The organism is Streptomyces sp. NPDC050418 (assembly GCF_044458745.1).
GTDB lineage: Bacteria > Actinomycetota > Actinomycetes > Streptomycetales > Streptomycetaceae > Streptomyces.
On sequence record NZ_JBITIG010000016.1, the window covers coordinates 1 to 220,601 of the forward strand.

Sequence of the window (220,601 nt, forward strand, 5' to 3'; positions counted from 1 at the left end):
GTTCTCAAGGAACGGACGCTTCCTTTGTACTCACCCTCTCGGGCTTTCCTCCGGGCTTCCCTTCGTTCTTGCGTTTCCGACTCTATCAGACTCTTCGGGCCCGATTTCCTCGGTGCTTTCCGGTTCCCGCTTTCGCGTTTCCCTTCCGGCGGTGTCGACTCTATCAGATCCTTTCGGGCCTGATTCCCGGTCAACTCGGGTTGTCCTTGCGGCTGTTGGGCCGTTCCGACGTCCAGAACCTTAGCGGATTCTCCGGCCGGCTCATAATCGAGCCGTTCGGGTCCCGTGAATTGATTTTCGGGCGCACGAAGGCGCACGTAATTCAATCCCCAGGGGAATCGTGCGTTGGTTTGGTGTGCCGCTGTGAGCGGCGAGAGTGGCTGCCGCAGAACCGTTCCGGCTCCGTGACAACTCGAAGAACCTTACGGATCGGGCGGGGCCGTGTCAACCCCCGCCTTGATCAGCTTTCGACGCGCACCAGGAGGCGGGTCAGGAGCTCGCCCAGGACGCCTCGCTCCTTGGTGGAGAGGTCCTGGAGCAGGTCCTCCTCGAAGGTCGTGGCCAGCTCCATCGCGTCCAGCCACTTCTGCCGGCCCACGTCGGTCAGGCCGACGATCACTCGGACGCGGTTGGCCTCGTCGCGATCCCGGGTGACGAGGCCCTCCGCGACCATGCGGTCGATGCGGTGCGTCATCGCGGCCGGGGTGAGGCCGAGCTGCTTGGCGAGGTCGCCGGGGCCCATCCGGTACGGCTGACCGGCCAGGACCAGGGCCTTGAGCACCTCCCACTCGGCGTTGCTGATGCCGAGGGTGGCGGTCTGCCTGCCGTACGCCACGTTCATGCGGCGGTTCAGGCGGCCGAGCGCGGAGACGATCTGCTCGACCTGGGGGTCGAGGTCGGCGAACTCGCGCTGGTACGCGGCGATCTGCTCGTCGAGTGTCGGCTCGTTCTCTGGCATGCCTCGGAGTATGGCACGGCCCCACTTTGCACTTAAGACCTTCGATGTTTATTGTTTAGCTTCTAACTTTAGCTTTGAAGTCTTCGGTCCTAAGGTTCCGGCGGCTTCGTTCGTATGAAGGCAGGTGAGAAGTGACCCAGGCGATGGGTGCCGCGATGCGGCGGATCCACGTGGGCAACGCGCTCAGCGCGTTCGGCCTCGGCTTCACCGTCCCGTTCCTCTACGTCTACGTGGCGCAGGTGCGGGAGCTCGGTGCGACTACGGCGGGTCTCGTGCTCGCCGTCTTCGCCGTGGCCGCGTTGGTGGTGCTGCCCTTCACCGGGCGTGCGGTCGACCGGCGCGGTCCGCTGCCGGTCCTGCTCGCCGCCCTGGTGACGGCCGCGGCCGGGGCGATGAGCCTCGGGCTCGCGGGCAACGCGCAGATGGTGATCGTGTCCGCGATGCTGCTCGGTGCCGGTCAGGCCGTGATGCAGCCGGCGCTCGCGACGATGATCGTGGAGTGCTCGACCGCAGAGACCCGGACCCGGGCCTTCGCGACACAGTTCTTCCTGCAGAACCTGGGGCTCGGTGTCGGTGGTCTGATCGGCGGCCAGATCGTGAAGCACGAGCGGCCCGGCGATTTCACGCTGCTGTTCGGCATCGAGGCGTCGATGTTCCTGCTGCTCGTGGTGGTCATGGCGACCGTGCGGCTGCCGCAGCAGGCGCGTATCGCCGATGCGACGCCGCAGGGCGAGGGCGGTCTGAAGCAGCTGTTCCGGCACCGCGCGATGGTGCAGCTGTGCGCGCTCGGCTTCGTGATGTTCTTCGCCTGCTACGGACAGTTCGAGTCGGGGCTCTCGGCGTACGGCGTGGAGGCGGCCGGGATCTCACCGTCCACGCTCGGTCTCGCGCTGGCGGCCAACACCGGCGCGATCGTCGTGGCGCAGTTCGTGGTCCTGAAGTTCGTCGAGCGGCGCAAGCGCTCGAAGGTGATCGCGGCCGTGGGTCTGCTGTGGGCCGTCGCGTGGATCTTCGCGGGGTACGCCGGGCTCGGGCACGGCAGCCAGGCGATGGCGACCGCCGCGTTCATCTCCACGTACGCGCTCTTCGGTCTCGGTGAGGCGATGCTGTCGCCGACCGTGGCGCCGCTGGTCGCGGACCTCGCGCCGAGCGGCAGGGTCGGTCAGTACAACTCGGCCTTCGCGCTGGTCAAGCAGCTGGCTCTGGCGGTCGGACCGGCGATCGGCGGACCGATGGGGGCACAGCTGCACGCCCCGTACATCCTGACGTTCATCGTGTTCTCCCTCGGGATCACGGTGCTCGCGGTGAAGCTCGGCAAGCAGCTGACGCCCGTGCAGAACCATCCGTGGGCCGCGCGGCAGGCGGCACGTGAGCAGGCGCCGGCCGAGGCCGTGCGTCCTGCGGAGGCCGTGACCGCCGTCTGATCCGGATCGCTCCTCAGATGTTGTGGACGGACTGGCCCGCCTGTGCGGCGGCCAGTCCGTCCTCTGCTGTACGGGCCAGGAGTTCGGCGGTCGGTTCCTTGCTCGCCTTGGCCAGGGCGAGGAGCGCGCGGCATTCGGCCTCGGCCTCCGCGTGGCGGTCGAGACGGTTGAGAGTGTGGGCCCGGTCGGCGCGGAGCTTCAGGGTCAGCGGGTGTTCGGGCGCGTGGATGCGCTCGTAGAAGGGGAGCAGCTCGTCCTGGCTGCGCAGCGCCTCGGCGGGGTCCCCCTGTTCGCGTACGGCCAGGGCGCGGAGCGCGAGGGCCGCGAGCGCGATCTTGTCGTCGGGGCGCTGGGCGCGGTGGGTGGCCAGGGCGCGGGCCTCGGTCTCGGCGTCCTCGTGGGCGCCCCGTGTGTACAGCGCCGTGGCGAGGACGATCCGGGCGGTCGCGGCGTGGGTGTGGGCGGGGCCGAGTGCCTGGTCGGCGACGTCGATCACCTGGCGGATCAGCGTCTCCGCCTCCTCCGGATGCCCCTCGTGCAGCAGGGACTGGGCGCGGCGGATGCCGCGCTGGACGCCGACGGACTCGGGGGAGCTGATGCGGTCGAGGAAACCCATGACCGGAGGCTATGCCTGCGTGCGGCGGGTTGGGCACCCCTTTGGTGCTCTTGGGGCCCCTGAGGCGGAGGGATTCCCCGGCAGGAGGGCGGTCACCCGGAAGGAGGTCACCGCTGCTCCTGGAACGTGATCACGGCTGCTCCCGGAACGTGATCACGGCTGCTTCAGCGCGAACTCGCACCACACCGCCTTGCCCCCGCCAGGCGTCCGGCGCGACCCCCAGTTCGACGCGATCGTGGCGATGATCGCGATGCCGCGGCCCGCCTCGTCGGCCGGTTCCGCGCGGCGGCGCAGCGGGAGGTGGTCGTCCCCGTCGGTGACCTCGATGATCAGCCGGCGGTCCGTGCGGCGCAGGCGCAGGCGCATCGGCGGGGTGCCGTGCTGCAGGGAGTTGGCGACGAGTTCGCTCGCGGCCAGGACGCCCGCCTCGCACAGCTCAGGACCGAAGCGCCAGCTGGCGAGGACGCCGGTGGCGAAGGCGCGGGCGCGGGGTGCGGCCTCGACGCCGCCGAGCAGTTCGAGGGAGGCGCCGCGGAACAGCTCGGCGTCGGCGCCCGTGCGCTCGGGGTGCTGGAGCACGAGCAGTGCCACGTCGTCGTCGTGGTCGGCGCTGACGCCGAGGGCGCGCAGGAGGCGGTCGCAGATGACCTGCGGGGTGCCGCTCGCGCCGGCGAGGGCACGCTCCAGGAGGTCGACGCCGTGGTCGATGTCCTCGCCGCGGCGCTCGACGAGCCCGTCGGTGTAGAGGACGGCGGTGGAGCCGGGGCCGAAGGCGACCGAGCCGGAGGCGTGCAGCCAGCCGCCGGTGCCGAGCGGCGGCCCGGTGGGCTCGTCGGCGCGGTGCATGGCGCCCTCCTCGTCGCGGACGAGGATCGGCAGATGGCCCGCCGAGGCGTAGGTCAGACGGCCCTCGTTGGGGTCGTGGATCGCGTAGACCATCGTGGCGATCTGGCTGGCATCGATGTCCGAGGCGAGCCCGTCCAGGAGCTGGAGCACCTCGTGGGGCGGCAGGTCGAGGCGCGCGTACGCCCGGACCGCCGTGCGGAGCTGGCCCATGACGGCGGCGGCGCGCACCCCACGGCCCATCACATCGCCGATCACGAGGGCGGTGCGGCCGCCGCCGAGGGTGATCACGTCGTACCAGTCGCCGCCGACCGCCGCGTCCGCGCCGCCCGGCTGGTACGTGGCGGCGGTGCGCAGATCGTCGGGCTGCTCCAACTTCTGCGGGAGCAGGGAGCGCTGGAGCGTGACGGCGGCCTCGCGGTGGCGGCGCTCGCTGGCGCGCAGCCGCTCGGCGGCCTCCGCGTGGTCGGTGACGTCGGCCGCGAAGACCAGCACGCCCGACTCCCCCGCGCCCTGCGCACCGGAGGTGGCGAGCGGGGTGCACGTGAAGGTGTACGAGCGGCCGCCCGCGACCTTGCGGGACTTGACCGTGCGCGGCTTGCCGCTGCGCAGCACCTGGTCGAGCAGCGGGAGCAGGCCCAGCTCGCGCAGCTCGGGCAGCGCGTCCTCGGCGGCGGCGCCCGTGGCGCGGGGGCCGAAGGCCGCGACGTACGCCTCGTTGACGTACGCGATGCGGTGCTCGGGGCCGTGCACCAGGACCACGAGGCCGGTGATGCGGTCGAGGATCTCGCGGACCGGCAGGTTTTCCACGTCGGGGGTCGGCGCATCGGAGCCCTGCCCGGCGCGGGCGGCGGGTACGGAACCCCGGTCGGACCGTGCGGCGGCGCGGCGCTGTGTACCGGGGAGCCTGGCGCTCCAGCGCGTGAAGTTCACGGAGGGAAGCCTCATGGAGGTCGGTTGGGCTGCGGTGCCCTTGGTCGTGGCGGGCCACGCCCCGGGGTGCGGGGCCGGGCGCTCGGTCAGGTGGAGGTCGGTGGTGGTGCGCGTCGGTGTCGTACAGCGGTGTGCGGACCTTCAGTCTGTCCGACCGCACTGACATCCGTCAGACGCCTGCCTCCCGGGCGGAGTTCCTCGATCCGGTCAGGACGACTCCTTCGGGCGTTCGCCCCCGGCCGCGAGTTCGAATTCCGCGCGCGGGTGCTCCAGCGACCCGAGCGACACGATCTCGCGTTTGAACAGGCCCGACAGGGTCCACTCGGCGAGGACCCGGGCCTTGCGGTTGAAGGTCGGGACCCTGCTGAGGTGGTAGACGCGGTGCATGAACCACGCAGGGTAACCCTTCAGCTTGCGCCCGTAGACGTGCGCGACACCTTTGTGCAGCCCGAGCGAGGCCACCGAACCGGCGTATTTGTGCGCGTACTTCGTGAGCGGCTGCCCCTTGAGCGAGGCGATGATGTTGTCGCCGAGCACCTTGGCCTGGCGCACCGCGTGCTGCGCGTTGGGGGCGCATTCCTTGCCGTCCTCGGAGGTCACGTCGGGTACGGCCGCGGCGTCACCGGCCGCCCAGGCGTGGTCCACACCCTCTACTTTGAGCTCGGCCGTGCACTTGAGGCGCCCGCGTTCGTTCAGCGGAAGGTCGGACGCGGCGAGGATCGGGTGCGGTTTGACGCCCGCGGTCCATACGAGGGTGCGCGTCGGGAAGCGCGAGCCGTCGTCGAGCACCGCGACCCGGTCCTCGCACGAGTCGAGCCGGGTCTTGAGACGTACGTCGATCGTGCGGCGGCGCAGCTCGCTCACCGTGTACGTGCCCATCTCGGGGCCGACCTCCGGAAGGATCCGGTCGGAGGCCTCGACGAGGATCCACTTCATGTCGTCGGCGCTGACGTTGTGGTAGTACCGCGCCGCATAGCGCGCCATGTCCTCCAGCTCGCCGAGCGCCTCCACGCCCGCGTAGCCGCCGCCGACGAACACGAAGGTCAGCGCGGCGGCGCGGACGGCGGGATCGCGGGTCGAGGACGCGATGTCCATCTGCTCGATGACGTGGTTGCGCAGCCCGATGGCCTCTTCGACCGTCTTGAACCCGATGCCGTAGTCCGCGAGCCCGGGCACCGGCAGGGTCCGCGAGATCGAACCGGGCGCCAGGACCAGCTCGTCGTACGCGAGCTCGACCGCGCCCGTGCCCTCCTCCTCGGTGGCGAGCGTGGTGAGCGTGACCGTCTTCTTCGCGTGCCGGACCGCCTTGGCCTCGCCGATGACGATCCGGCAGTCCTTGAGGACGCGGCGCAGCGGCACCACGACATGGCGCGGCGAGATGGAGCCGGCGGCCGCCTCGGGCAGGAAGGGCTGATACGTCATGTACGGCTCGGGGGTGACGACCACGATCTCCGTCGTGCCGCGCTTCAGTTCGGCCGCGAGCTTCTTCTGCAGCCGCAGCGCGGTGTACAGACCGACATAGCCGCCACCGACGACGAGGATGCGCGTGCGGGGCGCGGAGGTGGTCGCGGTCCGGTGGGCGGGGGAGGTCCCGCTGGAGTCAGCCGTCACCTTCCCATGAGGCACCCGCGTTACGTGTTTGTCCACAGGCCCGGCAATTTGTGTGACCGTCCGCGCCGGGCCGGGCGCCGCCGTACGACGCGCGGAGCTTTGGAGAAATCCGCAGGTCACCAAGGGCCGGAAGCGGCCGGGACACCGGGCGAAACAGGGACGGACCGGTGTGTACTCCGATCGGGGGGCGCTCCGTGCGGAACTGGCCCCTTCTGAATTGACTCCGGCTCAACTATGTTCGTGTGACGTCGGGGTGTGGGGGGTGTACGGCTTCAGGCGCGATGCGCATGGTTCGCGGACGGTTCGCGAACGGCGCGTGCGCAGGGTTCGCGGACAGTCCGCGCACACCGAAACGACAAGGCGGGGAAGTCTCCGGGGGGAGACGTCATTACCGGGGGAACGCTTATGCACATTCGTGATTCTCGTTGGGGCGCTGCATCCGCATCCGCCCCTGCTTCGGCTTCTGCCGCGCCGGCCTCCGTGCTGGGGGACGGGGCGGTGCGCCGGGGCTCCGACAGCGGTCGTACGACGCCGCTCAGGGTGGACGCACAGCGCAATCTGGAACATGTACTGCGCGCGGCGCGCGAAGTGTTCGGCGAGCTGGGATACGGCGCGCCGATGGAGGACGTGGCGCGACGGGCGCGGGTCGGGGTCGGGACCGTCTACCGGCGGTTCCCGAGCAAGGACGTGCTCGTACGCAGGATCGCCGAGGAGGAGACGGCCCGGCTGACCGACCAGGCCCGCACCGCGCTCGGCCAGGAGGACGAGCCGTGGTCGGCGCTGTCGCGCTTCCTGCGGACGTCGGTCGCCTCGGGCGCGGGGCGGCTGCTTCCGCCGCAGGTCCTGCGGGTGGGTGTGGCCGACGAGGCCGGTGAGTTCGAGGACGCGCGGGTGCCGCAGCAGCGGCAGGCCGCGGGCCCCGATCTGCGGCTTGTCGAGCACGGGATATCCGCCGAGGAGGCGGACGACGCCGGGGCGGCCGCGCTGCTCGAGGTCGTCGGCCGGCTCGTGGAGCGGGCCCGTGCGGCCGGTGAGCTGCGGGCCGACGTCACCGTCTCGGACGTCCTGCTCGTGATCGCCACGGCGGCGCCTTCGCTGCCGGACGCGGCACAGCAGGCGGCGGCCTCCGCACGGCTGCTCGACATCCTGCTCGAAGGGCTGCGCTCGCGGCCCGCGCTGTAGGGCGTCACCTGCCGCATTCCGGGTGAATACGCGCGTCCCGTGGCGCCAACTCCCTCCGGGGACACGGGCAGCGCGTTAACTCGTACGAGTGAGACACGGACATACACGGCCGGAAGTCACCACGGATGAGTGGTTGCTGTGTATCCGGGCTCGGAGCGCTACCCCCGTATGACACTCTTTCCCGGTGTTCTGGACCGAGTGTGCATGCGGGGGCTTCGCGCGATGAGCGTTGACGGGCGGGACGAGCCGTTCGGCCAAGGCAATGGCACCGCCGACGGCGGGCTGCCGGCCAGGCAGGTGCCCAGCCAGGGCGGGCCGTCCGGGATGCCCGCGTCCGCCGGTGAGGCGGATGCGCACGGGGTGCCGGCCCAGCGCGACCCGGTGGGCTCGCTCGCCGACGACCTGCTCGCGGGCGGAGAAGCACCCGTCTCCGACGCGGACCTGATCCGCCGGATGCGCAACGGCGACGACTCGGCGTACGAGGAGCTCTACCGACGGCACGCGGAGGCCGTGCGCCGCTACTCGCGCACCTGCTGCCGCGACGCGCACACCGCGGACGACCTCACCTCCGAGGTCTTCGCGCGCATGCTGCAGGCCGTACGCGGCGGATCCGGGCCCGAGCACGCCGTACGCGCCTATCTGCTCACGACCGTACGACGCGTCGCCGCGGCCTGGATCAAATCGGCCAAGCGGGAGCAACTCGTCGAGGACTTCGCGGTGTTCGCCACCCAGGCGTCCCGCTCCTCCGAGGTCTCCGACGACGACACCCTCGACCTCGGCGCCGAAGTCCTCGCCATGCACGAGGCCGAGCGGTCCATGGTGATGCAGGCCTTCCGCAGCCTCTCCGAGGAGTGGCAGGCCGTCCTGTGGCACACCGAGGTCGAGGACGACCCGCTGAGCGCGGTCGCCCCGCTCTTCGGGCACACCTCCACCAACACCACCGCGCAGCTGGCCAGCCGGGCCCGCGAAGGGCTCAAGCAGGCCTATCTGCAGGCCCATGTGAGCGTGACGCTCGCCTCCGACGACGAGTGCGCGCGCTACGCCGACCGGCTCGGCGCGTACGCGCGCGGACGGCTGCGGACGCGGGCCGAGCGCGGCCTGCGCAAGCACATGGAGGAGTGCGCCAAGTGCCGGCTGGCCGCGGGCCAGATCAAGGAACTGGCGAGCGGCATCCCGGCGCTCGTGCCGGTCGCCGTCATCGGCTGGTTCGGCGCCGCGGGATACTCCGCGAAGGTCGCCGGCCTCATCGGCGGTGGCGCCGCGGGTGCCGCCGGAGCGGGTGCGGCCGCGGCCGCGTCGGGGTCCGGCGGGGCCGCCGCGGGCGGTGCGGCCGCCGGGGAAGGCCTCGGGGCACCGGCGAAGGCCGGGATCGCGGCGGCCGTGGTGGTCGCCGCCGGAGTCGCCGTCGCCCTGGCGCTCGCCGGTGACGAGGCCAAACCGAAGGCCGACCCCAAGCCGAAGCCGCCGCCGGTGTCGCAGCCGGTCGAACCGGTCGAGCCGCAGAAGCCCGAGCCGGAGCCGCCGCCTCCCCCGCCGCCGCCCGTCGCGGCCCCGGACCCGACGCCCACGCCCACGCCGACACCCACGCCGGAGCCGCCGCCCCCGCCGAAGCCGTCCCCGAAGCCCAAGCCGAAGCCGCCGCCCCCGCCGCCTCCGCCGGCCCCGGAGGCGTACGAGATCGCCGAGCTGCAGTACGGGGTCTTCGGCGACGGGACCGAGCCGGAGGTGCGGCTCGGGGAGTCCAGCTGGCTGTGGCAGCGGCAGGGGCTCGGGATCGCCGGGCAGCGGTACTCGCACGGGGTGACCGTGCACGCGTACTCGTCCGTCGTCATCGATCTCAACCGTGAATGCACGGCGTACGACGCCTATGCCGGCGTCGACGACCTGACGTTCGGGCACGGGGCCGTGCGGTTCTCGGTCTTCGCGGACGGGGAGCGGATGTGGCAGTCGGACGTGGTGCGCGGGGGTGATCCCGCGGTGCCTGTGCATGTGGATCTGACCGGGCGGAAGACGCTTCGGCTGGTGGTGGAGCCGCACTCCGTGGTGGATGCGGTGGGGTTGGCTTCCTGGGCGGAGTCCCGGATTCGGTGTCGGTGAGGTTGGTTCGGGGTGCGTTGTCGGGTGCGGGTGCGTTGGGGTGCTCGCCGTTGCGCCTGCGGCGGGCTTTTCTCCCCGCCCCGCCCCTTCCCGAAACCGGGGCTTCGCCCCCGGACCCCCTCATCCGAACTTCGTTCGGATCGCCTCAAACGCCGGCGGGGCTGAAAGATCTGCTCAAACGCCGGCCGGGCTGAATGTGCCGGACGGGCTGAGTGTGCCGGACAGGCTGAATTGCCTGACCAGCCAGACCACTTCCCCCTTCTCATCCTCCGTCACACGGTCCCGCTCGAAGCCGAGCTTCTCCAGGACTCTCAGTGAGGGGAGGTTCGTCGGGCGGGTGGTGGCCCAGAGGCGTTTGCGGCCAGTAGCGGCTATCGCCTTGACGATCGCCTGGGCCGCCTCTGTCGCGTAACCCTGGCCGTGTACGCGTTGGAGGAGTTCGTAGGCGATCTCCGGTTCCTCCAGCGTGGAGCGGCCGATGACCACGCCGCAGTAGCCGATGAAGTCGCCCTCCGCGCGCCGCTGGACGGGGAGCAGCGCGATGCCCGTGCGTTCGGTCGTCGCCAGGAACTCCGCGATGTCGGTACGGATCCCTTCGGCCTCGGGCCTGCCCGCCCCGCGCTCGGCGAGCAGCTCGCAGAACTCCTCGGCGTCGGACACCTCCCACGACCGCAGGATCAGCCGCTCGGTGGTGAGGAGTGGGGGCATGGGCTCGTACGGCATCGCATTCTCCTTCGCACTCATGCCCCCACCCTGCAGTACGCCGCCCTAGCCCACCCCCAGCACCCCCTGCACCAACTCCCTCGGCAGTCCGTGGGTGTCGTGCAGGTAGCCGTAGTCGATGTCCGTCAACTCCCGTCCGCCGTACCGCGAGAGCACCTTGCGGCCACGTTCGAGAAGCCGTCGGAAGCGGTCCTCTTCCTCCCTCAGCATGTCGATCACGGGCCCATGGCCATCCGTCGACAGCCGGAAGTGGCTCTCCGTGTGCTCCACCAACTCCCTCGGCAGATCGCCGAGGGTGCGATCGGGATCGTCGCGCCAGAGCGTGGTGAGCGTGCGCCGGATCAGCCGGCGCGGAACGTAACCGCGACCCGTATTGGACGGCCGTACGCCCTCCCCGTGCACCACGATCAGCGAACGCAGATGATCACAGACGAGCCGCAGACCGGACTCGTCCTCCACCCCCCACAGCTCGGGCACGAGCCGCGTCCAGGGCTCGAACAGATCCGTCTCGTATACGGAATCGACGCCCTGGAGAACACTGACGACCCGCTCGAGCCCCATCCCCGTATCGACATTCTGCTGACGCAAGGTACTGAGCCGACCGCCCTCCTCATGCCGCCGGTACCGCATCATCACGTGGTTCCACACCTCGACCCAGCGAGGGTCGGTGGTCGGGGTGCCCTGGGGCGGGGTGCCGTCCGGGCCGGTCCAGACGAAGATCTCCGAGTCCGGGCCGCAGGGCCCGGTCGGCCCGTTGGACCACCAGTTCTCGTCGCCGCCGGTCAGCTCGACGGGCAGCCCGATGTCCCGCCACGTGTCGAGGGACTCCTGGTCCAGCCCGACCTGCCCGTCCCCGCCGAACACGGTGACATGCAGCCGCTCCCGCGGAATGCCGAACCCTTCATGCAGCAGCTCGTACCCCCACCGCAGACTCCGCGGCCCGCCGTAGTCACCGAGCGACCACGAGCCGAGCATCTCGAAGACGGTGAGATGGGTGCTGTCCCCGACCTCGTCGAGATCCGTCGTCCGCAGACAGCGCTGCGTGTTCACGAGACGGCGGCCGAGCGGGTGGGGACGGCCTTCGAGGTACGGAGTGAGGGGATGCATCCCGGAGGTGGTGAACAGCACCGGATCACCGGGCGGCGGCAGCAGACTGCTGCCCCCGATGTCCTGATGCCCACGCTCCCGGAAGAAGTCCGTGAACGTATCGACGATGTGCTCGGTCGTGAGCGGTGTCATGGCACTGCCCTTTCGGGTCGGAGCAACCGGACCCGAACCCCAGCACCCCGCGCCCCCACGGGGCACGACACAACGACGCCGGCGATCCGTTTCCGGTCGCCGGCGAGATGAGAGTCAGGAGATCAAACGGCGGCAGCAACCGGCGAGCGGGGCGCTCGCGCGGTTGCGACGTCGGTACGTGTACGTGTCTCCATGGGTCCACGGTAGCGCGGGATGGGGTGGGTGGGCCTGGGGTTTTTCGGGGGGCCTTTTCGTGGTCGGGTGCGGGTCGGTGGTGGGGCGCCTGCGGCGAGCACATTTCCCCTACCCGCCCCTTCCCGGCTGTATCGATTTGCGGCTCCGCCGCGTGGGGGGCTCCGCCCCGGACCCCGGCATCCGAACTCCGTTCGGATCTGCTCAAACGCCGCAGGGGCTGAAATCACCTGCAGCCGCAAACGAAACGGGAGGGGCCGTAGCGGGGTGCGCGCGCAGTCGGGGCGCCTCCCCACGCTTACACCAACCGTTGAGAGCATGTCCCGCCCGCGCCCCAGCGAGCACGTACCCCGCTGCGGCCCCGCACCCGAAACGAAACCGGACGCGAAAAGCGGGGCCTGGGGGCGCAGCCCCCAGCGGGGGCCCGGGGGCGGAGCCCCCGTGACATCAACCCCCAGCCCCAGCCGATGCCCGCCCCAACACCCGCTGCCCCACCACGCCACCCGGCACAGCCCGAGCCCGCGCCGGCATCCCCGTCCAGCACGTCCCCCGCCGAGCCACCAGCCGCCGCAACCACAACTCGACCGCCACAAGATCCGCCAGCCCGTCCACCGCCACCGACTCCCCCGCAGCCGCCGCCCGCAGAGCCTTCTGCACCACACGCCCTTCCACCAGCCCCGCCTGCGCCAGCAACGGGGTGGCAAACAGATCGACCAGCTCCTCGACGGCAACCCGCACCCCGAGCCGCGAGGCCTCCGCGGACGCCCCCGCCCCGGCCCCGTACGACGACGGCGCCCCCCACCCGACGGGAAGCTCCGTCACCCCGGCCCCTTCGAGCACGGTCCGCAGCACCGCCGCCCGAGCCCCGGGCTGGATCCGCAACGAATCCGGCAGCGCACGGCACGCCCGCACCACCTGGTTGTCGAGGAACGGCAGGTGCAGCCGCTGGAACCGCACCTCGGCCGCCTGCTCGAGCACCCGCACGTCCGCCGCGTGCCGCGCGAGCGCCGCCCGCGCCCGCAGCTCCCCGGGATGCTGCCCGGGCCCGGCCCCGGGACGCGTGGCCGACTGCTCCAGGCGAACCGATACTTCAGCCAGCGCCTCCCCGGTCAGCCAGCGCGCGGCGGGCCCGGGCCGCACCCACGTCAACGCCGCGAGCGACGCGCTGACGGGCCCTTCGGACTCCACCAGCGCACCGGAGCGCAACAGCAGCGCCCCTTCCTCGATCCCCGCCCGGTACGGCGTCCGCGCGAGCCGCCGCGCCGCCCCGTACACCTTCGCGGGGACCATGACGGAGCTGAGCGAGCCTTCCGTACGGGCCAGTGCCGCCACCGGACGCACCAGATGGCGCCGCCGCCGGTCCATGAGCAGATCCGCGAGCCGCGCCGGATGCGCGTCGAGCACCTGCCGCGCCCCGTACCCGGACAGGTGATCGGCGCTCCCGGCCGCGAGCCGCAGCCGCTGCCGTGCGGCCGTGACCAGCGAGGGGCCGGGTTCGTCGGTGAGCGGTCCGTCCAAGTCGGCGTAGGGCAGGGCCTCTTCGCCCGCGGGGACCACCACATGGTGCAGCCGCGGGTTGGTGGCGAGCGCCCCGGCCCGCGCGAGCTCCTCCTCGCGCTGCCCGCCCGCAGCGTCACCCGTGAGGTCGTTGAACGTGACGGCGAGCAGCCGCTCCCCCGCCCCCGTCCCGTGGCCGAGCACGGTCCCTGGCATGCCGGGCAGGCCGGCCGCGAGCAGGGCGAGGGTGCCGGAGGCCGGTCCGCCGGACAGGTCCGCGCCGATCCCGGGCACGGGCATCCGCGCCGCGCGCCGTTCCGCGGGCCCCATCCCGGGGACGGGCCCGGGGTCGATGTCGGGCACATGGCGGGGCGCCGAGAGCCGCGCCCGTACCGCATCGACGAGCGCGTCCCGCACCCCGTCCACGGCACGCGTGGCGTCGAGTTCGGGTGCGGCGACGGCCAGCGAGGCCACCGGTTCGTATCCGGCGATCTCGCGCGCACCGTCGCGCAGCACCAGCGCGTGGCCGGGCGGGATGCGCCGTACACCGAGGTACGGGGTGGAGTCCTGCAGCGCCTCGGGGACGTCGGGGCAGGCGAGCAGCGCCGCGAGATGGCCGATGTCGAGCTGCGCCTCGATGAGGTCGGCGAGCGGCAGCGCGGCGGTGGCGTACGCGGTGCCGGAGGCCCAGGGCGTGTAGAACACGGGCCGTGCGCCCGCGAGGTCACCGGCGACCGTGATCCGCCGTCCGACCTGGACCACCGCCGTATAGCTGCCGGGCCACGCCGTCAGATGCCGCAGCGCGCCGCCGCGCGCCGCGAACAGCCCGACGCGCAGCTCCTCGTCGGTGGCGCCGCACGTGCCGAGGACGGCGATACGGGTCTGTGCGTCGGCCTTGACGACGCGTACCTCGTCGGGCCGCCAGTCACCGACCGCCCACAGGGGATCCGGGTCGCCCCACAGGAGCTGGGAGCCCACGGGGTGCACGGTCTCGCCGCTCTCGCTGCCCGCGCCGAGCGGGTCGGACGGTCTCGCAGTGGTGCAGCTCCACCCCACCAACCACCGCATCGCGCCTCCACAGCCTGTGGACAACAAGGGCCCGACTGGCCAAGTGCTGGGGTGCCCGGGCCAGTTGGGACCATGCTGCCACGAAGGAGGCGTATCGGAGGCGGAGGCGGGCGCGCCGGTTTGCGCCTCTGTGCTTCCGTACGGCGTCGCGTACGACGTCCGCGTACGGAACCTCGGCCAATGGCCGGATCCGGCCATTTCGCGCGCAATAGGGCAACGGCGAACCGCCGTGGGGACCCGCGCGCGATCCGGGAGGCTCGGTCGGCCTCCCGGACCGGTCCGCCGCCCGCGGGGATGTAGGCGGCGGCGTCCCCCAGCCCACCGGTTGCCAGCGCACGGTGGGCCGACCCACGCACCGCCATGGAAGCGCTCCCGCACCCGACGGTGAAGAGCGCACGGACGGGCGCACGGCCACACGCCGGGAGCACGCCGCAGAAGGACCGCACTCCTGTACAGACAAGTTTCCCGCCATCCGGAACACCGCCCCTTAACGCTTGGAATGCGGGGAACTACGCTGGGTTTACGAATGCCGCGCGGTTATGCCAGCCCGCCGGCAGCCGTCGGCGTCGAGGGGTGCGCATGACCAGGGAGCAACGCGGGCCGAACGAAAAGCTCGGCACCGTTCTCGCCCTCGCGGGAATCAGCAACGCGGGCCTGGCCCGCCGGGTCAACGACCTCGGTTCACAACGGGGTCTGACCCTCCGCTACGACAAGACCTCGGTGGCCCGCTGGGTCTCCAAGGGCATGGTCCCGCAGGGTGCGGCACCGCACCTGATCGCCGCGGCCATCGGCCAGAAGCTCGGCCGTCCCGTGCCGCTGCACGAGATCGGCCTCGCGGACGCGGACCCGGCCCCCGAGGTGGGCCTCTCCTTCCCGCGCGACATCGGCGCGGCGGTGAAATCGGCGACCGAGCTCTACCGGCTCGACCTCGCGGGCCGCAGGGGCACCAGTGGCGGGATCTGGCAGTCGCTCGCGGGCTCGTTCGCGGTCAGTGCATATGCCACGCCCGCTTCGCGGTGGCTGATAACACCCGCCGACAGCTCGGTGGAGCGCACGGCCGAGCACACCGGCTCCTCCGTGCCCGCGGGCGAGAAGCCGCTCCGGGTCGGCCACAGCGACGTACAGAAATTGCGGGAGGCGGCGCACGACGCGCGGCGCTGGGACTCCAAGTACGGCGGCGGGGACTGGCGTTCGTCGATGGTCCCGGAGTGCTTACGCGTGGAGGCCGCGCCCCTCCTTCTCGGTACGTACTCGGACGAGGTGGGCCGGGCCCTGTTCGGCGCCACCGCCGAACTGACCCGTCTCGCCGGCTGGATGGCCTTCGACACCGGCCAGCAGGAAGCCGCCCAGCGCTACTACATCCAGGCCCTGCGCCTGGCCCGCGCCGCCGCCGATGTCCCGCTCGGCGGGTACGTCCTCGCCTCCATGTCCCTGCAGGCCACCTACCGCGGCTTCGGCGACGAGGGCGTGGACCTCGCGCAGGCCGCCCTGGAACGCAACCGCGGACTGGCCACCGCCCGCACCATGAGCTTCTTCCACCTCGTCGAGGCGCGTGCCCAGGCCCGCGCCGGGGAGGCGCACGCCGCGGGCGTCGCGCTCAAGGCCGCCGAGGGCTGGCTGGAGCGCTCCCGCGAGGGCGACCACGATCCGTCCTGGCTGGGCTTCTACTCGTACGACCGCTTCGCCGCGGACGCCGCCGAGTGCTACCGCGATCTGAAGGCGCCCCGCCAGGTGCGGCGCTTCACCGAGCAGGCCCTGTCGAAACCCACCGAGGAATTCGTCCGCTCGCACGGGCTGCGGCTCGTGGTGAGCGCGGTCGCCGAACTGGAGTCGGGCAATCTCGACGCGTGCTGCGCGCAGGGTCTGCGGGCGGTCGAGGTCGCGGGCCGTATCTCGTCGGCGCGGACCACGGAGTACGTGCGCGATCTGCTGCACCGCCTGGAGGCGCACGGGGACGAGCCGCAGGTCATCGAGTTGCGCGAGCGGGCGCGGCCGTTGCTGATGGCTCCGGCGTGAGGCGTCCCGCCCCGGTGTGAGCAGTTCCGCCCCGGGGCGGGGGTTTGAGCCGACTGTCAGTGGCGCAGTGCACTATCGGACGCACGGGATCTCTCCGTTCCCCCGTTCCCCTCTTCCTGTCCCCTACTACTTCCAGGAGCCGCGGTGTCGTATGACTGCGATGTGCTGGTCATCGGCGGCGGCATCGTCGGGTTGTCGACGGCGTATGCGCTGACGCGCGCTCGGCCCGGGATACGCGTCCTGGTCCTGGAGAAGGAGGCGGGCCCGGCCCGGCACCAGACGGGGCGCAACAGCGGGGTGATCCACTCCGGGATCTACTACCGGCCCGGCTCGCTCAAGGCACGGTTCGCCGTCGAGGGCGCGGCGGAGATGGTCAAGTTCTGCGCGGAGCACGGGATCCCGCACGCGGTCGGCGGCAAGCTGATCGTCGCCACGGAGCGCGCGGAGCTCCCCCGGCTGCACGCGCTGGCGCAGCGCGGCCGGGAGAACGGGATTCCGGTGCGTGAGCTCGGCCCCAGCCAGATCACGGAGTTCGAGCCGGAGGTCCGGGGGCTCGCGGGCCTCCATGTGGCCACCACCGGCATCTGCGGCTTCGGCGCGGTCGCGGCACAGCTCGCCGCGCTGGTACGGGACGCGGGGGCGGAGATCCGGTACGGCGCGGAGGTCACGCGGGTGGACCGGCGCACGGGCCGCGGGGTCGCGGTGCGGACGGCGGCCGGTGCGGTGCTGCGCGGGCGGGCCCTGGTGAACTGCGCGGGGCTGCACTGCGACCGGATCGCGCTCCTTGCGGGCGATGAGCCGGGGATGCGGATCGTGCCGTTCCGCGGCGAGTACTACGACCTGGCCCGGCCCGAGCTCGTCCGCGGCCTCGTCTATCCGGTCCCGGACCCGGCGTTCCCCTTCCTCGGCGTGCACCTGACGCGCGGTATCGACGGCGGCGTCCACGTCGGCCCGAACGCGGTGCCCGCGCTCGCGCGCGAGGGGTACGACTGGTCGGTCGTACGGCCCCGTGAGCTCGCGGCGACGCTCGCGTGGCCCGGCGCGTGGCGGATCGCGCGCGAGCACTGGCGGTACGGGGCGGGTGAGCTGCACCGCTCGCTCTCGAAGCCCGCCTTCACGCGTGCGGTGCGGCGGCTGCTCCCGTCCGTCTCGGCCGATGACCTCCGCCCGGCGCCCGCGGGCGTCCGCGCCCAGGCGGTCCTGCGCGACGGCACTCTGGCCGACGACTTCCTCTTCCTGGAGGCCCCGCACACGGTCCACGTCCTCAACGCGCCCTCCCCGGCGGCGACGGCTTCGCTGCCGATCGGGCGTGAGGTGGCGCGGCGGGTGCTGGGGCAGCTGGGCTGACCCGCGGGCCCCCGGAACCTCCGCGGGCTCCACCCGCCCGGACCCGGCCGTAAAATCCCACTGTGTCCGAGCACCCCGAAACCCCCGCCGCCGAAACCCCCGCCGCCGATCCCTACGACGCCGCCACCCGTGCCGCCGCCTCGGCCGCGCGGGCCGAGAAGAACCGGCGGTTCGCCGAGGGTGAGGGGCCGAGCCCCGATCCGGCCGGCTCGCACTTCGACCGGCGGATCCGCAGCTTCCAGCCGCGCCGCAGCCGCGTCACGACGAACCAGGGCGACGCACTGCGCCGCCTCTGGCCGCAGTGGGGCATCGAGATCGACGGCAAGGAGCGCCTCGACCTCCACCAGCTCTTCGGCGGCCGCCCGGCCGTCCTGGAGATCGGCTTCGGCATGGGCGAGGCCACCGCGCAGATGGCCGCGGACGACCCGGACACCGGCATCCTCGCCGTCGACGTCCACACTCCCGGCCAGGGCAATCTCCTCGGCCTCGCCGAGCGCGCCGGCCTGGACAACGTCCGCGTGGCCAACGGCGACGCGATCATCCTCCTCTCGGAGATGCTCCGCCCGGACGCCCTCGACGGGCTGCGCGTCTATTTCCCGGACCCTTGGCCGAAGAAGCGCCACCACAAGCGCCGCATCATCCAGCCGGAGTTCCTGACCCTCGCGGCCTCCCGGCTGAAGCCCGGCGCGTACCTTCACTGCGCCACGGACTGGGAGGACTACGCCGAGCAGATGCTCGAGGTTCTCGAGGCCCACCCGGACTTCACCAACTCACAGCCGGACGGCGGCTACACCCCGCGCCCCGCCTCCCGTCCGCTGACCCGCTTCGAGGGCAAGGGCCTCGACAAGGACCACGTCGTCCACGACCTGATCTTCCTGCGTACGCCCTGAGCCGTTCCGCTTCTCACCCGGCGGCGGCCACCAACCTCACCAGCACCATCGCGCCCGCCCCCCGCCCCCCTTTAGGGTCGAGGGGTGAACGCACCGCCCCAGCCCCCGTCCCCGCCGGCCCACCAGGCCGCCGTGCTCGGCAGGCCCGCGCACTGGTGGCAGCGCCGCGGTGTGAAGGCGGCCGCGCTGATCACCCTGCTCGCTCTGTCCGGTCTGGTGATCCTCGCGCTGGTCCGCAAGGAGACCGGTCACGAGGGCTTTCTGGTCGGCCTGGGCCTGGCGATCCTGCCCGTACCGCTCCTGATAGCCGCGTTCCGCTGGCTCGACCGGGTCGAACCGGCACCCTGGCGGAACCTGCTCTTCTCGTTCGCGTGGGGCGCCTGCGCCGCGGCGCTGATAGCGATCATCGCGAACTCGTTCGCGACCCGCTGGATAGCCACCCGCACCGCCGACCCCACGAGCGCCGACACCCTCGGCGCCACCGTCGTCGCCCCGGTCGTCGAGGAGACGGTCAAGGCGGCGGCGATCCTGCTCGTCTTCCTGTTCCGCAGACGGGACTTCCGGGGGCTCGTCGACGGCGTGGTGATCGCGGGCGTCACGGCCACCGGCTTCGCGTTCACCGAGAACATCCTCTACCTGGGCAACGCCTACGGCACCGACGAGGCCACCGGTGTCGACGGCATCGGCTTCGACTCGGTCACCGCGGCGACCTTCTTCGTCCGCATCGTGATGTCGCCGTTCGCCCACCCGCTCTTCACGGTCCTGACCGGCCTCGGCTTCGGCTTCGCCGCCCTCGCCGCCGACGGCCGGCGCGCCCGCCGCATCCTGCTCCCGCTGACCGGTCTGCTCCTGGCGATGGGCATGCACGCCGCGTGGAACGGCTCGGCCTCCTTCGGCGGATTCGGCTTCTTCGCCGTCTACGCGGGCTTCATGGTCCCGGCCTTCGGCCTGCTGACCTGGCTCACGATCCACAGCCGCCAGCGCGAACTGCGCACGGTCCGCGAGGAACTTCCGGCGTACGTCACCGCCGGCTGGCTCACCGCCCCCGAGCCGTACGCGCTCGGCACCCTCCGTGCCCGCCGCATGGCCCGCCAGTACGCGAAGCAGACCTACGGGAAACAGGCGGCGCCCCAGCCCGGGTACGCCCCGGGCGCCCACCCCGACGCCGCCCGCACCGTCCGCGAGTACATCTCGCTCGCCACCGCGCTCGCGTTCCTGCGCGCCCGGGGCCGCAGCGGGCGCGCGGGCGCCGACTTCGTCGTCCGCGAGCAGGAGCTGCTGCACGCGCTCTGGTCCCGCCGCGGCCCGGCCCGCCCGGCGCTCGACCACGCGGCCCGGGTCACGGCCCCGCCGTTCCCGCAGCCGTACACCCCATGGGCCAACCCCTACGGCCCGGTGCTGCCCCCGCTCCCGTACGGATACATGGCGCCGATGCCGATGCCGCAGCCGATGCCGCACGCGCACCCGCACCCGATCCCGTACATCCCGCACCAGCCGCACCCGAGCGCCGTCCCGCACCCGTACGCGCCGCCCGCCGGCTGACCCACGGGCGGCGCGCTGCCGGAATTCGGCTAGGCAGACGCCTGGGTCAGCAGTCCCAGCTCCTGATCCGTGAGCGTCAGTTCGGCCACCGCGAGCAGCGCCGGAAGCTGCTCCACCGTGCGCGCCGAGGCGATCGGCGCGACCACCGTCGGCTGCGCCGCGAGCCAGGCGAGCGCGACCGTGGCGGGCTCGGCGCCGTGCGCCTGGGCCACGGTGTCGAGCGCGGCGAGCACCTTCCGGCCGCGCTCGCTCTCCAGGAGCTGGGCGGCGCCGCCCGCACGCGGGCTGTCGACCTCGACGCCCGGACGGTACTTGCCGGTCAGGAAGCCTGAGGCCAGCGCGTAGTACGGCACGGCGGCCAGACCCCAGCGCGAGGCGAGCTCCTGCTTCGCACCTTCGTACGTTTCACGTGAAACCAGGTTGTAGTGGGGCTGCAGCGCCACATACCGGGCAAGCCCCTCGCGCTCGGCGAACTCCAGTGATTCCTGCAGCCGTTCGACCGTCAGGTTCGAGGTGGCCACCGCCCGCACCTTGCCCTCGCGCACGAGCTCGTCGAGTGCGGTGACGATCTCCTCGACCTCCACGGAGGGGTCGTCGAAGTGCGTGTAGTACAGGTCGATGTAGTCGGTCCCGAGCCGCCGCAGCGACTCCTCGGCGGCCCCCTTGATGGTGGCGGCGGACAGCCCTTGGTACTCGGGGTGCGCGCCGACCTTGGTGGCGAGCACGACGTCGGAGCGGTTGCCGCGCGCGGCCAGCCACTTGCCGATCAGCGTCTCGGACTCGCCGCCCTTGTTGCCGGGCACCCAGGACGAGTAGGAGTCGGCGGTGTCGATGAAGTTGCCGCCGCCGGCGGTGTACGCGTCGAGTACGGCGAAGGTCTGGGACTCGTCGGCCGTCCAGCCGAAGACATTGCCACCGAGGCAGAGCGGGTGGACTTCGAGGTCGGAGGAGCCGAGAGGGCGCAAGGAGGTCATACAACGATCAACACCCGTACAGGAGACGCCTATTCCGCGCACTCCGCGCTCAAAAGCCCGCAAAACGCCTAAACCGGCAGCCCTGACGTCGGGGGGTTGCCGTCAGGACTGCCGGGGTTCAGGGAAGCGCACGCGCGCAGGGCCCGCGCGAGCGAATCTCGCGCGGGACTGCACGTTCTGTACGGGAGTTCAGGGCCGGGGGCCCTGCGACCGGAAGGTCAGGGAGTGAGGCCCTTGCTCTGCAGCCAGGCCATCGGGTCGATCAGGCTGCCGCCCGAGGTCTCGACCTCGAGGTGCAGGTGCGCACCGGTCGAGTTGCCGGTGGAGCCCACGCGGCCGATCGTGTCGCCGGTCGTGACCTTCTGGCCGACGTTGACGAGGATCGACGACTGGTGGTTGTACGCGATCTCGGTACCGTCCGAGAGCTCGACCACGGTGCGGTAGCCGTAGGAGCCGGACCAGCCGGCCTCCTTGACGGTGCCGGTGTGGACGGACTTGATCGGGGCGCCGCTCGACGCGGCGAAGTCCAGACCCGTGTGCGAGCCGGAGGCCCACATCGAGCCGGCCTGACCGAAGGTCGAGGTGATCGTGTACGAGGCGACCGGGAGCGAGTAGCTCTTGGCCAGCTTGGCGAGGCGCTCGGCCTCGGCCTTGCGCTTGGCCTCTTCCTCCGCCTTGCGCTTGGCCTCCGCCTCGGCCTTCTCGGCGGCTTCCTGCTTCTCGGCGGCGGCCTTCGCGGCCTGCTCGGCGGCGGCCTGCTCGGCGGCGGCCTGGGCGGCGGCGTCGGCCTCGTCCTCGGAGTTCTGCGCCTGCTCCAGGATCCGGGCCCGCAGCGCCTCGCCGGCGTCGGCGGTGGACTGCTCGCCGGTGGAGCTCGCGGCGGCCACGGGCAGCGTGGCCCCGGTGGCCTGGGCGACGCCGGGCTGTTCCTGCGGCTCGGCGTCGGAGTCGTCGGATATCAGGTCGCCGACGACGGGAATCTTCTTGGCCTGCTCACCGAGGTCCGGCATGGAGATCGGAACCGGCGGCTTGTCCTTGGCGGTCGCGATGCCACCTGCGCCCACGGCGGCGATGACGCCGACACCGAGCACCGTGGAGCTGCGCGCGAGTCCGCCGCGCTGCTTGGCCACGCGGTGCTTGCCACGGGGCGGACGAATGGATTCCTCGGTCGGGTTCCACTCCTCCCAGGGCTCGTCGTCGAACCTGAACTCCTGGGTGCCATCCGCGAAATACGGGGCGTTGGAGGTACTGCCACGGCCTGCGGGGGTCGCCACGGGGGCGGACTCCTTTCCTTCCTTCTCGCCTACCGGGTTAGCTGACGGGTTCGGAACAGGAAGGTTTCCTACGGGCGTTGACACCTCGCGGCGCCTCTGGAGAAGGCGCCTGCTTGCCCGATTCACCCCAAAAAGGTGGTTCCCCGGCTCCCTTGCGGGATTAAGCGTGTGCGCACGGAGCCATCTCTTGTGACGGCTGGGACGACCGCGCTGCGTTATCGAACGTTAATAGACAGAGGCCCGGGATTCCAAGCCGTTCCGACAGATCGTTAGCAGCTTTGGCCTGGACTTAGCGGACACGGAGGGGTGGAAACGGACGAGTCGCCAAGGAAGTTGGGAGGTTCCGTGGGCGTCAAAATTCTGACGGTGCATCAATTGTTATGCGGAGGGCTCCCCCTCGGTCACCTTCGGTGACCTCGACGCGGGCGGCCGTGCCACGGCGAGCAGCGCCATGTCGTCCGTCGACCCCCCGCCGGTGTGCTCGCGCACCTCCTCGGCGAGCGCCGCGAGCAACGCGTCGGGCCCGGGAAAGATCCGCCCGCCGATCCGCGCCGCCGGATCGTAGAAGGCCCCCTCGGCGCTGCGCGCCTCGCTCAGACCGTCCGTATAGAAGAGCAGGATCGCCCCGGCCGGCAGCTCCGCCTGCTCCGCACGGTCGGGCCAGGACGCCAGATCGGACATCCCGAGCGGCAGCGCGGCCTGCCGGGGCTCGATCACCCTCAGTTTCCCGTCGGGGTGCAGCAGGAGCGGCGGCGGATGCCCCCGGTTGATCAGCCGTACGACGTCATGTCCGTGCGGGATCTCGGCGAGCAGCGCGGTCGTGAACCCTTCCTCGGCGTCGAGCCCGTCACGCCGCGTCCCCTCCCGCGCGAGCGCCCGCTCGAGGCGCTGCGCGACAGCCTCCAGCGTGGCCTCCTGCTCCGCGGCCTCACGGAACGCCCCGATGACGACGGCCACCGCCTCGACGGCCCCGAGCCCCTTCCCCCGTACGTCCCCGACGATCAGCCGCACGCCGTGCGAACTGTCCTGCACCGCGTACAGGTCCCCGCCGATGAACGCGTCGGCCTGCGCGGCCTCGTACCGCGCCGCCACGTCGAGGCCGCCGATCCGCGCCGCGGGTTCCGGCAGCACGGCCCGCTGCGCGGCCTCCGCGATGTAGCGCACGGACGCGAGACGCTTCCCGCTCCGCGTGACGACCCGGTTGATCAGCACGGCCAGCACGCCGACCGTCACGATGGTGGCGATCTCGGTGAGGAACTCGACCTCGAGCAGATTGCCGTTGTAGAGGTGCACCCCGGTGGTGGCCGCGACGGCACACAGGGCCGCCACGATGGTGCCCGCCAGCGAGAAGAACGGCGCGGCGATCAGCGGTGCCGCCGAGTACAGCGGGGCGCCGGTGAACTTCGGCGGCGTCACGAAATCGAGCAGCAGCCCGCCCACGATCAGCAGCGGCGGCAGCGTCCGTACGAAGGCACGCGTCCGCGTGTCCCCGCCCCGGCCCTCCTCGCTGCCACGCACCCCACCAGGTTTCCGGTCCGGACCGGCAGCGGCGAACGGTGTGGCCCAAATGGGAACGCGGGACAGGCCCCGGACCCGCCCGGCTCCGGACACGACAAAGGCCCGGCACGCTTTCACGTGCCGGGCCTTCGCCCTTTGTAGCGGGGACAGGATTTGAACCTGCGACCTCTGGGTTATGAGCCCAGCGAGCTACCGAGCTGCTCCACCCCGCGTCGGTGAAATCAACTATACGCCATCGGGGGGATGCCTCTGACCAGAGTATTTCGGGGGGGGCGGCCGCTAAGGCGCGTGCGGCTCAGCCGCTGTGGGCCCGCGCCGTGAGATAGGGGTCCCGGCGCAGGACCTCACGGCTGCCGAGCAGCGTGCCGGCCGCCAGTCCGACGACGGGCAGGGTGAGTACGGCGAGCACCCAGGCGGCACCGGGCACGGAGTCGGCGAGCGTGATCCGCAGTCCGAGCACGTCACTGAGCGGACGGGCCAGCGCCAGGGACAGACCGGTTCCGACGACGGCGCCCACCGCTCCCGCCACACCGCCGGACAGCGCGGCCTCGCCCAGCAGGATCCGGCGCAGCTCGGAGCGGCCGGACCCGAGAATCCGCAGGATGGCGAACTGCCCGAGCCGCACCCGCGCGCTGTCCGCCGCACGCACGGCACCGAGGCCGGCCGCGACCAGCGCCAGGACGAACACCCCGGCACGCATGGCGAGGTCCGCCGCTCCGAACAGGCCGGGCAGATGACGGACCCGGTCGGCGACCGGCGCCGCCGAGAACCCCTCGGCCTGAAGCGCGGTGGTGACCCGGGCCACCTCCTTCTGGTGACCGACCACGACGACGGCGGACTGGGCGCCCTCCTTGTCACGGAAGTCCTCGGGTTCCTGACCGGCGCGCGCCGCGGCCAGCAGCGCCGCGGTGTCCTCGGCTAGATAGGCGGTGCCGGGCCCGTCGGCCTGCCAGCTGGGGTCGTACAGGGCGGTGATCTCGAGCGCGATGACGTCCGTGGTGCCGGACCCTGCACCCGTCGCCTTCGTATATCCGAAGTCCATGGTTCGGCCGAGGAACGGCGTGAAGTCCGTGCCCTGCGCGGTGGCCGGGAGCGCGACCTCGCCCGGCCCGAGCTCGGCGGGCAGCCGGCCCTTGACGACCGGAAGGTCGTCGCCCGGCGTCAGCGTACGGCTGGTCAGGTCGTACGTGCCGTCGTCCGCGGCGTAGAGCGTGGACGGGTAGTCGGCGGCCACGCGGCGCACGCCGGGCAGATGCGCGGCCTCCCGCAGCGCGGAGGTGGTCAGCGGACGGACCGACGCCTCGCCCTCGAACGAGGACAGCTCGATCTGGGTGAGCCCGCCCGAGCCCAGGACATCCCGCTCGACGGCACCGGCGGCACCTGCCGCCACCCCCGCGGAGGTCGTCAGCAGGGCCGCGAGAACGGTGAGCGTCGGCAGGGCCCGGCGCAGGGACCGCCCGTCGCGCTTCCAGGTGACAAGACTCCAGCGACTCATCCCGGGCTCACCTCACCGGCGTTCTGCGCGGCCCGGTCCGACGCGCTCAGGTCCGACAGAACTCCCCCGTCGAGCACGTAACGCCGACCGCAGCTCCCGGCGACCGCCGCGTCGTGAGTGACGAGCAGTACGGCCGCGCCGCGGGCGGCGCAGGTGCGCAGGGCGTTCATCACCGAGTCCGCGGTCCGTGGATCGAGGCCGGAGGTCGGCTCGTCGGCCAGCACGAGCGCCGGCTGCTTCACCGCCGCGCGCGCCACGGCGATCCGCCGGCGCTGGCCACCGGAGAGCTGCGTGACCGGAGCATCGGCCACATCGTCCAGGGCGAGTTCACCGAGCAGCTCGCGGGCCGCGGCGCGGTGCCGGGCCAGCCGGGGGCCGAAGGCCGCGGCCACGTTCTCCCAGGCGTTGAGGAACGGCAGCAGACCGAGATCCTGCAGAACGATGCCGATCGACCGCCGCCGCAACAGGTCCCGGTCACCCTGCGCAAGCAACCCGGTGTCCTCGCCTGCGATGCGCAGGATCCCCGCATCGGGCCGGAGAATCAGCCCGAGCAATGCCAGCAACGTACTCTTGCCCGCCCCCGAAGGTCCTTCCACGGCCGCCATCTCTCCCGTACCGACCACAAGATCCGCCCGCACCAGGCCGCCACCGGAGCCGTATTTGAAGGCCAATTGCTCGGCAAGGACCGCGGGTGGGGAGGTGGGGTGCATGTGCCAGGTTCCTTTTGTGGTGGTGGGAGGAGGGCAGCAGGGCAAGGCGGTTCAGGCCAGGAGGTAGTACGCGGCTCTGGTGGCCTCAGCGGAGGCGGCACCGCCTGGCGAGGTGGCATAGAGGTCCCGGTGCTCGTCATCCCGGTACCCCTGCAGTAGGCGGGGGATGTCCTCCCACAGCGACTGCGGGACGTTCTGATCGGAGGCGAGCGCCGCCTGAACCATGTCCGAGGCGATCAGCAGTTCCCCGTTCCGCAACGCCTCGCGAGCCTGCGCGGCGAGATCGAACCCTTTGGTGAGCTCCTCTGCCTGACCGGCACAGCCCGCGTCGGCGAGCGCCACCACAGTGCGGAGGGAACCCGCCGCCACCATGCCGCCCTTCTCTTCGGGCAGTTCGACTGAGGTGCGCGGGCAGCCGAGGCCGAATTCGGCGCGTGTTGCCATGGCGCCGTGCCAGCTGCGCTGATTCTCTGTCGTCAGGCGGGTAGGCACCTTCAATTCAGCTGCTTCCTCAGCGCCCTTCTTGGCCTGCGGTCCGCAGGTGAGTGACAGCCGGTGGCAGGTCATGGCGAGCAGGACCCGGTCGGATGAGTCGAGTTCGGGGTCCGAGCCCAACTGATTCAGTCGCCTCTTCAGCCAGTCCGGTACCTGGTTGTGCTGGGCGGCGGCAGTCAGGGCCTGAGCTGCGTTGTACGTGGCGGTGAGCGTGCCCAGCTGGGTCGGCTCCTTTGCGACGAGGCCGTCGGACCGGATGTTTCCCACCGGAGAGGGCAGCGACTTCGAGGGCGCAGTGCCGCCCAGGGTGAGTGCACGCCGTACCACCCAGCGCGTCTGCGTGTCGGAGTCCTGCAACGACGGCAGCAGGCAGGCACGCGTCTGCTGGGTCAGCTGCTTGCGCAGGAGGCTCAACGCCGCTCGCTGGATGACGTCGAGCTCACCGCAATCGGCCTTCAAGAGCTCATCGGCATCCCGTAGCGCCCGCCTGGCAGGGGAGTTCACTCCGACCGCACGCAATGCCTCAGCGGCGTAGAGCGCCGGAAGAGGTTCGGTGACGCGCGCGGTGTCCGCCGCAAGACGGTCCAGCGTGCCACGGCTCACTGCGTCATCGCGGCCCAGGCACGTCAAAGTCTGCAAGTGTGCGGCTCGCGTGGCGAGCGAGGTCAGGTCATCATCCTCGACATCCGGCGCGCGAAGATAGGACAGCGCCTCGTTCTCCGCCCTCCGCCGGATACCGGCCCGCTCAAGGACCGTCGCCGCATCAGCCGACACGGTCGCCTCGGCTCCCGCCAGCGACAGACACACATAGTGCGCCCGCCAGGCAGGAGGGTCGAGCACGTCGGAACGAGCGAGATCGGCCAGAGCGTCCGGGCGGACCTCGGGCAACGGCTTGCCGCCGATGACGGCCGCTGCCTCCCGCCTTCCGTACGCGGTCGGATACAGCGCAGGTTCCTTCCCGGCGTCCTCACGTGTGGCGCGTACAAGGTCATTCGCCCCGCGTAATGCATCCAGCTGCTCGGCAAGATCGCTGCCGGGCCGTTCGGGCCGGTCCACCGACCCGCCACCGACCATCGCAACAGCCAGGGCAGCTGCGGCAATCGCCAGCAGCGCGACCGTCACGATGCGGCCTCGACGCCCTGTGCCTTCCATGGGGAGGCTGTTCTTCATGCGGTTCCTCGGGCGTCGGGTGACGCCGCACCAAGCGCGGCCCCACAACAGCCGGATCTTCGGTCAGTCGTTGGCGCAGGCCGAAGCGAACGCCTTGACACCGGACTTGAAGGCGCCGCCGTCGGAACAGGTGGTGATGCTCGTGTTCAACGACCCACCCGGATCCGCGATACCGCTGATGTCGGCGATCCACGTGTTCTTGTTGGTCCAACTCACCTGGCGGGCGTTCTCACTTACGTACGTGCCGCTCGGGCTCAAGGAGAGAGTGGCCTGCCAGCCGTTCGCCTTCACGGTCGCCACGTTGGTGATCTTGCTGACCTTGTACTTCCTGCTGCCCTTCAAGGTCTTGGTGGACGTCTTGAAGGAGCACTTGTCGGCGTAGACATTGCAGTGCCAGGCGTTGACCTGGACTTTCGCCCCCGTGCTGGGCAGCGCCGTCGCACCGCTGTCGGAGACCGCCATCGTCGGTGCTGCCGCCCCCGCCGTCAGAATCATGACGAGCCCGCCGGTCAACAGTGGCTTCTTCATGTGCCTCTCCCCGTGCTCATGGCCCGCGCCGCTGCGCGTCTGCCCCGATCAAGGTGTCAGACCATATATCTCGTGGAATTTCCGATGAATGGCTGAAAACCACCATCTGTAGCCCCACAGAGCCGCGTTGAAGCCCGGAGACGGAACGTTCAGTCCCGCGCTTTCTTCACTCCTGAGCAGGACAGGAGGAGTTCCTGGTTGCCGAGCCAAGGCGCCAATACGTTGTCAGTGCTGCAACGCCTCATCTCCGTGGCCGCCACGGCCACCGCATTACGATCACCAGCATCGCCGGTGCGCCACCGACCAGCCGCACCGGCAAAAGACCGGGGGCAAGATTGATCGTCAACGCCATGTCCGTTCTGGGGATCTCCACGCTGGAAGAGGCGCTGTACCGGCACTTCCTGCGCAACCCCGGGACCGCTGCCGATGAGATGCACCTTCTCTTCCACGCCTCGGCCGAGTCGGCAGCCGAGGCCGTCGGGCGACTGTGCGAACTCCGGCTGCTGCGGGCCTCGCAGGGGGCGGACGGGCAGGTCCTGTCGCCGACGGACCCGGCCACCGCCGTGGACCAGCTGATCGATCTGCGGCTGCGGGAGCTGCACCAGCAGCTGCAAGCCGTCACCCAGGCACGCCACTTGACCACGTCGCTCTGCGCCGAACAGGGGCTCGACGCGCTTCCCCCGCAGGGCGTGGAGCGGATGGAGAACATCGCGCAGATCCGTAACCGCCTGGACGACCTCGCCTTCTTCGCCCGCGAGGAAGTCCTGTCCGTCGACCCGTACACCGCCCTGACCGCTGACAGCATCGCGCACACGCGTCCCTTGGATCTGCGCTGCCTGCGGCGCGGGCTGCGGATCCGTAACGTCGTCATCAAGGAAGCCCTCAACGACCCTCCGACGCTCGCGTACTTGAGGGAGATCGCCGCGCACGGCGCGGAGATCCGGGTGACCGACGACGTGGCCGAGCGCATCATCGTCTTCGACCGGAGCACGGCACTCGTCCCTCTCGACCCGTCCGACACGTCGCGCGGCGCGCTGATGGCCCGGGAAACCGGTCTTGTCGCGGGCATCCTGGCGCTGTTCGAGAAGATCTGGGCCCAGTCGGTCCCGCTCGCGGACCTCACCGAACCGACGGACGCCTCCAGGGACGACCTGTCCGAGACGGAGCGTCAGGTCCTGCAGACCATGTGCCGAGTGGAGAAGGACGAGGTCGGCGCGCGCGAACTGCAGATCTCGGTACGGACGTACCGCCGCCACATCGCCGATCTGCTCCGCATCCTCAGCGCCGCAAGCCGGGCGCAGGCCGCCCTGTTGGCACGGGAACGCGGCTGGATCTGATCCGGGCCTTCAAAGCTCCCTCCCGCCGGCTGCAGGATGCTGCAGCGGCCGTGCATCCTCCTGTAGCGGTCGCCGCCGTCCACGGGACATCCGCGCAGCTAGCGTTCCGTACATGGCGAATGAATCCATGCACCCCCCACACAGCACCGGCGACGGCCTCCCGACCGGTCCTTCGCGCAGGAGCCCGGGCTGGTACTACCCAGGCCTCGGCGCGTCGCTCGCCCTCGCCTTCGTCTGCGTCGACCTCGGGGGCAGTCTCGTGCCCGCCGGCCCGATCGTCGGCGCCGTGCTCGCCCCGTCCCTGCTGACCTGGGCGGCCTCCCGCGACAAGGGTCCCGCCGTCACGGAGGCGCTCTCCGCGACCGGTTCGCGCACCGTCTTCGGTCTCTATCTCGTCCTGCTCGGCCTGGTCACCGCCGTCGGCCTCGGCCTGGGCCTCGGTGCGGGCCTGACCGGCGCGGCGAGCGCCGCCGGCCTGGCCGCGCTGGTCCTCACCATGGTCCTCGGCCGGTGGGCCGACAACAAAAAGCCCAGCCAGGCACTCGCCTGAGCTGGGCTTTTCTCGTAGACCGTGTGGGACTCGAACCCACAACCAATGGATTAAAAGTCCACTGCTCTGCCAATTGAGCTAACGGTCCGCGTCGTTGCACCCCCGAGCATAGCCGGACCTCGGCGGTGAGCCGATCGGGTATCGGTGCGGCGTGGGGCGGCGTGCGGTGCCGCCTACGCGACGAGCGGGCCCACCTGCGTCAGGTGGACCCGCTCGTCGCGGTCAGCACTTACGTTCAGCCGTTGCGCTTCCAGCGCGGCTTGTCGTCACGGCGGCCGAAGGACGAACCGGAGCCGGAGCGGTGGTCGCCGCCGGAGCGGTGGTCGTCACGGCGGTTGAACGGACGGTCCGCACCACGGTGGCCGCCACGGTTGTCACGGCTGTCGCGGTTGAACGGACGGTCCGAGCCGCCACGGTGGTCACGGCGCTCGAAGGAACGGCCGCCACGGTCGTCGCGGTTGAACGGACGGTCGTTGTCCCGGCGGAAGCCGCCGCCGCGGTTGTCGCGGTCGTCACGGCGGAAGCCGCCGCGGTCGTTGTCACGGCGCTCGAAGGTACGGCCACCGCGGTCGTCACGGCGGTCGTCGCGGCGGAAGCCGCCACGGTCGTTGTCACGGCGCTCGAAGGAACGGCCACCGCGGTCGTCGCGGTCACGGTTGAAGCCGCCGCCACGGTTGTCACGGTCGCGGTTGAAGCCACCGCGGTCGTCACGACGCTCGAAGGAACGGCCGCCACGGTCGTCGCGGTTGAACGGACGGTCATTGTCCCGGCGGAAGCCGCCGCCACGGTTGTCACGGTCGTCACGGCGGAAGCCACCGCGGTCGTCACGACGCTCGTAGGAGCGCTCGGAGCGCTCGGAGCGGTCACGGCGCTCGTAGTTGCCGCGCTCGTCACGCCGCTGCTGCGGACGCTCGTAGGAGGAGGAGCGCTCCTCGCGCACCGGCTGCTCCGGCGCCTCGACGACGGCCTCGGCCTCGGCCACGGCGGCCTCCGCCTCGTTGACCGCGGCACGCTCGGCCACGGCCTCCGTCGGGTCGTCGCCGCGCTCGCGGGCGGCACGCGCGGTGAGGCGGTCGGCCTCCTCGCGCAGCTCGGTGGCGCGACGCTGCGCGCGCTCGAGCTCCTTGGTGAGACCGGTGACATCACGCTCGGCCTGCTGCGCGGCCTTGTCCGCGGAGTCGGCCTGGACCTCGGTCAGCGAACGGGCGCCGGTGATCTCGGCGACCTCCGGGTCGAAGGCACCGCCCTGGCCGATGAGGTGGCGCGAGGCGTCGACGCCCGCGTCCTCCATGAGACGGAAGATCTGACGGCGCTGGTGCGGCAGGGACAGGGACACGACCGTGCCGGAGCGGCCGGCGCGAGCCGTACGGCCCGAGCGGTGCAGGTAGTCCTTGTGGTCACCGGCCGGGTCCACGTTGAGGACCAGGTCGATGCCGTCGACGTGGATACCGCGGGCGGCGACGTCGGTGGCGACCAGGGCGTTGACGTAACCCTTCTTGAAGTCCTCGAGGACGCGGGTACGAGCGCCCTGCGTCATGCCGCCGTGCAGCGCGTCGGCCTTCACACCGGCGTCGCACAGCTGCTCGGCGATGCGGTCGGCGCCCAGCTGGGTGCGGACGAAGATGATGGTGCGGCCCTTGCGCGCGGCGATCGCGGCGGTGACCGGAGCCTTGTCGCGGGGCTTCACGATGAGGATGTGGTGCGTCATGGTCGTGACGGCGCCCTGGGCGGCGTCGACCTCGTGCGTCACCGGGTTGTTCAGGTAGCGCTTGACCAGCGTGGAGATCTCGTTCTCCATCGTGGCCGAGAACAGCATGCGCTGGCCGCCGGCCGGCACCTGGTCGAGCAGCTCGGTGACCTCGGGCAGGAAGCCAAGGTCGGCCATCTGGTCGGCCTCGTCGAGGACGGCGACCTCGATGTTCTCGAGCGAGCAGGCGCCACGGTTGATCAGGTCGCGCAGTCGGCCCGGGGTGGCGACGAGGACGTCGACGCCGCGCTCCAGCGCGTAGATCTGGTTGCCCATGGACGTACCGCCGCAGACGACCTTCATCCGCAGGCCCAGGACGTCGCCGTAGGGCTGGAGCGCGTCGGCGACCTGCATGGCGAGCTCACGGGTCGGCGTGAGGATGACACCGCGCGGCTTGTGCTTCTCGGTGGAGCCGCCCGCCAGACGGGACAGCAGCGGCAGACCGAAGGAGAGGGTCTTGCCGGAGCCCGTACGGCCGCGGCCGAGGATGTCCTTGCCGGCCAGGGCGTCCGGAATGGTCGCGGCCTGGATCGGGAAGGGGGTGGTCACACCGTTCTGCGCGAGCTTGCGCACGACGCCCTCGGGCAGGCCCAGGTCTGCGAAGGTGACCTCGGGCTCGGCGGGGGTCTCGTCTGCCTCGACCGCGAGGTCGGCGGTCTCGACGACCGCCTCGTCCTCGGCGGACGCGGGCATGACGGAGTGATCAGTACTGAAAGTGGACATGCGAAACTGCAACCTTCCGGAGTCTCGGCACGCGCCCATAACTCCGTGAGGTCACAACTTCGACCGCCTCAATGCGGTCCAGTCACGGCAAGGGAGAGTACGCGCCACGCGGCGCGCTCTCTGCTGGCGCCGGGCAAATGGGATCAAACGATCTACCACTGTACGCACCCCCCGTACCAAATGGCAAACCGATTCCCCTCAGGACCACCCGATCCGGGCCATTCCCGCAGGCCAGAGGCCCCTTCGGGGAGCTCGAACGGACCTACATGGGCCCACGCTGCGGCGAAGGCTCCCGCTCGTCGATCTCGGCGATCCGCTTCTCGTACGCCGTCTGCGTCTCCGGCGCACCCGCCGACCCGGTCGGCTGCGGCGTCGGCTCCTCGGTCGGCGTCGGAGTCGGCGAGGGCGCCGGCTCGGTGGGCTTCTCGGTGGGGGTCGGCCGCGGCGTCTTCGTACGGGTTTTCGTCGGCGTCGGCGAGGCGTCGTGACCGTCCTCGTCCGGCTCGTCGGACGGCCGCGCCTTCCCGGACTCCGAGGCACCGGGCTTGTCCGGCTTCCCCTTGTCCCCGCCCTCGCCGCCGCGCGCCGCGGGCTGCCCCCCGCGCGCACCGCCGGAGACCACCGCGCCCCCGTCGGGCGCCGTCCCGTCCCCGTGCCGCTCCGCGGAGCGCCCCGGCGCCGGCTTGCCCTCGTCGTCCCCGACGCTCACACACCCCGCGCTCGCCGCCACCACGAGCAGCACGGCGGCCCAGCGCAGCGGACGGCCGCTGCGGCCTGTCCGGCGGTCGGGAAGGGGGAGCTGGCGCACGACGGCACCTCCGGGGCGCGGCGATCGGGGTCGTGGTGCCCAACTCCCGTACGCCGCAAGAGGACACGCACTCCGGCGGGCCCGTGCACGGCCCGGGCGCCGGACCGACCCGAAAACCGGCCGTCTCACGGACAATGGCCCTGTGCTGGAGATGACACGTGAAGCGTTCGAAGAGCTGGTGAGCGAGGCGCTCGACCGGATTCCGCCGGAACTGACCCGGGTCATGGACAACGTCGCGGTGTTCGTGGAGGACGAACCCCCGGCCGACGACCCCGAACTGCTCGGCCTGTACGAGGGCACCCCGCTCACCGACCGCGGCGAGTGGTACGCGGGGGTGCTGCCGGACCGTATCTCCATCTATATGGGCCCGACCCTGCGCTACTGCGAGACCTCCGAGGACGTGGTCGACGAGGTCGCCATCACCGTCGTCCACGAGGTCGCCCACCACTTCGGCATCGACGACGAGCGCCTGCACGAGCTCGGCTGGGGCTGACAGGACCCGCCACAACAGGACAAAGGCCCGCATGGGCGGCGGCTCCCCTGGGCATACGTGCCCCTGATGGCACGCGACATAGCCGCCGCCATGATCCGCGTACGAAGAGTGCCGGGCGCTCTCGTACGGCACTACCGTGCGCGCCATCCCCACCCGGTCACCGAACTCGTCCACCCGCCGCATCCGTACGCCCGCGCCCTCGGCATGGTCGCCGTCGTCCTGCTCGGAGCGTGGCTCGGCCTGCTGATCGTGGGCAGTGTCCGGATCCCGGTCGGTCCGATGGACACCAAGATGACGCTGCGGCCGTCCGTCTCCGGCGGCACAAAGATCAACGTCTCGCCGCTCGGCGCCCTGGAACTGCAGTCGCACCGCGCCCCGCTCCGCCTCGACGTGGACGTCGACCGCCTCGACCCGGACCGCGCACAGGCTCTCGTCGACCACCCGGAGCGCTTCTCCGGACTCCAGGACGAGGTCACCTCGGACATCGTCTCCGGCACCCGCGACCTGGCCCTGCGCTCCTGCGTCGCCGTGGTCTCCGGCGCCACGATCCTCGGACTCGCCGTCTACCGCACCCCGCGCCGCGCCCTCGCCGCCGGCGGCACGGCCCTCGCCCTGCTCGCGGCCTCGGGCCTGTCCGCGTACGCCACGTGGAACCCGAAGTCGGTCCTGGAACCGAAGTTCTCCGGCCTGCTCGCCTCGGCCCCGTCCCTCGTCGGCAACGCGCGCAGCATCGTCACCGAATTCGACATCTACCAGAAGGAGTTGGCGCGCCTCGTCACCAACGTGACCCGGCTCTACGACGCCACGTCCACGCTCCCCGCGTACCAGCCGGACCCCGCCACGATCCGCCTCCTGCACGTCTCCGACATCCATCTCAACCCGGCCGCGTGGCAGATCATCGGCTCCCTCGTCGAGCAGTACGACATCGATCTGATCGTCGACTCCGGCGACACGATGGACCACGGCAGCGCCGCCGAGAACCCCTTCCTCGACCCGGTCGAGGACCTCGGCGCCCCGTACGTCTGGGTGCGCGGCAACCACGACTCGACGTCCACACAGAAGTACCTGGAACGCCTGAAGAACACCCATGTCCTCGACGAGGGAGACGCGGTGGACGTCGCCGGACTGCGGCTCGCCGGCATCGGCGACCCGCAGTACACCCCGGACCGCTCGGTCGCAGCCGAAGGCGATCCGGCCGAAGTCACCACAGGCCAGTGCCTCGCCGCGGCCCTGTGGCGCGAACGCTCCCGCGGCACCCCCGTCGACGTCGCCGTCGCGCACAACCCGGTCGCCGCCCGCGAGACCGACGGGGCGGTGCCGCTGGTCCTCGCCGGACACGTCCACCACCAGGAGATGGAGGTCATGGACCGCGGGACCCGGCTCCGTATCGAAGGATCGACGGGCGGCAGCGGACTGCGCGCGGTCGACAACGAGGGCGCCGACGCCGAACCCGACCCCATCTCCGCCTCGGTCCTCTACCTGGACCGTGAGACCCGTCGCCTCCAGGCCTGGGACGAGATCCGCCTCGGCGGCCTCGGCCTCACAAAAGCAGAGGTCAGCCGCCACCTCCCGGAGGAGAACACCCCAGGCGCGACCCCCACCCCGACCCTCCCGCCGACCCCCTCGGCCACGCGCTCCGCCGGGGGCCCGTAAACCGTTTTGGCGATAGCTCCCCCCATCCCATATGCTTCTCACGTCCCCGACGCGCTGAGAAGCGCCCAGGCGGGCCGATAGCCCTCATCGTCTAGCGGCCTAGGACGCCGCCCTTTCAAGGCGGTAGCACGGGTTCGAATCCCGTTGGGGGCACGCAACACACTGTGCGACACTTAGTCGCGCAACAGCTTGGTCCTGTGGAGCAGTTTGGAGTGCTCGCCACCCTGTCAAGGTGGAGGCCGCGGGTTCAAATCCCGTCAGGACCGCTGAGATTCCTCGTGAATCTCTCGGCTGGGTAGCTCAGTTGGTACGAGCGACCGCCTGAAAAGCGGTAGGTCGCCGGTTCGACCCCGGCCCCAGCCACAAGGAAGGCCCCGATCCTCGGATCGGGGCCTCTTTGTTTAGCCCTCGGCCGCCGCTCCCTCCCGTACGCGCCGACGCCACCCGCGTACCGCGAGGATCACCGCCGTGATCGCGGCCGCTGCCATCAGGAGCGCCCAGTCCGGGACCGTGCGGCCCAGGTCGCGTGCCCACTGCTCGACCTCGAACGAACTGTCCACGTCCAGGAGTCCGGGCAGGGCCGTGGTTCCGTCGAAGGCCAGGAACAGGGTGCCGAGGAGGATGAAGAAGAGGCCCGATGCCAGGGATGTGGTGTGGAGGGTGAGGCGGCCCAGGTGGAGTTCGCGGCCGCGGAGCCAGCGTCGGCGGCCCAGGGAGAAGCGGTCCCACAGGAGGGCCAGGAGGAAGAGGGGGGCCGCCATGCCCAGGGCGTAGACGGCCAGGAGTGCGCCGCCGTACGCCGGGCTGCCGCCCAGGGCCGCGACCGTCAGGACGCTGCCCAGGATCGGGCCCGCGCAGAAGCCCGCCAGGCCGTAGACCGCTCCGAGGGCGTAGACGGAGAGGGCGGAGGTGGGGCGGATGCGGCCCGAGAGTTCCGCCATGCGGCGGGAGGCGAAGCCGAGGCCGACGATCTGGAGCACGCCGAGCGCGATGATCAGCCAGCCGCCGGCCAGGACGAGCAGGTCGCGGTTGCCGTAGAAGAAGCGGCCCGCGTAGGAGCCGGCGGCGCCCAGGGGCACGAGCGTGGTGGCCAGCCCCAGGTAGAAGATGCCGGTACGGGCCAGCAGGCGGGTCGGGGAGTCGATCGTGTACGCGAAGAAGGCGGGCAGGAGCAGTGCGCTGCAGGGGCTGAGGAGCGCGAGCAGCCCGCCGAGGAAGGCCGCCAAGTAGCCGATGTCCGCCGTCACTTGGCGTCCTCGGCCGCGGCGAGCGCCTCGTCGATCGCCTGCGTGAAGGTTTCGGCCGGCTGGGCGCCCGCGATGGGGCGTCCGTTGATGAGGAAGGACGGGGTGGAGGTCGCGCCGAGGCCGTAGGCCTCTTCCTGGTCGCGGGTCACCGCCTTGCGGGCGGCATCGCTCGCGGCGTCCCGTACGAAGCGGTCCACGTCCTTGACGCCCGCCTCCTGTGCCAGGGCCTTCAGGCGTGCGTCACCGAAGCCCTTCTCCTTCGCGCCGTCCTCGTAGGCCGCCGCGTGGAACTCCCAGAAGCGTCCCTGCTGTCCGGCGGCCCAGGCACCGCGCGCCGCGGCCTCCGACTCGTCGCCGAAGATCGGGAAGTTGCGCCACTCGATCCGCAGCTTCCCCTCCTCGACGTACTTCTCGACGAGCGCGGGCTCGGTGTCGCGGGCGAACTTGCCGCAGAAGCCGCACTTGAAGTCCGCGTACTCGATGAGGACGACGGGCGCGTCGGCCGGGCCCTGCGCGAGCGGGTCCTTCGCGTCGCGGCGCGCGAGCTCGGCAAGCCCCGCGTAGGTGTCGTTCTGCTCCTGCTCCGCCTGTCCGGGCCGTGAGACGTCGGCGACCTTGTCGGAGCCGGACACGGCCGGGTCCTCGGGCTTGGTCGCGGAGTACGAGAACCAGCCGAGGAGCAGCGCCGCGGCGACGACCGAGGCGCCGATCGCGAGGTTGCGCCGCTTCGGGGCGGGGGTGGTGGGGGTGGTCTTGGACGACGACATGGGTTCTCCCGTACGGAACGAAGGAAGGAAAGAAGGAAGGCTGGAGGTCGGACGCGTCAGGCGGCTGCGGGCGCCGGGCAGGCGATCTCGCCCGCGAGCCGGCGCACCGTGGCGACGGTGAGCAGGGCGAGGGAGGCCACGGCGAGCGCCGGCTGCAGCGGTGCCCAGATCGTCAGCGCGCCCGAGGTGCCGAGCGCGAGCAGCACGAGCTTGTTGCAGACGGGGCAGCCGACCGCGAGGAAGGAGAGGACCGCGCCGGCCGAGCCGAGGCGCGTGGCCCGTTCCCGGGGGCGGCCCGTGCGGACGTACGTGGCGATCAGCAGCCCGGCGAGCAGCGCCGAGAGCGCGAACACCGGGTAGCTCCACCAGGTCGGCGGTATCTCGCGGCCGAACACGGGGTTGGGGATGAGGTCGGTCGGCAGCCCGAGCAGCAGCGCGCTCGGGACTGCGGCGGCCAGGGCGGTTGCCCAGCGGCGGGGCGTCCAGAGCCCGAGGGCGCCGTACGCCTGGCGTACGGGTGTGACGAAGGAACGCGCGGTGGTCCGCGCGGTGATGGTCATGCAGGTCTCTCCTGTGCGAACGCGGGGAGCAGGGCCCTGGAACAGCAGGGCGCTCTAGGTCCTGTCTGGAGTCCACCGTCGTCCGCGCGTAGCGCGGGCGCAGCGGCGTTCGGTGCGTGCGATCGGCGTGCGGTGCCGCAGGTCATGTGGCGGAGCCACCTGTCCTGCGGCACCGTGCGGCGAGCGTGCGTGCCGGGCGTCGGGGCGCAGGCGGTGGACTCCAGACAGGACCTAGACGCGCAGCACGGAGAGGGTGACGGGAGTGGGCGGATCGCCCGGCGGTGCACCGCGCTCCGGGGTGACGGTGAGGAAGGTGCCGTCGAGGACCGAGGCCCCGTCGGCCGCCGGGAGCGGCGCGGGCACCAGTTCCGCGGCGGATCCGGCGCGCGAGGGCGCCGACGGCTGCGAACCCTGTTCGCCCGTCTCGCCCTTGCCGCAGCCGACACCGCCGTCCTGGTCCACCGCCACGACCTGTGTGGCCGCCACCGAGGCGGCACCGCCCGAGGCCGCGCTCTGCCCGGCCGCGCACAGCACACCCACGACCGCGAGCAGCAGGCTCAGCAGCAGCGGCACCGCGTAGGTGCGGCGGGCGGGGGCGGCGGACATGACGCCCAGTGTGCCCTACGGGGCCGTCGGGTCCTGATACGGGGACACAGCTGCCACAAAGCCGCAGGCGCCGGAAAGCGGACAGAAATGCGTTCGCCAGTGCCGAGCGGCGGGTGAGATCCTGGAATCCGTATGTCTACTTCCTTCGACGATCTCGCCAAGCTCGTGAACGGCGAGACCTCGCTCCGCGATGCCCACCGCCTCGGCCGCCGGCTCGAGGGGGCCCGCCGTATCCGTAAGCCCGAGGCGCGGCAGGCCGTGTTCGACGAGATCGCCGGTGAGGCGGAGAAGTCCGCCGCGCGTATACGGGAGCGGCGGGATGCCCTTCCCGCGATCACGTATCCGGAGCAGCTGCCGGTCTCCCAGAAGAAGGACGAGATCCTCGAGGCGATCCGCGACCACCAGGTCGTGATCGTCGCGGGTGAGACGGGCTCCGGCAAGACGACGCAGATCCCGAAGATCTGCATGGAGCTGGGCCGTGGCGTGCGCGGCATGATCGGCCATACGCAGCCGCGGCGCATCGCGGCCCGTACGGTCGCGGAGCGCGTGGCCGACGAGATGAACACCCCGCTCGGCGAGGTCGTCGGCTGGAAGGTCCGCTTCACGGACCAGGTCGGCAACGCCACGTATCTGAAGCTGATGACGGACGGCATCCTGCTCGCCGAGATCCAGACGGACCGCGAGCTGCGCGCCTACGACACGATCATCATCGACGAGGCCCACGAGCGGTCCCTCAACATCGACTTCCTGCTCGGCTATCTCGCCCAGCTGCTGCCCAAGCGCCCCGACCTGAAGGTCGTCATCACCTCGGCGACCATCGACCCGGAGCGGTTCTCGCGGCACTTCGGTGACGCCCCGATCGTCGAGGTCAGCGGCCGTACGTATCCGGTCGAGGTCCGCTACCGCCCGCTCCTCGAAGAGGACAGCGAGGACTCCGACCGCGACCAGATCACCGCGATCTGCGACGCGGTCGAGGAGCTGCAGGGCGAGGGCAAGGGCGACATCCTCGTCTTCCTCTCCGGTGAGCGCGAGATCCGCGATACGGCGGACGCGCTGGAGAAGAAGAAGTACAGGTTCACCGAAGTACTCCCCCTCTATGCGCGCCTGTCGCACGCCGAGCAGCACCGCGTCTTCCAGCCGCATACGGGCCGCCGCATCGTCCTGGCCACGAACGTCGCCGAGACCTCGCTGACCGTCCCCGGCATCAAGTACGTGATCGACCCGGGCACGGCCCGTATCTCCCGCTACAGCCACCGCACCAAGGTGCAGCGCCTGCCGATCGAGGCGGTCTCGCAGGCGAGCGCCAACCAGCGCAAGGGCCGCTGCGGCCGTACGTCCGACGGCATCTGCATCCGGCTGTACTCGGAGGAGGACTTCGAGTCCCGCCCGGAGTTCACGGACGCCGAGATCCTCCGTACGAACCTGGCGAGCGTCATCCTGCAGATGACCGCGGCCGGCCTCGGCGACATCGAGAAGTTTCCCTTCATCGACCCGCCGGACCACCGCAACATCCGCGACGGCGTCCAACTCCTGCAGGAACTGCATGCGTTGGACCCCACGCAGAAGGACGTCCGCAAGCGCCTGACGCCGATGGGCCGCAAGCTGGCCCAGCTGCCGGTCGACCCGCGTCTGGCCCGCATGGTCGTCGAGGCCGACAAGAACGGCTGTGTGCGCGAGGTCATGGTGATCGCGGCCGCGCTCTCCATCCAGGACCCGCGCGAGCGCCCGTCCGAGAAGCAGACCCAGGCGGACCAGCAGCACGCCCGGTTCAAGGACGAGACCTCCGACTTCCTCGCGTATCTGAATCTCTGGCGCTACATCCGCGAACAGCAGCGCGAGCGCGGCTCAAGCTCCTTCCGGCGGATGTGCAAGCAGGAGTATCTGAACTTCCTGCGGATCCGTGAGTGGCAGGACATCTATACGCAGCTGCGGACCGTCGCCAAGCAGATGGGCATCCATCTGAACGAGGACGATGCACCTGACCAGCAGGTCCACCTCTCGCTCCTGGCCGGTCTCCTCTCCCACATCGGGATGAAGGACGTGAAGGACGGCGCGAAGAACGAGTACTTGGGTGCGCGGTCGGCGAAGTTCGCGGTCTTCCCGGGTTCGGCGCTCTTCAAGAAGACCCCGCGCTTCGTGATGTCCGCCGAGCTGGTGGAGACCTCCAGGCTCTGGGCGCGGGTCAACGCGAAGATCGAGCCCGAGTGGATCGAGCCCCTCGCGCAGCACCTGGTGAAGCGCACGTACTCCGAGCCGCACTGGGAGAAGGACCAGGCAGCGGTGATGGCGTACGAGAAGGTGACGCTGTACGGCGTCCCGATCGTCACCGAGCGGAAGATCAACTACGGGCGGATCGACCCCGAGGCGAGCCGCGAGCTGTTCATCCGCAACGCACTGGTCGAGGGCGACTGGCGGACGCACCACAAGTTCTTCGCGGACAACCGCAAGCTCCTGACCGAGGTCGAGGAGCTGGAGCACCGGGCCCGCCGGCGCGACATCGTGGTCGACGACGACGAGCTCTTCGACTTCTACGACCAGCGGGTTCCCGAGCACGTGGTCTCGGGCGCGCACTTCGACTCCTGGTGGAAGACGAAGAAGCGGGACGAGCCCGAGCTGCTCGACTTCGAGCGCTCGATGCTGATCCGCGAGTCCGCGGAGGCCGTCACCAAGGCCGACTATCCGGACTCCTGGCGCCAGGGCGCGCTGAAGTTCCGCGTGACGTACCAGTTCGAGCCGGGCGCGGACGCGGACGGTGTGACCGTCCACATCCCGCTGCAGGTCCTCAACCAGGTCACCGACGAGGGCTTCGACTGGCAGATCCCGGGCCTGCGCGAGGACGTGGTCACCGAGCTGATCCGCTCCCTGCCCAAGCCGATCCGCCGCCACTACGTACCGGCGCCGAACTATGCGAAGGCGTTCCTGGAGCGGGCGACGCCGCTGCAGGAGCCGCTGCCGGTGACGCTCGCGCGCGAGCTGAAGGGGATGGTGGGTGTCCCGGTCACGGCCGAGGACTTCGATCTCACCCGCGTACCGGACCACCTGAAGATCACGTTCCGGATCGTCGACGAGCGGCGCAGGAAGCTCGCCGAGGCCAAGGACCTGGAGGCCCTGCGCCTCCAGCTCAAGCCGAAGGCCCGCCAGGCCATCTCGAAGGCGGCGGCCGCGACGGCGGAGCGCTCGGGCGGCCCGTCGATCGAACGGACCGGTCTGACGGACTGGACGATCGCAACGCTGCAGAAGGTCTTCGAGACCCGCCGCGCGGGCCAGCCCGTGAAGGCCTACCCCGCGCTCGTGGACGACGGCACCTCCGTCTCCGTACGCCTCTTCGACACCGAGGCCGAGCAGCAGCAGGCGATGTGGCGCGGCACCCGCCGTCTGATCCTCCTGAACATCCCGGTCAACGTCTCCAAGTTCGCCTCCGGCAAGCTGACGAACCAGCAGAAGCTCACGCTCTCCGCGAGCCCGCACGGCTCGATCCCGGCGCTCGTGGACGACTGTGTGACGGCCGCCGCGGACAAGCTGATCGAGGGCTTCGGCGGTCCCGCGTGGGACGAGGAGTCGTACCGCAAGCTCTTCGAGAAGGTCCGCGCCGACCTCGTGGACGCGACCGTGCACACGGTCGGCCAGGTGCAGCAGGTGCTCGCCGCGTGGCAGGCCTGTGAGCGCCGTCTGAAGGCCACGCGCAGCGCGGTGCTGCTCGCGAACCTCCAGGACGTACGGAGCCAGCTGGACGCCCTCGTGAAGCCCGGCTTCGTCACGGCCGCCGGGCTGCGCCGTCTGCCGGACCTGATGCGCTACCTCGTGGCCGCCGACCGGCGTCTGCAGCAGATGCCGACCTCCGCGCAGCGCGACACCGCGCGCATGGAGAAGGTGCACGAGATGCAGGATGAGTACGCCTGGCTCCTGGAGCAGCTGCCGCAGGGCCGGCCGGTGCCGCGGGAGGTCCTGGAGATCCGCTGGATGATCGAGGAGCTGCGCGTCAGCTACTTCGCGCACGCGCTCGGCACGGCGTATCCGATCTCCGACAAGCGGATCGTGAAGGCGGTGGACGCTGCGGCCCCGTAGCGGGACCGTCGCGGTAAGTGAGTTCGACCGCCGGGCCTGCACTGCTGTACAGTCCTTCTCGCAGCGCAACGCAGGTCGGAGCGCCGCAAAAGCAAGGTCCTGTGGAGCAGTTTGGAGTGCTCGCCACCCTGTCAAGGTGGAGGCCGCGGGTTCAAATCCCGTCAGGACCGCACAGCAGATCAGAAGGCCCGCACCGGTTGGTGCGGGCCTTCTGCGTTGCCCGGGACGAAAGTCCCGAGACGGGATGACCAAAGCTTCCTGTGTGCGGTGCCGCCCGGTGGGACCCTGATGGAGGGTCACCTGTACGTGGCGCAGGCCGAGTTCCACTACCGCAGCCACGTCATATGCCACAAGCGGCACACCGTGTGACGGGTGTCACCGGATGAGTTTTCGGAAAGCCGGAACTTACACCTCTCCTACAACAGGTCAATTTAATATGTGCAATTGCACCTGCCTGACGGACGTGCGCGGGGCCTGAATCGGGGCCTCACCCCCCGGCCTCCCCAGAGTCCAACAAGCCCCCTCAGGGGCGCACCGAAGGCCCCTCGCGAGCACCCTGTGAGCGCACAAAAAAGATCGCGCTGGACCCGGCGGAGTCCAGCGCGATCGACGACGCACCCGAATGTCTTGGGCAGAGCACCTGTTGGGGCAGGGCCCGTGTCGTATGGAGCTATATGCGGGCAGAGACCGGGGTGGGGGCCCCGGAACGGCCCAGATGCGGAGCTAAGGGGTGTTTCAGGCCTCGCTGCGCTGCTGCGGAATACCCGCCAGCAGTGCGCGGACCTCAGCCTCGCGGTAACGACGGTGCCCACCCAGCGTGCGGATGGACGTGAGCTTGCCGGCCTTCGCCCAGCGCGTGACCGTCTTCGGGTCGACGCGGAACATCGTGGCGACCTCAGCCGGGGTCAGCAGCGGCTCGGCATCAGGGGTGCGAGCGGTCATGAGCGGCCTCCTCGGGAGAACCGAATGAATCTCGGTTCTTTCCTTTAAATTCTGCACCTTGACCCGCGTTGCCCGATATGGCGGACACGGGTCGAGTCGGTTATAGGACGAACGGCTTGTCCTCGGCACTACAACTACACCATCCGTCCAGCCGCGTCGGCCAAACCGATGGAATTGCCCTCTCAGGTGTCCATCACCGACGGAAGCCGATGGACCGTGCCATAGCGGACAGTCACGTCATTGTGACGATCAGTCACAGCGTGATCAGAAGTCATCAGGCCCCCCAATCAGAGTGCAATGCCGAGTGTTCCGCCCCCAGTTGGGCGGATGGAGCCCTCCCCGGACTCCTTGTCCTATTTTGGCATGGAGCAAGGGGAAGGATGCAAGGGTGATGTAAGTGCGGTCCGTCACGCTTGACCCATTGGCCCGGATCGGGACCTACGTCCTCGCAGTCCTCCGACCATAGCCCCAACCGAGATGCGCAAAAGACCCGAGTGACGGCGAGATGCCCCGATTTGGTCAGCTTGCGAACTGCCGGGCGCGGACGGCCCGCCACCGTTCCATAAGTCGTGCATACGCGAGACCCGCCCGCTCGCCGTCGCCCTGACGGAGCGCGTCGATCCCCTCGGCGACATCGGCGGCCGAGTGGTCCTCGTCCAGATGGTCGGAGGGCAGCGCGTGCACGAGGCCGCCGTAGTCCAGCTCCACGAGTGAACGCGGATGGAACTCTTCCAGCCACCGCCCGACATCCGTCAGACCGTCGATCAGCGGACCCTCCTCGAGGGTGTCCCGCAGCGTCCGCAGCCCGCGCGCGACCCGTCGGCGGGCCTGCACCATCGGCGTGCGGTAGCGCAGCAGGGGCGCTCCGGCGCCCGTGTCCGCCGCCTCGCGCTTCTCCTCGAACCACCGCTCCTCGTCGGAGAAGAGGACGAACCAGCTCAGCGGGACCTGCCAGACCGCGGAGCGGATCCAGGGGCGGGCGTCGGGATGGCGCTCCAGCCACGACGCGTAGTCCTGTGTGGCCTGCAGCCGGACCACCGGCGGCAGGACGGCGTCGAGCACCGGCTTCGGCAGCTGCTCGTCCAGCGCGCCCAGCGCCTGCCAGCCGCGCAGCCGGGTGCGCCAGGGGCACACGCACAGCACCCCGTCGATCTGCAGGACGAAGGCGTCACTGCTCTCGTGCACGGGGACGGGGACGGGCGGCGTGGAGACCAAGTCGCGCAGCGAGCGTCGCAGTTCGTCCTGGTACGAGGGGCGCTCCTCGCGCTCGGCGTACCGCGCCCAGTGACTGCGCTCGGGTTCGGGGAACGCGGCCAGCGGCTCGTACACCCGCAGATAGGACGTGTACGGGACACACACCGCCGACACCTTGGGCACGCCTGCTCCCTCCCCGCGCGAACCCGCCCGGAACCCTTCCGAATCGTCCCACGGCACCACCTCGCGAGAGAGTGATCCGCAGCACTGCGGTGCTGGAGAGGCCGTACAGGTTCTAATCTGCTGTCCAACGGCCTCCCCACCCACAGGAAGCCGCTCCAACCGCCGCAATATCCATGGGAGTCACCACCGTGACCGAAGTGACCGGCGCCCCTGCCGACGTGCTGCACACCCTGTTCCAGTCGGATCAGGGCGGCCATGAGCAGGTAGTGCTCTGCCAGGACCGTGCCACCGGCCTCAAGGCCGTCATCGCCCTCCATTCGACCGCCCTGGGCCCCGCCCTCGGCGGCACCCGTTTCTACCCGTACGCGAGTGAGGCCGAGGCGATCGCCGACGCGCTCAACCTCGCGCGCGGGATGTCGTACAAGAACGCCATGGCCGGACTCGACCACGGCGGCGGCAAGGCCGTGATCATCGGGGACTCCTCGAAGATCCAGGGCGCCGAGCGGGAGGCCCTGCTCCTCGCCTACGGCCGCTTCGTCGCCTCCCTCGGCGGGCGCTACGTGACGGCCTGCGACGTCGGTACGTACGTGGCCGACATGGACGTCGTCGCCCGCGAGTGCCGGTGGACGACCGGCCGCTCCCCCGAGAACGGCGGCGCCGGCGACTCCTCCGTCCTCACCGCCTTCGGCGTCTACCAGGGCATGCGCGCCAGCGCCCAGCACCTGTGGGGCGATCCTTCGCTGCGCGGCCGCAAGGTCGGCATCGCGGGCGTCGGCAAGGTCGGCCACCACCTCGTGGAGCATCTCGTCGCCGAGGGCGCCGAGATCGTCATCACGGACGTGCGCGAGGAATCCGTACGGAGGATTCTCGACAAGCACCCGGACTCCGTCTCGTCGGTCGCCGACACCGAGGCGCTGATCCGCGTCGAGGGCCTCGACATCTACGCCCCGTGCGCGCTCGGCGGCGCCCTGAACGACGACACGGTCCCGGCCCTCACGGCCTCCGTCGTCTGCGGTGCGGCCAACAACCAGCTGGCGCACCCGGGCGTCGAGAAGGACCTCGCGGACCGCGGGATCCTCTATGCGCCCGACTACGTGGTGAACGCCGGTGGTGTCATCCAGGTCGCCGATGAGCTGCACGGTTTCGACTTCGACCGCTGCAAGGCCAAGGCGTCGAAGATCTACGACACGACGCTGGCCATATTCGATCGCGCCAGGACGGACGGCATCCCGCCGGCCGCCGCGGCGGACCGGATCGCCGAGCAGCGGATGGCCGAGGCACGGGCCTCGTAGGACGGTGGGTTCCGGGCGCCCAGGCGTCCGGAATACCGTCACCGGAGAGACAAGCCTCACGCCCGTCGGCGGGTCGCGTGCGAAGAACAGGTTAAAATCGGGGCTGACCAGCGGGGACGGGGCTCCCCACTGGTGCGGCAAGCAGGCGCGTCCTGTGGGCGGCGTACCGTATGGGCGCCGAAGCAGGTACCGTTGAAGCCCTACGGCACGGTCTCTCCACGGAGAGTCCGTTCCTGATCATGAACGCGTGTCAAGACTCTGGGGCCAGAGAGCTCCATATCCAAGGGGGTCGAGCCATGGGGCGCGGCCGGGCAAAGGCCAAGCAGACGAAGGTCGCCCGCCAGCTGAAGTACAGCAGCGGCGGGACTGACCTGTCGCGTCTGGCCAACGAGCTGGGCGCTTCGACTTCGCAGCAGCCGCCGAATGGTGAGCCGTTCGAGGACGACGACGAGGAAGACGACCCGTACGCCCAGTACGCGGATCTGTACAACGACGACGATGAGGACGAGGACGAAGAGTCCGATCCGCCGTCGTCGCAGCGCCGCGGCGCTTGACTCTTAGTTGTACGCGTCACCACGAACCCCGGTCCGGGCAGTTCCGCCGGACCGGGGTTCGTGCTGCGTTCGCATAAGTTGGGCCGACGGCCGGACCTGCCCATAAAAGACGGCGCCCGCCCCCCACCGGGGAGCAGGCGCCGCAGTACGTGCAGGGTGATCAGGCCGAGGCGTAGTCGCCCACCATCTCCGCGCCCAGCGCGTGCGAGCCGCGCGCCGTGATCTCACCGGCGACCCAGGCCTCGACGCCCCGGTCGGCCAGCACCTGAACAGCCACGTCCGCCGACTCCTGCGGAACGATCGCGATCATGCCGACGCCCATGTTGAGCGTCTTCTCCAGCTCCAGGCGCTCCACGGAGCCCGCCTTGCCGACCAGATCGAAGATCGGGTCCGGCGTCCACGTCGAGCGGTCCACGACGGCGTGCAGCGAGGACGGGATGACCCGCGCCAGGTTGGCGGCGAGACCGCCTCCCGTGACGTGGCTGAACGCGTGCACCTCGGCCGTCCGCAACAGCGCCAGGCAGTCGAGGGAGTAGATCTTCGTCGGCTCCAGGAGCTCCTCGCCGAGGGTGCGGCCGAGCTCGGCCACCTCCTGGCCGAGGGACATCCCCGCACGGTCGAACAGGACGTGACGGACGAGCGAGTACCCGTTGGAGTGAAGTCCGGAGGACGCCATCGCGATGACCGCGTCGCCCTCGCGGATCCGCTCCGCGCCCAGGACCCGGTCCGCCTCCACGGCGCCCGTGCCCGCGCCCGCGACGTCGAAGTCGTCCGGGCCGAGCAGCCCCGGGTGCTCCGCCGTCTCGCCGCCGACGAGGGCGCAGCCGGCGAGGACACAGCCCTCGGCGATGCCCTTGACGATCGCGGCGACCCGCTCGGGGTGGACCTTGCCGACGCAGATGTAGTCGGTCATGAACAGCGGCTCGGCACCGCACACCACGATGTCGTCCATGACCATCGCTACGAGGTCGTGGCCGATGGTGTCGTAGACCCCGAGCTGCCGCGCGATGTCGACCTTCGTACCGACGCCGTCCGTCGCCGAGGCGAGCAGCGGGCGGTCGAAGCGCTTGAGGGCCGAGGCGTCGAAGAGGCCGGCGAACCCGCCGAGGCCGCCGAGACCGGTGGTCTCGGGGCGCTGCGTCTTCTTCACCCACTCCTTCATCAGCTCGACGGCGCGGTCGCCCGCTTCGATGTCGACGCCCGCGGAGGCGTAGGAAGCACCGGACGACGACGGGACAGAGGTCTCAGACATTGCCTGGGATCTTTCGGGTCGAGAGAGGTGAAGGGTGGCTACGGACGACGGATCGCGTCGGTCGCTGCCGTGGCGGCGGCGCCCGCCGCCAGTTCCGTCTCCAGAAGCTGCTTGCCGAGCAGTTCGGGGTCGGGAAGCTCCATCGGGTATTCGCCGTCGAAGCAGGCACGGCAGAGGTTCGGCTTGGCGATGGTGGTCGCCTCGATCATGCCGTCGATGGAGATGTACGAGAGGGAGTCGGCCCCGAGCGACGTGGCGATCTCGTCGACCGTCATGCCGTTCGCGATGAGCTCGGCGCGGGTCGCGAAGTCGATGCCGAAGAAGCAGGGCCACTTCACGGGCGGCGAGGAGATACGGATGTGCACCTCGGCCGCGCCCGCCTCGCGGAGCATACGGACCAGGGCGCGCTGGGTGTTGCCGCGGACGATCGAGTCGTCGACGACCACCAGGCGCTTGCCCTTGATGACTTCCTTGAGCGGGTTGAGCTTCAGACGGATGCCGAGCTGGCGGATCGTCTGCGAGGGCTGGATGAAGGTGCGGCCGACGTAGGCGTTCTTCACCAGACCGGAGCCGTACGGGATGCCGCTGGCCTCGGCGTAGCCGATCGCGGCAGGGGTGCCGGACTCGGGCGTCGCTATGACCAGGTCGGCGTCGACCGGCGCTTCCTTGGCGAGCTTGCGGCCCATCTCCACGCGGGAGAGGTACACATTGCGGCCGGCGATGTCGGTGTCGGGGCGCGCGAGGTAGACGTACTCGAAGACGCAGCCCTTGGGCTTGGCCTCGGCGAAGCGGGAGGTGCGCAGCCCGTTCTCGTCGATGGCGATCATCTCGCCGGGCTCGACCTCACGGACGTACGCGGCGCCGCAGATGTCGAGGGCGGCGGACTCGGAGGCCACGACCCAGCCGCGCTCCAGGCGGCCGAGGACCAGCGGGCGGATGCCCTGCGGGTCGCGGGCCGCGTACAGCGTGCCCTCGTCCATGAAGACGAGTGAGAACGCGCCACGGACCTCGGGCAGGACCTTGGCGGCCGCGTCCTCTATGGTCAGCGGCTTGCCGTCGTCGTCCTGCTGGCCCGCGAGGAGCGCGGTGACCAGGTCGGTGTCGTTGGTCGCGGCGACCTTGACGGAGCGGCTGCTGTGGTCCTGGGGCAGTTCGGCGACCAGCTCGGCGAGGTGGGCCGTGTTGACCAGGTTGCCGTTGTGGCCGAGCGCGATCGAGCCGTGCGCGGTGGCGCGGAACGTCGGCTGGGCGTTCTCCCACACCGAGGCGCCCGTCGTCGAATAGCGGGCGTGACCGACCGCGATATGACCCTGGAGCGAACCGAGGGAGGTCTCGTCGAAGACCTGGGACACGAGGCCCATGTCCTTGAAGACGAGGATCTGGGAGCCATTGCTGACCGCGATTCCCGCGGATTCCTGGCCCCGGTGTTGGAGGGCGTAAAGCCCGAAGTAGGTAAGTTTCGCGACCTCTTCGCCGGGAGCCCAGACACCGAAGACGCCGCAAGCGTCCTGGGGGCCTTTCTCGCCGGGGAGCAGGTCGTGGCTGAGTCGTCCGTCACCACGTGGCACGCCACCGAGTGTAGGCGAGATCGACCCATGCTCCGAATGCGGTACCCCTGGATCTTCGTACGAACGTACGGAAGGTCCCCCGTGAGTGAGGCCCGGATTCCGCCCGGGCACTGGGGCGGCCCGGCCTTGCGCGGCCGCCCCAAGTGCTCGAAATCACCATCAACCGGTGGCGCTCAGCCCGGTCGTCCCGTCCCCGCCCTTGCCGCTGCCGCTGTCGGTGCCGGTCAGGGTGAGCACGCGGTGCGTGACCTTGTACGTGACCTCGCCGTCGAAGAGCTTCAGGAGCGCGCGCTCGGTCCGCATCACGTCGTCCGGGCACATCTTGCGCGTGGTGCCGGCGGGACCCAGTGCGATCGTGCCGTCGTCGCGGACCTTCGCGGTCGCGTTGACGGTGTTGCAGCCGAGGCTCCCGGTGACCTTGCCGTCCTTGCCGAAGGTCAGATGGGCCTTGGCGTCCTTGGGCAGCGAGGCCGCCGTATCGCCCGAGAGCACCGCCGTGACCTGCCACTTGGTGCCGGTCAGCGGGACGGGCTCGACCTTGCCGAGCGTGATGAAGTCGCCCCCGGGAGCGGTCAGTTTCACCTTCTCGCCTGCCATCCGGGCCTTCAGCTCGCCCTCGAAGACGGAGAAGGCGCGCTCCTCGAAGTCGTCCCCGCAGTACATCTCGGTCCGCGCGAGCATCCCGACCTTCAGCGCGTCCCCGGCGAGATCGACCTTCCCGGAGAACGAGTTGCAGCCGAAGGTCCCCTGGACAGTGCCGTCCTTCTTGATCTCGAAGTACGCGCCGTCGCGCGGCGGTGCCGCCTTCTTGCCGTCGACCGTGAGGCTCTCGACGCCCCACTGGACGCCGGTCAGATCCGGCAGATCGTGCCCGGACGTGGCGGCGGCCCGGCCCGCCCCCGCGCCGCCCCCCGTGGCCGGCTTCTCACCGCAGGCGGTGAGCAGTCCGAGCGCGCCGACCGCGGCGACGGAACCGATCACTGCCTTGTGTGCTGCTCGCTGGTATCGCATGCCGGTGTGACGGAAGAGGTGGGGTGACCGGTTCCCTCCCCGGTCCCAGCTCTCAGGTCAGCACGGGCAGCAGCCCGGACAGATCGGCCCGCTCCCCGCTCGCGCTGACCTTCGCCGCGTCCAGGGCCTCGCTCCACGCCGTACGCCCGGTGGCAAGCCGCACCCAGGTCAGCGGGTCCGTCTCGACCACATTGGGCGGGGTGCCGCGCGTGTGCCTCGGGCCCTCGATGCACTGCACGACGGCGTACGGCGGGATCCGCACCTCCGTGGACGCCCCCGGCGCGTTGCTCGCCAGCGCGTCGGCGAGGAAGCGGGTGCAGGTCGCGAGGGCGTGGCGGTGCAGGGGGATGTCGATGCCTGCCGCGCGGTTCAAGTCGTCGGTGTGGACGATGAGTTCGACGGTCCGCGTGACCATGAAGTCGTCCAGGCTCATGGCGCCGACACGCATCCGGACGAGCCGTCCGGCGGGCGCGGCGTCAAGCAGCGTACGGATCCGCTCCTCGATCTCCCCGTACCAGGCGTCGAGATCGGGGTGCTCCTCGGCGAGGGCCTGCACGGTCTCGGCGATGGCCCCGGCGTACGGGGCCGAGCTCCCCGCGTAGCGGTCGAGGCCCAGCTCGGCCTTCCTCGGCTCCTCGGCCTCCAGCGCCCGTACGACCGCGTACATCGCCATCCCGATATGCGCGGCCAGCTCCCGTACGGACCACGGCGCGAGGTCCGTGGGCCGCGCCAACTGCTCGCCCGTCAGGCCGCGTACGGCTTCTCGTACATGAGCGAACTGGGCGAAGACGGCGGCACGGGTCTTGGCAGGGTCGTACGTACGGGGGCGGGGCTTGGGCGGCATGGGCGGAGCCTATCTTTCAGCCCCTGCGGCGTTTGAGCAGATCCGAACGAAGTTCGGATGAGGGGGTCCGGGGGCAGCGCCCCCGGTTTCGGGAAGGGGCGGGGTGGGGAAAAAACCGCCTTCGGCCCCGCCCCGAGCAACCGGGCGGGGCCGAAACGGACAGCGAACAAGCCTCAGGCGAACAGCCCCGGAATCGTCCCCTCATGCGCCGAGCGCAGCTCACTCAGCGGGATGCTGAACTCGCCCTGCAGCTCGACCGCGTCACCGTCGACGACACCGATCCGCGTCACGGGCAGCCCCCGCGCACCGCACATGTCGGTGAAGCGGAGCTCCTCGCTGCGCGGGACGGCGACGACCGCGCGGCCCGCCGACTCCGAGAAGCAGAGGGTGAACGCGTCCAGGCCGTCCGGGACGACAAGGCGCGCGCCCTTGCCGCCGAGCACCGCCGACTCGACCACGGCCTGGATCAGACCGCCGTCGGACAGGTCGTGCGCGGCGTCGATCATGCCGTCGCGCGAGCCGGAGATCAGGATCTCGCCGAGCAGGCGCTCGCGCTCCAGGTCGACCTTCGGGGGCATACCGCCGAGGTGGTCGTGGACGACCTGCGACCAGGCCGAACCACCGAACTCCTCGCGGGTGTCACCGAGCAGGTAGAGGAGCTGGCCCTCTTCCTTGAAGGCGACCGGCGTGCGCCGGGCCACGTCGTCGATGACACCGAGGACCGCCACGACCGGGGTCGGGTGGATCGCGGCCTCACCGGTCTGGTTGTACAGCGAGACGTTGCCGCCGGTCACCGGGGTGCCGAGCTGCAGACAGCCGTCGGCGAGACCGCGGACGGCCTCGGCGAACTGCCACATGACGGCCGGGTCCTCGGGCGAGCCGAAGTTCAGGCAGTCGGAGACGGCGAGCGGCTTCGCACCGGTCGTCGCCACATTGCGGTACGCCTCCGCGAGCGCGAGCTGCGCGCCGGTGTACGGGTCCAGCTTCGCGAAGCGCCCGTTGCCGTCCGTCGCGATGGCGACGCCCAGGCCGGACTCCTCGTCGATGCGGATCATGCCCGAGTCCTCGGGCTGCGCGAGGACGGTGTTGCCCTGCACGAAGTGGTCGTACTGCTGGGTGATCCACTTCTTCGACGCCTGGTTCGGCGACGCGACGAGCGCGAGGACCTGCTGCTTCAGCTCGTCACCCGACGCGGGCCGGGCCAGCTTGTCGGCGTCGTCCGCCTGCAGCGCGTCCTGCCACTCGGGACGGGCGTACGGACGCTCGTAGACGGGACCGTCGTGCGCGACCGTGCGCGGGTCGACGTCGACGATCTTCTCGCCGTGCCAGAAGATCTCCAGGCGGTCGCCGTCGGTCACCTCACCGATGACGGTGGCGATGACGTCCCACTTCTCGCAGATCTCCAGGAAACGGTCGACCTTCGAGGGCTCGACCACCGCGCACATGCGCTCCTGCGACTCGCTCATGAGGATCTCCTCAGGAGAGAGCGTGGAGTCGCGCAGCGGTACGTCGTCGAGCTCGACGCGCATACCGCCCGAACCGTTGGAGGCCAGCTCACTGGTGGCGCAGGAGATGCCCGCGGCGCCCAGGTCCTGGATGCCGACGACGAGCTTCTCGGCGAAGGCCTCCAGGGTGCACTCGATGAGCAGCTTCTCCTGGAAGGGGTCGCCGACCTGCACGGCCGGACGCTTGGACGGCTTGGCGTCGTCGAAGGTCTCGGAGGCCAGGATCGAGGCGCCGCCGATGCCGTCACCGCCCGTACGGGCGCCGTACATGATGACCTTGTTGCCCGCGCCGGACGCCTTCGCGAGGTGGATGTCCTCGTGCCGCATGACGCCGATGGCACCGGCGTTGACCAGCGGGTTGCCCTGGTAGCAGGCGTCGAAGACGACCTCGCCGCCGATGTTCGGCAGGCCCAGGCAGTTGCCGTAGCCGCCGATGCCGGCGACGACGCCCGGCAGCACACGCCGCGTGTCGGGGTGGTCGGCGGCGCCCATGCGCAGCGGGTCGACGACGGCGACCGGGCGGGCGCCCATCGCGATGATGTCGCGCACGATGCCGCCGACGCCGGTGGCCGCGCCCTGGTAGGGCTCGACGTACGACGGGTGGTTGTGCGACTCCACCTTGAAGGTGACCGCGTAGCCCTGGCCGACGTCGACGACACCGGCGTTCTCGCCGATGCCGACGAGCATGGCGTCGGACTGCGGGGCCTTCTCGCCGAACTGGCGCAGATGGACCTTGGAGCTCTTGTACGAGCAGTGCTCGGACCACATGACCGAGTACATGGCGAGCTCGGCGCCGGTCGGGCGGCGGCCGAGGATCTCCACGACCCGCTCGTACTCGTCCTTCTTCAGACCGAGTTCGGCCCAGGGCAGCTCGACGTCGGGGGTCTTGGCGGCGTTCTCTACGGTGTCGAGGCTCATGCGGCGCTGACCAGCTTCTTGAGGATCGAGGTGAAGAACGGGAGGCCGTCGGTGCGGCCGGACCCGATGAGGGGCTCGACGGCGTGCTCCGGGTGCGGCATCAGACCGACGACGTTGCCCGCCTCGTTGGTGACGCCCGCGATGTCACGGAGCGAACCGTTCGGGTTGAAGTCCTGGTACCGGAAGACGACGCGGCCTTCGGCCTCCAGCATGTCGAGCGTGCGCTCGTCGGCGACGTACCGCCCGTCCATGTTCTTCAGCGGGATGTGGATCTCCTGGCCCGCCTCGTAATCGGCGGTCCAGGCGGTGTCCGCGTTCTCCACCCGCAGCTTCTGGTCGCGGCAGATGAAGTGCAGATGGTCGTTGCCGAGCATCGCGCCGGGCAGCAGGTGCGCCTCGGTGAGGACCTGGAAGCCGTTGCAGATGCCGAGGACCGGCATCCCCGCCTTCGCCTGCTCGATCACGGTCTCCATGACCGGCGAGAAGCGCGAGATGGCGCCCGCCCGCAGATAGTCGCCATAGGAGAAACCGCCGGGCAGCACGACCGCGTCGACCTGGTGCAGGTCCTTGTCCTTGTGCCACAGGGCCACCGGCTCCGCGCCGGCGAGCCGGATCGCGCGCTGGGTGTCCCTGTCGTCCAGGGAACCGGGGAAGGTGACTACGCCGATACGAGCGGTCACTTCGACTCCTCCACCTTCACGGTGAAGTCCTCGATGACGGTGTTGGCGAGGAAGCTCTCCGCCATTTCATGGATACGGGCGAGCGCGGCCTCGTCGACGGGTCCGTCGACTTCGAGCTCGAAACGCTTGCCCTGACGTACGTCCGCGATCCCGTCGAATCCGAGGCGCGGCAGTGCACGCTGCACGGCCTGTCCCTGCGGGTCGAGGATCTCCGGCTTGAGCATGACGTCGACTACGACGCGTGCCACTGGCACTCCCGGGGTGTGGTGCTGAGCAGGTGGCTCCAGCACGATGCTGAGCTGGTGGGTTCAGCGTATCCGACGTAAATTTCTACCCGCGTAGACTCGTAGGTTCCTACGTGAGCGCGCTCACTTTTACGGTGATCACCAGGCAGTTCGCGAGCAATGGGCAGGGAAAATTCCGGGAAACCGCACAAGAAACCTGCAGCCACCCATTGCGCCCGGACACGCGGAGAGATTTAGTCGGTCTTCCCAATGCAATGCCAGGCACGATACAAAGGATTCGCCGGCGGATTCGCGGGCAAAAAGCAATAGCCGGACGATAGGCCGATAATGGCCACATCGCAGGGTGCCGGTGGTACGTGGCAGACACACACATCTGCCGGACCGGCGGCCGGGCGGTGATTCCGCAGGAAAGGACCGATATTCGTGGCGCAGCGTGTCGTGGTCACTCTCTTCGACGACATCGACGGCTCAGAAGCGGCGGAAACGGTCGCCTTCGGTCTTGACGGCAAGTCGTACGAGATCGATCTGAATCAAACCAATGCCAAGAAACTGCGCAAGACGCTCGCGCCGTACTTGGAGGCAGGCCGCAAGCAGGCGGGACGCTCGGCGGCCAAGGCGGGCCGGACTGTGAAGCACACCGCGGTGGCGGCGGACCCGGCGGCGGTCAGGGCCTGGGCGCGGTCCCACAAGATGGACGTGCCGGCGCGCGGCCGCATCCCGAAGAAGGTCTACGAGGCGTTCGAAGCCGCGAACTGACCGGGGCCGCCGGGGTGCGGAAGGGTCACCGGCGGGGGACTCCACGAAGCCCTCGCCGCAACCGACTTGCATTGCACCCCCGCAGGTCGGCTAGAGTCTGGAGCGCGCCGCGGGGCACGGGAAACCGGAAGCCGCGGAGGACGCGCGGGTGTAGTTCAGTAGTAGAACACCCCCCTTCCAGGGGGGAGGCGCAGTGTGCAATTCCTGTCACCCGCTCCGATACAGGGCTCCGACCACTCTTGTGGATCAGGTAGTCTTGTATCAGCGCCGCCCGGTGAGAGCTGGTCGGATGCTGTGCGAACGTAGCTCAGTTGGTAGAGCGCAACCTTGCCAAGGTTGAGGTCGCGAGTTCGAACCTCGTCGTTCGCTCCATAGCGAAAGCCCCCGGGAAACCGGGGGCTTTCGGCGTTTGCGGGACCTCTTCCTCATGACAGGTGTCATACGCACCCGTGAGAGCTGTCACCCCGGCTCATGACGGCCCGCACTGCCCCCGGCCCTTGATCGCGGGGAAGCTTGAGGCATGAACACCACCACCGAAGAACGCGTGATCGACGTCACTGATCTGCGGCGCACCTACACGGGCGGCTTCGAGGCGGTACGGGGGATCTCGTTCAGCGTCGGCAAGGGCGAGCTGTTCGCCCTGCTCGGCACCAACGGTGCGGGCAAGACCTCCACCGTCGAGCTCCTCGAAGGCCTCGCCCGCCCCACCGCGGGCCGGATCCGGATCCTCGGCCACGACCCGTACACCGAACGCACCGCCGTGCGCCCGCGGATCGGCGTGATGCTGCAGGAAGGCGGCTTTCCCGCCGAGCTGACCGTCGCGGAGACCGTACGGATGTGGGCGGGCAGCACGAGCGGCGCGCGGCCGCTCGGCGAGGCCCTGGAGATCGTCGGTCTGAGCAAGCGGGCGAACGTCCGGGTGAAGCAGTTGTCCGGGGGTGAGAAGCGGCGCCTCGACCTGGCGCTCGCGCTCCTTGGACGGCCCGAGGTGCTCTTCCTCGACGAGCCGACCACCGGTCTGGACGCCGAAGGGCGCGCCGAGACCTGGGAGTTGGTGCGCGGCCTGCGCGACTCCGGCACCACCGTGCTGCTGACCACGCACTACCTGGAGGAGGCCGAGTCGCTCGCCGAGCGGCTCGCGATCCTGCACGAGGGCCGGATCGCCGCGACCGGCACCCCGGCCGAGGTGACCGCGGCCCAGCCCTCGCGGATCGCCTTCGAGCTGCCCGACGGCTACTTCGTGGGCGATCTGCCGCCGCTCACCGGGCTCGGGATCACCGGGCACGCGCTGGAGGGGCGGACCGTGAAACTGCACACCCACGAGCTGCAGCGGGCCGCCACCGGACTTCTCGTCTGGGCCCAGCAGCAGGGCATCGAACTGCGCGGGCTCGATGTCCGCTCCGCCTCCCTGGAGGAGGCCTTCCTGCAGATCGCCCGCGAGGCGCGCGGCGCGGAGAGCGGCGCCGACGCCGTACGTACGAAGGAGACCGTGGCATGAGCACCACCACCGCACCCGCACGGACGACCACCCCCGCGGGCCGGCTCGGATCGCTCGCGCGGGCCGAACTGACACTTCTGACGCGGAACAAGGGCGTGCTCGTGACCGCCCTCGTCGTCCCGCTGATCCTGCCGTTCAGCGTGCAGGCCTCCGTCAAGGGCGACGTACTCGACAAGGCCGGACTGAGCATGGGGCAGATGCTGCTGCCCGCGGCGATCGGCTTCTCGCTGCTCTTCGCGGTCTACAGCGCCCTCGTCAACATCTACGTCGTCCGCCGCGAGGAGCTGGTCTTCAAGCGGCTGCGCACCGGGGAGCTGCGCGACCTGGAGATCCTCGCCGGGGCCGCGCTGCCGTCCGTGCTCATCGGCATCGCGCAGAGCGTGGTCGTGGGCGCCGTCGCGACGCCGCTGCTGGGGCTCGCGGCGCCGAAGGCCGTCCATCTGGCGGTGCTCGGGGTCCTGTTGGGGCTCGTCCTGTGCGTCGCCATCGCGGCCGTGACCGCCGCGCTCAGCAGGACGGCCGAAGGGGCGCAGGTCATGGCGCTGCCGTTCGTGTTCGTCTCGATGATCGGCTCGGGCATGGTCATGCCGTTCGAGATCTTCCCCGACAAGCTCGCGAACGTCCTCGAACTGCTGCCGCTCTCCCCCGTGATGACGCTCGTACGCGGCGGCTGGACCGGCACCCTCTCCGCCGGCGACACCCTGTCGGCGCTGGTCGTGGCGGTGGCCTGGATCGTGGTGGCGGTGTTTGCTGTACGGCGGTGGTTCCGCTGGGAGCCGCGGCGCTGAGCCCGCGGGGCACCGGGGCCGAGCGGGAAGGCAGGAGAGCGTGAACGTGCTGGAGCGGTACCGGCGGTGGCGCAGACGCGTCTGGGACGAGCGCAGTCATGTGGAGCGCATGGAGTTCCAGTCGCTGTCCATCGTCCGCGCGATGGCCTGGTTCTTCTATCTGTCCTGGCTGGTGCTGCCGCTCGTGGCGCTGTACGACGAGCCGCCGCTCGTCGTGACGCTCGCGGTGCTCCTGCTGTGCTCCGGTGCGGACCAGTGCGTGGTCGCGAGCAGGCTGCTGCCGCAGGCCTTCGACGCGTACCTGGGGCGCGGGGCCGTATCCAAGCGCCTGCGCCTGTACGCGGGGGCGCTGATGATCGCCACGCTCGCGCTCGGCATAGCGGTGCAGAAGACCGCCTCCGACACCCGTCCGAGTCTCACCGTCTTCTTCTCGCTGTTCGCGGTGATCCCGTACTGCCTGGAGCGCTGTCTGACCCTGCCGGTCCGCACGTACAACGTACGGGCGCTGCTCGGCGCCGCCGTCGTCATGGGCGCGGCCGCGGCGACCGGGCTGCGCGGCGGCACGCTGATCGCCGTCGCGCTCGGTGTGTACGGCGGCGCCCTGCTCTGTCTCGCCAGTGTCCGCTGCAGCGCCTGGAGCCTCGGCGTGATGTGGCAGGCCGAGCAGGGGCGCGAGGCGCAGGCACGGCTCGCGGTCGCCGAGGAGCGGCTGCGGTTCGGGCGGGATCTGCATGACGTGATGGGCCGCAATCTCGCGGTGATCGCGCTGAAGAGCGAGCTCGCGGTGCAGCTCGCGCACCGCGGCCGTCCCGAGGCCGTGGACCAGATGATCGAGGTGCAGCGCATCGCCCAGGAGTCGCAGCGTGAGATCCAGGAGGTCGTACGCGGCTATCGCGAGGCGAGCCTCGGCTCCGAACTCGCCGGTGCACAGGCCGTCTTGAGCGCGGCGGGCATCGACTGCACGGTGAGCGGCGCCGACGCGGCGGAGACCCTGCCGACGCCCGCGCACGCGGCGCTCGGCTGGGTGGTGCGCGAGGCCGCCACCAACGTGCTGCGGCACGGGGACGCGAGCCGCTGTGCGATCACGCTGGCGGTGGCGGACGGACGGGCCGTCCTGACCGTCGAGAACGACGGGGCGGGTGCGGAGTCCGCGGGCGGTACGGGCGACGCGTCCCCGGGCGGTCCCGGGCCGGGCGGCTCGGGGCTCGCCGGTCTGCGGGAGCGCCTCGCGGTGCTCGGCGGGCGGCTGACGGCGGGTCCGGCCGGGGACGGGATGTTCCGGCTGGTTGCTCAGGTGCCGTTGCGAGTGCCCACGAAAGAAGTCCGGCGCAACGATGAGGGTCCCCGTACGAGTGAGAACGAGGTCGCACGATGACGACGCCCACGCCGTCCCTGCGCGTGCTGCTCGCCGATGACGAGCATCTGATCCGCGGGGCGCTGGCCGCGCTGCTCGCCCTGGAGGACGATCTCACCGTCGTCGCGGAGGCGGCGTCCGGGCCCGAGGCGCTCGCGATGGTGCTCGCGCACCGGCCCGACGTCGCCGTACTGGATCTTCAGATGCCGGGCGCCGACGGTGTGAGCGTGGCCACATCGATCCGGCGTGAACTGCCGTCCTGCCAGACCATGATCGTGACGAGCCACGGCCGGCCCGGGCACCTCAAGCGGGCGCTGGAGGCGGGTGTGCGCGGGTTCGTGCCGAAGACGGTGAGCGCGCAGCGGCTCGCGGAGATCATCCGGACCGTCCACGCCGGAAACCGCTATGTGGACCCGGAGTTGGCGGCCGACGCGATCTCCGCGGGCGATTCGCCGCTCACCGCGCGGGAGGCCGAGGTGCTCGAACTCGCCGCGGACGGGGCGCCGGTCTCGGAGATCGCCGAGCGGGCCGCGCTCTCGCCCGGCACCGTACGCAACTATCTGTCGTCGGCCGTGTCCAAGCTCGGGGTCGAGAACCGTCACGCGGCGGTGCGTCTCGCGCGCGAGCGCGGTTGGGTATAGTGGGCTGCGCACTACGGCAGACGGCACAGCCCGGACGCCACGCGCAGTGCGAACGTAGCTCAGTTGGTAGAGCGCAACCTTGCCAAGGTTGAGGTCGCGAGTTCGAACCTCGTCGTTCGCTCCACATCGATAAGGCCCCCGGTCACCGCCGGGGGCCTTATTCGTGTCCGCGGCTCTACCAGGCGGTGCCGGTGAGCAGCTCGTACGCCTCGATGTAGCGCGAGCGGGTGCGCTCGACGATCGCGTCGGAGAGCGGCGGGGGCGGGTTCTCGCCGTCGGGGCCCTGGCGGACCCAGCCGGCCTCGTCGGACTTCAGCCAGTTCCGGATGATCTGCTTGTCGAAGGACGGCTGGGTCCGGCCGGGCTGCCACTGGCCGGCGGGCCAGAAGCGCGACGAGTCCGGGGTGAGGACCTCGTCGGCGAGGACGAGCGTGTCGCCCTCGAAGCCGAACTCGAACTTGGTGTCCGCGAGGATGATGCCCCGGTCGCGGGCGATGTCGCGGGCGCGGCCGTAGATCGCGAGGGTCGTCTGGCGCAGCTGGGCGGCGGTCTCGGCGCCGACCTCGCGGGCCACTTCCTCGTACGAGACGTTCTCGTCGTGCTCGCCGACCTCGGCCTTCATCGCGGGCGTGAAGATCGGCGCGGGCAGCTCGGAGCCGTCGACAAGGCCCTCGGGGAGCGCGAGGCCGCAGACCGTGCGGGACTCCTCGTACTCGACGAGGCCGGAGCCCGTGAGATAGCCGCGGGCGACGCATTCCACCGGGACCATCCGCAGCGACTTGCAGATGAGGACGCGGCCGGCCCAGTCGGCGGGAGCCCCGGCCGGGACCTCGGTCGACAGGACGTGGTTGGGGACGAGGTCCGCGAGCTGGTCGAACCACCACAGGGACAGCTGCGTGAGGATGCGGCCCTTGTCGGGGATCTCCGTGGGCAGCACCCAGTCCATGGCGGAGGTGCGGTTACTGGCGACCATGACGAGGTCGCCGGCTTTGTTCCGGTACAGGTCACGCACCTTGCCGGTGTGCAGGTGCACCAGGCCCGGCACCTCGATCGGCTCGGGCTTTTCTACGAATCCGGGCATGGTTCCTCCCCGTCGTTTCGGCCAGCGGTCCGATTCTCGCCCATGGCGGAGGGTGCATTGACCACGCGTTCACGGCGCGCGGTCAGTCACGCTTGCAGATGCGGTCCAGGAGATTGGCGGTCGCCCGCTGGATACGGGTGTCCACATGCCCCGGCCGGTCAAGCGCCGGGGACCATGCGAAGGTGCCCGAGGCGAAGACGAGGGCGCCCGAGGGTGCCCGGTACAGCGAGGTCTCCTGGTGGCGCCGCGCCCCGTCACCGTCCTCGTACGGCGAGTGCGCGAGCAGGATGCGGCTCTGGTGCTCGGGGAGCTGGGTGCGCGGGTAGTAGCGGTCGGCCTCGCCCGCGACAAGGCCCTCGATCTCGTCGCCCTCGTGCGCCCCGGTCGCGTCCCACAGCCAGTGCTCCGCATTGCGGACGACGAGCGGGGACGGCTCCGGTACACGGCCCGCGTACTGAATGCCCATCAACTGCTGTTCCGCGCGGTCCACTTCGCGCCACAGCGCCGCGCGGCCTGGGCCGCGGCGCTTGCGGCAGGTGAGGAGGCGGTCGGGTACTCCGGAGGGCGAGGGGCTCAACTCCACCTGCCAGTACATGGTGTTGGCGGAGAGGAAGACGAGCGAGGTGCCGCAGTCGCGGGCCTGCTCGGTGGTACGGCGCATGGGCACCGACCAGTACTCGTCGTGGCCCGGGAAGACCAGGCCGCGGTAGCGCGTCGGGTCCACGCGGCCGGCGTGCAGGTCGCGCGTATCGGCGTACGCGAGGTCGTACCCGTACCGCTCGGCCCAGCGGATGAAATCGTAGGCGTGGCCCACGTGGAGGGGCAGGCCCGCGCCCGCGTACGGGCGGTCGAAGGAGACCGTGATCGCGGCGTCGCCCTCGCCGAGCAGCGAGCCGTTCTCGTCCCACGCGTGGTAGAGGCTGGCGCCCGTACGCCCGTCCTCCGGGTAGAGGTTGTACGCCTGCCATGTCACGTCGGGCAGCAGGAGCAGCAGATCGGCCGGGCGGTCGTCGCGGACCGTGAACGGGATGTGCGAGCGGTAGCCGTCGGTGGTCGTCAGGACCGCCACGTACGCGCCCGTGTTCCAGTAGCTCGGGATCTGCAGCCGCCAGGAGAGCCACCAGTGGTGGCAGGAGACCGTGCGGTCGGCGGCGAGCGGGGGCGGCTGGACGATGCCGGAGAGCCGCGGGCTCGTGGTGATCTTCGCGGCGCCGTCACCGCCGTAGTGGCCGATGCGGTAGATGTCGACGGCGAACTGCTGCGGCGGGTCCACCGTGATGTGGAAATCGATGGATTCGCCGGGGGCGGCGGCACCCGTAGAGGTGAATCCCTTGATCTGCTGATGCACGTCGTCGGCCGTGCGCGGGCCCGTGGTGCTGCGGGGCGCGGGGATACGGGCGCCGGGGGCCGGGGCGTGGTCGAGGTACCAGGGGACGACCTGGCCGGTGTCGTCGAAGTAGTGCTCGCTGCCGCGCAGCCACGGGAGCGGACCCTGGCCGAAGGGGTCGCTCACCGCGTGGGCCAGGGCGCCGGACTCCCAGCGCCTGATCGGCGCTCCCGCCCCGGGTGTGGTGCTTTTCGGCGCTCTGCCGTTGCCCATGCTGCTCCCCTCCCTCGTCCCCCGGTGCTGCGTCTGGTGTGCGATGCCCTGTGTCCTGCTTGCGGGTTGTGGTGTCCCGTGCCGGTGGGCCGGTGTCGGTGGCCTGTGTCGGTGGCCTGATGTCATCCGGTGCTGTCCGGCCGGAACCAGCACATCACATTACGCATGCATCCCGTCACCGTTCGTCGTGAATTGACGTGAACGGAACGCGGCGCTCCGGTACTTGGACCGGCCCGACGGCCCTCACACCAGACGGACGGGCTTCTCCGCCCGGACGCCGAGGCCCGCGAGCCAGCCGTGCAAGGGCTCCGGATCGCCGTCCTCGACGAGGCTCAGGACACGGGCCGCGAGGCCGTCCGTGCGGACGCCGGAGACAAGCAGGGTCGGGCCGTCCAGCCAGTCGAGGCCGGGCGCGGCACCCGCGGTGTCGACGGCCGCGCAGCAGACCATCGCGGTGACGTGATCGGCCAGCAACTCCCGTCCGGAGCGCGGCGGCTGCATCGGGAACAGCGGCAGCAGCGCGTCGTCCCAGGCCGCGCCCTCCAGCGCCGGCGGCTGCGGTGCGGGGGCGGCGCTCTCCTCGCGGGACAGCGCGACGCTGAGCAGCGCGGCGAGCTGCTCGCTGCGGGGCGCGAGGGCGGAGGGCTCGGCGGGGTCGCCGCCCTCTTCGAGCCGACGGGGGACGACGGGGAGGTGGTCGGGGTCTTCGGGTGGGGTGGTGGGGGACTTCGGGTGCGAGCCGTCCGAGCCCAACTCCCGCTCGTCCACGTCGGCTTCGGCGCGCCCACCGTCGTCATCGCCCTCGCCGTACGTCACCGTCGACAGATGTTCCATCACCCGTGCGAGGGTCGGTGCCTGTGGGTCCATGTCCGGTGCGGTGGCCCGGCCGACGCCCAGGGTGTCGAGCGCGCGGTGCAGACGGGCCGCGTCCGTGCGCCACTTGCGGTCGACGATCTCCTCCGGATAGTCCTGCCAGTCGACCGGCGCCCAGTCCGCGCCCTGCTCCCCGTGGAACAGCCGGGCCGCGAGCAGTGAGGCCGCCTCGTCCATCGCGCCGGGCTCCTCCAGGAGATCGCAGGCGGGCCGTTCCCCGAGCCGGGAGGCGAAGCCCTCGGCGAGGCGGTCGCGGCGGGAGAGCTCGGTGAGCGCGGCCACCACCCCGGCGTCGAGCCGGGAGGGCCAGCGCCCCATGCGCCAGGCGGGCAGCGCGACCTTGGTGAGCAGCCGGTCCCAGCCCGCGTACGCCAGACCGACCTGCTCCTGGGCGACGATCCGCAGCCCGTAGTCCACCGTCTGCGCGCGGTCCGCGGCGGCGGCCGCGACGCCGCGCTCCATCTCCGCGGCGTGCCCGCGGCAGGCGCGCAGCATCAGCCGTGCGACCCGGCCGACCCCGGCGAGGACCGGGCGCGTCAGAGTGCCGCCGCCTGACCGCTCGGTGACGGCGACCGCGGCGTCGAGCCCGCGCACGAAGCGGCGGGCGGCGGCTATGTCGGGGTGGGCGGAGGGCCCCGTACCGGCGACGACCGGTGCGAGGAGCGCGCGCAGCTCGGCGACGCGCATCCACCACAGGAAGGGGGAGCCGATCACGAGGACGGGGGCGACCGGTGCGGCCGGTCCCGCCTCGGCGGCGTCCCGCCGCGCGGAGACGGTGTCCCCGCCGCGCATGCCGTGCGCATCGCCCCGTACGGACGTGGTGTCCCCTCGCACGGACGTGACATCGCCCCGTGCGGATGGGAGGTCCGCTCGGGCGGACATGAGGTCCCCTCGTGCGGCCGCGGCATCGTCCCGCCGTGCGGCCGTCGCGCCCCCGTCCCCCCGTATCGCGGTGGTCTCGTCTCCCCGTACGCCTGAGAGCTGTCGCTCGCGCTCGGCCGTACGACGCCCGCGTATGACCGCGAACGTACGGCGGAGCGGGCCCGGGCGGGGTGGGGCGTGGGCGCGGTGGGTGCGGTCCTCCAGCCAGCTGTCGCAGTCCGGGGTGAGCGCTATCGCCGAGGGTGCGGGGACGTCGAGCCGGTCGGCCAGGTCGCGCACCAGGCGGTAGAGGTCCGGGGCGGAGGCCTCGGTGAGCGGGACCGTGGGGCTGAGGGCCGGCTTCGAGCGGGCCACGAACAGGCCGACGACGCCCGCCGCGAGCAGCACGACGACGGCGACAGCGCCGGTGATCCAGCGCGCCAGATCCCAACTTCCGCCGCTCAGACGGCCCGTGACCCCGCCCGCGAGCAGCACGACGGCCACCGCGGCGGGCAGCAGCGCCACCGCCAGCGCCCTGCTGCGGATGCGCAGGACGGCGAGCGCCCGGGCGCGTGCTCCTCCTGCGCCCCGCTCACCACCCATACCGGTTCCGGACACGGCCGGACGTCACCCCCTTCGTCCTGCGACGGCTTTGCTCACTCCCCCACTGTGGCACCCGCCACCGACATCGCAATGCCGGTGGGCTGTTTGGCTTCGGGTACCGGGAACGCTTGCGCCGCACCCTAGTTGGGGCCTCGAGGCACGTCAGCCGGATGGGGGATCGCTCACTCGATGGAATGGCTTTGGGTAAAGCTGGCTGACGACACAGGGCCGGATCCATTGCTGGATCCGGCCCTGCGAAAGGTGCTCCACGGGCGTGCGCCCGGCGTACTCGGGGAGCGCCGGGGCGCTGCCGAGGTCAGACCCCGGCGGCCTTGGCGGCGATGTCCGTACGGTGCTGCGAACCGTCGAGCCGGATCCGCGCGACCGCGCGGTAGGCGCGCTCACGGGCCTGCACGAGGTCCGCGCCGGTCGCGGTCACGGAGAGCACCCGGCCGCCCGCGCTGACCACCGCGTCACCGTCGAACTTCGTCCCGGCATGCAGGACGTACGCATCCGGGGCATCCTGTGCGCCGACCTCGTCGAGGCCCTCGATCACATCGCCGGTCCGCGGGGTGTCCGGGTAGTTGTGCGAGGCGACGACGACGGTGACGGCCGCGTCCTCGCTCCAGCGCAGGGGGGCCTGCTCGTCGAGCGTGCCGTTCGCCGAGTTCAGCAGGACGCCCGCGAGCGGCGTCCTGAGGCGGGCCAGGACCACCTGGGTCTCGGGGTCGCCGAAGCGCGCGTTGAACTCGATGACCCGTACGCCCCTGCTGGTGATCGCAAGACCCGCGTACAGCAGTCCGGAGAACGGTGTACCGCGGCGGCGCAGCTCGTCGACCGTCGGCTGCAGGACGCTCGCCATGACCTCGTCGACAAGCTTCGGGTCGGCCCACGGCAGCGGCGAGTAGGCACCCATGCCGCCGGTGTTGGGGCCCTCGTCGTTGTCGAGCGCCCGCTTGAAGTCCTGGGCGGGGGTGAGCGGCAGCACGGTGATGCCGTCGGTGATCGCGAAGAGCGAGACCTCGGGACCGTCGAGGAACTCCTCGATCACCACTCGGTCGCAGGCGCGGGCGTGCGCGCGGGCCGCCTCGACGTCCTCGGTCACGACGACGCCCTTGCCGGCGGCGAGCCCGTCGTCCTTCACCACGTACGGGGCGCCGAAGGCGTCGAGCGCCTCGTCGATCTCCTCGTCGGTGGTGCACACGTAGCTGCGCGCGGTGGGCACACCGGCGGCGGCCATCACATCCTTGGCGAAGGCCTTGGAGCCCTCCAGCTGCGCCGCCTCACCGGACGGGCCGAAGCAGGGGATGCCCGCGGCGCGCACGGCGTCGGCGACGCCCGCCACGAGCGGCGCCTCCGGACCGACGACGACGAGCTCGGCGCCGAGCCGCTGCGCGAGCGCGGCCACGGCGCCGCCGTCGAGGGCGTCGACCGGGTGCAGCTCGGCGACATCGGCGATCCCCGCGTTCCCCGGGGCGCAGTGCAGCCCGGTGACGTCGGGGTCGAGGGACAAGGAGCGGCACAGGGCGTGTTCGCGGGCACCGCTGCCGATGACGAGGACCTTCACGGTGGGAAGCCTAGCCGGTGGGATCCGGTGCGTTCGTACGGGTAGGGGCGGTGAGGGGGTTGTGGGAAGGTCCGAAACCCTGCCGCCCCGCCGTGAGGCGCGCCCTCGGTCGGCGGGCCGCGTCTCCCGCCAGCGGTCCGCCCCCTGCCCGTTACTCGTTGGCGATCTCCTCGATGACCGTGGCGCCCAGCTCGCGGACGATCAGGTCGTGGCCGCTCAGGGCGCTGTCGTCGAGGTCCGGGTCGTCCTCCTCCGGAATGTCGTCCTCCGGGGAGACCGGCGGGGCCTCCTGGCTCTGCTGGTACGACGAGCTCTGCTGGTACGAGGAGGAGGGCGCCGCGGACGCCTGCGCTGCCGGCCCCTGTGGTGCGGCAGGAGCCGAGGAGGGCGCGGCGGCGGGCGGTGCGGACTGCTGCGGGGCGGGGCCCGGGGCCGGGGCGGCCGGGCGCTGCTGCGGTGCGGGTGCGCCGCCTCCGTAGGAACCGGACTGACCGCCGCCTCCGTAGGAACCGCTCTGGCCTCCGCCGCCCCCGTACGTACCCCCGGAGCCGCCGAAACCGGTCGCCGCCGGGGGCGGGGACGCGCCGCCCGAGGGGTCGATGATCGCCTCGACCTTCCAGTGCGCGTTGAACTGCTCGGCGAGGGCCTGCTTGAGGACGTCCTCGCTGCCGCTGCTCGTGAAGTTGTCGCGGGCTCCCGCGTTGAGGAAGCCGAGCTGGAGGGTCTGCCCGTCGAAGCCGGCGACCTGCGCGTTCTGGCTGAGCAGGATCCAGGTGAAGCGGCGGCGGTTCTTGACCGCCTCCAGGATGTTCGGCCAGAGCGCGCGCACATCCGGGCTGCCCGGGGGCGGTGCGCCCAGGGCCGGGCCGCCACCGGTCGCCGCCGCGGGGCGGGGGGCGGCGGGTGCGGGCTGCGGGGCGCCGGGTGCGGGGGCGGCCGGTGCGCCGCCGCCGGCCGAGGCGGCGGTGGGCCAGCCGCCGGGGCGGCGCGTGTCCGCCGCCGGGCCGCCGGACCCGGGTGCGCCGGACCCCGGTGCCGAGGCGCCCGGCCAGGCGCCGGGGCGCTGGGCGGGGGTGTCGGCGGGCGGGGTGTGTGCGGGCTCGGCGGGGGCCTGCGGCTGGGGAGCCGGCGGCTGTGGAGCCGGCGGTTGTGCGGCTGCGGGTGCTGGTGCGGGTGCTGCCGCGGCCGGAGGGGCCGCCGGGGCGGGCCCGGACTGCGCGGGACCGGAACCGGCACCCGTACCGCCGCCTGCCCCCGCTCCTCGTACCGCCGCACGCGCCGCGGCCGGACCGCCGCCGGGCGGCACCGCGGGACCGGGCTCGACGGGCGCGTGGGCCTCGGGCCCTGGCACGTACGCCATGGAGGGCGCGGCGGACGACGGCGCGGCGGCGGGCATCTGCACGCCCCCGGCCGCCGCCGACGCCGGCGGACCGCTCCGCTCCAGCCGGTCGATCCTCGCCAGCATGGAGCGCTGATCGTCATACGCGGCGGGCAGCAGCACGCGAGCGCAGATCAATTCGAGCTGGAGGCGCGGCGAGGTGGCGCCGCGCATCTCGGTCAGCCCCTCGTTGACAAGGTCGGCGGCGCGGCTCAACTCCGCGGCGCCGAAGCCACGGGCCTGGGCGAGCATCCGCTCGATGACATCGGCGGGGGCGTCGATCAGGCCCTTCTCCGCGGCGTCCGGGACGGCCGCGAGGATCACCAGATCGCGCAGCCGCTCCAGCAGATCGGCCACGAAACGGCGCGGATCGTTGCCGCCCTCGATGACACGGTCCACGACCTCGAAAGCGGCCGCCCCGTCCCCGCCCGCGAAGGCCTCGACGACGGAGTCGAGCAGCGAGCCGTCCGTATAACCGAGCAGGGCGGTCGCCATGGCATACGTCACACCGTCCGCCGCGGCGCCGGCGAGCAGCTGATCCATCACCGACATCGAGTCACGCACGGAGCCGGCGCCCGCGCGCACGACCAGCGGCAGCACCCCGTCCTCGACGGGGATCGCCTCCTTGCCGCAGACCTCGCCCAGGTACTCGCGCAGGGTCCCGGGCGGCACGAGCCGGAACGGATAGTGGTGCGTACGCGACCGGATCGTGCCGATGACCTTCTCGGGCTCGGTGGTCGCGAAGATGAACTTGAGATGCTCCGGCGGCTCTTCGACGACCTTGAGCAGCGCATTGAAGCCCGCCGACGTGACCATGTGGGCCTCGTCGATGATGTAGATCTTGTACCGGCTGGAGGCCGGCCCGAAGAACGCCTTCTCCCTCAGATCACGCGCATCGTCCACACCGCCATGCGAGGCGGCGTCGATCTCGATGACGTCGATCGACCCGGGCCCGTTCCTCGCCAGATCCCGACAGCTCTGGCACTCACCGCACGGGGTGGGAGTGGGACCTTGCTCACAGTTGAGACAGCGGGCGAGGATGCGCGCGCTCGTCGTCTTGCCGCAGCCGCGCGGGCCACTGAACAGGTACGCATGATTGACCCGGTTGTTCCGCAGCGCCTGCTGCAGCGGGTCGGTCACATGCTCCTGCCCGATGACCTCGGCGAACGACTCCGGGCGATAACGGCGGTACAGCGCAAGGGACGACACGCATACGAGGTTATCGGCCCGCACTGACAGCCGGTCCCGCGTACGGACCTGACCCCCGCACCCACGGCCTCCCGGAAACGCAAGCGCCCCCCACGCACCCGCCAGAGCCGACCTACCCTTGCTGCCTTCCGGCCCTGGGGGAGTTCAGTCAGATAGCGCCACGTGAGGGGCTGCGCCAAGGGTACCCGATCCGGAGCCGTGCGAACGAGCCCGCCCCGATCACCCTCCCGGTCGCACTCGGACCACGGGGAACGGGTTCGCGAGCACTCCTCAACGTCTTGTATTGTTTGCCGCGGAGGATTCGCCTAGTGGCCTAGGGCGCACGCTTGGAAAGCGTGTTGGGGGCAACCCCTCACGAGTTCGAATCTCGTATCCTCCGCAGCTGGCTTACCAGCCAGAACGAAGGCCCCGACCGGGAAACCGGCCGGGGCCTTCGTCGTTGTCTCAGCCTCCGTTGTCCCAGCCTCCGTTGTCGACGCCTCCCCGGACATTCAGTGAGGTCTCAGTCGATGGCGCAGGCGAGGTACAGGTCAACGCGGTCGCGGGCGGTGGACAGGTCGCGGCCGGTGAGTTGCTCGATGCGGCCGATGCGGTAGTGCAGTGTGCTCACGTGGATGTGGAGCGCGGCCGCCGTGGTCCGCCAGGCGCCGTTCTCGCTCAGGAACGCCGTCAGGGTCCGCACGAGGTCGGCGTTGTGCTCGGAGTCGTACGCCTCCAGGGGGCCGAGCAATCGATGCCGGTAGGAGGCGCGGATCTCGGCCGGGACGCCGGCGAGGAGCAGGAGGTGGGAGTCGAGTTCGGCTGCGGTGACGAGGGCGAGACGCTGGGGGCGCAGGGCGGCAAGGCGGGCTGCGTGGCGAGACTCTTCCAGGGCGCGGTCCAGGCCGGACGCGTCCGGGGCGGTGGCGCTGAGACCGAAGGCGATCCGGCCGCCGTCGGCGGCGGGTTCGAAGGTGGTGAGGCGGGCGCTCAGCAGTTCCGCCAGGCGTTCGCCATCGTCTTCACGGTCGAGCGAGACGAGGAGGGTGAGTCCGTGTTCGCCGCCGGCGACGACCGCCTTGGCGCCGGCGTTCTCGTCGATCACGCTCTCCGCCAGATCAGCGGCGAGGTCCCAGGGGCGCAGGGCGCCACGGGTGAGGGCGGTGAGCGCCAGCAGCGGGCGGTCGGGGGAGATACCGGCGGTGAGCAGGCGCGCGTGGACGGTGCCTGAGGGAGCGCCGCTGTCGATGAGTGCGATCAGGTCGGCGTGGAAGCGCTGTTCGGTGCGGCGGCGCTCGTCCCGCCGGGCGCCGCCGAGGGCGAGGAGCTCGGCTGTCTGTTCGGCGATGCCGAGGCCGTCCGCGCCGAGGCCGTCCGGTACGCCGCGGATGACGAGGTGGCCGCCGCTTGCGCCGTGCCGCCCTATCGGCAGCAGGGTGTACCCGTCGGTGGAGGCAGGCGGCTTCTGCGCCCGCAGTGCCTGGACTGCCAGTCGTGTGCGGAGCGTTGGGGGCAGGGCGTTGTCGGGGCCCGCGAGGAGGCGCCCGGCGACGGAGAGCGCCCAGCAGTCGGTGTCGAGTTCAGTGGCGAGCATCGCGACGAGACCGCCGAGGTCGGCGCCTTCGACGAGGGCGGCGACGAGTCGGCGGTGACGGCCGAGCACGTCTGCGAGTTCCCGGCCGCGCTCGCGGTTGATCCGCTCGATGACGGTGCGCGAGAGAGCCCCGTATGAGATCTCGGACGGGGCGGCCAGAACGGGAATGCCGCGGCGCTCGCACGCCTCGACCAGAAGAGGCGGCACCTCACCGAGAAGGAGGTCGCCGGCCACGAGGGCGGCGGCCCCGCCCTCGTCGAGGGAGGCCGCGAACGTCTCGCAGTCGACGGGCGTGCGGTACCAGCCCTCGCTGGTGAGGACGAGCTCGCCGCCGCCGAGGAAGGCGGCCGGCTCCAGCAGGTCGGTGGTGTAGACCCAGCGCAACTCGCGGTCGAGCCGTACGCCCGGAGTCAGCAGCTCCAGTCGCAGCCCCGGTTCCCCGAGCAGGTCTCGTACGTGCACAGCACTCTGCCTCTCGGTTCTCGGTTCTCGGCTCTCAGTTCTCGATTCCGACGATCATAGGAAACCGGAGTGGATTTTCGCCACCGGTTCGCAGCGATGGACACTGCCAATGGCCTGGTTGACGCATGTGTACTGACGTTGCTGCAGCACACCGGCATCCCTGACTTCCTACGATTGATGGAAGGGGGCACGACATGACCTCACCAGGCCCTCTCACACAGCGGCTCTCCGCCGCAGTGCGCTCCGCCACCACGGTGGAGACCTCCGGCGTCGAACCGATATCCGCCGAAGACCGCAAAGGCGGACCGGGTTCGTCGTTCACGCTCTGGTTCAGCTCCAACGTTCAGTTCTCCAGCCTCACCAGCGGCATGCTTGCCACTGCCGCCTTCGGGCTCGGCTGGGCGCAGGCCCTGCTCGCGATCGTGCTCGGCAGCGCCGTGGGTGCGGCGGCCATCGGGATCACCTCGACCTTCGGACCGCCCAGCGGCGTCGGACTGCTCGTGCAGTCCCGGCTGCCGCTGGGGCGGCGGGGTGCGGCAATCCCGGCCTTGCTGGTCTTCTTCAAGGCGTGCGCGTGGTTCGCGGTCAACTCGATCCTTGGCGCCTTCGCCGTCCAGACCCTGATCGGCACCGGCTTCGGCCCTGCCTTCGCCCTCGTCACCGTCGCCCAGGTGGCCATCGCGCTCGTCGGCTACGGCTTCATCCACCTGGTGCAGAAGACGATGGCGATCGTCCTGCCCCTGCTGTTCATCGGCGTCTCCGTGTACGGGTTCTCCGAGAGCGACCTCGGCTCCGGCTTCGACGCGGCCAAGGCGGGTCCGCTCGGGTTCGTCGGCGCGTTCGCGCTGGTGGTGGCCATCCAAGCGGCGCGGGCGCTGAGCTTCTCCTCGTACGCCGCCGACTACACCCGCTACATGCCCGTCGACACCCCGCCCCGCAAGCTGTTCCTGTACGCCTTCACGGGCACCTGGCTCGGCTCCGTGTGGATCGCGGGCCTCGGCGCGGCCATCGGCACGATCGCCTTCATCGGCACCCCCACCGACCTCGTCGGCCAAGTCCTGCCCGGTGTGCTCGCCACCGTCACCATGCTCGCCCTCGGCGTCTCCACGATCACCTCCAGTTGCCTCGACTGCTACTCCGGAGCCCTGGCCTGGCTGATCGCCGGCGTGCGGATGGCTCGTTGGCAGGCGGTCCTCGTGGTCGGCGGACTCGGCAGCGCGATCGGCTGGTTCGCCGGTCAGGGCGACTACTGGAAGTCCTTCGAGAACTTCCTGATCATTCTCGGCAACTGGATCGCCCCCTGGCTCGCCGTGATGCTCGTCCAGCGCTTCCTCGTCCCCTCTTCCGGCGACGAGGCACCCCGGAACTTCGGGCCCGGACTCATCTCCTGGCTGCTCGGACTGCTCTCAGCGGTCCCCTTCATGAGCCAGCCCGGCGTCTTCGTGGGCCCGATCGCCGAGAGCCACCCGGCACTCGGCGCCTGCGCCGCGGCCGTCGCCTTCCTGACGGCCGGGCTCATCCACTACGCGCTCACCCGGAACTCCCGGACCCGAGCCGCGACCCGCTCCACCCATACCGACACCGAGACCTCCAAGGAGATCCCCGCATGACCGCCGCCCCCGCCACGACGACCGCGACCGACACCGACCTCGCCCGCCTCGCCGCCGCCGTGGACGTCGCCCGCCGCTCCCGTGCCGCCGGCAACCACCCCTTCGGTGCCGTCCTGACCGGCCCCGACGGCGAGATCCTGCTGGAGGCCGAGAACACCGTCACCACGGAACGCAACGCCACCGGCCACGCCGAGACCAACCTCGTCCGCCTCTCCACCGAGAAGTACGACGCCGACTTCCTGCGCACCTGCACCCTCTACACCAGCACCGAGCCGTGCGCGATGTGCTCCGGCGCCATCTACTGGGGCAACATCGGCCGCGTCGTCTACGCCCTCGGCGAGGACGAACTCCTCGCCATGACCGGCGCCAACGACGAGAACCCCACCATGTCCCTCCCCTGCCGCGAGGTCTTCAAGGCCGGTCAGCGCAACCTCCCGGTCGTCGGCCCGGTCGACCTTCCCGAGGCCCGCGAGATCCACACCGGCTTCTGGAACTGACCTCCCCGGAAGTCCGACCAAGGGCACCTCTGGAAAGGTCCGCCAAAACCCCTCCCGGGAGCTGTCAGGGACTCCCGGGAGGGCCTCCGGCGAATGGCCGACAAGTTGACGTTCCTGATCTTCCCCGGCCGACGATCGACGCGGTTTTCGGACGTCCCGCGGAGGCACCATAGCTCTATGAACAGTGGTGCCAGGATTCCCTCGTCTCCTTCGTCTTCGGCCCGTCCGAAGCGGCGCAACGCGACGCTCGGGCTGTTCGATGAACCCGTGTACCGGGACTGGGCGTTCTGGATGACGGCCGGCTGGGGGCTGATCGCAGCCGCCTCGATTTCGACGAGCAACGAACCGAGCGCGCTGCCGAGATGGCTCGACACGCTGCTCGCCACCATCGTGTTCATCGCACTGTTCGGCTTGTTTCCCACCTGGTTACGTCTCGTCTTCCGTCGCTGGCATGAGAAGCGTCAGAACGGGCCGGCCGACGCGATGCGTCAAGGACAACGCGTACCGGCCCAGGCCGCCCCCGAGTCGGCGCCGTTCGCGCAACCGCCGCCATCCCGTGCGCCGGAGCCGCCCTCCCGGTACCCGTCCCCGCCATCGGACATCGCTGCGCCACCCACCGCTTCCGAACTCGCCTCCCTGTCCTGGGAATCCCTGCCTCATCCCCTCGCCCGTGCCGTACGGGCGCTGCAGCAGGCGCACACCCCGAAGGATCGATACGAGGCGATGCTTGAGGCTGCCGAGATTCTCGCCATCACGCTGACGGTCACCGGGGCCGCCGTGCTGCGCGGGCAGATCGACGGCCGGGTCGCCGGCAGCGATGAACAGCGCGATCGGGCACGGCAGGCGCTGACCGCGCTGCGCAACGGTTTTCCGAAGTCCGCCACTTTCGGGACCTGGACGAACTGGCTCGACCAGCACCTCGGGCCGATCGCCGACACCCAGCCCGACCTCATCCGTGGCCTGCGAAGTGCGGTCCGGGACGCAGGCGAAGTCCCGGGGATTCTCACGGATCTCCGAGCCCTGCAGAACGAACGCAACCGGACCTCGCACGGCGACAAGCCACGGAGCCCGCAGGAATCCGCGGTGCGCACGGCAGAGTTCCGGCCACTGCTCGAAAGGGCGTTGAGGAAGGCCGATTTCCTCTGCGGTGCCCGGTGGTTTCTCACCGTCTCCTGCGATTACCGGCCGAGGCCGCAGACCTTCGACGTCGTCATGCGACGCGTGACGGGCGATCACCCCGACTTCGAGAGTCAGTCCTTCACCTGGAACGAACCGGTCGCCAACGACACGTTCTACGTGCTCTGTCCAGAGGGTCCGCTCCCGCTCGGGCCCCTCGTGGCCAGCCTTCTCTGCGATCAGTGCAAGCAGATGGAGATCTGCTACGCCTCCTCGATCGACCGGCGCACCGGAACGGCGATGTTCAAGAGTTTCACCCGGGGCCATGTCATCTCCGCTCCGGAGCTGACCGACGAGTTGCGGACGCTCCCCGGCCATCGGCCCCCGGACAGACCCACGTAGACGCGCGGCGGAGGGAGCGCGTCCCGCCGTCCGCTCACCCCCGCGCCGTCTTCTCCAAGAACCCCACCACCGCACCCGCCGTCTCCTCCGGGCACTCCGACTGGGGATAGTGGCCGACGCCGTCGAGCATGTGGATTTCCGTCGGGCCGGTGAGGGTTGACGCGAAGGTTTCCGCCTCTGTGCGCGGGCTCTTGAAGTCGGGGTCCTTCGTGCCCATCAGGATCAGGGTGGGCTGGTGGGTGCGGGGGCGGTCGGGGGTGGAGTTCTTGGCGCCCGGGGCGTTGACCGCGATGAAAGCCTCCGTGCGGCCCGGTTCGCGCAGGCGGGACTTCATGGTTGTCACGTGGGTCTTGAAGTCCGCGGGCTTTCCGGCCTTGTGGAGTGAGGCGTAGAAGAGGCCCCACAGGGACGGGGAGCGCAGGACGCGGCCCGTCAGCCAGGCCATGAACGCGTTCGGCTTCGGCTCGGTGGCCCATGGGGCCATCGCCACGATTCCGGTGATCCCGGTGGGGAGTTCGGCCGCCGCGGTGACCGCCGCGTCCGGGGAGAAGGACTGGCCGATGACCGTGGCCGGGCCGCCGCCGAGGTGGCGGATCAGGGCCACGTAGTCGGAGCCCACGGCGGACGTGGTGTACGAGGACCAGTCCGTGCTGCTCTCGCCGTGGCCGCGCAGGTCCATCGTGGCGACGCGGTAGCCGGCGGCGACGAGCTTCGGGACGAGGTGGCGGTAGACGGTGCGGACGTCGCCCATGCCCGGTGCCATGACGACCAGCGGGCCCTCGCCCTGTACGTCGTAGGCGATCCGGCCGCCGTCCGCCACGTCCAGGAACTGGGTCGCGGCGGAGGCGGAGGCGGTACCGGACGGCGTCGGTTCCGGAGTTCCGGTCATGGGGTCCCTCGCAGAGGATTCGGGCGGCTACGGCTCATGGCGTCCGCGGCGATGGACGTAAGCTAACGCCGTTAGCCTCGTCGCGTCAAGGGGTACGAGTCCCCCGCGCACCCACCACCGCCGCCAGCACCGCGAACCCCCCGATCGTCGCAGCCATCGGCCACGCCGACCCCGTTCCGCCCAGTCCTGCCAGCGGTGCCGCCACTCCGCCCATCCCGTACTGCAGAAGGCCGAGCACCGCCGAGGCCGTGCCGCCCGCCTCCGGGTGGGTGGACATGGCGAGGGCCGTGGCGTTCGGGGAGGTCAGGCCGATGCTCGCGACCACCAGGAGGAGCGAGGGGAGGACGCCGGGCAGGCCCAGGCCCGTGGCGACCGAGGCCAGGAGCAGGGCCGCGCCGAGGAGTTGGAGGAGGAAGCCCGCGCGCATCAGGGTGGCCGGGGTGTGGCGGTTCAGGAGGCGGGCGCCGAGCTGGGCGACGGCGACCAGGGCGACCGCGTTCGCGGCGAAGGCCAGGCTGAAGGACTGCGGGCTCATGCCGTACGCGTTCTGGAGCACGAAGGTCGAGCCCGATATGTACGCGAAGAGCGCGGCCATCGCGAAGCCGCCGCCGAGGGCGTACGTCATGAACTCGCCGCTGCCGAGCAGCCGTCGGGTCACACGGAGCGTGCGGCCGACCCCGCCCGAGCTGCGGCGTTCGGGCGGCAGGGTCTCCGGGAGACCGCGGACGGCCGCCGCGAGCAGGCCCGCGCCGATCACCGCGAGGACGACGAAGATGCCCCGCCAGTCGGTGACGGCCAGGAGCCGGCCGCCGATCAGCGGCGCGAGGATCGGGGCGAGTCCGTTCACCAGCATGAGGAGCGCGAAGAAGCGGGCCGCCGCCTTGCCCGTGTGGAGGTCGCCGACCATCGCGCGGGCCACCACCAGGCCCGCCGCGCCCGCCAGACCCTGGACCAGCCGCAGGGCGGTGAGCGCCTCGGCGCTGGGGGCGAAGGCGCACAGGACGGAGGCGAGCGCGTAGCCCGCGAGCCCGATGAGCAGCGGCTTCTTGCGGCCGTACGTATCACTGAGCGGGCCCGCGATCAGCTGGCCGGCGGCGAGGCCGACGAGGCACGCGGTGAGGGTGAGCTGGACGGTGGCGTCCGGGACGTGGAACTCGCCGGCGAGTTCGGGCAGCGCCGGCAGGTACATGTCGAGCGAGAGCGGCCCGAAGGCCGAGAGGCCGCCGAGGATCAGGATCAGCCGCAGCCGGCGGGACGGGGGCGCGGAAGCGGGGGCGGGGGCGGTCCCGGGTGGCGCGGTGATGGGTGGGGTGCTCGTCATGGGTCACCGTTAGCTGCGTAGGCAATATCTTCCTCAGCAGATAAATATAGAGGGAGAGGAGAGCGGGAGGAAGGCCGCGCGGAGGCCGGGGAAGGGACGCCTCAGGGTGAGTGCAGGGTGTCCAGGCGCGCGAGGATCTTCGCGAGGGCCTTGCGCTCCGGTGCCGTGAGCGGGTCCAGGTAGTACGCGTTGAGGCGCGGGGCGTGGACCGCGAGGGCGCGGTCGAGCAGGTCGGCGCCCTTGGCCGTCATCGTCGTACGGACCGCGCGCCGGTCGGCGGGATCGGGGGCGCGGGCGACCAGGCCGTCGTTCTCCATCCGGTCGACGAGGCGGGTGAAGCCGCCCGAGCTGAACGACATCTCGTCCGCGAGCACCGTCATCCGCGCCGACGACCCGGGGTGCCGCGCGAGCCGCAGCAGGACCTCGAAGTGCTCGCCGGGCAGACCCGCGGCCTCGTCGAGGTCGGCGCGGACCTTGCCGCGGATGAGGTTCGTGACGCGCAGCATCCGGCCCCAGAGCACGACGGCCTCGTCGTCGACCAGGTCCAGGTGCTCGTGGCCCTGGCGCTCGTGGCCCTGAGGCTCATGGCCCTGGCGCTCCCGGTCCCCGTGCTCGCGCCCACTGCCCGTGTCTCCCATGGGGTCATCGTCGCAGGCGCGGAGGCGTACGGGGCACCGGCGGTACACGATCACGGTTTACGGGGCGTGCGCCGCCAACTAGCGTCACCGGCAAGCAGACCCGAGGAGGACCCGGTGGCCAATCCGCCTGCCAGAAGCGCCGAGGAGCGGAAGCGCGACACGCTGAAGCGGCTCGAGAACGACGTCGATCTGTGGGTGGCGAGCGCGGACGAGGAGACGGGCGCGCCCTTCCTCGTACCGCTGTCCTTCGCGTGGGACGGCACATCGCTGCTCTTCGCGACGACCGTCACCAGCCCGACCGGGCGCAACCTCGCCGCGTCGGGCCGCACCCGGATCGGTCTCGGACCGACCCGGGACGTCGTGATGGTCGACGGGTCCGTGCAGACGCACACTGCAGGGGAGTTGAGCGAGGAGACTCACGCCTGGTTCGCGGAGTCGAGCGGCTGGGATCCGCGGCGGCAGTCGAACGCGGACGCGTACCGCTGGTTCCGGCTCACCCCGCAGCGCGTCCAGGCCTGGCGCGAGTCGAACGAGCTGGCAGGGCGTGAGCTCATGCGGGACGGCAAGTGGCTGGTCTGAGCGGCCCGCGGACCCTGGCCTGAACAGCCACCGGGAGACGGTCAGTTGATCTTCCGGCCCTCCGCCATCGTCGCCACGAACCGCTCCAGGCGGGCCAGCCGTGTCTTCGGGGTGCGGGCGGTGACCAGGCGGAAGTACAGCGCGTACTGGTCGGACTTGCCGAGCGTCTCGTAGAACGCCCGCGCCGCCGGGTTCGCGTCGAGGGCCTCGACGAGATCCGGCGGCGCGGTGGCGTTCTTCTGCGAGGCGTACGCCGACTCCCAGCGGCCGTCCTTGCGCGCCGCCTCGACCTCGGCGAGACCGCGCGGGCGCATCAGGCCCGCCTCGATCAGCGCCTCGGCCTTGTCCACGTTCACCTGGGACCAGGGGGAGCGGGGGCGGCGCGGAGTGGTGCGCTGCAGGAAGTACGAGGCGTCGAAACCGCGCCGCAGGCCGTCGATCCAGCCGAAGCAGAGCACCGTGTCGACCATCTCTTCCCAGGTCAGCGACGGAATGCCGGTGTGCTTCTTGGCGACTTTCACCCACAGCGCGGTCCGGTCCGTGTGATGCTCGTCGAGCCAGGCGGCCAGCTCGGCCGCGCTCGCGGGGACCAGGATCTCGACGCCGTCCTCGTTTGTCTCCATGGTCTGCAGACTAGGAGAGATGTAGGACAGATTCAGTCCTACAGGACAGTCCTACAGGACAGTTCTACAGGACCGTCTTACGCGGCCAGCTTCTGCGTGATCTTCGCGAGCCGCTCGCCCTGGTAGCGCGCCGCCTCCAGCGTGGAGTCCGCGACCTCGCCGCTGCTGCCCACGTGCACCGTGCCGTAGGGGTTGCCGCCGGCCGCGTAGACCGCGCCGTCCGTGAATCCGGGCGAGACGATCAGCGAACCCCAGTGGTGGGCGGTGTTGTAGAGCGCGAGCAGCGTGGACTCGTTGCCGCCGTGCGCGTTGTGCGCCGAGGAGAAGCCGGTGAAGGGCTTGTCGTGGAAGGCGCCCTGCTGCCAGAGGCCACCGGTCGAGTCGATGAACTGCTTCAGCTGGCTCGCCACGTTGCCATAGCGCGTGGGCGAACCGAAGGCGTACGCGTCCGCCCAGCTCAGGTCGTCGAGCGTGGCGACCGGGACCTCGTCGGAGGTGGCGTCGACGTGGGAGCGCCAGGCCGGGTTCGAGTCGATCGCGGCATCGGGGGCGAGCTCGGGTACGCGGCGGAGGCGGACCTCGGCGCCGGCCTTCTCGGCCCCCTCCGCGAGGGACTTGGCGAGCTCGTGCACGTTGCCCGTGGCCGAGTAGTAGATGACGGCGATCTTCGGCGCGTTGCCCGCGTCGGCTGCGTTCACGTTCGTAGAAGACATGCGGATCGACCCCTTCCAGGGCACAGAGAGGCTGTGCCGGTTGAAACGGATCCGTATCCGTTTCGGCGGTGAGCTCAGTTAAACGGATGAGAATCCGGTTGGCAAGGGGTATCCGGATAGCTTTCCGTTTCTATTCGGGTCCCGTAATCTGCAAGACATGAACGAGCCGCTGAGCCACCCACTCCTGCCGGCGAGCCCCCCGCTCCTGCCGGTGGCAGGACAGGCGCCGCCCGAGCGCGCGGACGCCGCCCGCAACCGGCGGCGGATCCTGGACGCGGCCCGCACAATCGTCGGCGAGCAGGGCGCGAAGGCGCTCACGATGAACGGGGTCGCGCACGCCAGCGGGATCGGGGTCGGCACGGTCTACCGGCGCTTCGGGGATGTGTCGTCGCTGCTCATGGCCCTGCTCGACGAGGGGGAGCAGCACTTCCAGGCCGCGTTCATGAGCGGGCCTCCCCCGCTGGGCCCGGGCGCCGAGCCCGCTGAGCGGCTGCGGGCCTTCCTGCACGCGTACGCCGCGTACATGCTGGAGGCCGAGGAGCTGATGCTCGCCTCCGAGAAGGCCTCGGCGGCGGCCCGCTTCCGGCGCGGGCCGTACCGGATCGTCCACACGCATGTGCAGATGCTGATCCGCCAGGCCCGTCCCGAGCTCGACGCCCCCGTCCTCGCCCATCTGCTGCTCGGCGCCTACCAGCCGAGCCTGCTGTGCCATCTGCGCACCGACCTGGGCGTCACGACGGAGCGCCTGGAGGCCTCGCTCGACCAGCTGCTCGGCCCGCTCACGTAAGCAGTCCCCAAGACCCGCTCACGCGAGCACGCCCTCCGGCGCGGGACGCGTCGCCGCGGCCCAGCGCGAGGCCGGTCCCAGCGCGTACGAGGCCGCCAGGATCAGACCGCCGAGCAGCAGCCAGCCCACCGCGCCCAGCTCGATGAGCAGCAGGGTCAGGAGCAGCGGGCCCAGGGTGCGGGCGACCGTGACGCCCGTCCCGAAGAAGCCCTGGTACTCGCCGGTCCGGCCGGGCGGCGCCAGGTCGAAGCCGAGCTGCCACGAGCCGGCCGACTGCCGCATCTCCGCGATCACGAGCAGCACCGAACCACCGACGAGGACCGCCGTCGCGACCCCTGCCTCAGCGCCTGCGGAGAGCGCGAACACCCCGCAGGTCAGCAGCATCAGAAGGCCCGAGCCGCGGATCGCGCGGGCGGCCGTCGCAAGTCCCGTGACGGCGCGGGCCGTTCGGACCTGGAAGAGCATCACGGCCCCGGTGTTGAGCAGGAACAGCGCGGAGACCAGCCACTCGGGCGCCTCGGTGCGCTCGGTGATCCACAGCGGCAGCCCCAGGCTGAGCAGCGGCATCCGCAGCAGCAGCACCGTGTTGAGCAGGGTCACGAGGGCGTACGGACGGTCGCGCAGGACCTCCAGCTTCGCGCCCTCGGCCGGCGGGACGGGTGCGACGGCGGGCAGGCGGGTGAGGACGTACGCGCAGAGCAGGAAGCTGACCGCGTCGAGCGCGAACACGGTGAGGTACGCCGCGTTCGTTCCCAGCGAGAGGGCCACACCGCCGAGTCCGGCTCCGACGGCGAGCCCGGCGTTGAGCGTCGACTGGAGGTGCGCGAGCGTTCCCGTGCGCTCCTCCGGGGCCACGAGCCCGGCGAGCAGCGCCTGTCGTGCGGCGGCGAGCCCCGACTGGGCGCTCGCGTAGAGGCAGGCGGCGGCGAGGAACGGTACGAAGTCCCGTACAACCAGGAAGGACGCGACCGCGGCGGCCGTGGCGAGGGCGAGCAGCACCGCCGTGCCGCGCGGGCCGCGCCGGTCCGCGAGCCGGCCGAGCGGTACCCCGACCACCGAGCCGATGGCCCAGGCGACGGTGAGGCCGAGGCCGATCCGGGCCGGGGAGAGGCCGACCACGTGGGTGAAGTAGAGGGCGGAGGTCACGTAATACGCGCCGTCGCCGACGGAGTTGCTCAACTGGGCCAGGGCGAGGGTGCGTTGGGGGCCTCGGGGCGGGAGCAGGTTCGTCATGGGAACTACGGTAGGGAGCCAGTGGCTCCCTACCGTAGGACACTTCAGAGCTATTCCTGTGGGCCAATCACTCCTTGAGGCCGACCCGGTCGTGCAGCCTGCGCAGCCGGCGCGGAGCCCACCAGGCCCGGCTGCCGAGCAGCGTCATCGTGGCCGGGACGAGGAGCATCCGGACGACCGTCGCGTCGATGAGGACGGCGAGGGTCAGACCGAGGCCGATCTGCAGGATCGGCGAGAAGCTGCCGGTCATGAAGGCGCCGAAGACGATCGCGAGCAGCAGCGCGGCGCAGGTGACCACGCGTCCCGACTGACGCAGACCCGTGACCACGGCCGCCCGGTGGTCGCCGCTGCGCAGCCACTCCTCGCGCATCCGGGCGAGGATGAACAGCTCGTAGTCCATGGCGAGTCCGAAGGCGATGGCGATGATCAGCGGCGGCGCGGTCAGGCTCAGCGCGCCCAGACCCTCGGCGCCGAACAGTCCCGCGAGATGCCCGTCCTGGAAGACCCAGGTGACGACGCCGAGTGCGGCGCCCAGGCTGAGCAGGGTCGTCAGGATGGTGCGGACGGGGATGAGCAGCGAGCCCGTGAAGGCGAAGAGCAGGGCGAAGATGCCCACGAGCACGATGAGGACGGCCCAGGGGGCGCGTTCGGCGAGCATGGCGCGGAAGTCGACCATGTGGGCGGCGTTGCCCGCGACATGGACCGGTTCGTCGCCGCGCAGGTCGCGGATCTTCTCGACGAGTGCGGTGGCCTGTGCTCCGTCCACCGTGCCCTTCGGGGTGAGGTCGAGCAGGATCGTCCCGTTCTCCGTGCGCGTCGACTCGGCGCGGGCGATGCCCGGCAGGGCGCGGATCTTGCGTTCGCAGTCGGGTTCCGCACCCGGCATGATCACGACGCTGACGGGGTCGACTCCGGTGCCCTCGGGGTAGTGGGCGCGGACGGAGTCGTACAACTCGCGTGCCTCCGTGCCCTGTTTGAGCTGGCGCGCGTCCCCCAGGTTCATGGTCAGCTGTGCCGCGGGCAGCGCGAGGAGGACGAGTCCGGCGACGACCGAGACGGTCACCGCGACCGGGCGGCGGGCGGAGAAGCGGGCGAGACGGGCGAAGACGTGCCCGGGTTCGCGCTCCGAGCGCCGGCCGAGGAGCCGTTTGCGCGGCCCGGCGGGTGCGATCTTCCCGCCGAACTTCATCAGCAGCGCGGGCAGCAGCGTGACCGCCGCCAGCATGTCGACCACGACGACCGCGGCGGCCGCGAGCCCCATGCTGCGCAGGAACAGGTTGGGGAAGACCATCAGGCCGGTCAGGCATACGGCCACGGTGAGCCCGGAGAACATCACGGTCCGTCCGGCCTTCGCGACCGTGCGCTCCACGGCCTCCTGCACCGATCCCGCCGAGGCCCGCTCCTCGCGGAAGCGGACCACCATCAACAGGGCGTAGTCCACGGCGAGTCCGAGCCCGAGCATCGTCGTGACCTGGACCGCGTACACCGAGACGTCGGTGACCAGCGAGAAGCCGTACAGCGCGAGGAACGCCCCCGCGACACCACTGATCGTGACGACGAGCGGCAGCGCGGCCGCCCGCAGTCCGCCGAAGATCAGCAGCAGCACGAGCAGGACCACGGGCAGCGAGATGATCTCGGCGCTCGCCACGTCATCGGAGGCCTGCCCGCCGAGCTGGACGCCGAGCAGCGGACCGCCGCTGACGTGCACGGACGTACCGTCGGCCGCGTCCTCGATGGCGTGCAGCCGGTCGGCGACGTCCTCGGCGAGCTCCTCCTCGTCGTCGTCCTCCAGGCCGTGTTCGAACTCCACGGGAAGCAGCAGCGCCTTCCCGTCCTCGGCGGGAATGCCTTCCGGTACGGCGGCGACGCCCGCCAACTCGCGCAGATCCGCGGTGGCTTCGTCGACGGCGGTACGCAACGAGGCGAGGTCCGCGGACTCGATCACCGCCTCGACCGACGCGCCCTCCGTGGAGAGCAGGTCGAGCAGTTCCTCCGTACGCTGCGCCTCGCTGCCCTCGACGACCTCGACGGTGCCGTCGAGGTCCCCGAAGACCCGGGTGCCGACGCCGAAGCCGGCACCGAGCAGCAGCAGCCAGATCAGGATGACGGTCAGCGGGCGACGGGTGGCCACCCTGGCCAGTGCACTCAGCACGTTCCCTCCCAGTGCCGGTCCCCGCGCCCTCGGCGGGGTCACGTCATCCAGGCTGCTGGCCGCGGGAGTTGGTCACATCGCCGGTCGGAGCGGTGTTGAGGACTCCGTCGCCCGGGTGAGGGATCGGCCGTACGGGGGAGGCGCGCGTACTTCCGGACGGGGTTCAGCTGCCGGGGGAAGGGGTTCAGCTTCCGGGAGTGACCAAGCCCGTCTCGTACGCGCAGATGACCGCCTGCACCCGGTCGCGCAGCCCCAGCTTGCTCAGCACATTGCTGACATGGGTCTTCACCGTGTGCTCGCTCACCACGAAGGCCGCCGCGATCTCGGCGTTGGTCAGCCCGCGCGCAAGCAGCCGCAGCGTCTCCTCCTCGCGGGCGGTGAGGACGGACAGACGGGCGGGCGAGGGTTCGGCGGCGGATTCCGTACGGCGCCGGCGGACGAGGTCGGCGACGAGGCGGCGGGTGACGGACGGGGCGAGCAGGGAGTCGCCGGTGGCGACGACGCGCACCGCGTGCACCAGGTCGTCGCGCCGTACGTCCTTCAGCAGGAAGCCGCTCGCCCCCGCGTACAGCGCCTCGTAGACGTACTCGTCGATGTCGAACGTCGTCAGCATCACCACCTTGCAGGCCGACTCCGCGCACACCACGCGGGCCGCCTCCAGGCCGTCCATGCCGGGCATCCGGATGTCGAGCAACAGGACGTCCGGGGCGTGCCGGCGGACCGCGTCCACGGCCCCGGCGCCGTCGCCCGCCTCGGCGACCACCTCGATGTCGTCCTGCGCGTCGAGGATCATCGAGAAGCCGCTGCGCACCAGCTCCTGGTCGTCGGCGACGACCACGCGGACGCTCATCCGACGGTCTGCGCCTGCGTGGGCAGCGTGACGATCACCCAGTAGCCGCCGTCCGGACCCGGCCCCATGGCGGCCGTCCCCCCGCAGGCCGCGGCCCGCTCCCTGATCCCGATCAGCCCTTGCCCGGCGCCCTGCACGCGCGGCCCGCCGTTGTGCGCACGCGCCGCCTTGCCGCCGCCGCGCCCGCCGTCGTCCCTGATGGTCACCCGCAACTCGCTTTCCCCCCAGTCGAGTTGAACGGTCGCCTTCGCGGCGCCCGCATGCTTCACCGTATTCGTCAGAGCCTCCTGCACAACCCGGTATACGGCGACCTCGGCATCGGCGGGCAGTCCGGCGGGTTCCCCGGTCCGCAGCAGTTCGACCTGCAGCCCGACCGACTCCACCTGGGCGGTGAGCCGGGTGAGGGCGGCGAGTCCGGGCTGCGGGCTGCGTTCCGGTGCCGGCGGGTCCGTGGACTGGGAGTCCTTCAGTACGCCGAGCAGGCGCCGCAGTTGGGCCATCGCGTCGCGGCCCGCGCCCGCGATGGCCTCGAACGCGGCCTCCGCGCGGGCCGGATCGCTGCGCACGACGACGGGCCCCGCCTCCGCCTGCACCACCATCAGACTCACCGCGTGCGCGAGGATGTCGTGCATGTCGCGCGCGATCCGCGCCCGTTCGCGGGTGACGGCCCGGGCGGCCTCCAGATCCTTCTCGTACGCGAGTCTGCGGGCCCGTTCCTCCACGGCCTCGGTGTACGCGCGCTGGATCCGGGCGAGCCGCCCGAGCCCGTAGGCGCCGAGCAGGCTCATCAGATGGAAGGCGTACTCGAACGGCTCGGCGTTCTCCTTCAGGGACATCGACAGGACGGCGCCGGTCAGCCACAGCAGGAGCATCAGCCGGCGCGGGACGGGTTTCCCGATCGCGGCGACGGTGTAGAGCACGACGAAACCGCCGTACACGACGTCGGGCGGCGGGGCGTGGTGCACGGTCATCACGGTGGTCGCGCAGCCGACCGTGCAGCCCGTCAGATACGGGGCACGGCGGCGCCACACGAGCGGCACCGCGGTCGCGGCGCCGAACAGGAACCCCAGCCAGGACAGCGGATCGTCCCCGTCCCGCTCGGGCAGCACGAACTGCAGCGACACCCCCACGAGAACGAGCGCGGCCAGCGCCACATCCACGACAAGGGTCCGACGAAGCACACGCAGCCACTCCGCCCGCGAGAACTCGGTCATACGGCAACTCCTGGGTGGGGAGGGCCGGTTCGGGTCCGTTCAGTATCGGCACGGGGTGGGCGCGGGGGATCGCCGGTGCGGGGGATATTCGGGACGGGGTCGCGTCGGCGTCGGGGTCGGGTGGGTGAGCCCCCGGTTTCAGGGAGGGAGACCTCAGGGGAGGAGTGCGGTGTGATTGTTTCTGCCGGCGAAGCGCTGATCGATCTGGTTCCCCGGCGGGGGGACTCCGCCGGGCTCGCGGCCCTGGAGCCCAAATTGGGTGGCGGGCCGTTCAATACCGCCGTCGCGCTGGCGCGGCTGGGTGGGCCCGCAGGGTTCTGTTCGCGGGTCTCGCGTGATCACTTCGGTGAGGCGCTGGTCGGGGCGCTCGAGGCCGACGGGGTCGATACGCGGCTCGTGCGGCGGGGCCCCGAGCCGACCACCCTCGCCGTGGCGCACATCGACGCGGCGAGCGGGTCCGCCTCGTACTCCTTCTATACGGAGGGGACAGCGGACCGGCTCTTCGAAGTGCCGGAGCGGCTCCCGGAGATGGCGGGGATCTGGTTCGGAACCTGCTCCCTCGTCCTCGAACCCGGCGCGAGCGCCTACGACGAGCTGCTGCGGACCACCGCGGCCCGCGGGGTGTTCACCGCGCTCGACCCCAACATCCGCACCGGCCTGATCGCGGACCCCGCCGCGTACCGCACCCGCTTCCTCGGCCGCCTCCCCCACGTACGCCTCCTGAAGCTCAGCGAGGAGGACGCGGAATGGCTGGCGGACGGCACCCCTGTGGCGAGCGCGCTCAAGGCGTGGCTCGCGGCCGGCCCGGGGGCCGTCGTCCTGACGCGCGGCGGCGACGGTCTGACGGTGTTCACGGCCGACGGCAGCGAGCACTCCGTCCCCGCCGTGCCCGTTTCCGTCGTGGACACGATCGGCGCGGGCGACACCGTCAACGCGGCCCTGCTGCACCGACTCCGCCGGCTCGGCGCCCTGACCCGCACGCCCACACCCGCCGAATGGCACGACGTCCTGGCGTACGCGGCCGAAGCGGCGGCCGTCACCTGCTCGCGCGCGGGCGCCCAGCCTCCGTACGCGCATGAGCTGAGCGCCACGCCTTGACGTGGACGCACGAGGTGAGCGCCACGCCTTGACGTGGACGCACGAGGTGAGCGCTACGCCTTGACGTAGACCCCGGCCTTCGCCGCCGCCACCGCCGCCTCCGCGGCACGGTCGGCGGCCGCCTCGTCGAGCGGGTCGCCGCAGGCGAGGAAGCGGTAGTAGAGGGGCGCGGAGACGGCCCGTACGACCTCGTGGGCGTCCGTGCCCGCGGGCAACTCGCCCCGCTGCACGCCCAGTTCCACGCAGGTCGCCCACTCCTCGATCCGCACCGCGTAGAAGCGGTGCAGCGCCTCGGCCGCCGCCGCGTCACAGGTCGCCGCCGCGATCACCGCGGCGAACAGCCGCCCCTGCCGCGGATCGGTGAGCGTGCGCCGCACCAGGTGCGCGTTGGCCCGCAGATCGTCGAGGACCGCGCCGAGGTCGGAGCGCGGCGCGGACTGCTCGGCCATGTCGGCGAGCAGATCGGCGACGAGGGCGGTGGTACTGCCCCACCGCCGGTAGACGGTGGTCTTCCCGACGCCCGCGCGCTGCGCGACCTCGGCGAGGTCGAGCCCCGCGAAGCCGTCGTCGGCGAGGGCGTCACCGGCCGCGTCGAGCACGGCCGCACGGACGCGGGCGGTGCGGCCGCCGGGTCGTACGGTTCCTGGGGCGTTCTCCATGCCGCCAGCTTAACGGGAAACCCATCCCTTTACGAAGAGGCCCGTCGCACCGGACCTCGCAGCCGAAGCCGACCTCACAACTGCGGCAGCCGACCTCACAACTGCGGCAGCACCGCCCGGGCGATCAGGAAGTAGATGATCAACCCGGTCGCGTCCACGAACGTCGTCACCAGCGGAGCGGAGATCACCGCCGGGTCGATCCCCAGCTTCTTCGCGAGCAGCGGCATCCCGCCCCCGATCACCGCCGCCCACGCACACACCGCGATCAGCGTCAGGCCCACGACCAGCGCGATCTCCCCGTCATGCGCGATCACCCGGGCGAAAACGAGCCCGACCGCGCCGAGCATCACCCCGAGCAGCAGTCCCACGCGGCACTCGCGCCACGCCACCTTGAGCGCGTCCCCCGGCCGTACCTCGCCGACGGCGAGCGCCCGCACCGCACCGGTCGCGGCCTGCGCCCCGACGTTGCCGCCGGTGCCGACCAGCAGCGGGATGAAGAGCGCGAGCGCCGTGACCGTCTCGATCTCCCCCTCGAACGCTTCGAGGACCTTGGCGGTCAGCGTCGCCGCCACGATCAGGAGCAGCAGCCACACCACCCGCGACCGCGCGAGCCGCAGCACGCTCGCCGTCAGATAGTGCCCGTCCAGGGGACTCGCGGCGGCCTGCCGCGCGAAGTCCTCGGTGTCGGCGGCCTCGATGACCTCCAGGGCGTCGTCGATGGTGAGCAGCCCGACGAACCGGTCCTCGCTGTCGACGACCGGCAGGTCGAGCAGATTGCCCTCCTGCATCAGGCGGGCCGCGGACTCGGCGGTGTCGCCGGCGTGCGCCCGCAGATGCGCGGTGTCGACGAGCCCGTTCAGGAGGTCCGCAGGATCCGCGAGCACCAGGTCCTTCAGGCCGACGACCCCGACGAGCCGCCGCCCGGCATCGGTCACCGGCAGCGTGTAGACCGTCTCGGCGTCGGCGCCCTCCCGCCGTACGCGCTCCAGGGCCTCGCCGACGGTGATGTGCTGCTTGAGCCGTACGACCTCGGGGGTCATGTAGCGGCCCACGGACCCGGCCTCGTAGCCGAGCAGGGTCGCCGTGAGCTCGCGCTCGTGCGGGCTGAGCCCGGCCAGCACCCGCTGGGTGAAGTTGGCGGGGGCCTCGCCGAGGAGCCGGGCACGGTCGTCCGGGTCCATGCCCTCGACGATGTCGCGGAAGGACTGGTCGCGTACGGCGCTGAGGATCCGCTGCTGCTCGGTCCCGTCGAGCTCCTCGAACACCTCCGAGGCCCGGTCCTTGCTGAGCAGCCGGAAGAGCACCCCGGCCGTGACATCGTCGGCACGGGTGATCTCCTCGGCGATCTCGTGGTCCGGATGGCCGTCGAGCCACTGCTGCAGACGGACGACGTCGTGCGCGGCGACGAGGTCCTCGAGCCGGCCTTCGGCGGTGCGCTCGGTCATGCGCCCAGTCGACCACGCGGGCGCCGCGCCGCGCGGTGCGGCGACACCAGCCCGTCGCCTACTTGGCGGCCTTCGCCGCCTTCGCCGCAGCCTTCATCTCCTGCTTGAACGCCCGCACCTTCGCGAGCGATTCGGGGCCGGTGATGTCGGCGGCGGACCGGTAGGAGCCCTGGTCGCCGTAGGAACCGGCCGCCTCGCGCCAGCCCTTGGGCGTCACGCCGTAGCGCTTGCCGAGCACGGCCACGAAGATCTTCGCCTTCTGCTCGCCGTACCCGGGCAGCGCCTTGAGCCGCGCGAGCAGCTCCTTGCCGTCCTCGACGTCCGACCACAGCGCGGTCGCGTCACCGTCGTACTCGTCGACGAGGTACTGGCACAGCTGCTGCACGCGTTGCGCCATCGAGCCCGGGTAGCGGTGCACAGCGGGCTTCGTCCTGAACAGCTCCGTGAACGCCTCGGGGTCGTACGCCGCGATCTCGTGCGCGTCGAGATCGTCCTTCCCGAGCCGCTCGGCGATCGTGTGCGGCCCCGTGAACGCCCACTCCATCGGCACCTGCTGGTCGAGCAGCATCCCCACGAGCGCGGCGAGCGGACTGCGCCCGAGCAGCTCGTCGGCGTCGGGGTTCTGGGCGAGGTGGATCTCGGCGGGCCGGTGCGCGGACTTCTTCGCGGTCATACGGCCATCATGCGCCAGACCGCGCAGGTCCGGCGGGTCGGGCGGGTCGGGCGGGATCGCCCGGGGCCCGGCCGCCCGGCGTTCGGTCCACTCCCCGCACACCCATACGGGCGGATCTGACCGCCGCACCGTCGCGCCCCGCATCAGGGCGGGGACATGACGTGCCGTGAGCGTTCCCCGTCCCGCCCCGAGCGCCGTACGCCGCACCGGCCTGCGGCACCCCGGGCTGCTCCGGACGCTCCTGCTCGTCCTGCTCACCCTGTCCCTCGCCCTCGCGGCCCCGGCCGCGGGCGCCACCGTGCCCGTCGCCCCCGCGGCGACCGCCGAGGCGGAGTCCTCCGCGTGCACGGGCGACGGCGAGGTCCGGCTCACGTCGCGCCGCGAACTGCCGGCCCCCGTCCCCGCGTCGGGCCCCCGCCTGCCACACCCCCGGCTCCACCGCATCCTCGCGCCCCCCGCCCGCCCGCACGAACCGCCCGCGCCTGCCCGTACGACCGTCCTGCGCTGCTGACCGGGCCGAGCCCCGGATGCCGTACGGCCCGAAGAGCCCGTACGAGGACCTCTCACCTCAGCGCAAGGACACCCCATGCCCAAGGACCCCTACGCGGTGCTGCACGCCCTGCTCCGCGCCGAATCCCTCCGTGAACGCCGCGGCTCCCGCAGCGCCGAACGGCCCGCCGACCCGGCGCCGGCCGAGCGCGGGGCCGCCCGGCCCGAGGACGAACAGCGGCGCCGGCGCGGCTGACCTGGCAAGGGCCCCGTATATCCGTCCGTCATTCGTACGTACATGCGGGGCCAATCCGGCGAAACCGAACACGAGTTGCAGGCAACCCCTATCCGGGCGACCCAGCGGTCGCTACCGTCCCTCCCACCTCGTTCGCACTGCCTTGGGGAAGGACCTCTGTGAACGCATCACCCCGTTCGCGCAGCACGATCGCCGCACTCGCCGCCGTCGCGCTCGCCACACCCCTGCTGCTCGCCTCCGCGGGAACGGCCACCGCCGACCGCGGGCACGGGCACGGCAACCCCGCCAAGGACGCCCGCAAGCTCGCCCGCGAGCTGGTCGAGGAGTCGTCCGCGAAGGGTGCGTACCGCCATCTGCAGAAGTTCCAGGCCATAGCGGAGGCCAACGGCGGCCACCGCGCCGCCGGTTCGCCGGGCCATGACGCCTCGGCGAAGTACGTGTACGACTACCTGCGCAAGGCGGGTTACAAGGTCAGTTACGACACCTTCGAGTTCGTGTACACGGAGACGCTCGCCGAGCGCCTCGCCGTGCTGACGCCCACGCCGCGGGACGTCGAGATCCAGGCGATGACGTACACGAAGTCGACGCCGGAGGGCGGCATCAAGGCCCCCGTCGCCGCCGTCCCCGTGGACGACACCACCGGCTGCGAGCCGGAGGACTACGCGTCGGGCACCTTCACCGGCAAGATCGCCCTGATCAAGCGCGGCGGCTGCCCCTTCGCGCAGAAGCAGGCCGCGGCCGCCGACGCCGGTGCCTCCGGCGCGATCATCTACAACAACACCGAGGGCGCGCTCTCCGGCACCATCGGCGACCCGGCCGACGGACGGATCCCGACCGGCGGCGTGACCCAGGCCGCCGGCGAGGCGCTGGCCGCCGAGGTCGCCGGCGGCCCGGTCACGGTCGACTTCGAGATCCGCGAGTTCCAGGAGACCCGCGAGACGAACAACGTGATCGCGGAGACCCGCGGCGGTAATGCCGACAACACCGTAATGCTCGGCGCGCACCTCGACTCCGTCACCGCGGGCCCCGGCATCAACGACAACGGCTCCGGCTCGGCCGGCCTCCTCGAGGTCGCCAAGGAGCTCGCGGACGAGACCCGGCACGGCAAGGGCAAGCAGCCGCGCAACAAGGTCAAGTTCGCGTTCTGGTCGGCCGAGGAGAACGGTCTGATCGGCTCGGAGAAGTACGTCGAGAAGCTCACCGAGGAGCAGCGGAAGGACATCCGCCTCTACCTCAACTTCGACATGATCGCCTCGCCGAACTACGGCCAGTTCATCTACGACGGCGACGACTCCGACAAGGAGGGCGAGGGCCCGGGCCCCGAGGGCAGCGCCCAGCTGGAGCGTGACATCAACAAGTTCCTCGACCGCCAGGACAAGCCGTACGAGGGCACGGACTTCGACGGGCGTTCGGACTACGGCCCGTTCATCGCGGTCGGAATCCCCTCGGGCGGCACGTTCACCGGCGCCGAGGGCATCATGACCGAGGAGCAGGCCGCGAAGTTCGGCGGCGAGGCCGGGGTCGCCTACGACAAGTGCTACCACTCGGCGTGCGACGACCTGAGCAACATCAACATGGCGGCGCTCGGCACGAACATCGACGTCATCGCCAACGCGGTCGGCACGTACGCGCACGACCTGAGCTCGCTCACCCGCCCCGTCGAGCCGGAGTCCACCGAGGGCTCGGGCAGCGGCAGCGGCGGTCTGCACGCGGACCACGACCGCGTCAGCGAGTGAACAACCTGCTGAAGAACCGCTAGTTCGCGAGGAAGAGGTCCGGCCCGAACATCTCGTAGTGGATGTTCGCGGCCGGAACTCCCTTGTCCAGGAGCTGCGTCCGCACCGCCTTCAGGAAGGGCAGCGGCCCGCACAGGTACGCGGTGAGCCCCTCGGGCAGTTCGATCCCGGCCAGGTCCATCCGGCCCTCGCGGGCCTCACCCGCCGCCCCGTCCTCGTACCAGACGTACGAGACGGCGTCCGGCAGCTTCGCGCTCCACTGCCGCAGATCCGTGCGGAAGGCGTCGTCGGCCTCGCTGCGGTCGGCGTGCGCGACGACCACCTGCCGCTGCGTCCCGGACCCGGCGAGCGCGGCCAGCATCCCGCTCATCGGCGTGCAGCCGATGCCCGCGGAGGCGAGCAGCACGGGGTTCTCGGAGCTCTCGTCGAGCACCACGTCGCCGAAGGGCGCGCTGATCCGCAGCTCGTGGCCGACGCCCGCGCGCGTGTGCAGCTGGTGCGAGACCTCGCCGGGGAACGACGGATCGTCGGCCACCCGCTTCACCGCGAACCGCAGCCCGCCCTCGGCGGGCCCGGTCAGGCTGTACTGGCGTATCTGCCGTGCCCCGTCCGGGAGTTCGACCTGCACGGAGACGAACTGGCCGGGCCTGGCCGACGGCACCGGGCGCCCGTCCACGGGCTCCACGAAGAAGGTCGTGACCTCATCGGTCTCCTCGATGCGGCCCGTCACGCGGTAGGTGCGCCACACGTCGCCGTCCGGGGTGCCGGCCTCCGCGTACAGCCGCGCCTCGATCGCGATGAGCGCGTTGGCCATCAGCCAGTAGACCTCGTCCCAGGCCGCCGCGACCTCGGGTGTCACGGCCTCGCCGAGCACCTCGACGATCGCCTCGAAGAGGTACTTGTGGACGATCTCGTACTGGTCCGCGGTCACGCCCAGCGCCGCGTGCTTGTGCGCGATCCGGCCGAGCATGACGTCCGGGCGGGTGTCCGGCTGTTCCACGAGGTACGTGGCGAACTTGGCGATCGAGCCGGCGAGCGCCTGCCGCTGGCTGCCGTTGGCCTGGTTGCCGCGGTTGAACAGATCGCGCAGCAGCTCCGGGTGCGCGGCGAACAGCTTCTCGTAGAAGAGCGGGGTGATGTCCCCGATCGCTCCTGCGACCGCGGGAAGAGTGGCGCGTACGACGTCGCTCGACTTCTCGGACAGCATCTGAACCGGGCTCCTTCGCCTGGACGGTTTTCCGCGTCCAGTCTTGATCCGGCCCGGCTGTGGACGAGACGACGAAGGTCCCGAACCGGGCGGCCGAAGGTCCCGTGCGTGTACGGAGCGGTGGTCAGGACCCGCCCGCGGGCCGGTCAGCGCCTGCGCGTGCCGAAGATCGAGCGGGAGATCTCGCGCCCGATCTGCGTGCCGAGCGAGCGCGCCAGGGACTTGAAGATGCCGCTGCCCACCACCTGGTCGACCATCGAGGCGTCCTGCGGAGCGTTGCGCGCGGCCGCCTTCGCCTGCTTCTCGGCCTCCTTGGCGGCCTTCTCCGCCTCCTTCGCCTCCAGCTCGGCCTGCTTCTGCGCCTCGGTCTCGGCCTGCTGCGCGGTGATCTTCTCGTACGCGGACTCGGGGTCGACCTCCTCCGCGTAACGGGAGTAGAGCAGCGAGGACTTGACGGCCGCATCGAGAGCGGCGGCGTCCACCGGCCCCATCAGGGACTCGGGGGCGCGCAGCCGGGTCGCGGCCACCGGCGTCGGCGCGCCCTTCTCGCTCAGCACGGTGACCACCGCCTCACCGGTCCCGAGCTGGGTGAGCAACTCCTCCAGGTCGTACGGGGAGTTGGGGAAGGTCTTCACGGTCGCCTTGAGCGCCTTCTGGTCCTCGGGCGTGAACGCGCGCAACGCGTGCTGGACGCGGTTGCCGAGCTGGGCGAGGACATCGGCCGGGACGTCCTTGGGCGTCTGCGTCACGAAGAAGACACCGATGCCCTTGGAGCGGATCAGCCGCACGGTCTGCGTGATGGACTCCAGGAACGCCTTGCTCGCCCCGTTGAACAGCAGGTGCGCCTCGTCGAAGAAGAAGACCAGCTTCGGCTTCTCCACATCCCCCACCTCGGGCAGGTTGTTGTAGAGGTCGGCGAGCATCCACATCAGGAACGTCGAGAACAGATGCGGCTTGTCCTGGACGGCGGGCAGTTCGAGCACCGAGACCTGGCCGCGCCCGTCGGAGGCCGTCCGCAGGAATTCGCTCACGTCGAACTCGGGATTGCCGAAGAACGGCGCCATGCCTTGCGCCTCGAAGGCGGTGAGCGCGCGCAGGATGACGCCGGCGGTGACGGTCGACAGACCGCCGATGCCCTTGAGCTCGGGCTTGCCTTCGTCCGAGGTCAGGAAGGTGACGACGGCCCGCAGGTCCTTGAGGTCGTGCAGCTCGAGACCCTTGCTGTCCGCGTAGTGGAAGATCAGGCCGAGCGACTGCTCCTGCGTCTGGTTGAGCTGCAGCACCTTCGCGAGCAGTACGGGTCCGAAGCTGGTGACGGTCGCGCGTACGGGGATCCCGGACCCGATCCCGCCGAGCGCGTAGAACTCGGCCGGAAATCCCTTCGCCTCCCAGCTCTGCCCGACCTCACGGGCCCGCTCCTGCACCTTGTCGTTCGCCTCGCCGGGCGCGGAGATCCCGGAGACGTCGCCCTTGATGTCGGCGAGGAACACGGGCACGCCCTGCCCGGCCAGCTGCTCGGCGATCAGCTGCAGCGTCTTCGTCTTGCCGGTACCGGTGGCGCCCGCGACGAGCCCGTGCCGGTTGAGCATGGACAAGGGGATACGGATCTGCGCGCCGGGCAGGCACTGCCCGCCCCACAGCAGGGCCCCGAGATCGAGCGCCTCGCCGGTGAACGCGTACCCGGCGGCGATGGCGGCTGCCTCGTCGGGCAGCGCGACGGCGGGGGTGGGGGCGGGGCCGGGCGGCGCGGGCTCGGGCGCGGCGGCAGGCCCCGGGGGCGCCGGCGTCGACTCGGTGGCGAACGAGGGTGTGGGCGCGGGGCCGGGGGGTGCGGGGGCCGGGGCGGCGGGGGCCGCGGGAGGCGGCTCCGGGGCCGGCGTCGGCGACGGCGTGGCGTCGGGCAGCTCCGCGCCCTCGGGCGCCTTCGGGTCGCTCTCGCTCATTTCAGGCCCCTGTTCCCGGCTGGTCACTTCCCGGTTTGCCCCGCTTTGGGGCGGCATTTCCCAGCCTCGCACTCCGTCGCCATGGCTGCGCCCGGAGCCCCCCGCCCGGTAGGCTTTCCGTGTGATCTTCAAGCGCATCGGAAACGGCCGGCCGTACCCCGACCACGGCCGGGAAAGCACCCGGCAGTGGGCGGACGTCGCGCCGCGCCCGGTCCGCCTCGATCAGCTGGTGACCACCAAGCAGCAGCTCGACCTCGAGACGCTCCTGGCCGAGGACTCGACGTTCTACGGCGACCTCTTCGCCCACGTCGTGAAGTGGCAGGGCGACCTGTACCTGGAGGACGGCCTGCACCGCGCGGTCCGCGCCGCTCTGCAGCAGCGCCAGGTGCTGCACGCCCGCGTCCTCGAACTGGGCTGAGCCGCCCGGCCCCGCGGGCCGCGTCGGCATTGACCCTTTCGGGTTGGCTTCGTCCGCCACCCATTGATCATTTAGTAGGCAGACCCCAGCCACGGCATTACGCTGCGCTCATGAGCATGCTCACTCCCCCCGGCATGGGCGGCGAATACCGCATCACGGGGGACAAGTACCCGCGAATGCGCCGCAACCGTCGCCGCCGCCGGATCGTGCTCGCGGTCTTCGCCTGCGTCGCGGTTCTCGGGCTTCTCACCTACGGCACCATCGAACTGGTCGGCGTCTTCTCCGGCGACAAGAGCGACCGGAACGTAGCCGCCAAGCAGGCCGAGCAGCCCGGCAAGCCCGAGAAACCCGACTGCAAGCCGGCCGCGCCCACCACCCCGCCGAAGAAGCCGATGTCGCTGCCGAAACCGGCGGACGTCCAGGTCAACGTCTTCAACGCGACGCCGCGCGGCGGCCTCGCCAAGGAGACGGCGGACGAGCTCAAGAAGCGCGGCTTCACCGTCGGCAAGGTGGGCAACGCGACGAAGAAGTTCGACAAGAAGGTCAAGGGCAAGGCCATACTGCTCGGCCCGAAGGTCGCGCTGAAGACGGGCATCGTCGTCCTCGGCACCCAGGTCGCGGGGGCCGAGCCCCGGACGGACACCCGCAAGACCGCGGACATCGACCTGATCCTCGGCGAGGGCTTCACCTCCCTCGCCAAGAAGGAGGACGCGGCGAAGTCCCTCCTCGCCCTGACGGACCCGGCCGCGGCGGCCAAGAAGCCTGCGGGCTGCTGACGCGCGCATGGCATGCGCGCGCACGGCGGAGGGCCGTGCCGTCGGTCCCGAGACGTAGGACCGACGCCCGATGCATGTCCGCGATCTTGCTGTCTAGGGTCGCGTCCATGCACAACACCCCAGCCCCTCGCCCTGCGGCGCAGCGCACACGTGAGGTCCTCGACCGGCTCGCGACGGAGCGGGAGGTCTGGGTGGCGACCGCCCACCCCGACCACGGCCCGCATCAGGTGCCGCTGTGGTTCGCGTGGGACGGCCACGCGCTATGGATGTGCACCGGTGCGCACTCGGCGACCGTCCGCAACCTCCGCCGGGACGCCCGGGTGCACCTGTCCCTGCCGGACAGCCTCGACGTCGTCCTGGTCCAGGGCGAGGCGGAGTGCTTCACGGACTCGGCAGTGCCGGCGGCCGCGGCGGACGCGTTCGGCGCGAAGTTCGGCTGGGATCCGCGCACCGAGGACCGTCCCCACGTCTACGTACGCGTGACGCCGCGGACCGTGCGCGCATGGCGCGGCGTCCCGGAGCTCGAGGGACGGGTCATCATGCGCGAGGGAGCCTGGCTGAACCGCGCCACGGCATGACCGAGGGGCCGCCGGAGATCCGGCGGCCCCTCGGTCGTCTCCTACCCGGACGGACCGGCTACTCGGCCGATCCGTACATCCGGTCCCCGGCGTCCCCGAGCCCGGGCACGATGTACCCGACCTCGTTGAGACGCTCGTCGACCGCCGCGGTCAGCACCGTCACCGGGGTCCCGGCCAGCTCGCGCTCCATCACCTCGACGCCCTCGGGCGCCGCGAGCAGCACCACGGCCGTGACGTCGTCCGCGCCGCGCTTGATGAGTTCCTTGATCGCCGCGACGAGCGTCCCGCCCGTCGCCAGCATCGGGTCCACCACGTACACCTGACGCCCCGACAGATCCTCGGGCATCCGCGTCGCGTACGTGGACGCCTCGAGCGTCTCCTCGTTGCGCACCATCCCGAGGAAGCCCACCTCGGCCGTGGGCAGCAGCCGCACCATGCCGTCGAGCATGCCGAGACCGGCACGCAGGATCGGCACGACCAGCGGGCGCGGGTAGGAGAGCTTGACCCCGGTGGTCGGGCCCACGGGCGTCTCGATGTCGACCTGCTCGGTGCGCACATCGCGCGTCGCCTCGTACGCGAGGAGCGTCACGAGCTCGTCGGCGAGGCGCCGGAAGGTCGGCGAGTCGGTGCGCTTGTCGCGCAGCGTGGTGAGTTTGTGCGCGACCAGGGGGTGGTCGACGACGTGCAGGCGCACAAGAGCCTCCAAGCTCCGGTCACGGTCTCTGACAGGGGCGGCGGCCGGGGCAGCGACCCGCCACCAGATTACCGGGGCATACGGGGCCCGGCTCGCGCTCGCGTTCGGTACCGCACCCGTGCGCGCTCGCATCAAACCCGCCGTACGAGGGAAACTGCAGGGGCAAGGGACCGGAGGTGGTGTGGCCCATGCCGGAGGAACGGCCCATGCGGGAGGACGAGCCGCAGCAGGACGTCGAGCCGCAGGAGACCGACGCCGAGCGCCGCAGGCGCCGCGCCCAGTTCCTGCGCGAACGCCACGAGGCCAAGGAGCTGCGCGACCGCGTCCAGCCGCGGCGCGCCCGGGCGGCCCGGATGCGTCAGGCGATGCGCATGCGCACGTTCCGCTGGTGACGCGCGAGCCGCCACTGCGGCTCGCCGCGGACACAGCAGGCCGAAGACCTCTCGCGGAGCCCCGGTTTCTGCCACGATTCCGATTGGGCGGGGCGGAACCGCACCTCGTCCAGCAGACTCCGCCGGGGGGACCCCCGACCGGCACGCCTCAGACCAGTGGGAGAGTCACGGTGTACTTCGCCGCACTGCTCGCGCGCACCGAAGACGGGTGGGAAGCGAGCGACACGGAGCTCGACGATGTGGAGACCCTGTCGGATCTGACAGAACTGGCCCAGGAAGCCGCGGCCGGTGACGCCGACGACACGGTGCTCCTCTTCATCGAGCAGGAAGATGTGTGGTTCGGCGTCGTCCGCGTGGACGGCGAGGAGGACCCGAGGATCTACGTCTCGGACGCGGCCGCGGCCTCCCGCAGCAGCTACGGCGAGATCCTGCTGACCGACGAGCTGCTCGGCCGCGAGCCCGGTTCGGGCGACGAGGACGACCTGGAGGACCTGACCGACCTCGACGGCACCGAGGACGGCGAACCCGACCCGGACGAGGAGGACGACGACGGCGCCACCGCCGGCGAGGCCGTGCCGCCCGGCCCGCTCGGCGACACCCGGATCCTGGAGGACCTGGGCCTGGCCGAGAAGGAGCTGCTCGCGCTCAGCAGCGACGTCCTCGCCGAGATCGCCGAGGCCCTCGGCGCCTCCGAGGTTTTGGAGACAGTGCGCTGACCCGCGTACGCAGAACACCTTGAACAGCACCGATCCCCTGCCCGATCCCTTGTCCGAACCTCTGCCCGACCCCGTGCGGGACCGCTGGCGGGCGCCGATGGAGTACGCCCTGGAGGAAGCCGAACTGGCCCTCCGGGGCGGCGACGTGCCCGTCGGCGCGCTCGTCCTGTCCCCGGACGGCGAGCTGCTCGCCGCCGGGCACAACGAACGCGAGGCCACCGGCGACCCCACCGCCCACGCCGAGGTCCTGGCCCTGCGCCGGGCCGCGGCGCGGCGCGGGGAGTGGCGGCTGACCGGCTGCACCCTCGTCGTCACGCTCGAACCGTGCGTGATGTGCGCGGGTGCGCTGGTGCAGTCCCGGATCGCCCGGGTCGTCTACGGCGCGCGCGACGAGAAGGCCGGTGCGGCCGGCTCCCTGTGGGACCTGGTGCGCGACCGGCGCCTCAACCACCGCCCGGAGGTCGTCGCGGGCGTCCTGGAACAGGAGTGCTCGGCCCGCCTCACCCGCTTCTTCCGGGACCGCTGAGACCGCCGGACCGATACGGATTTCAAACCACGGGCACCTTTGGGCTAAGCTCTCTCTCGGTAGCGTGTCCGAGCGGCCGAAGGAGCTCGCCTCGAAAGCGAGTGTTGCGCAAGTAACCGAGGGTTCAAATCCCTCCGCTACCGCCAGCAACACCCCTCTTACCTGCGCAAGCGTGGGTCAGAGGGGTGTTTTGCGTGGTGCACCCGCGTCTCCCGGCCGGAGGCGGGGACGGTGGGCGGGTAAGTGACACAGTCCGTGCGGTGACTTGGATGCGGGGGTATGTGGCCTGTTGGGATGGGCGGACACGCTGTGAGCCACCTGCCCGAGTGAGGACACATGACCGTATCGAAGGCCACTGAGGAGTTCCGGGCCGCCAGAGACTTCCTGCTGCGGCACCGTGAGGACTACGAGACGGCGCGACAGGGGTTCGTATGGCCGCGGCCCGAGCACTTCAACTGGGCGCTCGACTGGTTCGATGTGATCGCGCGGGGCAACGAGCGCACCGCCCTGCACATCGCCGAGGAGGACGGCACCGAGATTCGTGTCTCCTTCGCCGAGATGGCCGAGCGCTCCGACAAGGTCGCCAACTGGCTTCGCTCGCAGGGCGTCGGTGCGGCCGACCGCATCCTGGTGATGCTCGGCAACCAGGTCGAGCTGTGGGAGACGGCGCTCGCCGCGATGAAACTGCGGGCCGTCGTCATCCCCGCGACCCCGTTGCTCGGACCGGCCGACCTGCGTGACCGCATCGGGCGCGGTGAGGTCACCCATGTGATCACAGGCGGCGCGGACACCGGCAAGTTCGCCGGCATCCCCGGTGACTACCGTCGTATCGCGGTCGGCGGCGCCCCGGAGGGCTGGACCGCATACGAGGCCTCCTGTCGCAGCGCGGCGGAGTTCGAGCCGGCCGGGGTGACACGTGCCGACGACACCCTGATGCTGTACTTCACCTCCGGGACCACGTCCCGGCCCAAGCTGGTCGAGCACACCCATGCCTCGTACCCCATCGGGCATCTGGCGACGCTGTACTGGATCGGGCTGCGCCCCGGCGATGTGCACCTGAACATCTCGTCGCCCGGCTGGGCCAAGCACGCCTGGTCCAACCTGTTCGCCCCGTGGAACGCCGAGGCGACCGTATTCATCCACAACTACACCCGCTTCGACGCCGGCCGCCTGATGGCCGAGATGGACCGCGCGGGCGTCACCTCCTTCTGCGCACCACCCACCGTGTGGCGCATGCTCATCCAGGCGGACCTCACGCGGCTGGCGAACCCGCCGCGCGAGGCGGTCGGCGCCGGTGAACCGCTCAATCCCGAGGTGATCGAGCGGGTCCGGGAGGCCTGGGGCGTGACCATCCGCGACGGCTTCGGGCAGACCGAGACCGCCGTGCAGATCGCCAACACTCCGGGCCAGCTGCTGAAGACGGGCTCGATGGGGCGGCCGAGCCCTGGTTTCGAGGTCGTGCTGCTCGACCCGGAGACCGGTCGGCCGGGTGCCGACGAGGGCGAGATCTGCCTGGATCTTTCCGCCCGTCCGGTGGGCCTGATGACCGGCTATCACGGCGACGCGGAGCGCACCCGCACCGCGATGGCCGACGGCTACTACCGCACCGGTGACATCGGAGCGCGTGACGCCGACGGCTACCTCACCTACGTCGGCCGGGCCGATGACGTGTTCAAGTCGTCCGACTACAAGATCTCCCCGTTCGAGCTGGAGAGCGCGCTCCTGGAGCACGAGGCGGTCGCGGAGGCGGGCGTGGTGCCCGCGCCCGACCCGGTGCGCCTGTCCGTGCCCAAGGCATACATCGTGCTCGCCGAGGGGTACGAGCCGGACGCGGCGACCGCCCGGCTGCTGTTCGCGCACTCGCGGAGCGTGCTCGCCCCGTACAAGCGGGTGCGCCGCATCGAGTTCGGGCCGCTGCCCAAGACCGTGTCCGGCAAGATCCGGCGCATCGCACTGCGCGAGGAGACGGCGGCGGGCTCAAGCCGGGAGTTCCGCGAGGAAGACCTGCGCTGAGCGCGCCCGGCCTTCGCCCGGGTACGGCGCAGGGGCCGCGGTGACCGTGCAGGTCTCCGCGGCCCCTGGTGCGACGCCGCGCGTGGCGGGTGCCTACCGAGCTGGTCAGATACCGACCGGCCAGCCGCCGCGCCGCGCACGCTGCCCGTCACGATGGCGCACCAGGGCGACGACAGGAATGGTGCGGCTCGTACGGCCCCGAAAATTGGCGAAGTTGGGGTCCTGGGCGGTCTGCCGGGCCCACAGCTCCTCATGCTCCGCCTCGTCGACGAGGACCGGGCGGACCGGACGGCGCTCGTCGCCCACCTCCACCAGCCCCTCACCGGCCGCCATCAGATTGTGGAACCAGCCGGGCGCGTTGGACGCCCCGCCGTTGGCCGCGAAGACGATCAGGCGGTCGCCGTCGGCGAGATGCACCAGCGGCGTGGTGCGCGGCAGGCCCGAACGCCGGCCCACGGTGGTGAGGAGCAGCAGCGGGATGTCCCCGAAATCAGCCACCTTTCCGGAATGGGCGCGGAATTCCTCGATGACGCGCAGATTGAAGGGATTGCTGTTGAGGGCGCTTTCGTCGGTCACAGTCATTTTCTCGTGCACTCTTCTCCGGTGAACATTTCCGCTACTTGCTCTGCGTGCCGTTGCCCGGCAGGTTTCTATGAGTTCTGCCAGGCAGCCTCGGGGCGGTGGACGCGCGTCTCGGTTTCCTTCTCGTACGGCATTCCGTCGGGCATGTTGATGAGCTCCATGCTCATTCCCCACGGCGTCTTGAAATAGACCCAGCGGTCCCCGGCGATGGGCCCGTCGGTGATGGTCTCCGGCTCGCCCAGAATGGTCACACCTGACTGATTGCGCAGGTATTCCGTGGCCTTGTCGACATCGTCGACGTAGATCGCGAAGTGGTGGCCGCCCCAGTCGCTGTTGCGTGGCAGCCGCCGGTTCTGGTCGGGCGTCGTGTACTCGAAGAGTTCCAGGTTGAGGGCAGCCCCCAGGCGCAGCATGGCGATCCTCGTGGAGGCGGCGGGGTGCACATCGAGCTTGCGGGTCATCCAGTCGCCCTCCGGGTCCTCCACCGGCCCGAGCCGATAGGCGACTTCGGCGCCGATGACGTCGACGAAGAAGTTCACGGCCTCGTCGAGATCCGGGACCGTATAAGCAATGTGATGGACCGCGCGGGCTCCGGGAATGGCATTCACGAAACGTTCCTTCGATTGATTCTTCTCGGATTTTACGGACGGTCGCGATCGTGGCCGCGCCGGAGTGCGCGCGTCAAGCAGAGCCGGGAAAAGGTAATCGAGGTCATGGCATAGCTGACGAAGTATGCGGGCTCGCGCTCCTGACCTGACACAGTGTGGCCCGCACGATCGTGGCGGCGGCCCGACCATTGCTGTCATGAGGTCACCGCACAGCATCGGAATCGAAATGGCCGGTGGCCGATGGGCCGGTGAGCGCGATGACAAGGAATTATTGATGAAGACGCTGAAACGCCGCGGATTCCTGACCGCTGGTTCAGGAGTCGCCGTGGGTGCCGCCGTGGGCTTCCAGACCACGGCACTCGGAGGGAACCGGGCCGGGGCCGCCGAGTCCGGTGCCCGGACGGGGTCCGTCACCGTCACGGCGACGGACCCCCGGTACGCAGATCTGCGGTCCGGCATGAACCAGCGCTGGGTGGCCGCCCCGGAGAAGATCGTGCTGCCGCGTACCACCGCTGATGTGGTGGCCGCGGTGCAGAGTGCCGTGGACGCCGGCAAGCGCATCACCGTCGCCGGCGGCGGCCACTGCTTCGAGGACTTCGTCTACAACGACGAGACGAAGACCGTCCTCAACATGACGCTGATGAACGCCGTTTCGTTCGACAGCGCGCGTGGAGCCTTCTCCGTCCAGGGCGGCGCGACCCTGCTGGACGTCTACGAGGAGCTGCACGGCGGCTGGGGGGTGACCATCCCCGGCGGCATCTGCCACTCGGTCGGTGTCGGGGGCCATATCGCGGGCGGCGGCTTCGGCATGCTGTCGCGCCAGTACGGCCTGACCGTCGACCATCTGCACGCCGTGGAAGTGGTCGTCGTCGACGCGAGCGGCACGGCCAAGGCGGTCGTGGCGACCCGGGCCGCGGACGATCCGCACAAGGATCTGTTCTGGGCGCACACCGGGGGCGGTGGCGGGAGTTTCGGCGTCGTCACCCGCTATTGGTTCCGCACGCCCGGCGCGACCGGCAGCGACCCCGCGGGGCTGCTGCCCAAGGCGCCTTCCGAGGTGTACATCAGCAACCTCTTCTGGCCCTGGGACAAGGTCACCGAGGACGGCTTCAACAGGCTGGTCGCCCACTACGGCGAGTGGCTGGAGAAGAACAACACCCCGGGAACGACGGCCGGTTCGCTGTTCTCCTGGATGCTGCTCAACCACAAGTCGTCCGGAACCCTCGGACTGATCATCCAGCTCGACGCCTCGCTGCCCGACGCCGCGCAGGTGCTCTCGGACCACCTCGCCGGGCTCAATGACGCGCTCGGTGTCAGCACCACCCCGGTCCGTCGCGAGGGCGTGGTCGACTCGCAGTACTCGACCACCCGGAAGCTGCCGTGGCTGCGCGGCACGAAGTACGTCGGCTCGGTCTCCGCCACCCAGCTCGACCCGACGATGCGCGGTGTCCACAAGTCCTCGCATCTGCTCAAGCCGACGCCGGCCGCGCAGATCGATGCCATGTACCGGCACCTGACCAACACCGACAAGGTCAGCCCGTTCGCCGGCATCGTCTACGCCTCGGCGGGCGGCCGGATCAGCTCGGTGTCGTCGACGGCGACCGCCGTCGCCCAGCGTGGGGCGATCATGAAGACCAACTTCGAGAGCGTCTGGTACGAGGCGGGCGACGACGACGCCAATCTGGGCTGGGTACGCAACGCCTTCGCCGACGTCTACGCCGACACCGGCGGTGTCCCCGTACCCAACGGCGTCACCGACGGCTGCTACATCAACTACCCGGACGGCGACCTCGGGGACCCCACGTACAACAAGTCCTCCGTGCCCTGGCACGACCTCTACTGGAAGGGCAACTACGCGCGGCTGCAGCAGACCAAGCGCGCGTACGACCCGAAGAACATCTTCCGGCACCGCCAGTCGATCAGGCCGTAGCCGGTCCGGCGCCGTCGGCGGACGGTGCCGTCGTCCTCTCCCCCAACACCACTCTGTGAGGAGTCAGTTCGCCATGCGCACCACCACTTTGGGCAAGAACGGTCCCGTAGTAAGCCGCCTCGGTCTGGGCACGATGGGCATGTCCTTCGGATACGACCCGCACGGCTGGGACGACGACGCGTCCCTGCAGGTCATCCACAAGGCGCTCGACCTGGGTGTCACGCTGATCGACACCGCCGACGCCTACGGCCCGTTCACCAACGAGCAGCTCGTCGGCCGCGCCCTCGCGGGCCGCCGCGACCAGGCAGTGCTCTCCACCAAGGGCGGCCTCGTCGTCGACGAGAACGGCCTCGGCCTCAACGGCAGCCCCGAGCACCTGAAGTCGGCGGTCGACGCCAGCCTCGAGCGCCTCGGTGTGGACCACATCGACCTGTACTTCCTGCACCGCGTGGACCCGAACGTCCCGCTTGAGGAGAGCTGGGGTGCGCTCGGCGAGCAGGTGGCCGCCGGCAAGATCCGTGCGCTCGGCCTGTCCGCGGTCACCGTCGACCAGGTCAAGGCCGCGCAGGCGGTACACCCGGTGGCCGCGGTGCAGTCCGAGGCCTCGCTGTTCACGCGGGACGCCTTCGCCGACGTGATCCCGTTCACCAAGGAGCAGGGCATCGCGTTCATGCCCTTCTCGCCGCTCGGCCGCGGTCTGCTCACCGGCTCCTTCGCCAAGCCGTCCGACCTTCCCAAGGACGACTGGCGCAGCACCCAGCCGCGGTTCACCGAGGAGGCGTTCCTCCACAACAAGGCGATCGTCGACGTCGTACGCGGGATCGCCGAGCGGCACGACGCCACCCCGGCGCAGGTAGCGCTCGCCTGGCTGATCGCCCAGGGCGAGTACGTCATCCCGATCCCCGGCACGAAGAACGAGAGCCGCCTGGTCCAGAACGCGGGCGCTGCCGCGGTCGAGCTGACCGCTGCCGATCTCACCGAACTGGACGCCCTGCCCGCCCCGATGGGCGAGCCGGAGGCGTAGCGGCCCATGGCGCACCGCGCGGTCCGAGCCTCCCTTGGCCGTACCGCGCGATGTGCCACGCACTTCGGCCGGGAGACCCCCGGCCGACCCGTCCTGCCCCGCCCGCCGGGAGATCTCCGGCGGGCGGGGCAGGGCCAACCGCCCTGGGCCCAGCCCGTGCACCGCACTACCGAAGAGACCCGCTCGCCACACCACCCGCACCGCAGAGAGGACCGACACGATGCCCGAGACCACCGCCCCGCGCAGCATGGCAGCCCTGGACATGCCCCGCCCGCCCGAGCTGAGCTGGTACGTCCAGGCCCGGCAGCCCGTGGGCTACGGGGTGTCCATCACCCGGGGCCTGCTCAACCCGGCCAACCCCGCGCTCGCCCGCTCGGTGGGGGCCGACGGCCAGAGCTCGGTACGGGCCCTCATCGTGGTGGACCGGGTGGTGGACGACCTCTACGGCGAGCAGCTGCGCGCCTACTTCGATGCCTGGAACGTCGACGCCCGCATGAAGATCATGTCGGGCGACGAGGAGACCAAGAACCTCGAGCAGGTCGTCGAGGTCACCGAGGCCATGACCGGCATGGGCATGCTGCGCCGAACCGAGAAGGTCGTGGTCGTCGGCGGCGGCGTACTCATGGACGTGGTCGGCATGGCCGCGAGCCTGTACCGGCGCGGCGCCCCCTACGTACGCGTACCCACCACCCTCGTAGGCCAGATAGACGCGGGCATCGGCGTCAAGACCGGCGTCAACCACGGCACCCACAAGAACCGGCTCGGCACCTACTTCGCCCCCGAAATCACCTTGATCGACCCGGAGTTCCTGCGCACCGTGCCGGCCCGGCACATCGCCAACGGCCTCGCCGAGATCATCAAGATGGCGCTCATCAAGGACGTGGCACTCTTCCGCCTCCTGGAGGAGACCGTCGCGGACATCTCCAGCGACAGCTTCGCCGACTGCGGCGCCGCCATCGGCGAGGTCGTCTCGCGCGCCATCGTCGGCATGCTGGACGAGCTGGAGCCCAACCTGTGGGAGTCGGTCCTCGAGCGTTCGGTCGACTACGGGCACACCTTCAGCCCTTCCCTCGAACTGCGCGCCGACCCGCCGCTGCTGCACGGCGAGGCCGTCGCCGTCGACATGGCGGTGTGCGTGGCCCTCGCGGTCGGCCGGGACCTGCTCACCGAGGACGAAGCCGAGCGCGCCCTGCGGCTGATCGCCGCCGCCGGACTGCCCGTCGCCCACCCGGTGTTCACGCCCGAGCTGCTGGAGGTCGGCCTTGCCGACGCGGTCAAGCACCGGGACGGCCGGCAGCGTCTGCCGCTCACCAACGGCCTCGGCGGCTGCGCCTTCGTGAACGACGTCAGCTCCGAGGAGCTGAGCACGGCTCTGAAGTTCGTGCACACCTTCGCCGGCGACCTGGACCTGGACGGCGCCGTCGCGAACGGCGGGCGGCCGTGACCGGGACGGCCTCCGGGGTCACCGTCTTCGACATCGGCGGCACCCATCTGCGCCACGCCTGGTGGTCCCCGGAGGGAGGCCTGGGCGACCCCACCGACGTACCGTCGCCCAGCCATCTGCGCCACCCCGACCTGACGGCCCGGCAGATCCAGGACCGGCTGATCGACGCGATCTGTGAGACGGTGCCGGCCGGGCCCGGCGCGGTGGCGGGGATATCGTTCGGCGCCGCGCTCAACCAGCGCAGCGGCGTCGTGTACGGCTCCGGCCCGCTGTTCGGCGATGAGACCACCGTGCTCGACCTGCCCGGGCTGCTGTACGAGCGGCGGCCCGACGTCGACTGGTATGTCGTCAACGATGTCACCGCGGCCCTCTTGCACTTCGCCTCGTCCCTGCACTCCCGCGGGCACCGCAAGGTGACGCTCCTGACGGTCAGCTCCGGCATCGCCTGCCGGACGATCGACCTGCGCCGCGATGTCATCCCCACCGACGCCTGCGGCCTGCAGGGCGAGGTCGGTCATCTGCCGGCGACGGCGTCGCTGGCCGGACAGCCCGTCGAACTGCGCTGTGAATGCGGCGAGTTGGGTCACGTGGCCGCGTACTCCTCGGGGCCCGGCATCCGCAACATGGCCGAGGTGCTGCGTGAGCGGGCCGGTGAGCGCTGGGACGACTCGCTGCTCGGCAAGGCAATGGGGGCGGGCGAGCCGTTCGAGGCCGCGTTCGGCGCGGCCCTGGACGCGGCCGACCCACTCGCCGAGGTCCTGCTCGACGCGGTGACCGCACCCGTCGCCGACGTGCTGCGCGGCGCGCTGTGCCTGGACCCGGAGATCGACGAACTGGCCCTGACGGGTGGTGTGTCCGTGTCACTCGGTGAGCACTACCGCACCGCCGTACTGCGGCATCTGCGTCACCGCCCGCTCTATCTCACCGGGGAGCGGGCTCCGGAGTGGGTGGAGGAACACATCACTGTGTGCGGTCCCGGCGAGGCCGACGGTCTGGTCGGGGCGGGGATCGCCGCTCTCGCGGCGGCCACCGGTACGCGCATGGAGGAGCTTCTGCGTCCGACGGGTGGCGCGACCGGCGCCACCCACCAGGGGATCGTGCGCGACGACCGGGGACTGCACCTGCTGCCCCGTACAACGGTGGCACCCGGTCCCGGAGAGGTGAGCATCGAGACGCTGGTGGCGGGCGTCTGCGGTACCGATCTGCAGATGCTGCGCGGACTGCGCCGCGACGGAGCCCCGGTGCTCGGCCACGAGGGCGTGGCCCGGGTGGTGGAGGTCGGCGAAGGTGTGGACGGGCGGCTCACCCCCGGCACGCCGGTGGTGGTCAATCCCACGCACCGCACCGACCCGTCGTTCCTGCTCGGCCACAACGTGGACGGGCTGCTCCAGGAGCGGACCCTGATCCCGGCCAATGCGGTCCGTGACGGCCTGGTGATACCGCTGCCGTACGTCCCGGACGCTGAACTGGCCGCCCTGCTCGAACCGTTGGCGGTGGTGCGGTACGCCTCGCTCGCGCTGCGCGCGCCGAACCCTACGACCCTTCTGGTGTTCGGCGACGGCACGGTGGGGCACCTCGCCGTGCGCACCGCCAAGTACTGGCTGGGCCCCCGGGTGCGCACCGTCCAGGTGCACCACACCCGCGAGGGTCTGGAGTGGAGCGAGGCGGCGCCGTACGGAGCCGATGTACGCCTGCAGCACGGCGAGTTCACCCCTGAGGAACTGGCCGGACAGCTGGCCGACGGCCCGGTGGCGGTGCTGCTCGCCACGCCGTGTGTGGCCATGCTGTCCTGCCTGGAGACAACGCTCGCGGCCACCGCGGGCCGGGAGGTGCTGGTCGATCTGCTCGGTGGCGTACCCAAGGGCGGCACCGTCCCCGCGCTGCCCGGCGTGGACCTCGGCGCCATCCGGGCGGCCAACTGCGCGGGCGTGCCGGAGCCGCCGCACATCGCGTCGCTCACCACCGAGAGCGGTCACCCCGTGCGGATCTTCGGCCACCGGGGCGTGGCCACCTGCCATCTCCTGGACGCGGCAGCCGAGTTGTGCCGCGATCCCGGGCTGTACCGGGACCTTGTCACGCACGTGGTCGAGCCGTCGGAGGCAGTACGCATCATGTCCAGGCTCGCGGTGAGCCGCCGGCGCACCATCGACGGCCGCCGCCTGATCAAGCTCGCGGTGCGCTGGGCGGGTGCGTCGTGACCTTGCAGGCAGGGCAGGGTGCGGCAGGCCCGGCCGAGGGGGCGGGCGCCCTGCTCCCGCCCGGAGCGGGGTGCGCCCCCGCCCCACTGGTCGGGCTCGTCGACTGGCGGCTGCCCTGTGCCGGTCCGGCCGCGTTGGAGGTGGCCCGGCGGGCCGGTGCCGACGGAGTGCAGTTCGACCTCGGCGGGCCCGGACGGGCGGCCCCGCTCGACGGGCCCGGGCGGTTGCCCGCACTGCGGGACGGAGTCGAGGCCACCGGGGTGCGGGTGCTCGCGGTCAGCGCCAACTGTCTCAACGACATCGGCTTGTTGGCGCCCGAGGGCAGCGCGGACGCGGTACGGGTGCGCGGCGTCCTCGAACGGCTCCTCGACGCCGCCGTGGAGCTGGGCGCGGGCCTGGTGCTCGTGCCGAGCTTCCGGCGCAGCGCCATCGCCGGCGGGTACGGCTTGCAGCGCACCGCCGAGGTGCTGCGCCGGGCCGCAGCCGAGGCGCAGGCGCGCGGACTGCTGCTCGCCAACGAGAACGTGCTCCCGCCCGACGCCGCCTCCGCCCTGGTGGAGAAGGTCGCCTCACCGGCGTTCCGGCTGCTCCTGGACACGTACAACCCGCACCTCGCCGGCGTCCGCGTGCCGTCCCTGATCGGCGCTGTGGCCCGGCACCTGGCCGACCAGATCCACCTCAAGGACGGCATCGCGGGCACCGGACGCACCCCATTGCTCGGGGACGGCGACGGTGAGGTCGACGAGACGCTCGCCGCCGTCGCCCGTCACGGGCTGTGTCCGCGCGCGCTGGTCCTGGAGAACGACTACCGGGACGGCGACACCACCCGCATGGCGGCCGACCTGGCCCGGGCCCGGCGGTACGCCAGAGCTCTCGCCACCGGACCCGCAGGGCCGGGAGCCGCCCACCGCGGCATCGACGACAACAGCCATGAGAAGGCATCGACATGACCACGAGAACCACCGGTACGACCACGAGAACCACCGGTACGACCACGAGAACCACCGGTACGACCACGAGAACCACCGGTACGACCACGAGAACCACCGGCGCGACCGTCGGCGCGACCACCGGTGAGATCACCGGTGAGATCACCGAACTGAGTGCCCAGGCCCTGCTGTTCGACATGGACGGCACCCTCGTCGACTCCACGGCCGCCGTCGAGCGGACCTGGCGGCGCTTCGCGGACCGGCACGGGCTCGACGCCGCCGCCGTCATGTCCGGCGCCCACGGCCGGCGCACCGCCGAGACCGTGGCCCGGCACGCTCCGGCCGGCACCGACGTCGCCGCCGAGACCGCCTGGCTGGTCGCTCAGGACGTGGCCGACACCGGCGGCACCGTGGCGCTGCCCGGCGCCGCCGGGCTGCTCGCCGCGCTGCCCGCGGACCGCTGGGCCCTGGTCACCTCCGCCGGCGCGGAACTGGCCCGGCAACGCATGGCCGCGGCCGGTCTGCCACTGCCCTCGGTCGTCATCAGCGCAGAGGACGTACAACGAGGAAAGCCCGACCCGGAGGGCTATCTGCGGGCAGCGGCACTGCTCGGCGTCGGCGCACGCGACGCGCTGGTCCTTGAGGACGCCGAACTGGGGTTGCGCGCGGCCCGTGCGGCCGGGGCCCGCGCGCTGGTCGTCGGCCCGCACGGCGGTGCGGAGGCCACCGGGCTGCCCCGGATCGCCGACTTCCGGGGGGTCACGGTGACGGCCACGTACAACGGCATACGCCTGGCGCTGCCCGGGCCGGTGCCGGCCCGCGCCGGGTGACCCCTCCCCCCTGCCGTCGGGTGGGCCGGCCCTCCGGCGGTGCCCTCGGCCGCCTCTGCCTCCCCACCTCACTTGATCTTCACGGGGATTCACCCCGCTCCCCCTCCGCAACCCACCGAAGGGATCCACCATGCCCACCGGCTCCTCCACCCACCCGAACATCCTCGTCACCGGTCATGTGGCACCGGGATTCGAGGACGTGCGCGAGGAATTCACGCGCAACTTCACCGAACGAGACGACCAGGGTGCGGCGCTGGCCGTGACCCTCGACGGAGAACTGGTCGTCGACCTGGTCGGCGGCACGGCCGACAAGCGCACCGGCCGCCGCTGGGACCACGACACCCTGCAGATGATCTTCTCCGGCAGCAAGGGCATCATGGTCACCGCGCTGCTGCTGCTCGTGGACCGGGGCGCGGTCGAACTCGACGCTCCGGTGGCGCGCTACTGGCCGGAGTTCGCGGCCCGCGGCAAGGGCGGCATCACCATGCGCCAGGTCGTGACCTTCACCGCGCGCATGCCCGCCGTCGCCGCACGCCTGGCACAGGAGGACCTGAGCGACCCGGAGTCGATGGCCAAGCTCCTCGCCGACCAGGGACCGGAGGCCGATCCGCGTGCCGAGGGCATCCTGTACGGCCCGTACGCGGCCGGCTGGATCGTCGCCGAAGTCGTCCGCCGTGTCGACGGCCGCACCCTGGACCGCTTCTTCGCCGAGGAGATCGCCGGGCCGCACGGCCTGGACATCCATTTCGGCATCACCCCGGAGCTCGCACACCGCATCGCGTACACCGAGTACGGCACCGGGTTCCGCGACCAGTTCACCGGCTACTTCACCAGCGAGGACCCGCTGACCCAGCGGATCTGGCAGAACCCGATCCCCTTCCCCGAGGACGAGGGCATCTGGAACGGGCCCGACCGGCGCTACTCGCTCATCCCCGCGGCCAACGTCAGCGGCTCCGCCCGCGCCTTCGCCGCCTTCTACGGCATGCTCGCCGCCGACGCCGTGCGCCCCGAGGGCGAGCGCCCGCTGATCCTGTCGCGGGCACTGCTCGACGAGGCCGCCGCCCCCTACGTGAAGAAGACCGACCAGCTGATCGACGTGCCGATGGTGTACGGCGGTGGCGGCTACCGGCTGCGCACCAAGGAGCGTCCCGGCCCCGACGGCAACTCCTTCGGGCACGACGGTGCCGGCGGCTCCGCCAACCAGGCCTGGCCGCGGGCCGGTGTGGGTGTCTCGTACGTCATGAACCGGCTGATCGCACTCGGTCCCGACGACAAGCGCGCCGCCTCGGTGCTCAAGTCGGTGGCCGCGGCCGTGTCCGCCCTCGGCAGGGGAGCGGGCGCATGAGCATCCCCTGCGTACAGCTGCTGACCCCCGAGGGCGTGCGAGTGGAGCACCCCGAGTACAAGTTCGAGGCCGATGCCGGAGAACTGCGTGACCTCTACCGGGACTTGGTCGTCGTCCGCCGTGTCGACGGCGAGGGCATCGCCTTGCAGCGACAGGGCGAACTCGGCCTGTGGCCCTCGCTGCTCGGCCAGGAGGCCGCCCAGGTCGGCTCGGCCCGCGCGGCACGCGCCACGGACTACGTCTTCCCCAGCTACCGGGAGCACGGGGTCGCCTGGTGCCGCGGCGTGGACCCGCTCGCACTCATGGAGGTGTTCCGCGGGGTCAGCCACGGCAGCTGGAACCCGGACGAGCGCAACTTCCACCTGTACACCCTGGTCATCGGCTCCCAGACCCTGCACGCCACCGGCTATGCGATGGGTGTGGCCAAGGACGGCGCCGACATGGCGGTCATGGCGTACTTCGGTGACGGCGCGACCAGTCAGGGCGATGTCTCCGAGGCCTTCAACTTCGCCGCCGTCAGCGACGCACCGGTCGTGTTCTTCTGCCAGAACAACCAGTGGGCGATCTCCGAGTCGAACGAGAAGCAGACCCGGGTGCCGCTCCACCAGCGCGCCCAGGGCTTCGGCTTCCCCGGCATCCGGGTCGACGGCAATGACGTGCTCGCCTGCCTGGCCGTGACCAGGGCCGCACTGGAGCGGGCCCGCCGGGGCGAAGGGCCCACGCTCATCGAGGCGTACACCTACCGGATGGGTGCGCACACCACGTCCGACGACCCGACTCGCTACCGGGACTCCGCCGAGGTGGCCCTGTGGGAGGCGCGGGACCCGATCCTGCGCCTGCGCACCCACCTCGAGGCCGAAGGGCTGGCCGACGAGGCGTTCTTCGCCGCCGTCGACGCGGAGGCCGAGGCGGCGGGCCGCCGGGTGCGCGAGAAGGTGCGCACCATGCCGGACCCCGACCGTTCTCTGATGTTCCGACACACCTACGCCGGTGCGCATGCGCTCGTCGACGAGGAGCGGGACGAATTCACCGCGTACCAGGCGTCGTTCGCCGTGGAGGGAAGCTGACATGGCCGTGGAGACCATGACACTCGGCAAGGCGGTCAACGCATCGCTGCGCACGGCGCTCGACGACGACCCGAAGGTCCTGATCATGGGTGAGGACGTCGGCAGGCTCGGCGGTGTCTTCCGTATCACGGACGGGCTGCAGAAGGACTTCGGCGAGGACCGGGTCATCGACACCCCGCTCGCCGAGTCCGGCATCGTCGGCACGGCCATCGGTCTCGCACTGCGAGGCTACCGGCCCGTCGTGGAGATCCAGTTCGACGGCTTCGTCTTCCCCGCGTACGACCAGATCGTCACGCAGCTCGCGAAGATGCACGCCCGCTCGCAGGGCAAGGTGCGGCTGCCCGTGGTGATCCGGATTCCGTACGGCGGCGGCATCGGCGCGGTCGAGCACCACTCCGAGTCGCCGGAGGCGCTGTTCGCGCACGTGGCGGGAGTGAAGGTGGTCTCGCCGTCGAATGCGTCGGACGCGTACTGGATGCTGCAGCAGGCCATCCGCGGCGATGACCCGGTGATCTACTTCGAGCCCAAGCGCAGGTACTACGAGAAGGGCGAGGTCGACCTCGAGGCGCCTGCCGGCTCCCCGCACACTGCGGGCGTGGCGCGTCCCGGCGCGGATCTGACGCTGGTGGCGTACGGGCCGATGGTGAAGACGTGCCTGGAGGCGGCGGCCGCGGCGGCCGAGGAGGGCAAGTCGGTCGAGGTGATCGATCTGCGGTCGATCTCGCCCATCGACTTCGACACGATCCAGGCGTCGGTGGAGAAGACCCGGCGTCTTGTGGTGGTGCATGAGGCCCCGGTCTTCTTCGGTTCGGGTGCGGAGATTGCCGCGCGGATCACCGAGCGGTGCTTCTACCACCTCGAGTCCCCTGTGCTGCGGGTCGGCGGTTTCCACGCGCCGTATCCGCCGGCGCGGCTCGAGGAGGAGTACCTGCCCGGGCTCGACCGGGTGCTCGACGCCGTCGACCGCTCGCTGGCGTACTGAGGAGAGGGTCGTGACCACCATGACTGAACAGCGCTTCCGCGAGTTCAAGATGCCGGACGTCGGCGAGGGACTCACCGAGGCCGAGATCCTCAAGTGGTACGTCAAGCCCGGTGACACCGTCACCGACGGCCAGGCCGTCTGCGAGGTCGAGACCGCCAAGGCAGCGGTCGAACTGCCCATCCCGTACGACGGTGTGGTGCACGAGCTGCGCTTCCCCGAGGGCACCACGGTCGATGTCGGCCAGGTGATCATCACCGTCGGCGCGGCGGGCGTGGATGCCTCCGCTGGGGATGCACCCGAGCGGCAGCCGGTGCTCGTCGGGTATGGCGTGTCCCAGGCTTCGACGAAGCGTAGGCCCCGCAAGGCAGTGGCGCCCAGCGGCACGAATGGGCATGCCCGTCCGTTGGCGAAGCCGCCTGTGCGGAAGCTTGCCAAGGATCTCGGGGTCGAGCTCGCCATGGTTGCCCCGTCCGGCCCCGGCGGGATCATCACCCGTGAGGACGTCCACGCGGCGGCGGCCCCGGCTCCGGTGGCGGAGGGTGCGCGCGAGACCCGTATCCCCGTCAAGGGCGTAAGGAAGGCCACCGCGGCCGCAATGGTCGGCTCGGCCTTCACTGCGCCGCACGTCACGGAGTTCGTGACGGTCGACGTGACGCGGACGATGAAGCTGGTCGAGGAGATCAAACGGGCCCCCGAGAAATACGAGATGCAGGGGCTGCGGGTCAATCCGCTCCTCCTCATCGCCAGGGCCCTGCTCGTCGCGATCAAGCGCAACCCGGACGTCAATGCCGCGTGGGACGAGGCCAACCAGGAGATCGTGCTCAAGCACTACGTCAACCTGGGTATCGCGGCCGCGACCCCGCGCGGCCTGATCGTGCCGAACATCAAGGACGCGCACGACAAGACGCTGCCCGAACTGGCGGCCTCGCTCGGTGAGCTGGTGTCCACCGCACGCGAGGGCAAGACGACGCCGGCGGCCATGCAGGGCGGCACCGTGACCATCACCAACGTCGGCGTCTTCGGCGTCGACACCGGTACGCCGATCCTCAACCCCGGCGAGGCCGCGATCCTCGCCGTCGGCGCGATCAAGCTCCAGCCGTGGGTGCACAAGGGCAAGGTCAAGCCGCGTCATGTGACAACGCTCGCGCTGTCCTTCGACCACCGACTGGTCGACGGCGAGCTCGGCTCCAAGGTCCTCGCGGATGTCGCGGCCGTCCTGGAACAGCCGAAGCTCCTCATCACCTGGGCCTGAACGACCGGGCGTCCCGGTACGCCCGCGTGCCTGCGTACCGACACAGCAAGATTCGGAGAGAACCATCCATGAGTAGTGCGATATCCCGGCTACAGGCCGAGGGCGTATCCGTGTGGCTCGAGGGCCCGTTGACGCCGCCCCGGTCCAGCGAGCGCATCCGTGGGCTCATCGACTCCGGGCAGGCCACCGGCCTGCGGGTCACATCCCCGGCGAGGCTCGACCCTCAACTCGCCCGTTGGGCCTGTGATGTGCTGCTTCCGGTGTACGACCGTACGGCGGGCAACGATGGCCTGGTGGCCGTGCCGGTCGCCGCCGGGCCGACGCCGGACGCCGCCGCGCACGTGGCGGCCGCCCGTGCCCTGGTACGGGCGGCCGCACGTCCCAACCTGCGGGTGCGGGTTCCGGCCACCGCGGCGGGTGTCGCCGCCCTGCCCGAACTCCTGGCCGAGGGCATCGGCGTACAGGTGGGCCCGGTCTTCTCCCCGGATCGATGCCACGAGGTGGCCGAGGCGCACCTTGCGGGCCTGCGGCGGGCCCGCCAGGCGGGAGTCGACCTGGCCACGGTCGACCTGGGGGTCGAATTCGCGGTGGGCCTTCTGGACACCACGATCGACACACTGCTCGACAAGGTCGGCAGCGACGAGTCCAAGGCGCTCAGGGGCCGTGCCTCGGTCGCCGGAGCCCGCCTTGCCTACCAGGTCGTCAAGGACAGGTACGACCCCGTGACCTCACCTCGCTGGGCCGAGCTCGCCGCGGCCGGAGCCCGCCCGCAGCGTCTGGTGTGGACCTCGGCGTACGACGGTGTGCCCGGCCGCCGCGCCACCCGCTACATCGAGGAGCTGGTCGCCGCGGGCACCGTCGTCGCCCTGCCCGTCGTGGCCTTGGACAAGGTCGCGCGCGAGGCGGAGATCGTCGGCGCGCGGGCGCACCGGGAGCACGAGTGCTCTCAGCGGGTTCTCGACTACCTGCGTTGGTTCGGGATCCGTTACACCGACGTCGTGAGCGAGTTGGAGCACACCACCACCGACCAAATTCCGTCACCGGAGAGCCGGCCGGCCGTGGTGCACAAGGAGCCCGCACATGCCTGACCGCAATCTCGCACTGGAACTGGTCCGGGTCACCGAGGCGGCCGCCATCGCGGCGGGCCGCTGGGTCGGGCGGGGTGACAAGAACGGCGCGGACGGGGCCGCGGTGGCGGCGATGCGCGAGCTGGTCTCGACGGTCTCGATGGACGGCATCGTGGTCATCGGCGAGGGCGAGAAGGACGACGCGCCCATGCTCTACAACAGTGAGCGCATCGGCACCGGACTCGGCGCCGCCGTGGACGTGGCCGTGGACCCGGTCGACGGCACCACGCTGACCGCCAAGGGCATGCCGAACGCCATCGCCGTGCTCGCTGCGGCCGAACGCGGCGCGATGTACGACCCGTCGGCCGTCTTCTACATGGAGAAGCTCGCCGCGGGTCCGGAGGCGGCCGAGTTCGTGGACATCACGGCCCCGGCCGAGGTCAATGTGCGCCGGGTGGCCAAGGCCAAGGGAGGCCGGCCGGAGGATGTCACGGTGGCGGTGCTCGACCGGCCGCGCCACGACGGTCTCGTACGGGAGCTGCGGGCCGCCGGTGCGCGGATCAAGTTCCTCACGGACGGCGACGTGGCGGGGGCCGTGATGGCGGTGCGCGAGGGAACCGGCGTCGACATGCTCCTCGGCATCGGCGGCACCCCCGAGGGCATCATCGCGGCGTGCGCCGTCAAGTGCCTGGGCGGCACGCTGCAGGGGCGGCTGTGGCCGCGTGACGCCGAGGAGCGGCAGTCCGCACTCGACGCCGGGCACGATGTGGGGCGGGTCCTGACGGCCGACGACATGGTGCGCGGCGACAACGTGTTCTTCGCCGCGACCGGCATCACGGACGGCGAGCTGCTGCGCGGTGTCCGGTTCGGCACCGGCAGGGCCAGGACGCAGTCGCTGGTCATGCGGTCACGCAGCGGCACGGTACGGCTGCTCGACTCCACGCACCGGCTGTCCGACACCGCCGGCCGACCGCAGGGCCGACTGCCGAGTTGATGCAGTCGGAACGCGCCGTTGGCGGCGGACTCCGGGGCTTCTTAGGGTGGCCGGCATGAATGACGCGCGAGCCGCGGACATCTTGGCCCAGTTGGCCACCGAGGGTGTGTCGCCCTGGCTGCTCTGCCCGCAACCCGAGCCGTCTCGGGCGTATTTCGCGGCGCTGGTCCGCCTCGGATTCCGCGGTGCGGCGCTGCCGGCCGGTGCGTCACCTGCCGCGGTGCGCGTCATCTGCGACGAGCTGCGCACGTACCACGGCGGGGAGCGTGCCGCCGATGGATGGGTGTCGGTGCCGGTCGGACCCGGTGCGGATCCCGAAGCGGAGCCGGAGGCCGAAACGGCGCCGGAAGCGCTGGTGGCCAAGACGCGCGCCTTGTGGGCGAGCGTGGACCGGCCCAATGTGCTGCTCGCTCTGCCGGCCACGGATGCGGGCCTGGCCGCGGCCGGGCAGTGCCTTGCGTCGGGGATCCGGGTGGAGCTGACCGGGGTGCGCTCGCCCGCGTGCTACGCCCGGGCCCTCGAGGCCCAACTGGCCGGACTGGAGAGTGCGTTGACGCACGGGGTGGCCCTGACGGAGGTGCTGGCCGCTGTATCGGCTCCGTTGGGAGTGCTCGACGCGCAGGTCAACGACGGGCTCAAGCGCGGCGACATGGACCTTCTCGACGCTGCGGGAGTGAGCCTGGCCAGATTGCTGCACGGACTGCGCGAGCGGCGCCTCGGCAGCGCCTGGTGGCGGGTGCTGCGGGCGGCCGGGGCCGCCACGCCGCTGTTGATCTGGCGGGACACGCTACGGCACCACGTGGCCGGAGTGGTCGGCTGGAACACCGCGCACGTGCTGTCGGAGCCCACTTTGGCCGCGGCGGCGTCCAGCGGCCCGGCACTGCGCGGCGACACCCTGCTCGGCCAGGGCGAACGCGCCCGCCAGGCGGCGCACCGCCTCGGCGAGTTGGGGCTGGTGTCCTGGGACGCGAACGAGGGGTGACGCCCCGCTGTGCGGCCGTACGGGAGCGCCATCGCCTCGCCCCGGTACGGCCGCAGGGCGGCCGCAATTGTCGTATGCGTCAGATCGCCTGGACCGCCCGCCCCGGGAACCGGGCCTGGGTCAGCGCCAGGAACGGGGCCGCCTTGACGGCGGTCTCCTCGTACTCCTCGGCAGGGTCGGACAGCGCCACGATCGCGCCGCCGATCCCGTAGCGCAGGCGGCCGGGGGTGGCCACGGCAGTGCGGATGACCATGCTCAGATCGGCCGCCCCGGACAGCGACAGATACCCGAGTGCCCCGGAGTAGACACCTCGTGGCCCGCCCTCGAGCCGGTCGATGATGCTCATGGTGCGGACCTTGGGAGCGCCCGTCATGGAGCCTCCGGGAAATGCGGCGCGCAGGCACCGCACCGCGGAACTGTCCGGCCGCAGCCGTGCGGTCACCCTGCTGACCAGCTGGTGGACGGTGGCGTACGTCTCCACTTCGAACATCCCGGGCACCTCGACCGATCCGATCTCGGCGCACCGGCCGAGGTCGTTGCGGACCAGGTCGACGATCATGAGGTTCTCGGCCCGGTCCTTCTCGTTGGTCAACAGGTCGGCGACCAGCTCGGCATCCTCCTGCGGGGTGGCGCCGCGCGGCCGGGTGCCCTTGATCGGCTTGGACTCGGCGATGCCATCGGCGCCGATGCGCAGGAACCGCTCGGGCGAGGTGCTGAGCACCTGGACCTCGCCGAACTGCAGCAGCGCTCCGAACGGCGCGGGGCTGCTGCGGCGCATCAGCCGGTAGGCCGCCCACGGGTCGAACTCGCCGTATGCCTCGGCCATGTTGGTCAGGCAGATCTCATAGCTCTCGCCTGCGGCGATCTCCTCCTTGCACGCGTCGATGAGGCCCAGATAGGCGCCGCGGTCGTGGCGCAGCCGGATCTCCTCGGTGCGCTGAGGAGCCGGCGTGGGCCCGGCCGCCACGCCGGACAGACAGGCGAGGCGGTGCAAGGTGACGGCCAGCCAGGCACGGGCCACGGTCTCGTCGTCGTCCTCGGTCAGGGCGAGCAGATAGGTGTGGCCGGTCTCGTGGTCGAACACGAGCGCACGGTCCGCGAAGACCATGACGGCGTCCGGCTCCTCGCTCCGGTGGGCGCGCTCGCCGCCGTACTCGGCCTTCAGCTCGTAACCGAGATAGCCGATCCAGCCGAGCGTGAAGTCGAAGGGCAGCTGAGGGACTTCGGTGTGCAGCCCGGCCAGGTCCGCGTCGAGCCATTCCAGGAACCCGCCGGCCAGGGTCTGTGTGCCATCGGCGGTGCGCACGGTGAGGGTGCCGGCCGACACATCGGCCTCGGCCACCCTGGCCAGCGGGCCGGTGGCGTCACCAAGCACCGAGAACCGCCCCTGGACATCGCGCCTGCTGCTGTCCAGCCAGAAGGCGTGGTCACGGTCGCGAAAGAGCCGGTCGTACGCCACTTCGTCGTCCCAGCGCGTCTCCACCCGCTCCACGAGGACCCGCAGCCGACGCCGCGGCCCGGCGGCCACCGGCTCCGGCGCGGGGCGGGGCCGCGGCGCGGGGCGGCGTGGCGCAGGGCGGGCCGCGGCGGCCAACTCGGTGAAGTTGGCCAGGAGTTCGCAGCCGTAGGAGGTGCCGATCGACTCGGGGTGGAACTGCACACCCCACCTCGGCAGGTCCCGGTGGCGCAGGCCCATCACCAGGCCGTCGGGAGTCCACGCGGTGACTTCGAGCTCCGGCGGAAGCCCGGTGACCATCAGGGAGTGGTAGCGCACCACGTCGAACGGCGAGGGCAGGCCGGCGAACAGTCCGGTGCCCTCGTGCAGTACCGGGGAGAGACGGCCGTGGTACGGCTCCGGCGCGCGCTGCACGGTGGCGCCGTGCGCGAGGCCGATGCCCTGGTGGCCCAGGCAGATGCCGAGCAGCGGGACCTCCGTCTGCCGCAGGATCTCGTGGCAGATGCCGAAGTCGCCGGGGCGGCCGGGTGTTCCGGGGCCGGGTGAGAGCACGACCTGGTCGAAGTCGGCGAGCAGGTGCGGGTGCCAGGCGGGGTCGTCGTTGCGGAGCACGACGGGTTCTTGACCGGTGACCCGCGCCAGGTCATGGAAGAGGTTGTAGGTGAACGAGTCGTAATTGTCGATGAGAAGAGTACGCACGGTATTTCTGCCCTGGTCTTTCCCTGTTTGTTCCCTGGCCTTCCTCCCTTCGCACCGTCACGCGGTGTCGGGCACGACTTCGAGCAGAAGATGCTCGACCATGTCGTCTCCGTACTCGCCTTCGCGCACCCGGAAGGACCCCACGGTGCGCAGCTCGCGCCCGCATTCATCGGCGATCTGGTAGAGACCGGAAACGTCGCCACGGCTGCTGAAGTGCAGCAGCGCACGGCCGCCGGCGGTGGTCCACAGCGGGGCCTGGTCGAGGAAGCGCCGGTGGGTGAGGTAGCCGGCGTCCACGTAGGCGCGCTCGTGCACCGAGGTGTACTCGTAGTTCTCCGGGGCCCGTACGTAGTTGGAGCTCCAGAAGATCACATCGAACCGCTCGTTCCCGGCCAGGCCGGAGAACAGGTCGCTGGGGATGGAGCGGAGCCGGTCGGCCACGCCGTGGCGCTCGGCGTTGACGGCCGTGTTCTCCACCGCGCGCATGCTGATGTCGAGGGCCACGACGCGGCTGTACCCGGCCAGGGCGGCCTGGACGGCGATGACGCCACAGCCGGAGCCGACTTCGAGGAAGGAACCGCGATCCCCGGCCGCATCCGTGTCCGCGTCGACGTCGGCGAGGCCGAGGAAATCCAGGCCGATCCCGGTCGAGGGCGAGTAGACGGGAGCGAACACCTCGTCGAGCAGGTCCCATTCGAGGCCGCACATGGTGAAGGTGTGTGGCCGGTCCGGCCTGGTCAGAGACAGCCTGCTGCGCTCCAGGGAACGCTCGTAACTCTGGACCGCTGACCCCGTGTACATCTGCGCCTCGCTTAGTGATCGCCTCCACCGGCCGCCCGCACTCCGCGGCGCCTGTGCACTCAGAGTCGCTTCGCCGTCACAGCCGCGGAAGGTGCCCCGGACACACCATCGCGCCTCCGGATGGTGCCCAGGCCACCATCCGTAGCCCCCAAAACGCCTCTGACCAGGCCATTCACTGGACACCCTTTGACCACAGGTGCGAGTGGAATTAGGTTTCCATTCACGAAATCCAAGATCGGCTCATGGACGACGTACCGGTGTTGCGCCGGAGGGGGGCGGAAGAGTGGGGGACACAGAGGTGGGGCGGGAACGACATACCTCGGCGGAACATGTATTCACCATGCTGCAACTGCTGGCGCGCGAGGCGTCGGCCGAGCGCCTGGAAGACGTGCTGCGTACGGCCCAGCGGGGGGGCATCGACGGCGAAGAGCTGAACCGGCTGATCCAGGCCAAGGAGTACGCACTGGGCATCCGGCACCTGTTCGCCCGCCGCCAGCAGCGTGAGGCCGCGCTGTCCGCGCTGGTCGACACCGCGCGCGACCTGACGTCCCCGTACGGTCTTGACGCACTGCTGAAGGTGATCACCCGCCGGGCCCGTCTGCTGCTCGGCCTCGACATGTCCTGGGTGAGCTTCCTCGTGCCCGAGGAGAACTGCTCGGTCGTACGTGCCGCCGACGGGCACGTGTCGGCGATCACCGTCGGCTTCAAGGTGCCGCTGGGGGGCGGCGTCGGACGGATGGCCCGGATGGCGACCGCGCCGTTCTGGTCCGCCAGCTATCTCGACGACGACAGCTTCGAGCACTCCGATGTGATCGACGACGTGGTGAGCCGCGAGGGCCTGCAGGGCATCATGGCCGTGCCGCTGCAGTACGACACCGAGGTCTTCGGCTCGCTGTACGTGGCCGACCGCAACGTCCGGCACTTCACGCCGGAGGACGTGGCCCTGATGACGTCGCTCGCCGACCTCGCGGCGGTCGCCATCGAGCGCACCCGGCTGCTCGAGCAGGCCAAGGGCGAGGTCACCGAGCTGGAGGGGCGCACGGCCCGCGCCCTCGACAGGTCCACCGTCACCCGCCGACTGCACACCGTGCACCGGGAGTTGATCGAGTCCGTGCTCGCGGGCTGCGATCTGAACAGCCTGCTCGCCCAGGCGGCGACGGAGCTGACGGGTGCGCTCCTGGTGCGCGACGTGGACGGCAGTGTGCTCGCCGCCCATGGCCAGGTCCCCGACCAGGACGCCGTAGCGGTGGCGGCCGCCATCTGCGAGGCCCATACGGGCGGTGCCCCGGTGCCGTGCGCGGGCGGCCTGTGGGTGTCCTCGGTGACGGCGGGCGCCGAGCCGCTGGGCGCCCTGGTACTGCACCTGGACCGCATGCCCACGGAGTGGCAGACGCAGCTGCTCCAACTGGCCGCGCAGGCCGTGGGTGCGCTGCTGCTCGTCCAGCGCAGCACTGCGATCGCCGAGGGGCAGATCCGCGACGAACTCTTCAACGACCTGCTCAACGCCACCGGGACACCGCCCAGGCAGCTCCTCGAACGGGCCCGCCGGCTCTCGGTCGACGTGACCGAGCCGCACGTCATCGTGGTGGCCCGCCCCGAGGGCGGGCAGCACGGCCGGGCGTTGGTGTGGTCCTCCTCGTACGCGCACCGCCACTCGGGCCTCAAGTGCGCCGAGGGCGGCCGGATCGTGCTGCTGCTGCCCGGCTCCGATCCGGAGGCCGCCGCACGGGCCGTGTCCCAGGAGCTGTCCGGGGTGCTCGGGCATGCCGTGACGGTGGGCACCGCGGGCCCGGTCACCTCGCCCCTGGACATCGGCCAGACCTACCAGCAGGCGCAGCGGTGTCTGGACACGCTCACCGCCCTGGACGGTTCGGGCGGTGTCGCATCCGCCCGTGAACTGGGCTTCCTCGGACTGCTCCTCTCCGACACCCAGGACATCGACGGCTTCATCGTCTCGACCATCGGCCCGGTACTCGACTACGACAGCCAGCAGTCGACGGAGCTGGTGCGCACCCTGGACGCGTACTTCAGTTCCGGCGGCAGCCCGACCCGGGCCGCGGAGGCCCTGTTCGTGCACCCCAACACGGTCTCGCGGCGCCTGGAGCGCATCACCGAACTGCTCGGCGAGAGCTGGCAGGAGCCCGCACAGGCCCTCGAGGTCCAGCTGGCGCTCCGGCTGCAGCGCACCCGGCAGCAGCTGCGCGGCGGCCGGGTGCCGGGGCCGCGGGCTCACGCGAGCGCCCCCATGGAGTAGCCGGCCGACGCGCGCCGCCGGACACCGGTGTCGTACCCGAGAGGCCCCGGGCCGGACTGCGGGCCGGACGGCGGGCCGGCGGTGAAGTCGCCGCTGTGGCCGGGGTGTTCCAGCATCCGGGCCGCATGGGCGACCGACGCCAAGGTGATGTGCCGGTGCCAGCCGCTGAAGGAACGGCCCTCGAAGTCCTGCAGGCCGACGTCCTCGCCGACCTCTGTGAAGTCCCGGGCCACCCGGCGGGTCAGCTTCGTCAGGCGCAGCAGCGCGGGCAGCGGAGTGCTCTCCATGCCGATCAGCCACAAGTCGCTGAGCGGGCCGTGCGGATCATGCCATTCACCGAGCAGCAGCAGGCCCGGCGCCTGGCCCGTGGGGGGCTTGCTGTCGCCCGGACCGGGCAGGGCCACCGGGGCACCGACCACGAGCGAGGTGCGCGGGGCGCCGCCCGCATCGTGGTCCACCCAGGCGGCGGGCCTGCGCAGCGCCTTGATCGACTCGATGATCTCCTTGGCGCACAGCCGCCCGGCACCGTAGCCCGGCAGTCGCGGGTCGGCGACCGCGAGGCCGGCGTTGCCGCCCACCCGCAGCAGGAAGGGCACGCCCCGGGAGGCGAACCGCTGTACCGCCCACCTGATGTCAGCCCCCGCGCACGGTCCGAGCACCACCGGACGGCGCGGGATGCGCCACCTGAGCATGGTCTCCAGGACCGAGGCGGCCGCGCACTGCTCCAGGCTCTCCACGCCGACGCTGTCGGGAATGTCCGCACGGCGCCGCTTTTCACGGTTGTGCACCCAGTTGTCCGGCAGATGCAGTCGCCAGTTGACCGGGGCGCTGAACCCCTCGGAGGCCAGCCACACGCCGAAGGCGTGCTGGCCGCTGGCCACCTGGCCGAGCTGGGGAACAAAACGGCGGGACACGCCCACCGAGTGGTCGCCCGCCTTGGCGATGGGCAGCGACTGCAGCACCCAGGCCTGCGGCGCGAGCGACATGTCGAGGCGGCGGGCCAAGGCCTCCCGCAGCGGCAGCCACGGCCAGGTGGAGTCGCTGATGAAGTGATGCAGCCGCTGTTCGGCCGTGGAGCCGGCAACTGAACGGGCGATGTTGCGTATCGACTTGCGGCCCTCGGCGGCGAGCAGCCCGCGCACGTACTGCTCGGCACGGGTGCGTTGGTCGCTTCGGCGCAGGACCTCCGGGAACAGCGCGGCTGCCAGCTCCGCCACGGTGTCCGGTGCCGTGTCCGGGCCCCCCTCGGCCACGATGTCCACCGGGTGTGGCCGTCGCGGCCTCTCCGGACGCTGCGACCAGGTGGCCGGGGCGGCGCGGTGTGAGTGGACGGTTGCGTTCATGGGACCCCTCCCTGCGGTCGTACTGACCTGCGTTGCCTCCACCCTCCGGCGAGCGGGGGTGTGTGGAGGAGGTGCGCCGGGACCCCGATTGCCCGCGGCCGGTGGTGGCCGGGTCACCATCAGGCCCTGAGAGCGGCGTGCTCAGTGACCGCGCAGGGTGCTTCGGGTGTGGTGAGGCCACCACACCCCCGGGCCGGGCCGTACGCGGTCGGTGCCCGGTCGGCCCTCCGGGCGAGGTGACGGAGTCCGGGCCGACCTGACGCAGTTGAGGGCACCTGACAAGGAGCGCGGCCGCTCCTTGTCGATGCCGCCGCCCCGTCCGCACAGTGAGCGCACACCGGACGTCCGCCATCCGCGGCGTTCCGTGATTCGCAGACGTATATGCCATCCACTGGAGTGCTCGCCATGCCCCAACCCAGCAGCGGCCCGCGCCTCGGCACGGCACCGCTGGCCGACGCGGTATTGGCGGTGGCCCGCCGGGACATCGCCTCGTTCCATGCTCTGCCGCTCTCGCACGGCGGCTCACTGCGCACCTCACCCTTCCGCGAGGTCTATGAGTCGCTGTTCGGGACCGCGCAGCTCGCCGCCGACGTCTCCTACAGCGGCACCATGCTCGACTCGTTCTTCCGGCCGCGGGGGCCGCTCCGCGAGGCCCAGCGTCTTGCCGCGCAGAGTTTCGGCGCGGACGCGACGCTGTTCCTGTCGGCCGGCACCACGACCGCCAACCGGGTCGCGCTCGGCGCGCTGGTCGCCCCCGGCAGCCGGGTCCTGACCGACCGCAGCTGCCACCAGTCGGTGCACTTCGCGCTCGGCGACATGGGCGCCCGGGTCGACTACGCCCCGATGCGCCGCTGCTGCTCCGACTGCCCCCGCGCGTTCGCGGATCTGCAGAAGCTGACGGACATGTTCCGCGAGGCCGTGGCCGAGGGCCGTCCCTACGACACCGTGGTGCTCTCCGCGGTGTCGTACGACGGAGTCCGCTACGACCTGCCGCGGCTGCTGCCCCGGCTGGCGGTGCTGCACCCGGAGGTCTCGGTCCTGGTGGACGAGGCATGGGGTGCGGGCCACCGCTTCCACCCGCGGCTGCGTGAACTGTCCACCCTGCACACGCTGGAGACACTGCGGACCGCGGGCAAGCCGGTGCCGGCGCGGGTCGCGGTGACGCACTCGGCCCACAAGTCGATGTCCGCGCTGCGCCAGGGCTCCTACCTCCACCTGGCCGGGGACAGCGAGCTGCCGGAGCGCGCCACCCAGGCGCTGTTCCGGCACCACACCACCTCACCGAGCTGGCCGGTCCTGGCCAGCTTGGACCTGGCCCGGCTGCAGGGCGAGACCGAGGGCGAGGCACTCCTCGAGAGGTCGCTGCGCCTGGCCCGCACCCTGCGCAGCGAGATCGAGACCGACACCCGCCTCTCGGCGTACCGCACGCTCGGCTCCGAGGGCCACCTGACCGACCCCGACCTCCTGGTGACCGACGACCCCACCCGGGTCCTCGTCGACATCGGCGAACTCGGCATCACCGCCGCCGACTTCCGGCGTGTCCTCTTCGACGAGTACGGCCTGTACGTGGCCCGCGAGAGCGGCGACGCCGTGGTCTTCCACATCCACATCGGCGTCGACGAAGGCACGCTGCTGCGACTGCTCGACGCGCTGCGCACCCTCCAGCGCACCTACCGCTCCACGTCGGCCGCGCTCGCCGAGGGCGCCTCCGACCACTTCATCATCGCCTACCCGCCGGGCATCCCGATCGCCGTGCCCGGAGAGCAGCTGTGCGACCGCACCCGCGGCCAACTGGACGCGCTGCGTACCAGCGGCTGCGAGATCTACACCCTGCACGAACCGCGGTCCACCGCACCGCGCGAACCGGACCGGTCCCGGTCCGAGGGCAGCCAACTGGCCACCGCCGCAAAGGGAACGGAGTAGCAATCCCGTGATCAAGCTGACCGACATCCGCAAGCACGCCGCCGAACGCCCCGACCACGTCGCCATCGTGGCCGGTACGACGCGGCTGACGTGGGCCGACCTCGAGGACAAGGTGGCGCGGGCCGCCCGCGGCCTGGCCGCCGAGCTCCCTGATACCAGGCCCGCACGGGCAGTGTTCCTCGCCGACAACTCCTGGGAGTTGATCGTCGCCATGGCCGCCTGCGCCACACTCGGCGTCCCGTGCATCGGCCTCGACTACACCGCCGGGCCCGGCGCCACCGCGGGGGCACTCGCCCAGCTGCAGCCGTCGGTGATCCTCAGCACCGGCCATCACCGCGGCCTGCTCGAAGAGGCCGACTGGCCGGGTGCCCGCACCGTGCTGCACATCGACCTGGACGATTCGGCGGCGCAACGGCCCGCCCGCCTCAAGCCCTTTGCCGAGCTGCTCGCCCACGAGCCCGGCCCTGTCGAGCCGGTGGTGCAGCCGTTCGAGGCGTTCTCCTTCACCTCGGGCACCAGCGGCATCCCCAAGATGGTCATCCGCAAGACGTCGTTCGAGGCCCGGCGCCTGGCCGACCTGGTGGATCAATTCTCTTTCGGCCCCGACGACACGCACCTCGTGACCGTGCCGCTGTACCACGCCTCGGGTCCGGGCTGGGCACGCGTCTTCCTGGCCCTGGGCGGCTCGATCGTCCTCGGCCGGTACGAGGACCCGGCGGAGCTCTCCCGCATCATCGAGGCCGAGGGCGTCACCACCACCCTCATGGTCCCGCCGGTGCTCACCCGGCTGGTCTCGCACCCGGGCTCCGAGAACCTCCACCGCACCGGCAAGCTGCGCTTCGTGCTCTCCGGCGGCCGCCACCTCAACCGCTGGGTCATCAACAACGCCTGGGACCGGCTCGGCCCCGTCCTGCACCTGTACTACGGCACCACCGAGTCCGGTCTGAACACCCTCATCACGCCCGAGGAGCTGCTCGTCGCACCGTGCCGTTCCGGGCACCCGATGGCGGGCAACACCATCGTGATCGTGGACGCCGAGGGCCGCCCGCTTCCGGTGGGTACCCGAGGCCGCGTCGCCATCGCCAGCTACCAGCTGATGGATGCGTACGCCAACGCCACGCCCACCTTTCTCCACCTGGACCTCGGCGACGGCCAGGGCGAGCAGAGGTTCCTGCTCACCGGCGACAGCGGCGTCATGGACGAGCAGGGCAGGCTGGAGCTGACCGGCCGCAGCGACGGCGTGGCCAAGATGGACGAGACCAGCCCTCTGGACGTCAACGTCTTCGGCCTCGAGTCCGACCTCATGGACCTGCCGTGCGTGCGTGAGACCTCGGTGCTCCGGGTGGAGGTGCCGGAGATCGGCGACGCCCTGATCGTGCCCTTCGCCGCGGTGTCCCCCGAGCGCCTGGAGAGCGGCCGGCGCGCGGTGCAGGCCGCCTGCGACCGCCGGGTGCCCTGCCTGCCGAACTACGTCGTCGCCGTGGACGCCATCCCGTTCAGCCCGACGGGCAAGGTGCGCACGGCACAGCTGCTCGACATGGTGCTTCCGCAGGTCCGCCTGGTGGCCCGGGAGCAGATGCGGGAGTTGCTCGCCGTCTGACCTCCGCCGCCCCCGCCGCCCGTCACCTGTTGTACGTCACAAGGAGAACCATCCCATGTCCGCCAAGAGCCGCCTGCTGACCGGTGCCGGCTTCGCCTTCCTCGCCCCGGTGATCTGGGGCGGCATGTTCCCCATCGCCAACGACCTGATGCCGACGGTCGACGTCTTCCACATGACGCTGATCCGCTACGTATCGGCCTCTGTGATCCTGCTCCTGCTGCTCCTCGCGATCGAGGGCCGCCCGGCGTTCCGCCTGGAGGGCAAGGGGACCCGGGCCTTCTGCCTCGGCGCCTCGGGCTTCGCCGGCTTCGGCCTGCTCGCCTTCACGGCGATGGACTTCACCACGCCCACCAACGTGTCGTTGATCATGGCGATGATGCCGTCGATCTCGATCATCATCGGCGCACTGCAGACCCGCAAGGCTCCGCCGTTCTACACCACGATCACCGTGCTCACCGCGCTCGTCGGCGTCTCCCTGGTGATCACCAAGGGCGACTACAGCGAGCTGCTGTCCGGCGGCCAGGCCCTCGGTGAGCTGATCGCCCTGGCCGGCGCCACCTGCTGGATCGTCTACACCCGTGGCGCGGCCACCTTCGCCGGCTGGTCCCCGCTGCGCTACACCGCCCTGACCACGACCCTCGGGTGCCTCTCGATCACTGCCGCGACCGTGGTGGCGGTCCTGACGGGGTACGTCGAGACGCCCGCGGCGGGTGCCGTGGCGGACGGCTGGCCGCACCTGCTGTATCTGATCGTGCCGGCCGGAGTGATCGCGGTGTTCAGCTGGAACAAGGGCATCGGACTGCTCGGCCCGCTCAACGGCGCCCTGTTCATGAACCTCGTCCCGATCACCACCTTCACCATCGCCATCACGGGCGGCTACGCGCCACGCCCCGTGGAGATCGTCGGCGCCCTGATCGTGGTGGCGTCCCTGGTCACCAACAACGTCCTGGCTCGCAAGGCCACGGCCCGGGCGGAGCAGCAGGCCGGCGTCGCACAGGCCCCCGCCGAGACCCGGGCCGCCGAACTCGCCGGGGCCCGCGGCTGACGCATCCCCCTTGACCTCCCCTTTAAGGACCTAAGGCCCGCCAACCCAGGCCCTTTGCCGTCCCCCGGGATCGTCGTGCGGGCGCAGGATTGGTGGTGAGCCCGGCGGATCTGGCAGGAATCCGCAGGGCGACGGGACCCGGCTCCACTGCGGGGTCCACGCCGCAAGCTTCCCCCCTGACTGCGGCGTGGGCTGATGAGCCCGGGTCCTCGCCGGGGGAAGCGGCTTGTCCCCCCGATGCCGCTTCCCCCGCCCAAACGTACGGACCCCCACGGCCGTGGTTAGACTCACCCGACTGCACGCGGGGACACAGGCAGGGGAGGCCGAACGTGGTGCAAGCGAAAAAGGTCGCTCTCTACATGGTGGTCGTCTTCGTGCTGTACACGATCATCACGTCGCCCGACCGCGCCGCCGACCTCGTCCAGGTGGGCTTCGAAGGCATTTCCGACGCTGCTCAGGGCGTCGGCGACTTCATGACGGAGCTCGTCAACTAGACGCCCGGGAAGTCAGCTCAAGCAGTCCGCCCTCCACTCGAACGTGGGGGGCTTTCTCAGGTTTACGCCCCAACTTGCCATCAACACGGCGTTATACGGTGCTTGCACACAGTGCACATGTCTTGTGATGCTATGACCGCTTTTGCGAAATGTTGATCGGCTGCATCGATAAGGGGTGGCGTTGACCGTGCCGGCCAGTACTGCTCCCCAGGTGCCCCCGCAGGACCCCACGGCCGGCGCCGCGGACGCCGAGGAACGGGTGGTGCTGTCCCCCGCGAAGCAGCGCACCGCGGACACCAGGGCCCTGACCCAGGTCCTCTTCGGCCAGCTCAAGCAGCTGTCGCCCGGGACCGCCGAGCACGGCCGCGTACGCGCCGCACTGATCGAGGCCAACCTGCCGCTCGTGCGGTACGCGGCCGCCCGCTTCCGCAGCCGCAACGAGCCGATGGAGGACGTCGTCCAGGTCGGCACGATCGGGCTCATCAACGCCATCGACCGGTTCGACCCGGACCGCGGCGTGCAGTTCCCGACGTTCGCGATGCCCACGGTGGTCGGCGAGATCAAGCGGTACTTCCGCGACAACGTCCGCACCGTCCACGTACCGCGCCGGCTGCACGAGCTCTGGGTGCAGGTCACGAGCGCGACCGAGGACCTCACCACGGCCTTCGGACGGTCGCCCACCACGGGCGAGATCGCCGAGCGGCTGCGGATCACCGAGGACGAGGTGCTCGCCTGCATCGAGGCCGGGCGCTCGTACCACGCCACGTCGCTGGAGGCGGCCCAGGAAGGCGACGGACTGCCGGGGCTGCTCGACCGGCTCGGCTACGAGGACCCCGCGCTCGACGGCGTGGAGCACCGCGACCTCGTACGGCATCTGCTGGTTCAACTCCCCGAACGCGAACAGCGGATCCTGCTGCTCCGCTACTACAGCAATCTGACGCAGTCGCAGATCAGCGCCGAACTGGGCGTCTCGCAGATGCATGTGTCAAGGCTCCTCGCCCGCAGCTTCGCCCGGCTTCGATCCGCAAACAGGATCGAGGCGTAACCGGATCGGGTAACCCTCTTTCGGACGCATCGGACGGACCAAAAGCCGCAGAACCCCCTTTACCTGCGCAGATTTGGCCACTTCTTGTCGACAAGTCACTACAGCGCGTTAATGACTTGTGACATTCTGCGGGAACCGCGTTTGCCGCAGCCCCACGACCGGTATTCAGGTGGAGGCTGCGTTCCTTGAAGACGGGAGCGCCGGCCGCGACCGTCCGCGACCCAAGAGGGGGTGGCATGTCCGCAGACCAGGGCAGCTCGAAGGTGCTCACGCGCAGCGAGAACGCAGCCGATGTGCTGGACCGCGCCGAAGTCCCAGCAGATTCACGCCCGGCAGTCATCGACACCCGCACCCTGTCCCGCTCGCTCTTCCTGCGGCTTGCGACGCTCGACGAGGACAGCCCGGAGCGTGCGTATGTACGCGACACCCTCATCGAGTTGAACCTGCCGCTGGTGCGCTATGCGGCCGCCCGCTTCCGCAGCCGCAACGAGCCGATGGAGGACATCGTCCAGGTCGGCACGATCGGCCTGATCAAGGCGATCGACCGCTTCGACTGCGAACGCGGCGTGGAGTTCCCGACGTTCGCGATGCCGACCGTCGTCGGCGAGATCAAGCGCTTCTTCCGCGACACGTCCTGGTCGGTGCGCGTGCCGCGCCGTCTCCAGGAGCTGCGGCTCGCGCTGACCAAGGCCAGCGACGAGCTCGCCCAGAAGCTCGACCGCTCCCCGACCGTGCCCGAACTCGCCGTGGTGCTCGGCGTGTCGGAGGAGGACGTCGTCGACGGCCTCGCGGTCGGCAACGCGTACACCGCATCCTCGCTCGACTCGCCCGCCATGGAGGACGACGGCGGCGAGGGCTCGCTCGCGGACCGGCTCGGCTACGAGGACACGGCGCTCGAAGGCGTCGAGTACCGCGAGTCGCTCAAGCCGCTGCTCGCCAAGCTGCCGCCGCGCGAGCGCCGGATCATCATGCTCCGCTTCTTCGCGAACATGACGCAGTCGCAGATCGGCGAAGAGGTCGGCATCTCGCAGATGCACGTCTCGCGCCTGCTCACGCGCACGCTGGCGCAGTTGCGCGAAGGGCTGATCGCCGACTGAGCCATCGACCCCGCTTCCAATTCCGGGAATCCCAGGGTTCCTAATTGACGCCCCGTCAGACACACTGGCGCGATGAGTGCCAGGAGCCCCTTCCGTCGTCAGCGTCGCCGCGGCCTGGCCGTCGCGGCCTCCGCCGCCGTGGTCTGCCTCGGCACCCTGCTCGCCGCCTGCGGCGGCGGCACGCCCGATGACGGGTTCGTCGCGGTGGGCGCGGCGGGCGGGGACACCGAGTCCGTGAAGCCCGTGGCCCCCACCGAGGACGTGGAGTTCGTCCCGCTGGACGACGACGGGGCCAAGGGCGACGGCAAGGACGGGAAGTCCAAGTCCGGTTCCGGCAAGGGTGGTTCCGGCGGGGACGGCGACGGCGCTTCAGGCGGTACGGGCTCCGGAGCGGGCGGCTCGGAGGGGGAGTCGCCCGACGGGAGCCCGGGCACCGGCTCGTCCGGCGGTTCCGGCGGTACAGGAGGTTCGTCCGGCGGTACGGGAGGTTCCTCGGCGTCCGGCGGCGGTTCGGCCGACTCCGGTGGTACGACGGGGAGTTCGGGCGGCTCGGACGGCTCGGGCTCGACCGGCTCCGGGGGCACCGCACCCACCGGGCCCGCCCTCCTGAAGGTCCTGGGCGAGCCCGTGCGCAAGGCCACGGACGAGCGCTGGTGCGAGAAGGTCACCGTGGAGTTCCACAACACCGGTGGCACCGCGGTGCGTTCGGCCGAGGTGACCTTCGGGACGCACATCATCGGCGGGCTCGGTGTGGACTGGGCGACGGTCAAGTCCACGGAGAAGGTGACGGCGCCCATCGCGCCCGGCGCCAAGAAGGAGCAGACCTGGACGGTCTGCGTCGAGTCCTGGCGCGTACCCCTCGGCATGCACATCGAGACGCGGGACGTCTCGGTGAAGTGGCAGTAGGGCCGTCCCCGGCCCCCCGGCGGGGCTGCGCTTAGCCCAGTGCCAGCCAGGCCACCGCGGCGACGACGACGACGGCCGCGACGATCCCGGCGATCAGGCCGATACGCGGTCCGGCAGGGGCGGCGGCGGGCTGCGCGCCGCGGCGCGAGCCGCCCTCGTCCACGAAGGCGCGGAACATCTGGGTGCTGCCGGCGGGGTCGTGGCTCTCGGGGCCCTGGGGCGCCTGCGGGTTGTGTGCCATGCGGGGACCCTAGCGAAGTCTGGGGGAGGGCCCAAGTCCCGGGTCGGATGAACGGCACCTGCCTCCTGCCGCCTCCCCTTTACCGATCCCCCTCGGTCCCTTTGCCAGGAATTTAAGGGCCTTCGACCCTTTTTCGTTTGCCTGTAGCAACCATCTGCTTCTATCGTTGCCCTAAGCAACAAAACAGTAGCGGGGGTGCCCAGTGGCCGAGCAGGAGCAGTACGCGGAGCTGGCGAGGCAGCTCAGTGCCGTCAGCGCGGTGAAGCGGGATCTCGCCCGCGTCCTGCCCGGCGACTGTCCTCCCGGATCCGCGGCCGTGCTCACCCTGCTCGACAAGCACGGCCCGATGCGGATGAGCAGGCTTTCCGAGCTGCTCGCCGTCGACATGTCGGTGACCAGCCGCCATGTCGCCCATGTCGCCGACCGCGGCTGGATCGACCGCGACCCCGACCCCGGCGACCGCCGCTCACGCATCCTGCGGCTCACAGCCGTCGGCAAGCAGCGCCTCGACGAGCTCGCCGAGCGCTATACGCAGGCCCTCGCGCACTGCCTCGGCGACTGGTCCGTCGAGGAGCTCGGGCAGCTCAACGCGCTGCTCGGCAAGTTGCACCACAGCTTCGGCGCCTGCCGGGGCGTACCCCTGACCTCCCACGTACCACAGCACTAAGAGAAGGACTTTCATGGCAACGACCACACCGTCCGGTGTGCGGGGCAGCCATGCCAAGCACGGAGGCCCGGCGTCCGGTGACGCCGCGCCGATGACGCACCGCCAGATCATGGAGGCGCTCTCCGGTCTGCTGCTCGGCATGTTCGTGGCGATCCTGTCGTCCACGATCGTCTCCAACGCCCTGCCGGAGATCATTTCGGATCTGGGGGGCGGCCAGTCCGCGTACACCTGGGTCGTCACCGCCTCGCTGCTCGCCATGACGGCCACGACGCCGCTGTGGGGCAAGCTCGCCGACCTGTTCAGCAAGAAGCTGCTCGTCCAGATATCGCTCGTCATCTATGTGGCCGGTTCGGTCGTCGCGGGGCTCTCGACCAGCGCCGGGATGCTGATCGCCTGCCGTGTCATCCAGGGCATCGGCGTCGGCGGTCTGTCCGCGCTGGCCCAGATCGTGATGGCCGCGATGATCTCGCCGCGCGAACGCGGCCGCTACAGCGGCTACCTGGGTGCCACCTTCGCCGTCGCCACGGTCGGCGGTCCGCTCCTCGGCGGTGTGATCACCGACCACTGGGGCTGGCGCTGGTGCTTCTACGTCGGCGTCCCCTTCGCGATGATCGCCCTCGTCGTCCTGCAGAAGACGCTGAAGCTGCCGGTCACCAAGCGCAAGGTGAAGGTCGACTGGACCGGCGCCTTCCTCATCTCGGCGGCCGTCTCGCTGCTGCTCGTCTGGGTCACCTTCGCCGGTGACAAGTACGACTGGATGTCCTGGCAGACCGGGGCGATGGTCGGCGGTTCGGCCGTCCTCGTCGCGCTGTTCCTCTTCACCGAGACCAGGGCCAGCGAGCCGATCATCCCGCTGCGCCTCTTCCGCAACCGCACCATCACGCTCGCCTCGCTCGCCTCGCTGTTCGTGGGTGTGGCGATGTTCAGCGGCACGGTGTTCTTCAGCCAGTACTTCCAGCTCGCGCGGGACAAGTCCCCGACGATGTCCGGGGTCATGACGATCCCGATGATCGGCGGCCTGTTCATCTCCTCGACCGTCTCGGGCCAGATCATCACCAAGACCGGCCGCTGGAAGGGCTGGCTGGTCAGCGGCGGTGTGCTGGTGACCGCGGGTCTCGGTCTGCTCGGCACGATGCGGTACGACACCCCGTACTGGCATCTCGCGATCTTCATGGCCCTGATGGGGCTCGGCATCGGCATGATGATGCAGAACCTCGTGCTCTGCACCCAGAACCAGGTCGACCCGAGCGACCTCGGCGCCGCCTCGTCCGTGGTCACCTTCTTCCGTTCGCTCGGTGGCGCCATCGGCGTCTCGGCGCTCGGCGCGGTGATGGCCACCCGTGTGACGGACTACGTCAAGGACGGCCTGACCGAGCTCGGCCCGAAGGCCGCCTCCCTCGGGCACGGCGGCACGGGCGGCGGCGGAATCCCCAACCTCGACGAACTGCCCCCGCCGATCCGGACCGTCATGGAGGTCGCGTACGGGCACGGTGTCGCCGATGTCTTCCTGTACGCCGCTCCGGCCGCGCTGCTCGCCTTCCTGATCACGCTGTTCATCAAGGAGGTGCCGCTGCGGACCGCCGCGACGGCGACTGCCGCGGTCGAGCAGACGGCAAAGACCGAGACGGCGACGGCGACGGCGCCCATCGTGTCCGACGAGCCGGTCGCCGAGCCCGCCGCTCCCGTCCTCACCGACGGCACCCCGGTCCGCGGCATCGTCCGCACCGCCGAGCAGGCCCCCGTGGCCCGCGCCGCCGTCACACTGATCTCGCTCGGCGGGCGTCAGCTCGGCCGGACGATCGCCCAGGCCGACGGCGCGTACAGCATCGACGCTCCGGGCCCCGGCTCGTACGTCCTGATCGCCTCCGCCGACGGCTTCCAGCCACAGGCCGCCACGGTCGTGGTGGGTGAGGGACCCCTCGCGTACGACCTGCTGCTCAGCGGGACGAGCGGCCTCAACGGGGTGGTCCTCGCGGCGGAAGGCGGGGAAGCCGTCGCGGGTGCGATGGTCGTCGTGACCGATGTGCGCGGGGATGTGCTGGCCACCGGACTCAGCGATGAGCAGGGCGAGTTCGCCTTCGGCGAGCTGGTGCCGGGCGCCGTGACCGTCGCGGTCAACGCGCCTGGTCACCGTCCGCTCGCGCTCCCTGTCGAGGTGGCCGGCCAGGGCGTCACGCAGATCGAGATCGCGCTGCACTCCGGTGCCCGGGTCGGCGGGCGCGTGCTCGCCGGCGGCGGTCCGCTCAAGGACGCGCGGGTGACGCTCGTGGACGGTACGGGTCAGGTGGTCGAGACCGTCACAACCGGCGAGGACGGCACGTACGCGTTCTCCGGCCTGGAAGGCGGCGAGTACACCCTGATGGCGACGGGCTACCCGGTGACGGCGATGGCCCTCACGGTCGCGGGCCGCGGAGTCGACGGCCAGGACATCGAGCTGTCGCACGCGGAGGGGTAGTTGGGCATCGGGGCCGGGTCCGTAGCGTACCGGCCCCGTTGAGGAGAGGGCTCGGCGAGCAGGGGACGCTCGCCGGGCCCTTCGTCATGCGGTCAGTCGGTGTCGGGCTCCGTATCGCGGCCTCCGTATCGCGGCCTCCGTATCGCGGAGAGCCGAGGCCGGCGCCTGGGCCGAGCCGGGACCGTATGGTGAGGCGCATGGCCAGAAGTATCGCGACCAACACCCGTGTCGGACTCGACCGGTTGCTGGACTTCGTACGACCGCGGCACCGGGCGATCCTGATCACGCGGCGGCAGGACGGCAGTCCGCAGTCCTCGCCGCTGACCTGCGGAGTCGATGATTCCGGGCGGATCGTGATGTCCACGTATCCCGAGCGCGCGAAGGTACGTAACGCCAAGCGGGACGAGCGCGTCAGCGTGCTCGTGCTCAGCGACGAGTGGGACGGGCCGTGGGTGCAGATCGACGGGACCGCCGAGGTGATCGACTCCCCCGCGTCGGTGGAGCCGCTCGTGGAGTACTTCCGGAACATCGCCGGGGAGCACCCCGACTGGGACGAGTACCGCGAGGCGATGGTGAAGCAGGGCAAGTCGATCATCCGGGTCACGCCCGAGCGGTGGGGGCCGGTGGCGACGGGCGGGTTTCCGGCGCGGCTCGCGGAAGGCTGAGGCTCAGGGCCTGTCCGCCGGACAAGCCCTGAGCGAGGGGCGGGCTCACGCCTCGGCGCGGGACGCCATTGTCTCGATGCCCGCGACCAGCACATCGAGGCCGAAACGGAAGTCCCGCTCCCACATCTCGTCGACGGTCGTGCCGCCGCGCGCCTCGATGATGGGCCTGGAGCGCTCCACGATCTCCTCGATGTCGGGTTCGTTGCTGAAAGCCGCCATCGCCTGCGTGTAGTACTCGTCCTGGGTGAGCCCGGAGTCGTCGCACTTGCGACGGAAGTTGCCCATGGTGGTGCCGAAGCCGTACACGAACTGGAAGACCGCGGTGATCGCGCTCGCCTGGCCCGCGGGCGGCAGGGTCGTCGCGGTCGCGATGTCCTGGATGGCCCGTGAGACCAGCAGCGCCTTCGGCCCGACGTTCAGATACTGGTGCAGGATCGCGCCCACCCATGAGTGCCGCACCAGCATCGCCCGGTACGACTCGGCGAGGGCCCGCAGATCCTCGCGCCAGACGATCGCCCGGTCGGGGTCGGGCAGGGCGATCTCGCCGAAGGCGGCGTCCAGGGCGAGTTCGAGGATGTCGTCCTTGGTGTCCACGTACCAGTAGACGGACATCGCGGTGACGTTCAGCTCCGCGGCCAGCTTGCGCATGGAGAACTTCGCGAGGCCGTCCGCGTCCAGCATCCGGATCGAGGTCCCCACGATCTTGTCGCGGTCGAGCCCGTCCGGCTGGCCGTCCCGGCGCTGCCGTGTGGCCCGCTCGCTGTCCAGCCAGATGCTGGACGTGGCGGGGTGCTTGGCCCGCTCGGCTGCCCTGACCATGGCGCACCTTCTTGTTCGTCGTGAGGTGTTGCGAGGGGTGGTGAGGTGTTACGAGGGTGAGTGCGGCGGACCCGACCGGAATCACCCGATCCGGTCCGCCGTACTCGATGCTACTTAGCCCGCCTTGGGCGACGCACCGTCCGCGCTGTCCACCGACTCCGGCTGAGCGGGCACGGTGGGCGCACCGCTCGCCTGCTCGGCCCGGCGCAGGAGCGCGGCCGCGAGCAGACCGCCGATGAACACGGCGATCGCACCGACGAGCTGGCTGGTCTGCAGCCCGGTCGCGAAGGCGTCGGCGATCTCGGCCCGCTCGGCCTCGCTCTTGGCGGCGGCGAGCGCGGCGGGCAGCGAGGCGGCGGTGACGCTGACCAGCGCGGCGAAGCGCGCGTTGAGCACCGCGCCGAGGACCGCGACACCGAGCCCGTTGCCGAACTCGGCGAGCGTGCCGTTGATGCCCGCGCCCACGCCGGCCTTCTCGGCCGGGATGGCGGACATGATCGCGTTGGCCATGGCGGGCTGGGCGACCGCGAGCCCGACGCCGAACAGGAACAGGCCGAGCAGCATGCCCCAGTAGCTGCCGTCGGTGCCGCCGCCGAGGAGCGCGATGGACGCGAGGCCGAGGGCGACGACCGTCATGCCGAGCAGGACCGTCCTCGGTACGCCGAGCTTCATCAGGAACTTCGGCCCGATGCCGGTGACGTTGAGCGCCACGACGGTCAGCGCGAGCGGCGCCATCCGCAGACCCGCCTCCAACGGCTCGTATCCGAGGACGAACTGGAGGTGCTGGGTCAGCAGGAAGAGCGAGCCGCCCATGCCGAAGACGACAAGCAGCGAACCGGAGACCGCGCCGATGAACTTCGGGTTCTGGAAGAAGTGCATGTCCAGCATCGGATACGGGATGCGCAGCTCGTAGAGCGCGAACGCACCGAGGAAGACGACACCGACGAGGGCCGAGACGCCGACCTGGGCGGAGGTCCAGCCGTGCTCGGGGCCGGAGATGATCGCGAAGACCACCGCGGACATACCGATGGTGGAGAGCAGCGCGCCCATGAGGTCGGGCTTGTCGCCCTGCGGGTTCTTGGACTCGGGTACGAGTTTGATCACGGCGGCGAGGCCGATGAGGGCGACGGGGATGTTGATCAGGAAGATCGCGCCCCACCAGTAGTGCTCCAGGATGAAGCCGCCGACGAGCGGTCCGCAGACGAAGCCGAGCGAGCCGACGGTGGCCCACAGGGCGATGGCCTTGACGCGCTCGCTCTCGTCGAAGATCTGCATCACGACGGCGAGTGTGGTGGTCATCAGGAGCGCGCCGCCGATGCCCATGCCCGCGCGGGCGGCGATCAACTGGCCGCTGGACTGGGCGAGTCCGGCGCACAGGGAGCCGATGCCGAACAGCGCGAGACCGAGGGCGAGCAGCTTCTTGCGGCCGTAGCGGTCGGCCATGTTGCCGGCGGTGAGCAGGAGTCCGGACTGGACGAGGCTGTACGCGTTGATCATCCACTGGATGTCGGCCGTGGAGGCGTCCAGCTCGGTGGTGAGGGAGGGGATGGCGACGCTCAGCACCGTGTTGTCGAGCAGCACCGTGAGCTGCGCCAGACAGATGACGCCGAGGATCAGCCAGCGTTGGGGGTGGCCGCCGGGAGCTTTCGCTCCCGTGGCCGGTCGGTCGGTGGGCGCCGTCATGCGCACAGCTCCTTGTACGGTGTACGGGAAGTGGTCTCGTACACCGTACAAGGAGTTCTTCTACGCTGTATAGCTATTTTGCGGACGTCAGGTCGTACAGGGTGGCGTCACCCACCGTGACCTGCTTGAAGTTCTCCTGGACCCACTCGCTGATCTGCGATCCGGTGCCATTGCCTCCGCTCATGCCGCCGCCCATGCCGCCGTCCATGCCGCCGCCCACGAAGTAGTGGATCTTCCCTTCCTTCACGTACTGCTTGAACTGGGCGAGGGTCGGGGACGGGTCGCTGCCGTTGAAGCCGCCGATCGACATCACCGGCCGCTCGGTCGCGAGCTGGTAGCTGGCCTGGTTCTGCGAGCCGATCGCCGCGGCGACCCACGTGTAGGAGTCGGCGTCCGCCAGGAGCTTCGCCTTGGTCTTCGCGTCGACGGTGGTGCCGTTGAGGAGGCCGCCCATGCCTGCGGCTCCGGGGGCGCCTTCGCCTCCGCCAGGGGCGCCGCCTCCTTGTGGCTGCCCTCCGCCCGGGAAGCCCGTGCCCTGGTTCTGGCCCTGGCCCTGGGCTTGGGCCTGCCCCGGCGGCTGCATTCCGCCGCCACCGCCGCCACCGCCGCCAGGGCCACCGCCGCCCGGGCCGCCCCCGCCGGGACCACCACCCCCAGGCGCACCCCCACCGGGCCCGCCCCCGCGCCCGCCGGCGACCGTGGGTCCCGCCGTGACGATCGATCCGGAGTGGCCCTCGCCGAGGGTCGTCAGGGTGTACGCGGCCGGGCCCGCCAGGCCCGCGAAGAGGCTCAACCCGACGGCGGCAAGGGCGACTTGGCGGCCGAGGCGGGCCGCCACCAGGACGCACACCGCGCCCAGCACGCCTGCCGCGAGGACCGCCCACCGCAGCCACGGCACGTATCCGTCCGTGCGGCCGAGCAGCACGTACGACCACCAGGCCGTGCCTGCGACTGTCGCGGCGAGCGTGCCCGAGGCCCAGAGCCGTCCGCGTTCCTCCCACAGCATGGAGGCGCCCTTGCCGACGAGGGCCGCGATGTACGGGGCCAGTGCCACCGTGTAGTACTCGTGGAAGATCCCCTGCATCCAGCTGAACACCGCGGCCGTCACCACCAGCGCGCCGCCCCAGGCGAGCAGCGCCGCGCGGGCCGGGTCCGTGCGGCAGGTGCGGCGGGTCAGCCAGAGGCCCGCGAGCAGCAGGACGAGGGCGGCGGGCAGGAGCCAGGCGATCTGGCCGCCGATGTTCGAGGCGAAGAGCCGGTCGAGTCCGGTGGCGCCCCAGCCGCCGCCCTGACCTCCGCCCCCTCCTCCGCCGCCCACGCTTCCGGTCTCCTCGCCGTTCAGGCGGCCGAGGCCGTTGTAGCCGAAGGTCAGCTCCAGGAAGGAGTTGTTCTGCGAGCCGCCGATGTACGGGCGCGAGGACGCGGGCCACAGCTCCACGATCGCGACCCACCAGCCGCCCGACAGCAGCAAGGCACCGGTGGACAGGGCGAGTTGGCCGAGCCTGCGGCGTACGGACACGGGGGCGCACACCGCGTAGAGGAGGGCGAGCGGCGGCAGGATCAGGAACGCCTGCAGCGTCTTCGCCAGAAACGCGAAGCCGACCGCGACGCCCGCCCACACCAGCCACTTGGTGCGGCCGTGCTCGATGGCCCGCAGAACGCAGTACACGGTGACCGTCATCAGGAGCGCGAGCAGCGCGTCCGGGTTGTTGAAGCGGAACATCAGCGCGGCGACGGGGGTCACCGCGAACACGGCGACCGCGATCAGGCCCGCGCCCGCGGAGAAGCGGCGTCGTACGGCCGCGTACAGCACCGCCGCCGTCCCCACGCCCATCAGGACCTGCGGAAGCAGGATCTGCCACGAGCCGAGGCCGAAGGCGCGTACGGACAGGGCCATCGGCCAGAGTGCGGCGGGCGGCTTGTCGACGGTGATCGCGTTGGCGGCGTCCGAGGAGCCGAAGAAGAAGGCCTTCCAGCTCTCGCTGCCCGCCTGGACGGACGCGGAGTAGAAGGAGTTGGCGTAGCCGGACGCGCTGAGGTTCCAGAGGTAGGCGGCGCCCACGAGGAGCAGCAGCCCGAGGAAGGCGGGCCGGGCCCAGCGCGGGCCGGCGGGCTGAACGGCGAGCGTCATCGCTGCTCCACCTCCCGCGCCGGGGCGGTCTGTTCCCCGAACACCCACACCCGGAACAGCAGAAACCTCAGCACCGTCGCCGCCAGATTCGCCGCGATCAGCACGATCAGCTCGGTGGTGTGCGACGGACGCCCCGCCGCCGCCCCCAGCGCGGCGAGCGATCCGCTGGTCAGGGCGAGCCCGATGGCGAAGACCACGAGCCCCTGGGCCTGGTGGCGCACGGCGCGCTCCCGCCCCCGTACGCCGAAGGTCAGCCGCCGGTTGGCCGCGGTGTTGGCGACGGCCGAGACGAGGAGCGCGGCGGCGTTGGCGGTCTGGGCGCCCAGTGCGGGCAGCGGGCCGGGGCCCGCGCGGAAGAGGGAGTAGAGGAGCAGATAGAAGAGCGTGGACAGCGCGCCGACCACACAGAAGCCGACCAGCTGACGGGTCAACCCTCGGGGAACTCCTGCCAGTTGACGGTCGCGCGGATCATCCCCGAAGGGCCGTACGAGACGGTCGAGGGGCAGCGCGCCCACGGCGAGCGCGCGGCCCACGCGCCAGACGCCCTTGAGGTCGTCGGTGGCCGTGCGCAGGATATGGACGGTGGAGTGCGGGTCGTCGACCCAGTCCACCGGCACCTCGTGGATCCTCAGGCCCGCCCGCTCGGCCAGCACGAGAAGTTCCGTGTCGAAGAACCAGCCCGTGTCCTCGACCAGCGGCAGCAGCCGCTCGGCCACGTCCCGCCGGATCGCCTTGAACCCGCACTGCGCGTCCGAGAAACGGGCCTGCAGCGAACCGCGCAGGATCAGGTTGTACGTCCGCGAGATGAACTCCCGCTTCGGACCGCGCACCACGCGTGCGCTGCGCGCCAGCCGTGAGCCGATCGCGAGGTCGGAGTGCCCGGAGATCAGCGGGGCGACCAGGGGGAGCAGCGCGTTGAGGTCGGTGGACAGGTCCACGTCCATATAGGCGAGGACCGGGGCGTCCGACGCGGACCACACCTCGCGCAACGCCCGTCCGCGGCCTCGGAGTTCGAGGCGGTACGACTCCACTTCGGCGAGGTGCGCCGCCAGGTGGGCGGCGATCAGCGGGGTGGCGTCGGTGCTGGCGTTGTCCGCGATGGTGATGCGGAAGGCGTACGGGAAGGTCTCGGCGAGGTGGGCGTGGAGCCGGCGGACGCAGGGTTCGAGGTCCCGCTCCTCATCGAGGACGGGGATGACGACGTCGAGGACCGGGGTGCCCCCGGCACCCGTACCGGCCGCGGCGGGCAGATGCCGCCGCGCCGGCAGGGTCCGGGCGGGCCCGGGTGACGGGCGAGGTTCAATGGGCATGCCCCGACCCTCGCCACGCGCCCTGTCATGGCTGTGTGCTGAGCCTGTGGGGTGGCTGTGACTGCGCCTGCGGCTGCGCCTGTTGCTGCGCGATCGCCGCGGCCCGGTCGGCTCCGGGGTCCGCGCCCGACGCGGGCGGTTCGGCTCCGGGGTCCGCTCCCGGCGCGGGCAGTTCGACCGTGAACACCGTCCGCCCCGGCCCGCTCTCGACCCCTGCGCTCCCGCCGTGCGCCGCCACCACGGCCCGCACGATCGCGAGGCCGAGCCCCGTCGACCCGGCGTTCCGCGACCGCGAGGCGTCCCCACGGGCGAAGCGCTCGAAGACGTACGGCAGCAGGTCCGGCGGGATGCCGGGCCCGTCGTCCTCGACCTGGAGCCGTGCCGTCGTGCCGCACGCGAGAGCCCGTGCCGTGATCGTGGTGCCGGGCGGGGTGTGGGTGCGGGCGTTCGCGAGGAGGTTGACCAGGACCTGATGCAGCCGGGCCGCATCGGCGCCCACGGACACCGGGGTGTCGGGGAGTTCGAGCCGCCACCGGTGGTCGGGGCCCGCGGCCCGCGCGTCGCCGACGGCGTCCGCCACGAGCAGCGACAGATCCGTGGCCTCGTACGCCAGGGGGCGTCCGGCATCGAGCCGGGCGAGCAGCAGCAGATCCTCGACGAGTCCCGTCATCCGCGCCGCCTCGGACTCGATCCGGGTGAGCGCACGGCGCGTGTCGGGACCTGTCTCCTCGCGTCCGCGGCGCGTCAGCTCGGCGTATCCGCGGATCGAGGCCAGGGGCGTACGCAGCTCATGACTGGCGTCCGCGACGAACTGGCGGACCCGTGTCTCGCTGTCCTGGCGGGCCCGGAGCGCGTCGTGCACATGGTCGAGCATCCGGTTGAGCGCCGCGCCGACCTGGCCGACCTCGGTGCGCGGATCGGCGTCGGGGACGCGCGGGTGCAGGGCGGGTTCGCCGTGGTGCAGGGGGAGTTCGGCGACGTGGGTGGCGGTGGCGGCGACCTTGCGCAGCGGACGCAGGGCCACGCCGACGAGGACGGCTCCCGCGATCGAGGCGGCCACCAACCCGGCGCCCGCGACGCAGAGTTCGACGACGATCAGCGTCGAGACGGTGTTCTCGACACCACTGGTCGGCACGCCGACCAGCATCGCCCCGTAGTCCGGACTGGCCGTCGACTGCACCCGGTACGCGCCGAGCCCGGGCAGCTCCACGGTGTGCGGGTTGCCGTCCTGCGCGACGTCGCCGAGCGCCGTACGCACCTCCGCGCCGAGGTCGGCGACCTGCGCGGGCCGGCCGTCGTCGCCGCCCGGCTCGCTGATCCGGGCCTCGGTGACGGTGTCGCCGGACACGGTCGCGCCGAGCGTGCCGATGTCCTGGCCGCCCAGCGCCAGGAAGCGGAAGGCGTCACGGGGCAGCTCGTCGGGCGCGGGCGCCGTGCCCTCGGGGCTCTTGCCCGGCCCGGCCGCGCGCTTCGCCACGTCGGCGAGCTGCTGGTCGAGCCGCTCGTACAGATAGGAGTGCAGCGCGACCGCCGTCACCGTGCCGATGACCGCGCACACGACGGCGATCAGCGCGACCGCCGAGACGACAAGCCGGGTCCGCAGGGACCGCGGCGGTCTCATCGGGCGCCGGCCCCCGCGGGGGCGGCGGGCTGCGGTGCCTCGGCGGGCTTGATCAGATACCCGGCGCCGCGCCGCGTATGGATCATGGCCGGCCGTCCGGCGTCCAGCTTCTTGCGCAGATACGAGATGTAGAGCTCGACGACGTTGGCCTTGCCACCGAAGTCGTAACTCCACACCCGGTCGAGGATCTGCGCCTTGCTGAGCACGCGCCGCGGATTGCGCATCAGATACCGCAGCAGTTCGAACTCGGTCGCGGTGAGCTGGATCTGCTCGCCGCCCCGCGTCACCTCGTGGCTGTCCTCGTCGAGCGTCAGATCACCCACGGTCAGCAGGGACTCGCTCCGCTTGGCCGCCGCGCCCGACCTGCGGATCAGGCCGCGCAGCCGGGCCACGACCTCCTCCAGACTGAACGGCTTCGTCACGTAGTCGTCGCCGCCGGCCGTCAGCCCGGCGATCCGGTCCTCGACCGCGTCCTTCGCGGTCAGGAACAGCACGGGGACATCCGGCAGATCGGCCCGGATCCGCCCGAGCACGGTGAGCCCGTGCAGATCCGGGAGCATGACGTCGAGGATCACGGCGTCGGGACGGAAGGCGCGCGCGGCCCGGATGGCGCTCGCACCGTCCTGCGCGGTCTGCACCTCCCAGCCCTCGTAGCGCAGGGCCATGGCGAGCAGCTCGGTGATCGCGGCCTCGTCGTCCACGACCAGCACCCGTACGGGAGAGCCGTCCGGCCTGAACAGTTCGGTACGTGCGTCGGTGGTCATGGGACCGACGATCCCGGGCGCCGGTGAGAGCAACCTTTCCCGAATCTGTGAATTCCCTGAGAAACGGCTCTGAGGTTCCTCCCTCAGAACAGCCCGCCCTGCACCCCGCCGAGCTCCACCGTCGGCACGGTCACGGCACCGCCTCCACCGAGGTTCCCCAGGGCACCGGACTCCTCGGCCCCGACCGCCTCCAGCTGCCATCCCGCCATCAGACGCGCGTCGATGACCACCCCACGGCCGCCCACATCGAGGTGCAGATCGGGCCCTGCGGCCCCGGACAGCCGCCCCGCCACCACGCCCCCGTCGACCAGCTCCCGCACCACCGCCCGGGCCGGCGGCAGACCTTCGAGACCGAACTCCCCACGGTGCTCGACCACTTCGCACCCCGCCGCCGCCATCGACTCGGGCCACCCGGTGAGCCGCACGGCGCGCGCGTGCGCCGCGCTCACCTCCGCCACCCACTCCTCGACCGGCGGCAGCGCGGTGCGCACCGTCCGCTTCCGCGCGTACGGAATCCTGTCGGGCACCCCGAGCGCCACCCCGACCAGTGCCTCCACGCGCCGCGCCGCCATCAGCGGGCCCCGCCCGAGCCAGGTGAACGCGACGGCGCCCTGCTCCAGGAGCCGCGCCGAGCCCCGCTCGTCCGCCGTGATCCCGACCTTCAGCAGCCCCGGACCGAAATACGCCAGGTAGACGGCGTACGGCCGCGGATCATCGGCCATCGTGTCGGCCGCCACCGAGTACGAACGGTCGATCCGCGCGCACTCCGGGCACTGGGCCCGGGTCGACCGCGCGGGCACCGTCATGCCCCGCGGGCACGGCGTGTGCCGGCCGCCCCGCCACACGCCGAGACACGAGCGCTCTCCCCGTACGACGAAGGCCGCCTGCTGTCCGTACCCGAGCACGCTCTCGCGCCCGTCCCGCCCGGGCGCCCACCAGCCGAGCACCGGCCCGCCGCCCCGCCACCGCACACCCGTGCACCACCACGCCATGGGGACCATCCTGGTACCCATGACTGACAGTCGCGCCACGGACCGCACCCCGGCCCTCACCCTGACCTGGCAGATCACCGAGACCGGCGGCTTCGAGACCGCCTGGATCACCCCGACGGGACCGCGCTCCTTCACGGCCCGCGGCCGCGTCTTCGCGGCGCTCCCGCACCCGTACTGGCTCTCATACGCGCTCGAGACCGGCCCCGACTGGATCACCCGCACACTCTGCGTGACGGCCGAAACCACCGACGCCACCGCCCGGTTGGACCTGCGCCGCTCACCCTCCGGGCGGTGGACGGCGAACGGCGGGGAGCTGCCCTGGGCGGGCCAGGACACCCTCGACTGCGACCTGGGCTTCTCCCCGCTCACCAACACGATGCCGGTGCTCCGCCACGGCCTGCACCGCACGCCCGGCAGCCGCGGCTTCCACATGGCGTGGATCTCCGTCCCGGACCTGTCGGTCCACGCCTCACCGCAGACGTACGCCCGCGAACTCGCGGACCGCCACGTCCACTTCACCTCGGGCGACTTCTCCGCGGAGATCGACTTCGACCCCGAAGGCTTCGTGACGAGCTACGAGGGCCTGGCCCACCGCCTCGTCAGCCCTTGAGCACCTCACGCAGCCCGGCCGCCGTCTTCGTCGCGTCGTACCCCTCGGGCACGCCCTTGATCATGATGAGGTCCCCGTCGAGGTGCCGCGTCCTCAGCGGCGCGATCTCCCGGTACGCGTCCGAGTCCCACCAGGCACGCGCCTCGTCGAGCCCGGGGAACCCGATCATCACCACGTCCTCCTCCCAGGTCCCCTCCAGCACCTCGTGCGGCGTGACGTGCACGAGGAAGCGCCCGCCGTACGGCTCGAAGGTGCCGGGAATCCGCTCGATGTACTCGGCGAGGTCCTCGTGCAGGGGACCCTTGCGCAGACGGGCAATGACGTACGCAGACATGAGAACCTCCGGCGTCGTGGATCATCCGCGGTCACGGACACATCCCGATGCTGACACCCCCGCCGGGACGGGGCGATTACCTGCCGGGTAATACCGGGTCATGCCCGTCACCACGGCGGCCTCAGCAGCTCTGAAAGAAGAACTCCGCCCGTTCCCCCTCGGGCGAGAGGAACAGATAACCCACCCCCGTGTCCCCGAAGTTCACCGCGAACGGAAGCTGACACGAGTCGAACTGCGCCACCAACTGCCAGTCCTCACCCGGCAGATCGTCCCCCTGCAGCCAGACCGGCACGACCCCCGGCCCGCCCAGCTGGTTCATCCGTCTGCTGTCCCGCTCGTCCTTCTGCCGCTCCTCCAGCTCCTCTTCGAGCCGCCACGCCCGGTCGTCGTCGTCCTCCCCCTCGACGGGCTCCAACTCCCGCTCCACATCGGCGAATTCCACCACGTCGACGACCTTCAACCGGTGCGCCTGCTCCAGCACGGTCGGCCCGCCAACCGCCGCCCTGAGCTCGCACTCCTCACTGACCTGCCCACCGGGCTGCACCACGGCGATGTGCTCCCCGGAGCACTCGACGGCGAACAAGTACACCGCCCGGTCCACACCCCCACCACCGGCATCGGCGGCCACCCGGAACTGCCCCACGAACTCCGCAAGCTCCCCGTCCCCCCATTTGACGGGCCACTGCGGCACCGGCCCCACCCACTCGGGCTGCCCACCGACCCAGCCCTCGCCGCGCTGCGCCTCGCCCGCCGCCTCATACTCCGTGAACCGATACCGCATGCGCCCTCTCCCCGTACGTCACCGCATCACAGCGGAATCTTCCGTGATCGGTAACAGCACCTCGCGCCCCGAGAGTTGTGGCCCGTGCGCGGGCACAATCGGTTCGCCATCGATGGGCGCCGACCCTGCACGGCCGCTACCGGCCTGCATGCCGATCACAGGGGGAACCATGAACGCTGTCGTACGTCACCGCAAGAGTCCCAGAGGCTGGAAGTCCTACGCGCTGGGCGCCGCGGCCGTCGCCGCGCTGCTCGCGACCACCGCATGCGAGCCCGGCTCCGACGGCGCCTCGGGGGACGGGAAGTCCTCGGACCGTCCTACGGCGACGGCGACGAGCTCCTCGAAGCCCGGCGACGGCGAGAGCACAGAGGGGGACGGCGGTACCGGCCTCTGCGCCATGAAGGACCTGACCTTCGCCGCACAGAACTACGACGCGGACGGCGAGCCGGTCCGCCACCTCCTCATCGTCGCGACCAACGCCGGCGACAAGAAGTGCGACCTCGTGAACTACCCCGAGGTCACCCTCGGCGACGCCCAGGGCCCGGCCCCGGTCAAGCCCGGCACCGACTCGGGCGAGCCCGTCACCCTCGCCCCCGGCGACGAGGCGTACGCGGGCCTGCTGGCCACGGGCGGCAAGATGGACACGTACGACGTGAAGTCCATGAAGATCACCCTCGGCAGCCCCGGCGGCGAGACCGAGGCGGAGCCCGCGATCGACCTCCCGATGCCGGTCACCACGTTCCCGGCCGACGACGGCCAGCGCATCACGCACTGGGCCGCCACGGAGGGCCTCGCGATGCGCCCGGTCACCTCGTCCTGACCCGGCCCCGCCCGCTCGGCGTCACGCGGGGACGCCGAGCGGGGGGTGCGCGAGGACGGTCGGCTTGTACTCGACCAGCTGGAGGCCGCCTTCGAAGGTGCGGTGCTCGGTCATCTCCAGGGACACGTCCGGATAGCCGTCGTAGATCCGCTCCTCGCCCGTGGCGCCGGTGATCACCGGGAACATCACGACCCGGAAGCGGTCGACCAGACCGGCGCGCAGCAGGGACCGGGTCAGACTGAGGCTGCCGAGCGTGCTGAGGAGACCCGCGCCGTTCTCCTTCATCGCACGGACCGTCTCGACGGCGTCGTCACGGACGAGCGTGGTGTTGGCCCACGGCAGGGGGTCCTCGAGCGAGGAGGAGAACACCACCTTCTTCGCCTGAGTGAGCTCGTCGACGGAGGCCTCCTCCTCGGGCCTGAACTCGTCAAGCCCGTCCGGAAGCTTGCCTTCGGCGAAGCCCGACATCAGCCGATAGGTGTTCGCCCCCATCAGATACGTGGCCTCGGGCTGCTCACCGAGCCACGCGAGATACTCCGGACTCTCGAGCCCCCAGAACCCGGGCCAGCCCTCGCCCGACGCATAGCCGTCGAGGGAGGTGATGAAGTCGACGAGAAGCTCCGACATGGCAGTGTCCTTTCCTACGGGGTCACTACCTTGGACCGGCGGGCAGCCACAAACTCATCGGACACCGCACGGGCAACGCGAAAGGCCCCCGGATGATCTCCGGGGGCCTTCGTCGATGTGCACTCGGCAGGATTCGAACCTGCAACCTTCTGATCCGTAGTCAGATGCTCTATCCGTTAAGCTACGAGTGCTTGTTCTTCGTCTTCGCTGCGGCGCTTCTGCCCCGCTCGCGGCGACAGGAAGAACATTACATGACTGCCGCCGCCATGTGAAATCCGTTTACCGCACCCCTTGTGAGCTGCGGAAACGTTGAGATCCGCACATATGGACTACACGCCGGTCGCGCCGTCGACGCGTTCGCGGAGCAGGTCGGCGTGGCCGTTGTGGCGGGCGTACTCCTCGATCATGTGGACGTGGATCCAGCGGAGGCTGACGTCCTGGTTCATGAAGCGGCCGGTGGTGGTGAGCTCGCGGTCCGTGCAGAGCTTGCGTGCGTACGCGGTCTCCTCGCGCCAGATCGCCAGTGCGCCGGAGAGGGTCGCGTCGGGTGCGAGGTCGAAGCCGCCGTCCGGGCCGTCCGGGTCAGCCTCGGGGTCGAAGATCGGCGGTGCCTGCTCGCCGGCGAGGACGCGGCGGTACCAGTTCCGCTCCACCTCCGCCATGTGCTGGACGAGGCCGGTGAGCGTGAAGGGCGAGGGCGGCGCGGAGGCCGTGGCGGCCTGGGCGTCGGTCAGGCCCTCGCATTTGCGCGCGAGCGTCGCGCGGTGGAATTCGAGCCAGCCTTCGAGGGTGGTGCGCTCGTCGGCGTTCAGCGGCGGCAGGGGGCGTTCGATCGCGGTCATGCCGTGAGCGTCGCATCCCGCACTGACAATCGGAGGGCGGAAACGACTCGGGGAGCCCGGTCCGTGGACCTGGGCTCCCCGAGGCTGAGTGCGGATCGCCGGTCAGCGGGCGTTGCCGTTGTTGAAGTGGTACTCGCCGTTGCCGCCCTGGTTGCCGTTCGCGCCGGGGCCGCGGCCGTCGGTGCCGGGCTCCACGTGGTTCGTCTTGGTGTGGACGATGTCGTAGTACACGGCGGTGTTGTCGGGGTTCGGGAAGACGCGGTACGTGAACACGTTCTTGTCGAGCTGCGTGATCGGGACGGTGCGCTCGAAGAGCACCTTGCCGTCCGCGTCCTTCGCGTTGATCCAGCGCTCGGAGCCGTCGGGGGTGACGGTCCAGTCGCCCTGCAGCTTCGGGCTGTCGTCGAGGTTGTACATGGTGTACGTGCCGTCGGCGTCGAAGTACGCCCAGCCCACGAAGTTCGCCACGGCCGGGTCGTCGAGGGCGACGCGGTTGCCGTCCTGGTCGAGCGCGCGGGTGGTCTTCCACGGGGTCGAGGCGAGCACGTCGGACGGGGTCGCGTCCTTGTGTGCCGCGGCGGCGGCCGCGGGGGCCGGTGCGGCAGGGGCGTCGGCGGCCATGGCCGAGGCGGGCACCAGGGCGCCCACGGCGATCGCGATCGCGGAGGCGGTGAGAGCGGAACGGCGGGAGATGCGGGAGATGTTCATGTCTCAACGGTAGGTACGGCACCGGGGCGGGCTTGTCATCCGATCGGCTACGGATCGGTGCTCCGAATCGCCGACCCCGACCTCCGGAAACGACTCAGGGAGCCCGGCCCGTTCGGGCCGAACTCCCTGGTCAAGGTGCGGAGGCGGAGGGATTTGAACCCTCGATGGGATGTAAGTCCCAAACCGCATTAGCAGTGCGGCGCCATAGACCGGACTAGGCGACGCCTCCAGCTGCACCTGCGCGAGCGCGTGGTGCGTTGCAGATGATGACACAGCCCAGCGGGGTGTCACCAATCGACCCCCACGGTACTAGGCGGTCGGGCGGCAGGGCAAAGAGCTTTGCGGCGCGCGCAACGTCCGGGGCCTGTGGGCGTTGAGCACGGTGGTCCGTCCCCCGTCCCCGTGCTTCCTGGAGTTTCCATGAAGGTCCGTCGTCTCGCCCTTGCCGTGGCCGCGTCCGTCGCCGCCGTGACCGTCGTGCCTACCGTCGCGCACGCCGACGAGGTGCCGCCGCGGGCCCTGCCCGTGCCGCAGCCGGATGTGCTCACGATCACCTCGGGCGGCGGGGCGGCGGCTCCTTACGTGACGTACGAGCTGAGCTGTGAGGCCGACGGGAGCGGGGGCGGGAGTCATCCGCGGGCGGACGAGGCGTGTGCGCGGCTGGCGGCCGTCGGCGGGGAGGGGCGGGATCCGTTCGCGGCGGTGCCGGCGGACGCGCTCTGCACGCAGCAGTACGGCGGGCCCGAGACCGCGCGGATCACCGGGACGTGGCACGGGCGTCAGGTGAGCGCGGAATTCGACCGGAGCGACGGCTGCGAGATCGGGCGGTGGCAGCAGCTCGTGCCCGTCCTGCCCGAGGCGGCCGGCAGCACACATGCCTGGTGAGCGGCCGCGGTGGTCACAGGTCCTTCGTCGCGCCTTCCTGGGATCTCCCTCTCATCCGGCGTCCCGACCGCAACCACTGCCATAGACTCCCTCAGGTGACACACCGCGGGCATGGGGGCAGGACGGCCCGGGTGGTCCGCAAAGTGCGGTAACAGGGAGGATCCGTCGTCGTGAGCAGCAGGCCATCCCGAGGCGCTGCTCGCCTCGCAGCCATACTCGACGCCCTGCCGGACGCGCTGTTGCTCGTCAACGCCAACGGCACGGTGGTCAACGCCAACACCATCGCTCTCGACACGTTCGAGGCGCCGGGTACGGCTCTGGTGGGGCGGGGGCTGCTCGATCTCCTGCCCGGATTCGACTCGCGGCTGATCCCGGGGTCGATGCGGCGGCCCGACACGACCGACGAGCGCGGGCGCACCAAGCCGAAGCGGATGATCGCGCGGCGGACCGACGGCAGCGAAGTCCCGGTCGAGGTGACCAGCGCCAGCCTCGACGGGCGGGACGCATTCGAGGGGCAGAGCGCCGATGAGCTGCTGATGCTCGTCGTACGCGATCTGAGCGGCACCGTCGACACCGAGGCCGAGCTCGCGCGCCAGCAGCGGCAGACCGAGATGATCCTGCGGGCCGCGGCCGAGGGTGTCGTCGGTACGGACACGGACGGGCGGGTCGTCCTCGTCAATCCGGCCGCCGCGCAGATCCTCGGGTACCGGGCGTCCGACCTCGGCGGCCAGGAGCTGCACGCCCTGGTGCAGCACTCGCGGCCCGACGGTGAGCCCTTCCCGTACGAGGAGAGTCCGCTCGCCGACACTCTGCGCTCCGGCCGCAAGCACCGCGTGCGCGGGCAGATCCTGTGGGCGAAGGACGGCAGTGCCGTCGCGGTGGATCTGACCACCGCTCCCGTACGCGACGGGGACCAGCTGGTCGGCGCCGTGCTGGCGTTCACCGACCGGCGGCCGTTCGACGCGCTGGAGGAGCAGCTCGAACAGGAGCGTGCGGCGGCGCGGGAGAAGTACGAGGCGCTGGAGTCGGGCGAGCGCGAGCGGTACGCGGCGCTGGAGTCCGAGAGCGGCGCACGGTACGCGGCACTCCAGGCGCAGGAGAGCGAGCGGTACGCGGAGCTTGAGTCGCGTGAGCGTGAGCGGTACGCGGATCTGCAGGAGCGGGAGGCCGCGCGCTTCGAGCAGTTCGCCGACCAGGAGCGCGAGCGCCAGGAGTCGCTCGCGGCGCGGCACGCGCAACTGCTCGCGGTGCTCGGCGACGCGCTGCGCGGCCCGCTGGAGCATCTGCGGGCCGAACTCGGCACGCTGGCGGCCGATCCGGCCGGTCAGCTCTGGCCCGAGGCCAACCAGATCCTGCACCACCTGGCCGCCGGCTATACGCGGATGACGACGCTCGTCGACAACGTGCTCAATTTCCAGCTGCTCGACGACGGTTCGCACTCGCTGCACAAGGTGCCCGCGCTGCTCGACCGCGTGGTGACCGCCGGTGTCGAGGGCGCGGTGGAACTGATCGGGCCCGGGCGCGCCCAGTTCGCGGTGCACGCGCCGCCGATCGAGGCCGAGGTGGACGCCGGGCGGCTCGCCACGGCGCTCGCGCATCTGATCGCGGACGTGGCGGGCATCGACTCGACCGGCAACGCGCGGGCCGCCGATCCGACGGCGGGCCATGTCGACTCCACGATCGTGGTCGCGGCGGCGCAGCGCGGCGATGTCGTACGGATCGAGGTCCGCGGGCCGTTCGCGGGCGGCGACCCGGTGCACGCGCCGCTGGTCGCCGGAATCGTACGGGCGCACGGCGGTGTGCTGCAGACGCATGAGGTGCCCGGGATGGGCGGCAGCGCGTTCGTGCTCGAGGTGCCGATCGGTGCCGGGGCGGGGACGGTCGAGGCCGCTCCGGCCGGGAGCCAACTGGCGCTTCCCGCGCAGGCTTCGGGGGACGCTGTCGCGGGGGCCGGGCCGGCTTCCGGTGACTCCGTCTCCGGGCCCGGCGCCGGGCCGGTGCGGCCCGGTGGGCGGCGCAGGGCGCGGCGGTCGTCGGTGGACTCGTTCCTGGCGAACGGGGAGTCCGGCGGGGGCTCGGGCTCCACGGCCTCTTCGGGCTCCACGGCCTCCTCGGGCGGAGACGCGGCTGGGGATACGGCTGGTAGTTCGGCAGCGAATTCGGCTGGGGCCACTGTTCCTTCGGAGGCTCCGGCGGCCGACGCACCCGTGCCCGCGCCGACCGGGCGCCGGCGGCGGCGTGCGGCCGAGGCGGCGGGGGCTGCCGTGGAGGCGGCTCCCGACGTGCAGGTGGCCGAGCAGGTGCCCGCGCAGGCTTCCGCCGATTCCGACGGTGGCGGGATCTCCGTTTCCGGGGGCGGTGGCGGTACGGGGCGTCGGCGCCGTAAGAGTGCCGAGGCCGAGCCGGTGGCAGCGCAGGCCGCCTCCACCGAGGTCGCGCAGGGTGCCGTGGTGACCGCGGCCGAGCATGCCGCCGGGGCGCCCGCGGGTGCGCCGGGTCTCGGCGCCGCCGTGCCGCCGCAGGGCGTGCCCGCCGAGCCGCAGCCGACGGGACGCAGGGCGCGGCGCGAGGCGGCGGCCGTGGCGGCGCTGCCGCCGGCCGCTGCGCCCCAGGAGGCTCCGGGCGAGCCGGTGGGCGAGCCCCAGCCGACCGGGCGGCGCCGCAGGGCGCTGGCCGCCGCGGCCGAGCGGGCCGCCGCCGAGGAGGCGGGTGCCGGACGGACCGCGTTCGCGCTGCCGCCTGCCGAGGCGGACCGTACGCCGGGGGCCGCCGCCGAGGCGACGGTGCTCGACGACGCCGAGCTGCCGTCGGCCCACCCGCACGACCACGCGGGCGCGCACTCCCACGCACACACCGAGCGCTCCGGCGACACGGTCCCGCAGAACGACCCGGCCGGGCACACGCCCCCGCAGCCGCACCCGGTCGACGTGCCCAGCGGCCGTCGCCGCGCCCGCCCCGCCGGCGCAACGGAGCAGGCGCACCCCGGTGTGCCCGCGCAGACGCGGCATGAGGAGGAAGGGCCGGAGTCCGGTCCGGCTGCGGAGACGGAGGGCCCCGCGGAGGCCGACGCCGGCTCCGTACGACCCGAACAGCCCGCCCCCGTGAGCGAGAAGCCGGACGGGACGGACTCCGCCGCGCCCGCCGAGCCGCACCGCCCGGGTGCCGGGCCGCAGCCCATGACGCCCGCGACGCGGCAGCGCATGGCGCAGCCGCTGCCCGAAGAGGCGGCCGCGGACAGCAACTCCACGCAGGGGCGCGCCATCAGTGTGCGGACGCTCGGGCAGGGTGTGCCGTTCGCGCAGCACATCGCCGAGCAGTCGCGGCTGCCCGGACTGCCGCCGCTGCCTTCGGCGCGTGGCGGCGGGCAGAGCCTCGGGGGGCAGTCGCCCGCCGGTTCGGGGCGGCGGCGCAAGCTCGGCACTCCGCCGGATCCGCGGCAGCAGGCCGAGGACCCGCGCCGTGCGCAGCCCGCAGCGGCCGAGGCGCCTGCGGCACCGGCCGTCGTGGAGCCGCCCGCCGCACCGGAGCCCGCGCCCGCGCCCGTGGTGCAGCAGCCCGCCGCCCCCTCCGTATCGCAGCCGCTGCCGCCGTTGCAGCAGCCCGAGCGGGAGCTGACGGAGAGCCAGGGGCGTGCCTATGCGATCGAGGCGCCGGACGACGGGGCCGAGGGGCCGCAGGCGCTCGACGGGCCCGGCGGTGCGGTGGAGGTCGCGAACCGGCCGCAGCCGCTGCCGATGGACGACGAGTTGCCGCCCGAGCCGCTGGACAACCCGCGCCGCCTCCTGGTGTGGCCGGCGCCCGATGTCTCCACGCAGCAGGCGCTGAGCGACCGTGGCTACCGGCCCGTGATCGTGCACTCGCGCGAGGAGGTGGACGCGCAGATCGCGGCGTTCCCGGCCGCGCTGTTCGTCGATCCGCTGACCGGTCCGATCACGCGCACCGCGCTGCAGGCGCTGCGCCAGGCCGCGGTCGCCGCCGAGGTGCCGGTCCTGGTGACGGCCGGGCTCGGGCAGGCCTCGCGCGAGGCGGCGTACGGCGCCGATCCCGCCGTCCTGCTCAAGGCGCTCGCCCCGCGCGACAGCGAGCAGCATCCGTCGCGTGTCCTCCTGATCGAGGAGCACGAGGAGATCGCGCAGGCGCTCACGGCCTCTCTGGAGCGGCGTGGGATGCAGGTGGCGCGCGCGGCCTCGGACGCCGACGCGGTGACGCTCGCGACGCAGATGCGGCCGAACCTCGTGGTGATGGATCTGCTGCAGGTAAGGCGCCGGCGGGCCGGGATCGTCGACTGGCTGCGGGCGAACGGGCAGCTCAACCGGACGCCGCTCGTGGTGTACACGGCGGCGGTGGACGAGTCGGACCTGCCGAAGCTGGCGTCGGGGGAGACGGTGCTGTTCCTGGCGGAGCGCTCGACGAGCGGCGAGGTGCAGGCGCGGATCGTGGATCTGCTGGCGAAGATCGGCACCAACTAGCCGGTCCCCGGACGACGTCGGGCCCGGGTTTCGCGTGACGTTTCACGTGAAACCCGGGCCCGTTGCCGTACGAGCCGAGGCGGCTACGCCAGCTCGGTCACATCCAGCTCGCCCTCGGCGAACTGACGGCGGATCACCTTCTTGTCGAACTTGCCGACACTCGTCTTCGGCACCGCCGCGACGATCGACCAGCGCTCCGGCAGCTGCCACTTGGCGATCTTCGTGGCGAGGAACTCCTTGAGCTCCACGAAGTCCGTGGACGCGCCTTCCTTCAGGACCACCGTGGCGAGCGGGCGTTCGCCCCACTTCTTGTCGGGGACCGCGACGACGGCGGCCTCGGCGACGTCCGGGTGGGCCATCAGCGCGTTCTCCAGTTCGACGGACGAGATCCACTCGCCGCCGGACTTGATGACGTCCTTCGCCCGGTCGGTCAGCGTCAGGAAGCCGTCGGAGCTGATGACGCCCACGTCGCCGGTCTTGAGCCAGCCGTCCTCGCTGAACTTGTCCTCGGGCGTGAAGTTCTCGCCCGCCGCGCCGCCGTAGTACGAGCCCGCGATCCACGGGCCGCGGACCTCGAGCTCACCGGCGGACTGCCCGTCCCACGGCAGCTCCTCGCCGGCCGGGCCGATCAGCCGGGCCTCGACACCCGCGGGGAAACGGCCCTGGGTCAGGCGGTACGCCATCTCCTCCTCGGTGCCGACGACATGGGCCGGCGGGCGGGCGATCGTGCCGAGCGGCGAGGTCTCCGTCATGCCCCAGGCGTGGCAGACCGTGGCGCCCAGCTTGTCGAAGGCCTCCATCAGGGCGGGCGGGCAGGCCGAGCCGCCGATGGTCACCTGCTTCATACAGCTGATGTCACGCGGGTTCTTCTGGAGTTCGCCGAGCAGGCCCTGCCAGATGGTGGGGACGGCGGCGGCGTGCGTGGGCTGCTCGCGGTCGATCATCTCGGCGAGCGGGCCCGGCTGCAGGAAGCGGTCCGGCATCAGCATGTTCACGCCGGTCATGAAGACGCCGTGCGGCAGTCCCCAGGCGTTGACGTGGAACTGGGGGACCACGATCAGGCTGGTGTCCTGGTCGGTCAGGCCCATCGACTGCGCCATGTTGACCTGCATCGAGTGCAGGTAGATGGAGCGGTGCGAGTAGACGACGCCCTTGGGGTCGCCCGTGGTGCCGGAGGTGTAGCACATGGCGGCGGCCTGGCGTTCGTCCAGCTCGGGCCAGGCATACGCCTCGGGCTTGCCGGCCAGGAGCTCCTCGTACTCGTGCACCTGGACGTTCGCACCGTCGAGCAGCGAGCGGTCGCCCGGGCCGCTGATCACGACGTGCTCGACCGGCGCGAGGTGCGGCAGGAGCGGGGCGAGCAGGGGCAGCAGCGAACCGTTGACCAGGACGACCCGGTCGGCCGCGTGGTTGACGATCCACGCCAGCTGCTCGGGGGGAAGCCGCAGGTTGAGGGTGTGCAGCACGGCTCCCATGGAGGGAATCGCGAAGTACGCCTCGACGTGCTCGGCGTTGTTCCACATCAGGGTCGCGACGCGCTCGTCGCCGCGGACGCCGAGGTCGTCGTGGAGCGCGTGGGCCAGCTGGGCGGCCCGCGCGCCGATCTCGGCGAACGAGCGGCGGTGCGGCTCGGCCTCGCCGGTCCACGTCGTCACCTGGGACGTGCCGTGGATGGTCGACCCGTGCTTGAGGAGACGGGTCACGGTCAGCGGTACGTCCTGCATCGTGCTCAGCACGGCGTCCTCCCGGTGGGCGCTACGGAGCAGTAGGGTTGCGCCGATTCTCACCGCATACCCGACGGTATGTCACTAGCCACGAGGATGATCGATCAGCTGAGCAGGGCTTTTGTGGCGTGGGTCACCGGGTGGGCGGGTGGTTCACCGTGTGGGTGGGTCACCGGGTGGGGTCAGCGGACGGGGGTGAGCTCCGGGTCCTCGCGGAGCTTGCCGAGCGCGCGGGAGACCGCGCTCTTGACCGTACCGATCGAGACGCCGAGCACCTCGGCGGTCTGCGCCTCGCTGAGGTCCTCGTAGTAGCGCAGGACGACCATGGCGCGCTGCCGGTCCGGCAGCTTCATGATCGCGCGCCACATCGCGTCCTTGAGGGCCTGCTGCTCGGCGGGGTCGGCGACGGGCACCGGCTCGGGCTCGGGCAGCTCGTCGGTGGCGAACTCGTCGACCTTGCGCTTGCGCCACTGCGACGTCCGCGTGTTGAGCAGCGCGCGGCGCACATAGCCGTCGAGGGCGCGGTGGTCCTCGATGCGCTCCCAGGCGACATATGTCTTGGTCAGCGCGGTCTGCAGCAGGTCCTCGGCATCGGACGGATTCGACGTCAGCGAACGCGCGGTGCGCAGGAGGACCGGCTGGCGGGCCTGTACGTACGAGGCGAAGCTCGGGTACATCAGCGACGCCTTCACGGCGACGGGGCCGGCGGGCTTCGATGCGCTGGTGCACACGGGTGTGGTCATGGCTCAACGCTAGAAGCGGGCCCGCCCGCGCGGATCGGCCGCAGGGCCTGAAGAAGTGTCCGCCTCAGGTTGTAGGACGGGGGCTGACCCCACCTCCTGAGGGTGGAGGAGCCGGCACGCGTCCCCTCGGGGTCATACCTGAGGCATAGGGGATACGGGGTGGGGGCGGCCTTGTCGTGGTGGGCACCGCTCGGCGGCCTCGGGCGGTGGTGGTGGGCGCCCCTCGGCGGCCTCGGGTGGTCAGCCGATCACCGCGACCGGTGCGTGCACCTGGTTGCGGTCGATCTCGAGAGTGCGGCCGCCGTACCTCTCCTTCTTCGGGCCCCGGTACTGGTGGATGCTCGCGCCGCGCCACCTCTTCGCACTGGTGCCGGGGACGGGGTGCGCCTTGGGCTTGCCGTTCCAGCGCGCGTACCAGAGGGCGCTCGGCAGATCGCCGTACCCGGCCTTGCGGGCGCGCTCCATGTGCCAGATGCCGGAGCCCAGGCTGGAGTAGAAGCCGGGGACGTAGCCGTGCGCGCGCACCTCGCGGTTCCAGCCGCGGATGAAGTGGAGCGTGGGCTTGCGGCACTGCCACTTGGCCATCGAGTAGTTCTCCATGTCGAGGTAGAGCGCGCTGCTCTCCCGCATCCCGAGCGCCTGCGCGCGGCGCACCGCGTCACGGCCCTCCTTGCGGCCCTGGCCCCAGGGGTCGCGGCCGATCGCGTACTTCCGCTTGTGCGGGACCAGGACGCACGGCGACTGCGACCCGACGTACACGGGGAGCACGCTCCAGCCCGTCCGGTCGGCCTCGCGCAGCCAGGTGCGCGTCAGGTGCGGCTGCTTCTTGCAGAAGCGGCCGCGGCCGCCGAAGTAGACGGCCACCCCGCGGAAGGGCGAGGCCGCGCGCCAGGCCGCCATCGTGCGCAGCGACGGGGCGACGCACGTGTCGAAGGCCAGTCCGCGGAAGGTCTTTCCGGGCGCGGCACTTGAGCGGTGCTCCGCCGACGCCGGTGCGGTCAACGTGATCACGGCCACGAGGGCCAGGAGACCGATGATCAGCTTGGGAGTGCGCATGGGCCGAGTCAACGGCGGCGACCCCGCGCCCGCCCCGGGGACACGCCCCGGGGCGGCGAAGGTTCAGCCGTCCGCGCCCGCCTTCCGCGCCCGCCTTCCGCGTTCAGCCGTCCGCGCCCAGGACCAGCCCCGAGGTGGGCACCCCCGTCCCTGCCGTCACCAGCACGTTCGCCGCGCCGGATATCTGGTTCACCGAGGTGCCGCGGATCTGGCGGACGCCTTCCGCGATCCCGTTCATCCCGTGCAGATACGCCTCGCCGAGCTGCCCACCGTGGGTGTTGAGCGGCAGCGCCTCCTCCGCGACAAAGCCGGCCGCCTCGCCCGGCTTGCAGAAGCCGAACTCCTCCAGCTGCATCAGCACGAACGGCGTGAAGTGGTCGTACAGGATCCCGACGTCGATCTGCTCGGCGGTGAGCCCGGAGGTCCGCCACAACTGCCTTGCCACCACGCTCATTTCGGGGAGCCCGGACAGATCGTCGCGATAGAAGCTTGTCATCGCCTCCTGCTTGCGGCCCGCGCCCTGCGCGGCCGCGGTGATCACGGCCGGCTTCTGCCGCAGATCGCGGGCGCGTTCGGCGCTGGTGACCACGATCGCCTGGCCTCCGTCCGTCTCCTGGCAGCAGTCGAGCAGCCGCAGCGGCTCGACGATCCAGCGGGAGGCGGCGTGGTCGGCCAGGGTGATCGGCTTCTCGTAGAAGTAAGCGGCGGGGTTGTTCGCCGCGTACTTGCGGTCGGTGACGGCGACATGGCCGAAGGCCTCCGGCGTCAGACCGTACGTGTGCAGGTAACGCTGGGCCGCCATCGCCACCCAGGACGCGGGCGTGAGCAGCCCCGACGGCAGCGACCACCCGAGCGCCGCGCCCTCCGCCGAGGGCTCGCGCTGCTGCACCCCGGAGCCGAAGCGGCGGCCCGATCGCTCGTTGAACGCCCGGTAGCAGACCACGACTTCGGCCACGCCGCTCGCCACCGCGAGGGCCGCCTGCTGGATGGTGGCGCAGGCCGCGCCGCCGCCGTAGTGGATGCGCGAGAAGAAGGAGAGATCGCCGATACCGGCGGCCTGGGCGACGGTGATCTCGGGGCTCGTGTCCATCGAGAACGTGACCATGCCGTCGACGTCGGACGGGCTCAGCCCGGCGTCGTCCAGCGCGGCTTGTACGGCCTCGACGGCGAGCTTGAGCTCGCTGCGGCCGGAGTCCTTGGAGAACTCGGTCGCGCCGATGCCCACGACGGCGGCCTTGCCGCCGAGACTGTCGCGGTGCTTCACGCTCATGACGCGGCCCCTTCCTCGGTCAGCCCCACGGTCACCGTGCCGGTGACGTGGCGGCCGATCCCGTTGGCCCCGACCACCGCGACCCGGGCCGTGTTCTCCTCGACCGAGACGACCTTGCCGGTCAGCACCATCGTGTCGCCGGGGTAGTTGGGCGCCCCGAGCCGGATCGCGACCTTGCGCAGCACCGCGCGCGGCCCGAAGTGGTCGGTGATGTAGCGGCCGACCAGGCCGTTGGTGGTGAGGATGTTCATGAAGATGTCGGGGGAGCCCTTGGCCCTGGCAAGCTCCGCGTCGTGGTGCACGTCCTGGTAGTCGCGCGACGCGATGGCGCCCGCCACGATCAGCGTGCGGGTGAGGGGCACTTCGAGCGATGGAAGCTCGTCGCCCTCGGCCCACGCCCGCACGGCACCCTCGCCCCCTGCCCGGCCCGCTTCGTTCCCTGCGGCACTCATCGCGCACCCTCCCCCACGGGCTCCGCGCCCGCGATCAACTCGCCCAGCTCCGCCAGGAGTTCGGCCCCGCAGCCCAGATACGCGGCGAGCTGCCGCCCCCAGAGGAAGTGCCGGTGCACGGGGTGGTCCAGGTCCGCGCCCATGCCGCCGTGCAGATGCTGTCCGGCGTGCACAACGCGGGTGCCCGCCTCGGCCGACCACCAGGCCGCGGTCAGCGCCGCCTCGCGGTAGCCGAGCAGTTCGTCGCGGCGCCAGGCGGCCTCGTAGGAGGTGACCCGTATCGCCTCGGTGTCCATGTACGCGTCCGCCGCCCGCAGCAGCACCGCCTGCTTGGCGGCGAGCGGCTTGCCGAACTGCTCGCGTACGGAGGTGTAGTCGACCGCGCGTGCCAGCGAGCCCGCGCAGACCCCGGCCTGCAGTCCGGCGAAGGCGGTCCGCGCGTCGGCGAGCACCCGCTCGTACGCGCTGTCCCCGCCGATCCGCTCGGCCGGTGTCGCATCGAGCACGAGCCGCCCGGCCGACCAGGGCGCGGTCAGCTCCACGTCCTCGGTCCGGGCGTCCGCGGCGCGCACCATCCACAGCCTGTGGGCGGCGTCCGCGACCAGCACATGCGTGGCGTCCCGCAGCCAGGGCACGGCGGGCACGGTCCCGGTCAGGGTGGCGGTGCCGCCGGAGGCTCCGGCGCCCTCCACCCGTATCCCGGTGGTGGCCGGGAACGCCCCGGTCGCCACCGCCGAACCGTCCTCGAAGGCGGGCAGCAGGCGGGAACGCTGCTCGCCCGTGCCATGGGTGTCGACCGCGAGCAGGCCGTGGACGCAGCTCGCCGCGAACGGCACCTGTGCGGTGGTCCGCCCCTGCTCCTCCAGGAGCAGCACCAGGCCCAGCAGCCCGATGTCCCGCACCGCGCCGATCAGCCCGGACGAGCCGAGCGCCTTCCACAACTCGGCGTCCGTCCCCGGCCCGTTCGCCGCGAGGCGCTCCGGGGTGGAGAGGTCACCGAAGATCTGCGCGGCGAGCTCCCGCGCGGCCGACTGCTCCTCCGTGGGTGTGAAGTCCATCAGGCCGCACCTCCCGCGGCGTCCACCGCTGCCGCCGCCTCTGCCGCTTCCGCCACGTCCCCCACTTCCGCCCCGTCCGCCGATTCCACGGGCCGGAACACCGGCACCTCCAACTCGTCGTCCGCACGCAGGAATTCGAGCCGTACGGGCATCCCGATCCGCACCTTGTCGTGGGGAATCCCCACGACGTTGGCGATGATCCGCACCCCTTCGTCCAGCTCGATCAGCCCCACCGCGTACGGCGGATCGAAGGCCGGGAAGGGCGGGTGGTGCATGACGACGTACGAGTAGACCGTGCCCTCGCCGCTCGCCTCGACCGTGTCCCAGTCCTGGCTGCCGCATGAGTTGCACCCCGGCAGCCAGGGGAAACGCAGCACCGAGCAGGCGGTGCAGCGCTGGATGAGGAGCCGGTGCTCCGCGACTCCCTTCCAGAACCCGGCGTTGTCCCGGTTGATCACCGGCCGCGGCCGCCGCACGGGCTTGCCCCCGGCCGCCTTCGCGGCCACCGCTTCCTTCGCGCCCCCGCCCGCCTTCGCAGCCGACCCCTTCGAACCCCGCTGCGCCGGCGCGTACTTGAGGATCCGGAAGCGATGCGTGCCCGCGAGCTCCCCGTTCGCCCGGACATCCATCCGTGTCGTCACGAAGTGCCCGGTCCCGAGCTTGGTGGTCTTCTGCTCGGAGACCGACTCGATGACCGCGTCGAAGGTGATCTCGTCCCCGACCCGCAGCGGCCGCAGATACTCCTGCTCGCAGTCCGTCGCCACCACCGAGCCGAACCCGGCCTCGTCGAGCAGCGCGAACAGCTCCTCCTGCGCGCGCGAGCGCCCTTGATGGCCGCCGAGCCCGCCCATCGTCCAGGCCTGCAGCATCGTGGGCGGCGCTATCGCGTCCGGGCCCGAGTACGCCGGGTTCGTATCGCCCATCGCCTCGCACCAGTGCCTGATCATCGCCTCGTTGACCAGGTCGCGGCCGACGCCGCCCTCGGCCGCGGGCAGCCCTTCGAACACGCTGAGCTCGTCGTGGAATCCGCTCACCGCTTCACCCTCCGCATGCCGAGCCGCATCGTCGCGACGATCTCCCGCTGCACCTCGCTCACCCCTCCCCCGAAGGTGTTGATCTGGGCGGCGCGGTTCATCCGCTCCAGCTCGCCGTCGCCGACCGTGCCCCCTCCGGTGGCGCCCGGCGAGCCGGCGCGGATGGTCGCCGCGTCGCCCGTGATGTCCTGGCACATTCGATACACCTCGACGGCCGATTCGGTTCCCGCGAATTTCACGCCGGAGGCGTCGCCGGGTGCCAGCGTCCCCGCCCCGACATCCCCCACCAGACGCCAGTTGAGCAGGCGCGTTGCCGCGAGCCGGGCATGCACTTCGGCCAGCCGGGACTGCACCCAAGGGAGGTCAATCCGGCGCTCGCCCGTCACCGGATCGGGCGTACGGGCGGCAGCGAGGGCCTCCGCATAGAAGTCCTCGGCCTGCATGCCGATCGCGGCGAGCGCGACGCGTTCATGGTTGAGCTGGTTGGTGATGAGCCCCCAGCCGCCGTTCTCCTCGCCGACGAGGTTGCTCGCCGGGACACGGATCGCGTCGTAGTAGGTCGCGGAGGTCGAGATGCCGCCCACCGTGTGGATGGGGGTCAGCGAGAAGCCCGGTGCGTCCGTGGGCACCAGGATGATCGATATGCCCTTGTGCTTGGGGGCGTCGGGGTCGGTGCGGCAGGCGAGCCAGATCCAGTCCGCGTTCTGCGCGTTGGACGTGAAGATCTTCTGCCCGTCGATCACCCAGCTGTCGCCGTCGCGTACGGCCTTGGTGCGCAGGGACGCGAGGTCCGTGCCCGCCGACGGCTCGCTGTAGCCGATCGCGAAGACGATCTCGCCGCTGAGGATCCGCGGCAGGAAGTAGTCCTTCTGCTCCTGCGTCCCGTACTTCATCAGGGTCGGGCCGACGGTGTTGAGCGTGACCATGGACACGGGGGCGCCCGCGCGATAGGCCTCGTCGAAGAAGACGAACTGCTCGTCGGGTCCGCGGCCCTGGCCCCCGTACTCCTCGGGCCAGCCGAGCCCCAGCCGGCCGTCCGCGCCGATCCGTTTCAGCAGCCGGCGCTGGGCGGCGGGGTCGTCGGCGAGCGCGGTGCGGTCGGGCGGCATCACGTCCCGGAAGTACGCACGCAGCTCGGCGCGCAGCTCCTGCTGGCGCTCGGTTGGGGCGAGGTGCACGGCGGCGGCCTCCCTGACCTCGTACGAATGAAGGTTTCTGACTGTCCGTCAGATACGCATCCGTGTCAAGGTCCACGGCGCCCGCCGAGACGCCCCGCACACGGGTCGCGGGGCCCGCCTGGCACCGGCCCCGCACGCACCTGTGGGGCGGCACCGTTCCCGATGCCGCCCCACAGCCCCTTGTGCCCCCTCGGACCGGTCAGCCGGTCACTGCGCGCGGGCCTACCAGAGCTCGGTGAAGTTGATCTCGATGTTCTCGTTGGACTGGTGGATCGCCGTGAAGGCCGAGCCGTTGACCTGGGCGTTGTTGTTCTGGTTCGAGGCTCCGGAGCCGGTCGCCACCTGCTGGTTGGTGGCGGAGTTGCCGCTGTTGTCGTCCCCCACACCGCTGCCGACGATGCTGGCGACGCTCGTGTTCGATCCGTCGTCCGCGAACCCGCCGTTGTCCGCCTGGGCGACCCCGGTGAACATTGCGGCTGCGAGAGGCAGAGCGGCAGCGGCGGCGATGATGCGGGCGGTACGGATGCTTGCCATGTCGTTTCCTCCATCGACCGGGCGGACCCGGTGGATCAGAACCGGCTGAACTGCTGTGAGCCGGTAAGTGCGGCTGGTGCCAGGGCAGTTGGCCGACCGCCTTGGCGCTGTGTTCGACGTCGCGAGATCAGAGTTGCCCAGCCGGCCGCGGCGAACCACCCCTCAACGGGTCTTTCCCTCGCGAGTGTGAGGACAAGTCGATAAACCTGTACGAACCGAAAGTCACCGCAGGTCAGCGCCGTGCGATCCGGCCCGGGAAGCGACTCCCGGGACCCCCCAAGGGAGGAAGCGTTCCGCCGCCCACCGCCCGCCCTCCTCGCACCTCACTCGTACGAGGCACAAAATCCCCCTTCCCTTCCTCGAACATGCGTACGAAAATGAACGCATGGCCACCTTCGACCGGCACGCCACGACCCTGGCCCTCGCCCACGCTCTGTCCGCCGCCGAGCGCGGCCTCGCCGTGATCCCGCTCTCCCGCACCAAGCTCCCGGCCCTGCGCTCCCCCCACCACGAGGACCCCGTCGACGCACCGCAGTGCCACGGCGAATGCGGCCGCCCGGGCCACGGGGTGTACGACGCCTCCAGCGACCCGTTCCGCATCCGCGAACTCTTCGCCGCCGCCCCCTGGTCCACGGGGTACGGCATCGCGTGCGGCCTGCCGCCGCACCATCTGATCGGCATCGACCTCGACACGAAATCGGGCGCCGACTCCTCCGCCACCCTGCGCGAGCTGGCCTTACGGCATCTCTTCACGATCCCGCCGACCGTCGTGGTCCGCACCCCCTCCGGCGGCCGCCACCTGTGGCTCACCGGCCCGCCCGACGCCGTCATCCCCAACTCGGCCAGCCGCCTCGCCCCGGGCATCGACATCCGCGGCGCCGGGGGCTACTTGGTGGGCCCGGGCTCCCGCACCGACCAGGGCGTCTACAGCACGGCCCCCGGCACCGGCCACCTCGCCCCGGCCCCCTGCCCGCGCGCCCTGCTCCGCCTGCTCACACCCCCACCGCGTACGAAACCGTCGGCTCTGGGCCCGTCACCGCAGGGCAGCGGCCTGGTCCACTTCGTCCTCGGCGCACGCGTGGGCCAGCGCAACACCCGCCTGTTCTGGGCGGCTTGCCGCGCGTACGAGAACGGCCTGGGCGACGACCTGGCCCGCCACCTCACGGACGCGGCCGTCCGCACGGGCCTCACGGAACGCGAGGCGCGAGCGACCATCGCATCGGCGGCACGGCTCACGGCGGGGCGGGACGCGTTGGGGTAGGAGCCGGGGCGTCCCGGACCACCGGCCACCCGCCCCCGCGCGCCCGGTAGGCTGTAGCCGCTCCGTCCCAGGCGGGACGGGCGAGGTGGGTTGCCCGAGCGGCCTAAGGGAACGGTCTTGAAAACCGTCGTGGCGCAAGCCACCGTGGGTTCAAATCCCACACCCACCGCGTGCGACCGGTGACCGGCCGGTCGGAAGGGGCGCCGTCGGCTCGACGGCGCCCCTTCCGTATGCCGGCGCCCTGCCCGCGCCCATGCCCTCCCTTTGGCCGAGGCCGCGTTTACGGACGGGACGGAGCGCGCATTGCTGTGAGGTTCGCCCTGGCAACGCCATCCGCACCTCACTAAGGACCTCACGTGAAGCCGTTCCGTCACGCCACCCGTATCGCCCTCGCCACCACCGCACTGCTGCTCTCCGCCGCGGCCGTCCAGCCCGCGCTCGCCGCCGCGCCGCCGGCCGAGCCGCGGCCCGCCGACGACCGGCAGGTGCCGGCGGTCACCGTCGACGCGAGCGTGGCGGCCGTCGACGCACAGGAGGAGTTCCGGCTGCGCGGGCGGGCCGGTGCGCTGCCCGCCGGGACCGAAGTGACGCTGCAGCAGCGGCAGAAGAAGGAGTGGGTGAGCCTGCCCGCGACCGTACGGACCAAGGCCGACCGTACGTACAGCATGCGGGTCAAGCTCGGCATCAAGGGGCCCAACGACCTGCGGATCGTCGCGTGCACGGCCAACGAGTCGGACGCGTACACGATGCGCACCACCGCGCCCGTCTGCATCGCCTCGAAGCCGGTACGCGTCCTCGTGCGCTGAGCCGGATCCGTCCGTCGTGTTCTGCCACCCCGCGCCCCGGGGTGGTAGGAACTCCTCAGGTGCGCGGACCCGAGGAGAGGCAGGCCCATGGCGTCGAAGAGGTACGAACGGCTCGCGGAGATCCGGCGCCTCGACCCCGTGGGCGATGCCACCGAGATCTACCGGCTGATGGTCGCGCACGAATTCCCGTGGGATGTCACACGGGCACTTGAATTGGCTTTGTACCGCACCTACGCCGTGCCCAGCATCGGCAGACTCCTCGCCGAGACAGCCGAGTTGACCGGCCGTTCGCAGAAGCGGTACGACGACACCGCTCTGCTGCTCGACAGTGTCCTGGAGTTCGGGTTCGGGTCCGAGGAGGGCAAGGGTGCCATCCGGCGGATCAATCAGATGCACCGCAGTTACGAGATCGGCAATGACGACATGCGGTACGTCCTGTCCACGTTCGTGGTGACGCCCAAGCGCTGGATCGACGCGTACGGCTGGCGCCGCCTTTCGCGGCACGAGACCGTCGCCACGGTCACGTACTACCGGATGCTCGGCCGGCACATGGGGATCAAGGACATCCCGGGCACGTACGAGGAGTTCGAGGACTGCCTCGACTCGTACGAGAAGGAGCACTTCGGCTGGGACGCCCGCTCGCGCGAGGTCTCGGATGCCACGATCGCGCTGATGGCCTCCTGGTACCCGGCCCCGCTCGCGCCCCTGCTGCGCACCGGCGTCCTGGCGCTGCTCGACGACCATCTGCTGCGCGCGTTCCGCTACGAGGCGCCGTCCCCTCTCGTCCGCACCGTGGTGCGCGGGGCGGTCCGGCTGCGTGGGCGGGCGGTGCGGCTGATGCCGCCGCGCCGCGCCCCGCACTTCGCCCGTCAGAACCGCGAGATCAAGGGCTACCCCGACGGCTACCGCATCGAGGAGCTGGGCACCCGGCCCCAACCGGGGCTCAGGGGCTGCCCGTTGAGCGCGGCGGGACGGGAGACGGCCGCCCCCGCGGACTGATCAGGCCCGCGCGAGGCGGCGCGTGATCAGTTTTCCTCGCCCTTGCTGCCCAGCACCACGTCGACCGTCCGCTCCTTGCCGTCGCGCTCGTAGGTGAGCTTCACGGTGTCGCCCGGCTTGTGGTTCCAGATCTCGCTGATCAGGGTCGGGCCGCTGTCGATCGGGCGGTCGTCGAGCTTGGTGATCAGATCGCCCGGCTTGAGGCCCGCCTTGGCCGCGGGGCCGTTCGGCGTGACCGGGTCGGTGCCGCCGGTGCCCTGCTCGGTGATGCGCGCGCCGCCCTCGCGGCTCGTCTCGTCGATGGTGACGGAGGCACCGATCATGGGATACGTGGCCTTGCCGTTCTCGATCAGCTGCTTGGCCACGTTCTTCGCCTGGTTGATCGGGATCGCGAAGCCGAGGCCGATCGAACCGGCCTGCTGGCCGCCCATGCCCTGACCGGCCGACTGGATCGCGGAGTTGATGCCGATCACCGCGCCGCGTGCGTCCAGCAGCGGACCGCCGGAGTTGCCCGGGTTGATCGAGGCGTCGGTCTGCAGCGCGCTCATGTACGAGCGGCTCGCGCCGCCGTCGCTGGAGGCGACCGGGCGGTTCTTGGCGGAGACGATGCCGGTGGTCACGGTGTTGGAGAGCCCGAACGGCGCGCCGATCGCGATCGTCGAGTCGCCGACCGCGACCTTGTCGGAGTTGCCGAGGGCGAGCGGCTTGAGGCCGGAGGCGTTCTTCAGCTTGAGCACGGCCACGTCGTAGCCCTGGGCGCGGCCGACCACCTCGGCCGCGTACTTCTTGCCGTCGGAGAACGTCGCCGAGAGCTTGCCGCCCTGCGCCGCGTTCGCCACCACGTGGTTGTTGGTGAGGATGTGGCCCTCGCGGTCGTAGACGAAGCCGGTACCGGTGCCGCCCTCGCCGTCGCCGCCCTGCGCGTCGATGGTGACGACGCTCGGCAGCGCGTTCGCGGCGATCCCCGCGACCGAGCCCGGTTCGCGCTTGAGGTCGGCCGGGGTGTCCGAGGCGGAGACGGTCGTCGAGTCCGTACCGCCGTCGTTGCGCTCGGCCGCCCAGTAGCCGATGCCGCCGCCGACACCGCCCGCGACGAGCGCGGCGGCGAGCGCGGCCGCGACGAGGCCGCCCTTGCGGGACTTGGGGGACGGGGGTGCCGGCTGGTACGTGGCGCCCCACTCGGGGCCGCCGTTCGCGTACGCCGGGGTGGCCGGGGGCTGCGGAGGCCAGCCGCCGTCCCCCGCGGCGGGCGGCACCGGCGGCAGCTGCGTCGTCCCGCCCGCGGCCACGGGGGGCAGCGGAGCGGTCAGGTGCTCGTCGGGGGCGGGGGTCACGGGGTGCGCCGGCGGCGCGGCGGCGGGCTCCGGCGCGGGTGCGGCCGGTCCGGACGCGGGAGCGGGAGCGGGGGGCGCGGGCTCAGGAGCGGCTGCGGGTACAGGAGCCGCAGACGCAGCCGGTGCAGACGCAGGAGGTACGGACGGGGCGGGGGGAACCTCGTTGCCCTCGTTCTCGGTGCTCACAGCTCTACTCCTCGATCCACGGCGTCAGTCCGCATTGATGCTCCGCAAGCCTTTCCCACCGGACGTCAGGGCACCATAAGCCGCACCTGTGTGTCCGTCGCCCATCCTCGGCGGCGCCCGGAACCGGCGCATCCGCTGAGCCTCCGTCAGGAAACCCCGGGCGGGCGCGCGTGCACGTCCCGGAGTGACACCATGTCGCGGTGACTTCCGCACGAACCCCGCAGCGCGACCCCCGGTCGATCCAGGTCGTCGCCCACCGCGGCGCCTCCGAGGACGCTCCCGAGCACACCCTCGCCGCGTACAAGAAGGCGATCGAGGACGGCGCGGACGCGCTGGAATGCGACGTCCGGCTCACGGCCGACGGACACCTCGTGTGCGTCCACGACCGGCGCGTCAACCGTACGTCAAACGGCCGCGGAGCCGTCTCGGCGCTGGAGCTCGCCGATCTCGCCGCGCTCGACTTCGGCTCCTGGAAGAACAGGGAGGACGGCCCGGACTGGGAGGACACCTCCGTCCTCACCCTGGAGCGGCTGCTCGAACTCGTCGCGGACGCGGGCCGCCCGCTGCAGCTCGCGATCGAGACCAAGCACCCCACGCGCTGGGCTGGCCAGGTCGAGGAGCGGCTCCTGCTGCTGCTCAAGCGCTTCGGCCTCGACGCGCCCAAGGCGGCCGAGGACTCCCCGGTCCGCGTGATGAGCTTCTCCGCGCGCTCCCTGCAGCGGGTGCGTGCGGGCGCGCCGACCCTGCCGACCGTGCATCTCCTGCAGTTCCTGACGCCACGCGTGCGCGACGGCCGCCTTCCTGAAGGGGTACGGATCGCGGGCCCCGGCATCCGTCTCGTACGCAACCATCCCGCGCACATCGAGAAACTGCAGCGGGCCGGGCACCAGGTGCATGTGTGGACCGTGAACGAGCCGGAGGACGTGGACCTCTGCGTCCGCCTCGGCATCGACGCGATCATCACCAACCGCCCGCGGGCGGTACTGCAACAACTGGGGCGCGCCTAGCCGCCCCCGCACACCCGCCCGGCACCCATCCGCACCCGGTGTCACACACGCAGAGTGCACCGGCGCGTTCGGACCGTGTTCGTTTGTCCTGAGTGCGTCATGAAGGCGTCACGGACTGCGGATTGGCCGGTTTCCGGTCACGGGCAGCGGGGCATCCACACCGTGGCGTGGGGCTAAGGAGGTCGCGGGGGTGGCGTTGGTGGTGGCACAGGAGGTGCCGGCGTCGTCGAGCATGGCCGTTCCCCATGGCCCTGCGGGCGTGGGACGTGCAAGACACTGCATGCGTGATCAGCTGCGTATCAGCGGCGTATCCGAAGCTGTCATAGACGATGCCGTTCTGGTCCTTTCCGAGCTGTTGAGCAATGCCTGCCGGCATGGCCGCCCGCTCGGGGACGCGGAGGTCATGGGCGACGGCAGCGTGCGCGCGGCCTGGCGGCTGGACAACTCGGGCAGGCTCACCGTCGAGGTGACAGACGGGGGCGGCCCGACCCGACCGGTTCCGGCCACTCCGTCGGTGACGGCACGCGGTGGCCGCGGCCTCGGCATCATCGCGGCGCTCGGCGACGAGTGGGGTGTACGGGACGGGGCCTCGGGCGAGGTCACCGTGTGGGTGGTCCTGACGGCGCCTTGAGCCGGTGCAGGAACGGCCTTGGCGCCGGGGCCGAACGGCTAGGCTCACGGCCGTACCGCCCAAGCCGTGACCGGGAGACGCACGATGGCCAAGAAGCGCCCGCAGACCAAGAAGCCGCAGAAGGCGCAGATCAGCGACGGGGCCCGCGGCGGAGCCGCTGATGGGAACTGGCCCGTTGTCGGTGCGCGCGAGCCCTGCCCCTGCGGATCGGGCCGCCGCTACAAGGCGTGCCACGGCCGGGCCGCCGCGCAGGCCGTGACCGAGCTGGTGCAGCGTCCGTTCGAGGGCCTGCCGGGCGAGTGCGACTGGGTCGCGCTGCGCGAGCTGGTGCCCGCCGCGACCGTCGAGCTCACCCTCAAGGACGGGCTGCCCGAGGGCGTTCCGTCGGTGACGCTCGCGACGGTGCTGCCGATGGCGTGGCCGGGTCTGCGCCGCGAGGACGGCTCGGTCCTGATCGGGCTGCAGAACGACACGTCCTCCGGCGACCTCAGCCGCGACCTCGCGGACATCCTCACGCAGGCGCTCGCCACCGAGCCGGGCAACCCGGTCGCGGCGCGCCGCGCGGGCGCCGAGGGGCCGCGGCTGCAGGAACTGCTCGACGCGGACGCCCCGTTCGAGCCGGTCGTGCATGAGGGCTTCGAGTTCTGGGTGCCGGACGCGGAGAACGCCAACGCCGAGGTGACCGCCTCCCTGGAGCGGGCCAACGCCGCCGCGATCCCGACGGTGAAGCTCGACAGCGCCGACGCCGCGTACTGGTGCGAGACGCCGGAGAAGAACCACCTGCGCTGGGTCATGCCGCACCCCGAGGAGAAGCTGCTCGACGCGCTCGCGCGGCTGCACGCGGCCGGTACGTCGAGCCTGGGCGAAGGCACGCGCCTGGTCGGCTCGTTCCGTGCGCACGGTCTGATGGTGCCCGTGTGGGATCTGCCGTCGGGCATGGGTGCGGCCGATGTCGAGAAGCCCGCCGCCGAGTTCGCGGAGCGGCTCGCCGGGGCGCTTGCCGAGACGGCGCCGCTGACGGGCGAGGAGCGCCGGGCGCGCGGCGGTCTCACCAACCGCCAGGTCACCCTGAGCTGACCGGCCGGTCAGTTCGCGCGGGGCCGCCGAGTGGCCCCGCGCCGCTCACCGAATGATCGAAAAGCGCCATTCAAGATCGATTCGGCGCACAGGAAAGCCATAGAAATGGTATGAGACCGGTCACAACTCCCGGCCTTCACCGGTAAATCCCCAGCGGATTGGCCGATACGGGCCGAGACCGAATTTGCGAACGGCAGATCTTAGGTTACCGTTCAAGTAGCCCGGTTGCTGGTGCATCCCCCGTCGCCAGCAACCGGGCCTTTCCATGCCCGCACCCGCGGCGCCACGGCACCCGCCCGCCGGATCAACTGTCCGGTCCTGCCGCCTCGTTGCCCCCGGCCGCGTCGCCCCCGGGATTGCTCCCCGAGCGCAGCACCATCGCCTCGCCCGCCGCGAACTCCGCCACCGCCGAGTACCCCTCGGGCCCGCCCGCGGTCGGCTCCCGCGGCGTCTCGCACGCGCCCGGCTCATCGCCCGCGCCGACGCTGCAGTGCATCTGCACGGTGCGCCCGTCCGGCCCCATCAGCGTGAGCACCGACTGCAGTTCCGAGCCCGTGGCGTTGCGGTAGTAGGTCCGCGCCCAGGTGTCCTCGCCCTGGCTGAGCACACAGGTCTGTGCCTCGACACCCTCGGGCGAGGCGAGTTCGGGACCGCACCGCGCGGCGGTCGCCAGACCGAGGCCGGTGAGCAGAGCGGGCGCCTTGCCGTCACCCGTCTTACCGTCACCCGTCCTGCCGTCACCCGTCCTGCCGTCACCCGCGTTGTCCGCCGGGGGTGCCTCCTGCTCGACGGGTTCCTCGACCCGTCCGGCCCCTGGTCCCCGTACGGCCGAATCCCCCGGCCCCGCGGTCGCACCCGCCAGCGGCAGCGCGACAGCGAGCACCACGACGGCGATGAGCGCGGACAGACGTGCTCGCTGCAAGGGACCCACCTGCTCAACTGAACCAGGAACCAACGGAGGTGAGCCGAACATAGCGACGGGCGAGGGGGGCGGGGCGCCACGCGCGCCGGGGCCGCCTAGAACTCGGGCGCGCTCACACCCGTATGAGTGAGCGTGTCGACCAGGACGTCGAGCAGCGCCTCGATGTCCGGCAGCCACGGCGTCGCCGAGCCGGGCAGCGGCGCGCGCTCCCAGCGGACCTCGCCCTGACCGGTCTCCGAGGGCGGCAGGACGACATAGCCGCCGCTGCCGTGGAAGCGGAGCGAGCCGGGGACGTGGTCCTTGGCGTAGAGCAGTTCGCCGAGGTGCGGCATCGAGTACGGCGCGACGAGCAGCGACCAGCGGTCGGGGGTCGCGACGACAGGGCCGACGCGGACGCCGAGCCGGTCGAGCACCGCGAGCGAACGGGCCGCGGCGATGGCCGGCAGGCTCACCGCGCTGGGACCCGGACCGCCCGTGGCCAGCACGATCGGCGCCGTGGGCCGGTTCGTCCACCACCAGCGGACCATCCGCTCGTCGCTGGTCGCGGCGAGGAGGCCGGGGTCGAGGGGGTGGCCGCCCGGGGTCGCACAGTCGGGCTCGGGGCATGAGCATTGCGGCGATCCGGTCTGCCGCGGGCCCGCTCCGGGGACCACCGGCCACTGCCAGCTGCCCGCGAATGTCAGGGCCGCACCGATCTGATCAGGCCTCCCACCGGATCGCTCACCGGATCGCTTCGACAGGAGCCTGCGTCGCCTTCCGAGGATCTCGCGCATGAGCGCTCGTTCCTTTCCGTTGAAAACGCAGAGACACTACCGACACTGCGGGCCGCTTCGGACCACTTGGAACCACTTCGAACATTGCGGACACTTGAGTCACGCTTGGAGCTCGGACTGCACTGCGATGCATCCATTACAACCATGGCGATGGGTGGCGCGCCCTGGCGCGCACCGCCATGAAGCCGGCCGGTACGTGGCCGTCGCTCTCTAAGACGTAGAGGTCCGTCGTCTGGTTCAGGAGCGGCGTCAACTCCCGCCGCGCTCAATCCAGTACGTACCCGTTACGCCGATCCTGACGCTCTGAGCGAGCGGTTTGTGCGGCTCCATGGGACCGCAATACCCGATAGGACAGGGCTGTTTTCTGCCAAGTTCTCATTTCGTCACGGTCGCCCCGTACACCTCCTGGACACCAGGAATACTCGCTGGACAATGCTGGACATCCCCAGACCACTGAGTGTAGATGTGGAGCTATTGCTGGCGGCGCAGAATGACATGGGGGTTTGCGATGCTAAAGGGCAATATGCACCAGGCGGAATACCGTCGGATCAGCGCGCCATGAACGCCCCGCACCTTCCGAAAGTGGCCGGAATCGATCCCAGCTCTTCCTCGGTTCCCGCCCCCGCGCACACTGCGGCGCCCGACTGCGCCCCTACGCCCGCCACCCCGGCGGCCGTGATCCAGGACCGGCTCGCGGGCTGGGTCTCCGACCTCACCACGCTCCATGAGCTCACCGAACGGCTGACCCGCACCACGACCCTCGAGGACGGACTGCGCGAGCTCCTTCGCGCCGGGGCCGCCCTCGTCGGCGCGCGCCGCGGTTTCGTCGTCCTCGAACCCGCCGACGGGCTCGGCCCCGACACCCTGACCGGTCTCGGCCTCGGCCGCGCCGATCTCGGGCAGATCGAGACCGTGCCGCGCCAGGGCACCTGCTACGGCCGGCTGCTCGACGGCACCCTCGCGCCCGAATCCGGCCAGGGCGGCATCGCACAGCCGGATCTGCTCGCCGACGAACACCTCGACCCCCGCCACCGCGCGGTCGCCGCGCAGCTCGGATTCGCGGCGAGCTACGCGATGCCGCTGGGCTGCGAGGGCGGCCGGCTCGGCGCCGCCGTCTGGCTGTACGACGAGCCGGCGGAGCCCGTCGAGCGGCAGCGGCATCTGATCGGGCTCTACGCGCGGTACGCGAGCGAGCACCTGGCCCGCCTCGTCGAGCTGGAGCGGGCCCGTACGACCACGGCCACGATCGCCGAGGAGCTGCTGCCGAGCCGGCTGCCCCGGGTCGCCGGGGTGCAGCTCGCCGCCCGGCACCGCACCGGGCCGCGCGGCGGCGGCGACTGGTTCGACGCGCTGCCGCTGCCGGAGGGCGCGCTGGGGCTCGCCGTCGGGTCGGTGACCGGGTCCGGGCCGAGCGCCGTCGCCGCGATGGGGCGGCTGCGGGCGTCCCTGCGGGCGTACGCGGTGATGGAGGGCGAGGACCCCGTCGCCGTCCTGTCCGACCTGGAGCTGCTGCTCCGGCTCACCGAACCGGCCCGCAGCGCCACCGCCCTCTTCGCGTACTGCGAACCGCGCCGGCGCACCATCGTGCTCGCCGGGGCCGGGCACTCCCCGCCGCTGATCATCGGGGAGCGGCGCACCGAGTTCGTCGAGACCTCGCTGTCCGCGCCGCTCGGGATGCTGAGCTGCTGGGAGGCGCCCAGCGTGGACCTCTCGCCGGATCCCGGCGAAACCGTGCTGCTCTACACGGACGGGCTGCTGCACCGCACCGGCGACCCGATGGACCGCGCCTTCGCCCGGCTGCACGCGGCGGCGGCGAGCGTCCCGAAGGCGCTGCGGGACGATCCCGGGGCCATCGCGGACCACGTCCTGCGGACCGTACTGCCCGACGGTCTGGACGAGGCGGACAGCAATGAGGACGTCGTGCTGCTGGCGGCGCGCTTCGAGTGAGGCCGCCGCCCGGCCGGAACCCATGGGGCGCAATGCCCCAAGCATCCCTTTCGCGTGACGTTCGCCATGGTCGCGAGGCCGTGGAGCGCTTTCGTACGGCCATACGATGGAAGGCGGTCCAAGTCACAACGAGGAGGCACCCGTGGCCGACGAGCTCGACGCCGTACCCGGCGAAGAAGCAGCAGCCGACAAGCCCATCAAGCAGCGGAAGAACGGCCTGTACCCGGGCGTCTCCGACGAGCTGGCCGAGAGCATGCGCTCCGGCTGGGCGGACACCGAGCTGACCGATCTGGAGCCGATCGCCCAGGCCGGGCACACCGCCCGGCGCCGTGCCGCGCTGTCCGCGGCGTTCCCGGGCGAGCGTCTGGTGATCCCCGCGGGCAAGCTCAGGACGCGGTCGAACGACACCGAGTACAGCTTCCGCGCCTCCACCGAGTACGCGTACCTGACCGGCAACCAGACGGAGGACGGCGTCCTCGTCCTTGAGCCGGCCGAGGGCGGCCACGAGGCCACGCTGTACCTGCTGCCGCGCTCCGACCGCGAGAACGGCGAGTTCTGGCTGGACGGCCAGGGCGAGCTGTGGGTCGGCCGCCGCCACTCCCTGACCGAGGCCGGGACGCTGTACGGCATCCCCGCCTCCGACGTCCGCAAGCTCGCCGAGGCGCTCGCCGAGTCGACCGGCCCGACCCGCGTGGTCCGCGGGCACGACGCCGGGATCGAGGCGGCGCTGACCGACAAGGTCACCGCCGAGCGCGACGAGGAGCTGCGGGTCTTCCTGTCCGAGGCGCGCCTGGTGAAGGACGCGTTCGAGGTCGCGCAGCTCGAGCAGGCCTGCGCCTCGACCGCGCGCGGCTTCGAGGACGTCGTCAAGGTCCTGGACAAGGCCGAGGCGACCTCCGAGCGCTACATCGAGGGCACGTTCTTCCTGCGCGCCCGCGTCGAGGGCAACGACATCGGCTACGGCTCGATCTGCGCCGCGGGCCCGCACGCCACGACCCTGCACTGGGTGCGCAACAACGGCGAGGTCCGCTCCGGCGACCTGCTGCTGCTCGACGCCGGCGTGGAGACCAACGAGCTCTACACCGCGGACGTGACCCGTACGCTGCCGATCAACGGCCGCTACTCCGAGCTGCAGAAGAAGATCTACGACGCGGTGTACGAGGCCCAGGAGGCCGGGATCGCCGCGGTGAAGCCGGGCGCGAACTACCGCGACTTCCACGACGCCGCGCAGCGCGTGCTCGCCGAGAAGCTCGTCGAGTGGGGTCTGCTCGAAGGCACCGTGGAGCGGGTCCTCGAGCTCGGACTGCAGCGCCGCTTCACGCTGCACGGCACCGGTCACATGCTCGGCATGGACGTCCACGACTGCGCGGCCGCCCGCCGCGAGACGTACGTGGACTGCACGCTGGAGCCGGGCATGTGCCTCACGGTCGAGCCCGGTCTGTACTTCCAGGCCGACGACCTGACCGTGCCCGAGGAGTACCGCGGCATCGGCGTCCGGATCGAGGACGACATCCTCGTCACCGAGGACGGCAACCGGAACCTCTCGGACGCGCTGCCGCGCACGAGTGACGAGGTCGAGGCCTGGATGGCTTCGCTCAAGGGCTGATTCCGTACGCAGTACGGGAAGGGGCGGTGCGCGGCTGCGTACCGCCCCTTCCGTATGTTCGGGTGCATGGCGGACAGCTGGGCCGAGCAGGCCGCGGGGATCGGCGCCGATCTGCATCTGGAGCTCGGCGCCGGGGGCAGCAGGCGCGCGGCACTGATCCGTGCGCTGCGCGCCGCCGTGCGCGAGGGGCGGCTGCGGCCGGGGCAGAAGCTGCCGCCGTACCGTTCGCTCGCCGCGGACCTCGGGCTCACCCGCAACACGGTCGCGAGCGCGTACGCCGAACTGGTCGCCGAGGGCTGGCTGACCGCGCGGCAGGGGTCGGGGACGCGGGTGGCGTCGCGGGCCGTGCCCGGTGGGAGCGGCGCCGTCCCGCCCGCGCGGGTGCCGCGCAAAGTGGTGCACGATCTCGGGCAGGGCATGCCCGACGCCGGTTCCTTCCCGCGCACGGCATGGGCGTCCGCGTCCCGCCGCGCACTGCTGGCCGCACCCAACGAGGCCTTCGGGCCCGGCGATCCGCGCGGGCGGCCCGAGCTGCGCGCGGCGCTCGCCGAGTACCTGGGGCGGGTGCGGGGCGTGCGGACCTCGCCCGAGCTGATCGTCGTCTGCTCCGGGTTCGCGCACGGGCTGCGGCTGCTGTTCGGTGGCGTGGGCGGCTCGGGGCGCGGCGTGCTGCGCGGCCCTCTGGCCGTCGAGGCGTACGGGCTCGGCTTCCACCGCGCCCTGCTTGCCGCCGCCTCCGTCCGCACCGTGCCGGTCGAGGTCGACCGACAGGGCGCCCGGATCGAGGAGTTGACGTCCGGCGCGCGGCACATGCTGCTCACCCCGGCGCACCAGTTCCCGACCGGCGGGCCGCTGGCGCCCGGGCGGCGGGCGGCCGCGGTGGACTGGGCGCGGCGCCGCGGCGGGCTCGTCCTGGAGGACGACTACGACGGGGAGTTCCGCTACGACCGCGAACCGGTGGGCGCCGTCCAGGGACTCGACCCCGAGCGCGTCATCTACCTCGGCTCGGTGAGCAAGAGCCTGTCGCCCGCGGTACGGCTCGGCTGGATGGTGCTGCCCGGGCATCTCGTCGACGAGGTGCTCGCGGTCAAGGGCGAACGGGAGGCGTGGGCGAGCGCGCTCGACCAGCTGACGCTCGCGGAGTTCCTCACATCCGGGGCGTACGACCGGCATGTGCGCCGGATGCGGCAGCGCTACCGGGGGCGGCGTGACCGGCTGCTCGGCGCGCTGGCCGAGCGGGCGCCGCGGGTGTCCGTGGCGGGCATCGCGGCCGGACTGCACGTGGTGCTGCGGCTGCCGCCCGGCACGGAGAAGAGCGTGCTGCACAAGGCGTCCCGGGCCGGGATCGCCCTCGACGGCCTCTCGGCCTTCCGGCATCCGGACGCACCCGGGCCCGCTCCCGACGGCCTCGTCGTGGGGTACGCGGCGTCACCCGAGCACGCGTACGAGGCGGCGGTGGAGGCGCTTTGTTCGGTGCTTGCGCAGGGGTGACCGGGTGGGGTGGGCGGGACGGGTGGGCTGAGACGCGGACCCGCAGCCCATCCGGCCTCGGTTCTCGTCGCTCGATCGACTGATCCCCGCGGGCGATCATCCGACCGGCGGCTGAATCCGGCGGGGCGGCGCCGACGATGCACGGCGAGCGAGGTGAACGATTCGCCTCCCGTCGCAAGGAGCGTCATGTCCACTCGAACCACCGTCTGCGCCCTGCTGCTCGCCGCGGCCGCCACGGTCTCCTCGGTACTGCCCGCGGCGGCCTCCGACACCCCGCCCGCCGCCGGCGCATCGGCCACCTCGCCGTCCTGGATGTACCGCGACAGCCATGTCTCGGCGCCCGCCGCGCTCAAGATCGCCCAGCGCACGCTGGCGGCCGCGAAGGCCGCGGGCCAGCGGGTCAGCGTCGCGATCGTGGACCGCAACGGCACGGTCATCGCGCAGGTCCGCGGGGACGGCGCCGGACCGCTGACCATGGAGTCCGCGGTCCGCAAGGCCGCGACCGCCGCGCACTTCTGCACGCCGACCTCGGTGCTCGCCGAGCGGCTCGCCACCAACCCGGGCCTGCGCGACCTGCCCGGTTCGCTCTTCCTCGGCGGCGGTGTGCCCGTCCCGGGCGAGCCGACGTGTCTCGCCGGCATCGGCGTCGGCGGGGCGCCGAGCGGCGACCAGGACGAGGCCTTCGCCCGGGCGGGCCTGTCCGCGCTCGGCAAGTAGCCGGCCACCCCTCGGAATCCGGCCACCCCTCGGAATCCCCCCGCGCCCCGGTCCACAACGGCCGGGGCGCTCGGCTCCGCGCTCGGCTCAGGCCGGCACGCGCGGTGCGCCCTCACGCCACTTGAGGACCTTGTCGAAACTGACCACCGCGCCACCCCGGTTGGCGAAGGACACATGGTCGGCGAGCTCCTCGATCAGATCGAGGCCGCGCCCGTACTCCTGGGCCACGGGGGCGGGCTTGCGCGCCACGGGGCGGCGGACCGCCGCGGGCGGGAAGCCAGGGCCCGAGTCGGCCACCTCGATCCGGCACTTCTCACCGTCCAGATAGGCGGTGACCCGGTACTCGTCCTGCGCGGTGCGGTGGGCGGCGGCGCCGTGCTCCACCGCGTTGGCACAGGCCTCGGTGAGTGCCACGGACAGGTCGTACGAGACATCGGGGTCGACGCCCGCGGTGTCCATCTCGCCCAGCAGATGCCGCCGGGCGTACGGAACGCTGGCAGCCTCCCGCCGCAAGTGGAGTGACCACCAAAGGCTCATGGCTCTGGCCTCCTGGCTGCGGCTCGGCATACGGATACGTATTGCCGCCTACGGCCGTGCGCAATCGCCCAGTTGACGTGATCCCGCCCATACGGCGGATGTCGCGGATACAGCACCGGGTGTAAGGGAACCACCGGGAAGCGGTTCGGAGCGTGCAGAACGGAGCGTTCCGGACCTTGCGGACCTGCCGTACGGAGGGGCGGAGCCCAGTGCGATGATGAGCCGGTCATGACTGCCCCCCACCCGCAGGCACCGCGGCCGGGAACGGAGTTCCGGCTGCTGAGGGCCGTGGCGTTCGCCACGGTCTGTGTCGCGTTGTCCGCGGGGGGCCATGTTCTCGCCTCGCACGGCGCCGTACCCCTGTGGTCGCTCGCCCTCGGGTTCCTGCTCTCGCTCACGGCCGCCGTGCCGTTCGCCGGGCGGGCGCGTTCCTCGGCGGTGATCAGCGGGGCGCTCGCGGTGGGCCAGCTCGGGCTGCACTGCCTGTTCGGCTACGGGCAGCTGGTGGCGGCCGCGCCGCACGCCGAGCACCTGACGGGCGCGAGCGCGGACCAGGCGGAGCACGCGGGGCTGCTGCCCGACCTTCCGATGCTGACCGGCCACCTGCTGGCCGCACTCGCCCTCGGCCGGCTGCTGCGCCTCGGCGACCTCGCGGTGACGCGGCTCGTCGACCTGTCGGTGCACGGCGCCGAAGGGGTCGCACAGGGAGCGCTCGTCCGCGCGCTGCGCGCCGCGCTGTCTCTCGTACGGGCCCTGCACAGCGGGCTGCCCGGAGTCCCGGCGCCCGCCCTCACCACCCACCGGACCACGCCGGACGCCCCGGCGAGGCCCCGTGTCACCGCACTCGCGCACACGGTGATCCGGCGCGGACCGCCCGCGGCGGCGTTCGTCCCCGCCGCCTGACGCGCGCCTGCTGCACCACCGAGGCAGAAGGTGTCGCGCGGCGTTCGCGCGCGGCCGTACTGCGGCCGACGCGCTTCCCGACACCTGTCATCCCTGCCGAGTGGAGTTTCCGCCATGAAGATCACCCGTGTTCTGACCGCGTCCGCCGTCGCCGCCGGTTCCGTCGTCCTGCTCTCCGGCACCGCCTTCGCGCACGTCTCCGTGCAGCCGCAGGGCGAGGCCGCCAAGGGCTCGTACGCCACCGTCAACTTCAAGGTGCCCAACGAGTCCGACGAGGCGTCGACCGTGAAGCTCGAGGTCAGCTTCCCCACCGACCAGCCGCTGGCGTCCGTGATGCCGCAGCCCGTGCCCGGCTGGGACATCAAGGTCACCAAGGCCAAGCTGGACAAGCCGATCGAAATGCACGGCAACAAGATCGACGAGGCCGTCTCCAAGGTCACCTGGACCGCGGACGACGAGGGCATCGAGCCCGGCACGTTCCAGCAGTTCCCGCTGTCGCTCGGCCAGCTGCCCGAGGACGCCGACCAGATGGTGTTCAAGGCGCTGCAGACCTACAGCGACAAGGAAGTCGTGCGCTGGATCGAGGAGCCGGTCAAGGGCGGCGAGGAGCCGGAGAAGCCGGCGCCCGTCCTCAAGCTGACCGACGGCGGCGACGGCCACGGCGGCGCGGCCTCCGCCGACAAGGCCTCCAGCACCGACGACAAGGCGGGCCACGCCGAGGAGACCGCCGCCGCCGACACCAGCGACGGCACGGCCCGCGTGCTCGGCGTCGTGGGCATCCTGGTGGGTGCCGCGGGCGTCGCGTTCGGCGTCCTGGCCGGACGCCGCCGGACCACCCCGAGCTCCAACTGACCCCCTTTGGGACCATTCACCATGCGCACCAAGCACCTTGCCGCCGTCGCCCTGCTCGCCGCCGCCTCGTTCACGCTCACCGCGTGCGGCAGCGGGGGTGACGGCGGCGACACGCCCGCCGCCGTGTCGGAGCAGTCCGAGGACAAGGCGGCCACCGTCATCGACCAGCCCTTCGAGAAGCCGGACATGGTCCTCACGGACACCGACGGCAAGGAGTTCGATCTGCGCGAGCAGACGAAGGGCAAGCCGACGCTCCTCTACTTCGGCTACACGCACTGCCCGGACGTCTGTCCGCTGGCCATGAGCAATCTCGCGGTCGCCAAGAAGGAGCTGGAGAAGAAGCTCCCGAAGGCCGAGCTCGCCGAGCTGAAGGTCATCATGGTCTCCACCGACCCGGAACGGGACACCCCCGAGCACCTGGGCAAGTGGATGAAGTCGCAGGACCCGTCCTTCATCGGTCTGACCGGCGACTTCCCGACCGTCCAGGCCAGCGCCCGCACGCTCGGCATCACCATCGAGCCGCCGGTCAAGGAGAAGGACGGCTCGATCACGTCGACGCACGGCAAGCAGGTCGTCGCGTTCTCGCCGAAGACCGACGCGGGGTACGTCCTCTACAACGCAGAGGAAGCCACCGCGGACGACTACGCCAAGGACCTCCCGAAGATCATGAAGGGGGCCAAGCCGTGAGGCGCCGCACCACCGACCTCGCCTGCGCGATAGCCGTCGGCACCGCACTCGCGCTCACCGGCTGTTCGTCGGACGCCGGGGACTCCGCTCCCCGGTTGAGCGTGCGCGACGGGTTCATCCCGAAGCCCGCGCTCAAGGACATGGCGGGCGGCTTCCTGACCATCGTCAACAAGGGCGGCGCGGACAAGCTGGTCTCGATCAGCAGCCCGCTCGCCGAGGAGACGATCGGGCACCGCACCGTCGGCCAGAAGATGCAGCAGGTCAAGTCCTTCGACATCCCGGCGAACGGCGAGCTCGACTTCGAGCGCGGCGGCAACCACCTGATGTTCATGAAGCTCGACCATCTGCCGAAGGTCGGCGACAAGGTCGAGGTGGAACTGCGCTTCGAGAAGTCGGACCCGCTGACGGCCGAACTCGAGGTCAAGGAAGCCACGTACAACCCGAAGAACAGCTGAGAGAAGGGGACCGCAAGCCATGCTGCCCACCGCCCCTCGCACGCGCGCGACCCGCCATCCGCTCGTGCAGTTCCTGCTGCTGTTCGTGGCCGTCGCCGGAGCGCTGCTCGCCGGCGCCGCACCGGCCTCGGCCCACGCGGCGCTCACCGGGACCGATCCCGGGCAGGGGTCGGTGGTGCAGCAGGCCCCCGAGAAAGTGACGCTGCACTTCTCCGAGAAGGTCGCGATGTCGGCCGACTCGGTGCGGGTGCTCGACCCCAAGGGCAAGCGGGTCGACACCGGCGAGATCAAGGACGTCAGCAGCGGCAGTACCGCTTCGTACGAGAAGCGCCTGGTCGCCGGGCTGCCCGACGGCACGTTCACCGTGGCCTGGAAGGCCGTCTCCACCGACAGCCACCCGGTCTCGGGCGCGTTCAGCTTCTCGATCGGCGCGCCCTCCGACACCTCCGTCGAACTCTCCGGGCAGGAGGCCGGCGGCGGCGCGGTCGGTGTCCTGTACGGCATCGCGCGCTACGTCTCGTACGCGGCCTTCGTACTGATGGCGGGCGGCGCGGCCTTCGTGCTGATCTGCTGGCCGAAGGGCGCGACGGCCCGTCCGCTGCAGCGCCTTGTCGCGTACGGCTGGGTCGGACTGACCGCGGCCACGCTCGCGCTGCTGATGCTGCGCGGCCCGTACCAGGACGGCGGGAAGCTCTCCGACGTCTTCGACCTCGGATCGATCGGCGCGGTCCTGGAGACCAAGACCGGCGCCGCGCTCGTCTCCCGTCTGCTGCTCCTCGCGGCCGCGGCGCTGTTCATCGCTGTCCTCTTCGGGGCGTACGCGAAGCGCGAGGACGAGAAGGAGAAGCGGGACCTGACCTTCGGTCTCGCGATCGGCGGCTCCGTGGTCGCGGCGGGCATCGCCTCGACGTGGGCGCTCGCCGAGCACGCGTCCAGCGGCATCCAGACGGGGATCGCGATGCCCGTCGACGTCGTGCACCTGCTCGCCGTGGCCACCTGGCTCGGCGGTCTGACGGCGCTGCTCGTGGCGCTGTTCAAGGTGCCGTCCTTCGACGCGGCGGGAGCGCGCCGCTTCTCCTCGCTCGCGTTCTGGTCGGTGGTCGTCCTCGCGGCGACCGGCATCTACCAGTCGTGGCGGCAGGTCGGCTCGTGGTCGGCGCTGACCGGGACGGCGTACGGGCAGCTGCTGCTCGTCAAGATCGGCCTGATCGTGGTCCTGCTCGGCATCGGCTGGATCTCGCGGCGCTGGACGGCGCGGCTCGCGGAACTGCCCGCGGAGCGCACGGCGACCATCGTCGAGCAGCGGTCCAAGGTGACCGCGGGCGCGGGTGGCTCCGGCAGTTCCTCGGGCACCGGCAGTTCCTCGGGCAAGACGCCGAAGAACCCCAAGCGGGCCGCTCAGCTCGCGCGCCAGCAGGCCGCGGTGGCCGCCGCCCGCGAGAAGCAGCTGCGGGACGCGGACCCGGGCCGTGCGGGACTGCGGCGTTCGGTGCTCGCCGAAGCGGGTGTGGCGGTGGTGCTGCTCGCGGTCACGACCGTGCTCACCTCGACCGAACCCGGGCGGACCGTGGAGGAGTCGGCGGGCGCCGCAGCCCCGGCGGCCGTGAACCAGCCGCTCGACCTCACGCTGCCGTTCGACACCAAGGGCGAGGACGGCAAGGGCAAGGTCCGCATCGACCTGACCCCGGGCCGTACGGGCTCCAACGAGCTGCACGTGTGGGCCACGCGCCCCAACGGCAAGCCCTTCGACCTTCCCGAGGTCAAGGTCTCCTTCACCCTGGAGGCGAAGGACATCGGCCCGCTGCCCGTCACACCCGACCGCATCGTCACCGGACACTGGGCGGCGACCGGGGTGCAGATCCCGATGGGCGGCGAATGGGACCTGTCGGTGACCGTGCGCACCTCGGACATCGACCAGGTGACCGTGCGCAAGAACGTGAAGATCGGCTGAGACGGCATGCGGGACGGCAAGGATGGCGAGATCTTGTCCGAGGTGGGCGGGGTGGCTGAAGTGGGCGGGGTGGCTGAGGCGGCTGAGGCGGCTGAGGCGGCCGGCGCCTCGGAGGCCCGCGCCTCGGAAGCCGGTGCCTCGGAAGCCGCCGAGGGCATCTCGCGGCGTCGGCTCCTCGGCACCGCCGGTGCCGTCGGCGCGGGCGGCCTCGTGCTCGGGGCGGCGGGCGGCGCGGCCGGCTACGCCGTCGCCGCGCCGGACGCGCCGACCGCGCTGAGCAGCCTCGGCGCGACCGAGGTCGCCTGGGGCGGCGCCCACCAGCCCGGCATCCTCACGCCCCTGCAGGCCAAGGGCCACCTCGTCGCGTTCGACCTCGCAGCGGGCGCGGGCCGCAAGGAGGCGGCCGCGCTGCTGCGCCGCTGGTCGGCGACGGCGAAGCGGCTGATGCGGGGCGAGGTCTCGGACGGTGCCACGGCCATCGCCCTGGACGCGGGCCCGTCCTCGCTGACCGTCACTTTCGGCTTCGGCCACAGCTTCTTCGCGCGCACGGGCCTGGAGAAGCAGCGCCCCGACGCGCTCGACCCGCTGCCCCCGTTCTCCTCGGACCGCCTGGACACCAAGCGCTCCGACGGCGACCTGTGGGTGCAGATCGGCGCGGACGACGCACTGGTGGCCTTCGACGCGCTGCGCGCCCTGCAGAAGGACGCGGGCGCGGCGGCCCGGGTGCGCTGGCAGATGAACGGCTTCAACCGCTCGCCCGGCGCGACCGCCACACCCATGACCGCCCGCAATCTGATGGGGCAGGTCGACGGGACCAACAACCCGAAGCCCTCGGAGCCCGACTTCGACGAGCGGATCTTCGTGCCGTCGTCGGGCGACGGTCCGGCGTGGATGGCCGGCGGCTCGTACGCGGTGTTCCGCCGGATCCGGATGCTGCTCGACGACTGGGAGCGGCTGTCGGTCGGCGCCCAGGAGAAGGTGATCGGACGCCGGAAGGCGGACGGCGCTCCGCTGACGGGCGGCACGGAGACCACGGAACCCGATCTGGACAAGGCCGACGCCGACGGCAAGGCCGTCATCCCCGTCGACGCCCACGCCCGGATCTCGCGTCCCGACCAGAACGCCGGGGCGGCGATGCTGCGCCGCCCGTTCTCGTACCACGACGGCATCGCCGCGGACGGCACCCCGGACGCCGGGCTGCTCTTCATCTGCTGGCAGGCCGATCCGCTGCGCGGCTTCACGGCGGTGCAGCGCAAGCTCGACCGCGGTGACGCGCTGTCCGCGTTCATCCGCCACGAGGCGAGCGGACTCTTCGCGGTGCCGGGCGGCCCCGGCAAGGGCGAGTACGTGGGGCAGCGCCTCCTGGAGGCCTGAGCCGCGGTCCTACCTGCGGATTTTCGCTGTCCACAGAAGTTTTCCACAGGGGTACGTCTCGACCTGGGGACAAGTCGACAACAAACCATGACGGGATCGACAAATCACCTCCTGTGGAGCAGATCTGTCCACAGCCGGGCATGTCACCCTTCGTCAGCCTGTTTCCATTGATCAACTCGTTGGAGCGACCCGAACTCACTCGAAAGTATGTGTACGGGTGGTTTGAACCGGGCATCCTGAGGCGTCTTCCGCCTCCGCCTGAACGATCAGTTCCGCAATCCACAGAGCAGAGATCAAGCCTGTGGAAAACTTTCCGAGGCTGTGGACAGCTGTGGATAAGATGGAGCAACTACCGCCCCGCACAAGGGGCTTGAGTCAAATCAGGATGACCGCTTTGCCCCTATGGGGGAGCGCGCCCCACGGCATTGACGGGGGCTTACGCCCGCCCGTCCTGCGCCCGCGTCAGCCAGTCCGAGGCCGAGACGAAGTCGGCGTCCGTCGTGCCGGGACGCAGCGCGCGCACCTCCGAGGGCGCGACACCCGCCCGCGGGTACGAGCCGAGGAAGCGGAGCTTCGGCACGATCCGCCGCAGGCCCATGAGCGCCTCGCCCACCCGGCGGTCCGAGATATGGCCCTCGGCGTCCACGGCGAAGCAGTAGTTGCCGATGCCGGCGCCCGTCGGACGGGACTGGATCAGCATCAGGTTGACCCCGCGCACCGCGAACTCCTGGAGCAGTTCGAGCAGCGCGCCCGGGTGGTCGTCGCCCAGCCAGATCACGACGGAGGTCTTGTCCGCGCCGGTCGGGGCCGCGGGGCGGGCCGGGCGGCCGACGAGCACGAAGCGCGTCTCGGCGTTCTCGGCGTCGTGGATGTCGGTGACCAGGGCTTCCAGGCCGTACGTGGCGGCGGCGAACTCGCCCGCGAAGGCCGCGTCGAACCGGCCCTCCTGCACGAGCCGCGCCCCGTCCGCGTTGGACGCGGCGGACTCCCACAGGGCGTCGGGGAGGTGGGCGCGCAGCCAGTTGCGGACCTGCGGCTGGGCGACCGGGTGCCCGGTGACCGTCTTGATGTCGGAGAGCTTCGTGCCGGGCCGCACGAGCAGCGCGAACGCGATCGGCAGCAGCACCTCGCGGTAGATCATCAGCGGTTCACCGGTGGCGAGCTCGTCGAGGGTGGCGGTGACGCCGCCCTCCACGGAGTTCTCGATCGGGACGAGGGCGGCGGCCGCCTCCCCGCCTCGTACGGCGTCCAGCGCGGCGGGCACCGAGACCATGGGCACGAGCTCACGCGTCGCGGCCTCGGGCAGCGTGCGCAGCGCGGCCTCCGTGAAGGTGCCTTCGGGGCCGAGGTACGTGTAGCGGGTCGCCGACATACGGTCACCCTAATGCGCCGCGCGGACCCCGGCGCCCAATACCGTTCGAGGACGACCCCACCGCACCGGTAGCCTGGGGCGCGTGATTGACCTTCGCCTGCTCCGTGAGGACCCCGACCGTGTCCGCGCTTCCCAGCGCGCCCGTGGTGAGGACGTCGCGCTCGTCGACTCCCTCATCTCCGCCGATGAACGGCGCAGGTCGTCCGGCGTCCGCTTCGACGAACTCCGCGCCGAGCAGAAGGCGATGGGCAAGCTCGTCTCCAAGGCCTCGCCCGAGGAGCGCCAGGAGCTTCTGAAGAAGACCAAGGAGCTGGCCGCCGCGGTCAAGGAGGCCGACGCCGAGCAGGACAAGGCGAAGGCAGAGACCGAGCAGCTGCTGCAGCGCCTGGGCAACCTCGTGCACCCCGGCGTCCCGGTCGGCGGCGAGGAGGACTTCGTCACCCTGGAGACGCACGGCACGATCCGTGACTTCACGGAGGAGGGCTTCGAGCCCAAGGACCACCTGGAGCTCGGCCACATCCTCGGCGCGATCGACGTCGAGCGCGGCGCCAAGGTCTCGGGTTCGCGCTTCTACTTCCTGACCGGTGTGGGCGCCCTCCTGGAGCTGGCCCTGGTCAACGCGGCGATCGCGCAGGCCACCGCGGCCGGCTTCACGCCGATGCTGGTGCCCGCGCTGGTCCGCCCGCAGTCGATGGCCGGTACGGGCTTCCTGGGCCAGGCCGCCGACGACGTGTACCACCTGGACAAGGACGACCTGTACCTCGTCGGTACGTCCGAGGTCGCGCTCGCCGCGTACCACATGGACGAGATCATCGACGCCGACCGGCTGCCGCTGCGCTACGCGGGCTTCTCGCCCTGCTTCCGCCGCGAGGCCGGTTCGCACGGCAAGGACACCCGGGGCATCTTCCGGGTCCACCAGTTCGACAAGGTCGAGATGTTCTCGTACGTCGACCCGGCGGACTCGCAGGCCGAGCACCAGCGTCTCCTGGAGTGGGAGAAGCAGTGGCTGGACTCGCTGGAGCTGCCGTACCGCGTCATCGACGTCGCCACCGGTGACCTCGGCTCGTCCGCGGCCCGCAAGTTCGACTGCGAGGCGTGGATTCCGACGCAGGGCAAGTACCGCGAGCTGACCTCGACCTCGGACTGCACCGAGTTCCAGTCGCGGCGTCTGTCGATCCGTATGCGCGACGGCAAGCAGGTCAAGCCGCTCGCGACGCTCAACGGCACGCTGTGCGCCGTTCCGCGCACCATCGTGGCGATCCTGGAGAACCACCAGCAGGCCGACGGCTCGGTGCGCGTGCCCGAGGTGCTGCGTCCCTATCTCGGCGGCCGCGAGGTCCTGGAGCCGGTCGCCAAGTGAGCTCAGCACAGCAGGGCGAGGGCTTCCCGTACAAGCTGGTCGCGACCGACCTGGACGGCACGCTGCTGCGTGACGACCACACGGTCTCGCAGCGCACGAGGGACGCCCTCGCGGCGGCCACCGAGGCCGGTGCGGCGCACATCGTCGTCACCGGCCGTGCGGTGCCCTGGACCCGGCACATCCTCGACGACCTCGGGTACGAGGGACTCGCGGTGTGCGGTCAGGGCGCGCAGGTGTACCACGCGGGTGAGCACCGGCTGCTGACCTCCGTCACGCTCGACCGTCAGCTGGCCGGTCTCGCGCTCGCCAAGATCGAGGCCGAGGTCGGCCCGCTGTCGCTGGCCGCGAGCCGTGACGGTGTGGACGGTGACGTCCTGATCGGCCCCGGCTACCAGGCCCAGGAGGGCCCGCTGCCGTACGTGCCGATCAAGGACGCGTCGGAGCTGTGGTCGACGCCGCTCAACAAGGTGTACGTGCAGCATCCGCGGCTCACCGACGACGAGCTGTGGGCCGTGGCGCATCGCGTCGCGGGCGAGCTGGTCGGGGTGACGATGGCCGGGGCGGGCATCGTGGAGCTCCTGCCGCTCGGTCTGTCGAAGGCCACGGGCCTCGCCATCGCGGCCCGCCGCCTCGGCGTGAAGGCCGCGGACACGATCGCGTTCGGCGACATGCCCAACGACATCCCGATGTTCGGCTGGGCGGCGCACGGTGTGGCGATGGCCAACGCGCACGACGAGCTGAAGGCGGTCGCGGACGAGGTGACGCTCTCCAACGAGGAGGACGGCATCGCGGTGGTCCTGGAGCGGTTGCTCACCGCTTGAGGTGTGGGCGCGGGGCTGCGGCCTTACGGTCGACGCATGACAGTCCGTGCGAGCCGTATCTACGAGGCCCCCACCCCCTCCGACGGCCGCCGGGTCCTGGTGGACCGGTTGTGGCCCCGCGGTGTCGCGAAGGCCGACGCCCATATCGACGTATGGCCCAAGGACCTCACGCCGTCGACGGAGCTCCGCAAGTGGTTCCACTCGGGTGCGGGCACGTTCGAGGAGTTCTCCCGGCGCTACGAGGCGGAGCTGGCGGAGCCGGAGGCGGCGGCCGCGCTGGACGAGCTGCGCACACAGGTGGCCGAGGGCCCGGTGACGCTGCTGACCGCGGCGAAGGATGTCGGCCACAGTCATGTGGCCGTGTTGCTGCGGGTGTTGGGCTGAGCGCCCCCACTGCGCTGAGCACTTTTACTGGCGGAGGATGCGCGGATCGAACGCGCGCGGGGGTGAACCCCGACTACGACTCGCTCTGAATTGAACACAGTGCAAACCGCTGCCTTACCACTCGGCCAATCCTCCGGGAGGGGCGGCCCGTGCGGCATGGCGCACGAGAAAGCCGCCCCGGGCTGTTCACAGGGCGGCTGCCACGGAGCGCGGTGAACTACTCCGGAGCCGGTGCCTGCGGACTGCCCTGTCGGGAGCTCGACGAGCTCGAGATGGACATCGTCGTGCTCCTCTCCCAGCGGGTGGCGCGCCGACGGCGCGGCGCGGTGGACAACTCCACTGTGCCCGTCAACGCCCGTACCGCGCCAGTGAATTATTGGCCGCGCTGCGACCACGTGTGACCGGCCAGAAGGCGAAACCGATCGCCAGCGCGATCGCGTGGCCCAGGTCCGTGAACGTGGCGTCCGCGGCCAGGGGGATGGCGAAGAAGGCGATGACCGCGGCCGCGTAGAGATATTTCCAGCGGCCGGGCAGGAGGTAGGTGAGGAGGCCGGCCGAGGCGGCGAGGCCGTAGGAGACGCCGATGTCGACGACATGGATCAGGTGGCGCGGGGCGTCGTGGTGCTGGATCTGGTGGAGGACCACCTTCTGGCTGATCAAAGTCGCCGCGATGTGCGCCGTCGCGACGACAAGGAGCCAGCGCAGGGTGCCCACGGCACGCTCCACGCGGGCGTGGAACAGCTCGAAGAGCACCACGTACATCGGGAGCGAACCGGGGTTCTCGATCCAGAAGGCGCTGAGCAGCAGGGACTGGACGGGATGCTCGTTCAGCTGGACCAGGTTGCTGCTGTTGCGGTGCAGCAGATACGTCTCGTACGGGTCCGTGGCGAAGACGATCACGAGGCTCGTACAGAAGATGACCAGGAGCCATACGTGCGTGCCCGGTGCGGAGCGCACCCAGCTCCGTACCGGTCTGGACGGTTCGGGCGAGCGCTCCGGCGCGGGGGCGGACGGCTCGGTCACCCCTTGATCATCACCTGTGGGTGCCCGGAGCGCTTCCCGGCGGCGGCTCAGGCCACCGGTTTCACCAGCTGGAAGTTGAACGTGTAGTTCTGCAGGGCGTCGCCGACCGCCATGAACAGCAGCGCGAAGTGTTCCTGGCCGCGGGCCGTGGTGATGCCGCCCAGGTCGAGCTGGTCCTCGGGGGCCCAGCCGAGGTCTTCGAGGAAGGCGCCGACGGTCGCCTTCGCGGCCGCGTCGTCGCCCGAGAGGAAGATCGTGGTGGGCGTGGCGAAGGTCTTGAGGGGCTGGGCCATCGCCTCGTGGTCGATGGTGCACAGCGATTTGACGACGTGGGTGGCGGGCAGGGCGGCCTGCAGTTTCTCGCCGAGGCTGGAGTTCGGGTGGGCGAGGCCGAGCTCGGCGGTGAGATCCACGCCGATGTCGAGCAGCACCTTGCCGTCGAGTGCGGCGGCGAGGGCGGTGAGGGTGGGCAGGGAGGCGTTGCTGGTCAGGGCGTTGACGACAAGGTCGGCGCCGGCGGCCGCGTCCGCCAGGGGCAGGGCGGGGTGCCCCAGGTCCGTACGGGTGTCGGGGGTGCGTGAGCCGAAGACGACGTCGTGTCCCGCCGCTGCCGCGCCGGCGGCGATCGCCTTGCCCACATGGCCTGTTCCGAGGATTCCGATACGCATGGCAGTGACGCTACGGGCGGGGGCGCACGGAAAGATCAGGCGACGGAACGGCTCCGGGACCTACGTAAGTCGTAGGTCCCGGAGCCTGGTTGGGGACGAGGGTGAGAGTGAGGAGCGCGCTCAGTCCTCGCCCGCCAGCGTCAGCGTGCGCAGCTTCTGGCCCGCGTACCAGGTCGCGAGGCCCGTGACCGCGGCGAGGAGGACGACCGCGGCAGGCAGGCCCACGTCGGACTTCACCAGGTCGCTGCCCGCGACCTTCTCGGCGAGGGCGAGCGCCCACTGCTGGACGGACAGGGTGCGGGCGCCGGCGACGAGGGAGCCGAAGAGGGCCTCCCAGACCAGGGCGTAGACGAGGCCGAAGACCACCGCGTGCTTGGTGAGGGTGCCGAGCAGCAGGAAGAGCGCGGCGTACGCGATCGAGGCGACGAGGGCCGCGATGGTGTACGCGACCGCCACCTGCTGGCCGTTGCCGTTGAGGATCATGCCCGCGATGAACGTGGGGATGGCCGAGAAGGCCATGGTCACGCCGATCGCGACGATCAGCTTCGTGAAGATGATCGTGGGGCGCTTGACCGGCTTGGAGAGGAGGTAGACGACGGAGCCGTCGTCGATCTCCGGGCCGATCGCCCCCGTACCGGCGATGACGCCGATGAGCGGCACCATCGTGGCGAGCGCGAAACCGCCCAGGAGGTCCGCGGCGACCTGGTCGTCGGCGCCGGTGAGCGCCCGTACCGCCACCGAGATGGCGATGAGCAGGACCGGCAGGAGGAAGAGGATGAGCGCGCGGCGGCGGCCGAGGAGAGCACGGTAGGTGAGCCGGGCGACGGTGGGGTTGTACATGGGTCGGGCTCCCTTCAGGCCGTGACGAGGTAGGAGAAGACGGATTCGAGCGACTCGTCGGAGGGCGAGACGGTGAGCAGCCGGATGCCCTGGTCGCGGGCGACCCGCGGCAGCAGTTCGGTGAAGCGGCCGAAGTCGACGGCCTGGATGAGCAGCGCACCCTCGGCGAGGTCGACCTCGATGCCCGCCGTGGACGGGTCGGCGATGAGGGCGGCGGCCAGCTTGCGGTCGTTGCTGGAACGGACCGTGTAGCGGTGCGGGCGGTCGGTCATGAGGCGGCGGATCCGGCGGAAGTCGCCGCTGGCCGCGTGGCGTCCGGCCACGATCACCTCGATGTGCGCGGCGAGCTGCTCGACCTCTTCGAGGATGTGCGAGGAGAACAGGACCGTACGGCCCTCGGCTCCCATCCTGCGCAGCAGGTCCATGAGGTGCATGCGCTGGCGCGGGTCCATGCCGTTGAACGGCTCGTCGAGCAGCAGCACCGACGGGTCGTGGACCAGGGCGGAGGCCATCTTGACGCGCTGGCGCATGCCCTTGGAGTACGTGGCGATCTTGCGGTCCTGCGCGTACTCCATCTCGACCGTGGCGAGGGCCAGTTCGGCGGCCTTCTTGCCGAGGCCGTGCAACTCCGCGTTGGCGAGCACGAATTCCCAGCCGGTGAGGAAGTCGTACATCGCCTCCCGCTCGGGGACGAGGCCGATCTCCTTGTAGATCTCCTCGTTCTTCCAGATCGGGCGGCCGTCGAGCGTGACCGATCCGGTGGAGGGCGACAGGAAGCCGCCCATCATGTTGATCAGGGTGGACTTGCCGGCGCCGTTGGGGCCGAGCAGTCCGGTGACGCCCGGGCCGATGGTCATGGTGACGTCGTTGACGGCGACGACATTGCCGAACCAGCGGCTGACGTGGTCGATTTCGATGGTGGCCATGGTTCTACAGCCCGGCCTTTCGGTAGCGGCGCATCAGGGCTCCGTACGAGCCGGCGATCAGCGCGAGGACGGCCAGGAGGTAGACGAGGCCGAGTCCGGTGCCGGGGCCGTGTTCGCCCGGGAACGCGGAGGTCGCGCCGAGGAACGCGGTCTGGACGCCGTCGATCAGGGTGATCGGCGAGAACAGGCCGAGCCATTCGACCGCGTCCCAGGAGCCCTGGGCGTCCGCGATGGCCTGGACGGTGGAGACCGCGCCGTACGAGATCATCAGGACGGCGATCACCGCGGCGACACCGAAGCCGCGGCGCGGCGTGAGCGCGGCCATCACCAGGCCGATGCCGGCGAAGAGCAGGGAGAGCAGTAGCACGGAGACCAACCCCTGTGCGAACCCCTTGGTCTGGTCCGAGAAGTCCATCTTGGCGAGCAGGGAACCGGCGTACATGATGATCAGCGGGACGCCGGTGAGGATCAGGAGTGCCGTGGCCATGGCGGCGAACTTGGCGACCACGTAGTCGACCCGTTCGATCGGCCGGGAGAAGTACAGCGGCACTGTCTTGAAACGCAGGTCGCGCGAGACCGACTGCGGCGCCTGGGCGGCCAGGAAGAGGCCGATGACCGCCTGTGTGACGATCGCGTAGCGCGTGTACTCGATCGGCAGCTTCGACGCGTCGGTGGCGACGGCCACCGCGACCATGATCGCGGCGGGCACGCACATGACGGCCGCCAGGATCATCGGTGTGACCTTGGACTTCGCGCTGCGCCCGAGGCCGTACGCGCCGCGCAGGGACTGCGAGTAGAGCGAGCGGCGGGCGTAGGCGCGGCCGAGGCGGGCGCCGTCGTAGTGCCGGTAGCCGATGTTGTGGATCTGCGTCTGCGCCGCGCTCTGCGGCGCGGAGTTCGAGGTGCTCATCAGGCCGGAACCTCCGCCGTGTTGTGCGCGGGCTCGTCCTGGAACACCTCGGCGATGTGGTGCCTGCGCTGTTCCATGCGGACGAGGCCGATGCCGAGATCCGCGACGGTGTCCCGCACGAGGTCGTACGTCTCCTCGCCGGTCGCCTCGATCAGGAGGATGTGCCCCGCGCCGGGCAGGCCGTCCTCCAGGCTCTCGTGCACCGTGACGTCCTTGGCGCGCAGGGCCGTGCGCAGCGCCTCCGTACCGTCCGGGTGGGTGTCGCTGTCGGTGACCTCCACGGCGACGGTGCCCATGGTCTGGGTGAAGTCGCTGGTGGAGCTGGAGCGGAGCAGCTTTCCGCCGTCGATGACGACGACGTGGTCGCAGGTGCGCTCCAGCTCGCCGAGCAGGTGGCTCGTCACGAGGACGGAGATGCCGAAGTCCGTGTGGACGCGGCGGATCAGGCCGAGCATCTCGTCCCGGCCGACGGGGTCGAGGCCGTTGGTGGGCTCGTCGAGGAAGACCACGTCCGGGTCGTGCACGAGCGCCTGGGCCAGCTTGACCCGCTGCTTCATGCCCGTGGAGTAGCCGCCGATGGGGCGGTAGCGCTCCTCGTAGAGGCCGACGTGGCGGAGGGTGTCCGCCGTGCGCTCGCGCGCCGCGGCGGGCGGCAGCCCCGACATCCGGGCCATGTGGACGACGAACTCGGTGGCCGAGACGTCCGGCGGCAGGCAGTCGTGCTCGGGCATGTACCCGACCCGCTCGCGGATCTCGCCCCCCTTGGTCGCGACGTCCAGACCGAGCACTTCGGCACGGCCCTCGGTGGCGGGGGACAGACCAAGAAGAATCTTGATCAACGTGGACTTGCCGGCTCCGTTGGCACCGACGAGTCCGGTCACACCCGGGCCGATGTCCATGGAGAGCCGGTCAAGAGCGGTCACCCTGGGGAACCGCTTGCTCAGGCTTTCGGTCGCGATCACAGTCACGGTTCGACGGTAGTGGCGCGCATCACGCCTGGCGTCAGACCAGACTCCTGTCTGCGTATCCGACTTGGGGTGTACGGGCCCGTAGGGGTCCGACTTCGGATGGGGGGCCGTGGGCGTCCGTGGGGGTCCATGGGGCCGCCGGATGAAGTTATCCACAGCCTCCGCAGACCCCTTGACGTCGCCGCCAGGCATTGTCACATTCATCAGTGTCAAGTTACGGACACGTACCGCAAGCGAGCGTGCGAGCAAGCGAGCGATCGACCGACGGACGGGGCGGGTGGGGATGAGGTCAGTGGTTTCTGCAGGGCTGCCGGCGCAGCTGCGGGGGTTCCAGGAGGTGCAGGCCCTCGCGTACGAGTGCGCGGAGGCGGTGGCCGCGCAGCTCACCCCGGGGGTGACCGAGCGGGAGGCCGCGCGGATGCAGCGCGTGTGGCTGCGCGAGCGCGGAGTGCGCGACTGGTTCCATTTGCCGTTCGCCTGGTTCGGGGACCGCACGGCGTTCGCGGGGTTCAGGATCCCGCTGCAGTTCTTCCCGACCAACCGGGTCCTGGAGGAGGGGATGCCGTACATCCTCGACATGGCCCCGGTGTTCAACGGCCACACGGCCGACATCGGGTACTCGGGGTGTCTGGGCCCGAACCCGCTGCACGACAAGCTGCTCGACGATCTGGAGGCGCACCGCGAGCTGATCCTCGCCGAGGTCCGCGAGCGGCGGCCGCTGCGCGAGATCTACGAGGACGTGGAGCGGCTGATGACCCGCCAGGGCTATGCGAACCGGCACCGCGCGTATCCCTTCGGCGTGATCGCGCACAAGGTGGACCGGGTCAAGGGGCGGCGGTTCAACCCGAATCTGTTCGGCTTCGGGGCGCAGTCCCTGAAGGGGCTCGCGAGCGATGCGCTGCACGGGCACCGGGACGGCTGGTCGCCGCTGTGGTCGCCGTACAAGTTCTCCGACCATCCGCCGCAGCCGGGCCTGTGGGCGGTGGAGCCGCATCTCGGCTTCCGGGGGACGGGCGCGAAGTTCGAGGAGCTCCTCGTCGTCACGGACTCGGCGGATCCCGCGGAGAGCGCGTTCTGGCTGGATGACGATCTGCCGCATGTGCGGCGCTGGGCACGGAAGAAGGCGGCGTGACGATGGGTGGCGGGACGTTGAAGGGCGGGGCGATGGGCGGCGGCACGGCGGGCGGTGGCGTGATGGGCGGTGGCTTGCTGAAGGGGGCGCGCGAGCGGTTCGTACGGACCGGGGGAGTGGAGCTGTGCGTCGCGGAGCTGGGGGACGCCGGGCGGCCCACCGTGCTTCTGGTGCACGGCTATCCGGACTCCAAGGAGGTGTGGTCCGAGGTCGCCGAGCGCCTCGCCGCGCACTTCCACGTGGTGCTCTACGACGTCCGCGGCTGCGGCCGTTCCACCGCGCCGACCCCGCTGCGCGGCGGCTTCACGCTGGAGAAGCTGACCGATGACTTCCTGGCGGTCGTCGATGCGGTGAGCCCCGACGAGCCGGTGCATGTGGTGGGGCACGACTGGGGCTCGGTGCAGTCCTGGGAGTTCGCGACGGTGGAGCGTACACGCGGGCGGATCGCTTCGTTCACCTCGATATCGGGCCCGTCGCTCGACCACTTCGGGCACTGGATCAAGCAGCGGATGACCCGCCCGACCCCGCGCAAGGTGGGACAGCTGCTCGGGCAGGGCGCCAAGTCCTGGTACGTGTACATGCTGCACACGCCCGTCCTGCCGGAGCTCGCCTGGCGCGGCCCGCTGGGCAAGCAGTGGCCGAAGCTGCTCGCCCGCGTGGAGAAGGTCCCGGCGGGGGGCGGGTATCCGACTCCGTCGCTGCCGTCGGACGCGGCGCACGGCGCCTGGCTGTATCGGGACAACGTGCGGCCGCGGCTGAGCCGTCCGCGTCCCGACGCCCATGCGCATGTGCCGGTGCAGCTGATCACCCCGGAGGGCGACATCTTCCTGTCGCCGAAGCTCTACGACGAGCTGGAGCAGTGGGTGCCGCAGCTGACGCGGCGCACGGTCGCGGCCAAGCACTGGGTGCCGCGGACCCGGCCGGATCAACTGGCGGCCTGGATCGGTGAGTTCGTGACGAAGGTGGACGCGCCGGCCGACCGGTCGCCCGTGGTCCCCGCGGAAGCGGCGCCCAAGCGCGGCCGCAAGAGCAGGCGGGCCGCGGCGTACGCGGAGCGCTTCGGCGGGCAGCTCGTCCTGGTGACGGGTGCGGCGAGCGGCATCGGCCGGGCCACCGCGTTCGCCTTCGCGGAGGCCGGGGCGCGCGTCGTCGCGGTGGACCGGGATGCCGAAGGGGCCGCCCGTACGGCCGAGTTGGCGGTGCTCGTCGGTGCGGCAGAGGCCTGGGGCGAGCAGGTGGACGTCGCGGACGAGGCGGCCATGGAGAAGCTGGCCGCGAAGGTCGCCGCCGAGTACGGCGTCGTCGACGTCCTGGTCAACAACGCGGGCATCGGCCTCTCCGGCTCCTTCTTCGACACGACCTCCGAGGACTGGAAGAAGGTCCTGGACGTCAACCTGTGGGGTGTCATCCACGGCTGCCGGATCTTCGGCGGGCAGATGGCCGAGCGCGGGCAGGGCGGCCACATCATCAACACCGCGTCCGCGGCGGCGTACCAGCCCTCGAAGGCGCTGCCGGCGTACTCGACGTCGAAGGCCGCCGTCCTGATGCTCAGCGAGTGCCTGCGCGCCGAGCTGTCCGGGCAGGGCATCGGGGTCAGCGCGATCTGCCCCGGCTTCGTGAACACCAACATCACGGCGACGGCCCGCTTCGCGGGGGTCGACGCGGAGGAGGAGAAGCGCCGCCAGAAGCGCACCTCGCGCCTGTACGGGCTGCGCAACTACCCGCCGGAGAAGGTCGCGGACGCGATCCTCGACGCGGTGCTCACCAACGAGGCCGTCGTCCCGGTCACCCCGGAGGCCCGCGGCGCCCATCTGATGTCCCGCTTCACACCGAAGGCGCTGCGGGCGATTGCGAGGATGGAGCCGCCGGTGTGACAGTCGGCTGCGGGGTCCGGGGCAGCGCCCCCGGGCTGCGGGCAGGGGTCGGGGGGCAACGGGCAAGGAGAGGGGCGGGAGCATGACGGAGCAGCTCGGGGCGGTGTCGGACATGGCGTCGTCCGCGCGGGGCGCGGCGCCACGGCCGGAGTACCGGATCGAGGATCTGGCCCACCACAGCGGCGCCACGGTCCGCACCATCCGCGCCTACCAGGACCGCGGCCTGCTCCCCCGGCCCGAGCGCCGGGGCCGCTCCAACGTCTACGGCGACGCCCATCTGGCCCGGCTCCGCCAGATCGCCGACCTGCTCGACCGCGGCTACACCCTCGCCTCCATCAAGGAGCTCCTGGAGGCCTGGGACTCCGGCCGCGGTCTGGGCGGTGTGCTCGGCCTGGTCGCCGAGGTCGACGGCCCGTGGACGGACGAGGAGGCGGACCGGATCACGCGCGCCGAGCTGGACCGCAGGTTCGGCGGCACTCCGGACCCGGCCGCCGTCGAGGAGGCGGTCGAACTCGGCGTACTGGAAAGGATTCCGGGCCGCGAGGACGAGTTCCTGGTGCCGAGCCCTCAAGAGCTCGCGGTGGCAGCGGAGTTGCACGCGGCGGGCGTTCCGCTGCCTGCGATCGCCGCCCATCTGCGGGAGTTGAGGGTCCACGTCGAGCACATAGCGTCCCGTTTCCTGGAGTTCACGACCGAGCACGTCTTCATGCGGTACCTGGAGCATCAGCCGCCGACGGACGCGGACGCCGCCGAGGCCGCCGCGCTCGTGCGGCGTCTGAGACCGCTCGCGCAGCAGACCGTCGATGCCGAACTGGCGCGCGCCATGCGCACGTTCGCGACCCGCCACCTCCAGCAGCACCTCGGAGCGGCACCTCCCATCCCCATGACGCCGATCGACATACCGGTGGCGCTTCCGGTGCACACAATTGATCTCGTACGAGGACTGGTTGGTGCGGAGGGGCTGTCCGCCTTCATCGCGACGGCGGCCGAACGTGAGGCGCATGCGCGGACGTTGGACGCCTTGGCGGCAAGGAAGAACGGGACTCCGGATGTTGGCCAAGTCCCTTGAGATGACTGCCAGTTGTCCACATTTTCGTCAACGAGCCTGTGGATAACTCGGGTTACCTGTGGATCATGCCCAACGCAGGTAAATTCTCGGCGAATTCAGCGGCGTCCCGTCATCCTGATGCGATGAACCGCAACACATCCGACAGAACACCGGACGAGCGACGGACCGTCCGCGTCTCGAAATACCTCTCCAAGCACCTGCGCCATCAGCCCGAGCGCATCGGCCTCGAACTCGACGCCCACGGCTGGACCGGCATCGACGCCCTGATCGCCGCCGCGGCCGCGCACGGCTTCGTCTTCACGCGGGCCGAGCTGGACCACGTGGTCGCGACCAACGACAAGAAGCGCTTCGCCGTGGACGGCGACCGGATCCGCGCCAGCCAGGGCCACACGGTCCCCGTGGACCTCGATCTGCCGCCCGCCACCCCGCCCGCGTACCTCTATCACGGCACCGTGGCCCGCAATCTGGACGCAATCCGCACGCACGGGCTGCGCCCGATGGCCCGCCATGACGTGCACCTCTCGGCGGACCGCGAGACCGCCACGCGCGTCGGCGCCCGCCGTGGACGGCCCGTGATCCTCTCCGTGGACGCCGGAGCGATGCACCGCGCCGGCCATGTCTTCCGCGTCAGTGCGAACGGGGTGTGGCTGACGGCAGCCGTACCGCCGGAGTTTCTGCGCCTTCAGGGCTGACCGGCCGCGAAGGGCCGTACTCCGGGCCGGCCGGCCGCGAAGGACCGTACAGCAGCGAGGCCAGCGCCAGGCCCAGCGCGCCACCGGCCAGCTGCGCCCCGATGAACCCGGGCAGCGAGCCGGGGGAGATGCCGGTGAACGAGTCCGTGAAGGCCCGCCCGACGGTCGCGGCCGGGTTGGCGAACGAGCCGGACGACGTGAACCAGATCGCGGCGGCGATGTACGCGGCCACCGCGACGGGCGCGAGCTGCTGACGTCCGATCCGGTTCAGGCCGCAGATCAGCAGCACCAGACCCGCGGTCGCCACGACCTCGCCGAGCAGCAGCCGGTCCCCGAGCCGCTCCTGCGTGGACCAGACGACCTGCGCCCGCCCGAACATCGCCTCCGCGAGCAGCGCGCCGACGACCGCGCCCGCGGTCTGCGCCAGCACGTACGCCACCGCCTCGCGGGTGCCCGGGCCGCGGCCGTCGCGCCGCCCCAGCCACCAGGACGACAGGGTCACCACGGGGTTGAGATGGCCGCCCGAGACCGGTCCGAACAGCGCGATCAGCAGACCGAGGCCGATCGCCGAGGCCAGCGAGTTGGCCAGGAGCTGGACCCCGGTGTCGTCCGTGAGCCGCGCGGCCTGCAGTCCGGACCCGACGACGACGGCCACCAGGGCCGCGGTGCCGATGAGTTCGGCCGCGGCCTTGCGGACCGGCGAGGCGCTGCTGTGCACGGTTCTTCCCCTCTACTCCTGGGGAGTGTCCGTTTCGTCACCAGATGATCACCCCCGTCATCACATCGTGGAAAATGTATTCCGTAACTTGGAATTTCAACAGAGCCCGGAGGGAGGAATTGCAGAGCCCCGGAGGTCGGAGGGAGGACATACGGCGCGACGTACGCTGACGGCATGCGTCTCAGCACCGTCATCCTCCCCACCACCCCCTGGCAGCACGGCGGCCGCGAGAAGTGGCAGCGCGCCGAGCAGCTCGGCTTCCACGCCGCGTACACCTATGACCACCTGGCCTGGCGGACCTTCCGCGACGGGCCCTGGTTCGGCGCGGTCCCGACCCTCACCGCCGCCGCCACGGCGACCAGCACCCTGCGCCTGGGCACGCTCGTGACCAGCCCGAACTTCCGGCACCCGGTCACCCTCGCCAAGGAACTGATCTCCCTCGACGACATCTCCGGCGGCCGGATCACACTCGGCATCGGCGCGGGCGGCAACGGCTTCGACGCCACCACGCTCAAGAAGCCGGGCGAGGAGCAGTGGTCGCCGAAGGAACGGGCGGACCGCTTCGCCGAGTTCGTGTCCCTGCTCGACCGGCTGCTGAGCGAGCCGGCCGAGGTCACGAGTGAGGGCACGTTCTACTCGGCGACCGAGGCGCGCAATCTGCCCGGCTGCGTCCAGTCGCCGCGGCTGCCGTTCGCCGTCGCCGCGACCGGCCCGCGCGGACTGCGGCTCGCGGCCCGGCACGGGCAGGCGTGGGTGACCACGGGCGATCCGAAGCTGTACGAGGAGGGCACGCCGCAGCAGTCCGTCGAGGCGGTCGCCGCCCAGGTCGCCAAGCTCGGCAAGGCCTGCGACGAGCAGGGCCGTGACGTGGGCGAGCTCGACAAGATCCTGCTCACCGGCTTCACCCCGGAGTTCAACCCCGCCACGCATGCGGCCGGGGCCCACCCGCTGCGCTCGGTCGACGCGTTCGTGGAGTTCGCGCGGCCGTACGCCGAGCTCGGCTTCACCGAGCTCGTGATCCATATGCCGATCGCGGACTCGGTCTTCGCCGCGGACGAGCAGGGCTACGAGCAGATCGCGAAGGAAGCGGCGGCCCGGCTGGGCTGAGCCACCACTCGGGGTGCTCCTCAGCCCTCGTCCAGCGTGACCCCTCAGCCCTCGTCCGGCGTGGCCCCTGAGCCCCGGTGAGGCGCCAAGCCACTCACCGGGGCTCACCCGTACTCAGATGTGCACCCGGCAGCACGGCCCTGCGGCATATGCGAAAGAATGCGGGGGTGACGACCTCCGCAGCTGACCAGCGCCCCGTGCCCGCCCACCCCCGCCCTCGGCTGATCGCCACGGACCTGGACGGCACGCTGCTGCGGGACGACAAGTCCGTCTCGCCGCGTACGGTCGCGGCGCTCGCCGCCGCCGAGGAGGCGGGCATCGAGGTCTTCTTCGTCACCGGCCGTCCGGCCCGCTGGATGGACGTCGTCAGCGACCATGTGCACGGCCACGGTCTGGCGATCTGCGGCAACGGCGCCGCGGTCGTCGATCTGCACGGCGGCGCCGGCCGGCACCGCTTCGTGAAGGTGCGCGACATGGAGCGTACGACGGCCCTCGACGTGATCGGCGCGCTGCGCGCCGCCGCCCCCGAGACCGCCTTCGCGGTCGAGCGCACGGGCGGCATCCACCATGAACTGGCGTACCCGCCGATGCACTTGGACCCGGCCGTCACCATCGCGCCCGTGGAGAAGCTGCTCGCCGAGGACTCCGACCTGGCCGACCAGCCGATCCTCAAGCTCCTCGCGCACCACGGCGCCCTGTCCCCCGACGCGTTCCTCGCGCTCGCCCGCGAGGCCGTCGGCCCGCTCGCCGAGGTCACCCGCTCCAGCCCCACCGCGCTCCTGGAGATCAGCGCGCCGGGCGTCTCCAAGGCCAGCACGCTCGCGCTGTGCTGCGAGGAGCGGGGCATCCGTCCCGAGGAGGTCGTGGCCTTCGGTGACATGCCCAACGACGTGGAGATGCTCCGCTGGGCGGGCCGTTCCTACGCGATGGGCAACGCGCACCCGGACGTCGTCGCCGCGGCCTCGGGCCGTACGGTCGCCAACAACGACGACGGCGTGGCCGTGATCGTCGAGCAGCTCATCGCCGAGGCGCGCGCCTGATCCTTCCGGCGCTGCGCCACCGTTCCCGCACGCTCAGAGCCGCACGCTCAGAGCCGCACGCTCAGAGCCGCACGCTCAGAGCCGCACACCGCGCTCCGCCAGCCACGCCCTCGGGTCCACCCCGGACCCGAGGTACGGGGTGAGCCGGATCTCGAAGTGCAGATGCGGTCCTGTCGAGTTGCCCGTGGTGCCCGCCTGGCCGAGCCACTGCCCCGTCCGCACCTGGTCGCCCTGGTCGACGGTGGCGGAGGCGAGGTGCGCGTACTGCGAGTAGTAGCCGCCCGGGTGCCGCACCAGGACCTCCATCCCGAACGCGCCCCCGCACGACACCCGCACCACCTTGCCGGCGCCGATCGACCGCACCGGCTCCCCGATGCCGACCGCGAAGTCCTGCCCGGTGTGCTTGTTGGCCCAGCGGTCGCCGCCGCTGCCGAAACCGGCGGAGAGTTCATATGTGGCGACGGGCGTGACCCAGGCGCGGCCCTGCGGGAACGACGGCTGGTCGAGCCGGTCCGCACCGCGGCAGGCGCCGGCGGCGACCTGGGCGTCGGCCTGGCCCTGCAGCGTCCAGCGGGCGTCCTCCAGCTTCTTCTCGATCCCGCTCTTCAAGGCGGCGAGCTTGCCGCGGCGTTCGTCGAGCGCGTGCCAGGCGGCCGTCGCGCGCTGCTGGTCGGCGTCGAGGCGGCGGGCCGCGCGCTGGGTCTTCTCGACCAGGTGGTTCATGGCGAGATTGGCCTGGAGCGCCAGCCCCTCACCGCGCATCAGCTCCTCGGGATCGTCGGCGAGCAGCATCTTCGCGGTGTACGGAAGACCGCCCCCGGCGCGGTACTGGCTGCGGGCGATCCGGCCCAACTGGATGTTCAGCCGCTTCAGTTCACGCCGCTGCTCGGCGACCAGACCCTCCAGACGCTGCGCCTTCTTCCGCTGCGTCTCGGCGGCCCTGCGCCCCCGCTCGTACTCCTGGGTGGCCTTCGTCGCGTCCTCGATGAGCCGTGCGACCTGCGCACTCGCCCCGCGCCCGGGGTTCCCGTGCCCGTCGCCGTCGCCCTGACCGGACGGGTCGGCGGACACGGGCCCCGCGAGCACCAGCAGCAGGGCGCCCACGAGGAGGGCGGGCGGAAATCGACGCGGCGTCAGAACCATGCACGGATCGTCACCCCTGGGTTGACGCCACGCCCGTACGAACAGGGCACAGGAGTGACCCTTGCCCCATACGGGGTCGGGCAGTTGAGCCGAACAGGGGTCCGGCCGCTCACCCCGAGCTGCATGTTTCACGTGAAACAGCGGTTTCACGTGAAACAGCGGTTTCACGTGAAACAACGCATCCGGGACACCCGGGCCGCACCCCGTCACACCCCCGGTGTCAGTGCGGCGCTTCCCACACCACCGTCGTACCGCCGCCGTCCTCGCCGATCCCCGCCCCGTACCAGCTGTCGCCGCCGAGCGACTCGGCGCGGCGCTTGAGGTTCTTCAGGCCGCTGCGCCGCCCGCCCTCCGGGATCCCGACGCCGTCATCGCCCACCGTCAGGCGGACGCCCTCGCTCCCGTCCGGCAGCTTGGCCTGTGCGTCGACCACGACCTCGATCCGGCCGGCCTCCGCGTGCCGGAAGGCGTTGGAGAGCGCCTCGCGCAGCGCGGCGATCAGGTTCTTGCCGGTCAGTTCACCGACGACGGTGTCCACCGGGCCGAGGAAGCGGTGCGAGGGCTTGAAGCCCAGCGGCACGGCCGCCATGTTGATCTCCCGCAGCACCCGCGTCCGCAGCCCCGAGGGCGCCTCGGCCGGGCCCTGCTGGAGCGCGAAGATCGCCGTACGGATCTCCTGGATGGTCACGTCCAGCTCGTCGACCGCCTTGCCCACCCCGGTCTGCACCTCGGGCACCACGGACCGGCGCTGCGCGCTCTCCAGCATCATCCCGGTGGCGAACAGCCGCTGGATCACCAGATCGTGCAGATCGCGGGCGATCCGGTCGCGGTCCTCGAAGACGGCGAGCCGCTCACGGTCGCGCTGCGCCTCGGCCATCATCAGCGCGAGTGCGGCCTGCGCGGCGAACTGCACGGCGAGTGTCTTCTCCGCCTCCGTGTACGGCTTCCCGCCGTGCACGCGCGGCGCCGCGAGCACCCCGAGCACCCGGCCGCCGCTCTCCAGCGGCAGGAACATCGTGGGCCCGTACGCGCGGGCGAGGTCGGTGATCAGCCGTACGTCGCGTGCGGCGTCGTCGACGAAGACCGGCTCGCCGGCGAGGACCAGATCGACGACCGGCGACTCGGGCGGGATGAGCATCCCGAGCGCGGAGGACGGGCCGCTCTCGGTCGACTCGGCGACGATCTCCAGACCGCCCTCCTCGCCCGTGAGGAGCACGAAGGCGGCCGAGGACGCGGCGAGTTTGCGGGCCTGCTCGGCCACGACGGTCAGCGACTCATCGGCGTCGGCGCCGGACAGGAGCGCGGTCGTGACGGCCACCGAGCCGTCGATCCACCGCTCGCGCTGCCGGGTCGCCTCGTACAGCCGCGCGTTGCCGATCTGGATGCCGGCCTCGGTCGCGAGCACCTTGACCATGTGCAGGTCGTAGACGCTGAAGCGGTCACCGCCGCGCTTCTCGGTCAGATAGAGATTGCCGAAGACCTCGCCGCCGACCCGGATCGGGACGCCGAGGAAGGAACGCATCGGCGGGTGGTGCGCGGGGAAGCCCACCGAGCGCGGGTCCTGGGTCAGATCGTCGAGCCGCAGCGTCGCCGGATCCTTGATCAGCGCGCCGAGCAGGCCGCTCCGGCCGTCGGGCAGCGCGCCGATCAGCTCGCGGTGCTCCTGCGAGATGCCGTACGTGACGAAGTCGGCGAGTCCGTCGCCCTTGTCGTTGATCACGCCGATCGCCGCGTACTTCGCGCCGGTCAGGCTGGCCGCCGTCTCCGCGATGCGGTCGAGCGTGGAGTGCAGATCGAGCCCGCTGCCCACCGACACCATCGCCTCGAGCAGCTGCGGGAGGCGGGCCGCGAGCTCCTCGGGCAGCGACTGCAGACTGCGCGCGGCCTGCTCGGCGGCGGCCGTCCCGGTCACTTCCCGGTCCGGGAAGGGGGGCGGGTCTTCGGGCAGCTCTTCGGGTACGGCGGGGGCTTGCATGCCTTGAGCCTAGTTAGTCCGAATTTCAGACGAAAGTCGGGTAGGCCCCAAGCGCCCCTCACTGCCCGGCCCCCACCAGCGCTTCCGCCGCCCTCTCCCGCTCCCACATCGCCTTGAGCGGGCCGTCCTCCGCGAGCAGCTCGGCGTACGCGCCCTGCTGCACCACCCGCCCCTCCTGCAGCACGAGCACCTCGTCCACCGCGTCGAGCCCGGCGAGACGGTGCGTGATCAGGACGGTCGCCGTGCCCTCGGTCGCCGCGAGGAGATCGGCGGTGAGGGCGTCGGCGGTCGGCAGGTCGAGGTGCTCGGCGGGCTCGTCGAGCACCAGGACGGGGAAGTCCGCGAGCAGCGCCCTGGCCAGCGCGAGGCGCTGCCGCTGCCCGCCGGACAGCCGCGCCCCGTGCTCACCGACGAGCGTGTCCAGGCCCTCGGGCAGCGAGTCCACCCAGTCGAGCAGCCGGGCCCGCGCGAGCGCGTCGCGCAGCGCGGCGTCCGAGGCGTCGGTCCGCGCGAGCCGCAGGTTCTCGCGGACGGAGCTGTCGAAGAGATGCGCGTCCTGGGCGCAGAGCCCGACCAGCGTCCGCACCCCGTCGCTCTCCAGGCCGTACGCGTCCGCACCACCCAGCGTGTACGTACCGCCGCCGGCGTCCAGGAACCGGAGCAGCACCTGCGCGAGCGTCGTCTTGCCGGATCCTGACGGCCCCACGACCGCGATCCGCCGCCCGCGCCGCAGGGTCAGCTCCACCCCGTCGAGCGCGTCCCGGTGCTGTCCCGCGTGCCGGGCCGTGATCCCGCGCAGCTCCAGCGGGAACGGGTCGGCGGGTACGGGAGCGGGCGCGGCAGGCTCCCGTACGGGCTCGGGTGCGTCGAGGACCTCGTACACGCGCTCCGCACTCCGCTTCACGCGCTGGCGGTACTGCACCGCGAGCGGCAGCCCGGTCACCGCCTCGAACGCGGCCAGCGGCGTCAGGACGACGACGGCGAGCGCGACCCCGCTCAGCCGCCCCTCGCCCACCGCCGCGACCCCCACCGCACCGGCGGCCACCACGGTGAGGCCGCTGATCAGCGCGGTGAGCCCGGACCCGAGCGCGGTCGCCCCGGCACCGCGCGAGGCGATCCGGGTGAGCTCGGCGTCGGCGGCGCGCGCCTGGTCCGTACGGGACGGCAGGGCGCCCGCGACCGTCAACTCGGCGGTCCCGGTGAGCAGATCGGCCACCCGCGTCGCCAGGACCCCGCGCGCGGGTGCGAGCCGCCGCTCGGCGCGGCGGGCCACGAGCCCGCTCAGCCACGGCACCCCGACCCCGGCGAGCAGCAGTCCCGCGGCGAGCAGCGCGCCCGCCTCGGGCAGCAGCCACGCGGTGAAGGAGGCCGCGCCCACGCCGACGACGAGCGCGGCGCCCGCGGGGAGCAGCCAGCGCAGCCAGTAGTCCTGGAGGGCGTCCACGTCGCCGACGAGGCGTGCGAGGAGATCGCCGCGCCGGGTGGTGCGCAGCCCGGCGGGCGCGAGCCGTTCGAGCCGCCGGTACACGGCGACCCGGGTGTCGGCGAGCATCCGCAGCACGGCGTCATGCGTGACGAGGCGCTCGGCGTACCGGAAGACCGCGCGCCCGATGCCGAAGGCGCGGGTCGCGGTGACGGCCACCATGAGGTGCAGCACGGGCGGCTGCAGCGAGGCCTTCGAGATCAGCCAGCCGGAGGTGGCCATCAGACCGACGGCACTGCCGAGCGCGAGGCTCCCGAGCAGCAGCCCGAGCAGCAGCCGCCCACGGCGCTGACCTGCCATGTTCCGGACGCGGCCGAGGATCCCGCCGCGGATGCGAGCGGGCGGCACGGACCCTTCGGAGACGGAACCGTCGGCTACGACACCTCCCGACGCGGACCCTCCCGATGCGGACCCTCCGGACGCGGAACCGTCATCCGCCCCCTCCGCCCGCGCGACCAGCCCCTCGCCCCCGGCCGCAGCCTCCGCCACCCCTTCCCGCAGCAGCACCGCACCCGCCGAAGGAGCCGTCGACTCCGCATCCGCGGTGCCCCCTTCGATCCGTACCACCCTGTCCGCGACCGCGAGCAGCGCGGGCCGGTGCACCACGAGCAGCACGGTCCGGCCCACCGCGAGCCGCCGTACCGCGTCCACGATCTGCGCCTCGGTGGCACCGTCCAGCGCGGCCGTCGGTTCGTCGAGCAGCAGCACGGGGCGGTCCGCGAGGAAGGCGCGGGCCAGCGCGAGGCGCTGCTTCTGGCCCGCCGAGAGCCCGGCCCCGTCGTCGCCGAGCACGGTGGCGAGCCCGTCGGGCAGCGCGTCCACGAACTCCAGCGCGCCCGCGTCCGCCAGCGCCTGCCGCACCTGCTCGTCATCGGCCCCGGGCCGCGCGAGCCGTACGTTCTCCGCCAGCGTCCCCGCGTACACATGCGGCCGCTGCGGCACCCACGCCACCTGCTCGTGCCAGGCGCCGGGCGCCACCGAGGCGAGATCGGTCCCGCCGACCCGGATCCGTCCCACGTCCGGCCGTACGAAACCGAGCACGGCGGCGAGCAGCGTGGACTTGCCCGCGCCGCTCGGCCCGACGAGCGCCACGGTCTCGCCCTCGCCGACCGTGAACGACACACCGCTGACGGCATCGGCAGACCGGCCGGGATAGCGCACCGTGACGCCCTCGACGCTCAACTCCCCGTGCGGCGCGGGCCCGTCACCGGCCGCCGGCAGCGGTGTCTCCAGGACGGTGAAGATCTCCTCGGCGGCCGCGAGACCTTCCGCGGCCGCGTGGTACTGCGCCCCGACCTGCCGCAGCGGCAGATACGCCTCCGGCGCGAGCACCAGGACGACGAGGCCGATGTAGAGGTCCAGTTCGCCGTGGACGAGCCGCATCCCGATGGTCACGGCGACCAGCGCGACGGACAGCGTGGCGAGGAGTTCCAGGGCGAACGAGGAGATGAAGGCGATCCGCAGGGTTCGCATCGTCGCCTGCCGGTACTCGCCGGTGATCTTCCGGATCGACTCGGCCTGCGCCTTGGCCCGCCCGAACACCTTCAGCGTGGGCAGCCCGGCGACGACGTCGAGGAAGTGCCCGGACAGCCGCGAGAGCAGCTTCCACTGGCGGTCCATACGGGCCTGGGTCGCCCAGCCGATCAGCACCATGAACAGCGGGATCAGCGGCAGCGTGATGACGATGATCGCCGCCGACACCCAGTCCTCGGTGGCGATCCGCGCGAGCACGGCGACGGGCACCACGACCGCGAGCCCCAACTGCGGCAGATAGCGCGCGAAGTAGTCGTCGAGCGCGTCCACCCCGCGGGTGGCGAGCGCGACCAGCGAACCGGTCCGCTGCCCGCTCAGCCACCCCGGACCCAGCGCGGTCGCCCGCCCGAGCAGCCTCCCCCGCAGCTCGGACTTGACCGCCGCGCTCGCCCGGTGCGCGGCCAGCTCGGTGAGCCAGCCGACCAGAGCGCGCCCCACGGCGACGGCCGCGAGCAGCAGCAGCGGGGTGCCCAGCTCCCCGGTGGAGAGCCCCTTCTCGAAGCCGCCCACCACGATCTCGGCGATCAGCATCGCCTGGGCGACGACCAGACCGGCCCCGACGAGCCCCAGCACCACGATCGCGATGAGGAAGCGACGGGTGGCCTGTGCGTAACGGATCAGGCGGGGGTCGACCGGTTTCACGTGAAACAGCCTCCAGTACGAGAAAGGGGTGCGCCAACTGCCCGTATCCGAGCCGTTGTTGGCGCACCCCAGGACATCACACGCTCAGTGCGAGTCGGCCGCGATGTGCTGCGTACCGATCCGCTTGCGGAAGACCCAGTAGGTCCATGCCTGGTAGAGCAGTACGACGGGTGTGGCGATCACCGCGCACCAGGTCATGATCTTCAGGGTGTACGGGCTCGACGAGGCGTTGGTGACCGTGAGGTTCCACTCCTCGTTCAGCGAGGACGGCATGACGTTCGGGAAGAGCGTCAGGAACAGCATCGCCACCGCCGCCGCGATCGTGATCCCGGAGAGCGCGAACGACCAGCCCTCGCGCCCCGCCTTGATCGCTCCGAGCGCACCCACCAGGGCGAGCACCGCCACGATCATCGCGGCCAGCGATCCGCCGTCACCCTTGTCGATCTGGGTCCAGATCAGGAAGCCCAGCGCGAGCACGGCCGTCACAAGCCCCAGCCGCAGCGCGAGGGTCCGCGCCCGCGCCCGGATGTCACCGACGGTCTTGAGCGCCGTGAACACCGCGCCGTGGAACGTGAAGAGCGTCAGCGTCACCAGTCCGCCGAGGATCGCGTACGGGTTGAGCAGATCCCAGAAGTTCCCCACGTACTCCATGTCCTGGTCGATCTTCACGCCCCGCGTGATGTTGGCGAAGGCCACACCCCACAGGAACGCCGGGATCAACGAGGTCCAGAAGATGGCGTGTTCCCAGTTCGTCTGCCACTTGTCCTCGGGCCGCTTGTGCCGGTACTCGAAGGCGACACCGCGGATGATCAGGCAGATCAGGATGAAGAGCAACGGCAGGTAGAAGCCGGAGAACAGCGTCGCGTACCACTCGGGGAACGCGGCGAAGGTCGCACCGCCGGCCGTGAGCAGCCACACCTCGTTGCCGTCCCAGACCGGGCCGATCGTGTTGATCAGGACCCGGCGCTCGGTGCGGTCGCGGGCGAGCAGCTTGGTGAGGATGCCGACGCCGAAGTCGAAGCCCTCCAGGAAGAAGTAGCCGGTCCACAGGACGGCGATCAGGACGAACCAGATGTTGTGGAGTTCCATGATCCTGTGTCACTCCCTCAGTACGAGAAGGCCATGGGCCGGTCGGCGTCGTCCTTGGAGTTCCCGCCGATCTTCGTGGGCGGGTTGAGGTCGTCCTCCGTGAGCTCCGGCGGTCCGGCCTTGGCGTACTTCGCGATCAGCTTGACCTCGATCACGGCGAGCGCCGCGTACAGGAGCGTGTAGATCACCATCGAGGTGATCACCTCGCCCTGCGAGACGTTGGGGGAGACGGCGGCCGAGGTCTTCATGACACCGAAGACCACCCACGGCTGCCGGCCCATCTCCGTGAAGATCCAGCCCCAGGAGTTGGCGATGAGCGGGAAGAGCATGGTCCACAGGAGCAGCAGCCAGTACCACCTGGACCAGCGCGCGCCCAGCGGCTTGTTCCTGAAGAGCACGAGATGCGGCACCTCGTCCTCACCGACCCGCATCGCCTGCGGCAGCAGGAACTTCTTGCGGGTCAGCCACAGACCGAGCAGTCCGATGCCGACCGAGGCCATGCCGAAGCCGATCATCCAGCGGAATCCCCAGTACGCGACGGGGATGTTGGGCCGGTAGTCGCCCGGACCGTACTTCTCCTGCATCTCCTTCTGGAGGTCGTTGATGCCGGGGACGTACTCGTCGAAATTGTTGTGCGCGAGGAAGGACAGCAGGCCCGGGATCTCTATGGCGACCTTGTTGTGCCCCTCGTCGACATCGCCGTACGCGAAGATCGAGAAGGGCGCGTTCTCCTCGCCGTCCCACAGCGCCTCGGCCGCGGCCATCTTCATCGGCTGCTGCTCGAACATGATCTTGCCGAGCGTGTCGCCGCTGATCGCCGAGAACGCACCGCTGATGACGAGCGTGACGAGACCGAGCCGCAGCGAGGTCTTCATGGTCTCGATGTGCTTCTTGCGCATCAGGTGGTACGCGGCGATGCCCGCCATGAACGCGCCGCCGACCATGAACGCGCCGGCCAGGGTGTGGAACATCTGCGCAAGCGCGGTGTTCTGCGTCAGCACGTGCCAGAAGTCGGTGAGTTCGGCACGCCCCTTCTCCTCGTTGATCTTGTAGCCGACCGGGTGCTGCATCCACGAGTTGGCCGCGAGGATGAAGTACGCGGAGAGGATCGTGCCGATCGACACCATCCAGATGCAGGCCAGGTGGATCTTCTTGGGCAGCTTGTCCCAGCCGAAGATCCAGAGCCCGATGAAGGTCGACTCGAAGAAGAAGGCGATCAGTGCCTCGAACGCGAGGGGCGCGCCGAAGATGTCGCCGACGAAGCGCGAGTAGTCGGACCAGTTCATACCGAACTGGAACTCCTGCAGGATGCCGGTGACGACGCCCATCGCGATGTTGATCAGGAAGAGCTTGCCCCAGAACTTCGTCGCCCTGAGGTACTTCTCCTTCTCGGTCCGCACCCAAGCGGTCTGCAGGCCGGCGACCAGCGCGGCGAGCGAGATCGTGATGGGGACGAAGAGGAAGTGGTAGACGGTGGTGATGCCGAACTGCCATCGCGCCAGGGTCTCCGGCGCCAGAGCGAAGTCCACGTCGTCAGTCTCCTTACGTCGCCGTGGTCACATCGGCAGTTTGCCTGCTTGATCCCGGGCATTACGGGATCAAGCAGGACACGCTTGTGAACGCGTTCACATTCACAAGCATTATGTCGTACCGGATGTCGGCAACTTCCGGCAGGGTCCCCTTGCGGGCTTCCACCCCTTATGACGGGCGGGAATCCCGCGTTGTGACATGCGGGACGGGGGTTCCCGGAACGAGACGGGGGTTCCCAAGAACTTCAACATCTTGTTGAATCCGCGGCATGCAGATACGCATCTCCTGGCCCGCAGACCATCTGACCGCGACCCTCGACGACACCCCCACCAGCCGCGCGCTGGCCAAGGCGCTCCCCCTGACCGCCTCGGCCAACACCTGGGGCGAGGAGGTGTACTTCGACACGGGCGTGAGCGTCGAGCTCGAGGACGACGCGGAGCAAGTCGTCGACCCCGGAACCGTGGCCTTCTGGACCGACGGCGACGCGCTCGCGCTGCCGTACGGGCCCACGCCGATCTCACGCGGCGCGGAGTGCCGTCTCGCGAGCCCGTGCAATCTGCTCGGCTCGCTCGACGACGACCCCCGGCGCCTCGCGACGGTGCGCGAGGGCGACCCGATCCGGGTGGAACTGGTCGCCGACTAGCGCGCGTCAACTCCGCTTCCCTGCCTACAGCTCCTTGCGGAACGCCTCCGCCGACGCCAGGAAGAGGTCGTTCGCCTCGACCTCGCCGATCGTGACCCGCACGCCCTCACCGGCGAACGGCCGCACCACGACCCCGGCCTGCTCGCACGCGGCCGCGAAGTCGAGCGTGCGCTCCCCCAAGCGCAGCCAGACGAAGTTCGCCTGCGTCTCGGGGACGGTCCAGCCCTGCGCGCGGAGCGTCTCCACGACGCGGGCGCGCTCGCCGACCAACGAGCCGACCCGGCCGAGCAGTTCGTCCTCGGCGCGCAGCGAGGCCACCGCCGCGTCCTGCGCGAGCTGGCTCACGCCGAAGGGGACGGCCGTCTTGCGCAGCGCCGCCGCGACCGGCTCATGGGCGACGGCGAAGCCGACCCGCAGGCCCGCGAGCCCGTACGCCTTGGAGAAGGTGCGCAGCACGCAGACGTTCGGCCGGTCGCGGTAGAGCTCGATGCCGTCCGGCACCTCGGCGTCCCTGATGAACTCGCGGTACGCCTCATCGAGCACCACCAGGACATCGCTCGGCACCTGGTCGAGGAAGCGCTCCAGCTCGGCCCGGCGCACGACCGTGCCCGTCGGGTTGTTGGGGTTGCAGACGAAGATCAGCCGGGTGCGGTCGGTGATCGCCGCGAGCATCGCGTCGAGGTCGTGCACCTCACCGTCGGTCAGCGGCACCTTCACCGAGGTGGCACCGCTGACCTGCGTGATGATCGGGTACGCCTCGAAGGAGCGCCACGCGTACATCACCTCGTCGCCCGGGCCGCTGGTCGCCTGGATCAGCTGCTGGGCGACGCCGACCGAGCCGGTGCCCGTGGCGAGGTGCGACAGCGGGACGCCGAAACGCTCCGAGAGCTCGGTCATCAGGCCCGTGCACGCCATGTCCGGGTAGCGGTTGAAGCTGCCGGCCGCGGACGTGACCTGCTCCATGACGCCCGGGAGCGGCGGATACGGGTTCTCGTTGGAGGACAGCTTGTAGGCCACGGGGCCGCCGGCCGCGGCGGGCTTTCCCGGCTTGTAGGTCGGGATGCCGTCCAGCTCAGGGCGCAGCTTCGGGCCGCTGATCTCGCTCACCGCAGGTCCTCCTCGTACGACTCAGATGCGAATACTGCTCACTCTAAGAGGATTCCGTCCGCCTGCGAATGGCCTGTGGACAACCATCTGACCCAGCCCGCCGCCGGGCAACCGGAGGACTCGCCTCCGCGGCGTGTCCGGGCAGGGGAGCGCCCTTCGGTATGCCGTGCGCCGGTGGCTCGCGCCGTGGCGCGCATCCCCCGTGAAGGTGAGTTGAGACCTGTTCGCAACCTGCACCACTTGCCAGGCGCACACGGGCACGCAACGTGACGATTGGCCTGTGATCCCTTAACTCCCTTGGGATCCACGGCAATTGAACGAAGTGGACCTTGCAGAAACGTGCCTGTCAACGCGTGCATATGCGCCCCTGCTACGCCCCCTCATGAGCCCTACTATCGGCTCGCCATGACAGCAGCAGGGAAGCACCAGGTGAGCCGGGCGGGCACCACCCGCGGAGGCGGCGGCCGGCAGGGGCGGGCGGGCATCCGCGACGTGGCCGCCGCCGCCGGTGTCTCCATCACGACCGTCTCCGACGCGCTCAACGGCAAGGGCCGGTTACCCGACGCGACCCGCCGCCACGTCCGCGAGGTCGCCGACCGGCTGGGCTACCGCCCGTCCGCCGCGGCCCGAACGCTCCGTACCGGCAAGTCAGGACTCATCGGCCTGACCGTGACCACGTACGGGGATGAACCTTTCACCTTCACCGAGTTCGCGTACTTCGCGGAGATGGCCAGAGCCGCCACCTCCGCCGCGCTCGCCCGGGGCTACGCCCTGGTCATCCTGCCCGCGACCTCACGCCATGACGTCTGGTCCAACGTGGCGCTCGACGGCACGGTCGTCATCGACCCGTCCGACCAGGACCCCGTCGTCTCCGAACTGGTCCGCCAGGGCCTGCCCGTGGTCTCCGACGGCCGTCCCGCGGGCTCGCTCCCGGTGACCGCCTGGGTCGACAACGACCACGAGGCCGCCGTGATGGAGATCCTCGACCATCTCGCCGCGGCCGGCGCCCGCCGCATCGGCCTGCTCACCGGCACGACCACGGACACGTACACCCACCTGTCCACCACCGCGTATCTGCGCTGGTGCAAGCGCGTCGGCCAGGACCCGGTGTACGAGGCCTACCCGGCGCACGACCCCTGCGCGGGCGCCGTCGCCGCCGACCGGCTGCTCGCGCGGCCCGACCGGCCCGACGCCGTCTACGGGCTCTTCGACCCCAACGGGACCGATCTGCTCGCCGCCGCTCGCCGCTACGGGCTGCGCGTGCCCGACGACCTGCTGCTCGTCTGCTGCAGCGAATCCACTGTGTACGCGACCACCGAGCCGCCCATCACCACGCTCTCGCTCAAGCCGCGCCGGATCGGCACGGCCGTGGTGCAGCTGCTCATCGACGCCATCGAGGGGGTCGACGCGTCAGGCCCGCTCGAGCAGGTGATACCGACAGAGCTGATCGTCCGCACCTCCTCGCAGCGCCGCCGCCCGCGCACGACGGTGAGCCCGCCGCGTACACCCGAGAAGTGAGAGCGCTCCATGGGGTGAGCCGGAGCCGTCAACTGTCGCCCGATGGGGGTGATCCGTTGACGGCCGCCGGCCCGGATTTCGCTTCGGGCGGCCCGAAGGTGCCCGCAATTCGGGAGGAAACACCCCTGCCTTCGAGTCCTGCCACGATTCACCACCCCTGGTGCATCACACAGCGCCAGACGCATTCCTATGATGGGCGCACGACACCACGGACGGCCGCGACCAGGCCGTCCGAATCGGTGGCGGAATGCGGCGCGACGGTGGTGGAGGGGTCGATGACTCAGGGGGCCGGTCAAGGACCCGTGGTGCGTACGGACACGGTCCGCGACTTCCGCGTGCCCGCGTATGTCCATCAGTCCGGCAGCTACGGCGAGGACGCCGGCCGCTACGGCGAGGACCGCTTCGGGGACGAGGGCGAGCCCGAGGGCTACACCCCCACCCAGCGCGACCTCCCGGTCATCAACCGCGGCGACACCGTCCAGGTCCCGCTGCCCACGCCCGCCCCCGCGCCCGAGCCCACCGGGAGCGACGAGCCCGGACCGCTGTACGTCGTCGGCGATGTGCACGGCTACCTCGACGAGCTGCACGCCGCCCTGCGCGAACAGGGCCTCATCGACGCCGAGGGCGACTGGGCCGCGGGCACCGCACGCCTCTGGTTCCTCGGCGACTTCACCGACCGCGGCCCCGACGGCATCGGCGTCATCGACCTCGTGATGCGGCTCTCCGCACAGGCCGCCGCCGCCGGCGGCTACTGCAAGGCCCTCATGGGCAACCACGAACTGCTGCTGCTCGGCGCCAAGCGCTACGGCGACACCCCCGTCAACTCCGGGGCCGGCACCGCCACCTTCCAGGCGGCCTGGCTGCTCAACGGCGGCCAGAAGTCCGACATGGACCGCCTCCAGGACCACCACCTCCAGTGGATGTCCCGGCTCGACGCCATCGAGCTCGAGGACGACCACCTGCTGATGCACTCGGACACCACGGCGTACCTCGACTACGGCGATTCCATCCCGCAGGTCAATGACACGATCCGGGAAGCACTCACGCGCAATGACGCGGACGAATGCTGGGATCTCTTCCGCAAGTTCACCAAGCGCTTCGCGTTCCGCGACCAGGGCGGCCCCGAGGCCGTACGGGAACTTCTCGGCGCGTACGGCGGCAGCAGGGTCGTCCACGGCCACAGCCCCATCCCGTATCTGCTGGGCGAAGTGGGCTCCGAGGACGGCGAGGACGGCAACGGTCCGCAGGTCGACGGCCCGCACGTCTATGCGGACGGGCTGGCCGTCGCGATGGACGGCGGAGTGACCATGGCCGGAAAGCTACTGGTCCGCCGACTGCCTTTGGATAACTGACCCGCCGCGGGGCAGGTGCACAGCACCTGGACCCTCGACGGCCGGCGGGCCTATTTCCGGAAACCCCCTGTCACCGCGTGCCTGCGCCGCTCTACCATCGGCTTATCCGTAGCAGGCTCTCCTCCGTTTCCGCCCCAACTACCCGTTACTGAGCGGGAGTCCAGGCCCTACGGAGCATCGGGGGATGCACATGAACAGCGCTCCGCACCTGCTGAACGAGGACCGCCAGGAATACGAGCGGATCCTCGATGAAGCGCTGCGTTCCGCGCCGCACCGCCCTGACCTGGCTGCGGTCGGGGAGCGTCTGAACCCGGAACAACTACGCACGATGGCGCTCAACGCGACGGCACTCATCACCGCCGCGGCAGCCACCGAGTACGAGCACTACGTGAAGGTACGCGAGGAGTTGCGCGCCCCGTCCCGCCCGAAGACGTCCGTCTCCGAACAGGGGGCCGCCGAGCCCGCCACGGGGACGATGGGGCTCGCCACGACGATGGGCGAGGTCGCGGAGACCGCAGGCGCCGGGCTCGTCGCGGTCGTCGCCGTCCTCGCCCCGGTCCTGGCCGGCACCGCGGCCGCGATCTTCCTCCTCATCGGCTACATCCTGAAGATGCTCACCCCTGAACCCGCCTTCGCCGACACCTTGCTGACCGCCGGCTGGTTCTTCGGCGCGCTCACCGCGGCGGGCATCCTCGTCGCGGCGGCCGGCCTGCTCATCACGGCCCTGCGCAACGGCTCGACGTCCCTGCAGGCCCCCGGCGAACTGGCCGAGGAGGTGGCCCGCGCCAGGGAAGCCTGGCGCGACGCCCTCCTGGAACGGGGCCTGCTCCCCTTCCTCCGCGAAGCCCTCTCGGACCCGTCCCGCCCCCACCGCACCTCAACCACGTCCCCACCGGGCCGCATCCCCCAACTGGGCTTCAACAGCCCCGGCTTCAGCAGCCCGGACGGCGGCCCCCCTGCGGGCCCGAAGCCCAGCTTCTCGAGCCCGGACTTCACGAGTCCGGATTTTGGGGGGCCGGAGCATCAGCCGGACTAGGGCGTTCGCAGGCCCCTGGCGGTCACTGCCGAGCGCCCTGCAGCCGCAGGGCCGCTGCGCGGTCACTGAGGAATGACTGCCGAGGGAACAGGGTGTAGCACCAGCCCGACGTCGAGCCGAAACGGCCCATCTCCCGGAACTGAACAGCCGCCTCCGTCAGGCGCCCCATCCGGCACAGATAGAACGCGACCAGCGACCGGTCGTCGATGATGCGCGCATGCGGCTGCGGCACGGCCTCGATCCAGCGCTCCTGTACCCGGACCAGATCCATACCGAAGTGTCCGGACCCCAGGCCCACGTTGCCGTCGGCCAGTCGCATCTCCAGGTTGGCACGCAGCGGCAGCAGCACGAGCGGATGGCCGACCGGCGCCGCGTCCGCGGCGTTCCTGGCGAAAGCGAACATCTCCTTGTGGGAGCCGTACCACTTGGCGCACAGGTACTGCAGCGCGTGGCGATGCCCGTTCCAGTGCAGTGGGTCGCGGGCGACGAGGGCGTCCCATCTCTCGTTGAACACCGAACGGGAGACCTGCAACCCGCGGGCTGTGCATACGGCGGTCGCCCGCGGGGTGGGATCGTCCGGCGCCAGCTCGCCCGCCAGCGCGGCCAGTTCGTCCGCCTGGCCAAGGATCTCGTAGAACCTCCTCCAGGCGTCCTTCCGTACGTATTTCGCGCTTCGGGCACTGCGGACACCCCAGGCACGTGTGACTTCGGCCCGGGAGAGGACCGCAAGGGGATCGCCACTCTCCGGCTCCGCCTCGGCCCATTGCCGCAGTACGGCCTTGCCGACGGCGCGGTCGGCCAGGTACTGCACCCGGTGGTCCTTCGCCGCCCAGTCTCCGTCACTGGCGAGCAGGAGGTCACGGGCCGGGCCCCAGTCGCCCCGCTTCGCCAGCGCATCGGCGGCGGCGCGGAGCTCCTGGTCACCGTGGGCGGCATCGAATGAGACGTGCGGAAGGTAGCCGCGCGAAAGCACGTTGAGCATGGTCACGAGCGAAAGCTAATGCTCCGCAACCGCTGGATGAAGACCTGGGGCATACCGACTTCGACCAGGGCTTACGCGCCCGTGTCCCGCACCGGCCGGTACGTCGTCGCGGGGGGGGGGGGGGGGGGGGGGGGGGGGGGGGGGGGGGGGGGGGGGGGGGGGGGGGGGGGGGGGGGGGGGGGGGGGGGGGCCCGGGGCGCCCCCG

187 protein-coding genes, 15 tRNA genes, 1 other RNA gene, 1 pseudogene and 1 riboswitch are annotated in these 220,601 nt (G+C 71.2%); of the genes and pseudogenes, 102 read left to right on the plus strand and 102 right to left on the minus strand.

Annotated elements, in window-relative coordinates:
• Positions 1-460 precede the first annotated feature (460 nt).
• Entirely contained in the window at positions 461-958 is a 498-nt protein-coding gene (locus tag ACIBI4_RS31470; protein WP_399207591.1) for a MarR family winged helix-turn-helix transcriptional regulator, read from the minus strand.
• Between the two features lie 143 nt (positions 959-1,101).
• On the opposite strand from ACIBI4_RS31470, the gene ACIBI4_RS31475 reads away from it, so the two are divergent.
• On the plus strand, positions 1,102-2,382 hold the full coding sequence (locus ACIBI4_RS31475; protein ID WP_399207776.1) for an MFS transporter: 1,281 nt from the start codon (positions 1,102-1,104) through the stop codon (positions 2,380-2,382).
• A gap of 13 nt (positions 2,383-2,395) precedes the next feature.
• Here the strand turns inward: ACIBI4_RS31475 and ACIBI4_RS31480 are convergent, their stop codons facing one another.
• The 3 genes from ACIBI4_RS31480 to ACIBI4_RS31490 form a co-directional block, all read right to left on the minus strand.
• Positions 2,396-2,998 carry a tetratricopeptide repeat protein gene (locus ACIBI4_RS31480; protein ID WP_399207593.1) on the minus strand — a complete coding sequence of 201 codons (603 nt, stop codon included), beginning with the start codon at positions 2,996-2,998 and terminating at the stop codon, positions 2,396-2,398.
• A 153-nt stretch (positions 2,999-3,151) separates the two neighbouring features.
• Complete coding sequence (locus ACIBI4_RS31485) at positions 3,152-4,774, minus strand: SpoIIE family protein phosphatase (RefSeq protein ID WP_399207594.1); 1,623 nt, start codon at positions 4,772-4,774, stop codon at positions 3,152-3,154.
• Positions 4,775-4,981: 207 nt separating this feature from the next.
• The gene (locus tag ACIBI4_RS31490) at positions 4,982-6,385 is read right to left on the minus strand and encodes an NAD(P)/FAD-dependent oxidoreductase (RefSeq protein WP_399207595.1); all 1,404 of its coding nucleotides are present in this window, start codon (positions 6,383-6,385) and stop codon (positions 4,982-4,984) included.
• Between the two features lie 405 nt (positions 6,386-6,790).
• On the opposite strand from ACIBI4_RS31490, the gene ACIBI4_RS31495 reads away from it, so the two are divergent.
• Together ACIBI4_RS31495 and ACIBI4_RS31500 are read left to right on the plus strand one after the other, a co-directional pair.
• A complete protein-coding gene (locus ACIBI4_RS31495; RefSeq protein WP_399207596.1) occupies positions 6,791-7,567 on the plus strand; it encodes a TetR/AcrR family transcriptional regulator in 777 nt (258 codons plus the stop codon).
• A gap of 222 nt (positions 7,568-7,789) precedes the next feature.
• Entirely contained in the window at positions 7,790-9,664 is a 1,875-nt protein-coding gene (locus ACIBI4_RS31500; RefSeq protein WP_399207597.1) for a sigma-70 family RNA polymerase sigma factor, read from the plus strand.
• Positions 9,665-9,838: 174 nt separating this feature from the next.
• Here ACIBI4_RS31500 and ACIBI4_RS31505 read toward each other — a convergent pair whose 3' ends face one another.
• The 3 genes from ACIBI4_RS31505 to ACIBI4_RS31515 form a co-directional block, all read right to left on the minus strand.
• Positions 9,839-10,408, minus strand: coding sequence for a GNAT family N-acetyltransferase (locus ACIBI4_RS31505; protein ID WP_399207598.1), 570 nt, complete (start codon positions 10,406-10,408; stop codon positions 9,839-9,841).
• Between the two features lie 24 nt (positions 10,409-10,432).
• Complete coding sequence (locus ACIBI4_RS31510; protein ID WP_399207600.1) at positions 10,433-11,626, minus strand: alanine--tRNA ligase-related protein; 1,194 nt, start codon at positions 11,624-11,626, stop codon at positions 10,433-10,435.
• Positions 11,627-12,265: 639 nt separating this feature from the next.
• Positions 12,266-14,383, minus strand: coding sequence for an asparagine synthase-related protein (locus tag ACIBI4_RS31515; RefSeq protein WP_399207601.1), 2,118 nt, complete (start codon positions 14,381-14,383; stop codon positions 12,266-12,268).
• A gap of 579 nt (positions 14,384-14,962) precedes the next feature.
• Between ACIBI4_RS31515 and ACIBI4_RS31520 the strand changes: the two genes are divergently transcribed.
• From ACIBI4_RS31520 to ACIBI4_RS31535, 4 genes are all read left to right on the plus strand, one after another.
• Positions 14,963-16,399 carry an MFS transporter gene (locus tag ACIBI4_RS31520; RefSeq protein ID WP_399207602.1) on the plus strand — a complete coding sequence of 479 codons (1,437 nt, stop codon included), beginning with the start codon at positions 14,963-14,965 and terminating at the stop codon, positions 16,397-16,399.
• Positions 16,400-16,543: 144 nt separating this feature from the next.
• Positions 16,544-17,746, plus strand: a complete 1,203-nt coding sequence (lhgO, locus tag ACIBI4_RS31525; protein ID WP_399207603.1) for an L-2-hydroxyglutarate oxidase — start codon at positions 16,544-16,546, stop codon at positions 17,744-17,746.
• 62 nt (positions 17,747-17,808) lie between these two features.
• Positions 17,809-18,636 (plus strand): tRNA (guanosine(46)-N7)-methyltransferase TrmB, encoded by an 828-nt coding sequence (gene trmB, locus ACIBI4_RS31530; RefSeq protein ID WP_399207604.1) that lies wholly within the window; start codon positions 17,809-17,811, stop codon positions 18,634-18,636.
• 84 nt (positions 18,637-18,720) lie between these two features.
• The gene (locus ACIBI4_RS31535; protein WP_399207605.1) at positions 18,721-20,178 is read left to right on the plus strand and encodes a PrsW family glutamic-type intramembrane protease; all 1,458 of its coding nucleotides are present in this window, start codon (positions 18,721-18,723) and stop codon (positions 20,176-20,178) included.
• A gap of 29 nt (positions 20,179-20,207) precedes the next feature.
• Here the strand turns inward: ACIBI4_RS31535 and ACIBI4_RS31540 are convergent, their stop codons facing one another.
• The 8 genes from ACIBI4_RS31540 to ACIBI4_RS31575 all read right to left on the minus strand — a co-directional run bounded on the left by ACIBI4_RS31540 (position 20,208) and on the right by ACIBI4_RS31575 (position 28,342).
• On the minus strand, positions 20,208-21,152 hold the full coding sequence (locus ACIBI4_RS31540) for an aldo/keto reductase (RefSeq protein WP_399207606.1): 945 nt from the start codon (positions 21,150-21,152) through the stop codon (positions 20,208-20,210).
• A gap of 218 nt (positions 21,153-21,370) precedes the next feature.
• On the minus strand, positions 21,371-22,426 hold the full coding sequence (locus ACIBI4_RS31545; RefSeq protein ID WP_399207607.1) for a M23 family metallopeptidase: 1,056 nt from the start codon (positions 22,424-22,426) through the stop codon (positions 21,371-21,373).
• Positions 22,427-22,437: 11 nt separating this feature from the next.
• A riboswitch (cyclic di-AMP (ydaO/yuaA leader) is annotated at positions 22,438-22,603 on the minus strand.
• A 201-nt stretch (positions 22,604-22,804) separates the two neighbouring features.
• Positions 22,805-23,944, minus strand: a complete 1,140-nt coding sequence (locus ACIBI4_RS31550) for a PP2C family protein-serine/threonine phosphatase (RefSeq protein WP_399207608.1) — start codon at positions 23,942-23,944, stop codon at positions 22,805-22,807.
• Positions 23,945-24,082: 138 nt separating this feature from the next.
• Positions 24,083-24,156: transfer RNA gene (locus tag ACIBI4_RS31555), tRNA-Met, on the minus strand.
• An 83-nt stretch (positions 24,157-24,239) separates the two neighbouring features.
• Positions 24,240-25,439, minus strand: coding sequence for an FtsX-like permease family protein (locus tag ACIBI4_RS31560; protein WP_399207609.1), 1,200 nt, complete (start codon positions 25,437-25,439; stop codon positions 24,240-24,242).
• Positions 25,436-26,149: an ABC transporter ATP-binding protein gene (locus ACIBI4_RS31565; protein ID WP_399207610.1), complete on the minus strand. Its 714-nt coding sequence runs from the start codon at positions 26,147-26,149 to the stop codon at positions 25,436-25,438. Before ACIBI4_RS31565 ends, ACIBI4_RS31560 begins: the two co-directional genes overlap by 4 nt.
• 51 nt (positions 26,150-26,200) lie before the next feature.
• Positions 26,201-27,814, minus strand: coding sequence for a hypothetical protein (locus tag ACIBI4_RS31570; RefSeq protein WP_399207611.1), 1,614 nt, complete (start codon positions 27,812-27,814; stop codon positions 26,201-26,203).
• A 63-nt stretch (positions 27,815-27,877) separates the two neighbouring features.
• Positions 27,878-28,342, minus strand: a complete 465-nt coding sequence (locus ACIBI4_RS31575) for a hypothetical protein (RefSeq protein WP_399207612.1) — start codon at positions 28,340-28,342, stop codon at positions 27,878-27,880.
• Between the two features lie 350 nt (positions 28,343-28,692).
• Between ACIBI4_RS31575 and ACIBI4_RS31580 the strand changes: the two genes are divergently transcribed.
• The gene (locus tag ACIBI4_RS31580) at positions 28,693-29,679 is read left to right on the plus strand and encodes a LuxR C-terminal-related transcriptional regulator (RefSeq protein ID WP_399207613.1); all 987 of its coding nucleotides are present in this window, start codon (positions 28,693-28,695) and stop codon (positions 29,677-29,679) included.
• Positions 29,680-29,791: 112 nt separating this feature from the next.
• Positions 29,792-30,229, plus strand: coding sequence for a hypothetical protein (locus tag ACIBI4_RS31585; protein ID WP_399207614.1), 438 nt, complete (start codon positions 29,792-29,794; stop codon positions 30,227-30,229).
• Positions 30,230-30,244: 15 nt separating this feature from the next.
• Here the strand turns inward: ACIBI4_RS31585 and ACIBI4_RS31590 are convergent.
• The 3 genes from ACIBI4_RS31590 to ACIBI4_RS31600 form a co-directional block, all read right to left on the minus strand.
• Positions 30,245-30,317, minus strand: a tRNA-Lys gene (locus tag ACIBI4_RS31590).
• Positions 30,318-30,464: 147 nt separating this feature from the next.
• Positions 30,465-32,699, minus strand: coding sequence for a DEAD/DEAH box helicase (locus tag ACIBI4_RS31595; RefSeq protein ID WP_399207615.1), 2,235 nt, complete (start codon positions 32,697-32,699; stop codon positions 30,465-30,467).
• A 262-nt stretch (positions 32,700-32,961) separates the two neighbouring features.
• Positions 32,962-33,507: a hypothetical protein gene (locus tag ACIBI4_RS31600; protein WP_399207616.1), complete on the minus strand. Its 546-nt coding sequence runs from the start codon at positions 33,505-33,507 to the stop codon at positions 32,962-32,964.
• A 142-nt stretch (positions 33,508-33,649) separates the two neighbouring features.
• On the opposite strand from ACIBI4_RS31600, the gene ACIBI4_RS31605 reads away from it, so the two are divergent.
• The 5 genes from ACIBI4_RS31605 (at position 33,650) to ACIBI4_RS31625 (ending at position 36,016) form a co-directional block, all read left to right on the plus strand.
• Entirely contained in the window at positions 33,650-34,000 is a 351-nt protein-coding gene (locus ACIBI4_RS31605) for a metallopeptidase family protein (RefSeq protein ID WP_399207617.1), read from the plus strand.
• Positions 34,001-34,066: 66 nt separating this feature from the next.
• Positions 34,067-35,653, plus strand: coding sequence for a metallophosphoesterase (locus tag ACIBI4_RS31610; RefSeq protein WP_399207618.1), 1,587 nt, complete (start codon positions 34,067-34,069; stop codon positions 35,651-35,653).
• 80 nt (positions 35,654-35,733) lie between these two features.
• Positions 35,734-35,806, plus strand: a tRNA-Glu gene (locus ACIBI4_RS31615).
• A 38-nt stretch (positions 35,807-35,844) separates the two neighbouring features.
• Positions 35,845-35,919: transfer RNA gene (locus tag ACIBI4_RS31620), tRNA-Asp, on the plus strand.
• 23 nt (positions 35,920-35,942) lie between these two features.
• Positions 35,943-36,016, plus strand: a tRNA-Phe gene (locus ACIBI4_RS31625).
• Between the two features lie 38 nt (positions 36,017-36,054).
• Here the strand turns inward: ACIBI4_RS31625 and ACIBI4_RS31630 are convergent.
• From ACIBI4_RS31630 to ACIBI4_RS31645, 4 genes are all read right to left on the minus strand, one after another.
• Entirely contained in the window at positions 36,055-36,900 is an 846-nt protein-coding gene (locus ACIBI4_RS31630) for a cytochrome c biogenesis CcdA family protein (protein ID WP_399207619.1), read from the minus strand.
• Positions 36,897-37,667 (minus strand): DsbA family protein, encoded by a 771-nt coding sequence (locus tag ACIBI4_RS31635; protein WP_399207620.1) that lies wholly within the window; start codon positions 37,665-37,667, stop codon positions 36,897-36,899. Before ACIBI4_RS31635 ends, ACIBI4_RS31630 begins: the two co-directional genes overlap by 4 nt.
• Positions 37,668-37,723: 56 nt before the next feature.
• Positions 37,724-38,227 carry a hypothetical protein gene (locus ACIBI4_RS31640; protein ID WP_399207621.1) on the minus strand — a complete coding sequence of 168 codons (504 nt, stop codon included), beginning with the start codon at positions 38,225-38,227 and terminating at the stop codon, positions 37,724-37,726.
• Positions 38,228-38,458: 231 nt separating this feature from the next.
• Positions 38,459-38,833 (minus strand): hypothetical protein, encoded by a 375-nt coding sequence (locus ACIBI4_RS31645; protein ID WP_399207622.1) that lies wholly within the window; start codon positions 38,831-38,833, stop codon positions 38,459-38,461.
• A 132-nt stretch (positions 38,834-38,965) separates the two neighbouring features.
• Here ACIBI4_RS31645 and hrpA point away from each other — a divergent pair, with 132 nt between their 5' ends.
• Together hrpA and ACIBI4_RS31655 are read left to right on the plus strand one after the other, a co-directional pair.
• The gene (gene hrpA / locus ACIBI4_RS31650) at positions 38,966-42,898 is read left to right on the plus strand and encodes an ATP-dependent RNA helicase HrpA (RefSeq protein ID WP_399207623.1); all 3,933 of its coding nucleotides are present in this window, start codon (positions 38,966-38,968) and stop codon (positions 42,896-42,898) included.
• Positions 42,899-42,993: 95 nt separating this feature from the next.
• Positions 42,994-43,068: transfer RNA gene (locus ACIBI4_RS31655), tRNA-Asp, on the plus strand.
• A gap of 565 nt (positions 43,069-43,633) precedes the next feature.
• Here ACIBI4_RS31655 and bldC read toward each other — a convergent pair.
• Complete coding sequence (gene bldC, locus ACIBI4_RS31660; protein WP_003949541.1) at positions 43,634-43,840, minus strand: developmental transcriptional regulator BldC; 207 nt, start codon at positions 43,838-43,840, stop codon at positions 43,634-43,636.
• 519 nt (positions 43,841-44,359) lie between these two features.
• A complete protein-coding gene (locus ACIBI4_RS31665; protein ID WP_399207624.1) occupies positions 44,360-45,217 on the minus strand; it encodes a hypothetical protein in 858 nt (285 codons plus the stop codon).
• A gap of 188 nt (positions 45,218-45,405) precedes the next feature.
• Between ACIBI4_RS31665 and ACIBI4_RS31670 the strand changes: the two genes are divergently transcribed.
• Together ACIBI4_RS31670 and ACIBI4_RS31675 are read left to right on the plus strand one after the other, a co-directional pair.
• The gene (locus tag ACIBI4_RS31670; protein ID WP_399207625.1) at positions 45,406-46,509 is read left to right on the plus strand and encodes a Leu/Phe/Val dehydrogenase; all 1,104 of its coding nucleotides are present in this window, start codon (positions 45,406-45,408) and stop codon (positions 46,507-46,509) included.
• A gap of 296 nt (positions 46,510-46,805) precedes the next feature.
• The gene (locus tag ACIBI4_RS31675; RefSeq protein ID WP_399207626.1) at positions 46,806-47,063 is read left to right on the plus strand and encodes a DUF3073 domain-containing protein; all 258 of its coding nucleotides are present in this window, start codon (positions 46,806-46,808) and stop codon (positions 47,061-47,063) included.
• A 160-nt stretch (positions 47,064-47,223) separates the two neighbouring features.
• Here ACIBI4_RS31675 and purM read toward each other — a convergent pair whose 3' ends face one another.
• From purM to purS, 7 genes are all read right to left on the minus strand, one after another.
• Positions 47,224-48,315: a phosphoribosylformylglycinamidine cyclo-ligase gene (purM, locus tag ACIBI4_RS31680; RefSeq protein ID WP_399207627.1), complete on the minus strand. Its 1,092-nt coding sequence runs from the start codon at positions 48,313-48,315 to the stop codon at positions 47,224-47,226.
• A 38-nt stretch (positions 48,316-48,353) separates the two neighbouring features.
• On the minus strand, positions 48,354-49,883 hold the full coding sequence (gene purF, locus ACIBI4_RS31685) for an amidophosphoribosyltransferase (RefSeq protein ID WP_399207628.1): 1,530 nt from the start codon (positions 49,881-49,883) through the stop codon (positions 48,354-48,356).
• A gap of 159 nt (positions 49,884-50,042) precedes the next feature.
• Positions 50,043-50,864: an META domain-containing protein gene (locus tag ACIBI4_RS31690; protein WP_399207629.1), complete on the minus strand. Its 822-nt coding sequence runs from the start codon at positions 50,862-50,864 to the stop codon at positions 50,043-50,045.
• Between the two features lie 82 nt (positions 50,865-50,946).
• Positions 50,947-51,738, minus strand: a complete 792-nt coding sequence (locus ACIBI4_RS31695) for a sterol carrier family protein (RefSeq protein ID WP_399207630.1) — start codon at positions 51,736-51,738, stop codon at positions 50,947-50,949.
• A 173-nt stretch (positions 51,739-51,911) separates the two neighbouring features.
• Entirely contained in the window at positions 51,912-54,161 is a 2,250-nt protein-coding gene (purL, locus tag ACIBI4_RS31700) for a phosphoribosylformylglycinamidine synthase subunit PurL (RefSeq protein ID WP_399207631.1), read from the minus strand.
• Positions 54,158-54,841 (minus strand): phosphoribosylformylglycinamidine synthase subunit PurQ, encoded by a 684-nt coding sequence (purQ, locus tag ACIBI4_RS31705; RefSeq protein WP_399207632.1) that lies wholly within the window; start codon positions 54,839-54,841, stop codon positions 54,158-54,160. The genes purL and purQ overlap by 4 nt, the downstream gene beginning before the upstream one ends.
• Entirely contained in the window at positions 54,838-55,095 is a 258-nt protein-coding gene (gene purS, locus ACIBI4_RS31710; protein ID WP_399207633.1) for a phosphoribosylformylglycinamidine synthase subunit PurS, read from the minus strand. The genes purQ and purS overlap by 4 nt, the downstream gene beginning before the upstream one ends.
• Before the next feature lie 414 nt (positions 55,096-55,509).
• On the opposite strand from purS, the gene ACIBI4_RS31715 reads away from it, so the two are divergent.
• The 8 genes from ACIBI4_RS31715 to ACIBI4_RS31750 all read left to right on the plus strand — a co-directional run bounded on the left by ACIBI4_RS31715 (position 55,510) and on the right by ACIBI4_RS31750 (position 60,247).
• Positions 55,510-55,842: an Lsr2 family protein gene (locus tag ACIBI4_RS31715; RefSeq protein ID WP_399207634.1), complete on the plus strand. Its 333-nt coding sequence runs from the start codon at positions 55,510-55,512 to the stop codon at positions 55,840-55,842.
• Between the two features lie 144 nt (positions 55,843-55,986).
• Positions 55,987-56,058 (plus strand) — tRNA-Gly (locus ACIBI4_RS31720).
• 80 nt (positions 56,059-56,138) lie between these two features.
• Positions 56,139-56,214: transfer RNA gene (locus ACIBI4_RS31725), tRNA-Gly, on the plus strand.
• A 148-nt stretch (positions 56,215-56,362) separates the two neighbouring features.
• Positions 56,363-57,340, plus strand: coding sequence for an ABC transporter ATP-binding protein (locus ACIBI4_RS31730; protein WP_399207635.1), 978 nt, complete (start codon positions 56,363-56,365; stop codon positions 57,338-57,340).
• Positions 57,337-58,128 carry an ABC transporter permease gene (locus ACIBI4_RS31735; RefSeq protein ID WP_399207636.1) on the plus strand — a complete coding sequence of 264 codons (792 nt, stop codon included), beginning with the start codon at positions 57,337-57,339 and terminating at the stop codon, positions 58,126-58,128. Before ACIBI4_RS31730 ends, ACIBI4_RS31735 begins: the two co-directional genes overlap by 4 nt.
• Positions 58,129-58,168: 40 nt before the next feature.
• On the plus strand, positions 58,169-59,503 hold the full coding sequence (locus tag ACIBI4_RS31740) for a sensor histidine kinase (RefSeq protein ID WP_399207637.1): 1,335 nt from the start codon (positions 58,169-58,171) through the stop codon (positions 59,501-59,503).
• A complete protein-coding gene (locus ACIBI4_RS31745; RefSeq protein ID WP_399207638.1) occupies positions 59,500-60,123 on the plus strand; it encodes a response regulator in 624 nt (207 codons plus the stop codon). The genes ACIBI4_RS31740 and ACIBI4_RS31745 overlap by 4 nt, the downstream gene beginning before the upstream one ends.
• 48 nt (positions 60,124-60,171) lie before the next feature.
• A tRNA-Gly gene (locus tag ACIBI4_RS31750) sits at positions 60,172-60,247 on the plus strand.
• Between the two features lie 51 nt (positions 60,248-60,298).
• On the opposite strand, the gene ACIBI4_RS31755 is transcribed toward ACIBI4_RS31750, so the two are convergent.
• The 6 genes from ACIBI4_RS31755 to ffs all read right to left on the minus strand — a co-directional run bounded on the left by ACIBI4_RS31755 (position 60,299) and on the right by ffs (position 69,470).
• On the minus strand, positions 60,299-61,204 hold the full coding sequence (locus tag ACIBI4_RS31755; protein WP_399207639.1) for a phosphoribosylaminoimidazolesuccinocarboxamide synthase: 906 nt from the start codon (positions 61,202-61,204) through the stop codon (positions 60,299-60,301).
• A gap of 82 nt (positions 61,205-61,286) precedes the next feature.
• Complete coding sequence (locus tag ACIBI4_RS31760; protein ID WP_399207640.1) at positions 61,287-62,804, minus strand: N,N-dimethylformamidase beta subunit family domain-containing protein; 1,518 nt, start codon at positions 62,802-62,804, stop codon at positions 61,287-61,289.
• A 243-nt stretch (positions 62,805-63,047) separates the two neighbouring features.
• The gene (locus tag ACIBI4_RS31765) at positions 63,048-65,141 is read right to left on the minus strand and encodes a hypothetical protein (protein ID WP_399207777.1); all 2,094 of its coding nucleotides are present in this window, start codon (positions 65,139-65,141) and stop codon (positions 63,048-63,050) included.
• 316 nt (positions 65,142-65,457) lie between these two features.
• Positions 65,458-66,708: a phosphoribosylamine--glycine ligase gene (gene purD / locus ACIBI4_RS31770; RefSeq protein WP_399207641.1), complete on the minus strand. Its 1,251-nt coding sequence runs from the start codon at positions 66,706-66,708 to the stop codon at positions 65,458-65,460.
• A 151-nt stretch (positions 66,709-66,859) separates the two neighbouring features.
• Positions 66,860-69,295 (minus strand): DNA polymerase III subunit gamma and tau, encoded by a 2,436-nt coding sequence (locus tag ACIBI4_RS31775; protein WP_399207642.1) that lies wholly within the window; start codon positions 69,293-69,295, stop codon positions 66,860-66,862.
• Between the two features lie 76 nt (positions 69,296-69,371).
• An RNA gene (gene ffs, locus ACIBI4_RS31780) (signal recognition particle sRNA small type) lies at positions 69,372-69,470 on the minus strand.
• Positions 69,471-69,589: 119 nt separating this feature from the next.
• Between ffs and ACIBI4_RS31785 the strand changes: the two genes are divergently transcribed.
• A tRNA-Ser gene (locus tag ACIBI4_RS31785) sits at positions 69,590-69,674 on the plus strand.
• A gap of 123 nt (positions 69,675-69,797) precedes the next feature.
• On the opposite strand, the gene ACIBI4_RS31790 is transcribed toward ACIBI4_RS31785, so the two are convergent.
• Positions 69,798-71,330 carry a PucR family transcriptional regulator gene (locus tag ACIBI4_RS31790; protein ID WP_399207643.1) on the minus strand — a complete coding sequence of 511 codons (1,533 nt, stop codon included), beginning with the start codon at positions 71,328-71,330 and terminating at the stop codon, positions 69,798-69,800.
• Positions 71,331-71,524: 194 nt separating this feature from the next.
• Between ACIBI4_RS31790 and ACIBI4_RS31795 the strand changes: the two genes are divergently transcribed.
• The 3 genes from ACIBI4_RS31795 (at position 71,525) to ACIBI4_RS31805 (ending at position 74,955) form a co-directional block, all read left to right on the plus strand.
• Complete coding sequence (locus tag ACIBI4_RS31795; RefSeq protein WP_399207644.1) at positions 71,525-72,940, plus strand: purine-cytosine permease family protein; 1,416 nt, start codon at positions 71,525-71,527, stop codon at positions 72,938-72,940.
• On the plus strand, positions 72,937-73,437 hold the full coding sequence (locus tag ACIBI4_RS31800) for a nucleoside deaminase (RefSeq protein WP_399207645.1): 501 nt from the start codon (positions 72,937-72,939) through the stop codon (positions 73,435-73,437). Before ACIBI4_RS31795 ends, ACIBI4_RS31800 begins: the two co-directional genes overlap by 4 nt.
• 177 nt (positions 73,438-73,614) lie before the next feature.
• Entirely contained in the window at positions 73,615-74,955 is a 1,341-nt protein-coding gene (locus ACIBI4_RS31805; protein ID WP_399207646.1) for a hypothetical protein, read from the plus strand.
• Between the two features lie 34 nt (positions 74,956-74,989).
• Here the strand turns inward: ACIBI4_RS31805 and ACIBI4_RS31810 are convergent, their stop codons facing one another.
• From ACIBI4_RS31810 to ACIBI4_RS31820, 3 genes are all read right to left on the minus strand, one after another.
• Complete coding sequence (locus ACIBI4_RS31810; protein ID WP_399207647.1) at positions 74,990-75,844, minus strand: alpha/beta fold hydrolase; 855 nt, start codon at positions 75,842-75,844, stop codon at positions 74,990-74,992.
• Between the two features lie 85 nt (positions 75,845-75,929).
• Positions 75,930-77,165 carry a multidrug effflux MFS transporter gene (locus tag ACIBI4_RS31815; RefSeq protein ID WP_399207648.1) on the minus strand — a complete coding sequence of 412 codons (1,236 nt, stop codon included), beginning with the start codon at positions 77,163-77,165 and terminating at the stop codon, positions 75,930-75,932.
• 101 nt (positions 77,166-77,266) lie between these two features.
• Positions 77,267-77,803: a MarR family winged helix-turn-helix transcriptional regulator gene (locus ACIBI4_RS31820; protein WP_399207649.1), complete on the minus strand. Its 537-nt coding sequence runs from the start codon at positions 77,801-77,803 to the stop codon at positions 77,267-77,269.
• A gap of 114 nt (positions 77,804-77,917) precedes the next feature.
• Here ACIBI4_RS31820 and ACIBI4_RS31825 point away from each other — a divergent pair, with 114 nt between their 5' ends.
• Positions 77,918-78,382 carry a pyridoxamine 5'-phosphate oxidase family protein gene (locus tag ACIBI4_RS31825; protein WP_399207650.1) on the plus strand — a complete coding sequence of 155 codons (465 nt, stop codon included), beginning with the start codon at positions 77,918-77,920 and terminating at the stop codon, positions 78,380-78,382.
• 41 nt (positions 78,383-78,423) lie between these two features.
• Here the strand turns inward: ACIBI4_RS31825 and ACIBI4_RS31830 are convergent, their stop codons facing one another.
• Positions 78,424-79,005 carry a YdeI family protein gene (locus ACIBI4_RS31830; RefSeq protein ID WP_399207651.1) on the minus strand — a complete coding sequence of 194 codons (582 nt, stop codon included), beginning with the start codon at positions 79,003-79,005 and terminating at the stop codon, positions 78,424-78,426.
• Positions 79,006-79,082: 77 nt separating this feature from the next.
• Positions 79,083-79,718, minus strand: coding sequence for an NAD(P)H:quinone oxidoreductase (gene wrbA, locus ACIBI4_RS31835; protein ID WP_399207652.1), 636 nt, complete (start codon positions 79,716-79,718; stop codon positions 79,083-79,085).
• A 157-nt stretch (positions 79,719-79,875) separates the two neighbouring features.
• Here wrbA and ACIBI4_RS31840 point away from each other — a divergent pair, with 157 nt between their 5' ends.
• Entirely contained in the window at positions 79,876-80,505 is a 630-nt protein-coding gene (locus ACIBI4_RS31840; protein WP_399207653.1) for a TetR/AcrR family transcriptional regulator, read from the plus strand.
• Between the two features lie 18 nt (positions 80,506-80,523).
• On the opposite strand, the gene ACIBI4_RS31845 is transcribed toward ACIBI4_RS31840, so the two are convergent.
• From ACIBI4_RS31845 to ACIBI4_RS31860, 4 genes are all read right to left on the minus strand, one after another.
• A complete protein-coding gene (locus ACIBI4_RS31845) occupies positions 80,524-81,738 on the minus strand; it encodes an MFS transporter (RefSeq protein ID WP_399207654.1) in 1,215 nt (404 codons plus the stop codon).
• 67 nt (positions 81,739-81,805) lie between these two features.
• Positions 81,806-83,890 (minus strand): MMPL family transporter, encoded by a 2,085-nt coding sequence (locus ACIBI4_RS31850; protein WP_399207655.1) that lies wholly within the window; start codon positions 83,888-83,890, stop codon positions 81,806-81,808.
• 184 nt (positions 83,891-84,074) lie between these two features.
• The gene (locus ACIBI4_RS31855) at positions 84,075-84,740 is read right to left on the minus strand and encodes a response regulator (protein ID WP_399207656.1); all 666 of its coding nucleotides are present in this window, start codon (positions 84,738-84,740) and stop codon (positions 84,075-84,077) included.
• The gene (locus ACIBI4_RS31860; protein WP_399207657.1) at positions 84,737-85,954 is read right to left on the minus strand and encodes a sensor histidine kinase; all 1,218 of its coding nucleotides are present in this window, start codon (positions 85,952-85,954) and stop codon (positions 84,737-84,739) included. Before ACIBI4_RS31860 ends, ACIBI4_RS31855 begins: the two co-directional genes overlap by 4 nt.
• A 171-nt stretch (positions 85,955-86,125) precedes the next feature.
• On the opposite strand from ACIBI4_RS31860, the gene ACIBI4_RS31865 reads away from it, so the two are divergent.
• Positions 86,126-87,052 carry a carbohydrate kinase gene (locus ACIBI4_RS31865; RefSeq protein ID WP_399207658.1) on the plus strand — a complete coding sequence of 309 codons (927 nt, stop codon included), beginning with the start codon at positions 86,126-86,128 and terminating at the stop codon, positions 87,050-87,052.
• Between the two features lie 53 nt (positions 87,053-87,105).
• Here ACIBI4_RS31865 and ACIBI4_RS31870 read toward each other — a convergent pair whose 3' ends face one another.
• The 3 genes from ACIBI4_RS31870 to ACIBI4_RS31880 form a co-directional block, all read right to left on the minus strand.
• Positions 87,106-87,711 (minus strand): TetR/AcrR family transcriptional regulator C-terminal ligand-binding domain-containing protein, encoded by a 606-nt coding sequence (locus tag ACIBI4_RS31870; protein WP_399207659.1) that lies wholly within the window; start codon positions 87,709-87,711, stop codon positions 87,106-87,108.
• 95 nt (positions 87,712-87,806) lie between these two features.
• Positions 87,807-89,156 (minus strand): magnesium transporter, encoded by a 1,350-nt coding sequence (mgtE, locus tag ACIBI4_RS31875; protein ID WP_399207660.1) that lies wholly within the window; start codon positions 89,154-89,156, stop codon positions 87,807-87,809.
• A 58-nt stretch (positions 89,157-89,214) separates the two neighbouring features.
• Complete coding sequence (locus tag ACIBI4_RS31880; protein ID WP_399207661.1) at positions 89,215-89,829, minus strand: HhH-GPD-type base excision DNA repair protein; 615 nt, start codon at positions 89,827-89,829, stop codon at positions 89,215-89,217.
• A 166-nt stretch (positions 89,830-89,995) separates the two neighbouring features.
• Here ACIBI4_RS31880 and ACIBI4_RS31885 point away from each other — a divergent pair, with 166 nt between their 5' ends.
• The 3 genes from ACIBI4_RS31885 (at position 89,996) to ACIBI4_RS31895 (ending at position 92,310) form a co-directional block, all read left to right on the plus strand.
• Positions 89,996-90,340, plus strand: a complete 345-nt coding sequence (locus tag ACIBI4_RS31885; protein ID WP_399207662.1) for a hypothetical protein — start codon at positions 89,996-89,998, stop codon at positions 90,338-90,340.
• A 75-nt stretch (positions 90,341-90,415) separates the two neighbouring features.
• Positions 90,416-90,574 (plus strand): hypothetical protein, encoded by a 159-nt coding sequence (locus ACIBI4_RS31890; RefSeq protein ID WP_399207664.1) that lies wholly within the window; start codon positions 90,416-90,418, stop codon positions 90,572-90,574.
• 188 nt (positions 90,575-90,762) lie between these two features.
• Positions 90,763-92,310: a M28 family metallopeptidase gene (locus tag ACIBI4_RS31895; RefSeq protein ID WP_399207778.1), complete on the plus strand. Its 1,548-nt coding sequence runs from the start codon at positions 90,763-90,765 to the stop codon at positions 92,308-92,310.
• A gap of 19 nt (positions 92,311-92,329) precedes the next feature.
• Here ACIBI4_RS31895 and ACIBI4_RS31900 read toward each other — a convergent pair whose 3' ends face one another.
• Positions 92,330-93,517 (minus strand): globin domain-containing protein, encoded by a 1,188-nt coding sequence (locus ACIBI4_RS31900; RefSeq protein ID WP_399207665.1) that lies wholly within the window; start codon positions 93,515-93,517, stop codon positions 92,330-92,332.
• A 146-nt stretch (positions 93,518-93,663) separates the two neighbouring features.
• Complete coding sequence (locus ACIBI4_RS31905; protein WP_399207666.1) at positions 93,664-95,460, minus strand: helicase HerA-like domain-containing protein; 1,797 nt, start codon at positions 95,458-95,460, stop codon at positions 93,664-93,666.
• A gap of 121 nt (positions 95,461-95,581) precedes the next feature.
• On the opposite strand from ACIBI4_RS31905, the gene ACIBI4_RS31910 reads away from it, so the two are divergent.
• From ACIBI4_RS31910 to ACIBI4_RS31920, 3 genes are all read left to right on the plus strand, one after another.
• The gene (locus ACIBI4_RS31910; RefSeq protein ID WP_003986294.1) at positions 95,582-95,878 is read left to right on the plus strand and encodes a type II toxin-antitoxin system VapB family antitoxin; all 297 of its coding nucleotides are present in this window, start codon (positions 95,582-95,584) and stop codon (positions 95,876-95,878) included.
• Positions 95,879-95,988: 110 nt separating this feature from the next.
• On the plus strand, positions 95,989-96,654 hold the full coding sequence (locus ACIBI4_RS31915; RefSeq protein ID WP_399207667.1) for a LytR C-terminal domain-containing protein: 666 nt from the start codon (positions 95,989-95,991) through the stop codon (positions 96,652-96,654).
• A gap of 107 nt (positions 96,655-96,761) precedes the next feature.
• On the plus strand, positions 96,762-97,232 hold the full coding sequence (locus tag ACIBI4_RS31920) for a pyridoxamine 5'-phosphate oxidase family protein (protein WP_399207668.1): 471 nt from the start codon (positions 96,762-96,764) through the stop codon (positions 97,230-97,232).
• A 58-nt stretch (positions 97,233-97,290) separates the two neighbouring features.
• Here the strand turns inward: ACIBI4_RS31920 and upp are convergent, their stop codons facing one another.
• Positions 97,291-97,926 carry a uracil phosphoribosyltransferase gene (upp, locus tag ACIBI4_RS31925; protein WP_165335436.1) on the minus strand — a complete coding sequence of 212 codons (636 nt, stop codon included), beginning with the start codon at positions 97,924-97,926 and terminating at the stop codon, positions 97,291-97,293.
• Between the two features lie 188 nt (positions 97,927-98,114).
• On the opposite strand from upp, the gene ACIBI4_RS31930 reads away from it, so the two are divergent.
• The 5 genes from ACIBI4_RS31930 to ACIBI4_RS31950 all read left to right on the plus strand — a co-directional run bounded on the left by ACIBI4_RS31930 (position 98,115) and on the right by ACIBI4_RS31950 (position 101,573).
• The gene (locus ACIBI4_RS31930) at positions 98,115-98,318 is read left to right on the plus strand and encodes a hypothetical protein (protein WP_399207669.1); all 204 of its coding nucleotides are present in this window, start codon (positions 98,115-98,117) and stop codon (positions 98,316-98,318) included.
• A 170-nt stretch (positions 98,319-98,488) separates the two neighbouring features.
• On the plus strand, positions 98,489-99,034 hold the full coding sequence (locus tag ACIBI4_RS31935; RefSeq protein WP_399207670.1) for a hypothetical protein: 546 nt from the start codon (positions 98,489-98,491) through the stop codon (positions 99,032-99,034).
• A 97-nt stretch (positions 99,035-99,131) separates the two neighbouring features.
• Positions 99,132-99,560, plus strand: coding sequence for a tRNA adenosine(34) deaminase TadA (gene tadA / locus ACIBI4_RS31940; protein WP_399207779.1), 429 nt, complete (start codon positions 99,132-99,134; stop codon positions 99,558-99,560).
• 58 nt (positions 99,561-99,618) lie between these two features.
• Positions 99,619-99,706 (plus strand) — tRNA-Ser (locus ACIBI4_RS31945).
• Between the two features lie 190 nt (positions 99,707-99,896).
• Positions 99,897-101,573 carry an AMP-binding protein gene (locus ACIBI4_RS31950; RefSeq protein ID WP_399207671.1) on the plus strand — a complete coding sequence of 559 codons (1,677 nt, stop codon included), beginning with the start codon at positions 99,897-99,899 and terminating at the stop codon, positions 101,571-101,573.
• A 105-nt stretch (positions 101,574-101,678) separates the two neighbouring features.
• On the opposite strand, the gene ACIBI4_RS31955 is transcribed toward ACIBI4_RS31950, so the two are convergent.
• Positions 101,679-102,149, minus strand: a complete 471-nt coding sequence (locus ACIBI4_RS31955) for a nitroreductase/quinone reductase family protein (protein ID WP_399207672.1) — start codon at positions 102,147-102,149, stop codon at positions 101,679-101,681.
• Between the two features lie 74 nt (positions 102,150-102,223).
• Complete coding sequence (locus tag ACIBI4_RS31960) at positions 102,224-102,763, minus strand: VOC family protein (RefSeq protein WP_399207673.1); 540 nt, start codon at positions 102,761-102,763, stop codon at positions 102,224-102,226.
• A 274-nt stretch (positions 102,764-103,037) separates the two neighbouring features.
• On the opposite strand from ACIBI4_RS31960, the gene ACIBI4_RS31965 reads away from it, so the two are divergent.
• The 13 genes from ACIBI4_RS31965 to ACIBI4_RS32025 all read left to right on the plus strand — a co-directional run bounded on the left by ACIBI4_RS31965 (position 103,038) and on the right by ACIBI4_RS32025 (position 118,807).
• Positions 103,038-104,693: an FAD-binding oxidoreductase gene (locus ACIBI4_RS31965; RefSeq protein WP_399207674.1), complete on the plus strand. Its 1,656-nt coding sequence runs from the start codon at positions 103,038-103,040 to the stop codon at positions 104,691-104,693.
• A 73-nt stretch (positions 104,694-104,766) separates the two neighbouring features.
• Complete coding sequence (locus ACIBI4_RS31970; protein WP_399207675.1) at positions 104,767-105,717, plus strand: aldo/keto reductase; 951 nt, start codon at positions 104,767-104,769, stop codon at positions 105,715-105,717.
• A gap of 220 nt (positions 105,718-105,937) precedes the next feature.
• Positions 105,938-107,161, plus strand: coding sequence for a sedoheptulose 7-phosphate cyclase (locus tag ACIBI4_RS31975; RefSeq protein WP_399207676.1), 1,224 nt, complete (start codon positions 105,938-105,940; stop codon positions 107,159-107,161).
• Positions 107,158-109,359 (plus strand): ROK family protein, encoded by a 2,202-nt coding sequence (locus ACIBI4_RS31980; RefSeq protein ID WP_399207677.1) that lies wholly within the window; start codon positions 107,158-107,160, stop codon positions 109,357-109,359. Before ACIBI4_RS31975 ends, ACIBI4_RS31980 begins: the two co-directional genes overlap by 4 nt.
• Positions 109,356-110,309: a sugar phosphate isomerase/epimerase family protein gene (locus ACIBI4_RS31985; RefSeq protein ID WP_399207678.1), complete on the plus strand. Its 954-nt coding sequence runs from the start codon at positions 109,356-109,358 to the stop codon at positions 110,307-110,309. Before ACIBI4_RS31980 ends, ACIBI4_RS31985 begins: the two co-directional genes overlap by 4 nt.
• The gene (locus ACIBI4_RS31990; RefSeq protein ID WP_399207679.1) at positions 110,306-111,118 is read left to right on the plus strand and encodes an HAD-IA family hydrolase; all 813 of its coding nucleotides are present in this window, start codon (positions 110,306-110,308) and stop codon (positions 111,116-111,118) included. The genes ACIBI4_RS31985 and ACIBI4_RS31990 overlap by 4 nt, the downstream gene beginning before the upstream one ends.
• 130 nt (positions 111,119-111,248) lie before the next feature.
• Positions 111,249-112,463, plus strand: a complete 1,215-nt coding sequence (locus ACIBI4_RS31995) for a serine hydrolase domain-containing protein (protein ID WP_399207680.1) — start codon at positions 111,249-111,251, stop codon at positions 112,461-112,463.
• Positions 112,460-113,530, plus strand: a complete 1,071-nt coding sequence (gene pdhA, locus ACIBI4_RS32000) for a pyruvate dehydrogenase (acetyl-transferring) E1 component subunit alpha (protein ID WP_399207681.1) — start codon at positions 112,460-112,462, stop codon at positions 113,528-113,530. Before ACIBI4_RS31995 ends, pdhA begins: the two co-directional genes overlap by 4 nt.
• A gap of 1 nt (position 113,531) precedes the next feature.
• The gene (locus tag ACIBI4_RS32005; protein WP_399207682.1) at positions 113,532-114,512 is read left to right on the plus strand and encodes an alpha-ketoacid dehydrogenase subunit beta; all 981 of its coding nucleotides are present in this window, start codon (positions 113,532-113,534) and stop codon (positions 114,510-114,512) included.
• 10 nt (positions 114,513-114,522) lie between these two features.
• Entirely contained in the window at positions 114,523-115,764 is a 1,242-nt protein-coding gene (locus ACIBI4_RS32010) for a dihydrolipoamide acetyltransferase family protein (RefSeq protein WP_399207683.1), read from the plus strand.
• 68 nt (positions 115,765-115,832) lie between these two features.
• Positions 115,833-116,852, plus strand: a complete 1,020-nt coding sequence (locus ACIBI4_RS32015) for a transaldolase family protein (RefSeq protein ID WP_399207684.1) — start codon at positions 115,833-115,835, stop codon at positions 116,850-116,852.
• On the plus strand, positions 116,845-117,825 hold the full coding sequence (gene glpX / locus ACIBI4_RS32020; protein ID WP_399207685.1) for a class II fructose-bisphosphatase: 981 nt from the start codon (positions 116,845-116,847) through the stop codon (positions 117,823-117,825). The genes ACIBI4_RS32015 and glpX overlap by 8 nt, the downstream gene beginning before the upstream one ends.
• A gap of 55 nt (positions 117,826-117,880) precedes the next feature.
• Positions 117,881-118,807: a transaldolase family protein gene (locus tag ACIBI4_RS32025; protein WP_399207687.1), complete on the plus strand. Its 927-nt coding sequence runs from the start codon at positions 117,881-117,883 to the stop codon at positions 118,805-118,807.
• 79 nt (positions 118,808-118,886) lie between these two features.
• On the opposite strand, the gene pabB is transcribed toward ACIBI4_RS32025, so the two are convergent.
• Together pabB and ACIBI4_RS32035 are read right to left on the minus strand one after the other, a co-directional pair.
• Entirely contained in the window at positions 118,887-120,962 is a 2,076-nt protein-coding gene (gene pabB, locus ACIBI4_RS32030; RefSeq protein ID WP_399207688.1) for an aminodeoxychorismate synthase component I, read from the minus strand.
• A 57-nt stretch (positions 120,963-121,019) separates the two neighbouring features.
• Entirely contained in the window at positions 121,020-121,670 is a 651-nt protein-coding gene (locus ACIBI4_RS32035) for a 50S ribosomal protein L11 methyltransferase (RefSeq protein ID WP_399207689.1), read from the minus strand.
• Between the two features lie 433 nt (positions 121,671-122,103).
• On the opposite strand from ACIBI4_RS32035, the gene ACIBI4_RS32040 reads away from it, so the two are divergent.
• Positions 122,104-124,017 (plus strand): helix-turn-helix domain-containing protein, encoded by a 1,914-nt coding sequence (locus ACIBI4_RS32040; RefSeq protein WP_399207690.1) that lies wholly within the window; start codon positions 122,104-122,106, stop codon positions 124,015-124,017.
• On the opposite strand, the gene ACIBI4_RS32045 is transcribed toward ACIBI4_RS32040, so the two are convergent.
• Entirely contained in the window at positions 123,993-125,360 is a 1,368-nt protein-coding gene (locus ACIBI4_RS32045) for an IS701 family transposase (protein WP_399207691.1), read from the minus strand. The two genes, ACIBI4_RS32040 and ACIBI4_RS32045, sit on opposite strands and share 25 nt — an antisense overlap.
• 405 nt (positions 125,361-125,765) lie before the next feature.
• Between ACIBI4_RS32045 and ACIBI4_RS32050 the strand changes: the two genes are divergently transcribed.
• The 7 genes from ACIBI4_RS32050 to ACIBI4_RS32080 all read left to right on the plus strand — a co-directional run bounded on the left by ACIBI4_RS32050 (position 125,766) and on the right by ACIBI4_RS32080 (position 133,470).
• Entirely contained in the window at positions 125,766-127,283 is a 1,518-nt protein-coding gene (locus ACIBI4_RS32050) for an aminotransferase class I/II-fold pyridoxal phosphate-dependent enzyme (RefSeq protein ID WP_399207692.1), read from the plus strand.
• Between the two features lie 7 nt (positions 127,284-127,290).
• A complete protein-coding gene (locus ACIBI4_RS32055; RefSeq protein ID WP_399207693.1) occupies positions 127,291-128,883 on the plus strand; it encodes a class I adenylate-forming enzyme family protein in 1,593 nt (530 codons plus the stop codon).
• Between the two features lie 55 nt (positions 128,884-128,938).
• A complete protein-coding gene (locus ACIBI4_RS32060) occupies positions 128,939-129,928 on the plus strand; it encodes a DMT family transporter (protein WP_399207694.1) in 990 nt (329 codons plus the stop codon).
• 329 nt (positions 129,929-130,257) lie between these two features.
• A complete protein-coding gene (locus ACIBI4_RS32065; RefSeq protein ID WP_399207695.1) occupies positions 130,258-130,422 on the plus strand; it encodes a hypothetical protein in 165 nt (54 codons plus the stop codon).
• A 187-nt stretch (positions 130,423-130,609) separates the two neighbouring features.
• Positions 130,610-131,467 (plus strand): RNA polymerase sigma factor SigF, encoded by an 858-nt coding sequence (locus tag ACIBI4_RS32070; RefSeq protein ID WP_399207780.1) that lies wholly within the window; start codon positions 130,610-130,612, stop codon positions 131,465-131,467.
• A gap of 236 nt (positions 131,468-131,703) precedes the next feature.
• Positions 131,704-132,564, plus strand: coding sequence for an RNA polymerase sigma factor SigF (locus ACIBI4_RS32075; RefSeq protein ID WP_399207696.1), 861 nt, complete (start codon positions 131,704-131,706; stop codon positions 132,562-132,564).
• Between the two features lie 72 nt (positions 132,565-132,636).
• The gene (locus tag ACIBI4_RS32080; RefSeq protein ID WP_399207697.1) at positions 132,637-133,470 is read left to right on the plus strand and encodes a hypothetical protein; all 834 of its coding nucleotides are present in this window, start codon (positions 132,637-132,639) and stop codon (positions 133,468-133,470) included.
• A gap of 31 nt (positions 133,471-133,501) precedes the next feature.
• Here the strand turns inward: ACIBI4_RS32080 and ACIBI4_RS32085 are convergent, their stop codons facing one another.
• Positions 133,502-133,711 (minus strand): hypothetical protein, encoded by a 210-nt coding sequence (locus ACIBI4_RS32085; protein ID WP_399207698.1) that lies wholly within the window; start codon positions 133,709-133,711, stop codon positions 133,502-133,504.
• A 202-nt stretch (positions 133,712-133,913) separates the two neighbouring features.
• Here ACIBI4_RS32085 and ACIBI4_RS32090 point away from each other — a divergent pair, with 202 nt between their 5' ends.
• From ACIBI4_RS32090 to ACIBI4_RS32100, 3 genes are all read left to right on the plus strand, one after another.
• Positions 133,914-134,378 (plus strand): MarR family winged helix-turn-helix transcriptional regulator, encoded by a 465-nt coding sequence (locus ACIBI4_RS32090; protein WP_399207699.1) that lies wholly within the window; start codon positions 133,914-133,916, stop codon positions 134,376-134,378.
• 13 nt (positions 134,379-134,391) lie between these two features.
• Entirely contained in the window at positions 134,392-136,833 is a 2,442-nt protein-coding gene (locus ACIBI4_RS32095; RefSeq protein ID WP_399207701.1) for an MFS transporter, read from the plus strand.
• A gap of 197 nt (positions 136,834-137,030) precedes the next feature.
• Positions 137,031-137,498: a PPOX class F420-dependent oxidoreductase gene (locus ACIBI4_RS32100; RefSeq protein WP_399207702.1), complete on the plus strand. Its 468-nt coding sequence runs from the start codon at positions 137,031-137,033 to the stop codon at positions 137,496-137,498.
• A 45-nt stretch (positions 137,499-137,543) separates the two neighbouring features.
• Here the strand turns inward: ACIBI4_RS32100 and ACIBI4_RS32105 are convergent, their stop codons facing one another.
• The 7 genes from ACIBI4_RS32105 to ACIBI4_RS32135 form a co-directional block, all read right to left on the minus strand.
• Positions 137,544-138,317, minus strand: a complete 774-nt coding sequence (locus ACIBI4_RS32105) for a TetR/AcrR family transcriptional regulator (RefSeq protein ID WP_399207703.1) — start codon at positions 138,315-138,317, stop codon at positions 137,544-137,546.
• A gap of 114 nt (positions 138,318-138,431) precedes the next feature.
• Positions 138,432-140,000, minus strand: coding sequence for an MFS transporter (locus ACIBI4_RS32110; RefSeq protein WP_399207704.1), 1,569 nt, complete (start codon positions 139,998-140,000; stop codon positions 138,432-138,434).
• Between the two features lie 73 nt (positions 140,001-140,073).
• The gene (locus ACIBI4_RS32115) at positions 140,074-142,131 is read right to left on the minus strand and encodes a glycosyltransferase family 39 protein (RefSeq protein ID WP_399207706.1); all 2,058 of its coding nucleotides are present in this window, start codon (positions 142,129-142,131) and stop codon (positions 140,074-140,076) included.
• Complete coding sequence (locus tag ACIBI4_RS32120) at positions 142,128-143,441, minus strand: glycosyltransferase (RefSeq protein WP_399207707.1); 1,314 nt, start codon at positions 143,439-143,441, stop codon at positions 142,128-142,130. The genes ACIBI4_RS32115 and ACIBI4_RS32120 overlap by 4 nt, the downstream gene beginning before the upstream one ends.
• A 25-nt stretch (positions 143,442-143,466) precedes the next feature.
• Complete coding sequence (locus ACIBI4_RS32125; RefSeq protein WP_399207708.1) at positions 143,467-145,062, minus strand: sensor histidine kinase; 1,596 nt, start codon at positions 145,060-145,062, stop codon at positions 143,467-143,469.
• Entirely contained in the window at positions 145,059-145,826 is a 768-nt protein-coding gene (locus tag ACIBI4_RS32130; protein ID WP_399207709.1) for a response regulator transcription factor, read from the minus strand. Before ACIBI4_RS32130 ends, ACIBI4_RS32125 begins: the two co-directional genes overlap by 4 nt.
• Before the next feature lie 83 nt (positions 145,827-145,909).
• Positions 145,910-146,839 carry a DUF2797 domain-containing protein gene (locus ACIBI4_RS32135; protein ID WP_399207710.1) on the minus strand — a complete coding sequence of 310 codons (930 nt, stop codon included), beginning with the start codon at positions 146,837-146,839 and terminating at the stop codon, positions 145,910-145,912.
• On the opposite strand from ACIBI4_RS32135, the gene ACIBI4_RS32140 reads away from it, so the two are divergent.
• A complete protein-coding gene (locus ACIBI4_RS32140) occupies positions 146,838-147,428 on the plus strand; it encodes a putative glycolipid-binding domain-containing protein (protein ID WP_399207711.1) in 591 nt (196 codons plus the stop codon). The genes ACIBI4_RS32135 and ACIBI4_RS32140 overlap by 2 nt on opposite strands.
• On the opposite strand, the gene ACIBI4_RS32145 is transcribed toward ACIBI4_RS32140, so the two are convergent.
• Positions 147,418-147,762, minus strand: a complete 345-nt coding sequence (locus ACIBI4_RS32145) for a DUF1330 domain-containing protein (protein ID WP_399207712.1) — start codon at positions 147,760-147,762, stop codon at positions 147,418-147,420. The two genes, ACIBI4_RS32140 and ACIBI4_RS32145, sit on opposite strands and share 11 nt — an antisense overlap.
• A 121-nt stretch (positions 147,763-147,883) precedes the next feature.
• Positions 147,884-148,543, minus strand: a complete 660-nt coding sequence (locus tag ACIBI4_RS32150; RefSeq protein WP_399207713.1) for a hypothetical protein — start codon at positions 148,541-148,543, stop codon at positions 147,884-147,886.
• A 169-nt stretch (positions 148,544-148,712) separates the two neighbouring features.
• On the opposite strand from ACIBI4_RS32150, the gene ACIBI4_RS32155 reads away from it, so the two are divergent.
• A complete protein-coding gene (locus tag ACIBI4_RS32155; protein ID WP_399207714.1) occupies positions 148,713-149,363 on the plus strand; it encodes a DUF4232 domain-containing protein in 651 nt (216 codons plus the stop codon).
• A gap of 21 nt (positions 149,364-149,384) precedes the next feature.
• Here ACIBI4_RS32155 and ACIBI4_RS32160 read toward each other — a convergent pair whose 3' ends face one another.
• The 5 genes from ACIBI4_RS32160 to ACIBI4_RS32180 all read right to left on the minus strand — a co-directional run bounded on the left by ACIBI4_RS32160 (position 149,385) and on the right by ACIBI4_RS32180 (position 151,769).
• On the minus strand, positions 149,385-149,990 hold the full coding sequence (locus tag ACIBI4_RS32160) for a dihydrofolate reductase family protein (protein WP_399207715.1): 606 nt from the start codon (positions 149,988-149,990) through the stop codon (positions 149,385-149,387).
• A 118-nt stretch (positions 149,991-150,108) separates the two neighbouring features.
• Positions 150,109-150,181 (minus strand) — tRNA-Arg (locus tag ACIBI4_RS32165).
• A gap of 138 nt (positions 150,182-150,319) precedes the next feature.
• Positions 150,320-150,832: a DinB family protein gene (locus ACIBI4_RS32170; protein WP_399207716.1), complete on the minus strand. Its 513-nt coding sequence runs from the start codon at positions 150,830-150,832 to the stop codon at positions 150,320-150,322.
• A gap of 102 nt (positions 150,833-150,934) precedes the next feature.
• Complete coding sequence (locus tag ACIBI4_RS32175; RefSeq protein WP_399207717.1) at positions 150,935-151,540, minus strand: DUF4822 domain-containing protein; 606 nt, start codon at positions 151,538-151,540, stop codon at positions 150,935-150,937.
• Positions 151,541-151,678: 138 nt separating this feature from the next.
• A tRNA-Ser gene (locus ACIBI4_RS32180) sits at positions 151,679-151,769 on the minus strand.
• Between the two features lie 191 nt (positions 151,770-151,960).
• On the opposite strand from ACIBI4_RS32180, the gene ACIBI4_RS32185 reads away from it, so the two are divergent.
• Positions 151,961-152,425, plus strand: a complete 465-nt coding sequence (locus tag ACIBI4_RS32185; RefSeq protein WP_399207718.1) for an SSI family serine proteinase inhibitor — start codon at positions 151,961-151,963, stop codon at positions 152,423-152,425.
• A 170-nt stretch (positions 152,426-152,595) separates the two neighbouring features.
• Positions 152,596-156,894, plus strand: coding sequence for a PAS domain-containing protein (locus ACIBI4_RS32190; RefSeq protein WP_399207719.1), 4,299 nt, complete (start codon positions 152,596-152,598; stop codon positions 156,892-156,894).
• Positions 156,895-156,977: 83 nt separating this feature from the next.
• Here the strand turns inward: ACIBI4_RS32190 and ACIBI4_RS32195 are convergent, their stop codons facing one another.
• The 9 genes from ACIBI4_RS32195 to ACIBI4_RS32235 all read right to left on the minus strand — a co-directional run bounded on the left by ACIBI4_RS32195 (position 156,978) and on the right by ACIBI4_RS32235 (position 165,943).
• Positions 156,978-158,630: a long-chain fatty acid--CoA ligase gene (locus ACIBI4_RS32195; protein WP_399207720.1), complete on the minus strand. Its 1,653-nt coding sequence runs from the start codon at positions 158,628-158,630 to the stop codon at positions 156,978-156,980.
• A gap of 170 nt (positions 158,631-158,800) precedes the next feature.
• Positions 158,801-159,361 (minus strand): SigE family RNA polymerase sigma factor, encoded by a 561-nt coding sequence (locus ACIBI4_RS32200; protein WP_399207721.1) that lies wholly within the window; start codon positions 159,359-159,361, stop codon positions 158,801-158,803.
• A 240-nt stretch (positions 159,362-159,601) separates the two neighbouring features.
• Complete coding sequence (locus tag ACIBI4_RS32205; protein WP_399207722.1) at positions 159,602-160,417, minus strand: DUF1906 domain-containing protein; 816 nt, start codon at positions 160,415-160,417, stop codon at positions 159,602-159,604.
• A gap of 103 nt (positions 160,418-160,520) precedes the next feature.
• Positions 160,521-161,687 (minus strand): lipid-transfer protein, encoded by a 1,167-nt coding sequence (locus tag ACIBI4_RS32210; RefSeq protein ID WP_399207723.1) that lies wholly within the window; start codon positions 161,685-161,687, stop codon positions 160,521-160,523.
• Positions 161,684-162,139 carry a MaoC family dehydratase gene (locus ACIBI4_RS32215; protein WP_399207724.1) on the minus strand — a complete coding sequence of 152 codons (456 nt, stop codon included), beginning with the start codon at positions 162,137-162,139 and terminating at the stop codon, positions 161,684-161,686. Before ACIBI4_RS32215 ends, ACIBI4_RS32210 begins: the two co-directional genes overlap by 4 nt.
• Positions 162,136-163,197 carry an acyl-CoA dehydrogenase family protein gene (locus ACIBI4_RS32220; RefSeq protein ID WP_399207725.1) on the minus strand — a complete coding sequence of 354 codons (1,062 nt, stop codon included), beginning with the start codon at positions 163,195-163,197 and terminating at the stop codon, positions 162,136-162,138. The genes ACIBI4_RS32215 and ACIBI4_RS32220 overlap by 4 nt, the downstream gene beginning before the upstream one ends.
• Complete coding sequence (locus ACIBI4_RS32225) at positions 163,197-164,231, minus strand: bifunctional MaoC family dehydratase N-terminal/OB-fold nucleic acid binding domain-containing protein (RefSeq protein WP_399207726.1); 1,035 nt, start codon at positions 164,229-164,231, stop codon at positions 163,197-163,199. Before ACIBI4_RS32225 ends, ACIBI4_RS32220 begins: the two co-directional genes overlap by 1 nt.
• Positions 164,228-165,409, minus strand: coding sequence for an acyl-CoA dehydrogenase family protein (locus ACIBI4_RS32230; RefSeq protein ID WP_399207727.1), 1,182 nt, complete (start codon positions 165,407-165,409; stop codon positions 164,228-164,230). The genes ACIBI4_RS32225 and ACIBI4_RS32230 overlap by 4 nt, the downstream gene beginning before the upstream one ends.
• A gap of 222 nt (positions 165,410-165,631) precedes the next feature.
• On the minus strand, positions 165,632-165,943 hold the full coding sequence (locus tag ACIBI4_RS32235) for a hypothetical protein (RefSeq protein WP_399207728.1): 312 nt from the start codon (positions 165,941-165,943) through the stop codon (positions 165,632-165,634).
• A gap of 385 nt (positions 165,944-166,328) precedes the next feature.
• Between ACIBI4_RS32235 and ACIBI4_RS32240 the strand changes: the two genes are divergently transcribed.
• The 4 genes from ACIBI4_RS32240 (at position 166,329) to ACIBI4_RS32255 (ending at position 169,009) form a co-directional block, all read left to right on the plus strand.
• Positions 166,329-167,204, plus strand: coding sequence for a bifunctional DNA primase/polymerase (locus tag ACIBI4_RS32240; protein WP_399207729.1), 876 nt, complete (start codon positions 166,329-166,331; stop codon positions 167,202-167,204).
• Between the two features lie 84 nt (positions 167,205-167,288).
• Positions 167,289-167,373 (plus strand) — tRNA-Ser (locus ACIBI4_RS32245).
• A 187-nt stretch (positions 167,374-167,560) separates the two neighbouring features.
• Positions 167,561-168,010: a hypothetical protein gene (locus tag ACIBI4_RS32250; protein ID WP_399207730.1), complete on the plus strand. Its 450-nt coding sequence runs from the start codon at positions 167,561-167,563 to the stop codon at positions 168,008-168,010.
• 87 nt (positions 168,011-168,097) lie between these two features.
• Positions 168,098-169,009, plus strand: a complete 912-nt coding sequence (locus ACIBI4_RS32255) for an oxygenase MpaB family protein (protein WP_399207731.1) — start codon at positions 168,098-168,100, stop codon at positions 169,007-169,009.
• Between the two features lie 26 nt (positions 169,010-169,035).
• On the opposite strand, the gene ACIBI4_RS32260 is transcribed toward ACIBI4_RS32255, so the two are convergent.
• On the minus strand, positions 169,036-170,529 hold the full coding sequence (locus ACIBI4_RS32260; protein ID WP_399207732.1) for a trypsin-like peptidase domain-containing protein: 1,494 nt from the start codon (positions 170,527-170,529) through the stop codon (positions 169,036-169,038).
• Positions 170,530-170,729: 200 nt separating this feature from the next.
• On the opposite strand from ACIBI4_RS32260, the gene ACIBI4_RS32265 reads away from it, so the two are divergent.
• The 3 genes and pseudogenes from ACIBI4_RS32265 (at position 170,730) to ACIBI4_RS32275 (ending at position 173,244) form a co-directional block, all read left to right on the plus strand.
• A complete protein-coding gene (locus tag ACIBI4_RS32265; protein ID WP_399207733.1) occupies positions 170,730-171,536 on the plus strand; it encodes a glycerophosphodiester phosphodiesterase in 807 nt (268 codons plus the stop codon).
• Positions 171,537-171,651: 115 nt separating this feature from the next.
• Positions 171,652-172,155, plus strand: a pseudogene (locus tag ACIBI4_RS32270) (ATP-binding protein); the annotation flags it as partial.
• A 96-nt stretch (positions 172,156-172,251) separates the two neighbouring features.
• On the plus strand, positions 172,252-173,244 hold the full coding sequence (locus ACIBI4_RS32275; RefSeq protein ID WP_399207734.1) for a DUF5926 family protein: 993 nt from the start codon (positions 172,252-172,254) through the stop codon (positions 173,242-173,244).
• 304 nt (positions 173,245-173,548) lie between these two features.
• Here ACIBI4_RS32275 and ACIBI4_RS32280 read toward each other — a convergent pair whose 3' ends face one another.
• Both ACIBI4_RS32280 and ACIBI4_RS32285 read right to left on the minus strand, forming a co-directional pair.
• A complete protein-coding gene (locus ACIBI4_RS32280) occupies positions 173,549-174,175 on the minus strand; it encodes a hypothetical protein (RefSeq protein WP_399207735.1) in 627 nt (208 codons plus the stop codon).
• Positions 174,176-174,261: 86 nt separating this feature from the next.
• Complete coding sequence (locus tag ACIBI4_RS32285; protein ID WP_399207736.1) at positions 174,262-174,939, minus strand: bifunctional DNA primase/polymerase; 678 nt, start codon at positions 174,937-174,939, stop codon at positions 174,262-174,264.
• A gap of 432 nt (positions 174,940-175,371) precedes the next feature.
• On the opposite strand from ACIBI4_RS32285, the gene ACIBI4_RS32290 reads away from it, so the two are divergent.
• From ACIBI4_RS32290 to ACIBI4_RS32305, 4 genes are all read left to right on the plus strand, one after another.
• Complete coding sequence (locus ACIBI4_RS32290; RefSeq protein WP_399207737.1) at positions 175,372-176,886, plus strand: PP2C family protein-serine/threonine phosphatase; 1,515 nt, start codon at positions 175,372-175,374, stop codon at positions 176,884-176,886.
• 106 nt (positions 176,887-176,992) lie between these two features.
• A complete protein-coding gene (locus tag ACIBI4_RS32295; RefSeq protein WP_399207738.1) occupies positions 176,993-178,492 on the plus strand; it encodes an aminopeptidase P family protein in 1,500 nt (499 codons plus the stop codon).
• 66 nt (positions 178,493-178,558) lie between these two features.
• The gene (locus tag ACIBI4_RS32300; protein WP_399207739.1) at positions 178,559-179,983 is read left to right on the plus strand and encodes a PLP-dependent aminotransferase family protein; all 1,425 of its coding nucleotides are present in this window, start codon (positions 178,559-178,561) and stop codon (positions 179,981-179,983) included.
• A 186-nt stretch (positions 179,984-180,169) separates the two neighbouring features.
• A complete protein-coding gene (locus tag ACIBI4_RS32305) occupies positions 180,170-180,700 on the plus strand; it encodes a heme-binding protein (RefSeq protein WP_399207740.1) in 531 nt (176 codons plus the stop codon).
• Positions 180,701-180,787: 87 nt separating this feature from the next.
• On the opposite strand, the gene ACIBI4_RS32310 is transcribed toward ACIBI4_RS32305, so the two are convergent.
• Complete coding sequence (locus tag ACIBI4_RS32310) at positions 180,788-181,237, minus strand: ATP-binding protein (RefSeq protein ID WP_399207741.1); 450 nt, start codon at positions 181,235-181,237, stop codon at positions 180,788-180,790.
• 228 nt (positions 181,238-181,465) lie between these two features.
• On the opposite strand from ACIBI4_RS32310, the gene ACIBI4_RS32315 reads away from it, so the two are divergent.
• The 6 genes from ACIBI4_RS32315 to efeB all read left to right on the plus strand — a co-directional run bounded on the left by ACIBI4_RS32315 (position 181,466) and on the right by efeB (position 187,459).
• Entirely contained in the window at positions 181,466-182,140 is a 675-nt protein-coding gene (locus tag ACIBI4_RS32315) for a hypothetical protein (RefSeq protein WP_399207742.1), read from the plus strand.
• 114 nt (positions 182,141-182,254) lie between these two features.
• A complete protein-coding gene (locus ACIBI4_RS32320; RefSeq protein ID WP_399207743.1) occupies positions 182,255-182,992 on the plus strand; it encodes a YcnI family protein in 738 nt (245 codons plus the stop codon).
• A 21-nt stretch (positions 182,993-183,013) separates the two neighbouring features.
• Entirely contained in the window at positions 183,014-183,679 is a 666-nt protein-coding gene (locus tag ACIBI4_RS32325; RefSeq protein ID WP_399207745.1) for an SCO family protein, read from the plus strand.
• Complete coding sequence (locus ACIBI4_RS32330; protein WP_399207747.1) at positions 183,676-184,134, plus strand: copper chaperone PCu(A)C; 459 nt, start codon at positions 183,676-183,678, stop codon at positions 184,132-184,134. Before ACIBI4_RS32325 ends, ACIBI4_RS32330 begins: the two co-directional genes overlap by 4 nt.
• Before the next feature lie 19 nt (positions 184,135-184,153).
• Positions 184,154-186,085: a copper resistance CopC/CopD family protein gene (locus tag ACIBI4_RS32335; RefSeq protein WP_399207749.1), complete on the plus strand. Its 1,932-nt coding sequence runs from the start codon at positions 184,154-184,156 to the stop codon at positions 186,083-186,085.
• Positions 186,086-186,154: 69 nt separating this feature from the next.
• Positions 186,155-187,459 (plus strand): iron uptake transporter deferrochelatase/peroxidase subunit, encoded by a 1,305-nt coding sequence (efeB, locus tag ACIBI4_RS32340; protein ID WP_399207750.1) that lies wholly within the window; start codon positions 186,155-186,157, stop codon positions 187,457-187,459.
• 436 nt (positions 187,460-187,895) lie between these two features.
• Here the strand turns inward: efeB and pheA are convergent, their stop codons facing one another.
• Entirely contained in the window at positions 187,896-188,831 is a 936-nt protein-coding gene (gene pheA / locus ACIBI4_RS32345; protein WP_399207751.1) for a prephenate dehydratase, read from the minus strand.
• Between the two features lie 82 nt (positions 188,832-188,913).
• Between pheA and serS the strand changes: the two genes are divergently transcribed.
• From serS to ACIBI4_RS32360, 3 genes are read left to right on the plus strand one after another with little or no spacing between them, the layout of a single operon-like run.
• Entirely contained in the window at positions 188,914-190,191 is a 1,278-nt protein-coding gene (gene serS, locus ACIBI4_RS32350) for a serine--tRNA ligase (protein ID WP_399207752.1), read from the plus strand.
• Positions 190,188-191,012: an HAD family hydrolase gene (locus tag ACIBI4_RS32355; protein ID WP_399207753.1), complete on the plus strand. Its 825-nt coding sequence runs from the start codon at positions 190,188-190,190 to the stop codon at positions 191,010-191,012. The genes serS and ACIBI4_RS32355 overlap by 4 nt, the downstream gene beginning before the upstream one ends.
• 36 nt (positions 191,013-191,048) lie before the next feature.
• Entirely contained in the window at positions 191,049-191,396 is a 348-nt protein-coding gene (locus ACIBI4_RS32360) for a DUF488 domain-containing protein (RefSeq protein ID WP_399207754.1), read from the plus strand.
• 28 nt (positions 191,397-191,424) lie between these two features.
• Here the strand turns inward: ACIBI4_RS32360 and ACIBI4_RS32365 are convergent.
• From ACIBI4_RS32365 to ACIBI4_RS32395, 7 genes are all read right to left on the minus strand, one after another.
• Positions 191,425-191,531: transfer RNA gene (locus tag ACIBI4_RS32365), tRNA-OTHER, on the minus strand.
• A 213-nt stretch (positions 191,532-191,744) separates the two neighbouring features.
• Positions 191,745-192,419, minus strand: coding sequence for a rhomboid-like protein (locus ACIBI4_RS32370; RefSeq protein ID WP_399207755.1), 675 nt, complete (start codon positions 192,417-192,419; stop codon positions 191,745-191,747).
• Positions 192,420-192,466: 47 nt separating this feature from the next.
• The gene (locus tag ACIBI4_RS32375) at positions 192,467-193,126 is read right to left on the minus strand and encodes an NADPH-dependent F420 reductase (RefSeq protein WP_399207781.1); all 660 of its coding nucleotides are present in this window, start codon (positions 193,124-193,126) and stop codon (positions 192,467-192,469) included.
• Positions 193,127-193,207: 81 nt separating this feature from the next.
• Complete coding sequence (locus ACIBI4_RS32380) at positions 193,208-193,927, minus strand: ABC transporter permease subunit (protein ID WP_399207756.1); 720 nt, start codon at positions 193,925-193,927, stop codon at positions 193,208-193,210.
• Positions 193,928-193,941: 14 nt separating this feature from the next.
• A complete protein-coding gene (locus ACIBI4_RS32385; RefSeq protein ID WP_399207757.1) occupies positions 193,942-194,853 on the minus strand; it encodes an ABC transporter ATP-binding protein in 912 nt (303 codons plus the stop codon).
• A gap of 4 nt (positions 194,854-194,857) precedes the next feature.
• A complete protein-coding gene (locus tag ACIBI4_RS32390) occupies positions 194,858-195,763 on the minus strand; it encodes an ABC transporter permease (protein ID WP_399207758.1) in 906 nt (301 codons plus the stop codon).
• Entirely contained in the window at positions 195,763-196,731 is a 969-nt protein-coding gene (locus ACIBI4_RS32395) for an ABC transporter ATP-binding protein (RefSeq protein WP_399207759.1), read from the minus strand. The genes ACIBI4_RS32390 and ACIBI4_RS32395 overlap by 1 nt, the downstream gene beginning before the upstream one ends.
• 283 nt (positions 196,732-197,014) lie before the next feature.
• Between ACIBI4_RS32395 and ACIBI4_RS32400 the strand changes: the two genes are divergently transcribed.
• The 4 genes from ACIBI4_RS32400 (at position 197,015) to ACIBI4_RS32415 (ending at position 201,498) form a co-directional block, all read left to right on the plus strand.
• A complete protein-coding gene (locus tag ACIBI4_RS32400; RefSeq protein ID WP_399207760.1) occupies positions 197,015-197,863 on the plus strand; it encodes a M24 family metallopeptidase in 849 nt (282 codons plus the stop codon).
• A gap of 62 nt (positions 197,864-197,925) precedes the next feature.
• Entirely contained in the window at positions 197,926-199,737 is a 1,812-nt protein-coding gene (locus tag ACIBI4_RS32405) for an SDR family oxidoreductase (protein ID WP_399207782.1), read from the plus strand.
• Between the two features lie 112 nt (positions 199,738-199,849).
• Positions 199,850-200,806, plus strand: coding sequence for a MerR family transcriptional regulator (locus tag ACIBI4_RS32410; RefSeq protein ID WP_399207783.1), 957 nt, complete (start codon positions 199,850-199,852; stop codon positions 200,804-200,806).
• 122 nt (positions 200,807-200,928) lie between these two features.
• Entirely contained in the window at positions 200,929-201,498 is a 570-nt protein-coding gene (locus ACIBI4_RS32415) for an RNA 2'-phosphotransferase (protein ID WP_399207761.1), read from the plus strand.
• Here the strand turns inward: ACIBI4_RS32415 and ACIBI4_RS32420 are convergent.
• Positions 201,434-202,216: an aquaporin gene (locus tag ACIBI4_RS32420; RefSeq protein ID WP_399207762.1), complete on the minus strand. Its 783-nt coding sequence runs from the start codon at positions 202,214-202,216 to the stop codon at positions 201,434-201,436. The two genes, ACIBI4_RS32415 and ACIBI4_RS32420, sit on opposite strands and share 65 nt — an antisense overlap.
• Positions 202,217-202,390: 174 nt before the next feature.
• Between ACIBI4_RS32420 and ACIBI4_RS32425 the strand changes: the two genes are divergently transcribed.
• Positions 202,391-203,323 (plus strand): LLM class flavin-dependent oxidoreductase, encoded by a 933-nt coding sequence (locus ACIBI4_RS32425; protein ID WP_399207763.1) that lies wholly within the window; start codon positions 202,391-202,393, stop codon positions 203,321-203,323.
• Positions 203,324-203,472: 149 nt separating this feature from the next.
• Complete coding sequence (locus tag ACIBI4_RS32430) at positions 203,473-204,363, plus strand: HAD hydrolase family protein (protein WP_399207764.1); 891 nt, start codon at positions 203,473-203,475, stop codon at positions 204,361-204,363.
• 75 nt (positions 204,364-204,438) lie between these two features.
• Here ACIBI4_RS32430 and ACIBI4_RS32435 read toward each other — a convergent pair whose 3' ends face one another.
• From ACIBI4_RS32435 to ACIBI4_RS32455, 5 genes are all read right to left on the minus strand, one after another.
• Positions 204,439-205,506 carry a peptidoglycan DD-metalloendopeptidase family protein gene (locus tag ACIBI4_RS32435; protein WP_399207765.1) on the minus strand — a complete coding sequence of 356 codons (1,068 nt, stop codon included), beginning with the start codon at positions 205,504-205,506 and terminating at the stop codon, positions 204,439-204,441.
• 220 nt (positions 205,507-205,726) lie between these two features.
• Positions 205,727-207,481, minus strand: a complete 1,755-nt coding sequence (locus ACIBI4_RS32440) for a GAF domain-containing sensor histidine kinase (RefSeq protein ID WP_399207766.1) — start codon at positions 207,479-207,481, stop codon at positions 205,727-205,729.
• A 58-nt stretch (positions 207,482-207,539) separates the two neighbouring features.
• Positions 207,540-211,139, minus strand: a complete 3,600-nt coding sequence (gene cydD / locus ACIBI4_RS32445) for a thiol reductant ABC exporter subunit CydD (RefSeq protein ID WP_399207767.1) — start codon at positions 211,137-211,139, stop codon at positions 207,540-207,542.
• 84 nt (positions 211,140-211,223) lie between these two features.
• Positions 211,224-212,228: a cytochrome d ubiquinol oxidase subunit II gene (gene cydB / locus ACIBI4_RS32450; protein WP_399207768.1), complete on the minus strand. Its 1,005-nt coding sequence runs from the start codon at positions 212,226-212,228 to the stop codon at positions 211,224-211,226.
• Positions 212,229-212,245: 17 nt separating this feature from the next.
• On the minus strand, positions 212,246-213,757 hold the full coding sequence (locus tag ACIBI4_RS32455; RefSeq protein WP_399207769.1) for a cytochrome ubiquinol oxidase subunit I: 1,512 nt from the start codon (positions 213,755-213,757) through the stop codon (positions 212,246-212,248).
• A gap of 269 nt (positions 213,758-214,026) precedes the next feature.
• Between ACIBI4_RS32455 and ACIBI4_RS32460 the strand changes: the two genes are divergently transcribed.
• Positions 214,027-214,401 carry a cyclophilin-like fold protein gene (locus ACIBI4_RS32460; RefSeq protein WP_399207770.1) on the plus strand — a complete coding sequence of 125 codons (375 nt, stop codon included), beginning with the start codon at positions 214,027-214,029 and terminating at the stop codon, positions 214,399-214,401.
• Between the two features lie 24 nt (positions 214,402-214,425).
• On the opposite strand, the gene hisC is transcribed toward ACIBI4_RS32460, so the two are convergent.
• Positions 214,426-215,508 (minus strand): histidinol-phosphate transaminase, encoded by a 1,083-nt coding sequence (gene hisC / locus ACIBI4_RS32465; protein ID WP_399207771.1) that lies wholly within the window; start codon positions 215,506-215,508, stop codon positions 214,426-214,428.
• 405 nt (positions 215,509-215,913) lie between these two features.
• Here hisC and ACIBI4_RS32470 point away from each other — a divergent pair, with 405 nt between their 5' ends.
• The 3 genes from ACIBI4_RS32470 to ACIBI4_RS32480 all read left to right on the plus strand — a co-directional run bounded on the left by ACIBI4_RS32470 (position 215,914) and on the right by ACIBI4_RS32480 (position 219,414).
• Positions 215,914-217,026, plus strand: a complete 1,113-nt coding sequence (locus ACIBI4_RS32470; RefSeq protein ID WP_399207772.1) for a LacI family DNA-binding transcriptional regulator — start codon at positions 215,914-215,916, stop codon at positions 217,024-217,026.
• A 260-nt stretch (positions 217,027-217,286) separates the two neighbouring features.
• Entirely contained in the window at positions 217,287-218,378 is a 1,092-nt protein-coding gene (locus ACIBI4_RS32475) for a metallophosphoesterase (protein ID WP_399207773.1), read from the plus strand.
• A 184-nt stretch (positions 218,379-218,562) separates the two neighbouring features.
• On the plus strand, positions 218,563-219,414 hold the full coding sequence (locus ACIBI4_RS32480) for a hypothetical protein (protein ID WP_399207774.1): 852 nt from the start codon (positions 218,563-218,565) through the stop codon (positions 219,412-219,414).
• Between the two features lie 22 nt (positions 219,415-219,436).
• Here the strand turns inward: ACIBI4_RS32480 and ACIBI4_RS32485 are convergent, their stop codons facing one another.
• Positions 219,437-220,402 (minus strand): hypothetical protein, encoded by a 966-nt coding sequence (locus ACIBI4_RS32485; protein ID WP_399207775.1) that lies wholly within the window; start codon positions 220,400-220,402, stop codon positions 219,437-219,439.
• Positions 220,403-220,601: the final 199 nt, after the last annotated feature.

Coding starts and splice junctions, on each gene's coding strand:
- ACIBI4_RS32145 (WP_399207712.1), bottom strand. CDS start 147,762: ATGTCTGCGTACGTCATTGCCCGTCTGCGCAAGGGTCCCCTGCACGAG.
- ACIBI4_RS32215 (WP_399207724.1), bottom strand. CDS start 162,139: ATGAGTGCCGCAGGGAACGAAGCGGGCCGGGCAGGGGGCGAGGGTGCC.
- ACIBI4_RS31595 (WP_399207615.1), bottom strand. CDS start 32,699: ATGTCCACTTTCAGTACTGATCACTCCGTCATGCCCGCGTCCGCCGAG.
- ACIBI4_RS31510 (WP_399207600.1), bottom strand. CDS start 11,626: ATGACACCGCTCACGACCGAGCACATCGTCGATACGTTCACGGACTTC.
- ACIBI4_RS31950 (WP_399207671.1), top strand. CDS start 99,897: ATGACCGTATCGAAGGCCACTGAGGAGTTCCGGGCCGCCAGAGACTTC.
- ACIBI4_RS32235 (WP_399207728.1), bottom strand. CDS start 165,943: ATGGCAAGCATCCGTACCGCCCGCATCATCGCCGCCGCTGCCGCTCTG.
- ACIBI4_RS31515 (WP_399207601.1), bottom strand. CDS start 14,383: ATGCGGTGGTTGGTGGGGTGGAGCTGCACCACTGCGAGACCGTCCGAC.
- ACIBI4_RS32125 (WP_399207708.1), bottom strand. CDS start 145,062: ATGAGACCGCCGCGGTCCCTGCGGACCCGGCTTGTCGTCTCGGCGGTC.
- ACIBI4_RS31500 (WP_399207597.1), top strand. CDS start 7,790: ATGAGCGTTGACGGGCGGGACGAGCCGTTCGGCCAAGGCAATGGCACC.
- tadA (WP_399207779.1), top strand. CDS start 99,132: ATGGAGTACGCCCTGGAGGAAGCCGAACTGGCCCTCCGGGGCGGCGAC.
- ACIBI4_RS32050 (WP_399207692.1), top strand. CDS start 125,766: ATGCCCCAACCCAGCAGCGGCCCGCGCCTCGGCACGGCACCGCTGGCC.
- ACIBI4_RS32460 (WP_399207770.1), top strand. CDS start 214,027: ATGCAGATACGCATCTCCTGGCCCGCAGACCATCTGACCGCGACCCTC.
- ACIBI4_RS32095 (WP_399207701.1), top strand. CDS start 134,392: ATGGCAACGACCACACCGTCCGGTGTGCGGGGCAGCCATGCCAAGCAC.
- ACIBI4_RS32130 (WP_399207709.1), bottom strand. CDS start 145,826: ATGACCACCGACGCACGTACCGAACTGTTCAGGCCGGACGGCTCTCCC.
- ACIBI4_RS32135 (WP_399207710.1), bottom strand. CDS start 146,839: ATGGGTACCAGGATGGTCCCCATGGCGTGGTGGTGCACGGGTGTGCGG.
- ACIBI4_RS31820 (WP_399207649.1), bottom strand. CDS start 77,803: ATGGGAGACACGGGCAGTGGGCGCGAGCACGGGGACCGGGAGCGCCAG.
- ACIBI4_RS32205 (WP_399207722.1), bottom strand. CDS start 160,417: ATGCGCACTCCCAAGCTGATCATCGGTCTCCTGGCCCTCGTGGCCGTG.
- ACIBI4_RS32075 (WP_399207696.1), top strand. CDS start 131,704: ATGTCCGCAGACCAGGGCAGCTCGAAGGTGCTCACGCGCAGCGAGAAC.
- purL (WP_399207631.1), bottom strand. CDS start 54,161: ATGAGCCTCGACACCGTAGAGAACGCCGCCAAGACCCCCGACGTCGAG.
- ACIBI4_RS32140 (WP_399207711.1), top strand. CDS start 146,838: ATGACTGACAGTCGCGCCACGGACCGCACCCCGGCCCTCACCCTGACC.
- ACIBI4_RS31880 (WP_399207661.1), bottom strand. CDS start 89,829: ATGACCGCGAAGAAGTCCGCGCACCGGCCCGCCGAGATCCACCTCGCC.
- ACIBI4_RS32285 (WP_399207736.1), bottom strand. CDS start 174,939: ATGCGCGAGATCCTCGGAAGGCGACGCAGGCTCCTGTCGAAGCGATCC.
- ACIBI4_RS32240 (WP_399207729.1), top strand. CDS start 166,329: ATGGCCACCTTCGACCGGCACGCCACGACCCTGGCCCTCGCCCACGCT.
- ACIBI4_RS31805 (WP_399207646.1), top strand. CDS start 73,615: ATGAACAGTGGTGCCAGGATTCCCTCGTCTCCTTCGTCTTCGGCCCGT.
- ACIBI4_RS31695 (WP_399207630.1), bottom strand. CDS start 51,738: ATGCCGCCCAAGCCCCGCCCCCGTACGTACGACCCTGCCAAGACCCGT.
- ACIBI4_RS31675 (WP_399207626.1), top strand. CDS start 46,806: ATGGGGCGCGGCCGGGCAAAGGCCAAGCAGACGAAGGTCGCCCGCCAG.
- ACIBI4_RS31470 (WP_399207591.1), bottom strand. CDS start 958: ATGCCAGAGAACGAGCCGACACTCGACGAGCAGATCGCCGCGTACCAG.
- ACIBI4_RS31520 (WP_399207602.1), top strand. CDS start 14,963: ATGACCAGGGAGCAACGCGGGCCGAACGAAAAGCTCGGCACCGTTCTC.
- ACIBI4_RS31970 (WP_399207675.1), top strand. CDS start 104,767: ATGCGCACCACCACTTTGGGCAAGAACGGTCCCGTAGTAAGCCGCCTC.
- ACIBI4_RS31575 (WP_399207612.1), bottom strand. CDS start 28,342: ATGAAGAAGCCACTGTTGACCGGCGGGCTCGTCATGATTCTGACGGCG.
- purM (WP_399207627.1), bottom strand. CDS start 48,315: ATGTCTGAGACCTCTGTCCCGTCGTCGTCCGGTGCTTCCTACGCCTCC.
- ACIBI4_RS31795 (WP_399207644.1), top strand. CDS start 71,525: ATGACCTCACCAGGCCCTCTCACACAGCGGCTCTCCGCCGCAGTGCGC.
- ACIBI4_RS31505 (WP_399207598.1), bottom strand. CDS start 10,408: ATGAGTGCGAAGGAGAATGCGATGCCGTACGAGCCCATGCCCCCACTC.
- ACIBI4_RS32335 (WP_399207749.1), top strand. CDS start 184,154: ATGCTGCCCACCGCCCCTCGCACGCGCGCGACCCGCCATCCGCTCGTG.
- ACIBI4_RS31760 (WP_399207640.1), bottom strand. CDS start 62,804: ATGGGCAACGGCAGAGCGCCGAAAAGCACCACACCCGGGGCGGGAGCG.
- ACIBI4_RS31730 (WP_399207635.1), top strand. CDS start 56,363: ATGAACACCACCACCGAAGAACGCGTGATCGACGTCACTGATCTGCGG.
- ACIBI4_RS31495 (WP_399207596.1), top strand. CDS start 6,791: ATGCACATTCGTGATTCTCGTTGGGGCGCTGCATCCGCATCCGCCCCT.
- ACIBI4_RS32045 (WP_399207691.1), bottom strand. CDS start 125,360: ATGAACGCAACCGTCCACTCACACCGCGCCGCCCCGGCCACCTGGTCG.
- bldC (WP_003949541.1), bottom strand. CDS start 43,840: ATGACCGCTCGCACCCCTGATGCCGAGCCGCTGCTGACCCCGGCTGAG.
- ACIBI4_RS32385 (WP_399207757.1), bottom strand. CDS start 194,853: ATGGCCACCATCGAAATCGACCACGTCAGCCGCTGGTTCGGCAATGTC.
- ACIBI4_RS32210 (WP_399207723.1), bottom strand. CDS start 161,687: ATGAGCGTGAAGCACCGCGACAGTCTCGGCGGCAAGGCCGCCGTCGTG.
- ACIBI4_RS31915 (WP_399207667.1), top strand. CDS start 95,989: ATGAGCATGCTCACTCCCCCCGGCATGGGCGGCGAATACCGCATCACG.
- ACIBI4_RS32255 (WP_399207731.1), top strand. CDS start 168,098: ATGGCGTCGAAGAGGTACGAACGGCTCGCGGAGATCCGGCGCCTCGAC.
- ACIBI4_RS31920 (WP_399207668.1), top strand. CDS start 96,762: ATGCACAACACCCCAGCCCCTCGCCCTGCGGCGCAGCGCACACGTGAG.
- ACIBI4_RS32315 (WP_399207742.1), top strand. CDS start 181,466: ATGACTGCCCCCCACCCGCAGGCACCGCGGCCGGGAACGGAGTTCCGG.
- ACIBI4_RS32120 (WP_399207707.1), bottom strand. CDS start 143,441: ATGCCCATTGAACCTCGCCCGTCACCCGGGCCCGCCCGGACCCTGCCG.
- ACIBI4_RS31635 (WP_399207620.1), bottom strand. CDS start 37,667: ATGTCGTCGTCCAAGACCACCCCCACCACCCCCGCCCCGAAGCGGCGC.
- hrpA (WP_399207623.1), top strand. CDS start 38,966: ATGTCTACTTCCTTCGACGATCTCGCCAAGCTCGTGAACGGCGAGACC.
- cydB (WP_399207768.1), bottom strand. CDS start 212,228: ATGGAACTCCACAACATCTGGTTCGTCCTGATCGCCGTCCTGTGGACC.
- ACIBI4_RS32115 (WP_399207706.1), bottom strand. CDS start 142,131: ATGACGCTCGCCGTTCAGCCCGCCGGCCCGCGCTGGGCCCGGCCCGCC.
- ACIBI4_RS32415 (WP_399207761.1), top strand. CDS start 200,929: ATGAACCGCAACACATCCGACAGAACACCGGACGAGCGACGGACCGTC.
- ACIBI4_RS31815 (WP_399207648.1), bottom strand. CDS start 77,165: ATGACGAGCACCCCACCCATCACCGCGCCACCCGGGACCGCCCCCGCC.
- ACIBI4_RS31995 (WP_399207680.1), top strand. CDS start 111,249: ATGCCCACCGGCTCCTCCACCCACCCGAACATCCTCGTCACCGGTCAT.
- ACIBI4_RS31855 (WP_399207656.1), bottom strand. CDS start 84,740: ATGAGCGTCCGCGTGGTCGTCGCCGACGACCAGGAGCTGGTGCGCAGC.
- ACIBI4_RS32410 (WP_399207783.1), top strand. CDS start 199,850: ATGGCGTCGTCCGCGCGGGGCGCGGCGCCACGGCCGGAGTACCGGATC.
- ACIBI4_RS32085 (WP_399207698.1), bottom strand. CDS start 133,711: ATGGCACACAACCCGCAGGCGCCCCAGGGCCCCGAGAGCCACGACCCC.
- ACIBI4_RS32155 (WP_399207714.1), top strand. CDS start 148,713: ATGAACGCTGTCGTACGTCACCGCAAGAGTCCCAGAGGCTGGAAGTCC.
- ACIBI4_RS31735 (WP_399207636.1), top strand. CDS start 57,337: ATGAGCACCACCACCGCACCCGCACGGACGACCACCCCCGCGGGCCGG.
- ACIBI4_RS32185 (WP_399207718.1), top strand. CDS start 151,961: ATGAAGGTCCGTCGTCTCGCCCTTGCCGTGGCCGCGTCCGTCGCCGCC.
- ACIBI4_RS31585 (WP_399207614.1), top strand. CDS start 29,792: ATGGCGAATGAATCCATGCACCCCCCACACAGCACCGGCGACGGCCTC.
- ACIBI4_RS31570 (WP_399207611.1), bottom strand. CDS start 27,814: ATGAAGAACAGCCTCCCCATGGAAGGCACAGGGCGTCGAGGCCGCATC.
- ACIBI4_RS31645 (WP_399207622.1), bottom strand. CDS start 38,833: ATGTCCGCCGCCCCCGCCCGCCGCACCTACGCGGTGCCGCTGCTGCTG.
- ACIBI4_RS32300 (WP_399207739.1), top strand. CDS start 178,559: ATGGCGGACAGCTGGGCCGAGCAGGCCGCGGGGATCGGCGCCGATCTG.
- ACIBI4_RS32275 (WP_399207734.1), top strand. CDS start 172,252: ATGGCCAAGAAGCGCCCGCAGACCAAGAAGCCGCAGAAGGCGCAGATC.
- ACIBI4_RS31860 (WP_399207657.1), bottom strand. CDS start 85,954: ATGACCGAGTTCTCGCGGGCGGAGTGGCTGCGTGTGCTTCGTCGGACC.
- ACIBI4_RS31765 (WP_399207777.1), bottom strand. CDS start 65,141: ATGGGTGGTGAGCGGGGCGCAGGAGGAGCACGCGCCCGGGCGCTCGCC.
- ACIBI4_RS31810 (WP_399207647.1), bottom strand. CDS start 75,844: ATGACCGGAACTCCGGAACCGACGCCGTCCGGTACCGCCTCCGCCTCC.
- ACIBI4_RS31755 (WP_399207639.1), bottom strand. CDS start 61,204: ATGCCCGGATTCGTAGAAAAGCCCGAGCCGATCGAGGTGCCGGGCCTG.
- ACIBI4_RS32080 (WP_399207697.1), top strand. CDS start 132,637: ATGAGTGCCAGGAGCCCCTTCCGTCGTCAGCGTCGCCGCGGCCTGGCC.
- ACIBI4_RS32305 (WP_399207740.1), top strand. CDS start 180,170: ATGTCCACTCGAACCACCGTCTGCGCCCTGCTGCTCGCCGCGGCCGCC.
- ACIBI4_RS31900 (WP_399207665.1), bottom strand. CDS start 93,517: ATGCTGTCCGAGAAGTCGAGCGACGTCGTACGCGCCACTCTTCCCGCG.
- ACIBI4_RS31610 (WP_399207618.1), top strand. CDS start 34,067: ATGGCACGCGACATAGCCGCCGCCATGATCCGCGTACGAAGAGTGCCG.
- ACIBI4_RS32060 (WP_399207694.1), top strand. CDS start 128,939: ATGTCCGCCAAGAGCCGCCTGCTGACCGGTGCCGGCTTCGCCTTCCTC.
- ACIBI4_RS32040 (WP_399207690.1), top strand. CDS start 122,104: ATGCTGCAACTGCTGGCGCGCGAGGCGTCGGCCGAGCGCCTGGAAGAC.
- ACIBI4_RS31905 (WP_399207666.1), bottom strand. CDS start 95,460: ATGAGCGAGAGCGACCCGAAGGCGCCCGAGGGCGCGGAGCTGCCCGAC.
- ACIBI4_RS32400 (WP_399207760.1), top strand. CDS start 197,015: ATGAGGTCAGTGGTTTCTGCAGGGCTGCCGGCGCAGCTGCGGGGGTTC.
- ACIBI4_RS32160 (WP_399207715.1), bottom strand. CDS start 149,990: ATGTCGGAGCTTCTCGTCGACTTCATCACCTCCCTCGACGGCTATGCG.
- ACIBI4_RS32290 (WP_399207737.1), top strand. CDS start 175,372: ATGCTGGACATCCCCAGACCACTGAGTGTAGATGTGGAGCTATTGCTG.
- ACIBI4_RS31640 (WP_399207621.1), bottom strand. CDS start 38,227: ATGACCATCACCGCGCGGACCACCGCGCGTTCCTTCGTCACACCCGTA.
- ACIBI4_RS32100 (WP_399207702.1), top strand. CDS start 137,031: ATGGCCAGAAGTATCGCGACCAACACCCGTGTCGGACTCGACCGGTTG.
- ACIBI4_RS32175 (WP_399207717.1), bottom strand. CDS start 151,540: ATGAACATCTCCCGCATCTCCCGCCGTTCCGCTCTCACCGCCTCCGCG.
- ACIBI4_RS32025 (WP_399207687.1), top strand. CDS start 117,881: ATGAATGACGCGCGAGCCGCGGACATCTTGGCCCAGTTGGCCACCGAG.
- ACIBI4_RS31800 (WP_399207645.1), top strand. CDS start 72,937: ATGACCGCCGCCCCCGCCACGACGACCGCGACCGACACCGACCTCGCC.
- mgtE (WP_399207660.1), bottom strand. CDS start 89,156: ATGACCGAGCGCACCGCCGAAGGCCGGCTCGAGGACCTCGTCGCCGCG.
- ACIBI4_RS32170 (WP_399207716.1), bottom strand. CDS start 150,832: ATGACCGCGATCGAACGCCCCCTGCCGCCGCTGAACGCCGACGAGCGC.
- ACIBI4_RS32015 (WP_399207684.1), top strand. CDS start 115,833: ATGAGTAGTGCGATATCCCGGCTACAGGCCGAGGGCGTATCCGTGTGG.
- ACIBI4_RS31930 (WP_399207669.1), top strand. CDS start 98,115: ATGCCGGAGGAACGGCCCATGCGGGAGGACGAGCCGCAGCAGGACGTC.
- ACIBI4_RS31965 (WP_399207674.1), top strand. CDS start 103,038: ATGAAGACGCTGAAACGCCGCGGATTCCTGACCGCTGGTTCAGGAGTC.
- ACIBI4_RS32035 (WP_399207689.1), bottom strand. CDS start 121,670: ATGTGCGGCCTCGAATGGGACCTGCTCGACGAGGTGTTCGCTCCCGTC.
- ACIBI4_RS31890 (WP_399207664.1), top strand. CDS start 90,416: ATGCCCAAGGACCCCTACGCGGTGCTGCACGCCCTGCTCCGCGCCGAA.
- ACIBI4_RS32005 (WP_399207682.1), top strand. CDS start 113,532: ATGGCCGTGGAGACCATGACACTCGGCAAGGCGGTCAACGCATCGCTG.
- ACIBI4_RS32435 (WP_399207765.1), bottom strand. CDS start 205,506: ATGGTTCTGACGCCGCGTCGATTTCCGCCCGCCCTCCTCGTGGGCGCC.
- ACIBI4_RS31845 (WP_399207654.1), bottom strand. CDS start 81,738: ATGACGAACCTGCTCCCGCCCCGAGGCCCCCAACGCACCCTCGCCCTG.
- ACIBI4_RS32325 (WP_399207745.1), top strand. CDS start 183,014: ATGCGCACCAAGCACCTTGCCGCCGTCGCCCTGCTCGCCGCCGCCTCG.
- ACIBI4_RS31840 (WP_399207653.1), top strand. CDS start 79,876: ATGAACGAGCCGCTGAGCCACCCACTCCTGCCGGCGAGCCCCCCGCTC.
- ACIBI4_RS31560 (WP_399207609.1), bottom strand. CDS start 25,439: ATGAGTCGCTGGAGTCTTGTCACCTGGAAGCGCGACGGGCGGTCCCTG.
- ACIBI4_RS31540 (WP_399207606.1), bottom strand. CDS start 21,152: ATGACCTCCTTGCGCCCTCTCGGCTCCTCCGACCTCGAAGTCCACCCG.
- ACIBI4_RS32200 (WP_399207721.1), bottom strand. CDS start 159,361: ATGACCACACCCGTGTGCACCAGCGCATCGAAGCCCGCCGGCCCCGTC.
- ACIBI4_RS31480 (WP_399207593.1), bottom strand. CDS start 2,998: ATGGGTTTCCTCGACCGCATCAGCTCCCCCGAGTCCGTCGGCGTCCAG.
- ACIBI4_RS32105 (WP_399207703.1), bottom strand. CDS start 138,317: ATGGTCAGGGCAGCCGAGCGGGCCAAGCACCCCGCCACGTCCAGCATC.
- ACIBI4_RS32310 (WP_399207741.1), bottom strand. CDS start 181,237: ATGAGCCTTTGGTGGTCACTCCACTTGCGGCGGGAGGCTGCCAGCGTT.
- pdhA (WP_399207681.1), top strand. CDS start 112,460: ATGAGCATCCCCTGCGTACAGCTGCTGACCCCCGAGGGCGTGCGAGTG.
- ACIBI4_RS32405 (WP_399207782.1), top strand. CDS start 197,926: ATGGGCGGTGGCTTGCTGAAGGGGGCGCGCGAGCGGTTCGTACGGACC.
- ACIBI4_RS31745 (WP_399207638.1), top strand. CDS start 59,500: ATGACGACGCCCACGCCGTCCCTGCGCGTGCTGCTCGCCGATGACGAG.
- pheA (WP_399207751.1), bottom strand. CDS start 188,831: ATGTCGGCGACCCGCTACACGTACCTCGGCCCCGAAGGCACCTTCACG.
- ACIBI4_RS31870 (WP_399207659.1), bottom strand. CDS start 87,711: ATGGAGAACGCCCCAGGAACCGTACGACCCGGCGGCCGCACCGCCCGC.
- ACIBI4_RS32320 (WP_399207743.1), top strand. CDS start 182,255: ATGAAGATCACCCGTGTTCTGACCGCGTCCGCCGTCGCCGCCGGTTCC.
- ACIBI4_RS32440 (WP_399207766.1), bottom strand. CDS start 207,481: ATGCAAGCCCCCGCCGTACCCGAAGAGCTGCCCGAAGACCCGCCCCCC.
- wrbA (WP_399207652.1), bottom strand. CDS start 79,718: ATGTCTTCTACGAACGTGAACGCAGCCGACGCGGGCAACGCGCCGAAG.
- ACIBI4_RS32430 (WP_399207764.1), top strand. CDS start 203,473: ATGCGAAAGAATGCGGGGGTGACGACCTCCGCAGCTGACCAGCGCCCC.
- ACIBI4_RS32470 (WP_399207772.1), top strand. CDS start 215,914: ATGACAGCAGCAGGGAAGCACCAGGTGAGCCGGGCGGGCACCACCCGC.
- ACIBI4_RS32390 (WP_399207758.1), bottom strand. CDS start 195,763: ATGAGCACCTCGAACTCCGCGCCGCAGAGCGCGGCGCAGACGCAGATC.
- ACIBI4_RS32220 (WP_399207725.1), bottom strand. CDS start 163,197: ATGGACTTCACACCCACGGAGGAGCAGTCGGCCGCGCGGGAGCTCGCC.
- ACIBI4_RS32360 (WP_399207754.1), top strand. CDS start 191,049: ATGACAGTCCGTGCGAGCCGTATCTACGAGGCCCCCACCCCCTCCGAC.
- ACIBI4_RS31830 (WP_399207651.1), bottom strand. CDS start 79,005: ATGGAGACAAACGAGGACGGCGTCGAGATCCTGGTCCCCGCGAGCGCG.
- ACIBI4_RS32150 (WP_399207713.1), bottom strand. CDS start 148,543: ATGCGGTATCGGTTCACGGAGTATGAGGCGGCGGGCGAGGCGCAGCGC.
- ACIBI4_RS32480 (WP_399207774.1), top strand. CDS start 218,563: ATGCACATGAACAGCGCTCCGCACCTGCTGAACGAGGACCGCCAGGAA.
- ACIBI4_RS32110 (WP_399207704.1), bottom strand. CDS start 140,000: ATGACGGCGCCCACCGACCGACCGGCCACGGGAGCGAAAGCTCCCGGC.
- ACIBI4_RS32425 (WP_399207763.1), top strand. CDS start 202,391: ATGCGTCTCAGCACCGTCATCCTCCCCACCACCCCCTGGCAGCACGGC.
- ACIBI4_RS31990 (WP_399207679.1), top strand. CDS start 110,306: ATGACCACGAGAACCACCGGTACGACCACGAGAACCACCGGTACGACC.
- glpX (WP_399207685.1), top strand. CDS start 116,845: ATGCCTGACCGCAATCTCGCACTGGAACTGGTCCGGGTCACCGAGGCG.
- ACIBI4_RS32295 (WP_399207738.1), top strand. CDS start 176,993: ATGGAAGGCGGTCCAAGTCACAACGAGGAGGCACCCGTGGCCGACGAG.
- ACIBI4_RS31580 (WP_399207613.1), top strand. CDS start 28,693: ATGTCCGTTCTGGGGATCTCCACGCTGGAAGAGGCGCTGTACCGGCAC.
- ACIBI4_RS32380 (WP_399207756.1), bottom strand. CDS start 193,927: ATGTACAACCCCACCGTCGCCCGGCTCACCTACCGTGCTCTCCTCGGC.
- ACIBI4_RS31975 (WP_399207676.1), top strand. CDS start 105,938: ATGCCCGAGACCACCGCCCCGCGCAGCATGGCAGCCCTGGACATGCCC.
- ACIBI4_RS31475 (WP_399207776.1), top strand. CDS start 1,102: ATGGGTGCCGCGATGCGGCGGATCCACGTGGGCAACGCGCTCAGCGCG.
- ACIBI4_RS31565 (WP_399207610.1), bottom strand. CDS start 26,149: ATGCACCCCACCTCCCCACCCGCGGTCCTTGCCGAGCAATTGGCCTTC.